Origin of the sequence: Geodermatophilus sp. TF02-6, from assembly GCF_003319115.1 — a bacterium.
Classification (GTDB): domain Bacteria; phylum Actinomycetota; class Actinomycetes; order Mycobacteriales; family Geodermatophilaceae; genus Geodermatophilus.
In genome coordinates, this window is the sequence record NZ_QOHF01000003.1 from 1 (window position 1) to 227934 (window position 227934).

Here is a 227934-nt window from a genome sequence, read left to right on the forward strand (position 1 = left end):
CGACATCCGCGACTGGGTCAGGGGCTGGAACGCCAACCCCAAGCCGTTCATCTGGACCAAGACCGCCGAACAGATCCTGGAGTCACTCGGACGACTTCTTACACGGATCTCCGGTGCAGGACACTAGGTCAGCGTGGCGGCACACTCGAGCAGGAGTGCGTGCACGAACGCCTGGGGGAGGTTGCCGCGCAGCTGGCGCTGGCGGACGTCGAACTCCTCGGCGAGCAGGCCCGGCGTGCCGCAGGCCGCCCGGGTCCGCTCGAACGCGCGGGCGGCGGCGACCTCGTCGCCCGCGGCGTGCTCGGCGAGGGCCAGGACGAAGCCGCACAGGAGGAAGGCGCCCTCCAGCTCGCCGAGCGGGGCGGGGCTCGGCCGGAAGCGGTAGACGTACCCGTCCTGGGTCAGCTGGTCGCGGACGGCGGCCAGGGTGGCCTGTGACCGGGGGTCGTCCATCGGCAGGGCACCGCGGACCGGGGACAGCAGCAGCGAGGCGTCCACGCCGGCCACCGACGGGCTGCGCTGCCACCAGCCCTCGGGAGCCAGGCACCGGCGGCCGGTCTCGGCGAGGATGCCGTCGGCCAGGGTGGCGGCCCGCCCGGCGTCCCCGGGGCTCGGGGCCACCTCCGCGATCCGGCGCAGGCCGGCCACGACGGCGAGCCGGGACTGCGTCCACCAGTCGTCCTCGAGTTCCCAGATGCCGGCCTCGGGCGAGTCCCAGCGCTTCTCGACGACGTCGACGGCGACCTGGGCGGCCCGCCAGCCGTCGGCGTCCAGGCAGTCCGTCCGGGCCGCGGCGGCCAGCAGCTGCAGCACCTCGCCGACGGCGTCGAGCTGGAACTGCTGGTTGACCCGGTTGCCGGCCCGCGGCTGGCCGCCGGGGTAGCCGGGCAGGTCGAGGTCGTGCTCGTCGGGGACGGGACCCCCGTCCACGCGGTAGGCCGGCTTGATCCGGTCGCCGTCCTCGAGCAGTCGGGCGGTGGCGAACCGGACGGCGTCGTGCAGCGCGGGCAGCGGCCCGTGCTCGGCCGCGGCGAGCCCGGCGTAGGCCTGGTCGCGGATCCAGACGTAGCGGTAGTCGTAGGAGGTGTCCCGCCGAGCCCGCTCCGGCAGGCCCATGGTGGCAGCGGCGACCATGCCGCCGCTGCTGCTGGTGAGGCCGTGCAGGACGGCGTAGGCATGCCGAGCGTCCCGGCTCGCCGACCCCGCGTCCAGGTCGGGCACCCCCTCCTGCCACGAGGCCGTGGTGGTCGACCACAGCCGGTCGGGGTTGGGCCGGTCCCCCGGCGCGTCCAGCCCCGTCTCCAGCACCAGGTCGACCGCGTCCCCCTCATCGACGAGGAGCTCGGCGCGCAGCACGCCGTCCCGGCCGGGTGCGGCGTCCGACGCTCCCGTCCAGCGCCAGTGCAGCGGCCCCGAGCGCCCGGTCCACCGGTCCTCGTCCCGGTGCGGATGGGACCGCCCGTGAGCGCGCCCTCCGGACCGGAGGTCGAGGGTCACCTCGACCCGTGCGGTGCCGGTGACCGCCCGGACCTGCCGGATCAGGACGGCGTTGCGCGGGTCGGTGGGCCGGGCCAGGGCTTCCCGGCACTCGATCACCGAGCCGTCGTCGACGATCCACCGGCTGCGCCAGATCAGCGAGGCCGGCTCGTAGAAGCCGCCCCAGACGAACCGTCCCGACGGCGTGACCGCGTAGGTCCCGCCGCCGCCGAGCAGGTCGCCGAAGACCGGTTCGTCGTGCCACCGTGGCAGGCACAGCCAGGAGATGCCGCCCCGCGGGCCGACCAGGGCGCCGCGCTCGCCGTCGGCGATCAGTGCGTACTCACGCAGGACGTGCAGGGGCATGCCGGGCGGGGAGGGGTGGGTCCGCTCGGGAGTCATGGCTGGGCCCGTGGTGCGGTGAGCGCGCCGAGCAGGCCCGAGGCCGCCGCGGTCGCTGCGCTGATCGACGCCGGCCGCCGGTAGGCGGGCCAGCACGCGGCCACGAGGGCCATGCTCGCCGCATGGAGGACGTCGACCGCGGCGCCGGCCAGGACTCGGCCGCGCGTCGGGTTCAGCAGTACCCACGCGTTCTGAGCGATCAGCCGGCCCCCGAGGACGCGCACGATCCAGGCGCGCGGCTCCGGTCGGCCGACCCCCAGCAGCCGGGTGGTGCGTCCGGGGAGGACGGCCAGGCAGACGCCCCAGACGGCCCGGGTGGCCGCGAAGGTCCGCGGAAGGGTCCGGCGGCGGGTCCGGGAGTCGGTCACCGCCGGTTCCGCAGCGACGCCAGCCCGACCCCGATCCCCGCGGTCGCGGCGGCGCCCAGGACGGCCACCGCGCCGTGGTGCCGGCTCGCCCAGATCTGCGGGTCCCGGGTCCACGCCTCGTCGCTGAACCGACCCCGCGCACCGAAGTCCCGACCGTCGGGCCCGTCCGCCGGCTCCCACAGGTTGACCGGGTCGGTGGGCCGGGTGTCCCGGTCGGTCTGCTGCCCCTCGACCCCGTTGCGGGCCAGGTACCAGTCCACGAACTGCGGGGAGACCTTCTCGCCCAGGATGGTGTAGACGGTGGAGATCCCCACCTGCCAGGCCCGGCGACGGGGGTGCTCGCTGGCGTGCACCATCGCGCCGGCCATGACCTCGGGCTGGTAGATCGGCGCGACCGGTTGCGGGCGCTTGGGCAGCTTGTTGAGCACCCAGTCGAACTGCGGGGTGTTCACCCCGGGGGCGTTGACCACCGTGACCCGCACGCCGCTGCCCTCGTTCTTCAGCTCGGTGAGCACCGACTCGGTGAAGCCCTTGATGGCGTGCTTGGCCCCGCAGTACACGCTCTGCAGCGGGATGCCCCGGTAGGCCAGCGCCGACCCGGTCTGCACGACCACGCCGCGGTTGCGTGGCTTCATCCGCCGGAGCGCGGCCCGGGTCCCGTTGACGAAGCCGAAGTAGGTGACCGCGGTGGCCCGGGTCCACTCCTCAGGGCTGACGTCCTCGAACCGGGCGAACACGGTGCTGAAGGCGCAGTTGCACCACACGTCGATCGGGCCGAGCTCGCGCTCCACCCGGTCGGCTGCCGCCTCGACCGCCTCGGCGTCGGAGACGTCGACCGGCACGACCAGCGGCGTCCCTCCGGCGGCGCGCACGTCCTCGGCGGCGGCCGCCAGCCCCTTCTCGCCGCGGGCCAGCAGCGCCACCCGGTCGCCGCGCCGGGCGAAGGCGATGGCGGTGGCCCGCCCGATCCCGCCGCTGGCCCCGGTCACGACGACGGTCTGACTCATCCGATGCGCCCCTTCGCGGATTGCCAGCGGGTGAGGACGGCGGCGCCGGAGGCGGCGAGCGCGGCGACCGGCAGCGCAGCCCGCACGGCTCGCCGCCGGAACCCGGCCGGAGGGCGACCGGCGACGGCGCGCTCGGGCCGCCCGTCGGCCAGCGCGCCGCGCCCGTGCTCGCGGGCCAGCTGCATCACCTGGGCGACGTGCAGCGCGCGCCGGCCGGTGCCGGCGTCGGCGATCTGCGTCTTGCAGGAGAACCCGTTGGCGACGACGACCGTGTCCCGGTCGGCGTCGCGCACCGCCGGCAGCAGCGCCTGCTCCCCGCAGGCGAGAGAGATCTCGTACTTGCCCTTCTCGAAGCCCCAGGCGCCGGCCAGCCCGCAGCAGCCGCCCGTCAGCGAGTCCACCGACAGGCCCATCTGCTCGAGCAGCTGCTGCTCCGGCTCGACGCCGCCGGTGGCCCGGTGGTGGCAGTGCCCCCACATCAGGGCCTCGCCGTCCAGTTTCGGCGGCTCGACGTCGAAGGTCGTGAAGAACTCCGCGAAGTGGTGGGCGTTGCGGGCCAGCCGGGACGCGTCGTCGTCGTGCGGCAGCATCTTGACCAGTTCGTCCTTGAAGACCGCGAGGCAGCTGGGCTCCATGCCGACCACGGGCGTGCCGGCGCGGACCTCGTCGCGCAGCACGTCGAGCACCCGGTGCAGGTAGCGCTCGGCCATGTCGAGGAAGCCGTAGTCGTACAGCGGCCGGCCACAGCAGACGTGGCCCTCGGGCACCACGACCTGCCAGCCGGCGGCCTCGAGCGCCTCCACGCAGGCCACCCCGACGTCGGTGTGCAGGTGGTTGTTGAAGGTGTCGGGGAAGAGCACCACCCGCCGTCCGTGCGGGTTCGTCGTGCCGCCCCGCTCGGCGAACCACTGCTGCAGGGTGAGCGGCGCGAACGTCGGCAGCGGCCGGTGCCGGTCGATGCCGGCGACCAGCTTGGGCAGCAGCGACAACCCGGGTGTCTGGGTGACGGCGTTGACCAGTCCGGGCGCGAGAGCCACCAGCCGGGCGGCCTGGTCGATGAACCCGAAGGCGTAGGCGTAGCGGTGCCGCCAGCGCCGCCACGACTTGTAGTGGTGGTGGCGGAACTCCGCCTTGTAGGTCGGCATGTCGACGTCGACCGGGCAGTCGCCGGTGCAGCCCTTGCAGGCCAGGCACAGCTCCAGCGCGTCGGCGACCTCCGCCGACTGCCAGCCGTCGGTGATCACCTCCCCGCGGAGCATCTCGAACAGCAGCCGCGCCCGGCCGCGGGTGGAGTGCTTCTCCTCCCGGGTCACCTGGAAGCTCGGGCACATGGTCTGCACCGGTTCCGGGTCGCGGCACTTGCCCACGCCGACGCAGCGCAGGGTGGCGTGCGCGAAGTCGCCGCCGTCCTCGGCGTAGGCGAACCGCACGTCGGGGCGCCACGGGTTGTAGTCGGTGCCCAGCTTGAGGTTCTCGTCGAAGCGGTAGGGCTCGACGACCTTGCCGGGGTTCATCTTCCAGTGCGGGTCCCAGATGAGCTTGAACTCCCGCATCGCCTGCATCAGCCGCGGGCCGTACATCTTCTCCAGCAGCTCGGCGCGCTGCTGGCCGTCCCCGTGCTCCCCGGACAGCGTGCCGCCGTAGGAGACGACCAGGTCCGAGGCCTCCTCCAGGAAGGCGCGGTAGGTGGCGAGGCCGTCGGCGTGCCGCAGGTCGAAGTCGATCCGGGTGTGGATGCAGCCCTCGCCGAGGTGGCCGTAGATCTGCCCCGGCGTGCCGTACTTCGCGTAGAGGGCCTTGAGGTCGCGGATGTAGTCCCCGGCCTTCTCCGGTGGGACGGCGGAGTCCTCCCAGCCGGGCCAGTGGTCCTGCCCGTCCGGCGGGAACGCGGTGGAACCCAGGCCGGCCTCGCGGATGGCCCAGAGCTGCTCGCTGCCGCCGCCCTCCTCCTTGCTCTTGGCGACGCTGATGCGGTCGGCCTCGTACCCCTTCTCCTCCTGCAGCCAGCGGATGAAGTCCCGGGCGCGCCCCTCTGACTCCTCGGCGGTGTCGGCGCCGAACTGCACCATGAGCCAGGCCCCGCCCTGGCCGTACCTCGGCAGCTCCTGCAGGGCCGCCTCGTTGAGGTGCTTGAGCTGCTGGTCGTGGATCAGCTGGTGGTCGATCCCCTCCAGGCCGATCGGCTTCCACTGCTGGATCTCCACGACGTGGGTGGCCGCCGCGGCGATGTCCGGGTACTGGATGAGCACGGTGGTGCGCTCGAACAGCCCCGGGGTGAGCAGCAGCGTCGCCTGCAGGGCGACCGCGCAGGTGCCCTCGGTGCCGACCAGGGCACGGGCGACGTTGAACCCCCGCTCCGGCAGCAGCTCGTCGAGGTTGTAGCCCGACACGCGCCGGGGCAGCACGTCGACCGACGGGTAGCCGGCCCGGATGTCGTCGGCGTACCGGTCGCGCAGGTCCCGGAGCTCGGCGTAGACCTCGCCCTTGCGCCCGCCGGCGGCGATGATCGCGTCGAGCTGGTCCTCCTCGTCCACGCCCACCCAGAAGCGCTCGCCGTCGTAGGTGACGACCTCCAGGGCGTGCGTGTTGTCCGACGTCCGCGGGCCCGGGCCGTAGTGCCTGGCCTGCACCGAGTGGATGCCGCAGGAGTTGTTGCCGACGTTGCCGCCGATGGTGCAGCGGGAGTGCGAGGAGGGGTCGGGGCCGAAGACCAGGTTCTGCTTGCCGGTCTTCTCGTTGAGCTGCTCGTTGATGACCCCGGGCTCGCAGGTGACCCGGCTGCCGGGGACGTCGACGTCGCCGATGCCGGTGAGGTACTTGGAGACGTCGATGATCACGGCGTTGTTGACCGTCTCGCCGGACAGGCTGGTGCCGCCGCCGCGGGCGGTGACCGGCGCTCGGTAGCGGGAGCAGGCCTTCATCGTCTCGACGACGTCGTCCAGCGTCTTCGGCACCACGACGCCGATCGGGGTCTGGCGGAAGTTCGAGGAGTCGTTGGCGTACACGGCCAGCGAGCCCCGGTCGAAGCGCACCTCACCGCGCACGTGCCGGCGCAGGTGACGCTCCAGCCCCGCGACGTTGATCGTCTCGGTGGCGGCCATCCCGGTGACGAACCGGGTGTCCCCGTGGGCGGGGACGGCGATCTCGGTCCCCAGCGCCATGTCAGTCCTTCTTCCCGGGCAGCACTTCCCTGACCTTCTCGGCGAACTTGTGCAGCTCCTGCTTGGCGCCCTCGACGATGACGCCGGCCTCCTCCGGGTCGCCCTTGAGCATCGCCTTGGCCGACTTCATCCCCAGGTCCTTCTGGATGCGCGGCGGGATCGGCGGGACCTCCTGGTCGGTCTTGAACTCGAGCACGCACGGCCGGTCGGCGGCCAGCGCCTCGTCCCAGGCCGAGCCCACCCGCTTCGGGTCGTCGCAGAAGACGCCCTTGAGCCCCAGGATCTCGGCGAACTGGGAGTAGCGGACGTCGGGGATGTACTGGGTGCCGGGGTACTTGGGGTCGCCGGCCTCGGCGCGCTGCTCCCAGGTGACCTGGTTGAGGTCTTGGTTGTTGAAGACACAGAACACCAGCGTGGGGTTCTGCGCGGTCAGGCGGTCGCGGTAGCGCTTGACGGTGATCAGCTCGGCCATGCCGTTCATCTGGAACGCGCCGTCACCGACGAAGGCGATCACCGGGCGGTCGGGCTGGTCCAGCTTGGCGCTGATCGCGTACGGCGTGGCGGCGCCCATCGTGGCCAGGTTCCCGGACAGCGAGGCCTGCATGCCCGTGCGCAGCTTCAGGTACTGCGCCCACCAGTTGGTGCCCGAACCGGAGTCGGCGGTGAGGATGGCGCGGTCGGGGATCCGCGGCGAGAACTCGTACGCGACCAGCTCCGGGTTGACCGGGTCGGCGCGGTCGTGCGCCCGGTCGTCGAGGATCCGCCACCACTCCTCGACCTGCTTCTCCACCGTCTCCCGCCAGGAGCGGTCCTGCTTGCGCTCGAGCAGCGGGATGAGCGCCTTGAGGGTCTCCTTGGCGTCGCCGACGAGGTTGGCCTCCATCGGGTAGCGGATCCCGATGTAGCGGCCGTCGATGTCGATCTCGACGCCCCGGGCCTGGCCCTCCTTGGGCAGCCACTCGGAGTAGGGGAAGCTCGTGCCGATCATGAAGAGGGTGTCGCAGTCGGTCATCATCTTCTCGCTCGCGGTGGAGCCGAGCAGTCCGATCGGGCCGGTGACGAACGGCAGGTCGTCCGGGAGCGTCTCGCGGCCGAGCAGGGTCTTGGCCACGCCGGCGCCGAGCAGCTCGGCGGCCTGCACCACCTCGTCGGCGGCCTCCACCGCGCCCTGCCCGACGAGCATCGCGACCTTCTGGCCGGAGTTGAGGATCTCGGCGGCCTTGCGCAGCTCGGTCTCCGGCGGGATGATCCGCGGCTTGGTCACTCCGATGCTGGTGTAGACCGCGCCGTGTTCGAACGGCGGCGAGGGTTCGGCATCCTCCATCTGCACGTCGACCGGGATGATGATCGTCGCCACGCCGCGCTGGGAGATCGCGACCTTCAGCGCCCGGTCGATGACCGAGCGCGCCTGCGCCGGGTGCATGACGTATCCGACGTAGTCCGAGACGTCGGTGAACAGCAGCTCCGGCCGGATCTCCTGCTGGAAGGCGGCGCCGACGGAGATCCGCTTCTGCTGCCCGACGATCGCCAGCACCGACTGGTGGTCGAGCTTGGCGTCGTAGAGGCCGTTGAGCAGGTGGATCGCCCCACCCCCGGAGGTGGCGATGCAGCAGCCCACCCCGCCGGTGAACTTGGCGTGCGCGGTCGCCATGAACGCGCCCATCTCCTCGTGCCGGGGCTGGATGATCTCCGGGTCCCCGTTCGCGCGGTCGAAGGCACCGAGGAACCCGTTGATCCCGTCACCCGGGTAGCCGTAGATCCGGTGGATCCCCCACTCGGACAGTCGGCTCAGCACGTAGTCGGCGACCTCTGGCATGGCGTCCCCCTGCGGTCGGAGTCCAGTGTGTGCGCCGCGGTCCTACCCGAGGTTGATCTCTACACACATTTGATTTGTGCCAACACTTGCGCACCATGCAGACATGACCCGATGCAGCGCTCCGGCGGCGGTCGACCGCGTCGACGCCGCCGCGTACACGATCCCGACCGACCGGCCCGAGTCCGACGGCACGCTGGCGTGGGACTCGACGACGCTCGTGCTGGTCTCCGCGCACTCCGGCGGGACCACCGGGATCGGCTGGACCTACGCCGGCCCGTCCGCGGCCTCCGTGGTCACCGGCGAGCTCGCCGACGTCGTCCGGAGCCGGGACGCGACCACGCCGGCGGCCTCCTGGGCGGCGATGCACCACGCCGTCCGCAACCTCGGTCGGCCCGGGCTCGTCGCGGAGGCGATCTCGGCCGTGGACGTCGCCCTCTGGGACCTGCACGCCCGGCTGCTCGACGTGCCGCTGACCGTGGCGATCGGCGCCGTGCACGACGGCACCCCCGTCTACGGCAGCGGCGGGTTCACCTCCTACGACGACCGCACGCTCGCCGACCAGCTGGCCGGCTGGGTCGAGGCCGGGATCCCGCGGGTCAAGATCAAGGTCGGCCGCGACCCCGCCGCGGACACCCACCGGGTGCGCGTGGCGCGCGACGCCATCGGGGACGACGTCGAGCTGTTCGTCGACGCCAACGGGGCCTACACCCGCAAGCAGGCGCTGGAGTGGGCCCACCGCTTCGCCGACCGCGGCGTGCGCTGGCTGGAGGAGCCGGTCAGCTCCGACGACCTGGCCGGGCTGCGGCTGGTGCGCGACCGCGGTCCGGGCGGCCTGGACGTCGCGGCGGGGGAGTACGGCTACGACCTGCCCTACTTCCACCACCTGCTCGACGCGGAGGCGGTCGACTGCCTGCAGGCCGACGTCACCCGCTGCGGCGGCATCAGCGCGTTCGTGCGGGTGGCCGCGCTCTGCGACGCCCGCAGCACGGACCTCTCCCTGCACTGCGCGCCGCAGGTCGCCGCGCACGCCGGCACCGCGGTGTGGCACCTGCGGCACCTGGAGTACTTCCACGACCACGTCCGGATCGAGGGCATGGCCTTCGACGGCGTCCTCCGCCCCGAGCCCGACGGCGTCCTCCGCCCGGACCGCTCCCGGCCGGGCTTGGGGCTGACCGTGCGGACGGCGGACCTGGAGCGCTACCGGGTGGCCTGAGAGCGATCAGGTGAGCCCCGGGCGCAGCCCCCAGCTGGCGCTGGTGGTCTCCCCGGGCTCGAGGGTGCGCAGGCCGTCGCCGGTCCGGAAGGCGTTGGGCGCCGCGGTCATGGGCTCCACGCCCAGGGACCGGCGGCGCCGCTCGGGCTCGGGGAGCGAGTCCCCCGTGAACAGCTCGACGTAGCGGTAGGCGCCGTCCATCCACAGGTCGACCCGGTGCCCACCGGGCGCGCTCACCTGGACCGTCGTCGTCCCGGTGGTGTCCTGGACCAGGTCGGTGAAGGCCGTGTCCAGCTCGGTCGACCCGATCCGGCGGGGGGTGCGCAGGTCCCGGTCGGTGCCGTCCACCGGCCGGCGTCCGGTGGGGATCCCGCGGTCGTCGGTCGGGTACCAGACCCGTGCGGGCAGGTGCACCTCGAGGTCGTCGACCTGCTGCGCGCCGAGCCGGATGTAGGGGTGCGCTCCGGTGGCGTACGGGCACGGGCGAGCTCCGACGTTGGTGGCCCGGGTCTCGACCCGGAGGCCGCCCTCACCGATCCGGTAGGTGATCTCGCAGCGCAGGTCGAAGGGGTAACCCGGCTGCGGCGCCAGGTGGTGGGCGAACCGCAGGCTCAGCGGGCCGCCCCGCACCAGGCGCCAGTCCACCCAGCGCGTCAGCCCGTGGATCGCGTTGCCGACGGCGGGCTCGCTCAGGGGCAGCTGGTGCTCCTCGCCCCCGAACTCGTAGCGGCCGTCGGCGATGCGGTTGGGCCAGGGGATGAAGGTCTGCCCCCGCGCGTCGGTGCACATCTCCGTCGCGGCGTAGCCGTCGAGGACGTCGACGTCCGCGACGGCGTAGCGCCGCAGCGCCGCGCCCACCTCGGTCACGACCGCGTGCTGGTCCCCGAAGCGCAGGGTGAACTGCTTGCCCGACGGTGCGGGGGTGGTGTGCATGTCGGCGCCTGTCTCCTCGGGACCGTGCCGCTCCCCGAACCGTCCGTGAACTGCGGCACGCAAACAATTGCCTGGAGACAACGGTAGAGTGGCTACAAGGCCGCGGCCAACCCGAGCACCACCCGGCGCTCGGGTTGGCCGTCGGGAACCGCATGCCCCACTGACGTGTCGTCCCGATCGGACCGGGTGCCGACGTCCGCCCCGGGCGGCGACCGCAGACAGGAAGGAGTCCCCGTGGAGTGCACACCGGCGGACGAGGTGCTGGTGGCGGCCGTCCGGATGGCCATGGGGATCTCGGCGCAGGCCGCCGATCAGATCGACACCGTGTCCGCCGTGCAGCTGCGGGCCCTGACCGTGCTCCAGGAGAACCCCGCCGTCAACCTCGTGCAGCTGGCCCAGGCGATGGGGACCACCGTCTCCACCGCCAGCCGCCTGGTCGACCGGCTGGTGGCCGCGGGCCTGACCGACCGCCGGCCGTCGCCGCAGACCCGTCGCGAGATCACCCTCTCGCTCACGCCCGCGGGGTCGAGGACCCTCGATCGCTACGACTCCTTGCGGCTGGCCGCCGTCCGGGGCTGCCTGGAGCGGCTGCCGGCGCGCCAGCAGGAGACCGTGGTGGCCGCGCTGGCGGCCCTGGTCGACGCCGGCCGGTCGGCGTCCCCGGACGGCAACGGCTCCCCGGTCCCCGCCTCCCCGGAGGGCGCGCCGCTGCAGAACGGGACCGAGCCGGCGCCCTGACGAGGCCCGCCGCTCGAGGGTCGGCGCCGTGCGGGACGAGGCTGCTGGCACGGACCCGGCCGACCCGGTGCGGGCGGGACTGCGCAGGCTCGTCCGAGCGGGCTGTGCCACAGTGACGGAGAGGTCCGCGGGTCGACGGAGGAGGCGCTGGTGCCCCGATCCTCTCGGCGGACGGCGTCGCCGGAGCAGACCTCGACGGACCCCCACACCCGCGGCCCGTCGGCCGGCCGGTGGTTCCGGGCGGTCGTCGTCGTCGCCGCTGCCGTCTTCGTCATCGGGCTGATGGTCCGGCTGTCGCTGTGGCAGTGGGGGCGTGCCCGGGAGCGGGGTGCGCTGCTCAACTACTCCTACGCCGTCGAGTGGCTGGTCTTCGCCGTCCTCACCACGGTCGGGCTCGTGCACCTGTGGCGCGAGAGCCGACGCGAGCAGACCCGGAAGCCGGCGCCCGAGCACCATCCGGACGGTCCGCTGGTGGGGCCTCCGCTGGCACCGGGGGAGGAGCTCGAGGAGGTGACCTGGGTGCGGCTGCGCCGCAGGATGGGCCTCGGCCGAGGCGGGTCCTGAGGCGGGTCAGCGCCGGTGCCGGCGTCGCCGTGCACCCCGGGCAGCGAGCAGACCGGCGAGGACAGCGGCCGCCGCGGCCCCTCCCCACCGGTGCCGGGCCGCGCTGACCCCGCCGAGGAGGAGGACCAGGAGGGCTGGTCGCAGCCCGCGCGGTCGCGCCTCCGCCGCGGGTCCTCGCTCGTTCGGTGGGGCGTCGACCTGCACCGGCAGGCCTGGGTAGGCCACCCGGGCCGCGGCCACGGCCTCCTCGCACGAGTCCTCGGGATCGTTGCCGGGCAGCTGGACCGGTTTCCCGTCGGTGTCGGTGCCCACGTAGCGCCAGCGCCACGACCCGTCGTCCTCCTGGGAGACGACGACCCGCTCCCGGGGACTCACGGCACCGGGCCGGCGGGTACACGCACCGGCTCGGGCTCCGCCTGCTCGGGTTCCCGCTCCTCGTCCGGCTCCTCCGGGGCCGCCTCCCGAGGCTCCTCGGTCGCCGAGGGGGCCTCGGGCACCGGCTTGCGCCGCCGGAGGGCGCCGCGGACGTCGGCCCAGGTGAGTGCCAGGAAGCCGTCGGCGCCGCTGTCCCGCAGGGCTCGCGCCAGGACGAAGGCGACCAGCCCGGTCACGACCGGCAGGGCCGGCACCGCGACGCGGAAGGTGTAGATGAGGAGGTAGACGGGGATGCCGGTGAACTTGCTGACGACGTCGATGCTGAAGGCGGTCAGCAGCAGCCCGTAGAAGGTGAGCGCCGCGACGCCGAACGCCACCCGCCCGGGGCGCTCCCGTGGTCGCTGGAGCACCTGGTGCGGCGCACGGTCCCCGGTCATCAGCCGCTCCAGCAGCGGGTACAGGTAGAGCCCGAGAAAGGTCAGGCCCGGCAGCACGATCGCCGGTACGAACAGGGCGGGCAGCCGGTGCCCGAAGACGATCGGCTCCCACGCCGGCCACAGCCGCAGCGCGCCGTCGAGCCAGCCGACGTACCAGTCCGGTTGGGACGGGGCGGTCGCCGAGCCCGGCTCGAACGGTCCCCACAGCCAGATCGGGTTGATCTGCACCAGTCCGCCCAGCAGCAGGCACAGGGCGACGACGGCGAAGAGCAGGCCCAGGCTGCGGACCGCGTACCCGGGCCACAGCCGCGAGCCGACGACGTTGGTGTCCGTGCGCCCGGGGCCCGGGAAGTGGCTGTGCTTCTGCCGGACGAGGATGACCATGTGCGCCGTGATCAGCGTCACGATGAGCGCCGGGACGACCAGGATGTGCACGACGTACAGCCGCGGGATCATCGCCTCGGCCGGGAACTCACCGCCGAAGGCCAGGAACTCCGCCCACGCGCCGACCACCGGGATGGACAGCAGGACGGCGTTGGCCACCCGCAACCCGGTCCCGGAGAGCAGGTCGTCGGCCAGCGAGTAACCGGCGAAGCCGTTGGCGATGGCCAGCACCAGCAGCGTGACGCCGACGACCCAGTTGACCCCGCGCGGGCGGCGGAAGGCACCCGTGAAGAAGATCCGGCACAGGTGCACCACGATCGCCCCGGTGAACAGCAGCGCCGCCCAGTGGTGGGACTGGCGCGCGACGAGGCCGAAGCGCACGTCCATCGAGAGCTGCACCGACGAGGCGTAGGCCGCCGAGACCTCCGACCCGGCCAGCGGCGCGTAGCCGCCCTCGTACGTCGTCCTCGTCGTCGAGGCGTCGAAGAAGAGGGTGAGGAACACCCCGGAGAGGACGAGGTAGGTGAACGAGTAGAGCGCGATCTCGCCCATCATGAACGTCCAGTGGTCGGGGAAGACCTTGTTCAGTCCCGACCGCGCCACCGGCGAGAAACCCAAGCGGTCGTCGAGTCGCCGCACCATCCACCGCGTGATCACTCCGGCCTCCAGAAGGTCGGTCCGACCTGTCCGTCGAAGTCGCCGTCCGCGACGAGGTAGCCGTCGCCGTCCACCGCCAGCGGGAGCCGGGGCAGGGCGCGTGCCGCCGGCCCGGCCACCGCCTCGGCGCCGGAGAGGACGTCGAAGACGGACTGGTGGCAGGGGCAGAACAGCTGCCGGGTCGTCTGCTCGTACAGGCCCACCGGGCAGCCGGCGTGGGTGCAGAGCTTGGAGAAGGCGAGGATGCCGGCCACGGTGCCCTCGGCCGGTTGCTGCAGCTCGCGGGGATCCACGCGGACGACGATGGCCGTCGCGTCGTCGGCGCGCGGCATCCCCTCGGGGAAGACGGTGAGGTCGGTCCCCTGCGGGACGTCGTCGGCCCGGACGAGGTCGCCCTCGCGGGTCATGAGCCGCACGCCCCTGCGCCACGGTGTCTGGCGCAGCGCGCGTGCGGGCGGCGCGCTGGTCGGCAGGAGCAGGCTGCGCAGTGGCACGACGACCGCGGCGCCGAGGGCGAGCCCGGCCAGGAGGAGGGTGCGGCGCAGCAGCCGCGGCGTTCCGGAGCTCCCGCGGTGGAGCGTCTCGACGAACGCGGTCTGCGTCGCCTCCGGTGGCTGCATCGGTCTGCGTTCCTCGACGTAGGTGCCGCTGGGCAGCAGCTGGGCGGCCCACAGCACGAGCCCGACCGCCAGCGCGGCACACGCGGTCCCCAGCAGGCCGCCGAGCACCTGCGGTCCGGCATCCACCACGTAGGCGACGACGAAACCGACGGCGGCCGCGGCTGCACCGAGGAAGCAGGCGGAGACCCAGGCCTCCGCCGACCGGCGCTTCACGGCGCCCGCTTCCCGAGCCGGCGGATCACGACCAGGAGCAGCGCGACCCCGGCGAACCCGACGACGGTCTCGGTGACCGGTCCGATCCGGCCGAGGTCGAGGCCGCCCCGGTTCGGCAGCCGCTGCAGCTCCTGGACGTAGGTGACCACCGCGTCGACCTGTCCCTGGTCGAGGACCTCCTCCGGCCACTGCGGCATCTGGCCCGGTCCGATCCTGATCGCCTCGGCGACCTGCACCGGCGTCGCCTCCAGCAGGGACGGGGCCACCTGGCCGCCGACCTGGGTGTAGCCGGAGCCGCCGGCCGAGTGGCAGGCGGCGCAGTTCTGCAGGTAGATCTCCCGGCCGAGGGTCAGGTCCCCCGGGTGCACGGTCGGGATGGCCGGGCCGTCCCCTCCGAAGGAGGTGACGTAGGTGACCAGGGCGTCGATGTCCTGCTCGTCGAACGCCGGGGCCCGGCGCTGGGCGTCCACCCGCTCCTCGGCCAGCGGCATGCGCCCCGTCCCGACCCAGAAGTCGACCGACGCTGCGCCCACCCCGATCAGCGTCGGCCCGCGCTGGCTGCCCTGGCCGGCCTGCCCGTGGCAGCTGGCGCAGCTGCTCTGGTACAGCGACTCCCCGCGCTGGAACTGGGTCTGGCCCGGTCGCGGCGGTGCGGCGGTACCCGTGCCGGGCGCGGGTGACGGCGCTGCGGTCGCCGCCACGCCGGGCAGCGCCGAGGCGAGGACCACGCCGAGCACCAGCACGCCGAGCACCAGGGGGAAGACGCGCGGCACGCGGGCGGGGCGGCCGGTCATCCGAGCGTCAGGAGGTAGGCGGCGATGTCCCGGGCGTCGATCGCGGTGACCCCCAGGTCGGGCATGGCGGTGCCGGGCTCGACGTCCTGCGGGTCGCGGATCCAGCGTTGCAGGTTGTCGGCGTTGTTCTGCAACTCACCGGCGATGTAGCTGCGCCGCCCGAAACTGGTCAGCGGTGGGCCGACCAGGCCGACGGCGTTCTGCACCCCGGGGACCACGTGACAGGAACCGCAGCCGTACTCGGCGATCAGCGTGCGGCCGCGGTCGGGGTCGCCGAGGTCGGACTCCGCGGGAGGGAGTGCCGAACCGGGAGGGGAGCACGCGGTGACGGCGACGACCGTGAACAGTGCGGTGACCCACGGCACCGGCCCCGACCAGGAGCGCCTCACCGTTGCACCTCCTCGCGGGTCGCCACCCGGATCTCGGCCGGTACCCCCGGGGGTGGCAGCGGAACCCCGGCCGGGCTCTCCCGTTCCAGCCGGCGCAGCCAGAGCAGCACCAGGACGGCACACAGGACCAGGGACACCACGCCGGCGGGGACCCACATGAGCAACCCGGCCAGCTGCTGCTCGGTCAGCGCGTCCGGGCCGGTGCCGGTCTGTGCCGGGTAGAGCGGCCGCGGCGCGAAGGTGAGCACCGCGCCGAGCAGGTTCATGGGCAGCCCGCTGGCGACGACGTAGAGCACCGCACGGCCGTCCAGCTGGGCCGTGGGCAGGGTGACCAGGGACCAGAACCACCAGCCGACCGCGAGGAAGGCGGCGTGCTCGGTGACGTGGACCGCGGTCGAGGTCAGCGCGGCGTCGTACAGGACCGGCAGGTGCCATGCGCTGACCACGGCGGCGTGCACCGCCACGACGAGCACCGGCACGGTCGCCAGGGCCCGCCCGCGCCGGACCGGGCCGGCGGCGCGGACGACGGCGACCCGGTGCCGCCAGCGGCGGGGCAGTGCCAGGAGGAACGGCAGGCCGGGCGCCCCCAGCGCGAGCAGGGGCGCGGCGACCAGCAGCAGCACGACGTGCTGGGTCATGTGCGCCGGGAAGCTGTCCTCGACCACCGGCTCCACCGGGGGGAGCAGCACGGCCACGAGGACCGCGACCCCGGCGACGAACGCGTACCGCCGCCAGGACCAGGACGAGCAGGGGGAGGCGTCGCGCAACCGCGCCACCCCGGCGAGGTAGACGGCGACCACGGCAGCAGCCACCCCCACGAGGGCGACCGTCGGGCCCAGCGTGCTCCCGGGCTCCGCGGCGCCGTGGGCGAGGAGCCCACCGTGCACGACCCCGCCGTTCACTCGGCGCACACCGGGATCACGAAGACGGCGACGAGGCTCATCACCAGCATGATCGTGAAGAGGACGTCGGCGACCAGCCCGATGACCGCCATGAACGCCGCGCGCTGCTGGCGGAGGGCCTGCACCTGGCCGTCGGCGGGGGCGCCGTCCAGGGAGCGCCACAGCCGGTGGGCCACGACGGTGGAGGCGACCGACACGACGAGGAACAGCAGCGCGAGCACGGCGAGGACCGGGCGCAGCGGGATGCCGAGGACCTCGTCGTGGCCGGAGCGGCAGACCGTGTCCTCGATCCCCCAGTCGACGATGGTGTGCAGCGACCAGGCGACCCCGCCACCGAGGACGCCGAACCAGAGCAGCCACGGCGCGGCGCGCAACCCGAGGCGCTCCGCGGGCGAGGCGCTACCGGGGGCGCCCGGGCTCTCGTCGGCCGCGCTCCCGACGCCGCCGTGCCCCCGGGAGAGCTCGCTCACAGCTGTGCCGCCAGGTAGAGCGACGCGAAGATGAAGACCCAGACGGCCCCGACGGTGTGCCAGTACAGACCGGCGATGCGCACCACGGCGTGGTGCTTGCGGGTGATCCGGCCGGTGGCTCCCGCCACGAACACGACCAGCATCGTCAGGACCCCGAGGACGACGTGCAGCCCGTGAAACCCGGTGATGACGAAGAACAGCGAGCCGTAGGCGTTGGTCTGCGGGGTGAACTCCGTCGTCAGCTTCTCGGTGTACTCCGAGTACTGCACGTAGAGGAACGCCGCGCCCAGGAGGAGGGTAAGGCCGACGCCGACCAGCAGCCGGCCCCGCCGTCCCTTCTTGATCCCGAGGTCGGCGAAGACCAGCGGTGCACTGCTCGTGACGAGCAGGGCGGTCATGATCCACGCCTTGAGCAGCTTCGGGTCCGCGATGTCGCCCGGTGGCCAGTCGGCCCCCGTCGTCACGAACCGGACGTAGAAGTACGCGGCCAGCAGCGCGGCGAAGGCGGCGACGTCGGTGACGAGCGTCAGCACCATCCCCCACCAGCCGGGGCGGCGTCCGGCCGGGACCTCGCGGGCGACGGCACGGGGCCGGGTCGCCGCGGAGGTCACCGTGGCCGGCGCGCTCACGCCTGCGCCTCCTGGGCCTCCTGCGCCTCCTGGCGGGCCGCCCGCGGCCAGTGCCAGACGACCAGCCCGACCACGGTCAGCAGCCCGCCGGAGGCGGCCACGACCGGGGCGCCGAGCACCAGGGCGAGGGTCGCCACGAACAGGCCGCCGGCGGTGACGAGGGGGACGACCGTCTCCTCGGGCAGCTCCACGACGTGTTCGGGGACCCCGTCGAGGTCGCTGGTGCGCAGCGCCTGCTTGCCGTCGGTCAGCGTGCGCTCCGGGTCGTCCTCGTCCCGGACCATCGTCGCCAGCGTCTTCTCGTCCCACATCGGGTGCAGGCTGTGCACGGTCGGCACGACGGGGAAGTTGTAGTCCTGCGGCGGCGAGGCCGTCGCCCACTCGAGCGTGTCCCCGCCCCAGGGGTTCTCCGGGGCCGCGGGCCCGCTGCGCAGGGCGCGGGCGATGTTGAACAGCGTCAGCGCCAGCCCCACGGTCAACACGTAGGCCCCGATCGTCTCGACGAGGTTCAAGCCGTCCCAGCCCAGCCCCGACTGGTAGGTGTAGTTGCGTCGCGGCATGCCCAGCAGGCCGACGACGTGCATGGGGAAGAAGGTCGCGTTGAACCCGACGAACACCAGCCAGAAGCTCCAGCGGCCCAGCTTCTCGCTGAGCATCCGGCCGGTGAACTTGCCGAACCAGTAGTAGATCCCGGCGACGATCGGGAAGACGGCGCCGCCGAAGAGCACGTAGTGGAAGTGCGCCACGATGAAGTAGGAGTCGGTGGTCTGCTGGTCGAACGGCACGACGGCGAACATCACCCCCGTGACGCCGCCGGCGACGAAGACGACGAGGAACCCGAGGATCCACAGCATCGGGGTCCGGACCACCAGCCGGCCGAGCACGATGGTCATCAGCCAGGAGAAGTACTGGATGCCCGACGGGATGGTCACGATCAGGCTCGCCGCGCTGAAGAAGGACAGCGACAGCTGCGGCAGCCCGGTGGCGAACATGTGGTGCACCCAGACGCCGAAGCTGATGACCCCCGTCCCGATGGTGGCCAGCACGATCAGCGGGTACGCCGCGATCGGGCGGCGGGAGAACGTCGGCACGATCGCGGACACGATGCCCAGCGCCGGCAGCACGATGATGTAGACGTCGGGGTGGCCGAACAGCCAGAACAGGTGCTGCCACAGGATCGGGTCCCCGCCCGCCGACGGGTCGAAGAAGTGGAAGCCGTAGCGGCGGTCGAGGAACAGCATCAGGTTGGCGACGTTGAGCGGCGGCAGCGCGAAGACCACCATGAACGACGTCACCACGAGCGCCCACACGAACACCGGCACGCGGTTGAGCGACATCCCCGGAGCCCGCATGGTGAGCGCGGTGACGATGAAGTTGATCCCCCCCACCGTCGTCGAGATCCCGAGCAGCAGCAGGCCCAGGGAGTAGACGTCCATGCCGGCACCCGGCAGGTACTGCTCCTCGTTGAGGGGCACGTAGGCGAACCACCCGCCGTTGGGTGCGGCGCCGAACAGCAGGCTGCTCGTCATCAGCAGGCCCGCGGAGGCGAACGCCCAGTAGCCGAAGGCGTTGAGCCGTGGGAAGGCCATGTCCCGGGCGCCGAGCATGAGCGGGAACAGGTAGTTCCCGAAGCCGAAGAGCATCGGCGTCGCGAAGAAGAAGATCATCGTGGTGCCGTGCAGGGTGAACAGCTGGTTGTAGAGGTCCGGGCTCACCACGTCCAGCTGCGCGCGGGCCAGCTGCGTCCGCATCACCACGGCCTCGAGTCCGGCGACGGTGAAGAACAGCCCCGCGGTCACCATGTACCGGCGGCCGATCTTCTTGTGGTCGACGGTGGTGAACCACCCGCGGAGCCCGCCGCTCTCCTCCCAGATCGGCTCGAGCTGCTCGCCGACCGCCGCCTCGGCCGCCTTCCGCTCCTCGAGGGTGGTCATCGGCTCACTCCAGCGTCTCGAGGTAGGCGATGAGGGCGGTCAGGTCCTCCGGCGCCAGCGGCTGCGGCGGCATCAGGTTGCCCGGCTTGACCGTCTGCGAGTTCGCGATCCACCCGCCCAGCCAGCCCGGGTCGTTGGGCGCGGCACCGGCGCCGAGGTACTGCCGGCTGCCGAAGTGGGTGAGGTTCGGCCCCACGACCCCGTCGGCGGTGGTGCCGCGGATGGTGTGGCACGAGGCGCAGGAGGCGGACTCGAACACCTGCTGTCCCCGCGCGGCGACCGCGTCCGTCGGCGTCCGGGCCGGCGCGGCCTGGTCGGCCAGCCAGGCGTCGAACTCCGCTGCCGGCTGGGCGACCACCAGGAAGGCCATCCCGGCGTGCTGGGCCCCGCAGAACTCCGCGCACTGGCCGCGGTACTCGCCGGCCTCGTCGGCGAGCAGCCACAGGTCGTTGTCCTGGTTGGGGATCAGGTCCCGCTTGCTGGTCAGCGAGGGGACCCAGAAGCTGTGGACGACGTCGGCGGTGCGCAGCTGGACGTGCACCGCCCGCCCCACCGGGATGTGGATCTCGTTGGCCGTGAGGAAGTCGGGGTAGCGGACCTCCCACCACCAGTCGTGGCCGACGACCTCGACCGTCAGCTCGGCCGGCTGCGGCGGCTCCCGGTTGGCGCCCATCACACCCAGCGTGGCCACGTAGGTGCCGATCAGGATCAGGGTGGGGACGACGGCCCCGGCGATCAGCACGACCCGCTCGCCACCGCGGCGGGGTCTGACGTCGGGGCCACGGCGCAGCACCAGCGCCCACACGACGAGGAAGACGACGACCAGCACGACGGCCGTGGCGACCGCGAACAGCCCCCACCACAGCCCCGCGATGCGACGGGCCGCAGGGCCGCCGGTGTCGAGGGCCGACTGGGAGCCGGAGCAGCTGGTGAGCAGGAGCGCGGCCACCACGACCCCGGCTGACCTGCTCCGCTCCCGCGCGCCGCCCGGAGGGCGTCGGTGCATGTCGGGGACGCTAGCCACGTCCTCGGAGGCGGACAAGTTGACAGCGGACAACACTTGCTCCCGTGAAAGCGAACTGCGCACACCGTCGTCCGGAGGCAGGTGGGACCGCTGACCGACCTGCGGAGGATCCTCGTCCGGATGGCCCGCGGGTGCCCGTCCGGAGCGTCGCGCCGCCCCGCGGGGCGGCGCGGCCGGGTGCTGACCGCGGTCGTGGTGGTGGCCGCGTTGCTGGGCACCGCCGCGTGGCTGGTCGGGCCCGGGAGCTCGTCGGACGGTGCTCCGGCGGTCGGGCCGCAGGTCGGGCGGCCGGCGCCGGCCCTGTCCGGGCCGACGCTGGCCGGGAGCCGGCTCGACCTGGCCGACCTGCGCGGGCGGGTCGTGCTGGTGAACGTGTGGGCGGCCTGGTGCGCACCCTGCCGCGACGAGCTCCCGGTGCTGCTGGCGGCCGAGCGGCGGCTGCGGGACCGCGGCCTGGTGCTCGTCGGGATCGACACCCGGGACGGTCAGCGACAGGCGCGGGAGCTGCTCGCGGAGGTGGGCGGCGACCCCGCGGCGTCGGTCGTGGACCCCGACGGCCGGATCGCCGCGCGGTGGCGGGTCCCGGGGCTGCCCGCCACCTTCGTCGTCGACGGCGGGGGCACGGTGCGCGCCGCACGGCTGGGGGTGCTCACCCCGGACTGGATCGAGGCCGAGGCCGTTCCGCTGCTCGAGGCGCCGGCAGGAGGGTGACCGGCGGTGCGGCCGCGTGCGGGCCGGTCCGACCGGTGCCACCCCGGGCCGGGGGCTCCTACTCTGACGCCATGGTCGGGCAGCCCGCGGTCGGAAGCGGCCCCGCGTCGCCGCCGGCGGTGGACCCGGCAGCCGCGGCACCGGTCCTGACGCTCACCGGGGTCAGCCGGGCCCACGGCGGCCGGCCGGTCTGGGCGCCGGTCGACCTGTCGCTCGCCGCCGGCACGCTGACGCTGGTCACCGGGCCCAACGGGGCCGGCAAGACCACGCTGCTGCGTCTCGCCGCCGGGCTGCTGCGGCCGAGCACCGGGTTCCGCGCGTGCGCCGGGCGGGCCCTGTACGTGCGCGGGGGTGGGGGGCTGCGCACCGCGCAGACCGTCGCGGACGCCGTGTCGGTCACCGCGGCTCTCGCCGGTCGCGGCGCCGCGGTGCTCCCGGCGGTCGACCTGCTGGGCCTGCGCGGGCTGGCCGACCGGCGCGTCGGCACGCTGTCGGCCGGCGAGCGCGTCCGTGCGGCGCTGGCCGCCGCGATCGCCTGCGGGCCGGCCCTGCTCTGCCTCGACGAACCCACGGCGGCGCTCGACCGGCAGGGTCTGCTCGACCTGGCCGTCGTCCTCGGCGTCGTCCGCGGCAGCGGGACGGCGGTCCTGCTGGCCACCCACCAGCCCGACGTCCTGCGTCCGTCGGCCGACGCGCAGCTGGCGGTCGCCGACGGCCGGGTCGCGCTGTCGTGACCGAGCCGGTGCCGGTCGTCGCCCAGGCCGTGGCGGTGCTGCGCCGGGAGGTCGCGGTCGAGCGGGCCGGCCGCGAGGCGCTGGTCACCACCGCCCCCTACGTGGCCGCGTTCGTGGTGCTCGCCGGGCTGGCCTTCGGCCCGTCGCCGCAGCAGCTGGCGCCCGTGGCCGGGGGGACGACGTGGCTGGCGGTCCTGGGCGCCACGGTCCCGCTCGCCCGTGCGGTCGCCGCCGCCGAGGTCGCGGAGGACAGCTGGGACCTGCTGCGCGGGCTGGCCGCGCCGGGAGCCCTGTTCACCGGCAAGCTGCTGGCGGCCTGGGCCGCCCTGGCCCTGACCTGGGCGCTGGCGACCGGGCTGGTCGTGCTGCTGTTCGAGGCGCCGGTCCCGCCCCAGGCTCTCTACGGCGGGGCGCTGGGCACGCTGGCGCTCGCGGCCCTGACCACCGGGTTCGGGGTGCTGGTCGCCGCGGGTACCCGCCGCCGTGGCCTGCTCGCCGCGCTGGTCCTGCCGGCCGGGCTGCCGGCGCTGCTGGCCGGCACGCAACTGGCGACGCCCGGCGTGCCCGTGCTGCCCTGGGCGGTGCTCATGACCCTGTACGCCGCGACCGTGCTCGCCGCTGTCTGGGCGGTGTTCCCCGTCCTGCTGGAGGAGTGAGGCCATGCCTGCTGGGGAAGCCATGCCTGCTTGGGAAGCCAGGCCTGCTGAGGAAGCCAGGCCTGCTGGGGAAGCCAGGCCTGCTGGGGAAGTGGCCACGACCACCACGCGGTCCCGCCGGACCGACCGTCTGCTCGCGGCGGCCACCGTCCTCGCCGCCGGCGCCGCCGCGGTCCTGGCCCTGCTGGTCGCGCCTCCTGACGCCGTGCAGGGGCAGCCGCAGCGGTTGATGTACGTGCACGTCCCGGCGGCGTGGCTGGCCTACCTGTCCTTCGCGGCGGTCCTGGTGGCCAGCGTCGCCCACCTGGTCACCCGCGACCTGCGGTGGGACCGCCGGGCCCGGGCCGCCGCCGAGCTGGGGGTGGGCATGACCGCGCTGGCCATCGCCCTGGGCAGCATCTGGGGCCGGCCGGTCTGGGGGGCGTGGTGGGTCTGGGATCCGCGGCTGGTGACCACCGTCGTGCTGCTGCTGGTCTACCTCGGCCACCTCAGCGTCCGCGGCCTCGGCGACGACCCGGCGACCGGTGCCCGCCGGGCGGCCGCGGTCGGCGTCATCGGGTTCGTCAACGTCCCCGTCGTCCACTTCTCCGTGGTGTGGTGGCGCACGCTGCACCAGCCGGCCTCGGTGCTCTCCCCGGACCCGGCGCCGATGGACCCCCGCATGGCGACGGCCCTGGGGGTCGCCGTCCTCGCCTTCACCCTGGCCGGGGTCCTGGTGGTGCGCCGCCGGCTGAGGGTGCTGGCCGCGGCCGGACCGGCCGAGCCGGCACCGGCGCCCCTGCCCTCGCCGGTGACCGGGCCGCTGGTCGTCACCCCGAGGATCCGTCCGTGAGCGGCTGGGGCTGGGTGCTGGCCGGGTACCTGCTGACCGCGGGCACGTGGGCGGGCTACTGGGCCTGGACCCGGCCGGGCCGGGGGCAGCGGTGACCGCCGCGCCGGCACGCCCGCCGCAGGCCGCACCCCGGCGGCGGGTGCCGCTGCGGCTGCTGCTGGTGGCCGGCGTCGTCCTCCTCACGGTCGGCGTGCTGGCGGTCGCGGGCCTGCAGGGCAGCCTCGTGTACTACCGGACGACCAGCGAGCTGCTCGCCGACCCGGCGCTGCAGGGCGAACGGGTCCGGCTGGGCGGCCTGGTGGTGCGGGGGACGGTCGAGACGACGGCGGACGGGGTGCGCTTCGAGCTCACCGACGGCGTGCAGGACGTGCCGGTGGTCAACACCGGGCAGCCGCGCGGCGTCTTCCAGGAGGGCCAGGGCGCCGTGGTGGAGGGCGTCCTCGGCGCCGACGGCGTGTTCCGGTCCGACGTGCTCCTGGTCAAGCACGACAACGAGTACCGGCCGCCCGAGGACGGGACCGGCCGGCCGGCGGAGGACCGCGGATGAGGTACCTGCTCGGTCCGCTCGGGCTGGCGCTGGCCCTGGGATGCGCCGTCGTCGCGACGGGGGCGTGGGCCCTGACAGCCCGCAGCGGGCCCGGCGGGCGCGCGGCCGGGTGGGCACGCACCGGGACGAAGGGCGCCCTGTTCGGCGCCGCGCTCGCCGTCGCGGTGATGGTCGACGCCCTGGTGCAGCACGACTTCGCCGTCCGGTACGTCGCGGAGAACGGCGGCCGGGCGGTGCCGACCTACTACACCGTCATCAGCCTGTGGGCGGCCCTCGAGGGGTCGCTGCTGCTCTGGCTGCTCGTGCTGACCGGGATCACCGTCCTCGCGATGGTCCGCGTGCACCCGCGGGCGGGGGAGCTGCACCCGTGGGCGATGTCGGTGCTGTCGCTGCTGGGGGCCTTCTTCTCGGGGCTGGCGCTCTTCGCCGGGAACGCCTTCGACCGGGTCAGCCCCGTCCCCGCGGACGGGCCCGGGCCCAACCCGCTGCTGCAGGACCACCCGCTCATGGGTGTGCACCCGCCGCTGCTCTACCTCGGCTACGTCGGGATGGCGGTGCCGTTCGCCTACGCCGTCGCGGCGCTGGTCACCGGGCGCACCGGCCCGGCCTGGGTGGCCGTCGTCCGGAGCTGGACCCTGACCGCCTGGACCTGCCTCACCGCAGGCGTCGTCATGGGCGGCTGGTGGGCCTACGAGGTCCTCGGGTGGGGCGGTTACTGGAGCTGGGACCCGGTCGAGAACGCCTCGGTGCTGCCGTGGTTCACCGCCACCGCCCTGCTGCACTCGGTGATGGTCCAGCGCCGCCGCGCCACCCTGCGGCTGTGGAACCTGACCCTGGCGATCGCGACCTTCGTGCTCGTGCTGTTCGGGACGTTCCTGACCCGCAGCGGCGTCGTCGAGAGCGTGCACGCGTTCACCCGGTCGGCGATCGGGCCGGTGCTGCTCGGCTTCCTGCTCGCCGTCGTCCTCGCGGCCGGGGCGCTGTTCCTCTGGCGCTCGGACCGGCTGGGCGACGACGAGCCGCTCCTGGCCACCGTCTCGCGCGAGACGTCGTTCCTGGCCAACAACCTGCTCCTGGCCGGCCTGGCGTTCACCATCCTGCTCGGCACCACGTTCCCCCTGCTGGTCGAGGCGGTCACCGGCGACCGGCTGAGCGTGGGCGCCCCCTACTTCGACCGGATGACCGTGCCCCTGGCGCTGCTGGTCGTCCTGCTCATGGGGGTCGGCCCGCTGCTGCCGTGGGGGCGGGCGCAGGGACACCGGCTGGGCCGGCGGCTGCTGCCCTCGGCCCTGGCCGGGCTGGGGACCGTCGGCGTGCTCGGCCTGACCGGCCTGCGCGGGATCCCCGCCCTGCTCACCTTCGGCCTGGCGGTGTTCGTCGCCGGCGCCACGCTGACCCGCGGAGTCCTCGACGTCCGGCGGACGCGGACGCTGCTGCCCGGGGACCTCGGGGCCGCGGTCGGCCGGACCCTGGTCGCGCAGCGGCGGGCCTACGGCGGCCTGCTCGTGCACCTGGGGTTCGTGCTGGCCGCGGTGGCCGTGGCCGCGTCGTCGACGTACAGCAGCTCGGCGACCCAGCAGCTGGCGGTGGGGGACACCGTGCGGGTCGGGGACTGGACGGCGACCCTGCAGGAGGTCCACCGCTCGGCCGACGACCGGCGCATGTCGGTCTCCGCCGACCTGCTGCTGCGCGAGGACGGGCAGGACGTCGGGGTCTACGCGCCGCGGCTGTCCATGTACCCGAACGCGACCCAGGCGGTCGGGACGCCGTCGGTGCGGACCACGCCCACCGAGGACGCCTACCTGGTGCTCACCGAGGTCGACCCGGACGCCGGCACGGCCACGATCCGGCTGGTGGTCGACCCGCTGGTGCTCTGGTTGTGGCTCTCCGTCCCGGTCGTGGTCGCCGGCGCGGTGGTGGCCGGCTGGCCCCGCCGCCGGCCGGCCTCGGCCGACCGACCCGTCCCGCGACCCCGGGGAGAGGCGCCCGACACCGTGGAGGTGTCGGCATGACCGCCCGGGCCGACGTGCGGGGGGAGCCCGCCGCCCCGCCCCGGCGACGGCGCCGGTGGGTCGCCGCGCTGGCGCTGGTCGTCCTCGTCGCCCTGGGCGGAGCCGTGCTGGCCGGACGGCTGGGCGGGTCCGAGGCGGCGCCGTCGGCGCTGGTCGGGCAGCCCGCCCCGCCGCTGCAGGGGCAGACCCTCGACGGCGGGACCTTCGACCTGGCCCAGTGGCGGGGGGAGGTCGTCCTGGTCAACGTCTGGGCCTCCTGGTGTGCGCCGTGCCGCCGCGAGCAGCCGCTGCTGACCGAGGCGGCCGCCGCGCTGGGGCCGCGGGGGCTGCGGATCGTCGGCATCGACGTGCGGGACACCCCCGAGGACGCCCGGTCGTTCCTGGCCGAGGCCGGCTCGGCCGGCTGGCCGAGCGTGCGCGACCCGGAGGGCACGCACGCGGTCGAGTGGGGGACCTTCGCCCTCCCCGAGACCTACCTGGTCGACCGGGACGGCACGGTGGTGGCCAAGGCCGTCGGCGAGGTCGACCCGCGCTGGATCACCGACACCGTCGTGCCAGTGCTGGAGGAGGGGGCCCCGTGACGGCGCGCCGGGGAGCCGCCGCCGCCGCCGTCCTCGGGGTGGTGGTCCTGGCGGTCCTGGGGCTGTGGCGGGCCGCCGGCCCGGAGCAGCGCCCGTCCCTGCGCGAGCAGGTCGACGCCGTGGCGGCCACGCTGCGCTGCCCCACGTGTCAGGGGCTGTCGATCGAGGACAGCACGTCGGTCCTGGCGGGGGGCTCCCGGCAGGTCATCGAGGAGCAGCTCCGGGCGGGGCGGACGCCGGACGAGGTCCGCCAGTACTTCGTCGACCGCTACGGCGAGGACGTCCTGCTCAGCCCGGACCCGGACGGCCCGGGGCTGCTGGCCTGGCTGGCGCCCGCACTCGCCGTCGCGGCCGGGGGCGGGGTCGTCTGGCGTTGGCTCCGTCGGTCCCGGCGCGCTCCGGCCGCGGTGCCGGCAGCGGCGACCGACCCCGACGCCGCGGCGGCGCTGGCGGCGCACCGCACCGGGCGGCTGGACCCCGACGGCTCGTCCGCCGGTGAGGCGTTGCGGGAGGCCCTCCTCGTCCGGCTGGCCGCCGAGGAGGACGACCCGGCCGACACCGAGGCCCTGACCCGGGCCGACCGGCGGCTGGCCGCCGCGCACCGCCGGTACGCCGCCCGCAGCACCCCCGCCCGGCCGCGCCCGCCGGGGGGCGCCCTGCCGCGTCGCGCGGTCACGGTCGGCTCCGCGGCCGTCCTCCTCGCGGCCGCGGGGATCGGCGTGGTGCTGACCCTGCAGGACCGCGGCGCGGAGGACCCGGTGACCGGGGAGGCCCCGGGGCAGGGAGCGGCGCAGCCCGCGTCCGGCACCGCGCAGTTGCAGGCCGCAGCGGAGGCCCACCCGCAGGACCCGGCCGCGTGGCTCGCCCTCGGCCGGGCCCACGACCGTGCCGGGGAGTTCGACGACGCGGTGGCGGCCTACGACCGCGCCCTGCAGCTCGCACCGGCAGCGGACGACGTCGTCCTCCTGCGCGCCAACGTGCTGGTCCGCGCCGGACGGTCGGCGGAGGCGCTGCCCTCCCTGCAGGAGCTGGCCGGGCGTCACCCCGACGACCCGGACCTCCTGCTCGTCCTCGGGCTGGCCCAGTACGGGACGGGAGCTGCGGAGGCGACGGCCACCCTGCAGCGGTTCCTGGACCTGGACCCCGGGTCCCCGGCCGCACCCGGGGTCCGGGCCCTCCTGGAGGGCCGGTGATCCGGGCGCTGCTCGCAGTGCTGCTGCTGACCCTGACCGCGTGCGGCAGCGCCGGACCCGCCCCGGTCCCGGCCGGCCCACCGGTCGGCGAGCTGCGCATCGGCATGCAGGAGTACCGGTTCCAGCTGTCGGCCGGGACCCTGCGACCCGGTCCGGTGACCGTGGTCGTCACCAACGCCGGCAGCGCCGCCCACGACGTCGTCCTCGAGCAGGACCACGCGGAGATCGGCAGGAGCCGGGTCCTCGCACCGGGGGGCCGGCAGACCCTCGAGGTGCAGGTGGGCCCGGGCGCCCCGGTGCACCTCACGTGCACGCTGACCGGGCACGCCGAGGCCGGCATGCACACCTCGGTCGACGTCGCGGCGCCCTGACCCCGGCCTCCGCCGCCGGCGAGTGAGCGCGGCGCACGATGGGCACTGGAGCGGCATGGCGGTCGTCAACGTGCTGGTCCAGCGCCGTCCCGAACAGGTCTGGGACGTCCTGGCTGACGGTTCCTCCTATGCCGAGTGGGTGGTCGGCACCCGCGAGATCCGCGCGGTCGACGACGGGTGGCCCGCGCTCGGGACGAGGATCCACTACACCGTCGGCCTCGGCCCGGTGACCCTGAACGGGAGCACCACGGTCCGTCACGTGGAGCCGGGCCGTCAGCTGGGACTGGAGGCCGACGCCCAGCCGATCGGGTCCGCCCGCATCGCGATCGACCTCCTCGACTGGGGCGACGACACGGTGGTGGTCCTCGACGAGCACCCGCTGCGCGGGCCCGGGTACCGACTGCACAACACGCTGTCGGACGCGGTCCTGCTGCTGCGCGGCCGCCCGATGGTGCACAACCTGGCCCGTCTGGTGGAGCGCCGCCATCCCCGGGAGGGCGCCAGCGGAGCAGGCGGTCGCTGACGCCGGACGGACGTGGTCGGACCGGGCCGGCCGGTCCCCCCGGCGGTCGCCGCCGCCGGGGTGTGTCCTGCGGATCACGGCGGGGTCGGCCACCCGGTGAGCGGCCGCGACGCCGTCGTCCCTCAGCCGGTCGGGGACGCCGGAGCCGGCGTCCCCGGATCCCCGGAGGAGAGCACCCGGACGCCCACCACACCGCCGACGGTCCGGGCGAGCGCGGAGACCGCCTGCTCCTCGACCTCGGCGGACGGGTCGGGGACGCCGCGGGTGCGCCGGATCGTGGCCAGACCGTCGCTGACCGAGACCGACCACGAGCCGAGCTCTCCGGTGTAGCCCTCGACCAGGCGCAGCAGGTCGTCCCGGATCTGCTCGTCCGGGCGGACCAGGGTCCGCAGCAGGTCGCGCCGGCTGACGATGCCCACCAGGCGCTCCCCGTCGACCACGGGCACGCTGCGCAGCCGGTCGTCGACGAAGAGCCGGGCGACGTCGGCGAGGTCCGCCGTGGGCTCCACCGTGCGGACGCCCCGCGTCATCACCCCGTGCACCAGCGAGGCCGGCGGCTTGGGCGGCTCGCTGCGCTGCACGTGCAGCCGGGGGTCCTGGGGCAGGCGGTCGCGCAGGACGTCGGCCTCGGCGACGATGCCGACGAGCCGGTCGTCGTCGTCGAGGACCGGCAGGGCCGCGAAGCCGTGCTCGGCCATGACCTCCGCCGCGTACTTGGCGGACGTCTCCGGTCCCACGGTGACGACCTCGCGGGTCATGACGTCTCTGGCCTGCACGGCTCTCCCTCGACGGCGGGTCGGTGCGCAGGACGCTAGGCAGCGCCGCCGGCTGTTCCCAGGGTCGCCGGGCGTGCCCCGGTCGGGACCTCCGCCCCTGCTCCGCCCGCGGGGACCCTCCTCCTCCGCGTGACGAAGGTCCCCGGCCGCGGGGACGTCGGCCTGCGGCTCGCGCCCGGCACGGCGGCGGAGGCTCGACCTGCCCGGGACCGGCCCGGGCGGAGAGCGAGGTGCCCCGGTGACCAGTGGGACCCCGACGGACGAGCGCTCCGGCGGCGCGGACGGCGTCCCCGACGCCCCGGGAGCCGGTCGGGTCGTGGTGGGCGTCGACGGCTCGCCGGGCGCGTTCGCCGCCCTGGTCTGGACCCTGGCCGCGGCCGCCCGGTCCGGGGCGGAGGTCGAGGTGGTCAGCACCTTCCCGGTCGGCGCCTACTGGACCGACCCGTACCGCGCGGACGCCGGCCGCACCGACACCGCCCGGTCGGACACCGAGGCCCGCACCCGGGCGTTCCTCGCCGAGGCGATGGGCGAGCCGACCGTGACCGCCGTGCCGCGCGCCGCGGCGGTCCGCGTGCACGTCACCGTCGGAGCCGGCACCCCGGCCGAGTACCTGGTCCGGCGGGCCGAGGGCGCCCGCCTGCTGGTCGTGGGCAGCCGCGGGCGGGGCGGCGTCCGCAGCACCCTGCTGGGCTCGGTGGCGCTGCACTGCGCGGTGCACGCGCCGTGCCCGGTGATGGTCGTCCGCCCGCAGCCGGCCCGGGCGCCCGCCGCGCCGCGGGCCGCCGCCGCGCCCGCCTCCCCCTGACCGATCGGCTGCGGGTCGGTGCGCGCGTGGGTGGTCGGCGTCCCGGGGCCGGTCGACGCGGGGGCGGTCGACGAGGGGCCGCTGCGGCGGGTCGAGCGCGGCGAGCCGGTGCCCGGGCCGGGCCAGGTGCGGGTCGACGTCACCTGCTGCGGGGTCTGCCGCACCGACCTGCACCTGGCCGAGGGGGACCTGCCGCCGCGCCGCCCCGCGGTGACCCCCGGGCACGAGGTGGTCGGCCGGGTGGCGGCCCTCGGCCCGGGCGCCGGGCGGTTCGCCGTCGGCGACCGGGTCGGCGTGCCCTGGCTGGGCGGCACCGACGGCAGCTGCCGGTTCTGCCGGCGCGGCGAGGAGAACCTGTGCACCTCCCCGGTGTTCACCGGCTGGGACGTCGACGGCGGCTACGCCGACGCCTGCCTGGTCGACGAGCGGTTCGCCTACGCGCTCCCCGACGGGCTGGCCGACGAGCAGGCGGCGCCGCTGCTGTGCGCCGGGATCATCGGCTACCGGGCGCTGCGCGCCGCCGACGTCCCACCCGCCGGCCGGCTCGGCGTCTACGGCTTCGGCGGCAGCGCGCACCTGACCGCCCAGGTCGCCCTCGCCCAGGGCCTGCGGGTGCACGTGCTCACCCGGGGCGAGCACAACCGCCGGCTCGCCGAGCAGCTGGGGGTGGACTCGGTGGGTGCGGCGACCGACGTCCCGCCCGAGCCGCTGGACGGCGCGGTCCTCTTCGCCCCGGCGGGCGAGCTGGTGCCGGTCGCGCTGCGCGCCCTCGACCGCGGCGGCACCCTGGCCGTCGCCGGGATCTGGCTGTCGGCCATCCCGCCGCTGGACTACGCCGCCGAGCTGTTCGAGGAGCGCCGGCTGCGCAGCGTCACGGCCAACACCCGCCGCGACGGGGAGGAGTTCCTCCGGCTCGCCGTCCGGCTCGGCGTCCGGGCCACCACCGTGGCCTATCCGCTGGACGACGCCCCGCGCGCGCTGTCCGACCTGGCCCACGGCCGCTTCGGAGGCGCGGCGGTGCTGCACACCTGAAGGTCGAAGGACCCCGTCCTCCCCACCCTTCGCAAGCTCAGGGCGGGGTCCGGGACGGGGCCGTGCAGGGGGGCCGAGGGGCGTCAGATCCAGGTCGTCCCCCCGCGGCCGTCGGGGACGGGGCGCCGCCCGGACGGGCCCACCGCCGGGCCGACCGGCCAGCCGCTCGCGCCGGACCGGCGCGGCGTCTCCGGCGGGTCCGGCCGGCTGCTGTTCTCGACGACCGCGGAACGCGCCCGCCGCGGCGTGCGCTCCGTGGACGCCGCCCGGCCGATGCGCACGACGAACTGAGGGTGGGCGTGCGGGGCGAGCGCCGAGCGCAGCTGCGCGCGCGTCTGCGGCACCTCGACGATCTGGGTCAGGGGGCTGGCCACCCAGCGGAGCGCGGTGAGGCGCAGCAGCACCCGCTCCAGCGCCTCCCCGGACCGCAGCCAGTCCATCGGCTCGTCCCCCCGGGTGGTCAGGAGCACCAGGGTCTGCTCGGTGCCCGAGTGGGTGTCCGCGGGCAGCGCACCGGAGCCGGCGGTGTCGAAGTCCCGGAGGGGGAGGGCGTCGGACTGGCGACCGTCGACGTGGGGGACGGCGGAGTCGGGGATGCCGTCGCGGTCGGCGGGCCGGCGGTGGGTCCACCGCCGCAGCTCGGCGCGGTAGGCGGCGTCGGCGTTCTGCTCCCGGTCGGCCTGCTGCGTCAGCCGGGCGAGCAGCTCCAGGGAGTCGGCCCGTGCGACCGGGACCAGCCCGGCGCCCTCGGCCGCGGCGTCCCGGGCCAGGGCGGAGAGCACGTCGTCGGGCACGGGGGCGTCGGCGAAGCGGCGCCGGTTGGTCCGCCGCTTGGCAACGGCGGGCCCGAGCTCGGCCAGCGCGGCGTCGGGGTCGCCGTCGACGGGCCGGACGACGGCCAGCAGGTCGGGCTCGTCGGGGGAGGGCAGCCGCTCGACCGCCACGGCCCGGCCGGCCGCGGCGACGGCGACCCGGGCGTTCAACAGCGCCGCGCCGACGCTCTGCACCAGCTCCCGCCCGGCGGGGTCGAGGACGGTCAGCTGGCGGGAGCGGTCCGCCTCCAGGTCCAGGCGGTCCGGGTGCAGCACGATCCGCCACGGCTGGGTGTTGTGCACCGACGGCGCGAGCAGCGCCGCGTCGGCGGCGTCCTCGAGCACCTCGGTCAGCCGCTCGGGCGTCCGGCTGCGGGCCGGGGGCTGCAGGGTGTGCGGACTCGGCATGGGGCCTCCTCGGACGGCGCTGTCGCCCGAGCCTCCGTCCGGCGGCCCGCGGCCCGCCGGGGGCGGCGGTCACGTCCGCCGGGACGAACGTCCCTCCCGTCCCCGCGCCGAGCGACCCGACTCCGCCCCTCGTGCGGGCGCTGGCCGACGAGGGCCGGCGGTGCGCGCCGACGCGGGGCTGGCCGAGGGGCCGTCCACCTGGGACGGTCGGTTCGTGAGCGCACCCGTCGGCGCGGTGCACGCCATCCCCACCGCGCCGCCGGCGACCGCGCCGGCCCGACCCACCACCCGGACCCCGAGGGAGCCCCACCATGACCACCGCGATCGAGCAGCCTCCGGCCGGCGTGCCGGATGCGACGGCGGCGCGCGCCGCGGATCACCTGTGGATGCACTTCGCCCGCCAGGGCCGCCACCCGGAGACGCCGATCCCGGTCATCACCCGCGGGGAGGGCGCCTACCTCTGGGACAACCGGGGCCGCAAGGTCCTCGACGGGCTGTCCGGGCTGTTCGTCGTCCAGGTCGGGCACGGCCGCCGGGAGCTGGCCGAGGTCGCCGCCAAACAGGCCGCCGAGCTGGCCTACTTCCCGGTGTGGGGCTACACCACCCCGGTGCAGGCCGAGCTGGCCGAGCGGCTGGCCGATCTGGCGCCGGGCGAGCTGAACCGGGTGTTCTTCACCACCGGCGGCGGGGAGGCGGTGGAGTCGGCGTGGAAGGCCGCCAAGCAGTACTTCAAGCTCATCGGCAAGCCGGGCAAGACCAAGGTGATCAGCCGGGCGGTGGCCTATCACGGCACGCCGCACGGCGCGCTGGCCATCACCGGGCTGCCGGCGATGAAGAAGGACTTCGAGCCGCTGGCCCCGGGCGGGTTGCGGGTGCCCAACACCAACCTCTACCGCCATCCGGAGTTCGCCGAGGACCCCAAGGCCTTCGGCCGGTGGGCCGCCGACCGGATCGAGGAGGCGATCCTGTTCGAAGGCGCGGACACCGTGGCCGCTGTGTTCCTCGAGCCGGTGCAGAACTCCGGGGGCTGTCTGACCCCGCCGCCGGGCTACTTCGAGCGGGTCCGCGAGATCTGCGATCGGCACGACGTACTGCTGGTGTCTGACGAGGTGATCTGCGCGTTCGGCCGGCACGGCACGACGTTCGCCTGCGCCAAGTTCGGCTACACCCCGGACCTGATCACCTGCGCCAAGGGGATGAGCTCCGGGTACGGCGCGATCGGGGCGATGATCGCCTCGGAGCAGGTGATCGAGCCGTTCCTGCGCCCGGGTGTGGCCTTTGCGCACGGTTACACCTTCGGCGGGCATCCGGTGGCCGCGGCGGTGTCGTTGGCCAACCTCGACCTCATGGAGCGCGAGGGGCTTCACCGGCGGGTGCTGGACCACGAGGCCGCGTTGGGCGCGACCTTGCGTCGGCTGTTGGACCTGCCGATCGTCGGGGATGTGCGCGGGGACGGGTATTTCTGGGCCGTGGAGCTGGTCAAGGACAAGGCCAGCCGGCAGACCTTCGACGCCGCCGAGCGGGAGCGGTTGGTCCGCGGGTTTCTGCCCGGGGCGTTGTTCGAGGCCGGTTTGTACTGCCGGCCCGATGACCGCGGTGACGTGGTGGTGCAGGTGGCGCCGCCGCTGATCTGCGGACAGGCGGAGTTCGACCAGATGGAGCAGATCCTGCGGCACACCCTCACCGAGGCCCAAGGGCTGATCTGACGGCGGAGCGCGACGGCGCGCCCCCGGCACCGTGCGGTCCCGGGCGGCGCGCCGACGCGAGGGGTGCGGCCGGGGTCAGCCGGCGGTGGCGGCCGACGTCCCCAGCCGGTCGGCGTCGGCCCGCGCCCGCCTCGGGAGGACGCGGATGCCCAGCACGGCCAGCAGGCTGAGCAGCGAGAGGACCGCCACGTAGACCGCGATCGGCGTGGAGGACCCGTAGGCGCCGTAGAGGGCGGTGGCCACGATCGGGGTGACCGCGCCGCCGATCATGCCGCCGAGCTGGTAGGCGATCGAGATGCCGCTGTAGCGGGTCCTCACCTCGAAGATCTCGGTGAACAGGCCGCCCTGCGCGCCGGCCATGATGCCCTGCACCATCGCCGCGACGACGAACGCCAGCAGCGCCGCGGCCTCGTTCCCCGTGTTCACCAGCGCGAACAGCGGCAGCGGCCAGACGACCGCGGTCAGCGCGCCGAGCGCGAACACCGGCTTGGACCCGAACCGGTCGGACAGGACCGCGGCCGCCACGATCGTGGCCACCCAGACCAGCGTCGAGGCGAGGATCAGCCACAGCAGCGTCGTCCGGTCGTAGCCGACGACCGTGGTGCCGTAGGTGAGCATGTAGACGATCACCGTGTAGCCCACCGCGGGCGGCGCGATCGAGGCGATGCTGGCCAGGACCAGCGTGCGCGGCTGGCGCCGGAACAGCTCGGCCACCGGGATCCTGCTGACCTCGTCCTCCTCCTTCACCTGCTGGAACTCCGGCGCGTCCTGCAGCCTGCTGCGGACCAGGAAGCCGACGACGACGAGCACGATGCTGATGAGGAAGGGGATCCGCCAGCCCCAGGACAGGAAGTCGTCGTCGGACACGCCGGACACGGCGAGGAAGGCCAGGTTCGAGGTGAGGACGCCGATCGGGACGCCGAACTGGGCGAAGCTGCCGTACACGGCGCGGCGGCGCGGGCCGGCGTGCTCGGTCGCGATGAGCACCGCGCCGCCCCACTCGCCGCCGACGCCGAAGCCCTGGATCAGCCGCAGCGCGACGAGCAGCAGCGGCGCGCCGATCCCGATGGCGGCGTAGGTGGGCAGCACGCCGATGAGGAAGGTCGACCCGCCGGTGAGCAGCAGGGTGAGCACCAGCATGGACTTGCGGCCGATGCGGTCACCGAAGTGGCCGATGACCGCGGCACCCAGGGGGCGGGCGGCGAAACCGACGGCGAAGGTCGCGAACGACGCGATCGTGCCCGCGGTCGGGTCGAACTCCGGGTAGAAGGCGGTACCGAACACCAGGGCGGCGGCGGTGCCGAAGATGTAGTAGTCGTACCACTCGATCGACGTGCCGATGAAGCTGGCCGCGAAGATGCCCTTCTTCGACGGCCCGGCCGTCGCACGGGCGGGGCGGGTGGGTGTGGCCACGGGGATGCGCTCCTCTGGACGCCGCTGTGCAGGGTGCGGGAACCGGTGGGAGCACCGGTTGCACCACTCCTGCCATGGAAACCGGTCCGGTCACGGATGTCGTGGGCGCGGCGACGACTTCGCCGGCGTCACCCCGGCGAGGCCGGCTGCGTCATCCGTCCGCAGCGTCATCCGTCCGCAGTGTCATCCGTCTGCAGCGTCATCCGTCTGCAGCGTCATCCGTCCGCAGCCGGCCGGCTCCGCCCGGGTCAGCCCAGCGTGCGCGTCTCGGCGGTGATCGGCACCTCGATCACCCGCGGACCCTCGGCCTTGCCGATGGCGGCGAACTCCTCGGCCAGCCCGTCGGCGGTCGTCACCGTGCGCCCCGGCACGCCGTAGCCCTGGGCGATTGTCACGGCGTCCAGGCCGGGGAGCTCGAGCCCGGGGATCCCGGACACGCCGAGCTGCCCGACGAACGAGGCGAGCGCCCCGTAGACGCCGTTGCGCAGGACGACGAAGGTCACCGGCAGCTGGTGCCGCACCGCCGTCCACAGGCCCTGGACGCCGTACTGGAAGGCGCCGTCGCCGAGGACGGCGACCACCGGGCGGGTGGGGTCGGCCAGCGCGGCGCCGACCGCCGCGGGCAGGCCGAAGCCCAGGCCGCCGGCGGCCGGGAAGAGCAGCCCGCGCGGAGCGGCGAGGTCCAGGTGCGACCAGAACTGCGCCGTGTTCGCGGTCGACTCGTTGACGAACCGGGTGTGCCCGGGCACCGACCGGGCCAGCAGGCCGAGGACGGAGTCCGCCGTGAACGGCGCCTGGCCCGGCTCGGCCGCGACCGCCCGCTCCGGCGCGCGACGCTGCGGCCGCGGCGCCAGGTCGCCCAGCGCGGTCAGCAGCTGGCCGGCCACGGTGGCGACGTCGGCGACGACCGCGTCCCCGAACGCAGCCCGGGCGGCGCTGCCGGGGTCGCTGCCGACGGCGACCATCTCCGCGCCGGCCGGCAGCCACGGGCCCGGTACGTGGACGTGGTAGCGGAACACCGGGGCGCCGAGCACGAGGACCAGGTCGGCGCCGGCGAGGTGCCGGGCGACGCCGGCGATGCTCGACGGCAGCAGGCCCTGCCACAGCGGGTGGCGGGTGGGGAAGGGGCAGCGCGGCGCCGAGGGAGCGGTCCACACCGGCGCCTGCAGGCGCTCGGCCAACGCCACGACCCGCGGGTAGGCGCGCTCGTCGTCGACCTCGGGCCCGACGACGAGCACCGGGTGGCCGGCGGCGGCCACCCGGCCGGCCAGCTCCGCGAGCAGCTCGTCGTCCACGCCACCCGCCCGGCGCACGCGGCGGCCGGCCAGGTGGGCGACCTCGTCGGGATCGACCGGCTGGGCCCAGTCGTCGAGGGGCAGCGAGACGAACACCGGCCCGGTCGGCGGCAGCGTGGCCAGGTGGAAGGCCTCGGAGAGTGCCCGGGGGACGTCCTGGGCGCGGGCCGGCTCGAACGACCACTTCACCTGCGGCTCGGGGACGCGGGTCATGCCCGGCTCGCCGAGCATCGAGCCCAGGCCGACCATCGGGCGCGCCTGCTGGCCGGCGGTCACCACCAGCGGCGTGCCCTGGGCCTTGGCGTTGGCCAGGTTGCCCATCGCGTTGCCCAGGCCGGCGGCGGAGTGCAGGTTGACCAGGGCCGGGCGGCCGGTGGCCTGGGAGTAGCCGTCGGCCATCGCCAGGACCGCGCCCTCGTGCAGGCCGAGCACGTAACGGAAGTCGGCCGGGAACCCGTCGAGGAAGGGCAGCTCGTTGGAGCCCGGGTTGCCGAAGACGGTTGTCAGTCCCCATGCGCGCAACAGCTCGTAGGTGGTCTCCCGGACGATGGGCACGGTCGCCTCCAGGGGGTCGGGGCTCCTGCTGGCGCAGGCTAGCCCCGGTCCCGGGCCACCGCCCGGCCGCCTCGGGGCACCCCCATCAGGAACCAGCGAGACGCCGGCCGGGGCGCGCAGTCGGCGGGAGGTCACCTCGACGAGCAGCCACGGGTGGCCGCTGCGGCGTCCCGCCGGCCGCCGACGGTCAGGCGGCCGCGCTGCTCAGGGCGCGACGGGTGAGCAGTCGGGCCAGGTGCCGGCGGTACTCCTGGTCGGCGTGCATGTCGGCGACCGGGGAGGTGCCCTCGTCGGCCAGTGCCGCGGCGTCGGCGATCGACGCACCTGCGGCCAGCGCCTCCTCGGTGGCGGTGGCGCGCAGGACGGCGCCCCCCATGTTGGCCAGCGCGACCCGGCCGTCGACCACCGCAGCGGCGACGATGGGCCAGTCGTTCTCCCGGCGGGTGAACTTCTCGTAGCCCCAGCCGGCCCCGGCGGTGCGCGGCACGCGCAGTTCCACGATCATCTCGTCGGGCTCCAGGGCGGTCTCGAAGAAGCCCAGGAAGAACTCGGTCACCGGGACCGCCCGCCGCCCGGACGGGCCCTGGACGACGACGTCGCCGCCGAGGGCGAGCAGTGCGGTCGGCAGGTCCGACGCCGGGTCGCCGTGGGCCACCGTGCCGCCCAGGGTGCCCTTGTGCCGCACCTGCGGGTCGCCCACCCGGGAGGCGGCGTGTGCCAGCAGCGGCACCTCCGCGCGGGCGGTCTCGTTGCGCTCGAGCTCGAAGTGGCGCGTCCCCGCGCCGACGGCCACCTCGTCGCCCTCGACCCGCACGTACGACAGGCCGGGGACGGAGCCGATGTCGACCAGGACGGCCGGTGTCGCCAGCCGCAGCTTGATCAGCGGCAGCAGGGAGTGGCCGCCGGCCAGCAGCTTGGCGTCGTCGCCGTGCTCGGCGAGCGCGGCCAGCGCCTCGTCGACGGAGGTGGCCCGGACGTAGTCGAACGGCGAGGGGATCACGCGCCCTCCTCGCCGGGGCGCGTCGGGCCGGCACCCGGGGGTGCGGTGTCCTCCGACGGCGTCGCCGACCGGGTCATGCGCTCACCTCCTGGGCCTGCGGCACGCTCCCGGCGGCCGGGCCGGCCTGGGCCGCGGCCCGCACGGCGCGGACGATGTTGTGGTAGCCGGTGCAGCGGCAGAGGTTGCCCTCCAGCCCCTCCCGGACCTGCCGGTCGGTGGGATCGGGGTTGTCGGCCAGCAGTCCGACCGCGGCCATCACCATCCCCGGGGTGCAGAAGCCGCACTGCAGCCCGTGCTCCTGGCGGAAGGCGGCCTGCACCGGGTGCAGCTCGCCGTCCGGCCCGGCCAGCCCCTCCAGCGTGGTCACCGACGAGCCGTCGGCCGAGGCCGTGAGCACCGTGCACGACTTCACGGAGAGCCCGTCGACGATGACGGTGCACGCTCCGCACGACGTGGTGTCGCAGCCGATGTTGGTCGCCTTGAGGCCGCACACGTCGCGCAGGTAGTGCGCCAGCAGCAACCGCGGCTCGACGTCGTCGCTGTGTTCCTGCCCGTTGACCGTGAGGGTCACCCGCATCGGCCGCCTCCTCGTCGCCTCGCCCCCACAGTGGCAGGGGCCGGGCCGCTTTGTCGACACGACCCGTCCGTCGACGCCGTCCCGGGTCCCCGGGCGCCACTGTCCGGAGCGCCACTGTTCCGAGCCGCGGCCGATCTGTAGCTTGCGTCCATGACGGAGACCACGGGTCGGGCGGCCACACTCCCCGCGGGCAGCATCCTCGGCACGCGGGTGCTCCGTTCCGAGGACCCGGGCTTCCTCACCCGCGGCGCCGTCTACACCGACGACCTGGTCGACGAACGGCTCGCCGGCGCGGTGCACGCCACGTTCGTGCGCTCGCCGGTGGCGCACGCCCGGATCGTCGCGATCGACACCTCCGAGGCCGCGGCGGCACCGGGTGTCGTCGCCGTGCTCACCGCCGACGACCTCGCGGGCGAGGCGCCGCCGCAGCCGCCGCTCTTGCCCGTGTACCCGGCGGCCATGGCCCAGCCGCTGCTGGCCCACGACGTGGTCCGGTTCGTCGGCGAGCCGGTCGCGGTCGTGCTCACCGAGGAGCGCTACCAGGGCGAGGACGCGGCCGAGCTGGTCAGCGTCGACTACGACCCGCTGCCCGTGCTCGTCGACCCGAAGGAGGCGCAGGCCGACGAGGTGCTGCTCTTCCCGGAGGTCGGGAGCAACACCGCGTTCAGCAGCGCGGCGGCCGCGGCTGCTGCCGCCGCCGGTGGCGGCGACGACCTGACCGGCGGCGACGACCTGGCCGCCGCCGAGGAGGCCACGGACTACGTGCCGGCCGCGGCGAGCGACCCTCTCGACGAGTGCGAGGTCGTGGTCACCCAGGAGGTCGTCAACCAGCGGGTCGCCGTGGCCCCGCTGGAGGTGCGAGCCGCCGCCGCGGCCTGGGAGGGCGGGCGGCTCACCCTGTGGTTCCCCAACCAGGGAGCCCAGGGCAGCAAACGGTCGGTGCAGGACATGCTCGGCCTCGACGACGCGGACGTGCGGCTGATCACCCCCGACGTCGGCGGTGCGTTCGGGGCCAAGTTCGGCGCCGACGTGGAGTACGTCGTGGTCGCGTTGGCCGCCCGGCTGCTGGGCCGGCCCGCGACCTGGGTGGAGACCCGCTCGGAGAACATGGTCGCGATGACCCACGGCCGGGCCCAGGTGCAGACCGTGCGCATCGGCGGCGACCGCGACGGGCGGATCCGCGCCTACCGGCTGGAGGTGCTGCAGGACAGCGGTGCCTACCCGAAGTTCGGCGCGCTCCTGCCGTCGCTGACCGCCCTCATGGCGCCCGGCGTGTACGACATCCCCTCCGTGGAGACCTCCTTCGTCAGCGTGGTCACCAACACCACGCCGGTGGGCGCCTACCGCGGCGCCGGCCGGCCGGAGGCCACCGCGGCGATCGAGCGGGCGGTCGACCTGTTCGCCGCCGAGATCGGCATGGACCCGGCCGAGGTCCGCCGGATCAACCTGGTCCCGCCGTTCACCGAGCCCTGGACCAGCAAGGGCGGCGCCGTCTACGACTCCGGGGACTACCCGGCCGCGCTGGAGGCCGTGCTCGAGGCCGCCGACTACGCCGGGCTGCGGGCCGAGCAGGCCGCCCGTCGCGAGCGTGGCGACGTCCGCCAGCTCGGCCTGGGCCTGTCGACGTACGTCGAGATCACCGGCGCCGGGACCGAGGCCGGTGCGCCGAACGAGAACGCCCGCCTCGAGGTCCACCCGGACGGGTCGGCGACCATCCTCACCGGCACCTCGCCGCACGGGCAGGGGCACTCGACGGTGTGGGCGATGCTGGCCAGCGAGGAGCTGGGCATCCCGGTCGAGCGGATCACCGTGCGGTGGGGCGACACCGACCTGGTGCCCCGGGGCGGCGGCACCGGAGGCTCGCGCAGCCTGCAGCAGGGCGGCACGGCGGTCCGCCAGGCCGCCGGCGAGCTGGTCGAGCTGGCCCGGCAGCGGGCGGCCAGGCAGCTCGAGGTCGACGCCGCCGACCTGGTCGTCGACCTCGACCGCGCCGGGCTGCGGGTGGCCGGTGTCCCCGGAGCCGGGATGTCGTTCGCCGAGCTGGCCGGCGAGGAGCCCTTGTTCGTGCACAGCGTGTTCAGCGCTCCCGGGCCGACCTACCCCTTCGGTGCGCACGTCGCCGTCGTCGAGGTCGACGTCGAGTCGGGCAAGGCCGAGCTGGTCCGCCTCGTCGCCCTCGACGACGCCGGGGTGGTCATCAACCCGCTCATCGCCGAGGGGCAGCGGCACGGAGGGCTGGCCCAGGGGGCCGCGCAGGCCCTCCTCGAGGAGGTCCTCTACGACGCCGACGGCAACCCGCAGACCACCACGCTCGCCGACTACCCGATCGTCTCGGCCACCGAGCTGCCCAGCTTCGAGCTGGTCGCCTCCGAGACGCCGACGAGCTACAACCCGCTCGGGGCCAAGGGCATCGGCGAGGCCGGCACCATCGGCGCGACGCCGGCGGTGCAGAACGCCGTCGTCGACGCGGTCGCCCACCTCGGCGTCCGCCACGTCGACATGCCCACGAGCCCCATGCGGGTCTGGCGCGCCGTGCAGGCCGCCCGCGGCGCCGGCTGACCCGGCGCCCGGGCCCACCCCGCCCGGCGTCAGAGCCCCGGCACCGTCAGGACGCGCACGAGGTCCCCGGGCCGCCGCAGGCGGACGAGGGCGTCCGGGGTCCCCGCCAGCCCGACCCGCTCGCTGACCAGGTGCTGGGCGGGAACCCGGCCGGTGACGACCAGGCTCACCGCCGCCTCGAACTCCGCGTGGTCGAACGCGCAGCTGCCGCCCAGCCGCAACCCCCGGGCGACCAACGCGTCCAGGGGGACCGGCGCCACCTCGTCGGACAGGGCCACCTCCACACAGCTCCCCCCGGGGGCGAGGACCTCGAGCAGCTCGGGGACGGCGCCGGGCGAGGCCGAGCACTCCAGGACGGCGTCGAAGAGCCGGCCGCCGGCCGCGACGTGGTCGCGCACGCTCGTCTCCCGGGTGTCCAGGACGACGTCGGCACCCACCGCGCGGGCGGCCGCCCGCCGTCCGGGGGAGCGGCCGGCGCCCACGACGAGGTCGACGCCGGCGGTCCGCAGCGCCATGACCACGTTGAGCCCGATGGTCCCGACGCCGAAGACGAGGGCGGCGTCGCCCGGACCGACACCGGCCATGCCCACGGCGTGCAGCGCGACGGCCAGCGGTTCGGCGTGCGCGCCCCACTCGAGCGGGACCTCGTCCGGCAGCGGCACCAGCTGCCGCTGGGGGACCGCGGCGAACCGCGCGTAGCCCCCCGGTGCGGTGATGCCGAGGTTGGGCGCTGCCGGGCAGCGGAAGGGCAGGCCCCTGCGGCACTCGGCGCACCCGCCGCAGGAGCCGAGCGGGTCGACCGCGACCGGCTGGCCCACCCGCCAGCCGGTGACCGCGGATCCGGTCTCGACCACCGTGCCGCCGAACTCGTGCCCCAGGATCTGCCCCTCGGTGGTCAGGCCCCGCTCGACCGCGTGCACGTCCGACCCGCACAGCCCGCAGGCGGAGACCTCCACGACGACCTCGTCCGCCCTCGGCGCGGGGTCGGGCACCTCGGCGACCTCCGTGCCGGAGGAGGTGCACACGACCGCCTTCACGAGCTGGCCCCCACCGGGCCGCCGAGGGGCGCGCCCGCGGTCACGGGGCGGACCGTACGGCGCAGACCTGCAGCCGGCCGCCGCCGACCGGTGCGGCCGGCGGTGGGAGTCGCCGCCGTCGTCCGGCCAGCTCGTCCTCCGCGACGCCGAGGTCGATGGTGCCCTCCTCCGTGGGTGCCCTGCCGTTCTGGGTGCCTGCCGTCCGCGGGTGCCGTGCCGTCCGCGTCCGGCCGGAGCCGGGATCGCACGAGCCAACCACGGCCCCCCTGCGTTGACAAGATTGTGGACAAAGGACGCGGAGGCCTGCTGCGGAGGCCTACTCAGGTGCGTGCCGGACACCGCATACTCGCCGTCCAGGCGGTGCGCGGCGCCGCCTGCGGACCCACGGTGCACCCATCGGGAAGGAGGCCGGCGTGCGGACCGAAGCAGCGGTGCTCTGGGACTACGGGCAGGACTGGCGAGTCGAGGAGCTCGAGCTCGACGAGCCGCGGCAGGGAGAGGTCCTGGTCAGGCTGGCGGCCTCGGGTCTGTGCCACTCCGACGAGCACGTGCGGGTCGGGGACCTGCCGATGGAGGCCCTGCCGGTCATCGGCGGGCACGAGGGCGCCGGGGTCGTCGAGCGGGTCGGGCCGGGGGTGACCAAGGTCGGGGAGGGTGACCACGTCGTCCTCAGCTTCATCCCCGCGTGCGGGGACTGCACCTACTGCGCCTCGGGGCACCAGAACCTCTGCGACAAGGGCGCCGGCATCAACGTCGGCCTGCAGGAGGACGGCACGTCCCGCCACTCCGTCCGGGGTCGCGACGCCCGGCTGATGTGCATGCTGGGCACCTTCTCCCCGTACACGGTGGTCAACCAGAACTCGGTGGTCCGCATCGAGGACGACATCCCGCTGGACAAGGCCGCCCTCGTCGGGTGCGGGGTGACCACCGGCTGGGGGACGGCGGTGTACGGGGCCGGCGTCTCGCCCGGTGACACGGTGGTCGTGTTCGGCATCGGTGGGGTCGGCGCCAACGCCCTGCAGGGTGCCCGCATCGCGGGGGCGACGCGGATCGTCGCGGTGGACCCCGCCCCGTACAACCGGGAGAAGGCCAGGGACTACGGCGCGACGCACACCTTCGCCACCGCGGCGGAGGCCGCCTCCGCGGTGGCCGACCTGACCTGGGGGAGGATGGCGCAGTCGGCGGTCATCACCGTGGACGTGGTGACGCCGACCGTGATCGCCGACGGCATGTCGGTCGTCGGCAAGCTCGGGAAGGTCTGCCTCACCTCGCTGGGGTCGGTGTCCGCCCGTCAGGTCGAGCTGCCGACGTTCGAGCTGACCGCGTACCAGAAGCAGGTGGTCGGCTGCCTGTTCGGGAACGCCAACCCGCGGGCCGACATCCCGAAGCTGCTGCACCTGTACCGGCAGGGTGAGCTGCTCCTCGACGAGCTGGTCACCCACACCTACCGGCTCGACCAGGTCAACGAGGGCTACGAGGCGATGCGCTCGCACCGGACCATCCGGGGCATGGTCCTCTTCGCCTGAGGAGCCCTCCCGGCGCCTCCCTCCGCCGTGGGCCCGTTCCTCCGCGAGCCCGTCCGGCGAGAAGCGAGAAGCCCGAGAAGCGAGAGGAAGGAGCCCCCAGCATGCGGACGCGGGCAGCGATCATCCGCCGGGCCGGCGAGCCGTGGGAGGTGACCGAGCTCGAGCTGGACGAGCCGCAGCCCGACGAGGTGCGCATCCGGTTCGCCGCCTCCGGGATGTGCCACTCGGACGAGCACATCCGCACCGGTGACAGCCTCGCCCGCCTGCCCATGGTCGGCGGCCACGAGGGCGCCGGCGTGGTGGAGGCCGTCGGCGCCGCGGTGACCCGGGTGGCCGTCGGCGACCACGTCGTGTGCTCCTTCATCCCGGCCTGCGGCGTCTGCCGGTACTGCTCCACCGGCCACCAGAACCTCTGCGACCGCGGTGCGGAGATGCAGACGGGGATCCTGGGGGACCCGCCCTTCCGCTTCCACGACGATGACGGCGGCGACCTGGGCGGGTTCTGCATGCTCGGCACCTTCGCCGAGCGCGCCGTGGTCAACCAGGCCTCCTGCGTGCGCATCGACACCGACGTCCCGTTCGACGTCGCCGCGCTCGTCGGCTGCGGTGTGCCGACCGGCTGGGGCACCTCGGTCTACGCGGCCAGGGTGGCCCCGGGGGACACGGTGGTCGTCTTCGGGGCCGGCGGGGTGGGCATGAACGCCGTCCAGGGGGCGAGCTACGCCGGGGCGAGGAACCTGGTCGTCGTCGACCCGGTGGCCTTCAAGCGCGAGACGGCGATGGCCTTCGGTGCGACCCACGCCTACGCCTCCGCGGAGGAGGCCCACCGGGCGGTCGTGGAGATGACCCGCGGCCAGCTCGCCGAGCACGCGATCTGCACGGTCGGCGTGCTGACCGCCGAGGTGGTGTCGCAGGCGGCCGCGATCGTCGGCAAGAACGGCCAGGTCACCGTGACCTCCGTGGGTCGCACGGGGGAGAACCAGATCCAGCTGGCCGCCGGTGGCTCGGTGGTCGGCTACCAGCGGCGGGTGCAGGGCCACGTGTTCGGGATGTGCAACCCGCTCCACGACATCCCGCGCCTGCTGGACCTCTACCGGGGCGGTCAGCTGAGGCTCGAGGAGCTGATCACCCGCCGGTACGCCCTCGACGAGATCAACCAGGGCTACCGGGACCTCGACGACGGCAAGCTCATCCGCGGCGTCATCGTCCACGACGGCTGATCCGGCGGCGGGAGGCGGCTTCCCTGCAGAGTCCCGCCGCGAGCCGGAAGACCGATCCGCGGACGAGCGGGCGCGGCTCCCGGCCGGGGCGTGCGCCGGCATCCCGGTCACCGCCTGGCGGAAGAGCCGTGGTGGTGCCGGCCGGCCGGTTCCTAGCGTCTCCCGCGGCGCACCGCCGATCCGGCCGCGCGTCCCGTGCCCGGCAGTCCGGCCGGGGCCGCGAGCCTGGAGGAGGACCCATGAGCGATGCCGTGCGTGCCGCGGTGCAGGTCGGCCCGCGAGCGATCGAGATCCGGGAGTTCCCGCGGCCGCAGGTCGGCACGGACGACGGCCTGCTGCGGGTCGAGGCCAACGGCCTGTGCGGCAGCGACGTGGAGTTCTACAAGGGCCACCTGCGCCGGGACATGCCGGCGTTCGTGCCCGGGCACGAGCCGATGGGCATCGTCGAGGAGGTGGGGGAGAACGCGGCCGAGCGGTGGGGGGTGCAGCCCGGCGACCGGGTCGCCCTCGAGGTGGTCATCCCGTGCCGCAGCTGCTTCGACTGCCTGACCGGCAACTACCAGGCCTGCCGCAACCGGGTCGGCGGCCACGGGGTCACCCCCGTCGAGGTCGCCCCCGCGCTGTGGGGCGGGTTCGCCGAGCGCATGTACCTGGCCCCGGGCGCCGTCGTCCACCGGATCGACAACACCCTGCCGGTCGAGGTCGCGGCGATGTACAACTCGATGGGCGCCGGCGTCCGCTGGGCGCTGCACTACGGGCAGGTCCGGCTCGGCGACACCGTCCTCGTCCTCGGCGCCGGGCAGCGCGGCATCGCCGCGGTCATCGCCTGCAAGGCCGCCGGCGCCGGCACGGTGATCGTCACCGGGCTGCAGGCCGACGCGCACAAGCTGGCCCTGGCCCGCGAGTTCGGCGCCGACCACACCCTCGTCGTCGACGGCGACGCCACCGAGGACGCCGCCGAGGACGCCGTCGAGCGGGTCCGCGAGATCACCGACGGCCGCGGGGCCGACGTCACCCTGGAGCTCACCCCGATGGCCGCCGGCCCGGTCACCGACGCGATGCAGGCCACCAAGCACGGCGGGCGGGTCGTGCTCGCCGGCATCAAGGGCGGCCGGGAGATCCCGGTCAACACCGACCTGATCGTCAACCGGGCGCTCACGGTCCAGGGCGCCTACGGGGTGGACGCCAAGGCGATGGCCGAGGCGATCGCGCTCATCGAGTCCCGCCGCTTCCCGCTGGAGCGGATGCACACCCACACCTTCGGCCTGGACGACACCGCGCACGCCATCGAGGTCCTCGCCGGCGAGGTGCCCGGGGAGCAGGCCGTCCACGTGTCCGTCCACCCCGACCTCTGACGGAGGACCCGCATGCTCGTCGACACCCACGCCCACCTGCTCCCGTACGACTACCCGGCCGACGCGCCGGAGTGCTTCCCCCGCATGGAGCCGGTCGACGGCGACACCGCCCGGGAGCTGGTCTTCGGGGCGATGCGGTTCCGGGCCAAGGACGTCTTCTTCGACGCCGAGCGGCGGCTGGCGGCCCAGGACGCCTCCGGCGTCGACGTCGAGGTGCTCTCGCCCATGCCACCGCTGCTCAGGTACGACCTGCCGGTCGACGACGGGCTGTCCCTGGCCCGGCACGTCAACGAGTTCAGCGCGACCCTGTGCCAGACCGACCCGACCCGGCTGATCGCCCTCGGCATGGTGCCGATGCAGGACCCGGAGGTCGCCACCAAGGAGCTGGCCGCGGTCAAGGAGCAGGGCCTGGCGGGCGTGGAGATCGCCTCCAACGTCCTGGGCTCCTCGATCGGGCACGAGAGGTTCCTGCCGTTCTTCCAGGAGGCCGAGCGGCTGGGGCTGTCGGTCTTCGTGCACGCCATGCCCGGGCCGACCGAGCGGCTGCCGGCATCGGCCATGGGCACCTACGTGGTCGGCGTCGAGGGCGCGTTCGCCGCCGCCTCCATGGTCACCGGCGGCACCGCCGCCGCCTGCCCCGGGCTGCGCATCTCCTTCAGCCACGCGGCCGGCGGCTACCCGCTGATGATCCCGCGCCACCAGTACTTCTGGGGCGGCTCGTGGAACGAGGAGCCGAGGGACCCCGAGCGGGCGGTGATGCCGGACGACGGGCCCTCACCGCTGGAGTACGCGCGGCGGTTCTTCTACGACTCGCTGGTCTTCGACCGCCGGGCGCTGCGCTACCTCATCGACCTGCTCGGCGCCGACCGGCTGCTCGTCGGGTCGGACTTCCCGGCCATGCCCCGCGAGGAACCGGCCGGCCGGACGCTGGCCTCCATGGGGCTGCCCGACGACGTCCTGCGGGCCATCACCTGGGACAACGCCTTCCGCTGGCTGGGCACCGAGCCGCCCCGCTGACCCGGCCGGCGTCCGCGGGGTCCCGCGGCGGGGACCCCGCGGACGCCGCCGAGGCGGTCAGCTCGGTCCGCCGGCGGGGACGCTCGCGGACCTGCGGTGCACCGGCTTCGCCGACGGGGCGCCCAGCGCCCGGGAGATGCCGCGGGCGGTGGTGGTCAGCGCGGGCACCAGCGCCTGCGCCGCCACCGTGCCGCAGCCCACGGTCACCCCGAGCGCGGCCACCACCTCGTCGCCCGGCCCCCGGACCGGCACGGCCACCGCGAGGGCGGGGGCCTCGGCGGTCAGCTGGTTCTCCGCGACGGCCACCCCGGTGCGGCGCACCTCGGCCAGGGTGCGGCGCAGCAGGGCCGGATCGGTGATCGTCTTCTCGGTGAACCGGCGCAGCGGGCTGCCCAGCACCTGCTCCTGCACCTCCGGGTCGGCGAAGGCCAGCAGCACCTGCCCCGTCCCGGTGGCGTGCAACGGCCACCGTCCGCCGATCCGGCTCATCAGCCGCACGGCGCCGCGGGCGCGCAGCGCCTCGACGTAGACGACGTCGACACCGTCCCGGACGCCGAGGACGACGTTGGCCCGCGTGGCCTGGTGCAGGTCGTCGAGGTAGGGCAGGGCCAGCTCGCGCAACCGCAGCCCGTGCGGGGCCAGCGCGCCCAGCTCGAGCAGCCGCAGCCCGATGCCGTAGCGCCCGTCCGGGCTGCGCTCCAGCGCGCCCCACTCCCGCAGCTCGCCGACCAGCCGGTGCGTCGTCGTCAGGGACAGCCCGGAGCGGCGGCTGATCTCGCTGAGGGTGAGGGTGTCGTGCGCCGGCGCGAACGCGGCCAGGACGGCGAGCACCCGGCCGGCCGCCGTGGTCGACCCGCCGCCGTGGCTGGCCACCCGTGACGGTACGTCGTCGGCCCGTCCGCCGCTGGGGCGGAGCTGTCTCGTCGCGGGCAACCGGCGCCTCCAGGGTGTCTGGGAGCGGCTCCCCACGTCGGTGCGGGAAGCGGCGCGGATCACTGTCCGTCCGCCTCGCGGCGCTGTCAATCAGGCACCCCCGCGGTCCCGGGCGGGCCGGCCGGAGGGGCCGGGGTCGGCGGGCGGGTGGGCGTCCGACCTGCGGGGTCCGAAGTTGTCTTCCGCCCCGCGAAAGCGGCGTCCCCGGAGTGCGGACGGCTCATCGACGCTGGTCCGACCACCAGTGATCCCCATCACTGTGCGCAGCGAACCGGACACCACCGCTCGAGCCGGCCTCGGCCGCAGCGCCACCTCCCAACCGTCGTCACCGATGCCCACCCAGCAAGGGGAGCACCCACATGAAGCACAGGACGATGCCGTCCCTCGTCCTCGCCGCGGCGCTGGCGCTGTCAGCCTGCGGTGGGGGCAACTCCGGAGGCTCCGACTCCGGTGCCGCGGCCCCGACGGGTGAACCCCAGCAGGGCGGTGAGCTGACCGTCCTGGAGGACACCGCGTTCACCGGCAGCTGGCCCACCGGCCTCGACCCGGCGACCAACACGACCGGTGGCGCCAACCTGCCGATGATGCAGTCCATCTACGGGGGGCTGTTCCTGCTGCGCTCCGACGACGACGGCAGCAACGGCCGCGTGGAGCCCAACCAGGCCGAGAGCGGCGAGCTGTCCGCGGACGGCCTGACCTTCACCGTCAAGCTGCGCGACGGCATCCAGTTCAGCGACGGCACGCCGCTGAACGCCGACGCGGTCGTCTTCAACTGGCAGCGGGACCTGGACTCGGCGTGCACCTGCAAGCCGACCTGGCCGCTGGCGGCGGAGAACGGCATCACCAAGGTCGACGACCTCACCGTGAAGCTGACCTTCTCCCAGCCCTACGCCGCGGTGCTGGCCTCCTTCCCGACCAGCAACGTCAACTGGATCGCCTCCCCGGCGGCGGTGCAGCAGCAGGGCGAGGACGCCTTCAAGATCAAGCCGGTGGGGGCCGGGCCGTTCACCGTGGTCGACAACCAGCTCAGCTCCAAGCTGACCCTCCAGCGCAACGAGAACTACTTCGAGGAGGGGCAGCCCTACCTGGACCGGCTGACCTTCCAGTCGATCGGCGGTGACCAGCCGGCCTACCAGGCCCTGCAGGCCGGCCAGGCGCAGGCCTACGAGGGGCTGACCACCACCCCGCTGCTCGACCAGGCCCAGAGGAACGACCAGCTGCAGGTGACCGTCCAGGCGGCGACCTCGCCCTACGTGATCCAGCTCAACACCAAGTCGGGGCCGTTCACCGACCCGCGGGCGCGCGAGGCGATCTACCGGGCGACGGACTTCGAGGCCATCAACAAGGGCGTCTTCGGGGGCCGGTACGAGGTCAGCCAGTCCTTCGTCGCACCGGGCGGCAAGTTCTACCCGCTGGAGGTGACCGACTACCCCGAGTACGACCTGGACCGCGCCAAGCAGCTGGTCCAGGAGCTGGGCGGCCTCACCGTCACGCTGGGCACGATCAGCAACTACGTGGCCACCCAGATCAACACCGCCCTGCAGACGCAGTGGCAGGAGGCCGGGATCGACGTGACGATCCAGGACTACCAGCTCTCCAACCTGGTGCAGCAGTTCAACTCCGGGCAGTGGCAGGCGATGCTGCAGACCGCCGGCGCGTGGGACCCGGCCTCCGGCGTGGGCGTGGCCTTCCGGTTCTCCTCCGCGTCGCCGTTCAGCGGGGTCGCCGACCCGCAGCTGGACCAGCTGCTCGCCCAGGCCGCCGGAACGGTCGACGAGGGCCAGCGCAAGCAGCTCTACCAGCAGGCCGCGGACCTGATCGCGGCCGACTTCTACGCGCCGTTCGGCCTGGCCTTCGCCCCGGCCAACCTCGCCGTCCAGGGGGTGCACGGTCCGGGCCTGACCACCGTCATCCCGGCGGCCCTGGTCAACACCCAGGTCATCTGGGACGAGGTCTGGCGGGAGCAGTGACCACGGCCGCCCTCCCGCAGGTCCCGGGCACCCGGGACCCGCGGGTCTCCCGCACCTCCCGGGTGACCCGGTTCGCCGGGTCACCGGTGCTCCGGCTGGTCGTCAAGCGGCTGCTGATGGCCATCCCGATCATGCTCGGGGTCACCGTCCTCACCTTCTGGGTCCTGAGCCTGATCCCGGGCAACGCGGCTCAGCAGCTGCTGGGCCCGGAGGCCACGCCCGAGCAGGTCGCCCAGTTGGAGGAGCAGCTCGGCCTCAACCGGCCGGGGTACGTGCGATACGGGGAGTGGCTGCGGGGCGCCGTCACCGGCGACCTCGGCCGGTCGATCGTCAGCAACCAGCCGGTCAGCGACCTGCTGGGCGAGCGGCTGCCGGTCACCGGTGAGCTGGTCCTCCTGGCGTTCGTCGTCTCCCTGGTGCTGGCCGTCCCGGTCGCGCTGCTCGCCGCCCACCGGCCCGGCGGCGTGTGGGACCGGATCAGCATGGTGGTCAGCACCGCGGGCCTGTCGGTGGCCAACTACGTCCTGGCGCTGATCCTGGTGCTGGTCTTCGCGGTGCAGCTGGGCGTGCTGCCGGCCATCGGGTTCACCCCGCTGTCGGAGGGGCTGTGGCCCAACGTCAGGTCGCTGATCCTGCCGTCGGCGGCGATCGGCCTGCCGCTGTTCTGCTTCTACGCCCGCTTCCTGCGCGGCGACCTGGTCGACCAGATGCAGCAGGAGGAGTACGTCACCACCGCCCGGGCCAAGGGCGTCGGGTCGTGGCAGGTGCTCATCCGGCACGCCTTCCGCAACTCGTCCTTCGGGCTGATCACGGTGGTCGGCCTCAACCTGGGCGCGCTCATCGGCGGAACCGTGATCATCGAGCAGATCTTCGCCCTCCCGGGCATCGGCCAGATGCTGCTGCAGGCCATCAACACCCGCGACTTCATCATGGTGCAGGCCGTCGTCGTGGTCTTCGCCCTCGTCGCTGTGGTGGCCAACCTCGTCGTCGATCTCCTGTACGCCGTCCTGGACCCGAGGATCCGCTATGGCAGTCGCTGAGACGCCCATCTCGGTCACCGACCACCCCGGGGTCGAGCACGAGCACGAGGAGGCGCCGGCCCGCCGGGGCCGGTGGCGCCGGTCGCTGGGGGTCGCCGTCCCCGGCGGCATGGTCGCCCTCATCGTCGCCGCCTGCTTCCTCGGTCCGGTGCTGTTCGACCTGCCCAGCCCGGTGGGCGGCAACATCCTGGAGAGCTACCTGCCCGCGTTCTCGCCCGGCCACCTGCTCGGCACCGACCCCAACGGCAACGACATCCTGTCCCGCCTGCTCTACGGCGGCCGGGCCTCGCTGTTCATCGCCCTGGCGGTCAACGTCCTCGGGCTGGTCGTCGGCGGGACCCTGGGCGCCCTCTCCGGCTACCTCGGCGGCGTCGTCGACACGGTGATCATGCGCGTGCTCGACGTGCTCATCGCCTTCCCGTCGCTGGTCCTGACCCTGGCGGTGGCCCAGGCCCTCGGCCCGAGCATGCGCAACACCATCTTCGCCCTGGCCTTCTTCAGCATCCCGGCGTTCGCCCGGGTCGCCCGGTCGGCGGTCCTGCGGCTGCGCGAGATGCCGTTCATGGCGGCGGCCCAGCTGTGCGGGACGCCGGCCTGGCGGGTGCTGTTCAAGCACCTGGCGCCCAACACCGCCCCGCAGCTGATCACGTTCGGCATGCTCGGCATGGGCATCGTGATCATCATCGAGGGTGCCCTGAGCTTCCTCGGTCTGGGCATCCCCGACCCCGCGCCGAGCTGGGGCAACATGGTGGCCACCGGTCAGCTGAGCCTGTCGGCGACGCCGATGCTCGTGGTGTGGCCCAGCCTCGCGCTGCTGGTCACCGTCCTGTCCTTCAACCTCCTCGGTGAGAACCTGCGCGCGCGCTGGAGCGGTCGATGAGCGGCAAGCAGCGGACGGCGACCTACCCGGTCGGCGACAGCTACGTCTCCGAGGGGGTCATCGCAGCGGCGTCCTCGGGGCCGGCCGCGCCGGGACCGGCCGGGGAGCCGGGGGAGCCGCTGCTGGTGGTCGAGGACCTGCGGGTCCAGTTCACCCGGGGTGGCCGGCGGATCAACGCCGTCAACGGGCTGTCCTACGAGCTGCTCCCCGGGAGCATGATGGCGATCATCGGCGAGTCCGGGTCGGGCAAGAGCGTCAGCTCCCGCGCGCTGATGGGCCTGCTGCCCCCGACGGCGACGATCACCGGGTCGGTGTCCTTCGCGGGGCGCGAGCTGATCGGCATGCCGGAGCGGGAGATGCGCGAGCTGCGCGGCGGCGACATCGCCATGGTCTTCCAGGACCCGGCCCGCTCGCTGAACCCGACGATGAAGATCGGCGCCCAGGTCACCGAGGCGATCCGGCTGCACAGCGACTCAGACCGCAAGGGCGCCCATGCCCGGGCGATCGAGCTGCTGCGCATGGTCCGCCTGCCCGCCCCGGAGCGGCGGTTCCACGAGTACCCGCACCAGCTCTCCGGCGGCATGCGCCAGCGCGTGATGATCGCGATCGCGCTCGCCGGTGAGCCCCGGCTGCTCATCGCGGACGAGGCGACCACGGCCCTCGACGTCACCACCCAGGCGCAGATCATGGAGCTGCTCGTCGAGCTGCAGCAGCGGCTCGGCATGGCGGTGGTCATGATCAGCCACGACCTGGGCCTGGCGGCCAGCTACGCCCAGGACGTCGTCGTGATGTACGCGGGCAGGGCCGTCGAGCACGCGCCGACCGCGACCCTGTTCGGCAACGTCCGGATGCCCTACACCCGGGCCCTGCTGGGGGCGATCCCCGCGCTGGAACGGGAACCGCACTCGCTGTTCGAGGTCACCCCCGGCCAGCCGCCGGACCTGTCCGCCCTGCCGAAGGGCTGCCCCTTCCGGCCGCGGTGCCCCAACGCCCTCGACCGGTGCGTGGAGATGCCGCCCTTCCGCGAGCACGAGCCCGAGCACTGGTGGGCCTGCTGGAACCCCGTCGGGGACGAGACCGGGAACGGAGAGCAGGAGTGACCGCCATCGACGATCGCCGGGGCGACGCCCGGGCGGGGACGAGGACGCCGCTGCTGCGCGCCCGCAACCTGGTGCAGGAGTTCCCGGCGCGGGCCGCCGGGGGCGTCAAGGGCGGCGTGGTGCACGCGGTGTCGAACGTGTCCTTCGACATCTACCCGGGCGAGACCCTGGGCGTGGTGGGCGAGACCGGGTCGGGCAAGTCCACCCTGGCCCGGTCGGTCATCCAGGCGCCCCGGCCCAAGTCGGGGGCGGTGGAGTTCCAGGGCCGGGACCTGATGACGCTGCGCCGCCGGGACCTCAAACAGGCCCGCCGGCAGATGCAGATGGTCTACCAGGACCCGTTCGGCTCGCTCAACCCCCGCTGGCGGGTCACCGAGCTGGTCGAGGAGCCGCTGCGGGGCTACGGCGAGGGCAACGCCGACTCCCGCAGGCGGCGGGTCGCCGAGCTGCTGGACCTGGTCGGGCTCGACCCGTCCCAGTACGGCCGCCGCCGTCCGTTCGAGCTGTCCGGCGGTCAGTGCCAGCGGGTCGCGATCGCCCGGGCGATCGCGCTGGACCCCGCGCTGGTCATCGCCGACGAGGCGGTCTCCTCCCTCGACGTGCTCATCCAGGCGCAGGTGCTCAACCTCTTCGAGAAGCTGCGCCGGGAGCTGGACCTCTCCTACCTGTTCATCGCGCACGACCTGGCGATGGTCAAGCAGGTGAGCGACCGGGTGGCGGTCATGTACCTCGGGCAGCTGGCCGAGATCGGCCCGGCCCAGGACATCTACCGCCGACCCCTGCACCCCTACACCGCGGCGCTGCTGGAGTCGATCCCGCGGGTCGACCCGGTGACCGGCACGGCGCACAAGCCGACCGCGCTGCCGGGTGAGCCGCCCTCGCCGATCGACCCGCCGAGCGGCTGCCGCTTCCGCACCCGCTGCCCGCGGTCCCAGCTGCGCTGCGCCGAGGTGGATCCGGTCCTGGAGGAGCGGCTGCCCGGTCACCAGGTGGCCTGCCACTTCCCGCTGGACCTGCCCGACCCCGCCATGCCGCCCGGGCCGGCCGGCGCCACCCTGGCCCCGGCCCCGGTCCCGGCCTCGGCGACGGACCCGGCGCCCACCGCGCAGACGTCCTGACCGGAGGAGGAGCCGTGTTCGACAGCATCCTCGACCCCACGATCGGTGCCGCCGCCGCCGCCGACCTGGCCGCGGCCGGCATGGCCGGCGGCCCCGGCGGGCCGGCCGAGGGCGAGGAGGCGTTCCCGATGATGCCCCTCGGCCGCGGAGATCCCGGTCCTGGTAACCGGGGCGGCCAACGCCGCGATCTCCATGGTCTTCCGCCCGTTCGGCTGGGCCTCCTGGTCCGGTCGCTCGGTCCCCGTCCGCTGGTCGGCCGCGTCGCGGCCGGCCGCACCCCAGGAGGTGTCCCCGTGACCATCGACCAAGCCCAGCTGGAGCAGCTCAAGCAGACGCTGCAGGCCGACGACTACCGGCTCGACGTCGACGTGCAGGGCGACACCGCCGACGTGGCGATCGTCGCCGGCCCGGACGCCTGCGAGGAGTGCCTCGTGCCCAAGCCGCTCATGCAGTCGATGCTCGCCCCGGTGCTGGGCGTGCAGCCGGAGAGCATCCGGCTGACCTACCCCGCCGACGAGGGCTGAGCCCCGCCGCACCGCGGACGCCACCGCGGGTCCCACCCCCGCGGTGCGCGCGGCTGCCCGCAGCACGACCGACGACCCGCTGCAGCCCTCGCCTGCGGCCCCGACACGACGGAGCACCGCACGTGGAGATCTCCCTGGACGGCAAGGTCGCGCTGGTCACCGGCGTCGGCCCGAACATCGGCAGCGGCATCGCGCTGGCGCTGGCCCGCTACGGGGCCCGGGTGGCCTGCAACGACGTGTCCGGCGACGTCATCGGGGCCGCCATCGCGCGGATCGAGCGCAACGGCGGCGAGGCGATGGCCGCGCCCGGTGACGTCACCGACGAGTCCGCGGTGCAGGGCTACGTCGACGCCGTCCTCGAGCGGTGGGGACGGATCGACATCCTGGTCAACAACGCCGCGATGCTCGGCGGCAAGGGCGTGCTGGACGAGGACGCCGCGACGTTCGAGCGCTCGATCAAGGTGTCGGGGCTCGGCTACTTCCTCAACACCAAGATCGTGGGCCGGGCGATGGCCGAGCGTGGAATCCGCGGCTCGATCGTGTGCATCTCGTCGTCCAACGGGTGGAACGGCTCGGCCGGCGTCATCGCCTACGCGTTCAACAAGGGCGGCGTGAACAACTTCGTCCGGGCCGCGGCGATGGACCTCGCGCCCTACGGGATCCGGGTGAACTCCTACACGCCCACGGCTCCGACCGTCGACAACCCCGAGCTGCTGGCCGAGCTGCGCGCGCAGGGGCGGCCGGCGGACATGCTGGGCGCCGGGCGCAGGGGCGGCGGCCTCGGCGGGGGGACCGGGGACGAGCCGTGGCGCCGGCCGGCGCGGTGGACGGGCGAGCGCCCGCCGCTGGTGCCGATGGGCAGCACCGGGACGCCGACCGACATCGGCCACGCCGTCGCCTGGCTGTGCTCGGACTACGCCCGCCTGATCACCGGCACCGACCTGGTGGTCGACGGCGGCGCGCGGGCGAAGAACTTCGCCTACTTCCCGGCCGACCCCGAAGACCTGGCCGGCCCAGTCCCGCTGATCCCGCTCGACGACACCCCCGCCCCCTGAGCCGCCTTTGCCGGAGGGGCCATCGTGGCCACTTCGGCCCGTCGTGAAGGGGCCTTAGTGGCCGCATCGGCCGCTCACGGGCGCGCATCGAGGGCTTCGAGGACCCGACGGACGACGGCGTCGAGGTCGCGGAGGTCGGCGGCGCTGAGCCGGATCACCCGCCAGCCGGCCGCCTCCAGCCGCCGGATCCGGGCGTCGTCCCGGACGATCTGGGTGTCGGAGAAGTGGTGCGCGCCCTCGTACTCCACCGCGACGCAGGCCTCGGGGAAGGCCAGGTCGACCCGGGCCAGGAACTCGCCGGCCACCCGGACCTCGTACTGGGGGACCGGGGTGAGGCCGGCCAGGGCGAGCGCCACCCGCACCCGCGACTCCGGTGCCGACTCGGCGCGCGGGTCGACCAGCGGGACGGCGGTGCGCACGCGGGCCGCACCCCAGCGACCGCTGCCGGCGGGGGCCAGCCGGTCCAGGGACGGCAGTGTCACGGATCCCGCCCGCGCCATGGCGTCGAGCGCGGCGACTGCGGTGCCGAGGGGCCGCCGATGGCCGTGCCCGGCGGCAGCAGCAGCGCGACGCCCGCGCACCGCAGCCGGTGGTCGAGCTCCAGCGCCGGGTCGGCGTAGACCCCCTGCACCAGGCGCCGGTAGCTGCGCTCGCGGAGCTGTTCGCGGGTGAGGAGCCCCTCGGCGATGGCGTGGCTGCCGACGAAGACACCGGTGAGAGAGGAACGGGACACCGCGGCAGGGTGACCCATCCCGCGCCACCTCGCTCCCGCCGTCCACAGGGCCGAGGCGGGGGAGGGGCCGACGTGGCCACGAAGGCCCCATCGTGAGGGGCCGAAGTGGCCATGATGGCCCCCAGCGGGGCGGGTCAGCGGGGGGTGGAGCGGGGGGAGGGGTTGCGCTTCTCCGGCGCGTAGGCGGTGTGCGAGGTCAGGAACGGGATCGCCGCGGCCCGCACCTCGTCGACCGGCTCGTCGGGGAAGGCGGCCAGCGTCGTCTCGAACCGGTCGCGGACGCCGTCCCGGAACTCGGGGTGGGTGAGGATGAACAGGTCGTTGCGGCGCACCCCGTGCAGCACCCGCTCGCCGGCCTCCGCGTAGCTCATGTACGGCTGCGTCCTCGCCCGCTCCAGGAACGCCGCCGGGGGGAGGGCGTACCCGCTCTCGCCGTAGCGCTCGGGACGGCGGGCCACCGCGCCGGCGATGTTGCTGTGCACCGGCCCGGGGCAGTACGCCGAGACCCCGATGCCGTCGGGCGCGAGCTCGATGGCCAGCGCCTCCGACAGCGCGATCACCGCCGCCTTGGTCATCGAGTACAGCCCGGCGACGATCGGCAGCAGCCCGGCCATCGAGGCGGTGTTCACCACGTGCCCGCCCTCCCCGTGCGCCTGGATGCGCGGGACGAACGCGCAGATGCCGTGGCCGACGCCCTTGACGTTGACGTCGAGCAGCCAGTCCCAGTCGGCGGGGGTGGCCGCCATGATCGGCCCGGTGAGGCCGATGCCGGCGTTGTTCACGAGGACGTCGACCCGGCCGAACCGGCGCTCGGTGTCCTCGGCGGCGCGCTCGACGGCGTCGCGGTCGGTGACGTCGAGCAGCACCGCCTCGACGTCCAGCCCCGCCGCGGCGAACTCGGCCAGCGACTCGTCGACGTGCTCCTGGCGGCGGCCGCTGATCACCACGCGCATGCCGGCGCGGGCGAAGGCCAGGGCGATGCCACGGCCGATCCCGCTCGACCCGCCGGTGACGAAGGCGACCCGGCCCTCGACGTCCTCCACGCCTCAGCGCTCCAGGTGCTCGGTGTACGGAGCGCCGGTGTGCTGGCGGACGACGTCCGGGGTGATGCCGGGGGAGCACTCGACCAGCCGCAGCTGCCCGTCGACGACGTGGAAGACGGCCAGGTCGGTGTACACGCGGGTGACCACGTTGCGGCCGGTCAGCGGCATGGTGCACTCGGGTACGATCTTGGGCCGGCCGGCGCGGTCGACGTGCTCCATCGCGACCCACACCTGCGGGGTGCCGGCGACCAGGTCCATGGCCCCGCCGACGGCCGGGTTCTTCCCCGGCACGTACCAGTTGGCCAGGTCGCCGCCGGCCGACACCTGCAGCGCGCCGAGGATGGTGACGTCGAGGTGGCCGCCGCGGATGATCGCGAACGACATCGCCGAGTCGGTGATCGCCGCGCCGCTGACCAGCGTGATGGGCTGCTTGCCGGCGTCGGTGAGGTCGGCGTCCTCCTCGCCGGGGGCGGCCTCCGGGCCGAGGCCCAGGACGCCGTTCTCCGCGTGCAGGACCACCTCCTTGCCGGGGGGGAGGAACCGCGGCACCAGCAGCGGGATGCCCACGCCCAGGTTGACCACGTAGCCGTCCTGCAGGTCCTGCGCCAGCCGCTCAGCGATGCCCTCGCGGGTGCGCCCGGCGACCGGGGCGGGGGCCGGGATGGTGCCGGTCATCAGGAGGCCCTCCTCGTGGCTGCGGCGCTCGCCGCGGGTGTCGTCGCCGTGGATGACGTCGCCGTGGATGACGTCGCCGTGGATGACGTCGCCGAGCTCGGGGTGCTGGCGGCCTTGCTGGTGGAGCGCACGACGTCCTGCACGAAGACGCCGGGCAGGTGGACGTCGTCGGGGTGCAGCTCGTCGACCTCGACCAGCTGCTCGACCTCGGCGAAGGTGCGTCGCCCCGACATGCCCGCCAGCGGGTTGAAGTTGCGCGCCGAGAGACGGAACCGCAGGTTGCCCTTGCGGTCGCCCCGGTGGGCCTTGACGAACCCGAAGTCGGCGACGATGCCCTCCTCGAGCACGTACTCCCGCCCGTTGATCATCCGGGTCTCCTTGGCCGGCAGGTGCTCGGCGACCCCGCCGTCGGGGGAGTAGCGCAGGGTGAACGAACCGTCGGAGAGCATCGTGCCCGCGCCGGACGGGGTGAAGAAGGCGGGGATCCCGGCACCGCCGGCGCGCAACCGCTCGGCCAGGGTGCCCTGGGGCAGCAGCTCCAGCTCGACCCGGCCGGCGAAGTACTCGTCGTAGAACTCCTGCAGGATCGGGAATGACGCCGTCACCCGGCGCAGCCGACCCTCGTGCAGCAGGCGGCCCACGCCGGTGAAGTCGTGGCCGACGTTGTTGACGTAGACGTGCAGGTCGCGCTTGTCCAGCTCGCACAGCGCGTCGAGCAGGCCGTCGGGCCGACCCGAGCTGCCGAACCCGCCCACGGCGATGCTCGCGCCCGAGGGCACGGCGTCGACGACGGACAGGACGTCCTCGCGGAACTTGTCGATCACGGTGGGTCCTTCTTCTTCTTCATCATCATCATGGGCTCGGGTCCTTCCACCACGGGGACGGGCTGGTCGGGGGACCGCTGCACGGGGCCACGGGAGGCGTCGCGAGGCGCGGACGGGCGCGCGGCACCGGCCTCGCGTGGCACGGGTCTCGCGTGGCACGGGGATCGACGTCGGTCGAGCGGAGTCCAGCAGCCGCACCGCGGCGGCAGAACCACCCCTTCCACGTCCCGGAAGACCGGCGCCCGGTGCGCGCCGCAGGTCGCCGCCCGGGTCGTCTTCCGCGATGGGGAAGACCTGTGGTCCCCGCCACCCGCCGCCGCGCAGGGTGGAGGCGACCGGGGAGCACGCGCTCCGGGACACCCTCGGCACCCCCGCCGAGCCGCCGAGCGCCCGGTGCACCCGACGCCCAGCACTGGAAGGAGCCTGCGATGAGCATGACCACGCGCGCCGCGGTCTGCCGCGAGCCGGGTCGGCCGTGGGAGATCACCGAGCTGGAGCTCGACGAGCCGAAGGCCAACGAGGTCCGGATCACGTTCATGGCCGCCGGGCTGTGCCACTCCGACGACCACATCCAGAAGGGCGACGCGATGATGCGCTTCCCCGTGGTCGGCGGCCACGAGGGCGCCGGCGTCGTCGACGCCGTCGGCGAGGGCGTGACCCGGGTCCAGGTCGGCGACCACGTGGTGTGCTCCTTCATCCCGGCCTGCGGCAAGTGCCGCTACTGCTCCACGGCCCGGCAGAACCTCTGCGACGAGGGCAAGAACGCCGCGACCGGGCAGTTCCCCGACGGCACCTTCCGCTTCCACCAGGACGGCGAGGACTTCGGCGGGCTGTGCGTGCTCGGCACGTTCTCCCAGTACGCGGTGGTCAGCGAGTACTCGGTCATCCGGATCCCCGAGGACATCCCCTGGGAGGTCGCCTGCCTGGTCGGCTGCGGCGTGCCCACCGGCTGGGGCTCGGCGGTGCACGCCGCCGGGGTCCGCGCCGGCGAGACCGTGGTGGTCTACGGGGCCGGCGGGGTCGGCAGCAACGCCGTCCAGGGGGCCGCCCTGGCGGGGGCCGAGCGGGTGGTCGTCGTCGACCCGGTCGAGTACAAGCGCGAGATGGCCACCGTCTTCGGCGCCACGCACACCTTCGCTTCCGCCAAGGAGGCGCACGACTTCGTGGTCGAGGCCACCTGGGGCGAGCTGGCCGACCACGCCATCATCACCGTCGGCGTCCTGCACGACGAGGTCATCGCCGACGCCCTGCAGGTGGTGGGCAAGGCCGGCCAGGTCACCGTGACCGCGGTCGGCAACGGCTGGGTCAACGAGCACCCGGGGGTGTTCATCGGCTACCAGCGCCGCATCCAGGGCGCGATCTTCGGCGCCTGCAACCCGCTGTTCGACGTCCCGCGCCTGCTCGGGCTCTACCGCTCCGGCAAGCTCAAGCTCGACGAGCTGGTCACCCGCACCTACCGGCTGGACGAGGTCAACCAGGGCTACCGGGACATGTTGGACGGCAAGAACATCCGCGGCGTGATCATCCACGAGCACTGAGGACCAACCGACATGACGATCGCCCCCGCCGGTCCGCAGACCGGTTCCGCCCTGATCATCGACGACGCCCAGCTCATCGGCGGGGACTGGGTGCCCGCCGCGGGCGGCCAGACCATCGACGTCGTCAACCCGGCCACCGGCGAGGTGCTCGGCCGGGTGCCGCGCGGCACGGCGGCGGACGTCGACGTCGCCGTGCGCGCCGCCGAGGCAGCCTTCCCGGCCTGGCGGGACACCAACGCCACCGCCCGCGGCGCGCTGCTGTACCGCTGGGCCCAGCTGGTCGACGACAACGTCGCCGAGCTCGACGCGCTGGAGTCCCAGGAGGTCGGCCGCCCGCACTGGGGCCCCCCGCCGATGTCGCGGATCCTCACCTTCGTCGCCGGGCAGGCCGACAAGGTGCAGGGCACCACCCTGCCCACCTACACCCCCGACGCCCTCGGGCTCACCCTGCGCGAGCCCTACGGCGTCGTCGGCGCGATCATCCCGTGGAACGCCCCGGCGCCGATGTTCGTGACCGACGTCGGCCCGGCGATCGCCGCCGGCAACACCATCGTGATCAAGCCGGCCGAGGACGCCCCGCTGACCGCCCTGGCCCTGGCCCGGCTGGCCCTGGAGGCCGGCATCCCGCCGGGCGTGGTCAACGTGGTGACCGGCTACGGGCACGAGGCCGGCGCGGCGGTCGCCGCCCACCCGCGGATCCGGCGGATGAGCTTCACCGGCTCGCCGCAGACCGGGTCGCTGGTCATGGCCGCCTGCGCCGAGAACCTCACCCCGCTGCACCTGGAGCTCGGCGGCAAGTCCCCGCAGGTCATCCTGGCCGACGCCGACCTCGACGCCGCCGTCCCGGCGATCGCCACGGGCATCACCCTCAACACCGGGCAGATCTGCGCGGCCGGCTCCCGGGTGGTCGTCGAGCGGTCGATCCACGCCGAGGTGGTGCAGCGGCTGGCCGAGCGCATGACCCAGGTGACCGTCGGCCCCTGGCACGAGCAGGTCAACATGGGCCCGCTGATCAACGCCAGGCAGCACGAGCGGGTGCTCGAGTACGTGCGGATCGGCCAGGAGGAGGGCGCCGACCTCGTCCTCGGCGGCGGGCGCCCGGCCGGCGACCGGTACGAGCGCGGCTTCTTCGTCGAGCCGACCCTGTTCGACAACGTGGACCCGGCCATGCGGATCCACCGGGAGGAGATCTTCGGCCCGGTCCTCGGGGTCACCCCGGTCGACGACGCGGACGAGGCGCTCGCGGTCGCCAACGGCACCGACTACGGGCTGGTCGCCTCGGTGTGGACCCGCGACGTCGGCAAGGCCGTCCGGTTCTCCCGCGGCCTGCAGGCCGGCCAGGTCGCGGTCAACGCCGCCCTCGGCGCCGGCGTCATCGGCGGCCCGTTCGGCGGCTACAAGCGCAGCGGCTTCGGCCGCACCATGGGCGCCGACGCCGTCCTGGACTACACGCAGGTCAAGACCGTGTCCCTCCGCGGCACCGGGAACTGACAAGGTGTTGAGAAACGGGTCAGGCTGCCTTCGTTCGTTGCCACGGACGGCGGCCGGGAGCGCGAGCGAGGCGACGGGCCATCAACCCGATCATGGCCCACTTGATCATCGCCTCGGCGTGCTCGGGACGGCGCTCGTAGTCCCGGGCCAGCCGGCGGTGACCAGTAATCCAGGCATGGGTGCGCTCGACCACCCAACGGCGCGGCAGCGGCACGAACCCGGTCTGCCCGACCAGCTTGGCCACCACCTGCACGACGATGCGCAGCGCGCGGGCGGCGAACTCCTGCACGCGGCGGCTGTAGGCGGCATCGGCCCAGGTCAGTGCCAGCGAGGGCATGACCGTCTTGGCCCGGTCCAACGCCTGGATGCCGCCGTCGCGGTCTTGCACGCTGGCCGCGGTCACCAGTACCACGATGAGCAGGCCCAGGGTGTCGACCACCAGGTGCCGCTTGCGACCGTTGATCTTCTTGCCGGCGTCGTAGCCCCGGGTGGCCTTGCCCACGGTCGCCGCGCCGGGCACCGACTGGGAGTCGATCGCGCCGGCCGAGGCCATCGGGTCGCGGCCGGCGGCATCCCGGGCCGCATCCCGCAGCGTGTCGTGGATGCGGTCGACGGTGCCATCGGCGGTCCAGGACTGGAAGTAGAAGTACACCGTCGCCCACGGCGGGAAGTCATGCGGCAGCTGCCGCCACGAACAGCTCGTGCGCACCACGTACAAGATTGCCTCGACGATGCGCCGCCGCGGGTACTTGGGCGGGCGCCCGCCGCGGGTACCGCGGCCACGGGTGCTGAGTACTGGCACCAGTGGCTCGATCAGCGCCCACTGAGCATCGGTCAGGTCCGAGGGGTAGGCCGGGGAAGAGCCCATGCCTCAGCCTCGCCGACCCGGCCGCCGGTGTCAGCAGCCTTACTCAACACGTTCTGAGAGGACGTCGCATGAGCATCACCACGCGCGCCGCCATCGCCCGCGGGCCGCACATCGGCTGGGAACTGGTCGACCTGCAGCTCGACGAGCCCGAGGAGCACGAGATCCGGGTCGAGTTCGCCGCCGCCGGGCTGTGCCACTCGGACAACCACATCACCCAGGGCGACGCCCCGGTCCGGTTCCCGATGGTCGGCGGCCACGAGGGCGCCGGCGTCGTGGAGTCGGTCGGCCCGAACGTCACCCGGGTCAAGCCCGGGGACCGGGTGATCTGCTCCTACATCCCGGCCTGCGGAGCCTGCCGGCCCTGCTCCACCGGGCACCAGAACATGTGCGTCAAGGGCCTCAACGCCGGCTCGGGCATGTTCCTCGACGGCACCTTCCGCTTCCACCTCGGCGACGAGGACCTCGGCGGGTTCTGCTCGCTGGGCACCTTCTCCCGGTACGCCGTGGTCTCCGAGTGGGCCGCCATCCCCCTCGCTGACGACATCCCCTGGGAGGTCGCCTGCCTGGTCGGCTGCGGCGTGCCCACCGGCTGGGGCTCGGCCGTGCACGCCGCCGGGGTCCGCGCCGGCGACACGGTGGTCGTCTTCGGAGCCGGGGGCGTGGGCAGCAACGCGGTGCAGGGCGCGCGCTACGCCGGCGCCGAGAACGTCGTCGTGGTCGACCCGGTGGAGTTCAAGCGGGACACGGCCACCTCGGTGTTCGGCGCGACGCACGCCTTTGCCGAGGCCAAGGAGGCACACGACTTCGTCGTCGAGACGACGTGGGGCCAGCTGGCCGACCACGTCATCCTCACCCCGCACGTGGTCACCGAGGAGATGGTGAACGCCGCGGTCCAGATGACCGGCAAGGGCGGCAAGGTCACCATCACCGGCGTCGGCAAGCTGACCGAGAAGGCCGTGCACTTCCACGCCGGCCTGCTCATCTCCTACCAGCGCCAGGTGCGCGGCGCGCTGTTCGGCGACTGCAACCCGCTCTACGACGTCCCCAAGCTGCTCGGCCTCTACCGGGCCGGCCAGCTCAAGCTCGACGAGCTGGTCACCCGCACCTACCGGCTCGAGGAGGTCAACCAGGCCTACACCGACCTCGAGGAGGGCAGGAACATCCGGGGCGTCATCCTCCACGACGGCTGACGACCGGGACGGCGCGAGGCCGCCGACGCCCGCGGGCGCCGGCGGCCTCGCGCCGTCCCGGGGGCGCTCGGCCTGCTCGCCCGGCGCCGGCCTCCCACCCGGGGGTGGCCTCCCACCAGGGGGAGGGCCTTCCGCCCGGGGGAAAAAGCGTCGCCGGCCGGTCCGGCTGCCGACACGATCGACGTGGACGGCGGACCCCGGTGCCCGCGCCCTCGGCGCCCGACCCCTCACCGCCGCCCCCGGATCCCACGACGACCGCGCGGCCGCCCGTCGCGCCGGAGGTGACCGCGCAATGGCGACGCTCGCCGACATCCTCGACCCGACCGGGCAGTCGGTGGCCCGGATCGGCGCCACGGCCCACGCCCCCCGCCGCGCCGGCCTCACCGGCGTGCGGCTGGGCCTGCTGGAGAACACCAAGCACAACGCGGCCCTGCTGCTCGACGAGCTGGCCGCGCTGCTGCAGCACGAGCACGGCGCGTCGAGCACCGTCCTGCGCCGCACCAAGACCGCGTTCGCGCTGCCGCTGCCCGAGGAGCAGCTGGCCGAGCTCGTCCGGGAGTGCGACGTCGTCCTCACCGGCGTCGGGGACTGCGGCTCCTGCAGCGCCTCGGCGGTCGCCGACGGCATCGCCCTCGAGCGGGCCGGCGTGCCCGCCGCGGTCGTCTGCTCCGACGCCTTCACCGCCACGGCCAGCGGGATGGCCGAGGTGCAGGGCGCACCGGACTACCACTACCTGACCACCGCCCACCCGGTGGCCGTCCTCGACCCCGACGCCGTCCGCGAGCGGGCGCGCCAGCTGCTGCCGCAGGTCGTGGCCACCCTCACCGAGGCCGGGCCGGCGCAGCGGGCGGCCTCGTGAGCGTGGACACCGAGGCCCCGGCCGTCGTCCCGGACGCCGACCCCGAGGCCGCCCAGGCGGCGATCGAGCACTGCTACGCCCAGGGCTGGTCCGACGGGCTGCCGCTGGTGCCGGCCACCCGCCCGCTGGTCGACCGCTTCCTGGCCACCGTGGACCGCCGGCCCGACGAGGTCATCGGCGCGCTGGAGCACCTCAACCGGACGGTGACCGTCGAACTGGCCGCCATCAACGCGGCCATGGCCGGCTGCCGGCCCGAGTACTTCCCGGTGGTGCTCGCCGCCTGGGAGGCCGTGCAGCGCGACCGGTCGGCCACGGGCGGCGGCTGGCAGTCCACCAGCGGCCCCTCGCCGCTGCTCGTCGTGAACGGCCCGGTCCGCGCCGAGCTGGGCTTCAACGCCGCCGGCGGCGTCTTCGGCCCCGGGTTCCGGCCCAACACGACCGTCCCGCGCACCATCGGGCTCATCGTCCGCAACGCCCTCGGCGTCGTCCCGCACGGCTTCGAGCAGGCCACCCAGGGCCTGCCCGGCCGCTGGCAGGTCTGCCTCGCCGAGAACGAGGAGGAGAGCCCCTGGGAGCCGCTGTCGGTCGACGGCGGCGTGCCGGCCGGCACCTCGGCGGTCTCCGGGTTCCTCACCCGCACTGTGGAGTACGTCGACAACCGGCACACCGCCGACCCCGAGCAGCTGCTCGCCGACTTCGCCGACACCATCTCCCGCAGCGGCGCGGCGATCTTCCGCCACCACCCGGCCGGGATCGTCTTCTGCCCCGAGCACGCACAGATGCTGGCCGGGGCCGGGATGGGCAAGGCCGACGTCCGGGCCTGGCTGGTCGAGCGCTGCGGCCGCACCAAGGCCGACCTGGCGCGCGTCGGCAAGGACGGCGTCGGCGACAACGGCGTGCGCTTCGCCGACGGCTCCACCGACCCGGACACCTTCGACCGGCTGTTCGCCTCCGATGGGCCCGAGGTGCTGCCGATCGTCGTCGCCGGTGCCCGCAACGCCGGCATCTCGATGGTGGTGCGGGTCTTCGCCGGCTGGTCGGCCAGCTCCGTCCCGGTCGTCGGCCGGACCACCCCACCGCAGGAGGCCGCTCCGTGACCATCCCCCTCGACGACCCGTTCGGCGCCGCCGGCGACGCCTGGATGACCGGCCGCACCGCTCTGGTCACCGGTGGGGGGCAGACCAGCGACGTCCACCCCGGCGTCGGCTACGCCATCAGCCGGGTGCTCGCCGCGCACGGGGCGCAGGTCGCCGTCCTCGACCGGGACGAGGCCGCAGCCCGGAGGACGGTGCAGCGGATCGAGGCCGACGGCGGGACGGCGGTCGTCGTCGTGGCCGACCTGCTCGACGACGACGCCTGCCGGGGGGCGGTCGAGCAGACCGTCGCCGCCCTCGGCGGGCTGGACACCCTGGTCAACAACGTGGCCGTCGGCGACCGCGCGGGCATCTTCGAGGTGAGCCCCGAGCGCTTCTCCCAGCTGATGGACCTCAACCTGACCACCGCCTGGCAGATGACCCGCCACGCGGTCGAGGTGCTCAGGCACGGCGGCGCCATCGTCAACATCAGCTCCGTCGGCGTGCGCGCCCGCGGGCCGGGCATGGTCTACAACCTGGCCAAGGCGGCCCTGGAGAACCTGACCGTCGGGGCGGCCAACACCCTCGGCGACCGCGGCGTCCGGGTCAACTGCGTGCAGGTCGGCGCGATCTGGGGCGCGTTCGCCGCGGCCAACACGTCCGAGCAGATGCGCGCGGTCCGCAAGGGTTGGTCGGCGCTGGGCACCGAGGGCACGCCGTGGGACATCGCCCAGGCGGTGCTGTTCCTCGCCAGCGACCGGGCCCGCTGGATCTCGGGGCAGATCCTGTCGGTGGACGGCGGCCCGAGCACCCCCAAGCCGCCACCGGGGGCGGCCGCCCCGGCCGCGCCCGCCGTCGAGGCCAGCACGCTGGAGATCACCAGCTCCGAGGGCGTTCCGTCGGTGCACCCGTGAACGGGGACCGGGTCGCGCTGGTCACCGGCTGCGGCAAGCCCGACGGGATGGGCCAGGCGATCGCCCGCGCCCTCGCCGGCCGGGGGCTGGCCGTCGTCGTCACCGACGTGGCGCCCACCGGGGTGTCCAACCGGCAGCAGGAGGGCCGCTCCACCGGGTGGGGCGGGCTGGAGGCGTTGGTCGCCGAGATCACCGAGGCCGGCGGGACGGCGAGCGGCGTCCTCGGGGACGTCGCCGTCGAGGCCGACGCCGAGCGCATGGTCGGCGCGGCGGTGGAGCGGCACGGCCGGCTCGACGTGCTGGTCAACAACGCGGCCGCCCCGCAGGGCCCCGACCGCGCCGACGTGGCCGACATCCCGGCCGAGGTCTTCGACCGCGTGCTGGCGGTCAACCTGCGCGGGCCCTGGCTGATGAGCCGGGCCGCGGTCCCGGTCATGCGCGCCCAGCGGTGGGGCCGGATCGTGAACATCTCCTCGATGGCCGGGCTCACCGCCGCGCCGTCCTCCGGCCCGTACTCGGCGTCCAAGGCCGGGGTCATCGGGCTGACGCGGGCACTGGCGATGGACCTCGGGCCCTGGGGGATCACCGTCAACGCGCTGTGCCCAGGCCTGGTCGGCACCAGCCGGGCGTTCCTCACCTCCGGTCCGGACGTCGACGAGGCGGCCGTGCTCCGCCAGCGCGGCCGCGCCATCCCGGTCGGCCGGGTCGGCCTGCCGGAGGACGTCGCGGCCGCCGTCGCCTTCCTGGCCTCACCCGAGGCCGGCTACATCACCGCCCAGGCCATCCCGATCGACGGCGGGGGGATGAGCCCGTTCCCGCTGCGCCACCCCGAGCCGGTGGCCGACGGCGCGCAGCCGCGGTGACCGGGGCGACCCCCTCGCGGTCGACGTCGAGGAACGGGTCGCCGTCGAGGGGCACGAGCCGGTCGCGGTCGGCGCACCGCACCGCCACGGCGGTGAGGTGCGCCCGGGGTGCGCCTCTAGAAGGGCGGCTCCTCGCCGAAGCCGCCGACCGGCGCCGCCCAGGGGTCGGCCGCCCCGCCCCGCCCAGCACCGTCACCGCCACCACCGCCCGCACCGACCTCGCCGCCGGACCCGCCGCGGGGACCACCGTCGGAACGGGCGGCCTTGGCGACCGTCGCCGTCGCGTAGCGCAACGACGGGCCGATCTCGTCGACCTCCATCTCGACGACGGTGCGCTTGTCGCCCTCCTTGGTCTCGAAGGAGCGCTGCTTGAGGCGGCCCTGCGCCATGACCCGCGAGCCGCGGGTGAGCGATCCCGCGACGTGCTCGGCCGTCTGCCGCCAGCAGCTGCAGCGCAGGAAGAGCGCGTCGCCGTCCTTCCACTCCTGGGTCTGGCGGTCCAGGGTGCGCGGGGTGGAGGCGATGGTGAAGTTGGCGACCGCGCCCGAGGGCGTGAAGCGCAGCTCGGGGTCGCTGGTCAGGTTGCCGATGACGGTGATGACAGTCTCGCCGGCCATGATCCGGTCCTCCGTGTTGTCGGTGCGTCGCTCAGGTGAGCGTCCGGAGGCTACGGGGACCGACTGACAGTTCGGTCCGCGTCGAGTTCGGCCCTCGTCGAGGCGCGGTCGCAGGCGCCGCGCCGCTCGTCCCGCCGCTCCGGTCGGGCCCGGGAACGGGCCCCTGCACGCAGACGAGCGCCGAAGTGTCCCCCGGGCGTGTGACCATCGGTGGGACGGCGCGGCGACGAGGGGATGGCGGTGCGAGAGGCGCGGACCGGGGCGGTCCTGGAGGCGACGCTGGAGCGGATCACGTTCGCCAACACCCAGACCGGCTACACCGTGGCCCGGGTGGACACCGGGCGGGGCGGTGACCTGGTCACCGTGGTGGGGTCGCTGCTGGGCGCGCAACCGGGGGAGACGCTGCGGCTGCGGGGCCGGTGGGGAGCGCACCCGCAGTACGGCCGGCAGTTCCAGGTCGAGGACTACACCACCGTGCTGCCGGCCACGGTGCAGGGCATCCGCCGCTACCTGGGCTCGGGCCTGGTCAAGGGGATCGGCCCGCGGCTGGCCGAGCGGATCGTCGACCACTTCGGCACCGACGCGCTGCGGGTCATCGAGGAACAACCCGGACGGCTGGCCGAGGTGCCGAACCTGGGCCCCAAGCGGACGCGGCTGATCACCGCGGCCTGGGAGGAGCAGAAGGCCATCAAGGAGGTGATGGTCTTCCTGCAGGGGGTGGGGGTCTCCACCTCGCTGGCCGTGCGGATCTACAAGCAGTACGGCGACGCCTCGATCGGCGTGGTCCGCAACGAGCCCTACCGGCTGGCCGCCGAGGTGTGGGGCATCGGGTTCCGGACCGCGGACACCATCGCGGCCGCGGTGGGCATCCGGCACGACAGCCCGCAGCGGATCGAGGCGGGGCTGCAGTTCGTGCTGTCCGAGGCGACCGAGCAGGGCCACTGCTTCCTGCCCGAACCGGAGCTGGTGACGCGGGCGGTCGAGATCCTGCAGGTCCCGGCCGGCCTGGTGGTCCCGTGTCTGGCCGTCCTGGTCGCCGAGCAGGGCTTGATCCGCGACGAGCTGCCCGGCCGGGACGCCGGAGCCGGGACGGTGGCGGTCTACCTGGTGCCGTTCCACCGGGCGGAGGTCTCCCTGGCCGCCGGGCTGAAGCGGCTCGCGACCGCCGAGGCCGACCGGATGCCGGCCTTCGCCGCCGCCGCCGGCGTGGACTGGGACGCCGCGCTGACCTGGCTGCACCGGCGCACCGGCGTGGAGCTGGCGGCCGGGCAGCAGGCGGCGGTGCGCCTGGCGCTGACCGAGAAGGTCGCCGTCCTCACCGGGGGCCCCGGCTGCGGCAAGAGCTTCACGGTGCGCTCCATCGTCACCCTGGCCGCGGCCAAGGGCGCGCGGATCGTGCTGGCCGCACCGACCGGTCGAGCGGCCAGACGGCTGACCGAGCTGACCGGGGTCCAGGCGGTAACCGTGCACCGGCTGCTGGAGCTTCGCCCCGGCGGGGACGCCGCCTTCGACCGGGACCGGCCGCTGGAGGCGGACCTGGTCGTGGTCGACGAGTCCTCGATGCTGGACCTGCTGCTGGCCAACAAGCTCGTCAGGGCGATCCCGCCGGGCGCGCACCTGTTGCTGGTCGGCGACGTCGACCAGCTGCCCTCGGTCGGCGCCGGCGAGGTGCTGCGCGACCTGCTCGCCGAGGGCACCCCGCTCCCGCACGTGCGCCTGACCGAGGTCTTCCGGCAGGCCAGCCGCTCCGGGGTGGTGACCAACGCCCACCGGATCAACGCCGGCAGCCACCCCCACGTCCGCGGCCTCGACGACTTCTTCCTCTTCGCCACCGACGACGCCGAGGAGGCCGCCCGGCTCACCGTGGACGTCGTGGTGCGCCGGATCCCGGCCCGCTTCGGCCTGGACCCCCGCCGCGACGTGCAGGTGCTGACCCCGGTGCACCGCGGGCCGGCCGGCGCCGGCGCGCTGAACGCGCTGCTGCAGGACGCGCTCACCCCGGCCGGCCCCGACCGGGCCGAGAAGCGCTTCGGCGGGCGGGTCTTCCGCGTCGGGGACAAGGTCAGCCAGATCCGCAACGACTACGACAAGGGGTCCAACGGGGTGTTCAACGGCACCCAGGGCGTCGTCACCGCCATCGACCCAGTCGAGCAGACCCTCACCGTCCGCACCGACGAGGACGAGCACGTCGACTACGACTTCGGCGAGCTCGACGAGCTGGTGCACGCCTACGCCGTCACCGTCCACCGCTCCCAGGGCAGCGAGTACCCCTGCGTCGTCATCCCGCTGACCACCAGCGCCTGGATGATGCTGCAACGCAACCTGCTCTACACCGCGGTCACCCGCGCCAAGCAGCTGGTCGTCCTGGTCGGCTCGCCCAGAGCCCTCGGCCAGGCCGTGCGCGCCACCGGCTCCGGACGCCGGCACACCGCCCTGGCCCACCGCCTGCGCCGGTCCGCGCGTCCGGGGCCGGCCGACCCGCGACGACCGGCGCACGACCCGGCGGGACCCCCGGAGCCCGATCGCCGGGCCCGGGGCGGCTCCCGACCCGCTCTCCCGCAGGCTGCCCCTGGTCAGCGGTGAGCCGCTGGAGCGGGTCGCGGCGGGATCGGGGGATCGGTCGAGCGGGCCCGGGGAGCCGTCGGCCGCCGGGCCCGGGTCCTGCGGGTCACGGGCTCCTCGTCGCCAGGGTCTCCCGGACGTCGGCACGGTGCGCTGCGGGGGAGACCAGGCGTGCGCTGCGCCAGCCCCGCAGGGAGCTGAGCACCGCGAGCTCCTCGGCGGCGTGCAGGTCGTCGACGTGCAGGACGCGCTCGCGCAGGCGGCCCGAGTCGAGCAGGCGGGCACGCTCGACACCCGGGAGGCAGCCGGACGAGGTGGGCGGGGTCCACCACTGCCCGTCGAGGCGGACGGCGAGGGTGGCGATGGTGGTCTCGGTCAGCTCGCCGCGCTGGTTGACCAAGACCACGTCGTCGGCCTCCGGGTGCCGGAGCGCGCGGGTCAGGTAGACGTCCCGGCGGGTGGTCTTGTGCTGCAGCCAGGGGCTGGAGGCGTCCACGGGTTCGTCGTCCAGCGCGAGCCGGACGGGCTGCGCGCCGACCGGGGGCAGGCGGTCGAGCTCCACCGTGACGCGCCCCTCCCGGGAGAGGAGGACGCGGACCCGTGCCGGCTCGGTGCGCCCGGCGACGGCCCGCCGCAGCGATCCGAGCGCGGCGGCGCGGTCGAACCGGAAGTCGAACCAGTCGGCCGAGTCGGCCATCCGCGCCAGGTGACGGTCGAGGTGGCGCAGGCCCTCGGCCGGGACGTACGCCAGCGTCTCCACCAGCTCGTGCTCGTCGACCTCGTGGGCGAGGACGGCCGCCTTGGCGTGCAGCTCGGCCCGTTCCCGCGCGGGGTCCGAACCCCAGGTGATCCCGCCGCCCGCTCCGTACACGGCCTCGTACCCGGCCTCGTACCCGGCCTCGTACCCGGCCTCGCCCGACGCGCGGTCGAGGACGACGGTCCGGATCGCGACGTTGAACCGGGCCCGGAACGGGGCGGACGGCGGCGCGACGAGCCCGACCGCGCCGCAGTAGACGCCGCGCGGTGTGGGTTCGAGGTCCCGGATCAGCTGCATGGTGCGCTGCTTGGGAGCGCCGGTGACCGAGCCGCACGGGAAGAGGGCGCCGAACAGCTCCAGCAACCCCACGTCGGGGCGGACGCGCCCGCTGACCTGCGAGGTCATCTGCCAGACGGTCGGGTAGCGCTCGAGCGCGAAGAGCTCGTCCACGGTCACGCTGCCGACCTCGGCGACCCGGCCGAGGTCGTTGCGCAGCAGGTCGACGATCATGAGGTTCTCGGCCTGCTCCTTGCTGCTGGAGCGCAGCCGGCGGGCGGCCTGCCGGTCCTCCGCCGTCGTCCGCCCTCGGGGGGCGGTGCCCTTCATCGGGCGCGTGCGCACGACGTCGCCCACCCACTCGAAGAACAGCTCCGGGCTGGCGCTGGCGACGACGTGACGGCCGAGGTCGAGGTAGGCGTTGCAGCTGCCGCGCTGGGCGAGGACCAGGCGGGTGTAGAGGCCTGCGGGATCGCCGGTGACCGAGGAGCGGAGCCGGTCGGTGAGGTTGCACTGATAGGTCTCCCCGGCGGCGATGTGCTCGCGGACGCTCGCCACGGCGTGGGCGTGCTCGGCCGCCGTCCAGTCCGGGCGCCACGGGGACACCCGCACGCCCGGCCCGGCCGGACCCGCCACGGGGTCGACGCGGGCCGGCTCGCGGCACAGCCCGAACCACACCAGCGGCGGCTGCCCCGGGGTCCACTCTCCCGGCAGCCGGGGGTCGAGGCCGCTGGCCGCCTCGTAGGAGACGAACCCGAAGGCCCAGCTGCCCGCCGCCGTGGCGTCGTGCACCTCCTGCAGGACGCCGGCGACCTCCTGCGGCCGCGTCGTCGTGAGGACGCGGTGCGGCGGCGGGCAGAGCAGGGCCTCGCCGCTGCGCAGGTCGTCGAACCGGGCCCACGGCCCGGCCGGGGACGGGTCCATCAGCCGCCGAGACCCTGCTGCACCTCCGCCGCGGTGAGCGTGTTGGCCAGCAGCATCGCGATGGTCATGGGTCCCACACCGCCCGGCACCGGGGTGGTCTTCCCGGCGACCTCGGCGACGGCCGCGGTGTCGACGTCGCCGCGCAGACCGTTCTCGCCCCGGTGGATGCCGACGTCGATGACGGTCGCGCCGGGCTTGACCGCGTCGGCGCCGACCAGGCCGGGGATGCCGGCGGCGACCACCAGCACGTCGGCGCGCCGGCAGACCTCGGCGAGGTCCCGCGTGCGGGAGTGGCAGGTGGTCACGGTGGCGTTGCGCTCGAGGAGCAGCTGGGCCATCGGCTTGCCGACCAGCACGGACCGGCCGACGACGACGGCCTCGGCGCCCTGCAGGGGGACGTCGTACTGGTCGAGCAGCACCATGACGCCCGACGGGGTGCACGGGCGCAGCCCGGGCCGGCCCTGGGCCAGCAGGCCGGCGTTGAGCGTGGTCAGCCCGTCGACGTCCTTCTCGGCCGGGATGCGGGCGAGCAGCGCCTCGGCGTCCAGGTCGGCCGGTGTGGGCAGCTGCAGCAGGATGCCGGAGACGGCCGGGTCGGCGGCGAGCTCGTCGACGAGCGCTGCGGCCTGCGCCTGGTCGACGTCGGCGGGCAGGTGCCGGTGCAGGTCGGTCATGCCCGCGGCGACGCAGGCGCGGCGCTTGTTGCGGACGTAGACCTCCGACGCCGGGTCGTCCCCGATCAGCACCGTGGCCAGCCCGGGAGCCGTCCCGCCGCCGGCGACCAGCTGCTCGACACCCTTCGCCACGTCGGCGCGCACGTGGCGCGCGACCGCCGTGCCGTCGATCACCTGTGCGGTCACCGGATGCTCCTCAGAAGACGATCGTGGTGTTGGCGTGCCGGGCGACGCGGTCCTCGAGGTGCCACTGCACCGGTCGGTCTCCGCTGGGCGAGGCCGAGCGTCAGGCCAGGCCCTGCAGCGTCCGCCTCCGCCAGGCCTCGGTCGGCCCCAGGTCGTTGAAGGTGAACACGTGGAAGCCCTCGATGCCGTTGTCGGGCTTGCCGATGTGCGGGGCCAGGCCCTTGATGATCTTGTCGGGACTGTAGCCGCCGGGCACGAAGAACCGCCAGAACATGCTCTGCTGCTTCTTGAGGAACTTGGCCGACTCGCCGACGCCCAGGCCGCCGGAGACCCGCAGCAGCTTCTGCCGGTGCACCGCCCCGGGCACGCCGACGTGCACCGGCAGGTCGATCCCGTGGCGCTTGAGCTCTCGCGCCCAGGCCAGGATCACCTTCGGGTCGAACACGATCTGGGTGGTGATGTGGGTGGCCAGGGCCGCCTTCTCCCTCAGCGCCTGGAGCAGCACCTCGTCGTCGACGGCCGGGTGGCCCTCGGGGTGGCCCCCGATCCCGATGTCGGTGAAGCCGTGGGGGAGCTCGTGCAGCGCGACCAGCAGGTCGTGCGCGTTCTCGAACTCGGTCGGGGTGTCGCTCGGGTCGCCGCCGACGACGAACACGTCGGTGACGCCGGCCTCGCGGCAGCGGGCCACGATGTCGGCCAGGTGGGCGCGGTCGCGCACCTGCTGGGCCGACAGGTGCGGCGCGACGGTGTAGCCGTGGCCGACCAGCCTGACGGTGAGGTCGACGGTCGCGTCCTGGCCCTTGGCCGGAGAGGCGGTGACGGTCAGCCGCACGTCCTTCGGGACGTGCGCCAGAACGGCCTCCTCGGTCTTCTTGAAGGGGATCACCTCGTAGCCGAGGGTCGCGAAGACCTTCTTCAACGAGGCTCGGGCCGCAGGTTCGCGGACGGTGATGGCGCGGTTCACGCAGGTCGCCTTCTCTCCGTGGGGCAGCTCGACGGCCGTGGTCCGTCCCTCCGGCCGGGGAGCGAGGACCAGGGACGCCGATCGAGGACGGGGCGGCCCTCCGGTGCGTCCGGGCCGCGCGTCGACGTCCCGGGGAGGCCGGGGTCGTGCCAGGTGTACACCGCCCGGGCGACGGACGCCATCGACCACCCCTCGCACGTGCCGCCCGCACCGGCTCACGGCGGACGGGTTGCCATGTCGGCCCCTCCATCGTGACCGGCGCCACGTGGTCGTGGGGACGGCGGTGTGGCGGCACCTGTCCCGCCGGATCGGCCGTCCGCCGTACGTCGATTGACCCGGTGTACGCGACACCCGACGCGCACCACACCGGACGGCGCACCGTCGCCCCGACGACCTCCCCGGCGGCGGCCGGCCGGTCGTACCGGTCCGGCAGGGATGTCAACATCGACGTCAGCGGGATCGACCACAGCGGGTGGGTACCGGAGCAGTCGTCGAGCGCGCCGCCAGGCCGCCCGGAGTGGACAAGGACCGGACGCGTGGACAGGAGGGGTCGGCGTGGACCTCGCAGCACGGACCGCCACCGGGAGGTCTCCGGAGTCGAGCGACTCCTCCGGCGAGGTGGTCGAGCACGCACCGGACGGTCTGGCGGTCATCGACGCCGACGGGCGCTTCCTCGAGGCGAACCCCGCAGCGGTGCTGCTGTGCGGGCTGGTACCCGGCGCCGTGGCGGGCACCCGCTCCCCGTTCCCCCCGCCGGCCGCGGCGACCACCTCGCGGAGGGCCGGGGACCAGACGGTCGAGTGGGCGGCGCCGGGGTCCCGGCGCGAGTTCAGCTACGTGCTCCAGGAGGTCCCCGGGCGGGGCAGGTGGGTGGTGTCCTTCCGGGACGTGACCGTGAGCCGGTTGCAGCAGCGGCGTCTGGCCGCGATCGCCAAGGCCGCGTCGAGCGTGGCCTCGAAGCGGTCCCTCACCGGCACGCTCGAGGCGCTCGCGCAGGAGGTGGCGCGCACCGACTCGCTGGCCGGCGTGCAGATCCTCACGGCCAACTCCGCAGGCGACCGGCTGCACGTGATGGGCGCCGCCGGCTTCGGGCGGGCCGCCGACTTCTTCGAGAAGCTCATGGAGTGCCGCGCCCGGGGCGCCCGGCTGCTGATGCTCGAGGCGCTCGACGAGCGCGAGCCGGTCGTGATGGCCAACCGGTACGCCGCGGTCATGCAGGACCCGGCCTGGGCGCCGTTGCGCGAGCACCTGCGGCACCCGCGGTGGGACTGGTTCGCCAGCGTGCCGCTCCTCGCACGCGGGGAGCGGGTCGGCATCCTCAACGCCTTCTTCGCTCCCGGGCAGACCGTGGGGGAGACCGAGCTGGAGTTCCTGCTCGCCATGGCCGAGCAGGCCGCGATGGCGGTCGACCACGCCTCGCTGCTGGAGCGGGAGCGGGACGTCGCCCGGCGCGAGGAGCGCCAGAAGCTGGCCCGCGACCTGCACGACTCCGTGGTGCAGCAGGTCTTCTCGATGATGATGCAGGCCAAGTCCCTGGGGGTGCTCGTCCGACGCGGTCTGCCGCCGGCGCCGGAGACGGTGGCGCAGGTGGCCGACGACCTCAGCAGCACCGCCGAGGACGTCCTCGCCGACCTGCGGGGCATGGTGGTCGAGCTGCGCCCGGGGACCACCGTGCAGCACGGCCTGGCCGCGGCGCTGCGGTCCCTGCTGGACACCACGGCGGCTCGGACGGGGCTGCAGGTGGAGCTGGACGCCGACGACGCCGGCGGCGAACTGGCCGGCCTCGACGGCGACCTGCTCGAGGACGTCTACCGCATCGTCGCCGAGGCGGTCCACAACAGCGTCAAGCACGCGGCCGCGGGCAGCCTCTCGGTCCGGCTCGCGATGACCGCGCACGGCCGCCGCCGGCGGCTGGTCGCCGAGGTGAGCGACGACGGGCGCGGCCTGCACGGGGACGGCGGGGAGGACCGCGCAGGGACGAGCGCGTCCGGCGGCTTCGGCATGACCGTGATGTGCGAGCGCGCGGCCCGGTGGGGCGGCACCGTGCGGGTGCACGAGGTCCCCACCGGCGGGACGAGGGTGCGCCTCACCCTGCCCGTGCCCTCGGCGGTGCCGACGCCCACCACCCACTGGACGGCCACGACGTGACCGCGCCGAGCCTGATCCGGGTCCTGGTCGTGGACGACCACGCGGTCGTCCGCCGGGGCGTGGTCGCCTACCTCGAGGCCCTCGAGGACGTCGCGGTGGCCGGTGAGGCCGGCAACGGCCGTGAGGCGCTGGACCACCTCGCCCGGGCGGCCGCGCACGGCGAGCTCCCGGACGTCGTCCTGATGGACCTGCAGATGCCGGAGGTGGACGGCGTGACGGCGACCGGTGAGATCGTGCGCCGCTTCCCCGGGGTCAAGGTGGTGATCCTGACCAGCTTCGGGGAGACCGAGCGCGTCCACGCGGCGCTGGAGGGGGGCGCGTCCGGGTACCTGCTCAAGGACGCCGGCCCCGCGGAGGTCGACGCCGCGCTGCGGGCAGCCGTCCAGGACGAGGTCTTCCTGGACGCCGCCGTGACGCGCAGGCTCACCCAGGAGATGCGCGCTCCGCGCACGGGGCTCGGGGTGCTCACCGCCCGGGAGAAGGAGGTGCTCGTCCTGGTCGCGGAGGGCAGGTCCAACAAGGACATCGCCGAGCACCTGGTCATCAGCGAACGCACCGCCCGGACCCACGTCAGCCACCTGCTGAGCAAGATGGGGCTGACCTCCCGGACGCAGGCGGCGCTGCTCGCCGTCAAGGAGGGGCTGGTCCAGCCCCGCTGACCGCAGGCTGCGACACAGGCTGCGACACAGGCTGCGACATCCGTCGCGTCCGCGGCGCGACAGCCACGGCCCCCACGTCGGTCAACCGCGCGATCCGTCTGCCCACCCCGCCTCCTACCGTCACAGGCAGCCGGGATCGGCTCTCCCCGCGCCGCCCGACCGCTCGCCGGAGGGAGGACCGCGTGACCGCCGCCTCCGGGTCAGCCGTGGATCCCGCTCCTCTCCAGGTCGTCTGCGCCGCAGCCGGGATCGACCTGGTCGTCCCGCCGGGCACCTCGATCCTCGACGCCGTGCGCGACGCCGGGCTCCCGGTCACGGCTGCGTGCACCGGAGCCTGTTGCGGCTCCTGCGAGACACGGGTCCTGGAGGGGGAACCGGAGCACCGCGACGCCGTCCTGACCGCCGAGGAGCGGGCCTTCGGGGACACGATGATGATCTGCGTGTCCGGTGCCCGCAGCGGTCGGCTGGTGCTCGACCTGTGACCGGGCGGGTCGTCACCCCGCCCTCGCCTGAGCGGGGCCGGCAGCCACGACGGATGACGTAGGCGGGCCGGGTGGCGGCGGCGGCCCCGGCGGTGACATCGGGCCGATCCGCGACGTCGCCGTCCTGCCTACCGTGGACCGTGGCAGCGGACGTCGGCACGACCGTCGTCGTGCCGGATCCTTCGGAGGAGGCGGCGCCCGTGAGGTCCCCGGTGGCGGAGCGCGTGCCGGCATGAGCACGTTCGTCCTGGTCCACGGGGCCTGGCACGGCGGGTGGTGCTGGGACCGGGTGGCCCCCAGGTTGCGCGAGGCGGGCCACGACGTGCACGCGCCGACGCTGACCGGGTTGTCGGAGCGGGCGCACCTGCTCTCGCCGCTGGTGGGCCTGGAGACCCACGTGGAGGACGTCGTCCGGCTGATCGACGTCCTGGGGCTCACCGACGTCGTCCTGGTGGGGCACAGCTACGCCGGTCAGATCGTGACCGCCGCCGCCGACCGGTGCCCGCAGGCCGTCGCCCGGCGCGTCTACCTCGACGCGTTCGTCGGCACCGACGGGGAGGCCGCGCGCGACCTGCTGCCCGAGACGGTGGAGCACCACTGGGCGCAGTCCGCGGCCGAGCAGGGCTTCGGCTGGCTGGTGCCGGTGCGCAACCTGTCGGTGCTCGGGGTGACCGAGCAGGCCGACGTCGACTGGCTGAGGCCGAGGCTGACCCCGCACCCCTGGAAGACCTACACCGACCCGCTGCGGCTGACCGGTGCGGTCGACGACGTCCCCGCGGTCTTCGTCGAGTGCGTCAGCTGGATGCGGGTCTTCGCCGGCCAGGCCGATCGCGCCCGCGGGCGGGGGTGGCCGGTGCACGAGCTGGAGACCGGCCACGAGGCCATGGTCACCGCGCCGGAGGAGCTGGCCGGCGTGCTGCTCGAGTGCGCCGGGCGGGAGCTGACCCGATCGGGAGAGACGGGAGTCTGACGTGGAGTTCCTCGTCCGGTCCGAGAACCGGCTGCCGCCCGACACGCCGGCCGAGCGGCGCGAGGAGCTGCGGGCCGCCGAGCGTGCCCGGGCGGTGGAGCTGCGGGCCGCCGGCATCCTCAAGCGGCTGTGGCGGGTGCCCGGCCGCAACGCGACCATCGGCCTGTACGAGGCCGCGGACCCGGCGGAGCTGCACGACGCGCTCGTGTCGTTGCCGATGGCCCCGTGGCTGGACGTCCACGTGGAGGCCCTGGCCACCCATCCGCAGGAGCGGACGTGAGGACGTCCGGCGCACCGGTACTCGAGGAGGGAAGGGCCCCATGAGCACGGACGCCACGGCAGGCCGCTTCGACGTGCCCGGGACACCGGTCTTCGACGGGCAGACCAGCCGGCGCGGGCTGCGCATGAACAGGATGTTCATGAGCCTGCGCTCCGCGGAGAACCGGGAGCGGTTCCTCGCCGACGAGGCCGCCTACTGCCGGGACTCCGAGCTGACGCCCGAGCAGCAGCAGGCGGTCCTCGACCGGGACTGGCAGGCGATGATCGACCTGGGCGGCAGCATCTTCTACGTGTACAAGCTGGCCATGATGGACGGCCGGTCGATGCAGTACCTCGGCGGCGTGTTCACCGGCACGACCGAGGAGGAGTTCCAGGCGGCGATGCGAGCGAGAGGACGGCGCGATGGCTGAGGTGATCTGGGGTCTGGCGACCTCGCACGTGCCCTCGATCGGCGCGGCGATGGACCGAGGCAGGACCGAGGACCCGAACTGGAAGGACCTCTTCGACGGCTACGCCCCGGCGCAGGCGTGGCTGGCCGAGCACCGGCCGGACGTCGCCATCGTGGTCTACAACGACCACGCCAACGGCATCGACCTGGACATCGTGCCGACCTTCGGGATCGGCACCGCCGAGCGCTACCGGGTCGCCGACGAGGGTTTCGGTCAGCGCCCGGTGCCGGACGTGGTCGGGGACCCCGACCTGTCGCTGCACCTGCTGGAGAGCCTGGTCGACGAGGGCTTCGACCTCACCGTCTTCCAGGAGCTCGACGTCGACCACGGGCTCACCGTCCCGCTGTCGGTGTGGACGCCGGACCCGGGGGATGCCTGGCCCTGCCCGGTGGTGCCGCTGCTGGTCAACGTCATCCAGTACCCGCAGCCCACGGCCGCGCGGTGCTACGCCCTGGGGCAGGCGCTGGGGAGGGCGATCGCCAGCTACCCCGAGGACGTCACCGTGGGGATCCTGGGCACCGGCGGGATGTCGCACCAGCTGGCCGGCGCCCGCGCGGGCTTCATCAACCCCGAGTTCGACACCATGTGGCTCGACACGATCGGGACCGACCCGGTGCGGCTGGCCGCGCTCAGCCGGGAGGAGCTGATCCGGCAGGCCGGCTCCGAGGGCATCGAGCTGATCATGTGGTTGATCATGCGCGGCGCGATGAACGAGCAGGTGGCCCGGGTCCACTCGCACTACTTCCTGCCGGCGTCCAACACCGCGGCCGGCATCGCCCTGTTCGACAACCGGGTCCCGCAGCCGGCCTGAGGTCGGCGGCCGGCGCGTGCGCCGGTCGCCGACCCGCCTGCGGCCCGATCGCCCGGGCCGCAGGCGGGTCGTCGACGCAGGCGCCGCCGCGTCCGCGGGGGTCAGCGGGACCGGTAGCTCTCGCGGGCGAAGTCGACGAACGGCACGGGGGCGACCGTCGCCCGGATCTGCACCTGCTCGTGCGGCTCGACCTGCGGCTTCGCCGAGTTCGGCTGCTCGCCCCAGAGCACGGTCACCTCGGTGCCCGGCTCGCTGTGCGCCGTGTCGACGGTGGCCAGCGACACCATCGTCCGCTCGTTGGCGAGGTAGCCGCAGTCCAGCGAGATGCCGACCTGCTGGCCGTCGGCGAGCACCACGTCCTCGTGGTGGGTGGCGTAGCGGGCCTTGGGCATGTCGATGTACTTCGCGCCGGGCCCCTCCCGGTACAGCGACCCGATCGCCGCGGTGACGTCGTCGGCGTTCCAGACCAGGGTGACCTTGGTGCGCGGCGGCGCCTGCGCCATCCGCTCGAGGGCCGCCCGGCCGACGAAGTCGTGGTCGAACCTGACGGTCTTGCCGTACCCGATGTCGTAGGGGGTCAGGTAGTAGTCGGTGATGTCCGCCGAGTCCAGGCTCCCCCCGATCGAGCCCACCTTCTCGACCGGGAGCCACTCGCGGTAGGCCCGCACCAGCGGGTCGTCGGAGAAGATCGCGGGCATCGGCGCCGGCACCCACCCCGACTCCAGGTTGGCCGTCGAGTACGCCTTGGCGCCGACCCGCACGAGGCCGTGGTCCTCGCCCGCCTCGAGCAGGGCCGTCAGCACCGCGTCGCCGTCCGCCCAGGGGCCGAACAGCTCGAAGCCGGGCTGACCGGCCATCCCGTGCCGCAGTGCGCGGACCCGGCGACCGGCGATGGTGAACTCGGCCGTGTTGAAGAACCGGACCTCGGGCAGCGGGGCGCCGGTCACCTGCTCGACCAGCGCGGCGGCGGTCGGGCCCTGCAGCTCGTACCGGTACAGCCTGGGCGGACCCGACGTGCGGACGGCCGAGTTGTCGTCGCGCTCGACGGTGGCCTTGTGGTCGCCGCGCTCGAGGTTGAACGTCACCCAGTCGATCACCATGGGGTGCCCGACCAGGTCGAAGAGCTCCTCCTCCAGGTGGAAGAGGATGGCGTCCCCGACGAGGTACCCCTCCGGGCTCACCGCGACGAACTGCTTGGCCTTGCCCACGCCGAAACCGGCGAAGCTGTTGACGGCCAGGTCGCTGAGCAGCCGCAGGGCATCGGGGCCCTCGATGAACAGGTCGGTCATGTGGTGGGACTGGTCGAGCAGCGCGCACGACTCGACCCACGCCCGCTGTTCGGAGCGCCAGTTGGTGAACTCGGGCCGCACCGGGAACGTGCTCGGGGGGAACTGGAGGTTGCGCAGGAGCTCGACGGGGCTCCCGACCCGGGCCAGGGCCGCGGCCAGACTCTCGGAGGACATGACGGGTGGGACCTCTCGTCTCGGGGGAGGAACGCCGGGGGCGGGTGGCGCGGGCCTCCACGCCACCCGGCCCCGTCCGTCGGCTCAGGCGGTCGCCTTGCTCCGCCAGCCCGCGTGGTAGGCGTCGCGAGCCGTCTCGGCGTACGGCGCCGGGCTCACCACGGCCCGCACGGCGAACTGCTCGTGCGGCTCGACGGTGGTCTTGGCGGTTCCGCCGTCCGGCTCGCCCCAGATCACCCGCACCTCGGCGCCGAGCGGCACGTCGGGGTCGACCGTGGCCAGCGACAACCCCTTGCGCTCGTTGGCGCTGTAGCCGGTGAAGACCGAAGCGCCCACCACGGTGCCGTCGGCGTCCACGACCGAGTCGAAGTTCGACGACCCGTAGTTCGCGTTGGGCAGGTCGAAGACCTGGTACCCCGGCGCGGGGGCCACGATCCCGCCCAGCAGCTTCGTCAGGTCCTCGTCGTTCCACGCCAGCGTCACCTTGCGGCGCTGCGTGGCCGGGTCGATGGCCTCCAGCGCGTCCCGGCCGATGAAGTCGTGGTCGAACTTGACGAAGGAGCCGTAACCGAGCTCCCAGGGGTTGAGGTAGTAGTCCTCGATCTCGTCCGAGACGAAGCTGCCGGCCAGCGCGTTGGTCGCCTCGTAGCCGTTGGCCGGCAGCCACTCGCGGTACGGCCGCAGCTCCTCGCTGGTGTAGATCGCCGGCAGCGGCGACGGGATCCAGCCGGACTCGAGCGTGTTGGACGAGTAGGCGCGCGAGCCGCACGGCTCGAGCCCGAACTCCCGGCCCACCTCGAGGATCGTGTCGCGGACCTTCTCGTAGGACTCGTAGGGACCCCAGATCTCCAGGCCCGGGGCGCCGGCCATGCCGTGGCGGAGGGTGCGGACCTGCTCGCCCCCGATGTTCATGGAGTCCATGCGGAAGAACTTCAGCTGCTCGAGGTCGCCGCCGTGCAGCTTCTCGATGATCGGCCAGGCGTTGGGGCCCTGGATCTGGAACCGCCACACGTCCCGCGACACCGCCTTGCCGTACGGTCGCGACGGCGAGCGCGGGTCGTTGCGGACCTCGACGTCGTAGCCCTTGGAACCCTTGAACTCCAGCCAGTTCGCCACCGGTGCCCGGCCGACGAAGACGTACTCCTCCTCGTCGAGGTGGAACAGGATGCCGTCGCCGATCACTCCGCCCTCGGGCGAGACCGGGACGAACTGCTTGGCCATGTTGACCGGGAAGTTGGCCACGCTGTTGATGCCGGTGTCGGAGATCAGCTTCAGCGCGTCCGGGCCGGAGATCCACGTGTTGTACATGTGGTGGGACTGGTCGAAGAGCACCGCGGTCTCCCGCCACGCCTTCTGCTCCCGCCGCCAGTTCGTGAACTCCGAGGGGACGACCGGGTAGATGTAGGTGCCGAGCTGGGAGTTGCGCAGCAGGCCGACGGTGTCACCGGTCTGGTCGAGCAGTTCCTGCAGGTTGTTCGCGGTCATGTGCGTTCCGTTCTCGTGTGGTCTCCACTCAGCACCGCCCCCCGGAGCTCGACCTGGTGGCGTGGCACCCCCGGGGGGACTCCGGTGTCAGGGACGACCGGCCGGTGCTCTCGTGCTCGGACAGGTGGCGTCGGTGGCGGCGACCGGGCCTCGCCTGCCCGGGGACTGCCTCCCAGGAGCCCGCCCGCCGTCACGTCTCTGAGTACCGTAGGACTCCCCTGTGGGCCGGGCCACAGAGAGATGGCGGCATCCGCTACGCCGTTTCGGCAGCCGGTACCGCGTCGCCCGACCCGTCGGGCACGCGTCATCTGACTCGGGCAGGCCGGCGCGCGGCCCGGGGACCAGCGAGCGCAGTGAGGAGGCTGGCGGTGCCCTGGTCGAGCACGTCCGCAGAGGCGGGGCCGGGTGCGGCGCGCCGCAGTCGCCGGCGGTCGCACGGGAGCCCGGGAGGTGCTCAGGCCGCGGCCGGGGAGGCCACCCGCTGTGCCGCCGTCCTGAGCCTGATGGCCGCCGGGGTCGTCGCGGCCGCGCAGATCGGCAAGGGCGCCGCCGCTCTCCCCGTCCTCCAGGTCGAGTTCGGCCTGAGCTCGTCGGCCGCCGCCTGGTACCTCTCCGTGATGAGCGCGCTGGGGGCGATCGCCGGCGCCGTGCTGGGCTGGGCGGGACAGGCGCTGGGCTTCCGCCGCCAGGTGCTCCTGGGGCTGGTCACGATCGCGCTCGCGAACGTCACGGGCGCCGCCGTCCACACCACCGTCGCGTTGCTGGCGACCCGGGTGGGGGAGGGCCTCGGGTTCGTCCTCGTCGTCCTGGCCGCTCCGGGGCTGCTCTCCGAGCTCTCGACACCCGCGCACCGCCGACTGGTCGTCGGCGCGTGGGGCGCCTACATGCCGGTCGGTTCGGGTCTGGCCGCCCTGCTCGTGCCCCCCGCGGTCACGCTGGTGGGCTGGCCGGGTGCCTGGCTCGTCGATGCCCTGCTGGCCGTGGGCGCCTGCGTGGCGGTGGCGCGCTGGGTGCCGAGCGCGTCGGCGCGCGGCCTGCCCGGCGTCGACGGGCTGCTCCGTGCGGTGCGCTCGCCGGGGGTGCTGTGCCTGGCCGCCGTGTTCGCGCTCTACGCCGGGCAGTACCTGGCGGTCCTGGGGCTGTTCCCCGCCGTGCTGGTCGGGGACGGCGCGATCTCGCTGCGGACGGCGGGACTGCTCAGCGGCCTGGCCTTCCTCGCCAACGCCCCGGGCAACCTCGCGGGGGCGTACCTGCAGCACCGGGGGGTCCCCCGGTGGTGGCTGATCGTCCTGGGCAGCCTGTGCATGGCTGCAACCGTGTGGGCCGCCCAGGACGCCGACCTGACGCTGGGCCTGCGGATCGGCGCGGTCGTGGTCTTCTCCTCCACCGCGGGGCTGGTCCCGTCGTCGGCCTTCAGCGGCGTCGCGGCGATGACGACCGGCACCAGCTCCGTCGGCGCATCGGTCGGGCTGCTCATGCAGGGCTCGAGCATCGGTCAGCTGCTCGTGCCGCCGCTAGTCGTGGCGGCCGGCTCCGCCGTCCCGTCGTGGACGACCAGGCCGGCGACGCTCTCCTGTCTGGCCGCGCTCGCCGTCGTCGGCGGCGTCCTCTACCGGGGGTGGGAGACGCCCCTCGGCCCCGTGACCGGCCGGCGCGCAGATGAGCCCTGACCGCCAGGGACGGTCCGGGATGGGTCAATTGTCCCGAATCCCGCCGCTGCCGTGTGCGGGAGTCGATCGTGACGTTGACGTGATCGACCCCACAGCTAGCCTCTCATAGCCTGCTTCGCGGGCAGCTCACGGCGGGCGGGGACGCACCGCTCACCAGTGCCAGGACGCAACAGCTCGGAGCAGAACGCGGCGCCTCGGGCTCCACCCCGCGGCCGGTGTCGGGTACCGGACGGTCGCGGCGGAGCGGAGGCCGCGGCGCGGCCGTGGACAGGAGGTGGCCGACGTGCCAGGTGGTGCCGATGCCGCGGTGCACGCGGGTGGCAGGTCGCCGGCGCCCGACCGCGGACCGGCGGGGCGACGCCGGACGAGGAGCCGGACGAGGAGCCGGACGAGGAGCCGGACGTGACCAGTCGACTGTCGGTCCGCGACCTGTCGCTGCACTTCGGCGGCATCCAGGTGCTCGACTCGGTCGGCCTGGCGGTCGAGCCGGACACCATCGTGGGGCTGGTGGGCCCGAACGGGGCGGGCAAGACCTCGCTGTTCAACTGCATCAGCGGCCACTACCGCCCGACCTCGGGGTCGATCCTGGTCGACGGTGTGCCGACACTGCACCGGCCACCGCACCGGATGGCCGAGCTCGGCCTGTCCCGCACCTTCCAGCACCCGGCGCTCCAGCTGGACGCATCCGTCCTCGACAACGTGCTCATCGGCGCGCACACCCGACTGAGGGGCGGTGCCCTCTCCTGGGCGCTGCGGCTGCCGTTCACGATCTCGGGGGAACGCCGTGCGCGGCAGCGGGCGGGAGAGCTGCTCGACCACCTCGGGCTCGCCGGGGTCGCCGACCGGCCGGCCGGATCGCTCGCCCACGGGCTGCACAAGCGGGTCGAGCTGGCGCGGGCCCTGCTCTCCGAGCCGCGCCTGCTGCTGCTCGACGAGCCGGCCGGCGGCCTGCCGCACGCGGAGGTCGAGCAGCTGATCGAGACCATCCGCGCGATCCGCACCGAGTTCGGCCTCACCATCGTGATCGTCGAGCACCACATGGGACTGATCTCGGCGCTCACCGACCGGGTCGTCGTCCTGGTCCAGGGGCGCAAGCTCCTGGAGGGGACGGCGCTGGAGGCCCAGCGCCACCCCCTGGTCGTCGAGGCCTACCTCGGGAGGACCGCCGCATGAGCGAGCTCGCCGGGCCGGAGCGCAGCAGCCGCACGGGAGCAGCCGACGGGCGGGGGAGCGGCAACATCCTCGAGCTGGAGGACGTCCGGGCCAGCTACGGCCGCGCGGAGGTCCTCCACGGGGTGTCCCTGCAGGTCAGCAACGGCGGCGTGACCGCCGTGCTGGGCGCCAACGGCGCGGGCAAGACGACGACCCTGCGCGCGATCAGCGGCATGGTGACCGCGAAGGGGCGGATCGACCTGGACGGCCAGGACGTCCTGGGCTCCCGGCCGGACCAGGTGGCGCGGATGGGCGTGGCCCACGTCCCGCAGGGCCGCGGGACCCTGGACCAGCTCTCGGTGCGGGAGAACCTCCTCGTGGGGGCCTACCAGCGGCGCGACCGCAAGGCCGTGGAGGCCCAGATCGCCGAGTGCTTCGAGCTGTTCCCCGCGTTGGCCCGGAGGCAGACCTCCACGGCCGGCAACCTGTCCGGCGGCGAGCAGCAGATGCTCGCCGTCTGCCGTGCGCTGATGAGCCGGCCGCGGCTGCTGCTGCTCGACGAGCCGTCACTGGGCCTGGCCCCCCGCACCGCCGAGGAGGTCTTCGAGGCGATCGGGCGTCTGCAGAAGGAGACGGGCCTGTCGATGCTCGTCGTCGAGCAGACCGCCGCGCTCGCGCTCGCGCTCGCCGACACCGCCGTCGTCCTCGAGATCGGCCGCACGGTGCTGACCGGCCCCGCCGAGGAGATGGCCGGGCGGGACGAGGTCCGCCGGGCCTACCTCGGCGACTGATCCGGCACGGACACCGAGACAGGAGGGAGGAGACCCGTGCAGCACGCGATCCAGCAGATCGTGGACGGGTTGGCGGCCGGGTCCATCTACGGGGCCCTGGCCCTCGCGCTGGTGCTGGTGTACCGCGCGACGGGGATGATCAACTTCGCGCAGGGGCTGATGGCCGTGGCCTCGACCTACATCGCCCTCACGCTGTGGCAGGCGGGCTCGCCGATCGGCGCGGCGGTGGCGGTCGCGATCGCGGTGTCCCTGGTCCTCGGGGCGGTGACCGAGCGGCTGGTCATTCGCCGGTTCGAGGGGGCCTCGCCGCACACCGCCGTCGTCGTCACGGTGGCCCTGCTCATCCTCATCAACGGCATCGTCGGCGCCATCTGGGGGTACAACTCCCAGCCGTTCCCGTCGCTGTTCCCGACCGGCACCGTCACGGTGGGCGGAGTGGTCCTCGCGATCCCGTCCCTGGCCACGATCGGCGTCCTCATCGCCGTCGTGGTCCTGCTCCAGCTGCTGTTCCTCAAGACCAAGCTCGGCCTGGCGCTGCGGGCGGTGGCGAACAACCCGGAGTCGAGCGCGCTGTCCGGGCTCAACGTCGGCCGGCTGTTGATGGTCGGCTGGGCGCTGGCCGCCGGGTTGGGGGCCCTGGCGGGGGCGCTGATCGCGCCGAAGGTCTACCTCGACCCGGGGATGATGGACACGATCCTGATCTACGCGCTGGCCGCTGCCGTGCTCGGCGGCCTGGACAGCCCGATGGGCGCGGTCGTCGCGGCCTGGATCATCGGCGTGTCCGAGAACCTCGCCGGCACCTACATCGGCTTCATCGGCAACGACCTCAAGATCGGCGTGCCCCTGGTGGCGATGTTCGTGATCCTGCTGACCCGTCCGCAGGGTCTGTTCGGCCGCAAGGAGGCGGTGCGGGTATGACCACCACGGGAACTCCGTCGCCCGGCGCCACCCGCGTCGGTCCGGCCAGGCGCCCGGCGTCGGCCCCCCTGCGCGTGCTCACGGTGGTGGCCCTGGTCGCGGGGGTGATCGCGATCGCGCTCATCCCCTTGTCGGCCACGCCGTACACCAACTACCAGCTCAGCGTGGTCGCCGCCTTCGCGGTGGCCATCCTGGGGCTGAACATCGTCAGCGGTTACGCCGGCCAGATCTCGCTGGGGCAGAGCGCCTTCATGGGGCTGGGCGCCTACGCCGCGGCCTTCGGGGTGACCCACGGCTGGCCGGTGGTGGCCAGCTTCCTGCTGGCCGCCCTGCTGCCCGCGGTCGTCGGGCTGGTCGTCGCGATCCCGGCGGTCCGGCTGCGCGGCAACGCCCTCGCCACGGTCACGATCATCCTGCCGATCCTCGCCGTGCCGCTGGCCAAGCGGTTCTCCGACATCACCGGCGGCTCCGAAGGGCTCAACGTCGACTGGATGCACGCGCCGGCCGGGGTCGGGCTGGACGACGACCAGTGGCGCTACTACGTCGTCGTGGCCATCGCCGCGGTGCTCTTCCTCCTCGGTCGCAACATCGTCGTCGGCCGGATCGGCCGGGCGTTCGCCGTCGTCCGCACCAACGAGGCGGTCGCCTCGGCGATGGGCATCTCGGCGCACCGCTACAAGGTGCTGGCTTTCACCATCGCCTCCTTCTACGGCGGCGCCGCGGGCTTCCTGTACGTGGCGGTCGTCCAGTTCGCCAGCCCGGATCTGCCGAACTTCCTCGTCGCCATCAACATGCTGGCGGCCCTGGTGATCGGTGGTTTCGCCAGCCTCTGGGGCTCGGTCGTCGCGGGGTTCTTCTACGTCTACGTGCCGGTGTTCGCCGGCGCGGTCGACCCCTCCCGCACCAACATCTTCTACGGTGCCGCGCTGCTCCTGGTGCTCTTCATCGTGCCGGGCGGGGTCTCCGGTGGGGTCAGCCGGTTGGTCCGTCTGCTCGTGGGCCGCCTGTTCGGCCGCCGCCCGCCCGCCCGGGACGACGACGCGCTGACCGACCCGCAACCGATCACCTCGACGCAGCAGGACACAGCCGTGCCTGATGCCAGCCCCGACGGCCTGCGCTCCTCGGTGGGCCCCCGAAAGGAAGTTCCGTGAGACCAATCGCTCGCACCACAGGCTCGGCCTTCGCCGTCCTCGCCGTCACCGCGCTCCTCGTGGCGGGCTGCGGCCGCGACAGCGGCTCGTCGGGGTCCGGGGGCAGCGCCGCGGACCCCGGCATCACCGACACCGAGCTCAACATCGGCCAGAGCGACGCGCTGACCGGCTTCACCGCAGCGTCGGGCAGCTGCAACCTCGCCGGCTGGCAGGCCTACCTCGGCCGGGTCAACGACGGCGGCGGAGTGGAGTTCGGGGACGGGAAGACCCGCACGATCACCCTCAAGGGGTACGACGACGGCTACGACCCCGCCCGGGCCGTCGCCAACTTCCGCCAGATGCAGGCGGAGAACCAGTTCGCCAACGTCGGCTCCCTGGGCACGCCCACGAACCTCGCGGTCATGCCGCAGGCCAACTCGGCGCAGTTCCCGCAGGCGCTGGTCTCCTCGGGCAGCACCGCCTTCAGCGCCGACCAGGACGCGAACCCCTGGACGATCGGCTGGCAGCCCACCTACCTCGACGAGGGCCGCAACTTCGGCACGTTCCTCGCCGACAGCGGCAGGCCCCTGAGGGTCGCCGTCCTCGCCCAGAACGACAAGCTGGGGCAGGACTACACCTCCGGTCTGGAGAGCGCCATCGAGGGCTCCCAGGTCGAGATCGTGGCCCGAGCCACCTACGAGCCGACGGACCCCACCGTCGACAGCCAGGTCGCCAACCTCGCGCAGAGCAACGCCGACATCCTCTTCCAGGCCGTCTCGGTGCAGAAGCTGGCCGCCTCCGCGCTGACGCGGGCGCAGCAGATCGGCTGGAAGCCCATGGTGTTCCTGGCCTCGCTGGTCTCCAACCCCAACGACGTGATCATCCCCGGCGGCGGCGAGGCCTACCCGGCCATCTACAGCACGACCTTCATCAAGAACTTCCGGGACCCGCAGGTCGCGCAGGAGCCGGACGTCGCACAGTTCCTGCAGGACATGCAGGAGTACTCGAGCAACATCGGGCAGGAGAACATCATCAACAACTGCCTGTGGGGCTACGCCAGCGCAGCGACCTTCGTCAAGGCGCTGGAGCAGATGCAGGAGCCGACCCGGCAGGCGCTGATGGACGCCGTCCACCAGGTCAAGGCCGACGACGTCCCGCTGCTGCTGCCCGGCATCACCGTCGACGCCTCGTCGCGGACGAGCGCGCCGATCAGCGTCCTGAAGATCCAGCAGTACGTCGACGGCCGGTACCAGGTCGCCGAGAAGCTGCAGTGACACGGCCGTCCCGCGGTGCGCCCACCGGTGGGCGCACCGCGGGACGTGCGGTCGAGCCGTGGTCACCCCCGTGCGGCGTGGCGGGACGTCGCGCCGCGGCTGCTGCGGATCGTTGACGATCCTGCTGACAGCGCCGTAGCGTCGTCTCTAGCAGGACCGGGGGACCGAGGGGTGGGTCGCGTGGGTGCAGCGGCACGGGAGTCCGCCGAGCACGCGCTGCGCGCGGCGATCTCCCGCGGGGACATGCCCCCGGGCCACCGGCTGGTCGAGGGTGATCTGGCCGAGCTGATCGGCGTCAACCGCAGCAGCGTCCGGCTGGCGATCGACGCGCTGATCGCCGAGGGCCTCGTCGAGCGGATCCCGAACCGGGGCGCGCGGGTCAGGGTCGTGTCCACCGAGGAGGCGGTCGCGATCACCGAGTGCCGGATGCCGCTCGAGGGCCTCCTCGCCCGCAAGGCCGCCGAGCGCATCACCGACGGGGAGGTCGGCCGCCTGCGCGCCCACCTGCACGCCATGGGGGACGCGGTCGACTCCGGGGACCTGCTCAAGTACTCCGAGCTCATCGCGCAGCTGCACGGCATGGTCCGTGACGCCGCGCGCCATCCCGTGGCCGCCGAGCTCGTCGGGCGGCTGCAGGCCCAGCTGGTACGCCACCAGTTCCGGCTCTCGCTGCGGCCCGGGCGCCCCCGGGTGAGCCTGCGCGAGCTGACCGCCCTGGTGGACGCCGTCGCCGCCCGCGACCCCGACCGGGCCGAGGCCGCCGCCGTCGCCCACGTCCGCAGCGTCATCGCCGCGCTGACCGAGCCCGGCCAGGACACCGGAGGTCTCGCATGAGGACCGTCGTCGTCACCGATCCGCCGCGCGCCGACCCCGGCGACGCCGAGGAGCTGGGCGGCTTCGGCGTCGCGACCGTGCACGAGGCGCTGGGCCGGGTGGGCTACCTCGGCCCGCAGTTCCGGCCGGCCTGGCCCGGCGCGCGGATCGGCGGCACCGCGGTCACCGTGCTGTGCTGGCCGGGGGACAACCTGATGATCCACGTCGCGGTCGAGCAGTGCCGGCCCGGCGACGTGCTGGTCGTGGCGACGAACTCGCCGTCGACGGACGGGCTGTTCGGCGAGCTGTTCGCCACCGCCCTGGCGCAGCGCGGGGTGCGGGGCGTGGTCCTGGCCAGCGGCGTGCGCGACGTCGCGGAGCTGCGCGAGATGGGCTTCCCGGCGTGGTCGACCGCGGTCAGCGCGCAGGGGTCGGTGAAGGCCACCGCGGGCGCGGTCAACGTCCCCGTCGTCCTGGGCGGCCAGGTGGTCCACCCCGGTGACGTCGTCGTCGCCGACGACGACGGCGTGATGGTCGTCCCGCGCGCCGACGTCCCCCGCGCGCGCTCCGCGGCGCAGGCCCGGGTCGACAAGGAGGCCGCCAGCCGCGCCGCCTTCGGCCAGGGGGAGCTCGGGCTCGACCGGTACGGCCTGCGCGACAAGCTCCCCGAGTTCGGCATCGAGTACGTCCCCTACGAGAAGTATGCCGAGGGACAGCCGTGAGCTACGACGACACCGGGGTCCGCTGCACCATGCTGCGCGGCGGCACCTCCCGCGGGCTCTTCTTCGAGGGCGAGGACCTCCCGGCCGACCCCGCCGCCCGCGACGACCTGCTGCTGCGGCTGATGGGCACCCCCGACCCGCGCCAGATCGACGGCCTGGGTGGTACCACCTCGCTGAGCAGCAAGGTCGCGATCGTCTCGCCGTCCGACGACCCGGACGTCGATGTCGACTACCTGTTCCTGCAACTGGGGGTGGAGGAGGCGACGGTCAGCGACCGGCAGAACTGCGGCAACATCCTGGCCGGCGTCGGCCCGTTCGCCGTGGAGCGCGGTCTGGTGCCGGCCGGGGCGGACCAGACCAGCGTGCGGATCCGGATGGTGAACTCCGACAGCGTCGCCGTCGCCACGTTCCCCACACCCGGCGGCCGGGTCGAGTACCGGGGTGACGTGGCGATCGCGGGCGTCCCGGGGACGGCCGCGCCGGTGGTCCTCGCCTTCACCGACACGGAGGGCTCGGCGACCGGCGCCCTGCTCCCCACCGGGCAGGTCCGCGACACCGTCGAGGGCATCGAGGTCACCTGCGTCGACAACGGCATGCCCGTCGTCCTGGCGATGGCCGAGTCGTTCGGCCTCACCGGGTACGAGTCCGCCGAGGAGCTCACCGCCGATCCCGCGCTGCTGGAGCGGATCGACGCGTTCCGCCGCAAGGCCGGCCAGCTGATGGGCCTCGGCGACGTCTCCACCGCCTCGGTGCCGAAGACGGTGCTGCTGGCCGCGCCGCGGGACGGCGGCCAGGTGTGCACCCGCTCGTTCATCCCGGTCCAGCCGCACACCGCGATCGGCGTGCTGGGCGCGGTCAGCGTGGTCACCGGGATGCTGCTGCCCGGCGCGGTCGGTCACGAGCTGACCGCCGACTGGCCGGCGGACAGCTCCCGTGTCGACGTCGAGCACCCGACCGGCCACCTGATGGTGGACGTCGTCGTCGACGGCTCGGTCAGCCCGCCGCGCGTCGTCCGCTCGGGCGTGGTCCGCACCGCCCGGAAGCTCTTCGACGGCACCGCCTTCCCGCGGGCCTGAAGAAGGACCCCGTCCTCCCCACCCCTCGCAGGCTCGGGGCGGGACCCGGGACGGGGCCGTGCAGGAGGGCCACCGCCCGACCCGACCCGAAGGGAGTCCCGTGCCGCCGCTGCACGACATCGCGCACCTCGCCCACGTCGAACTGCTCACCGACAAGCCCGAGCAGAGCCTCGACTTCTTCGTCCGCTACCTGGGCATGACCGAGAACGGCTCGGCCGGCGACTCGGTGTTCCTGCGCGCCTGGGACGACTACGAGAACACCACCATCAAGCTCACCGCCGCCGCGCGGCCCGGCGTGGGCCGGACGAACTTCCGGGCGAGCACCCCGGAGGCGCTGCAGCGGCGGGTGGAGGCGATCGAGGCCACCGGGCTGGGGAGGGGCTGGCAGGACGGCGACCCCGGCTACGGCCCGGTCTTCGTCTTCACCGACCCCGACGGCCACGAGATGGGCGTCTACCACGAGACCGAGTGGTACCAGCCGACCGGTGACCTGAAGCCGGCGCTGAAGAACCAGGCGCAGGCCTACCCCGGCCGCGGGGTCAGCGTGCGGCGGATCGACCACATCAACTTCCTCGGCGTCACCCCGGTGGAGAACCGCGACTTCTTCGTGGACACCCTCGGGGCGATGGTCACCGAGCAGATCGTGCTGGACGACGGGACGATCGCCGGCACCTGGACCACCTTCACCAACAAGGGCTACGACGTCGTCTGGACCAAGGACAACACCGGGACGTCGGGCCGGCTGCACCACCTGTCCTTCGCCGTCGACAGCCGGGACGACATCATCCGGGCCGCCGACCTCGCCCTCGAGCACGGCGTGCACATCGAGACCGGGCCGCACAAGCACACGATCCAGCAGAGCTTCTTCCTCTACGTCTGGGAGCCCGCCGGCAACCGGATCGAGCTGGACAACCCCGCCGCCCGGCTGGTCTTCGCACCCGACTGGGCGCCGGTCAACTGGTCCGAGGCCGAACGCGCCAAGGGTCAGGCCTGGGGGCTGAAGACCATCGACACCTTCCACACGCACGGCACGCCCCCGGTGCAGCCCGACGAGCCGATGACCCCGGAGAGCGACCCCGAGGGAAGCGCCTGGTGAGCACCCGGATCGCCGTCCTGGGCCTCGGCGAGGCCGGGTCGGAGATCGCCCGCGACCTGGTCGCCGCCGGCGCCGACGTCCGCGGCTACGACCCGCAGGCCATCACCGTGGACGGCGTGCGCCCGCGGGGGAGCGAGGCGGAGGCGGTCGCCGACGCCGACCTGGTGCTCAGCCTCACCAGCTCGCACGACGCCATGACCGCGCTGGACAACGCGCTGCCGGCGCTGCGCCCCGGCACCCTGTGGGCCGACCTCAACACCGCCAGCCCCGGCCTCAAGGTGGCCCTCGCCGAGAAGGCGGCCGAGCGCGACGTCCCGGTGGTCGACGTCGCGCTGATGTCGCCGGTGCCGGGCAAGGGCCTGCGCACGCCGATGCTGGTCTCCGGGCAGGCGGCCGACCGCTACGTCGAGCTCCTCGCCGGACTGGGCGCCGACGTCGCCGTCCAGCCGGGACCGGTGGGGACGGCGATCTCCCGCAAGCTGCTGCGCAGCGTCTTCTACAAGGGGTTGGCCTCCGCCGTCGTCGAGGCCCTGCGGGGCGCGGAGGCGGCCGGCTGCGCCGACTGGCTGCGCGGCAACATCGCCGCGGAGCTGGCCGGCTTCGACGAGCGGACCGTCGACCGCCTGGTCGACGGCACGCACACGCACGCCCGGCGGCGCGCCGACGAGATGGCGGCCGCGACCGACCAGCTGCAGGAGCTGGGCGTCCCGGCCCGCATCGCCGCGGCCGCCCGCGACCTGCTCGTCGAGCTGTGCGAGAGCACGCCGGCCCGGCTGACCGCCGTCGCCGAGGTCCGCACCGACGCGCCGGCCCGCTACGCCAAGCAGCTGGTCGGCCACCTGGGCCGGCGGCTGACCTGGCAGACCGACGGCGACACCTCCCGGGCCGCGATCGGCGACGGGGTCGGCACGGTCGTCGTCGGCGACGGCGTGCTGACGTTGCGGGCCGCGGCACCGGACGCCGAGACCCTGGCGCGCATCCAGCACGTGCTCGGCAGCCACCTGGAGCGGTTCGGGCAGCGCAACGAGCTCGCGGTCGTCTGGGGAGCGGAGCTGCCGTGATCATCGACTGCCACGGGCACTACACCACCGCCCCGGCCGCGCACACCGCCTGGCGGGAGCGGCAGGTCGCGGCCTGGGAGGCCGGGAACACGCCGCCGCCGTACCCGTCGATCGGCGACGACGAGATCCGCGAGACGATCGAGGGCAGCCAGCTGCGGCTCATGGACGAGCGCGGCATCGACGTCACCCTGTTCTCCCCGCGCGCCTCGGCGATGGCCCACCACGTGGGTGACGCCGCCGTCAGCCTGGAGTGGGCCCGCCGGTGCAACGACCTGGTCCACCGGGTGACCACGCTCCACCCCGACCGGTTCGTCGGGGTCTGCCAGCTGCCCCAGTCCCCCGGAGCGGGCATCGAGGGCTCGATCGCCGAGCTGCGGCGGTGCGTGGAGGAGCTGGGCTTCGTCGGCTGCAACCTCAACCCCGATCCCAGCGGCGGGCACTGGACCTCGCCGCCGCTGACCGACGAGAGCTGGTACCCCTTCTACGAAGCGGTGATCGAGCTCGACGTGCCGGCGATGGTGCACGTCTCCGCCTCGGCCACCCCGGTCTTCCACGCCACCGGGGCGTACTACATCAACGCCGACACCACCGCGTTCATGCAGCTGGTGCAGGGCAACCTGTTCGGCGACCTGCCCGACCTGCGGCTGGTCATCCCGCACGGCGGGGGAGCGGTGCCCTACCACTGGGGCCGGTACCGGGGGCTGGCCGACATGCTCGAGCAGCCGCCGGTCGAGACCAACGTGATGGGCAACGTCTTCTTCGACACCTGCGTCTACCACCAGCCGGGCATCGACCTGCTGCTCGAGGTCATCGACACCCGCAACGTCCTGTTCGGGTCGGAGATGGTCGGCGCGGTGCGCGGGATCGACCCGCGGACCGCCCACCACTACGACGACACCCGCCGCTACGTCGAGGCGTCCTCGCTGGACGACGACGCCCGCGCGGCGGTGTTCGAGCACAACGTGCGGCGCGTGTACCCCCGGCTCGACGCCGTGCTGCAGCAGGCGGGGCGATGAGGGCCGCGACCGTCGTCGTGCCGGTCCACCGCACCTGAGCGCCCGGCCGTCCCGGCCGCCGTCGGCCGGCTGGCCTGCCGCCTGACGGGGCCCGACGGCCCGGACCCCCTCGGCGACCAGGTCGAGCCTCGTGGACACGGCGGGGGCGCACGACGCAGCAGGTCAGGGACGCCCGTCGTCCGGGACGACGTCGAGGACCTCGGCGGTGACGGCCCTCGCCTCCGTGTCGAACTCGGCGTGCAGCACCCGGAACACCTGCTGCGCCCGCTCGGCGGGCCACCCCTCCGGCAGGTGCCGGGCCGGCAGGCGCGGGTCGCGGCGGATCACCCGGCTCCTCTCCGGACGGTGAGCGGCCGGGCTTCGCGGCGTCTTCGACCGCGTCACGTCCTCAGCGGTGGTGATCGCCGCGATGCGCCCTCGCCAGGCGCCTCCCGCGGAGTGACTCCAGGCCAGGCGTCGGCGACCCACAGCGGAGGGTCGCCGGTCGGCCACGCCGACCGTCGTCGAGGAGGCCGCATCCGCCCGCACCGCCGAGCGCGTGGCTCACGTGCAGGCCCACGCTGTGGTACGGGACCTCGACCGGCGTTTCAGCGGAGAGCACCGTCAGCGCAGGACGCGGATGGCGCACCGAGGGCCGGGAGCGGCGGCCAACCGACCGTCCGCCGTGACCAACTCGCGGTTCAACCGCTCGGCCAGTGCCACGTAACAGGCGTCGTGGGCGCTGACGTCGGCGCGCAACTCGAAGGCGCGCCGCACCAGTCGCAGCGTCGGGACACGCTCGAACCGCAGCTGCTGCAGGTGCCCGACGGCAGCCTCGAAGCGCTGGTCGCTCAGCGTGCGACCCAGCCAGCGCTTGCGCAGCACCGACACGGTCTCGACGTCGACCAGATCAGGTGCGGTGACCTGATCGACGGCGCGCAGCTCACCGCGGGCGGCCTCCCCGGCCGCCTGGTCGTCGGCGAGGGCGTTGGCCACGATGGAGGCGTCGACGACGATCACCGCGCTGTCAAGATCGCGTGGCCGTTGCCGTGGCGGGTCCCGCATCGGGACGGACGGCCTGGCGGTCGGCAACGCGGTGTCGGAGGAAGCTTTCGTGGTGGCGCGTGGTGGCCTTGCGCCACCTTCGTGGTGCGCTCGGCGTTCGTCGAGCCGGACAGTGGGCTCACCGCGCCGCGCGCTCGATGGGTCTAGAGCGATGCTGGCGCCCCGACGCGCGGTCAGCAGTCGAACACCGACCAGCAGATGTCGTTTCGCAACCGCTGGTCGTCGAGTACGAGCTCGCGAATCGCCTCAGGGAGCTGGTCACGCTGCCACTGGCACTCGAGTCGCCCTGCGGCCTCGCCCTCGCCTTCCGGCGCGGCAGCACGTGCGGCTCTGATCGCATAGGCGGCCGCACCGAGCTCGTGCGCGGCGACATGGGCGACGGCCCCGGCCTGGCCAGCAGCGTATGCGGCATGCCGTGCTGCCCCACGCAGGTTGCGGGCCGCGCCCATGGCATGGCCGCCCGCTGCGCGAGCCTGGGTCATCTTGACCTCGCCACGTACCCAAGCGCGAGCATGCTCGATCGCCTGACGCGGTCGCGTGTCGTCAGGTTGAGCCGACTCGAAGAGCTCGAGGACGTGCTCCGCGCACGATGCCGCCCAGAGAGCGAGGAGATGGTGGTCCGAACCGGTGAGGGTCCCCCCGCGGCGGATCGTCACCAAACGAGGGTCCCGGACCTTCGGGAGGATCATGGTCGACACTCCTGTCACTTGCACCCCGCCACCCGAGGGCGGCGCACACGCCACCAGGCACGCCCCCGAGTGGAGCCTGCAGACCCAGCGGTCGATCCGTCGACGCGACGTGTTCGCGAGCTTCCGACGCTCGAAGCGTCCGGATCTGCCTGATGGGACGTCCGATCAGTGGTGGTGGCCGTGCCGGCCGAGGGTCTCCACGGGGGTCGCGCCGGGGCGGGTCCACTGCGGCACGGGTCGGCTGGTCGGGCCCCAGGTGGCGACGCCGTCGGCGTCCGAGCGCCAGTACCAGCAGGCCTGGCGGGCGTCGGACGGGTGCCCCTCGCGGACATCGCCGATCACGGGCCAGCCCTCGGGGTTGTCCTCCCATGCCTCGCCGCGGCCGGAGGGCGTCATGTCGAGCAGGCCCAAGGACCCGTTGACCGGCTCGTTGCCACGGCCCGTCGTGGAGTAGGTGAGGAACACGCGGTCGCCGTCACGCAGGAAGCAGGTGATGGAACCCATGCTGCCGCCGACCGGCGCGTCCACGTCGCGCACCGAGTACCAGGGCTGGGTGTAACCCGTGAACTCGACGTAGGAGGCCACCTCGTCCCAACGGCCCGTGGTCAGGACGGCGAACGAGACGCCGCGGGCGTTGAGGTAGACCGCGTCCTTCACGTGCCAGGCCGAGGTGGTGCAGCCCTCGCACTGCCCCTGGTGTGGCGCGCCGTCGTACCACATGTGCTTGTAGACCACGAGCTCGTCGCGGCCCTGGAACAAGTCCAGGAACGGGACCGGGCCGTCGGGTCCGACGACCTCGACCGTCCCGTCGAGCTCCACCATCGGCAGCCGGCGGCGGGTCGCGGCGAGGGCGTCGCCCTCGCGGGTGTGGGCCTTCTCGCGGACCAGGAGCTCGTCACGGGCGGTCTGCCAGGTGGCCAGGTCGACGACGGCCGGGCGGCCGGGCAGCGCGGTGGTCGGGTCGTCCGGCGTGGTCGTCATGGTGTCCTCCGTGGTGTCTCGTGTCGGGCAGCGTCGAACGACGTCCTACGACGGTCACCAGGACAGACTCGCGACCCGGCCGGACCTCATCGCGGCAGGGGGCACCCTCGCCCGAGCCTGCACGGACCACGTCGGGCTGACGAGTTCACGGACGCGTTCCGAGACGCTTCTGGCGCGCTGGACGCGTGAGTGGCGGCTTGGCGCACACACCAGCCCTCTGCAGGTTCATGGCGGTCGGCGATGGTGCGCCCCCGGCCGCAATGCGTGGCCGGGAGGTACAGCGGAACCGCAAGGCCAGCGGTACGGGCTCTTCCCGCCTGATGGCCGGCAGCATCACCGTGGACGTGCTCAGCGACGGCAGCAAGCGCTACCGGTCGCGGTACCGCGATGCCGGGGGCCGACAGCACGAGAAGCGGTTCACGCGCAGGGTCGAGGCCCAGCGCTGGCTCGACGAGCAGACCTCGGCGATCGTCACGCAGACCTGGACGGCGCCGGAGCCGGGCCGGGTGACGGTCGAGGCCTGGACGGCACAGTGGCTGGCCGCGTAGACGCGCCTCAAGCCCAGCACGCTCCCGCTACCGGTCGCTGCTGCGGCCCCAGATCGCGCCGCTGGGGCCAGCACCGCCTGGCCGATGTCACCCACGCAGAGGTCGCCGCCTGGATGGCCCAGCTCGTCGCCGGCGGCCTCGCACCCGCCACGGTGCGCCAAGCGCACCGCGTGCTCGCGCTCATCCTCACCCTCGCCGTCCGCGACGGGCGCATCCCGCACAACCCGGCGACCGGCGTCCCGCTGCCGAGGGCCCGTCGCGCAGAGCCCCGCTTCCTCGCCCGCGAGGAGGTGGAGCGGTTGGCGGACGCAGCGGGGGAGTACGGCGACGTCGTCCGGCTGCTGGCCCACACCGGGCTCCGGTTCGGGGAGATGGCCGCCCTGCGGGTCCGCCGGGTCGACTTCCTGCGCAAGCGGCTCACCGTCGCCGAGAGCGCCACCGAGGTCGGCGGCACCGTCGAGTACGGCGCGCCGAAGACGCACCAGCAGCGCACCGTGCCGATCCCCGGCGTGCTCGTCGAGCCGCTCTCGCGACGCTGCGAGGGCAAGGGCCCGGACGACCTGGTCCTGACCTCGCCGGGTGGTGCGGTGCTGCGCTCGGGCAACTTCCAGCGGCGGTTCTTCGACCCGGCGGCCAAGACGGCCGGGCTGGAGGACCTCAGCCCGCACGACCTCCGGCACACCGCCGCGAGTCTGCTGGTGGCCAGCGGGGCGAACGTCAAGGCGGTCCAGCGGATGCTCGGTCACGCGTCCGCGGCGATGACCCTCGACGTCTACTCCGGGCTCTTCGACGACGACCTCGGCGCGCTCGCCGAACGCATGACCGCCGCCCACGAGGCGTCCGTCACCAGACGTCACGGTGCGTAGTGTGGGCACGGGCCCATCGCCAAGATCGACGATCGAGCTCCGGGTCGCTGACCTGCACGTGTACCGGTGGGGCGGGTGGGGCTCGAACCCACGACCCAGGGATTATGAGGGATCTCAGGGCCCTCCGCTGACCTGCATGATCATCGGTGATTTGCCCTCTGGGCTGCGGTTTCCCCGTTGGCGGTCGATGGCTGGCGACGGCCCGAAACGGTCCTTTTGTGGGCATCGTGTGGGCACGGTGTGGGCACGGTCTATACGCATACAGGGCAGAGGTACGCAGTCCGTGAAGCACGGCGGGAGCTGTCGTGGTCGGTCGTGACCCACGGGAGAGCCCACGTCGGACGTCCCCGAGGACGAAGCCCACGAGGACCCATCGCTCCGTCCGAGCCGTCCTGGGCGGCGAGGAGGCCGCTCCCCGGCCGGCCGAGGGTGCCGGCTGCGCCGGGCCGCCGGAAGGGCGCTGCGCGTCCCTGCGGGATAGGTCTGCGGCCCACCCTTCCCCCGACCCGGCGCAGCCGGAAGAGGCTGGTTGTGGGGAGCGGGCAGAGGTCTGGGAAGACGCCGCGCCGGAACGCCGACAGGGTGGCCACCCGCCCCTGCATCTCCGCCCACGTGGGTCGCCGTTGCGGGTCAGGCGCTACAGGTCGGCGAAGGCGGCGTCGATGAGGCGGACGGGGGGGCGCTGGGCGTCAGGGCGCCGCCCCGACCTGCGGGGCGGTGTTGGGTCCGGCTCACCGGGTGTCGTCGCGAGCGGCTGGTCACCCGCGTCCGGCGGCGAGGCCGGCGTCCAGCTCGGAACGGTCGAAGCCCAAGGCGGTGATCGCCCCGTCGAGGTCGGTGCGGTTCCCGGTGTCGGTGGCTGCCCGGGACAGGATGAGCGCGGTCTCGCGAAGGTCAGACTCCAGGCGGTCGAGAGTCGGTGTAGATCGCAACCCTGTCTCCAGCGTCGTTCACAACGTGACCCTTGGGGACGAGACGGTGGTCAGCCTGCCTGCACGTACGCTCCGATGGCACGGCGGATGGCCTCCGAGACGCTGATGCGTTCCTCGGCAGCGCGCAACAGCAGGGCGCGCTTGAGCTCCGGGTCGAGGCGAACGGACTCGACCGAGGCCGCTGACGAACCGAGCGGCGGGCGTCCGCCGCGACGACGCTGGATCGCCTCGACGTCGTAACCCTGTTCGGCCTCGTCTGCCATCGCCTCGACCGCCTCATCGGTGATGGCACTGCCGTCCCCTCGAGTTCCATGAACCCCCGACATGGTCACCATCCCTTCGGTAGCAGGCTCCGGTACTTCGGTCTCATGCCCATCGCGTGAATGACTGCCGGACCCTGCGGCCGGTCCAGTACAACCAGCTCCAAGAGGTTCCCCGCACGGTCAGGCCCCAGGACCAGATAGCGCAGCGGGTCCTCGCCGACCTCATCGACGGCGAGGGCGCCACGAAGGGCGTGGTGGATGTCCTCGTCGGCGACCCCATGGCGGAACGCCGAGCGGAGGATCTCCACCCACCAAACGTACTACGAAACTGTGCCGGTGGGGGCTCCCCTAACGGTCACGAGATCCTTGGGTGGCCCGAGCCCGCGCCGATCCGAGGTCGGGTATTCACCGCCTGGTCTCGTACCTGGTCAGGAGCACGCCGTCGGGAAACGTCCGGGTCTCCACCAGGTTCAGGTTCACCCAGTTGTCCAGGGCCGTGAAGAACGGCGTGCCGCCGCCCACCAGGACCGGGTGGGTGACGATCGCGTACTCGTCGATCAGCCCGGCCCGCATGGCCGCCGCGGCGAGGGTGGCGCCGCCGACGTCCATGGGACCGCCATCCTCAGTCTTGAGCCGGGTGATCTCGGTGACAGCGTCGCCGGTGACCAGGCGGGTGTTCCAGTCGAGCGCGCTGGTCGTCGAGGAGAACACCACCTTCGGCATGTCCCGCCAGCGGCGGGCGAACTCGATCTGCGCCGGTGTGGCGCCAGGCTGCTGGTCGGCGGTCGGCCAGTGGGAGCTCATCGTCTCCCACAGTTTGCGCCCGTACAGCGCCAGGCCCGTCGCTCCCACCCGGTCGGACCACCACTGGAACAGCTCGTCGCTCGGCACGCTCCAGCCGAGGTCGTCGCCGGGCGCGGCGATGTAGCCGTCCAGGCTCAGGTTCATGCCAAAGGTCAGTTTCCGCATGGCGTAGCCTCCCGTGAGTCGGTATTCGGCGTACAGACCAACACGGCGCGGAAAATTGATCGGTCTGACCACACCGAGGGCCGGTTGACCACCGCGCCAAGCGGATGCTCCGTACGGAAGGGAACGACGACCGGCACAGCGCCCCGTAGGACGACCGGTAAGCGAACCCCAACCGGGAACACCGCAGGACAGAGCGGGTGCCCCTCGCCCGATATCCCGTAAGACCCGCCCGGTGAACCTTCCCGCACCGGGAGGACAACCGGGACACCCTGCCGCCCGGTCGCAGCCTCGTCGTCCGACTGCCGCTCAGCATCCACGCCACCGGGTCGCAGGAGACCGGTGACGCGAGCCGGTACACCGCGGAGCTGATCGTCATCAGCACCTGCAGCCGGGAAGACGGCGACTGCTCTCAGTCGACAGTCGCCGTAAACGACCAACACCATGGCGCCCGCGACGACTTCACGCCCGCCAATCCGGCCTTTCCCGAGCAAGCTCAGGTCTTCACCAAAGAACGGCACGCATGCTACCAATGGAGGTAGACCGGGCCCCGCTTCGCGGGGTGCATCGCCGTTTCTAGGGGTGACCTGTTGGTCATTGTTGGGTGGCATTTAAAATGCGCGGTGGAATGAAGGTGTACGCCGGGGCGCCAGCGGCTGCCCGGGCGTACCTGGGGGCCGACCGCAGCCGGGCCGATGACTACTACCTGGCCGAGGGCACCGGCCTGGCCCGCCGCTTCGTGGCCCGCGACGGGCGGGTGCAGGAGCTCGCGGCGCTCGCGGGGGAGACCTACGAGACGTGGACGGTCGGCCACGATCCGGACACCGGCTCCCCACGAGGGCGGCTGCGCACCGAGGAGCGCGCGGTGGGGTTCGTCGAGGTGGTGGTCAACGGTCCGAAGTCCTGGTCGTTGGCCGCCGCCCTGCACCCGGACATCGCCGTCGCCTACGACGAAGCCCAGGACCGCGCCGCCACCCAGATCATCGGCTGGCTGTCCGGGCACGCCACCACCCGGGTCGGTCCGCGCGGCGGGCAGGTGCAGGTGCCGCTCGAGGGGCTGGAGGCGGTGACGGTGCGGCACTACACCTCCCGCGCCGGAGATCCGCACCGGCACCTGCACCTGCACCTGCAGATCAACGCGAGGGTGTTCGCCGCCGGGCGGTGGCGGGGGCTGCACACCGTCGGCATGCGGGACTTCCTGGCCGCGATCAACGGGATCGGGCATGCCGCGGTCGCCTGCGACCCGCACTTCCGAGCCGCACTCGCCGGCCACGGCTACACGCTCCATGCGACTGGAGAGATGCGGGAGCTTGCCGCCTACGTTGGTCCGTTCAACGCCCGCGCGGCGCAGATCGGCCGGAATCTGGACCGCTACGAACGCGACTGGATCGCCGCGCACCCCGGCGAGCAGCCCGGCCCGGCACTGCGGCGGCCCTGGGACGCCCGCGCGTGGGCCGAGGCCCGCCCCGACAAGGTCATCCCCCGCCCCAGGGCCGCCTTGACCGCGCGGTGGCGGGCCGAGCTGACGGCGCTGGGCTACCGCGACTCGGCACGCCCGGTGGCGCTGGCGCCCACCCCGGTCGGCGCGCTCGACCGCGATGACGTAGTGGAGCGGATGCTGACCCGGCTGGCCGCCGGCCGGTCGGCGTGGAACGCCGCCGACGTCCGCGGTGAGGCGGAACGGTTCATCGCCACCGAAGGCGTCGTCGCAGATCCCGCGGTGCGCATCGAGCTGGCCGAGGACCTCACCACCCGCGCGATGGCCCGCTGCGTCCCACTGCTGGAACGCCATGGGGCGTCCGAGCACGTCCGGGCCTGGACCTCGCCGGCGGTACTGGAGGTCGAGGCCGACCTGACAGCGCGGCTGGCCGCGCGCGGCGCCCACCATGGGCGCGACACCGACTTGCGCCCTGACCCGAGTGCCGAACGGGGTCAGCTGGATGCCGGGCAGGCCGCCGCCGCGGCCGCGCTCGCCGGAAGCCGGCCGCTGGTCGTGGTGGAGGGCGCGGCTGGCGTCGGCAAGACCACCACCCTGGCCGCCACCCGACAGTTGCTCGAGAGGGACGGGCGCCGGCTGGTGGTCGTCACCCCGACGCTGAAGGGGGCCAAGGTCACCGCGGTCGAGGTCGGCGCCGCCGCCGGGTCGGCGGCCTGGCTGGCCCACCAGTACGGCTGGCGGTGGAGCGATGAGGGCGCCTGGACTCGGCTGGCCGCCAGCCGGGCCGACCCGGTCACCGGCACCACCTACGCCGGTCCCGACGAACGCGCGTGTCTGCGGGCGGGCGACCTGCTCGTGGTCGACGAGGCCGGGATGCTCGACCAGGACACCGCCCGCGCGCTGCTGACCGTCGCCGACGAGTGCGCGGTGCGGGTGGCGCTGCTCGGGGACCGGCACCAGCTGTCCGCGGTCGGCCGCGGCGGCGTGCTGGACCTCGCCGTGCGCCACGTCGACCCGACCGCGCACCTGACGCTGCAGGCTGTCCATCGCTTCACCAGCACGGACGGCGCGGGCCTCACCGTCCCCGATGGCGAGTACGCCGACCTCACCCTGGCCATGCGCACCGGTGAGGACCCGGGCGCGGTGTTCGACGCACTGGCCGCCCGCGGCCGGATCCGCCTGCACGCCGACCCGCGGAGCTGCAGGCGGCACTGGCCGCGATCACCGCCGGGCACCACCGCAAGGGCGAACGCGTGGCCGTGGTGGTCGACACCCGCGAGCAGGCCGCCGAGCTGAGCACCGCGATCCGGCAGCGGCTGGTCGCCGACGGCCGCGTCGACGACCTCCGGGCCGCGGTCACCGGGTCAGGGCAGCGGATCGGCGCCGAGAACCGGATCGTCACCCGCCGCAACGACCGCGCCTTCGGGGTGGCTAACCGCGACACCTGGACCGTCGTCGCCGTCGGCCCCCACGGGGAGCTGACCGTCGTCCCGGGCGATGTCACCCCGGACGACGCCGTTCCTCCGGGTGCCGCCTCGTCGAGGGCGGGGGAGCGGGTGCTGCTCGCCGGCTACGTCACCTGCCATGTCGAGCTGGCCTACGCCAGCACCGCGCACGGGGCGCAGGGTGACACCGTCACCACCGCGCACGTGGTGATCGGCGAGCACACCGGCGCGGCGTCGGCCTACGTCGGGATGACCCGCGGGCGCACCGCCAACACCGCCAACACCGCCCACCTGGTCGCCACCGACCCAGCCGCCGCACGCGAGCAGTGGATCGCCGGCGTCCGTCACCAGACGTCACGGTGCGTAGTGTGGGCACCGTGTGGGCGCGGGCCCATCGCCAAGATCGACGATCGAGTTCCGGGCCGCTGACCTGCACGTGTACCGGTGGGGCGGGTGGGGCTCGAACCCACGACCCAGGGATTATGAGTCCCGTGCTCTGACCGGCTGAGCTACCGCCCCGGTGGCCCCAGCCTGCCAGACCGCCGTCCGGTGCGGCGGCCTGCGTCCGGGGAGGCCGTGGTCGCGTCGACCGCCGTCCGCGCCTGCCCGCGGAGCGCATCGGAGCCGGCCCTCCCCGCCGCCGCCATCCGGGCCGACCCGCGCGCCAGGGCGTCCGGGCTCGACCCGGATGGGCCGGCAGCGCGCCGACCGGGCGGTGCCGGACAGGGGCGCAGCAGCACCCGAACGGGTGATCGGCCGCCCACTGTGTGCGATGTCACTCGGGACGCCGGTCACGCCGGTCCGATCCGCGCGGTGAGCGCGGGACGGACGGGGCAGATGAGGCAGGCGCGGGCGTCCTCGCAGGTCGGCCGCCAGGTCTCCTGACCCGCGCCGCCAGCGGGCCGCGGTCCTCCGGTCACCGGGTGTCGCGAGATCGGCAAGGAGGCGCACGCGGTGCGTTACTCGATCGTGACCGACGGGGTTACGCCGTAGTAGCTTTCCCGACGGCCTCGCCGGGCTACTGCTCCTCGACACCCGAGGGCCCCGGCCGGGCCCCGCCGAACCGCCGACGTCCGGAGCCGGACCGAGGCGGACCGGGGACCCACCGATCCACTGGGGTGAGTCCCGCCTGCGCTCCGGGCGCAGGCGGGTAGGGCGCCGTCCGGCCCGAACCCGTCAGCTAACTCGGTAGGCGGTCGCGAGGATGGGAGAACCGTCGCCTTGGCGACCCTGCACCACCTGACCACCCTGCGCGGCCCCCGCCGGGCCGCCGTCGTCAGCGCTGTGGTCGCCGGTCTGCTGGCCGGCGTGCCCGCCGCCTCCGCCGCTCCCACCAGCGCCGCCTCGGAGCAGGCGCAGCTCGCCGAGCAGGTGGCCCGCATCGAGGACCAGGTCGCGGCCGCCGAGGAGCAGCTCCAGCGGATGACCGTGGAGGCCGAGGCCGCCGCCGACGCCGCCCTGGTCGCCCGCGCCCAGCTGGCCGCCGGTCAGGCCGAAGCCGCCCGGACCGCCGCGGAGCTGGCCGACGCCCGGGCCGACGTCGCCGGCGCCGAGGAGGACATCGTCGACCTGAGCCGCGAGGCCTTCATGGGCGCCGACGACCGCTACGGCGACATCGAACTGATCCTGGACGCGCACAGCCCCACCGAGCTGCTGCAGCAGGCCGCCACCATGGAGGTCATCGGCGACCACCGCGCCGAGCGGCTGCAGGAGTTCCTCGCCGTCGAGCAGCGGGTCGACGAGGCCGACCGCGCCGCCCGGGCCGCCGTCGTCCACCTCGACGAGCTGGCCCGCGCGGCCGACGAGGCCGAGGCCGCCGCCGACGCCCACCTGGCGCAGGCACGCGCAGAGCACGACGCCCGCGCCGCGGAGAAGGCCGCCCTCGACGCGCAGCTGCGCTCGGCCGGTGAGCGCCTGCTCGCCGCCCAGGGCGCTGCGGACCCGGGCGCCGCCTGGACCGAGCGTCAGGTCCAGCAGCAGGCGCTGGCCGGCGCGCAGAGCACCTCCGGCATGCCCGCCGCCGGGCGGGTGACCTCCTGCTACGGCCCGCGCTGGGGGACCGTGCACCAGGGCGTCGACATCGCCGCGCCCATCGGCACCCCGATCTTCGTGCCCGCCGACGGCGTCGTCCTGCAGGCCGGCCCGGCCAACGGCTTCGGCCAGGCGGTGTACGTGCAGCACGGCGACGGCCGGATCACCCTCTACGGCCACGTCAGCCGGTACTTCGTCGGCGCCGGCCAGGTGGTGACCGCCGGCCAGCAGATCGCCGAGGTCGGCAACGAGGGCCAGTCGACCGGGCCGCACCTGCACTTCGAGGTGCACCAGGGCGGGCTGTACGCCGACCGGGTCGACCCGATGCCGTGGCTGCGTGCCCACGGCATCGACCTGGGCGGCGCCTGCTGAGGCAAGTCGTGAGGCACGAGCGGAGGCCTCGAGCGTCCCCGTCCCGGGTCCCGCCGCGAGCTCGCGAGCGGCGGGGGGCAGGGAGGTCCGCTGTCAGCGGCGGCCGCGCAGCCGGCCGAGCAGCCCCCCGGCGCTGCCGAGGGTGCGGGCGGCGAGCTGCAGGATCGGCCCGCCCGGGATGCCCGGTGCGGTCTGCACGATCGGCGCCAGCGCCATCAGCCCACCCAGCTCGTGCACCCGCAGCCGCCGCCGGGTCAGCGCGACGACGGGGTTGACCCGCCCGGACGCCGCCTCGAGCAGCAGGTCGGCCGGCGCCTCCACCGCCGTCCCGCCCGGGTACCCGCCGGCCACCCGGTGGACGGTCCAGCCGCGGTCGTCGGCGGCGGCGAAGGCCCACCCGCCGTCCGGGGTGGCGAGGGTGGCGCCCCCGGTGATGTGCTCGCGGGCCGCCAGCGCCCCGGTCACGTCGGCCAGCGCGGCCAGCCCGGCCTGCAGCACGGACGCCGGGGCCGGCGGCGCGCCGCACGGCACCATGTCCAGCCCGTGCACCGCGAGCTCGTACGCCTGGCCCAGGACGACGCTGAGCAGCGGCAGCCGCCCGACCACGGCCACCGCCGGCGCGGTGTCGAGCTCCCGCGGCTCGTCGGCGAGGTAGTGGGCGGTGGCGTCCCGGTTGCGCCGCAGCGCGGCCAGCACCTCCCCCCGGGAGGCGTCCCGGTGCGCGGCGGTGACCCGCGCGTTGGTGGCGTCGACGTCGGGCGGCGTGCCCGTGCCCCCGGCGCGGGCGGAGGCGATCAGGTCGGCCAGCGCGGTGTGGTCGTCCCAGCAGCCCAGGTGCACGCAGACCTCGTGCGCCCGCCAGCCGGGCAGCCGGGTCGGCCGGTCGAGATCGACCGCCGCGGCTTGCTCGAGGAAGGCGTCCCACGCGCCGAGCACCATCCCGCCGACCTCGTCGCGTTCCGCATCGGCCATCCCGTGGTGGCGGGCCGTGCCGTCGGATCGTGCCGTGCCGTCGGATCGGGTCATGCCCGGCCCCTACCCGACGCCGCCGGGTGCCAGGCGCGGCTCGGGTCCGCCGACCCCTTGCCCGGTGCCGGCGCCACGCGCAGCCTGGTCGCATGACGCGCAGCGGGACGACGCGGGGGACGGTGGTGCGCTGGGACGACGCCCGGCGGGCCGCGATCGTGGAGGCGCCGGAGCTGCCCGGCGGGTGCTGGGTCCCGGCGTCCGTCGTCGAGAGCCCCCGGGGCGACACCCTGCGGGCCGGGCAGGTGGTCGACGTCGACTGGACCGAGCCGGGAGAGGAGGGGCTGCCCTTCCGGGCCACGCGGGTGGTGCCCCGCGAGGACCTGCAGGCCACCTTCGGCGCCTGAGGCCCCTCTCGCGGGGGAGGGCCGGCATCAAGGTCGAGCCGCTCCGCGCCGATGGGCACCGTCGTGGACGGACGAGCGGGCCGGCGGCGTCGCCGCGCAGGGGACACCCCCGCGCGTGGCGCGCGCCGGGTCGGGGTCGCCCTGCGCGCCGGCCTCTACCGGCAGCTGGCCGAGGACGCCGACCGCGCCGCCTACTGGGTCCACCACGTCCGCCTGGGCATCGGGCTCTCCGAGGTCGCCGCCCTGGCCGTCGGCGGCTACGCGGTGCTCACGCCCGGCACGCCCGCGCGGAGCGTGACCCTGCTGGTGCTGGCGTCGGTCGTGGTCGTCGGGACGCCGCTGCTGGCCCTGCTGCCGCTGGCCGACATGGTGCGCGGACCCCGCGGCAGCCTGCTGTTCTACGGCTGGAGCGTCGGGGTCACCGTGCTCGTCGCCATCGGCTCCCGGGTGGACGGCGGCGCGACCAGCCCGCTGTTCGTGCTGCTGTTCCTGGTGCTGGGCTTCATGGCGGTCGCCTACCCGCCGTGGGGCGTGGTGGTCATCGGTGCGCTGATGACGGGCAGCTACCTCGTCTGCGTGTCGCGGCCCGGCTGGACCTCCTCGGGTGCGGACTCCTCGGCGGCCTTCACCGCCGTGGTCATGGCCACCTACACCGTGCTGTGCGCCATGGCCTCGGCCAACCACTGGGACGCCCACGACCGGCAGGCACTGCTGCTGCGCACCTCCGAGGTGCTGGCCGCCACGGACCCGCTCACCGGTGCCCTCAACCGCAGGGCCTTCCTCGACCGCCTCGACGCGGCAGTTGCGGCCGCGGGAACCGGTCGCGCGGCGGTGGTCTGCCTCGTCGACCTCGACGGGTTCAAGGGCGTCAACGACCGCGACGGCCACGCCGCCGGCGACGCCGTCCTGCGCGCGGTCACCGCGGCCCTCACCGGCGTCGTCCGCGCGAGCGACGCCGTGGCCCGACTGGGTGGCGACGAGTTCGCCGTCCTCGCCGAGGGCGACGGAGCGGGGGACGGCGAGGACGACGGCGAGGACGACGGCGAGGACGACGGCGAGGACCTGGCCACCCGGCTGCGCGACGCCGTGGCGGGGATCGGCGCCGGGTGCGGCGTCACGGCCAGCGTGGGCACCACGCCGGTCCGACCCGGTGACGACCAGCACGAGGTCCTCGGCCGTGCCGACCGGGCCATGTACCGGGCCAAGGCCGCCGGCGGCAACCGGACGACCGCCCTCGGCGGGTGACCACACCGGGGTGTCGCCGCTGCGGAGGTCGGACCGTGCCCACTACGGTCCGTGAACGGCAGCCGGGCGGTGCCGGGGCGCCGGGGGACCGGCTGTGGGCGGCCGGGGGAGATCCTGTGGACGTCCTGTGGGGTGCGGCGGGCGCGCTGGACGGCGCACCGGACGACGTGGTGTCCGCGCTGACCAGCGATGAATGGTCCGGTCCGTGACCATCCGTCACATGTGACCCATCTGCACCGACTCCACTGGCGCGATGGGGGGATCTTCGTGCAAACTGTCCCCAGGACCCCGGGTCCGAGATCGTCGAACACAGCCTGTCACCGAATCGATCGTCCGTTGGGGAAGACGAGACCGATCGAGTCGATGGAGGTGCCCCGTGCAGCGACGGTCTACCCAGGGTGTCGTCTTCGTGCACGCGTGCCCGAAGGCGCTCTGCCAGCACGTCGAGTGGGCGCTCGAACGCGTCGTCGGCGCGCCGGTCTCCCTGTCGTGGGCCGATCAGCCCGCGGCCCACGGTTCCTACCGTGCCGAGGTCGCCTGGACCGGCGCCCCCGGTACGGGCGCCAAGCTCGTCACCGCGCTGCGCGCGTGGCCGATGCTGCGCTTCGAGGTGACCGAGGAGGCCAGCCACGGCAACGACGGCGAGCGCATGTCGTACGTGCCCGGCCACGGCGTCTACCGCGCACCCACCAGCGCCAACGGCGACCTGGTCGTCAGCGAGCAGCAGCTGCGCCACCTCGCCGCCACCGCGACCTCCATCGAGGCGTTCCGGCACGGCGTCGACCAGCTGCTCGGCGCCGCCTGGGACGCCGACCTCGAGGTCTACCGGCACGCCGGTGACGGCAGCCCGGTGACCTGGCTGCACCAGGTCGTCTAGGTCCCGGTGCAGGAGCCCGGCACGAGCTCGGGAGCGGGGGCAGGGGGTCCTTCGACTTCATCACGATCCGACTACGACCGAGCGGTGCCCCCCGCGCTCCCGTCGTAGGCTGAGGCCGGTCGTCCGGACGTCGGCGGGGAAGCGGCGTCCGGACGACCACAGGCTCCCCGCCCGGGCCCGGTACCTCGACCGAGGTACCGGGCCCGGGCGCGTCAGAGCCAGGTGGTGCCGTGCTCGCCGCCGCCGGTGCCAGACGCCGCTCCCCGGGTCGGAGGCGGGCGTGCCCGGTCCGCCCGGGCAGGGCCCTGCCCGGGCGGGACTGTGCGGGAGCGGCTCAGGCCGAGGTGAACACCAGCGCGATGTTGTGGCCGCCGAAGCCGAAGGAGTCGTTGACCGCGGCGGAGAACCGGGCCTGCCGGGGCTCGTGGCGCACGATGTCGAGGGCCTGCACGGCCGGGTCGTCGTCGGGGTCGTCGAGGTTGGCCGTCGCCGGCACCACCTGCTCGCGCAGAGCGAGGACGGTGAACACCGACTCCAGCGCGCCGGCGGCACCGAGCAGGTGCCCGGTCTGGCTCTTGGTGGCCGTCACCAGCACGTGCTCGCCGAGCGCGCCGCGGATCGCGGCGGCCTCGGCGGTGTCGCCGACCGGGGTCGAGGTGGCGTGCGCGTTGACGTGGCCGATGTCGGCAGGGGTCAGACCGGCGTCGCGGACGGCCGCGGCGATCGCCCGGCCGGCGCCCTCGCCCTCCGGGTGCGGGGCGACGAGGTCGTAGCCGTCGGCGGTGGCGCCCGCGCCGGCCAGCCGGGCGTGCACCCGGGCGCCGCGGGCCGCAGCGGCGTCGGCCCGCTCGAGCACCATGGCGGCCGCGCCCTCGCCCAGCACGAAGCCGTCGCGCCCCTTGTCGAAGGGCCGGGAGGCGCGCTCGGGTTCGTCGTTGCGGGTGCTCATCGCCCGCATGGCGGAGAACCCGGCCATGGGCAGCGGGTGCACGCACGCCTCGGCGCCGCCCACCAGCACGACGTCCGCCCGGTCGAAGCGCAGCAGGTCCAGGCCCCAGCGGATCGCCTCGGCCCCGGACGCGCAGGCGCTGACCGGCGCGTGCGCACCGCCCCGGGCGCCGATCGCCAGGCCGACGGCGGCGGCCGGGCCGTTGGGCATGAGCATCGGGATGGTGTGCGGGGAGACCCGCCGGGGGCCCTTCTCCTCCAGGACGTCGTCCTGGCCGAGCAGGGTCAGCGCCCCGCCGATGCCGGTGCCGAAGACGACGGCCACCCGCTCGGGGGCGACGCCGGCGTCGGCCGCCCCGGAGTCGCGCCAGGCCTCCTCGGCGGCGATGAGGGCCACCTGCTGGCTGCGGTCGAGCCGGCGGACGCGGACGCGGTCGAGCCGCTCGGTCGGCTCGGCGGCCAGCCGGGCGACCAGCTGGGCCGGGAAGTCCTGCACCCAGGCGTCGGTGATCCGGCTGACCCCCGACCGCCCGGCCAGCAGTGCGTCCCACGTGCTGGCCACGTCCCCACCGAGGGGGCTGGTGGCACCGAGGCCGGTGACGACGACGTCGCCGACGGACGTGCTCATGACGGGTTCCTCCTGGAACGTGCGGCCGGGGCCGGCGGTCGGCCACCCTTCAGGGGCCCACGCCGAGCCTGCGAGGCGTGAGGGGAAGGGTGGTCCTCTTACTGGTTCTTCTGGATGTAGCTGAGGGCGTCGCCGACGGTCTTGATGTTGCCCAGCTCGTCGTCGGGGATGGCGACGCCGAACTTGTCCTCGACCGCGGTGGCGATCTCGACCATCGACAGCGAGTCGACGTCGAGGTCCTCCGTGAACGACTTCTCCGGGGTGGCGTCGGCGGGAGCCACGCCCGCGACCTCCTCCAGGATCTCGGCCAGACCGGTCTGGATGTCCTCGCTCACGCGCAGGTCCTCTCTCTCGGGTGGGGCGGGGGTCCCCGCCGTCGGGCCGTTCGTGGCCCGGGGTCTGTGCAGTGCCCGTCAGGGCAGGCGGAACACCTGGCCGGCGAAGGTGAGCCCGGCGCCGTAGCCGAGCACCAGCGCGAGGTCGCCGCTCCTGGCCTCGCCGGACTCCAGCAGCGCGGTCAACGCCAGCGGGATCGACGCGGCCGAGGTGTTGCCCGACTGGACGATGTCGCGGGCGACCACCGTCCGCTCGCTCAGGCCCAGGCGCCGGGTCATCGACTCGACGATGCGCAGGTTGGCCTGGTGCGGGGCGAACACGTCGATGTCCTTGGGCCCGACGCCGGCGCTCTCCATCGCCTCGACGAGAGCCTCGGTGAGCTTGGTGGTGGCCCAGCGGTAGACGGCCTGGCCGGCCATCGTCATCGTCGAGCGGCCCGCGGCGATCTCGATCGCGTTGTACTGGTCGCCGTCGCTGCCCCAGGCCACTGGCCCGATGCACGGCTCGTCGGCCGCGCCGACGACCGCGGCGCCGGCGCCGTCGGCGAAGATCACCGCGGTCGAGCGGTCGGTCTGGTCGAGGACGTCGGTCAGCCGCTCGACGCCGATGACCAGCGCGTTGCGGGCCGACCCGCTGCGGATGGCGTCGGAGGCCACCGCCAGGGCGTAGCAGAAGCCGGCGCATCCGGCGTTGAGGTCGAAGGCCCCGGGCCGGGGGATGCCGAGCCGGTGGGCGACCTGCGGACCGATGCCGGGGATGGGCGCCCGCAGGCTCGCGCTGGCCAGGATCACCAGGTCGACCTGGTCGGGGTCCAGCCCGCTGGCGGCCAGGGCCTTGCCGCCGGCCGCGACGGCCATCTCGACCAGCGTCTCGTCCTCCGACGCCCAGCGCCGCTCGGCGATGCCGACCCGGGTCTGGATCCACTCGTCGCTGGTGTCCATCACCTGTGCCAGCTCGTGGTTGCTGACCCGCCGGCGCGGCCGGTAGGCGCCGAACCCGAGGATGCGCGCGCCGGGTGCGCCCGCCTTCAGCTGGATGGTCGTCACTCTGCACCCTCCGGGTAGAGACGGGCGATCGGGTCCCCGGCGTCGATCAGCTCGCGGGCGCGGTCGAGGTCGGCCGGCCCGGCGATCGCCAGGACCTCGACGGGTGCGTCCTTGCCCCCCCACTCGCGCTTGGCCAGCCCGGCCAGCGCACCGGCGGGCGGCAGCTCGATGGCGGCGGTGACGCCCAGCTCGCGCATCGTGGCCAGGCAGGCGTCGAAACGCACCGGGCTGGTGACCTGGCTGACCAGCCGGGACAGGGCCTCGGCCCCGGAGGTCACCGCGGCGCCGTCGGCGTTGGAGAGCAGCAGCCGGCTGGGGTCGGCCGGGCGCAGCCCGCCGACGAGGCCCTCGAGCTCGGCACGGGCCGGGGCCATGTACTCGGTGTGGAAGGCGCCGGCCACCGACAGCGGCAGCACCCGCGCCTTGGCGGGGGGAGCGGCCTTCAGCTCGGCGAGCCCCTCCAGCGGACCGGCGACGACGAGCTGCCCGCCGCCGTTCACGTTGGCCGGGACCAGGCCGTGCTTCTCGAGCGTGGCGGCGACCTCGTCGGGGTCGCCGCCCATGACGGCGGCCATCCCGGTCGGGGTCCGCGCGCAGGCGGCGGCCATCGCCCGGCCGCGGACGGCGGTCAGCGCGATCGCCGCCTCGACGGAGAGCACCCCCGCGAGGGCGGCCGCGGTCAGCTCGCCGACGCTGTGCCCGGCGACGACGACGTCGCGGCCGGCCTGCGGCGGGTGTGCGACCGGGCCGGGCAGCCCGCCGAGCTCGCGGGCGACGAACAGGCTCATCGCGACCACCAGCGGCTGGGTGACCGCGGTGTCCCTGATGGCCTCGGCGTCGCCGGTGGTGCCCAGCGCGAGCAGGTCGGCGTCGGCGATCGCGCCGGCCCAGCGGAAGAAGGGCTCGGCTCCCGGGAGCTCGAGCCAGTCGGTCAGCATCCCGGGCTTCTGCGCACCCTGTCCGGGGGCGAGGACGGCCAGCACCTCTCCACCGTGCCAGGGTGGGAGCCCCCGTGTGGTGGCGGGCGGCACGAAAGCAGGCGGCCGCCTCTTGGAGGGTTCCTACAACGGATCCGGGTTGGCCGGGCTGTCCTGCGAGTGGCCGTGGTGGGAACCACACTGTCCACGGAGGTCCTCAGTGCCAGAGCGAGCGCTCCGGGTCGAGGGCGGTGAGGGCCAGGGCGACCTGCAGCGTCCAGCTCCCGCGCGGGTCGGTCGCCGACATCCCGGTGAGCTCGGCGGCCCGCTTGAGCCGGTAGCGCACGGTGTTGGGGTGGACGAACAGCGCCCGCGCGCTGGCCTCCAGGTTGCCCCCGCCGGCGAGCACCGCGCGCACCGTCTCCAGCACCTCGCCGCCGGCCGTCTGCAGGGGCAGGGCGACCCGCTCGTGCAGCGTCGCCCGGGCGATCGGGTCGCCGTCGAGGGCGCGCTCGGCCAGCAGCGCGTCGGCCGCCACCGGCCGGGGGGCGCCCGGCCAGGCCCGGGCGGCGCGCAGGCCGGCGAGGGCGGCCGCCGCGGAGTCCCCGGCCCGGCCGAGTGAGTCGACCACCGGCCCCACCACCACCGGCCCGGGGGCGAACTCGTCGCTGAGCCGCTCGGCGACCGAGGCGAGGTCGTCCGCGCCGCCGAGGACGACGACCAGCTGGTCGGCGTGCACGCCGACGAGGACCTCGCTGCGCACCTGCCGGGCGGCCCGCCGGGTCGCGCCGTGCACGTCGCCGTCCCGCGGGGCCGCGCCGACGAGCACGGTGACCGGGCTCATCGCCGCCCAACCCAGCGCCGAGGCGCGGCCGGACAGCTCCTCGGAGCGCTCGCCGCGGACCAGGGCGTCGACGACGAGAGCCTCCAGCCGCGCGTCCCAGGCGCCGCGGCTCTCGGCGAAGCTGGCGTAGACGTGCGCGGTGGCGAAGGCGACCTCGCGGCTGAACTGCAGCACGGCCAGCCGCAGCGCGTCGGCGTCCCCGGGCTCGGCGACGGTGTCGACGAAGTCGTCCATGACCTCCACGGTGACCTTGACCAGGTCGACGGTGTGCTTGAGCGGCACCACGCGGGCCAGCTCGCGAGGGGCGGCGCCGAAGACCTCCCCGGTCAGCCGCGGCGGCCGGGACGGGTTGCGGCACCACTCCACGAGCGAGGCGATACCGGCCTGCGCGACGAGCACGACCCAGGAGCGCTGGTCGGCGGGCATGGTGCGGAACCAGGACAGCTCGTCGTCCATCCGGGCCACGGCGCGGGTGGCCAGGGACCCGGAGGCGCGTTCGAGCCGCCGGAGGGTCGCGGCGGACGGCGGGCGGGAGCTCACCCGGTCGGACACGCTGCCAGCGTGTCACGGGACGCCGTGTCGTGGGATCCGATGTCGGGGACAGTGGGCCCGTGGACGTACTGCGATGGGACCGGGCTCGGACGGCGCGCCGGCGAGCGCTGGCCGCGGTCGGCGCCGGCGTGGCGGTGCTCGCCGTCCTGGGCGCCGGGGTGCTGGTCGGCTTCGGCCCGCAGGTCCGCCTGGACGACGCGGTCAGCCGCGTGCTCTACGCCGGCGACGACCGCTCCGCCCTGCGCGGGGCGGTGCTGGAGGTGCTCACCACACCGGGGGTCGCCTGGTTCCGGGTGCTGGTCTCCCTGCCGGTGCTGTTCTGGCTGGGCACGCGCCGGGCGTGGTGGACGGCGGGCTGGGTGGTGACCGCGAACGTGACCGTCGGCCCGCTGACCGAGCTGCTCAAGCAGGTCGTCGGCCGGGCCCGCCCGGCGTTCGAGAACGGCGGGGCCACCTACGCCGACCTGAGCTTCCCCAGCGGGCACTCCTCGGGCATCGCCACGCTGGTCACCGTGGCCCTGGTACTGGCCTGGCCGCGGCTGTCCGCCCGGCAGCGCTGGCCCGCGGCCGCGCTCGGGGTGGGCCTGGTCGTCCTCGTGGGGCTGACCCGGATGTGGCTGGGCGTGCACTACCTCTCCGACGTCGTCGGCGGCTGGTCCCTGGGCGTGGCCTGGACGCTGGCGCTCGCGCTGGCCTTCGGCGCGCTGCCCGGCGGCCGCGCCGCCCTGCCGACCCGGGAGGCTCCGTGACCGGGCTGGTGTCGAGCGTGCTGCTGGACCCGGACGACGGCTCGCTCGGGCCGCTGCTGCGGCTGGCCGACGACCGGCTGCCGCCGGGCGCCGGCTACGGCCGGCACCGGCACCGCGCGGTCGACGTCGTCGCCGTGGTGCTCGCCGGGTCGCTGCGGCACGACGGCGGCCCGACGGCGGTCGTGCGGGCGGGGGACGTCGCCGTCCTGCGGGCCGGCACCGGCCTGGAGCACGACGAGGTCGCCGGGGACGACGGCGTCCGCGTGCTGCAGACCTACCTGCGCAGCGCCCGGCCGGAGGTCGCCCCCGCCCACGACGTGCACCCGGCACCGCGCGGCTGGGTCGACCTCGACCGGCCCGACGCCCGGCTGTGGACGGCGCCGGTGGCCGCCGGGCGGCAGGTGACCGTGCCACCGGGGCTGCTCCTGCGCGCCGGCCCCGACGGGACCAGCGTCGAGCAGCAGGACGGCGGCTGCGTCCCCGGCCCGGCGACCGCGCTGGTGTGGCAGCTCGACACGGCCCGGCCGGCCTGGGCGTCGGCGTGAAGGACCCCGTCCTCCCCACCCTTCGCAAGCTCAGGATGGGACCCGAGACGGGGCCGACGTACAGGAGAGTGGGGGCATGCCGACTCCCCCCGCCGACTTGCTCGAAGCCGCACGCGCCGACGCCGACCGGACCGTCGACCTGCGCCGGCGGCTGCACCGGCACCCGGAGATCGGGCTGCACCTGCCCCGCACCCAGGCCGCCGTGCTCGACGAGCTCGCGGCGCTGCCGGTCGAGGTGACGGTCGGGCGGAGCACCACCTCGGCCGTCGGCGTGCTGCGCGGCGCCCGTCCCGGCCCCACCTACCTGCTGCGCGCCGACATGGACGCGCTGCCGGTGCAGGAGGACACCGGCCTGCCGTTCGCCTCCGAGGTGCCCGGCGCGATGCACGCCTGCGGCCACGACCTGCACGTGGCGATGCTGCTGGGCGCCGCCCGGCTGCTGGCCGAGCGCCGCGACGAGCTGGCCGGGCAGGTCGTGCTCATGCTGCAGCCGGGCGAGGAGGGCTTCCACGGCGCACGGGCCATGCTCGAGGAGGGGCTGCTCGACGTCGTCCCCGGCGCGCCGGTGTCCGGGGCGTTCGCGCTGCACGTGTTCGCCGACCAGCCCGGCGGCGTGGTGAGCGTGCGGCCGGGGCCGATGATGGCCGCCGCCGACCATTGGCTGGTCACCGTCCGCGGCCGCGGCGGGCACGCCTCGATGCCGCACGCCGCGGCCGACCCGGTGCCGGTGGCCGCGGAGATCGTGCTGGCGCTGCAGTCCGCGGTGACCCGCCGGGTGCCGGTGTTCGACCCGGCGGTGGTGACCGTGGCGCACCTCGCGGCCGGGTCCACGAACAACGTCATCCCCGACACGGCGTTCCTCGAGGGCACGATCCGCACCCTCTCGGCGTCCCGGCGGGTCGACGTCGTCGCGGCGGTGCGCCGGGTGGCCACCCACGTCGCCGCGGCGCACGACCTGGCGGTGGACTTCGAGCACCGGGAGGGCTACCCGGTGACGGTCAACGACGCCGCCGCGGCCGAGCGGGTGCGAGCGGTGGCCGGGGCGCTGCTCGGCGCCGAGCGCAGCGTGGCCGCCGGCGAGCCGCTCATGGGCGCCGAGGACTTCGCCTACGTGCTGGCCCGGGTGCCCGGCGCGATCGCCTTCCTCGGCGCCTGCCCGCCGGGGCAGGACCCGCAGGCCGCGGCGGCGAACCACTCCAACCGGGTCGTCTTCGACGAGGCGGTGCTCCCGACCGGCGCCGCGCTGCACGCCGCGATGGCGCTGGCGGCGCTGGCCACCTGACCTGCTGCACCACCTACTGCACCAGGTAGCGCTGCATCATGTCGTGGTCCTCGTGCTCGAGGATGTGGCAGTGCCAGACGTACTCCCCGCGGTACGTGCTGCCCATGGCCAGCGGGGCGCCGCCGGCGGCGCCGGCCCCGAAGGGCACCAGGATGCGGGTCACCTCACCGGGCAGCGCCACCACGGTGTCCTTCCAGCCCCGCTCGTTCGCCGCCGGCTGCCGGGGCTGGCCCTGCAGGTACGGCGTGACCGGGGGCGGCGGGTAGGGGCCGGTGCCGGCCACCAGCCTCCCCTGGCCGTAGGTCGCCGTCCCGTAGCCGCGCACGTCGACCGCCTGCCGGTCGAGCACCTGGAACTGGACGTAGTGCAGGTGGATGGGGTGGGCGTCCCCGGTCGCGTTGACCAGCTCCCACTGCTCGAGGCTGTCGGCGGCCACCGGCGTCGTCGTGTAGTCGTCCGACGCGAAGTACCGGTTGTTCAGCAGCGGCATCGACCTGCCCTGCGCGTCCGGCGCCTCCACCAGGGTCATCGTCCGCGTGGCCGCCACCGGCCGCCCGGCGAGCCGGGTGACCGGGGTCGCGCGCAGGCTCGCGGGCAGGGGCGGCGCCGAGCCGGTGGCCGTGCCGACGGTGAACTGCATGATCTCGGGCAGCGCCGGCCCGTCCCCGCCGAACGGGTAGGGGGCCGGGGCGTCGTTGCCCAGGACGACGGTGGTGCCGGGGGCCAGCTCGGTGAAGTCCACGACCAGGTCGGCGCGCTCGCCGGGGGCGATCAGGACGACGTCGGTCTGCACCGGGGCGTCGAGCAGGCCGCCGTCGCTGCCGATCTGCCAGAACGGGAGTGCGCTGCCGGCCCGCAGGAAGCGCAGCCGGTAGAAGCGGCTGTTGGAGGCGTTGACGACGCGGAAGCGGTACCGGCTCCGGTCGACGGTCGTCGTGGGCCACGCCTTGCCGTTGACCGTCGCCACGTCGCCGAAGGACATCGGCACCCAGCCGGTCGGGTAGACGAGGGTGCCGTCCGCCGCGAAGGACCGGTCCTGGATCAGCAGGGGCACCTCGTACGGCCCGCCGGGCAGCCGGGAGCCGTCGCCCGGGTCGTCGTCGTCCCGGAGCAGGTAGACCCCGGCGAGGCCGGCGTAGAGGTTGAGCCGGTTGGTCTGCATCGTGTGGTCGTGGTACCAGAGCCCGGCCGAGGCCTGTGCGTTGTCGTAGTGGTAGAGGGTCGAACCCCCGGGGCGGATGAAGTCCATCGGGCCGCCGTCGTACTGCGGCGCGGTGGTGCCGCCGTGCCGGTGCAGGACCGAGCGCGGAGCGGTCCGGTCCTGGGTGGCCGTGCCGTCGAGCATCCCGTCGTCGATGGCCTCCTGGACCAGCGTCGGGTCGACGGCGGCGGCCAGCGGGTGCGCCCCGAGCGCGTTGACCAGGGTGAGGTCGAAGGGGACGCCCCGCCGCGCCACGACGACCGGGCCGAGGTAGGTCTGGCCTCCCTGGGCGCCCTGGTAGGCGAAGGTCGGCGTGGCCGGCAGGTCGGCGGAGAAGCTGTGTCGGGCGTTGACCATGCGCAGCGTCCCGGACCCGCCGCCGGTCGCGTCGAGGACGCCGAGGTCGGCCGTCGTCGGCAGCAGCTCGGTGAACTTGCCCGGCACGGCCGCGGACACCGGGCGGAGCGGCGCGGTGGCCACCGGGAGGGCGAGCGCGGCGGCCGACGCCGCGCCGACCTGGAACAGCTGTCTGCGGGTCAGGTGCACAGGTGTGATCCCCCGTCTCTCAGCGTGCTGGGCCCCGGGGAGCCTCTGGACGCAAGGGGGGGTGTCCGACGGGGTCGGACGTGATGGCGTCCGGTGCCTTCGGGCTCTTGCCGGCCGCGCCGTCGTGTGCTGCGCCGTTCGCCCTCGGGCCCGGGACGGCCGTGGGGGCCGGGTCGGGTGACCCGGCCCCCACGGCCGTCGTGCCCGTTCCCGCCTGCCGGCCGGCCCCGCTCCGAGCCTGCGAGGGGAAGGGGGGCCTTCACGCCTCGGGCTGCTGCTCCGGGGTGGTGGTGGTGTCCTCCGGCGCGGCCTGCACGTCGCGCACGCGGTACTTCTCCACCGCCTGGCGGACGACGTCGGTGTCGACCTCGCCGCGCTTGGCCAGCTCGCCCAGCGCGCGGACGACGATCGACTCGGCGTCGACGTGGAAGTACCGCCGCAGCGCCGGGCGGGTGTCGGACAGGCCGAACCCGTCGGTGCCCAGCGTCGCCATGCCGCCGGGGACGTAGGGCGCGATGAGGTCGGGGACCGCCCGCACCCAGTCCGACACCGCGACCACCGGGCCGGCCGCGTCCTGCAGCTGCTGCGTGACGTAGGGGACGCGCACCTCCTCACCCGGGTGCAGCATGTTCCACTCGTCGGCCGCCTCGGCCTGCCGGCGCAGCTCGGTCCACGACGTCACCGACCACACGTCGGCCGACACGCCCCAGTCCTGCGCGAGCAGCTCCTGCGCCCGCAGCGCCCACGGCACCGCGACCCCGGAGGCGAGCAGCTGCGCCCTGGGGCCCTCGAGCTGCGGGCCCTCGGCGTAGCGGTACATGCCCGCGAGCAGACCCTGGACGTCGACCCCCTCCGGCTCGGCCGGCTGGTGGTAGGGCTCGTTGAAGACCGTCAGGTAGTACATGACGTCGGCGCTGCGGGAGCCACCCAGCGGGGCGCCGGGGTCGTCGCCGTACATGCGGCGCAGGGCGTCCTTGGTGATGTGGCCGACCTCGAAGGAGAACGCCGGGTCGTAGCTGACGACGGCGGGGTTGGTGTAGGCCAGCAGCAGCGAGTGCCCGTCCTCGTGCTGCAGCCCCTCGCCGTTGAGCGTCGTCCGCCCGGCCGTGGCGCCCAGCAGGAAGCCGCGGGTCATCTGGTCGGCGGCGGCCCAGAAGGCGTCGCCGGTCCGCTGGAACCCGAACATCGAGTAGAAGATGTAGATGGGGATCATCGGCTCGCCGTGCGTGGCGTACGAGGTGCCGACGGCGGTGAACGACGCCGCGGAGCCGGCCTCGCTGATCCCCTCGTGCAGGATCACCCCCTGCTCGGACTCCTTGTAGGCGAGCATCAGCTCGCGGTCGACCGACGTGTACCGCTGCCCGTGCGGGGAGTAGATCTTCTGCGTCGGGAACAGCGAGTCCATGCCGAAGGTGCGGGCCTCGTCGGGAATGACCGGCACGAAGCGCGGGCCGAGCTCCTTGTCCTTGATCAGCTCCTTGAGCAGGCGGACGAACGCCATCGTCGTGGCTACCTCCTGCTTGCCCGAGCCGCGGCGCAGGACGTCGAACGCCTTGTCCTCCGGGGCCTTGAGCGCCTTGAACTCCGCCCGCCGGCGCGGCACCGACCCGCCCAGGGTCCGGCGCCGCTCGAGCATGTACTGCATCTCGTCGGAGTCCGGGTCCGGCTTGTAGTAGGGCGGCAGCGTCTTGTCCAGCCCCTCGTCGGGGATCGGCAGGTAGAGCCGGTCGCGGAAGCCGGCGAGGTCCTCGGCGGTCAGCTTCTTCATCTGGTGGGTCGAGTTGCGGCCCTCGAAGTGGCTGCCCAGCGTCCAGCCCTTGATGGTCTTGGCGAGGATGACCGTCGGCTGGCCCCGGTGCTCCACCGCCGCCTTGTAGGCCGCGTAGAGCTTGCGGTAGTCGTGCCCGCCGCGGGAGAGCGCCCAGATCTCCTCGTCGGACATGTTCTCGACCATCCTGCGGGTGCGCGGGTCGCGCCCGAAGAAGTGCTCGCGGACGAAGGCGCCGTCCTCGGCCTTGTAGGTCTGGTAGTCGCCGTCCGGGGTCTGGTTCATCAGGTTGACCAGCGCGCCGTCGCGGTCGGCCGCCAGCAGCGGGTCCCACTCCCGGCCCCAGATCACCTTGATCACGTTCCAGCCGGCGCCGCGGAAGATGGACTCCAGCTCCTGGATGATCTTGCCGTTGCCGCGGACCGGCCCGTCGAGGCGCTGCAGGTTGCAGTTGACGACGAAGGTGAGGTTGTCCAGCTCCTCGCGGGCGGCCAGGTTGATCAGGCCGAGCGACTCCGGCTCGTCCATCTCGCCGTCGCCCAGGAACGCCCACACGTGCTGGTCGGAGGTGTCCTTGATGCCCCGGTGGTGCAGGTAGCGGTTGAACCGCGCCTGGTAGATGGCGTTGATGGGCCCGAGACCCATGGAGACGCTGGGGAACTCCCAGAAGTCCGGCATGAGCCGCGGGTGCGGGTAGGACGGCAGCCCGCCCCCGGGGTGGCTGACCTCCTGGCGGAAGCCGTCCATCTGCTGCTCGGACAGCCGGCCCTCGAGGAAGGCGCGGGCGTAGATGCCGGGGGAGGCGTGGCCCTGGAACCAGATCTGGTCGCCGCCGCCGGGGTGGTCCTTGCCGCGGAAGAAGTGGTTGAAGCCGACCTCGTAGAGGGACGCCGAGGAGGCGTAGGAGGAGATGTGGCCGCCGACGGCGATCCCGGGCCGCTGGGCGCGGTGCACCATGATCGCCGCGTTCCACCGGATGTAGGCCCGGATGCGCCGCTCGACGTGCTCGTCGCCGGGGAACCACGGCTCCCGCTCCGGCGGGATGGTGTTGATGTAGTCGGTGCTGCGCAGGGAGGGGACGCCCACCTGCTGCTCACGGCTGCGTTCGAGCATCCTGAGCATCAGGTACCGCGCCCGGCCCCGGCCGGCGTGCTCGACGACGGCATCGAGGGACTCGACCCACTCGGAGGTCTCGTCGGGATCGGTGTCCACCAGTTGGCTGGGCAGGCCGTCGGTGATGACCGCCCGGGCCGTGGTCGTGTCGCGGGCGGGGTCGCCGTCCGGCTGCTGCGGTGCGCTCATGGGCACATCGTCCCCCGCAGGTCGGGCCCGAGTCACGCGTCGGTCTCCGGGAGGGGACGAAGGTCCGTGCGCAGGGCGTCCTGCGACCGGTTGCGCACGATCGGGCATGGCCTACGCTTCCCGCCAACGCCGACCGGGGACGCCGGTCGGAGGCCGGTGCTCGAGATCCTGGGAGCACCCGGGGCGGGACGACGGTGTGGACGGAAGGGGTGACATGACCGGGCTGCGGGGGGAGGCTCCCGCTGGTCGTGTCCGGTTCGGTCGCCGTCCGCTGCCCTCCGGTCACGGATCGCACGCGCCCGCCCGTCCGAGCCCTTCCACCCACCGCGCAACGGGCACGATCGTGCCGACCGGTCAGCATCGCCAACGCATGGAGGAACAGCAGGGATGAGCGTCGACTCGGGCAGCGCCAGCCTGGCGGCCCGGTTGGGCATCAAGCCGGGCATGGTCGTGCAGGAGCTCGGCTGGGACGAGGACGTCGACGAGGACCTGCGGGACTCCATCGTCGAGGTCTCCGGCGGGGAGATGGTGGACGAGGACACCGACGAGGTGGCCGACGTCGTCCTCCTGTGGTGGCGGGAGGACGACGGTGACCTCTTCGACGCCCTGACCGACGCGATCACCTCCCTCGCCGAGGACGGCGTCGTGTGGCTGCTGGTGCCCAAGTCCGGCCGGCCCGGCCACGTCGAACCCGGCGACGTCACCGAGGTGGCCCCCACCGCGGGGTTGGCGCAGACCAGCAGCATCTCCGCGGCCAAGGACTGGTCGGGGATCCGCCTGGTCACCCCGAAGACGGCGCGCAGCCGCCGGTGAGGACCCCGTCCTCCTCGTCCCTCGCAAGCTCGGCAGAAGGACCACCTCCTCCCCACCACTCGCGAGCTCGCGGCGGGACCCGGGAGGTGGCCGGGACGGGGCTGGAGGGTCACCCTGACCCGAGCCTCGACCGGGCATGCGGCAGCATGGGGCCATGACGCTCTCCGCCGGCGACGCCGCGCCCGACTTCAGCCTCCCCGACTCCGACCGGCAGGTCGTGAGCCTGTCCGGCCTGCGGGGCGCCCCGGTCCTGCTGGTCTTCTACCCGTTCGCGTTCTCCGGGATCTGCACCGGCGAGCTGTGCCAGCTGCGCGACGAGCTGGGCACCTACACCGACGCCGGGGTCCGGGTGCTCGCGGTCAGCACCGACCCGGCGTTCGCGCTCAAGGCCTGGCGGGCGCAGCAGGGCTTCGACTTCCCGCTGCTGTCGGACTTCTGGCCGCACGGCGCCGTCGCGCAGGCCTACGGGGTGTTCAACGAGAAGGCGGGGATGGCCAACCGCGGGACCTTCCTCGTCGACGCCGAGGGCCGGATCGCCTTCGCCGAGGTCAACGCCCCCGGTGACGCCCGGCAGCAGTCCGGCTGGAAGGACGCGGTGGCGAAGCTCGCCGCCTGAACCCCCGAACGGGCACGGCCCCTGCAGGTGGAGGAAGGGCCAGGCCCCTCGCAGGGTCCCGCCGCGAGCTCTTGTGGCCCCGACCCGGAGGCTCGCCCCGAGCCTGCGAGGGGTGAGGAGGGACGGGGTCCTTCTCGGGGGCGAGGGGGTCCTTCCTCGAGTGGCGGGGGGTAGGAGGTCCTTGCCCTACCCTGGGCGCGCGGGGCGCGTAGCTCAGCGGGAGAGCTCTCGCCTTACAAGCGAGCGGTCGCCGGTTCGATCCCGGCCGCGCCCACCGTCCCCACGTCGACGCCGGTTCCTCCCGGAGGCTCCTCGCGACGGCGGGATCCGGGTCGAGCGCGACGGGCGCCCACCGACGGGCCCGCAGGCCTGGACGCGCCGGTGCGCGTCCGGCCAGACTCCGGGGGGTCGATCGTCCTGCCGTCGGCCCAGCGCCTGCCCTCCGCGTCGCCAGGACCCTGATCCAGCAGTGGCCCAGCTCCTGGGGAGGTCGCCGTGGCCCACGCGGTCCTGACTCTGCCGACCTGGCTCATCGGCGTCCTGCTGGTGCTGGTCTTCCCGGCACTCGTGCTGCTGTGCCAGTGGGGGATCCGGCGCCGCTGGCCGGCCATGGCCCGGGGTGAGCACAACGACGTGGTCGGGTTCATCATCGCGGTCGTCGGGGTCATCTACGCCGTGCTGCTGGCCTTCGTGGTGATCGTCGCGTGGGAGAACTTCGACGAGGCCGAGGGGATCGTCGGCCAGGAGGCCAGCGCGTTGCGCAGCATCTACCGCGAGAGCGCGGCCTTCCCCCCGGAGACCCGGGACCGTCTGCACGACCTGGTGGTGGAGTACTCGGAGACGGTGATCGACGACGAGTGGCCGGCGATGGCGCGGGAGGAACCGGGCGACCCCGGGGTGGGTGAGGTCCTCGACCGGATGGCCGAGACGATCGCCACCGTCCCGGCCACGACCCCCGCTGAGGCGGAGTTCGTGGGCGCCGAGGCCGAGCGGCTCAGCCAGCTGGTGAGCTTCCGCAGCCAGCGGATCGACTACGCCGACCGGGGGATCCCCGGCGTCCTGTGGATCGCGCTCATCGTCGGGGGGATCGTGACCATCGGGTTCGCCCTGCTCTTCGGCCTCCAGCGGGCCGTGCTGCACTCGTTGATGGTCGGCAGCCTGGCCGCTCTGGTCGGTGTGCTCCTCTTCGTGGCCGTGGTCATCAACTACCCGTTCGCCGGCGACGTCGCCGTCCAGCCCGAGCCCCTGGACCGGGTGCTGTCGGACTTCCGCGGGTGAGCCGGCCGCTCACCGCCCGGACCGTCGGCCGTTCCCCGACCGCAGGACCCTGCTCCACGCCGCCGTCCCCAGGACGTCGGTGAGCGCCGCCCGGGTGCCGATCCCGAGCTTGGTGTAGGCGTGCGCGAGGTGGGTCTCGACGGTGCGGACCGACAGCTGCAGCTTCTGGGCGATGCCCAGGTTGGACAGCCCCTCGGCGGCGAGGGCGGCCACCTCGCGCTCCCGGGAGGTGAGCGGGCGGGCGCCCACCCGCGCCAGGGCGGCGGTGTGGACCCCCCCGGCGGAGCGGGCGAGGGCGCCCGCCCGCGCGGCCGACGCCGCCGCCCGCCGCCGGTGACCGGCGTGGGTGTGCGCCTCGGCCGCCTGGGCGGCGGCGTCGGCGGCGAGCACCCCGGCGCCCATCGACTCGAACTGGGTGGCCACGTCGTCGAGCAGCTCGCCGAGCCCGGCGGCCACCGCGGCGGCGTGTGCCGCACAGGCGCGGACCAGCGGACTGCCCAGCCGGGCCGCCAGCTCCTGCAGCCGTCCCTCCACCTGCGGCGCCGCACCCAGGCGGGCGGCCGCGTGCAGGGCGCGGGCCTCGACCGCCGGCTGGTCGGTCCCCGCGGCGGACGAGGCCGCCTCCAGCGCGGCCGCGACCGCCGCCTCCGGTCGGCCGAGGGCCTCCGTCCAGGCGTGCGCGAGGAGGGTCTCGGGGGCGAAGACGCGGACCGGGGACGGCCCGGGCGTCGCCAGGGTCCGCCGCGCGCGCTCCTCGTCGCCCACGAGGGCGCAGGCCTGGGCCAGCTTCGCCCGGCAGAGCGGGCCGAAGCCGAGCGGGTCGTCGTCGGCCAGCCGGGCGGCCGCCTCGGCCAGCCACCGGACGGCCTCGGCCGGACGGCCCGCCGCCAGCACCGCCGAGCCGACGCCGAGCGCGGACACCGCGTCGCTCGCCGATCCGGCCCGCGCCAGCGTGGCCCGGTGCAGCTCCCGCGCGCGCGTCTCGGCCTGCCGGAACCGCCCGGCCAGCTCGAGGGCCAGCACCTCGCCGTGGGCGAGGAGGGTGCGGGCGGACGAGGACTCGGCCGACTCGGCGCACCCGTCGAGCGCCGCCCACCCGCGCTCGGCGCTGCCCAGCGCCTCGTCGGCGCGCCCGAGCACGGCCAGGGCGCTGGTCCGCGCGGCGGCGGCCCACAGCCGGGTCCGCGGGTCGGGAGGGGTGCCGCCGCTTGCGTCCAGCGCCTGCCGCGGTCGGCCGGCGGAGAACCGCAGCACGCCGTGGACGCCGGCGAGCAGGTCCGGCTCCCCGCCGGTCGGGACGGCGGACGCCGGCTCCACCACGCCCAGACCGTAGAAGCGGTTGAGCGCCCGGGTGACGGCCAGCTGCTCCTCCTCGGCCGCCGTCCGCGCGACCGCCTCCGCCGCGACCCGCTCGGCCTCCGCGGGCCGTCCCCGCCAGCGCAGCGCCTCGGCCAAGGCGGCGGAGGCCGCCGCGCCCGCGCCGTCCGCCACGGCGGCGCGGGCCAGCCGCTCGGCCGTGACGTGCTCGGCCGCCGCGTTGGCCTGCCGCGCAGCCCGGACGAGGACGTCGGGCCCGACCGCCGCGCCGTCGGGCTGCAGGAGCAGGTCGGCGATCCGCAGGGGGTCCTCGTGCGCCCACCGCTGCACCGAGGACGTCGTCGCCAGCCGGTGCTGCACGGCGCGGGCCGTCGCCTGCGGCAGCAGGGCCCGCAGGCCGATCGCGTGCAGGGGTTCGGTCAACCGTGCGGTCGGACGCCGGCAGGCGGACTCCACGGTCACCGTGCCGCGCCGTTCGAGCGAGGCGACTACCTCCGACGAGGTCAGGTCGACCAGGTCGGCCAGCTCGAGCGAGCCGGCGACGGCCAGCAGCTCGGCCGCCGTCCGCTCCGCGGGGTCGAGCTCGCCGGTCTCGGTCTGCAGCAGGTCGAGCAGCCGCTGGGTCGGCTCGACCCCGCCGTCCCAGCGCCAGACAGACCCCACCTCGTGCAGGCGGGCGGTCTCGCGCCCGGCCTCCACCAGCTCGTGCAGGAAGGCCACGCTGCCGGAGCTGCTCTGCCAGAGGAACTCGCAGGTGCGGCTGTCCACCGCCCCCCCGAGCACAGCGGTGAGCACCCGGTCGACCTGACCGCGGGTCCAGGGGAGGAGGTCGACGCGGGCGGCCAGCCGGTCCTTCCACAGCGCGGCCACCACGTCGGGAGGCTGCGCGCCGCCGCGCACGGTGAGGACCACGGCGGCCTTGCGGGTGAGCACCAGCTTGTGCACCAGCGTGGCCGACAGGTCGTCGAGCAGGTGGGCGTCGTCGATGCCCACGACGGCGGCCCCGTGCGCCTCCCTGCGCGCGTCGAAGGCGGCGGCCATGGCCTGCCACGCCGCCGTCGAGTCGAACGAGGCGCCTCCGAGGGGGACGAGGTGGACCAGTGCGCCGAGTGGGATCGCCGCGGTGCCCCGGGTGCAGGTGACCCACTCGGTGCGTCGCCGTCGGCCGCGCAGGACCGTGATCGCCTCCTGCGCCAGCCGCGTCCGGCCGACCCCGTGCCCACCGAAGACCACCACGGCGCCGGGCTCCGCTCCGTCCACGCCGTCGAGGACCCGCTGCAGGCCGGCGCCGCGGTCGACGAACGGCCAGTCCAGCTCGGCGGTCCCGACCGACGACGCCACCGGCCCGGATGCGGTACCGGGGAGGACGTCGTCCCCCGAGGGCGGTCCCGTGCCGGATGTCGTCCGGGAGTCGGGACGATCGACCACAGGATCTGCAGGAGCGCTCACCCCGGGGATTCGCGTCCTCTCTCCCACGGAGTCGTACTCTATGGCCCGGCTGTGGCCTGCGGCACGGCACGGACGGGCGTTTCTCGTAGCGGGGCCAGAAGTGCACCACATTTCCTCCGGGTGACCACTCCGGAGCAATACCGGTTGACGCGGGAGTTCGGTGGGGCGCTCCGCAGCACCGCCGCGCGGGATCGTCCAGGTCGTCGCCCGGATCCACGCCGGGCCGCCGCGCGCTGCCTCCCACCGGCCGTGCGTGGCGGCGCGGACCGGCTCCGCGACGGTCTGCGGAGCCGGTCCGCGGGAGGGGAGGGGTGGCCCCGGGGAGACGGCGGTGCGGCGGGCGGCCCCGGCGTCCGTCGGGACGTGCCAGGTCGGGGACGAGTCGGCCGCGCCGGCCTGCGTAGCTCGTCGGCGTGTCCTACGTGGTGATCGGCGCGCTGTTCAGCAGTGACGGGGTCGGGAGTGCGGGGCGGTTCGATCGATCTCGGTATTACAGATCTGACTATCTGTCATTTCCGTGTTGCGCCGCGCAGGGGTCGGATGGAATGGTCGGGCCGCCGACACCGGGATGGTGATCGGTGACCGGTCGGGGCTGGGGGAACGCCTGGTGCGCCATTTCGCATGCCGTTCTCCCGGAGTTCTCCGGCTGTTGTCGGACCACCGTCGGAACTGACGACCAGGAGGACCAGTGTTCGAGGACCTGCACGTCGACCTGCTGCCCGCACGCACCACCATGCAGACCTTCACGGTCACGGGTACGGGCGGCAACGGCGGCAACGGGGGCGCCGGCGGCTTCGCTGCCGCGGTCTCGGCCGCGCTCGGCTTCGCGGAGATCAACCAGACCTCGACCGCCGCTTCGGTGGCGGGCGGCGACGCCACCGCGACGAACACCGCCACCACCGGCGCGGTCACCGCCGGTGACGCCACCGCCTTCGGTGGCGATGGCGGCGATGGCGGTGCCGGCGGCGCCGGCATCGACGGCGCCTGACCTGAGGCGGCCGGCCGGGGGGACGCCGGGCACGTGCACGGCGTCCCCCCGGGCCCTGCCGGCTGACCGAGCACGACTGTCGGCATCAACCACACGACACAGCCAGGAGGACCAGTGTTCGAGGACCAGTACGTCGACCTGCTGCCCGCCCGCACCACCATGCAGAACCTCGCGGTCGGGGGTGTCGGCGGCGCGGGCGGCGCGGGCGGCGCCGGCGGCCCCGCCGTGGCGGTGTCGCTCGCGGCCAACATCTCGGTGATCACCCAGACCGCGACCGCCGTCTCGCTGTTCGGCGGCGACGCCCTCGCGACCAACGACGCCGCCACGGGCGACGTCACCGCGGGTGCCGCCAACGCCGCCGGCGGCGCCGGTGGAGCGGGCGGCGCCGGCGGTGCCGGCATCACCGGCTGACCCGCACCGCTGCACGGCGGTCCCGGCTCCGGCCTGACCGGACCGCGCTGACGAGGAGGGGGGCGACCGGTCACCGGTCGCCCCCCTCTCTTCCTGGTGTCGCCGTCGCCCACGCAGCGACGGTGGGGTCGATGGGAACACGAGTTCGACGGAGACGCGCGCAGTGCGACAGAGCACCCTGGTGGACGCCGCGGCGACCTCGCCCGCGGCGGAGGTCGACCATGCCGCTCGCGAGCAGGCCGATCACGAGCACGCCGTCCGCCGGCTGGCCGAGGGCACCGAGCTGCTCGGGGAGTACGTCGACTCCGGGTACCAGGAGCCGAAGTACCTCGTCTGCCGCGCCGACGGCCAGGTCATGCAGTTGCCGGAGCTGCTGTACCGGATAGCGGAATCCCTGGACGGTCGTGACGCCGGGGAGATCGCCGCCGACGTGAACGCACGGCTGGGGCAGGACCTCACCGCCGAGCAGGTGCGCTACCTCGTCGACGAGCGGCTCCGCCCGGTCGGGATCATCGCCCGGGACGCCGTCGACGCGGGCGGTGCCGGAGACGACGGCACGGCCGCCCCGCCGGTCCGGTCCGACCCGCTGCTGGGGTTGCGCTACCGGGTGGACCTCGTCCCCGGCCGGGTCTCCCAGCGCATCGCCGCCCTGTTGCGCCCCCTGTTCCTGCGTCCGGTGTGGATCGCGGCGATGGCCGCGTTCGTGGCCGTCGACGTCGCGATCCTCGCCCGGGGCGACCTCGTCGGCCGGCTCACGGCGGGCGTCACCCAGCTGATCCACCGCCCCGGCCTCACCCTGCTGCTGCTCGTGCTCGTCCTCCTCTCCGGGGCGTTCCACGAGTGCGGCCACGTCACCGCCTGCCGGTTCGGCGGCGCGCGGCCGGGCGCCATGGGGGTCGGTGTCTACCTGGTCTGGCCGGCCTTCTACAGCACGGTCACCGACTCCTACCGCCTCGGCCGGGTCGGGCGGCTGCGCACCGACCTGGGCGGGGTCTACTTCAACGCCCTCTTCATGACCGTGGCCGGCGCGGCCTACCTCGGCACGGGGCAGGCCTGGTTGCTGCTGACGGTCTTCACGATGCACCTGGAGACCACCCGCCAGTTCCTCCCGCTGCTGCGGTTCGACGGCTACTACATGCTCGCCGACCTGGTGGGAGTGCCGGACCTCTTCGGCTACGTGGGCCCGGTTCTCAAGAACCTGGTGCCCGGCCGCAGAGGGGACCCGCGGCTGCGGGCGCTGCGGCCGCGGGCGCGCCGGCTGATCGCCCTCTGGGTGGCGATCGCCGTCCCGCTGATCTCCTACTACCTGATCGTGCTGCTGCTGGTGCTGCCCAGGGTGGTGCCGGTGGCGTGGCAGGTCGCGCTCCGCTACGGCGGCGAGATGCAGACCGCCCTCGGGCAGGGAGACCTCACCAGGGTCGTCCTGGGCGTGCTCCAGCTGGTCTTGCTCATCGTGCCCTGGGTGGGCACGGCCCTCATCCTCGGCATGTTCTGGCGGCTGCTGCGCCGGGTCCTGGTGTCCTGGGGCTGGACCTGGGCGGCCCCGGGCCGGTGGGCGGCGGCCCGCCGCTGCGCGGTGCCCGTCGGGCTGGGGCTGCTCGGCGCCGCGCTGGTGCTGCGCGTGGCGCTGGTCGCCCTGTCCGCGCCGCTGTCGTCGGCCGAGGCCCGCATCAGCGCCAGCGCCGCCGGCGTGCTGCACCTGGGCCGCGCGGGCGCACCGGCGGTGGCCCCGGGCGAAGTGCTCGTGCGCGACCAGCTGGTCGCCTACGGGTGGCTGACCGGCGCCTTCGACCGGCACGCCGACGTCCTCACCGGCGGCCGCGAGCTCGCCGTCCTCGCCGTCTTCGTCCTGGTCCTGTGCCTGCTCACCGTCTCGGCGGTCCGCCGCTGGCGGCCGCTCGCGGTCGCCGTCCCCCTCGTCGCGGTGGCCGTGATGGGCCCGGCGGTGTCGGCGCTGGGCACCCTCGGGCCGGGTGTGGTGGGCGCCGCCTGGGCGGCGGCGGGCGCCACCAGCCTGGTCCTGGCCGCGCGGGCCCGCGGCGGGCGGTTCGGGCAGCGGCTGCTGACCGCAGGCGGGGCCGCGGCCGTGGCCGTCGGGATCGCGACGGCGCCGCTGCTGGGGGTGCCGCTGTCGGTCGCGGCCGTCCTGGTCGTGGTGCGCCGGGGAACGCGGCCGGGCCCGGTGCCGGCGTGGACGCCGCTGGCCCTCGCGGCCTTCGCCGTCGCGGTCCTGACCGCGCTCGTCGCCCCGCCGCTGCTGTCCGCGTCCTCGGGCGGCGTGCTCTCCGGCCCGCAGCGGCAGGTGCTGGTGCTGGCCGCGCTGGTGGTCGCCGCCGCCGCGGCGACCCTGCGGGAGCTGCGGTGGACGTCGCTGGTGCTGGGGTCCCTGGGGCTGGTGGCGCTCGTGCCCGCGCCGGGGGCTGCGGCCGTCCTCCCGCTGGCGGTCTGCGCGGCGGCCGTGCTCGGCGCCCTGGCCGTCGACGCGCTCCTGCGCCGGCCCCCGGAGCGCCGGCCGCACCCGCTGGTGCGGGTCGGCCTGGTCACGCCGGTGCTGCTGCTCGTCGTCGTCGGCGCACTCTTCGTCCCGGCCTCGGCGCCCCGGCTCCCGGACGCGCAGGCGGCGGCCGGGTCGACCGGTGCGGCGGTACCGGTGCTGCGACCGCAGGTCCTGGCCGAGGTGCCGCACGACCCGTCGGCCTTCACCCAGGGCCTGCAGCAGGACGGCGGTGTGCTCTACGAGGGCACCGGGCTGGCCGGCCGGTCCCAGCTGCGCGAGCTGGACCCGGCCACCGGCGCCGTCCGGCGCGCCGTGGCGCTGCCCGGCCAGCTGTTCGGCGAGGGCATCGCGGTGGCCGGGGACTCCGTCTGGCAGCTGACCTGGCGCGACGGCGTGGTGCTCGAGTGGGACCGCGCCACCCTGACGCTGCGGCGGCAGCTGCCGCTGACCGGCGAGGGCTGGGGGCTGTGCTCCGACGGGACGCGGTTGGTGCGCAGCGACGGCACCGACCGGCTGCACTTCCACGACCCGGTCACCTTCGCCGAGACCGGCAGCGTCGCGGTCACGCTGCGGGGGACGCCGGTGACCCGGCTCAACGAGCTCGAGTGCGTCGACGGACAGGTGTGGGCCAACGTGTGGCAGACCGACGAGCTGGTGCGCATCGACCCGGCCAGCGGCGCGGTGACCGTGGTGGTCAACGCCGCGGGCCTGCTCGACCCGGCGCAGCGACCCGACCCGGACGCCGTGCTCAACGGGATCGCGGCGCTGGGCGACGACGAGTTCCTGCTCACCGGCAAGCTGTGGCCGGTCGCCTTCCGGGTGCGGTTCACCCCGGTGTAGCCGCCGGCCAGCGGTCCGACGAGATGGAGGTGGAGCCGGTGATCGCGCGCTCGGGGCCCCCGCCCGTTCGCCGTCGCCCCGGAGGGCCTCGTCCCGGGCGGTACGCCGGCCTCGTCGCCGGGGCCCTCCTGTGCGTGCTCCCGAGCGCGTGCTCGAGCGCCTCCGACCCCGCCGGCGCGGGCGCGTCCTCCGGCGCGGCCGGCACTGCCGGTTCGCCTGGGGCGCTGGGCTCTCCCGGGGCGCCGGGTTCTCCCGGAGCGGCGGCCGTGGCGGCCGCGGCCGGGTCCTCCTCCGTGAGCCTGGTGTCCTGTACCGAGACCTCGTGCTCCCTGACCCTGGCGGGCACCGGCTCGCAGGCGGAGGTCTTCGGCACGGCGATCGCCCTCCGCGGCGTCCAGGACGGCCGGGCGACCCTCCGGGTGGGGGAGCAGGACGTCTCCTGTGCGCCCGGGCAGAGCACCCCGGCCGGCCGGCTGCACCTCACCTGCACGGCCGTCGCCGACGACCGGGTCGAGCTCACCGCCTCCCCGGCGTGAGCCGGCGGGGCGGGTCAGCCGGCGAGGTCGAGCACGGTCAGCGTGCCGTCGTCCAGGTCGCTGACGTACCCGCGGCTGCCGTCGGGCAGCACAGTGACGGAGGTCGGCGAGCCGCCGGTGGGGACGGTCGCGGTCACCCGGAAGTCGTCGGCGCTGATCACCGAGAGCGTGCTGTCCCCGACGTTGGTGACGTAGGCGAAGCGACCGTCCGCGGACCAGGTGACGTCCTGCGGCTCCTCGCCGACCGCGACGGTGGCGACGACCTCGTCGGTGTCCGTGTCGATCACCGTCACGGAGTCCGCGTCGTAGTTGACGTTGGCCACCAGCGGCCGGGTCCGGTGCACCGCCACGCTGTGCGGGCTGGTCCCCACCGGGATCTCACCGACGACGGTGGCGGTGGCGGTGTCGATGACCGAGACGACGTCCGACTCGTGGTCGGCGACGTAGGCCCGGCTGCCGTCGGGGGTCAGCTCGACCCAGTGCGGGTTGGGCGGCACGGAGACGTCGGCCACCAGCGTGTCGGTCGCGGTGTCGATGACCGAGACGGTGCCCGAGTCGTGGTTGGGGACGTAGAGCCGCGAGCCGTCCGGGGTGACGGCGGACACGTACGGGCGGCTGCGCACCGGGACGGTGGCCACGATGGCGTCGGTCCCCGTGTCGAGGACGCAGACCGCCGCGACGGTGCGCGCGTCGTCCCAGACGCTGACGTAGGCCCTGGTCCCGTCCGGGGAGAAGGTCAGGTACTGCGGAGGGCCGGCCTCGACCGGGATGGCCGCGGTCACCTGGTCGGTCGCGGTGTCGACCACGGTGATCACCCCGGCGCCGCGGTTGGTGACGTAGAGCCGGCGGCCGTCGGGCGAGGCGGCGACGTACCCCGGCGTCGGGCCCACCGGGATGGTCGGACCGGCGGAGGGGACCGGCGCGCTGGTCGCCACCTGCGGGGCCGGGATCGCGCCGCCGGGGGACGCGGCCGCCGACGTCGCCGTCCCGGCCCCGGCGTCCTGGCCGCCGGGCGCGTCCTGACCGGTGCCGGACAGGACGAGCACCCGGAGCAGCGCCACGACGGCGAGGACCACGACGGCGAGCAGGGCCGGGGTGGTCGCCGGCGCACCGTCCGCCGGCGCACCGCCCGCCGAGCCGGGATCCGCACCGGGCGGGGGCAGCGGCCCGGCCGGGGAGGGCGCGGCGGCCGGCGGGGAGGGTGCGGCGGACCGGGCCGGTGCCGCCGGTGCGACGGCGGCGACCGCCGGCCGGCGGGGCGCCGGGAGCCGGGCGGCACCGCCCGTCCCGGCTCGGGACCGGGCCCCGAGCGCGGCACCGAGGGCCACCGCGTGCTTCGGGTGGGCGTCGACCACCGCGGGGCAGCCGAACTGCTCGGACACCATCTCGGCGATCAGCGGGATCTGCGAGGAGCCGCCGACCAGGACCACCGCGGAGAGCTCACCCGGCGCGACCCCCGCCGTCCGCACCGTCCGGCTCAGCGCGCCGAGGGTCGACTCGACCGGCAGCCGGATCAGGTCCTCGAGCTGCGCGCGGGTGAGCCGGACCTCCAGGTGCCGGCCGGGGAGGAACACCGGGATGGTCGTCTCCGTGTCGAAGGAGAGGGCCTCCTTGGCGGCGGTGCAGTCCTGGCGCAGCCGGGCCAGCGCCACGACGGTCCGGGCGTCGCCCAGGTCGAGCCGGCGCAGCGCCCCACCGGTCGCGGAGTCGACGTGGGCGAGGACGGCGTCGTCGAAGTCGGTGCCGCCGAGGTGCTCGATGCCCTCCGGGGTCCCCAGGACCTCGATCCCCTCGGTCGTGCGGCGCAGGACGGTCGCGTCGAACGTGCCGCCACCGAGGTCGTAGACCGCGAAGACCTCGTCGTCGCCGAGCCGGTGCGTGGCCGCGTGGTGGGCCGCGGCGGCCTCGGGCTCGGTGACCGTCGCGTACCGGGCCAGGCCCGCGGACGCGGCGACGTCGGCGAAGGCCCGGCACCGCAGTGGTCCCCAGTTGGCCGGGTGGGTGAGCACGACGGTGTCGGGCTCCCCACCCGACGCCTCGACGGCCCGGACGAACACGTCCCCCAGCAGGGTGCCGAGCAGCTCGGTCACGGAGTGGGACGTGCCGCCGAGCACGACCGGCGTCGGGTCGCCGAGGCGGCGCTTGAGGTCCGTGGCCACCCGGTCCGGATCGCTGACGGCCCGCCGGGCGGCGGCGTCGCCGCTGACGAGCACGCCGTCGTCCCGGACGGCGACCGCGGCGTGCACCACCGTCGCGGCGTCACCGAGGCGCAGCGTCTCGGCACGGCCGTCCCGCTCCACCGCCGCGGCGACGAACGTCGTGCCGAGGTCGATCCCCAGGCCGTACCGCACCGGACTCCCTCCCCAGGAGGCTGCTCGCTGCCCACCGGGTACCGGCGGGCAGCGGCGCCTCCCGGGCCGGGATAGCGGTGCCCGTCACGGAGGCGGCGCAGGCTGGCCGTCGGGACGGCGTGTTCCATACCGGAGGAGGACGTCTCCTCCGACCCTGGTAGCGGTCGACGGTCGACCGGCCGGATCGTTCCCGAAGCGTGACTTGCCGCCCGGCCGGCCGGCTGGGAGCGTCGCTTCCCGACGCCCACCCGGAGAGGGCGGGAGACCGATCCCGCCCGTCGCCGCCTGTCTCACCACTCGTCCGTGGCGTCGTCCGCACACCTGGGCACCGTGGAGACCGACCACCCGGAGGGGCCGTGTTCGAGGACCAGTACGTCGAGCTGTTGCCTGCGCGGACCACCATGCAGTCCCTCGGCGACGTCATCGGCAGCGGGGGAGGGGGCGGAGCGGGCGGAGCCGGTGGGGACGCGATCGCCCTCGCCAACTCGGGCACCGTGCTCGTCCTGCAGAACTCCACCGTGGAGAACCTGACCGTCATCACGACCGGTACCGGCGCCGCCACGACCGACGCGTCCGGTGGCGACGGTGGGGCCGGCGGCGCCGGTGGGGACGTCGCCTCCGTCGCGCCCGTGGTGGGGGACGTGAGCCTCCTGGCAGGCGGCTCGGACGGCGGGCACGAGCCCGGCGGGTGGCCCGGTCCGTGGGACCTGGGTGGGGACCGGCACTGGGGCCCGGCGAGCTGGGAGCAGTGCCGGTGGTGACGCCCGGGACGTGACCCGCGTCGGCCCGCGGCACGGCAGCTCGGTGCGCAGCGTTCTCCGGGCGGGCGGCGCCGGGCGCCGCCCGCCCGGAGAGCTCAGGCGGCCGCCGCCGGGTGTGCCGGGTGGGGGACGTCGGGCCGCGGGAAGGCCGGGCGGAGGAACACCGGCGGCTTGAACGGCCGCCACGCGCCCTCGGGTTGGGCGAGCCGGTCGGCGATCGCCCAGATCGCCGCGGGGTGGTGCCCCAGCCCCAGGTGGCTGGCCATGACCGCGATGTTCTCGCACCGCTCGCCGGGGGTGTCCAGGCAGGTCTGCCAGTGCACGATGCCGTCGAGGTGCGAGTAGATCGACGTCGAGGGCACCGGCAGCGGGACGCCGTCGGGCTCCAGCGGCAGGGCCCGGTGCTCGACGTGCAGGTGCGTGTAGCGGTCGAAGACCCGCGACGCGCGGCTCTGGCTGTGCCGGGCGAGCCGGAAGGGGCTGCCCAGGGTGATCACCTCGCGTACCGAGTCGGGGGTGCGGCGGGCGAGGTCGCGGGCGAAGATGCCCCCGAGGCTCCAGCCGACCAGGGACACCGTGCGGCCGTAGCGGTCGCTGAGGTCGTCGATCCGGTCCCGCATCCCCTGCACGCAGGCGGCCGTGGGGCCGATGTTGCGGCCCAGCTGCCAGCCGTGCACGCGGTAGTCGAGGCGGCGCAGGACCGCGCGCAGCACCCGGGTCGAGGTGTCGTCGGCCAGCAACCCGGGCAACACGAGCACCGGGTGCCCGTCACCGTGCGGGAGCCGCGGCATCAGGGGACGCGCGGCCAGGTAGAGCCCGAAGTCGGCCATCGCCCGACCCGGTTCGCTGAGGTAGAGCGGGAGCGCTGGTCCATCGCCCTGCTGTCGTGACACGTCGTCCTCCTCGCCGCCGACCGCCGGTGGTCGGCCCGTTGCCGGTACCCACCCGGGAAGTCCCGCCACACCCGGGCACCCCCGGTGGACACATCGGCAGTGTGCTCGTGATGTGTGACACACCGGGCGCCGCCGTGCGCGGGGCCTGACGGGTCCAGGCCGAGGAGGCGTGCGACCGTACGGGCATGGACGACGCGACCGGCCCCGGGATCAGCGCGACCGTGGACCTCGACGGTCCGGTGCACCACGTCGACTTCGGCGGGCGACCCGACGGCCCCACCGTCGTCCTGGTGCACGGCCTGGGCGGCTCGCACCTGAACTGGGACCTCTTCGCCCCGCTGCTGACCCCGCACGCGCGGGTGCACGCCCTCGACCTGCCCGGCTTCGGCCTCTCCGAGCCCGGTCACCGGCTGGCCACCGTCCGCAACAACGTGGTGGTGCTCGACCGGTTCGTGCGGGAGGTGGCCGGCGCCCCGGTCGTGTTGGTCGGCAACTCGATGGGCGGGATGATCTCGATCCTCGAGGCGGCGCGCGCACCGGCCCGGGTGAGCGGGCTGGTGCTGGTCGACCCCGCCCTGCCGGGTCCGCGGGGGCGCCCCGACGGCCGGGTCGCCGCGGGCTTCGCGCTCTACGCCCTGCCCGGGGTGGCGGAGCGGTACATGGCCGCCCGACGCCGCCGGCGCGGCGCGCGGGCCAGCGTGCTGGAGGTGCTGCGGCTGTGCGGCGTCGACCCGGCGGCGGTGCCGCCGCACCTGATCGACCGCTCCGTCGCGCTCGTCGACCAGCGGCAGGACGTCGCCGGGATGGACCGCGCGTTCCTCACCGCGGCCCGCTCGCTGCTCCTGCTGTTGGCCGACCCGCGGCTGCTGCGGCGGGCGATGGCCAGCATCTCCGTGCCGGTCCTGCTGGTCCACGGCGACCAGGACCGCCTGGTGCCGGTGTCCGTCGCCCGGGACGTCGCCCACCGGCACCCGGACTGGCAGTACGTCGAGCTGGCCGGCGTCGGGCACGTGCCCCAGCTGCAGTCCCCGGAGCTGCTGGCGGAGCACGTGCTCGACTGGCTCCCGGCGACGACGCGGCGCGGACGCTCGCGGACCCCGTCGTCCTGACCGGTCGGTGGGCACTGCCGGTGCCCACCGACCGGCGAGGTCGTCAGCGGGCGCGCAGCTCGGTCGTGAGCACCTCGCCGCTGGCCCCTCCGGCAGGTCGTCGAGGAGGACGACCTCGCGCGGGTGGACGTTGGACCCGCCGCGGATCACGCGGCTGCTCCTCCGCTGCGACCCGTACGACACGGTGGGGTGGGCAGTACCGCGGTGCGGCGTTGCCACACCTGAGCGCTCAGGAGGCGAACGTGGCCCGCAGCGCCTCCAGCCCGCTGTAGCGCGGCCGCCAGCCGAGCAGCTCCTTCGCCCGCGAGGTGTCCATGATCGCCGGCCGGCTGACCGCCTCCACCCACTCGGCGACCGGGGGCAGGAACGGCAGCCGGGCCACGGCCCGGGCGGCCAGCTGCGTCGGCGCCGCGGGCACCGCGACGGGGATCCCGCCGAACTCCCGGACGACGTCGGCGACGGTCAGCACGCCGTCCCCGGCGATGTTGTAGGGCCCGGGCGGGCCGGCGGCCACCACGCAGCGCTGCAGCGCCGTGCCGACGTCGTCCTCGTGGATGAACTGCACCGGCAGCTCGGGGGCCAGCAGCGGCACGGGCACCGGCAGCCGCCGCGGCCGGGAGAACAGCGCCCGACCCAGCGGGGCGAGCGGCCCGGGCAACACGTCCTTGGCGCCGACGGCGTGCGGGCCGAGCACCACCGGCGGGCGCAGCAGGTACAGCGCCAGGTCGGGGGCGGCGGCCGACTCGGCGTCCAGCAGCTGCTCGAGCTCGGCCTTCTCCTGCGCGTAGAACAGCCGGGCGGCCGGGCGGGTGGGCCAGTCCTCGGAGATGCGCTCGGGGTTGTCCGGGTGGAAGCCGTAGGCGGCCACCGACGAGGCGTAGACGAAGCGGCGGGCACCGACGGCCGCGGCGGCGCGGAAGACGTTGAGCGTGCCGTCGACGTTGATCGCGCGGGTGGTCTCCCGCGACGCGTTGCCGGTGATCATGAACGCCAGGTGGACGACGACGTCCGCGCCCGCGAAGACCTGGCGCAGGGCCTCCGGGTCGCGGACGTCGCCGCGGCGGTACTCCATCTTCGTCCAGCCCCGCTCGGCCGGGTCGAACGGGCGCCGGGCGATGCCGACGACCCGCTTGACCCGGTCGTCGGCCTGCATCAGGGGCACCAGGCCGGCGCCGAAGGTGCCGGTGGGGCCGGTGACGGCGACGGTCAGGTCGGTCTCGGGAGCGGTCACGCCGACCGGCTACCCGGGGAGCCGGCCGGCCAACCGGCTCACCGGACGGCCGCGGCCGGCTGCCGGCGGCCGGCCTCCACCAGCTCGTTGACCCCGCGGCAGATGCCCTCGGCGAGCACGTCGACGTCGGGGAAGGCGTCGAAGTCGGCGTTGATCCCGAAGGTCATGGTGCCCTGGTAGGAGAAGATCCCGATCGAGACGCGGGTCCCGCCGGCGATGGGCACGTAGGGGTGGGCCGAGCACATCCGCCGGCCCAGGACGTAGAGCGGCACCCGCGGCCCGGGCACGTTCGTGGTCACCGCCTGCGACCACACCTGCCCGGTGGCCATCGCGGCGCGCACCCCGAGAGCGAGCAGGGTGGGTGCCACGAAGTCGCCCATCGCGATGATCGAGCGGGCGTCGACCGCCTGCATCACCGCCTTGTACTCGTCCATCTGCCGGCGCACCGCCGCCAGCCGCTCCACCGGGTCGGGCTCGGCGACCGGCAGGTCGACGAAGACGGCCGAGACGCGGTTGTCCAGCGTGTTGCGCTCGGTCTCCTGCCGCACGGAGACCGGGACCATCGTGCGGACCACCAGCCCCTCGCGCAGCGACCCGCGCCGCTCCAGCAGGTCGCGGAAGCCGCGGGTGATCGCGGCGAGGACGACGTCGTTGACCGTGCCGCCCAGGGCGGCCCGCGCCTCCTTGAGCGCGGCGAGCTCGGCGTCGGTCCAGGCCCAGCGGCGGTGCGGGCCGATCGGGCCGGACAGCGTCCGAGCGGTCGGGGTGGTGACCTGCCGGGCGAACGAGGGCAGCCCCGACACCAGCGAGCGGCTGGCCTTCACGGCGCCCTCCGCCGCCTGGACCGCACCCCGCACGCCGCGCAGCTGGATCAGCTGGCGCAGCGGGTGGGCGACCGTGTCCTGGACGGCGTCGGCCACCAGCTCGATGCCCGACGGGTTGCGCTGCGGCGTCCAGTCCCGCGGCTCGCTCTGGGGAGCGTCCGGCGTCAGGTCGAAGATCATCTGCATGAGGTCGGTGCCGGCGATGCCGTCGACCATGCAGTGGTGCACCTTGGAGATGATCGCCCAGCGGTCGTTCTCCAGGCCCTCGACCAGCCACACCTCCCACAGCGGCTTGGCCAGGTCCAGCCGCTGGCCGAGCACCCGGCCGGCCAGGTTGCGCAGCTGTTCGGGGCCGCCCGGGCTCGGGACGGCGGTGTGCCGCACGTGGTAGAGGATCTGGAAGTGCGGGTCGTCGACCCACACCGGCCGGCCCAGGTTCAGCGGCACGGGGCGCACCTGCTGCCGGTAGCGGGGCACCCGCGGCAGCTTGCTGAGGATCAGCCGGACGAGGTCGCCGTAGGACGGGGCGGGTCCCTCGAACACCGCCACCGACCCCACGTGCAGCGGGGTGTTCTCACTCTCCCCGTAGTAGAAACCGGCGTCGGTCGGGCTCAAGCGGTCCACGGTCAGCTCCTCGTGCCGGCCCGCCTGGTGGCGACGGGCTCCTGCTCAGGGTGTCTCGGGGTATCGGAACGCGTCCGCCCCCTGAGGTCCTCACTACCTGACCACGTGGCGGGGGCCACGTCCACCGGTCGGGTCAGCCGGCCCGCCGCTCCTGCCGCGCGAAGGCCTCGGCCCGGTCGAGCAGCCGCAGGAAGGCCGCGTCGACCACGGCCGTGCGCGTGAGGTTGACGCTGTGCCCGGCGCCCTCGACCACGACCAGCTCGGCGGCGTCGCCGATCTCCGCGGCCAGCCGCCGGCCGTGCGCCACCGGGGTGAGCCGGTCGTGCGTGGCGGCGACGACGGTGACCGGCACCCGCCCGAGCACCGGCAGGGCCGCGTCCTCGTCGTGCTCGAGGAAGGTCGCGTAGAAGGCCATCGTGACCGGCAGCGGCGTCTCCTCGAGCAGGTCCTGCACCACCTGGACGTCGGCCGGGTCGGCGTCGTCCCGGCCGAAGAGGTAGCGCCGGGTGAACCTGCGCCCGGCGGCCGTGCCGCGGCGGCGGAAGCGCTCCAGCAGCGGAGCGAACGTCTGCAGCAGCCACAGGTACAGCGGCAGCAGCCCGAGCGCGCGCAGCACCCGGATCCAGAACCCCACCAGCCCGGTGCGCGCCAGCCCGCCGGCGGAGGTGGCCAGCAGGAAGACGCCGACGACCCGGCTGCCGAACAGCTCCGGACGCTGGCGGGCCAGCGCCATGACGCTCATGCCGCCCATCGAGTGGCCGGCCAGGACGACCGGCTCGTGGGGGACGACCGCGTCGAGCACCTCGCCGAGGTCGCGGCCGGTGCGGTCGATGGTGGCCCGGGTCAGCGGCGTCCAGCCCGACCGGCCGTGGCCGCGCTGGTCCCACAGCACCAGGCGGGCGCGGGAGCGCAGCGCCGCCCGCTGCAGGTCCCACTCCCGCAGCCGGGCGGTGAACCCGTGGCTGAGGACGACGGTGACCGGGGAGCGCGGGTCGCCGTCCTCCTCCACGTGCAGGTCCACGCCGTCGTCGGTGCGGACGGTGCGCGAGCCCGGTGGTGGGGGGCCCTGCGGCGCGGGTCTCATCCCGCCATCTCAGGTCGGCGGTCGGGCTCCCGCAACCTCAGTGCCCGGCGACCGCGGTGGCGGACCGGCGTCCGGGGGCGGCGTCGCGGACCAGCCGGCGGGCGGCGTCCACCTCGCGGGCCACGGGGGCCAGGACGCCGTCGGCGTGGATCTCGGCGTCGTCCGGGAGTCGGTGCGCCCGGATGTCGGCCTCCAGCTCGCGGACGGCGCGGCGCAGGACGGCGACCTGCGCGGGGTCCGGCGCGGGCTGCCCGTGGCGGACGGCGATGACGGCCTCGGTGACCGCGTCCGACGTCCGCTCCAGCTGCACGATCACCGGCCAGAACGCGGCCGCGCGGGTGCTGACCGGCGGCGGCTCGGCCAGCAGGCGCTGCAGCTGGGTCTGCAGCTCGGTGAGCGCGCGGTAGCTGCGGCGCCGGGCCCGCCGCCGCTCGGAGGGACTGCCGGTGAACGCCGCCTCGACGAAGGCGTCGAGGGCCAGGGTGGCGTCGCGCAGCGCCTCGTCGAGCGGCGCCCGCCACGTCTGCGGCCACAGCAGGTAGCCGAAGACGAGCACGATCGCGCAGCCGATGAGGGTGTCGAGCAGGCGGGCGCCGACCAGCCCCGAGCCGCCCGGGACGGCGAGGTCGAGCAGCAGGATGATCACCGGCGTCAGGAAGACCGACAACAGGCCGAAGTTGGCGCCGCGCGCCCAGGGCAGCAGCCCCGCCGCGGCGGCCATCGCGACCAGCACCCACGGGCTGCGCGGCAGCACCGACAGCAGCAGCGAGCCGAGCAGGACGCCGAGGACCGTGCCGACGCCGCGCTGCACCGCCCGGGTGAACACCGAGCCGAAGTCGGGCTTGAGCACGATCGCGACGGTGAGCAGCACCCAGTACGGGCGCTCGATCGGCAGGTTCTGGCGGGCGATCTCGGCGATGGTCATGCACAGCGCCAGGCGGACGGCGAAGGCCCGGCTGTCGGGGCTGGCGACGGTGCGGTCGGCCAGCTCCCGCAGTCGCAGCCGCCAGTCCGGGCGCGGCAGGGGGACCGCCGCGCCGGCGCGCTCCTGGGGGTCGCCGACGACGTTCCACGCCAGCCGCACCCCGTGGCGCACCGCGCGCCGGGTGGGCTCGCCGTCCTCCAGGGGCGGAGGGCGCTCGTCGGGCAGCTGCCGGGCGCCGGTGACCGCGTCGGCGAGGGCGTGGACGGCGGTGGTGTCCTGCGGGTCGGCGAGCACCCCGGCGCGCGCGGTGGCGACGGCCCCCTCGACCAGCGGAGCGGCCGCGTTGAGGATGCCGGCCAGCTCGGAGAGCTCCCGGCTGCGCCCGGCGATGCGGCTGCGGGAGCGGATCACCCGGTCGTAGGCGTCGTTGAGGGCGGTGGTCAGCCTGCGGCGCGCCTCCTCGGCCTCCGGCGTCCCCACCGCGGCGAGCAGCTCGCCGATGCGCGTGAAGACGGCGGCGACCGCCGTCCGGTCGGGGTCGCCCTGTTCGGTCGCGAACTGGACGAGCGTGGTGAGGGTCGCCCAGGCCGCCCCGGCGACGAAGCACGCCACCTCGACCGCCTCGGGCAGGGGGGTGACCAGCCCGGAGGCCAGGGCGGTGTAGACCAGCAGCTGCAGGGCGCCGAGGGACAGCGCCGCGTTGACCGCGCTGACCAGCGCCGCCAGCGCGGCCACGACCGCGACGACGACGACCGGCAGCCACCCCTCGCCGGAGGCGAACTGGCCGATGACCAGGCCGATGCCGCCGAAGACGGTGGTCGCGGCGGTGCGCCGCAGCCGGTCGCGCAACGGACCGCCCTGCGGGGCGAGGCTGCCGGCGAGGGCGCCGGTGGTGGCGAACACGCCGGCGCCCAGCGCCGCGCCCTGGGAGATGCCGCCCGCGACCGCGACCGCCACCGCCAGCGGAGCGGGGACGGTCACGGCGAAGCGGACGACGTCGCGCCACGGCACCGGGGGAGGGGTGGTGCGGACCAGCTCCTCGAGCCACGCCGGCGCGTGCACCCCCCTGTCGGCCACGGCTCCCGAGCTTCTCACCCCGCGTCCCGGCCCATCCCGCGGACTCCTGCGCGGCGATCGGGGCGTGTCCGACGTCGTCGTCACCCGTTCCGCCCCGCCCGCTGGACCGGTCCGGTGCTCCGCCTCGCACGGGGTCTCGCCCCTCCTGCCGAGGCCCCCTGCTGAGTGGATCATGGGGTTGTTGCCGGCCGGCGCGGCGAGTTCGCGCGTGTCTGCCGCAACAACCCCGTGATCGACTCAGGCGCGGGTCTCTGGGCGCGCCCCAGCGAGGGCCTGGACCCGGGGCAGGACTGGGCGTTCAGCGAGCGGGACCGGTGGGGGCTGCTCAACCGCTGGGCCGGCCGGCTGTGCGCCGGCGAGGGTGCGGGCCCGCCCGGGCGGCCTGGACAGGTGGACACTGGCCTGGCTCGCCGAGGCCGAGTTCGACGCCGACGCCGTCGGAGCGGTTCTGGTCGCCGCCATCCTCGCCGGTGCCGACGCCCCGCCGTGGGACCAGCTGCTCGCCGGCACCCCGACGGCTGCCGCGGCCCGGGCGCTGGGTCCGCAGTGGGCGCGCAGCATCCGGCGCACCCTGACCGACCTCGCCCGCGCCGTCGCCTACCCGCACGCGCCCGGAGCCGACCGGCTGCTCGACCTGCTGCCACCGGCGTGACGAGCGGCTGACCTACAGTCCGGCGGGTGATCGTGACCCTCAGGGACGTCGTCGCCGCCCTCGACGCGCGCTACGACCCGGCGCTCGCCGAGGACTGGGACGCCGTCGGCCTGGTCTGCGGCGACCCCGACGAGCCGGTGGGCCGCGTCCTGTTCGCCGTCGACCCGGTGAGCGCCGTCGTCGACGAGGTGGTCCAGACCGGCGCCCAGCTGCTCGTCACCCACCACCCTCTGTTCCTCACCGCCGTTCACGGCGTGCCCGCCGACGACCCCAAGGGGCGGCTGGTGCACCAGCTGGTCCGGGCCGGCGCCGGCCTGTTCGTCGCCCACACCAACGCCGACCGGGCACCCGAGCACGGCGTCAACGACGCCCTCGCCGCAGCCCTCGGCCTGATCGGGACGACGCCGCTGCAGCCGGCCGCGACCGACCCCCGCGCGGGGCTCGGCCGCGTCGGCCGGCTGCCGCGGCCGGTGACGCTCGAGCGGTTCGCCGAGCTCGTCGCCGCCGCGCTCCCGGCGACCGTCGGCGGGGTCCGCGCCGCCGGCGACCCCGGCCGCCGCATCGAGACCGTCGCGGTCTGCGGCGGCAGCGGCGGCTCCCTCCTGCCGGCCGCGGCCGCTGCCGGCGCCGACGTCCTGCTCACCAGCGACCTGCGCCACCACCCGGTGTCCGAGGCGCTCGAGAGCAGCGGTCCGGCGCTGTGCGACGTGGCACACTTCGCCTCCGAGTGGCCCTGGCTGCCGGTCGCCGCGGACGCACTGCACCGCGACCTGTCCGGCCGGGTCGAGGTGGCCGTCTCCCGGCGGCGCACCGACCCGTGGACCCGGCACGCCGGGGCCGACGGGGACCCGGCCGACGCGGCCGGCTGACGCCCGGGGCGCGCTCCGGGGGAGACGAGGGGGTCGGCGATGTCCACGGCAGCTCCGGAATCCGAGGACGGCGTCCCGACGCGCAGCGACCGCAGCCCGTGGAACTGGCTGCTGCTCGTCCCGATCGTGGTGGCGCTGCTCGCGCCCCTCTACAACGGGGTCGAGCCCATGCTCTTCGGCTGGCCACGCTTCTACTGGCTGCAGCTGGCCTTCATCGCGCTCGGCGTCGTGACCACCGCACTGGTCTACCGGATGACCCGGCGCCGCCCCCAGCAGCGGGGGACGGCGGTCCGGGGCCGGGAGGACTGAGTCGTGGACGGGATCAACGTCGTCGAACTGGTCATCGTCGTCGCGCTCTTCCTGCTCGTGACCATCATGGGCTTCGCCGCAGCCCGCTGGCGGCGGGCGCAGAGCCTCCTGCACCTCGACGAGTGGGGGCTGGGCGGCCGCAGCTTCGGCTCCTGGATCACCTGGTTCCTCCTCGGCGGTGACCTCTACACCGCCTACACGTTCGTGGCCGTGCCGGCGTTGATGTTCGGCGCCGGGGCGGCAGGCTTCTTCGCCATCCCCTACAGCGTGGTCACCTACCCGCTGGTGTTCCTGGTGGTGATCCGGCTGTGGTCGGTCAGCCACGTGCGCGGCTTCGTGACGCCGGCGGACTTCGTGCGGTCCCGGTTCGACTCGCCGACGATGGCCCTGCTGGTGGCCATCACCGGGATCGTCGCGACGATGCCCTACATCGCCCTGCAGCTCGTGGGCATCTCCACGGTGCTCAAGTCGATGGGCTTCAGCGGCACCGGCCTGGTCGGCGAGCTGCCGCTGCTCCTCGCCTTCCTGGTGCTCGCCCTCTACACCTACAACTCCGGGCTGCGGGCGCCGGCGCTGATCGCGTTCGTCAAGGACGTCCTCATCTACCTGACGATCATCGTCGCGGCCATCGTGATCCCGGCCAAGCTCGGCGGGTGGGACGCGATCTTCGGTGCGGCCGAGCAGAAGTTCTCCGCGAACGGCGGCCCGGGCGTGCTGCTGCCCGCCACCGGGCAGCTGGGCTACGCCACCCTCGCCCTCGGCTCGGCGCTGGCGCTGTTCCTCTACCCGCACTCGATCACCGGCGTGCTGGCGGCCAGCAACCGCGACGTGCTCAAGCGGAACATGAGTGCGCTGCCGCTCTACAGCCTGGCGCTCGGCTTCATCGCCTTGCTCGGGTTCATGGCCATCGCCGCCGGCACCACGCCGGTGGGCACCGACGGCAACACGATCGTGCCGGAGCTGTTCCAGCAGGTGTTCCCCAGCTGGTTCACCGGGATCGCCTTCGCCGCCATCGCCATCGGCGCGCTGGTGCCCGCGGCGATCATGTCGATCGCCGCGGCCAACCTGTTCACCCGCAACGTCTACAAGGAGTACCTGAGGAAGGACGCCACCCCGCAGCAGGAGACGCGGGTCGCCAAGATCACCTCGCTGGTGGTCAAGCTCGGCGCGGTGGCGGCGATCCTCTTCCTCGACCCGCAGTTCTCCATCGACCTGCAGCTGATCGGCGGCGTGATCATCCTGCAGACGCTGCCGGCGGTGGCGCTGGGCCTCTACACCCGCTGGCTGCACCGCGGCGCGCTCGTCGCCGGCTGGGTCGCCGGCATGGTGGCCGGGCTGTGGGCGGTCTACGAGATCCCCAAGCTCAACCCGGACGGCACCGTCGCGCGGGCGCACTTCGGCGGCTCGTCGTTCGCCCTGTCGAAGCTGGGCCTCGACACGAAGGCGACCGTCTACGCCGGCCTGCTCGCGCTGCTGCTCAACCTGGTGGTCACGGTCGTGCTCACCGCGGTGCTGCGGGCCGCGCGGGTCGACGGCGGCGTCGACGGGACGGCGGAGAGCGACTACACCGCCGAGCGGGGCGACCCCAGCGTCCGCGACCTGCCCGACCCGCTGGAGTCCGCACCCCCGGGAGCGCCGGAGCAGCGGTCGGCGCGCAGGTAGGTTGGGCCGGTGAAGGCCGACCACGCGGACCAGCAGGAACTGCTGGTCCTCGCCGCCGAGGACGTCGCGCTGGCGCAGCTGGCGCACCGGCGGCGCACGCTGCCGCAGAACGCCGCCGTCGAGGCCGCGGCCGAGGCGGAGCGGGAGCTGTCCGCCGCGGTGGTGCGCACCGAGACCGACGTGCGCGACCTCCAGCGCGAGGTCAAGCGGCTCGAGGGCGACGTCGACACCGTGCGGCAGCGGGCGGCCCGCGACCAGCGGCTGCTGGACTCCGGCAGCGTCTCGGCCAAGCAGATGACCGACCTGCAGCACGAGCTGCAGTCGCTGGCGCGGCGGCAGTCGGACCTCGAGGACTCCGAGCTCGAGCTCATGGAGCAGCTCGAGACGGCGGAGGCCGCGCTGCGCGAGGCCCAGCAGGGTCAGGCCGCGACGCAGGCCGAGCTGGCGCGCGCCGAGCAGCTGCGCGACGCCGCCCTGGCCGACATCGCCGACGGGACGGCGCGGCACGAGGCCGCCCGCGCCGAGGCCGCCGCCACCCTCCCGGCCGACCTGCTGGCGCTCTACGAGCGGATCCGCACCCAGACCGGCAGCACCGGCGCGGCGGCGCTCAAGGCCCGCCAGTGCCAGGGCTGCCGCATCGAGCTGTTCGGCCGGGAGCTGGCCGCCGTGCGCAGCGCCGACCCCCACGAGGTCGTGCGCTGCGACAACTGCGGGCGGATCCTCGTGCGCACCGCCGAGTCGGGCCTGTGACGCGTCGGCTCGTCGTCGAGGCCGACGGCGGCTCGCGGGGCAACCCGGGCCCGGCCGGCTACGGCGCCCTCGTGCGCGACGCCGCGACCGGCCGGGTGCTCGCCGAGCGGGCGGCGTCGGTCGGGCGGGCCACCAACAACGTCGCCGAGTACGGCGGCCTGATCGCCGGCTTGCAGGCCGCGCTCGATCTCGACCCGACCGCCGAGGTCGAGGTGCGGATGGACTCCAAGCTCGTCGTCGAGCAGATGTCGGGCCGCTGGAAGGTCAAGCACCCCGACATGCAGGAGCTCGCGCTGCGGGCCCAGCGGATCGCCCGCCAGCTCGGCGGGGTCCGCTACACCTGGGTGCCGCGGGCGCAGAACAGCGCCGCCGACGCGCTGGCCAACAGCGCCATGGACGGCCGCCCGGTGCACCGCGACGCCGCCGCCGAGCCCGCGACCACCGAGGACGACGTCCAGCCGGCCGCCGAGTCTCTGTCGTCCCCACCCACCAGTCCCCACAAGCCCGTCTCCACCACCGTCACGCACCTGCTGCGGCACGGGCGCACCGAGCACACCCCCGAGCGCCGGTACAGCGGCCGCAACGACCTGGCGCTGTCGGCCACCGGCCGGGCGGAGGCCGCGGCGGCGGCCAAGCGGGCCGAGGAGCTGGGCATCGAGGTGGTCCTCGCCTCGCCGCTGCGCCGCGCCCGGGAGACCGCCGAGGTGGTCGCCGCCGTGCTCGGCCTGCCGGTGCAGGTCGACGACGACCTGGTCGAGCTGGACTTCGGCGAGCTCGAGGGGCTGACCGCCGAGGAGGCGCGGCAGCGCCACCCGCTGGCCACCCGCCGGTTCGCCGCCGGCGTCACCGTGGCCGCGCCCGGCGGCGAGTCGATCGCCGACGTCAGCCGGCGCGTGGCCCGCGCCCGGGAACGCATCCTGCGCGAGCACGCCGGTCGCACGGTGCTCGTCGTCAGCCACGTCACGCCGATCAAGCTGCTGCTCGCCGCGGGCCTCGCCGTCCCCGACGACGTCGTCCACCGGGTGTTCCTCGAGGCCGCGTCCTTCTGCACGGTGGCCTGGTCGTCCGACGGGCGCTCCGCCGTCCGGCTGGTCAACGACACCGCCCACCTGCGCTAGTTCTCAACCGATGAGTTGAGGACGGCGCTCCGGTCGTACTGGTGGCGCCCGCACCGGGGCGCCCCGACGGCAGGAGGCGACGATGAGCAGAGCAGTGATCTTCGCGGCGGTGTCGATGGACGGCTGTGTCGGCCGGGAGGACGACATGCCCGGTCCGCTGTTCGACTGGTACGGCAACGGCGACGTCGAGGTGACGTTCAGCGACGAGGCCCGGGTCTTCCGCGTGACGCAGGCGACCGCGGACTTCCTGCGCGCAGAGGCGCCCGGCATGGCGGCGATGGTCTGCGGCCGCCGGTTGTTCGACCTCACCAACGGCTGGGAGGGCGTGCCGCCCAACGGCGAGCACGTCTTCGTCGTCACGCACCGTCCCGCGGACGACTGGCCGTACGCGGGCACCGCGCCGTTCACGTTCATGCCCGACGTGCGGAGCGCGATCGAGCAGGCAAAGGCGTTCGCCGGCGACCGGGACGTCTCGGTGGCGCCGGGGGATGTCGCCGGCCAGGCGCTGCAGGCCGGGCTCATCGACCGGGTCGTGCTCAACCTGGTGCCGGTCGTCCTCGGCTCGGGCCGGCCGTTCTTCGGCGCGGGTGGCACCGTCGAGCTGGCGTTCGAGGACCCGCAGGTCGTCGAGGGGAAGCGGGTCACCCACCTGGTGTACGACCTGCGCCGCTGAGGACGGGAAGGGGGAGCGGCGGGGCGGCGTTGCACGGGGTGCCCCACGCCGCACCGTCGGCACCGAGGGGGACCATGGGGCGCCGCCCGAGCCCGAGGAGGACCCCGTGACCGCCACCATCGCGCCCGCGACGCCCGCCGTCGTCGGCGACGAGCGCACCCTCTCACCCGCCGAGTACCAGAGCTGGGCCGCCGAGGTGCGCCGGCTGGCCGAGGAACGCGGGGCGGTGGTCCTGGCGCACAACTACCAGGTGCCCGAGATCCAGGACGTCGCCGACTTCACCGGCGACTCGCTGTACCTCTCGCGGGTGGCGGCGCAGACCGACGCCCGCGAGATCGTCTTCTGCGGCGTGCACTTCATGGCCGAGACGGCGAAGATCCTCTCGCCGGACAAGACCGTGCTGCTGCCCGACCACGCCGCCGGCTGCTCGCTGGCCGACTCGATCACCGCCGAGCAGCTGCGCGAGTGGAAGGCCCAGCACCCCGGCGCCGTCGTCGTCAGCTACGTCAACACCACCGCCGCGGTCAAGGCCGAGACCGACGTCTGCTGCACGTCGTCCAACGCCGCCGACGTGGTCCGGTCCATCCCGGCCGACCGGGAGATCCTGTTCTGCCCCGACCAGTTCCTCGGCGCGCACGTCAAGCGGGTCACGGGTAGGGAGAACATCTCCATCTGGGCGGGGGAGTGCCACGTGCACGCCGGGATCAGCCCGGCCGACGTCCGCGCGCAGGTCGCCGCGCACCCGGACGCCGAGATCCTGGTGCACCCCGAGTGCGGCTGCACCACGTCGGTGCTCGACCTGGTCAGCCACGGTGACCTGCCGGCCGACCGCACCCGGGTGCTGTCCACCGGCGGCATGGTCGAGGAGGCGGCGCGCACCCGGTCCAGTCAGGTGCTGGTCGCCACCGAGGTCGGCATCCTGCACCAGCTGCGCGCTCTCAACGCCGGGACGCAGTTCATCCCGATGAACGCCCGCGCCGCCTGCCGCTACATGAAGATGATCACCCCGGCCAAGCTGTTGCACACGCTGCGCACCGGCGAGGGCGCCGTCGACGTCGACCCGGAGACCGCCGCCCGGGCCCGCCGGGCCGTCGAGGCGATGATCGCCATCGGCGAGCCCGGCCGCGGCGGGGAATGACGCCGGGCGGCTCCGTCCCGGGCCCGGCCCCCTGCCGGGTCCCACCGCGAGGGGTGGGGGACGGCGTCCTCCTTCAGCGCAGGACGTCGTCGGCGATGTCGGCGACGATCGCCTTGAAGGTCGTCGTGTCCACCTCGTCGTCGACCGTGACCCGGACGATGTCGGACACCTGCTGCTCCGTGGTCGCCGGGACGGCCGCGGCGCGCGCGGCGGCGATCAGGTGCAACTGCTGCACCCGGGCGGTGTCGCTGGCGGCTCGGACCGGGGGGAGTCGGTTCTCGCGCATGGGCCGACGGTAGGCAGACGGCGGAGGTCCCGTCGGAGGCGCGGAGGCGTGTTCGTGGTAGGTGGACCCCTCCGTCACACCCGACCCAGGACGTGACAGGGGTCGGCTCAGACCTGCAGGGCCGCCCACAGCGCGGTCGTCGCCGCCACCAGGGTGACCGGCACGGTCGTGGCGCCCACGGCGCTGAACCCCAGTGCTCCCGGTGCGCGGACGCCGATCACCCGCCGCCACAGCAGGTTGGCCAGCGACCCCACGTAGGTCAGGTTCGGGCCGATGTTGACCCCGACCAGCACGGCCAGCACCGGCCCGGATCCGCCCGCGGCGGCGACGGGCAGCAGCGCGAGCGTGGCCGGCAGGTTGTTGAGCAGGTTGGCGACGACGGCCGCGACGGCGGCCGCCCCGAGCAGCGCCGGCAACCCGGAACCGTCGGGCAGCACCCCGTGCAGCCACCGCTGCAGCCCGCCGCGCAGCACCGCTTCCACGACGACGGCCAACCCGAGGACGAACAGGGCGAACGGCAGGTCGGCCGCGCGCACCAGCCGGCCGACCCCCGTGCGGCGGCCGATCACCTGGTGGACCGCCAGCACCAGCACCCCGCCGACCGCCGGCCACACCGGGGACACGTCGAGGAGGGAGGTCACCGCGAAGCCGGCCACCGTGGCTCCCACGACGGCCAGGGCGAGCAGCGGGACGGGCGGCGTGCTGGTCACCGGCTCGCCGACCGGTGTCGCCAGGTCGCGCCGGAAGAGCGTGCGCAGCACGAGGTACTCGACGGCCACCGCGGCCACCTGGGGGCCGAGCATCAACCCGGTGAAGTGCAGGAACGACAGGCCGGTGGCGCCGAAGGCGAGCAGGTTGGTCAGGTTGGACACCGGCAGCAGCAGCGAGGCCGAGTTGGCCAGGTGTCCGGCCGCGTAGGCGTGCGGCCGGGCCGGGACGCGCATCCGCGCGGCGGTGGCGAGGACGACCGGGGTGAGCAGCACGACGGTCGCGTCGAGGCTCAGCACCGCCGTCACCAGGGCGGACAGGACGACGACCCAGGCGAGCAGGGCGTGCGCGGAGCGGCCCGACAGCCGGGCGGTCACCGCGGCGGCCCAGCCGAACAGCCCCTCGGCGTCGGCGAGGTGGGCCAGCAGCAGGATGACGACGAGGAAGGCCACCGTCGGCGCGATCCGGCGCACCGCGGCCTCGGCGTCCGGCAGCCCGATGGCGCCTCCCAGCGTCAGCAGGACCGCGCCCGGCACCGCGACCGCCGCGGCCGGCACCCGCTCGGAGTGCACGGCGGCGGCCACCAGGGTGGCGACCAGGACGACTCCTGCGGCTCCCAGCGCGAGGGGGTGCACCTCAGGCGGCCCGCAGGAACAGGTAGAGCGACACCGCCACCCCGAAGACCACGATGAGCACCCGCAGCGGGGTCGCCGGGATGCGGGTGGCGACACGGGCGCCGAGGAACCCGCCGAGCAGGCTGGCCGGCGCCGCGACCGCGACCACCAGCCAGTCGACCGGGCCGAACAGGCCGAAGACGACGACGGTGACGGTGGCGGTCACCGCGGACAGCGCCGACTTCAGCGCGTTGGCCAGCTTGAGCCGGTGCAGCCCGACCCCCAGCACGCCGACCAGGATCACGCCCAGCGCGCCGCCGAAGTAGCCGCCGTAGACGGTGGCGAGGAACAGCGCCACGTACAGCCAGGGCGGGTCGCGCCGCGGGCCGCCGTCCTCGGCCTGCCGCAACCGCCGGGTGAGCAGCGGCTGCACCGCCAGCAGCAGGCTGGCCAGCAGCACCAGCACCGGGACGACGACGTCGAACGCCTCGCTCGGCGTGGTCAGCAGCAGGACGCTACCGGCGGTACCGCCGAACAGCGCGACGACGGCGAAGCGCAGCAGCCGGGCCCGCTGCCCGACGTACTCGCTGCGGAAGCCGAGCACGCCGCCGAGGTAGCCCGGCCACTGGGCGACCGAGTTGGTGACGTTGGCGGCCACGGTGCCCAGACCGAGCCCGACCAGGGTGGGGAAGAGGATCAGCGACCCGCCGCCGGCGATCGAGTTGACGGCGCCGGCCACGAGGGCGACACCGGCCGCGACGACCAGGTCGAGGGCGGACACGAGCGGCCAGCCTACGGCGGGCGCCCCGGTGCGCCGGCGCCGCTCAGCCGAGGGAGGCGGAGAAGGTGACCGAGTCGGCGGTGACGGTCGTGCACTCCAGGGTGAGCGGACCGGCCGAGACGCTCTCCCCCTGGCTGCAGGAGATCTCCTGGTCGCCCACCCGGAACGTCGCCCGGCCGTTCTCCGAGCTCTGCAACCCGACGGTGGTGCCGAGGACCTCGACCGTGCTGTCCTGGCCGGTGAGGGTCACCGAGCAGCGCGTGCCCGAGCAGTCCACGCCGCTATCGGTCGGGGCGCTGCTCTGCGGGGTGGTGGCGGTCGTCGTGCCGGCCGCCGTCGTGGTCTCGGTGCCGCTCGAGCCGGTGTCGCCGGAGCCGGTGCACCCGGTCAGCGGGAACACCAGCAGACCGCCGGCGAGCAGGGCGGGGGCGAGGCGGGCACGCGTCGTCGTCCGTGGCATCTGCCCAAGCCTAGAGCGGCTCCGGCTCAGCGGCTCGCCGGTCGGTCGACGGACGGCCGCCCGCGGCCGGCGAGCGCGTCCTCGACCGCGGCGGTCAGCGCGCGCACGTCCTCGGTGGAGCGGCCGGTGGGCGGCTCGGCCAGGGTCTGCTCGGTCAGCAGCCGGCACTGGTGGCGGACGGCGTCGCGCTGCACCGGACTGCGGGTCCGCCAGCCCACCTCGGCCAGCAGCGTGTACAGCCGGGTGACAACCGCGGCGTCGCCGCGGCCGTACCCGCGGACCTGGGTGACGCCGAGGTCGAGCAGCTCGGGGAACGCCCACGAACGCACGGTCACCCGCTCCCGGCCGACCTCGTCGTCCAGCCGCCGGTGCCACGTGTCGCGTTCGGTGAGGCTGCCCAGCAGGGCCGAGACGTGGGAGAGCGCGTGCACCGCGGTCGTCGGGTCGTTGATGCCGGGGGAGAGGGCCCGGGCGGCGATGTCGACCAGCTTGCGCAGCCCGTAGCCGGGGTCGGCGACGTCGGCCCGCTCGTGGCCGACGAGGACGGCGTCGGCGAGGGCGTGCTCGAGCCCGCCGCCGGGGGAGCTGCTGCCGGCGTCGTCGGGCCAGACCCAGGCCAGCGGGGTGCCTTCGACGACCGCGTCGCCGGGCCGCCGGTCGACGCGCAGCGCGACGCCGGCGTCGGCGGCCGCCCGCAGCAGGTCCCCCTCCTGCACCCGGACGAGGAAGCCGCTGTGGCGGGCACACAGCGGGCGTGCCCGGTCGGGCAGCAGCGGCAGCGGGCCGTCGGGTTGGTCGTCGTCCTCCTGCCAGCGCCGCAGGCGGGCGAGGGTGGTGGTGGCCTCGGCGTGGACGTCGCGCATCATCGTCTCCACCCGCAGCTGCCGCGTCTGGTGGGACAGGAAGGCCAGCAGCGCGGCCACGGAGCCCAGGGTGAACAGGAAGGCCACGGTCACCGACAGCCGGGGCACGAAGGCGCCGGCGCCGGACTCGTCGGCCGACCGGACGCCACGCAGCACCATGAGCGCGAACACGAACGTGCCCAGCAGCACCCCCAGGCAGACCTGCACGACCCGGTCGCGGACGAAGGTCTGCAGCAGCCGCGGCGAGTACTGGCTGCTGGCCAGCTGCAGGGTCACGATGGTCAGGGAGAACAGCAGCGTGGTGACCGAGATCAGCGAGCCGGCGATGGTCTCGAGGATGCTGCGCGCCGCCGAGGGGCCGCCGCCGAAGACGTAGGCCAACGGCTCCTCCCCGCTGCCCTGCAGCGCCTCGTCGACGGCCGGCAGGCCGATGCCCAGGCCGATGGCGAGCAGGATCGCCGCGGCCGGCAGCGGCCACAGCGCACCGGTGACGGCCTGCCGCGCCCGGGCCCAGGCCACGTCGTGCGGTCCGCGTCGCCGGCCCATGGTCGCCTCCCCGCTGCGCCGCCGTCCGGGTGACGGTCGTGCGGCCAGTCTGCCCAGGGTGGCGCCGGGCCGCGGCCGGGCGGGTCCGGCCGGTGGGGTGCCCGCTGTCGGTGGCGGCCGGCCTACGGTGGACCGGTGGAGCTCCCGGTCCGGGCGAGGGCGTTGGCGGCGGCGCTGGGCGGGTCGGGGGTGCTGCACCTGGTGCGGCCGCGGACGTTCGAGTGGCTGGTGCCACCCGAGCTCGGCGACGCGCGCGCCTGGGTGGTGGGCACCGGGGTCGCCGAGATCGCGGCGGCCGGGTTGATGGTCGTACCGGCGACCCGCCGCGCCGGGGGACGGCTCGCGACGGCGCTGCTGGTCGGCTTCGTCCCGGCGCACCTGCACACGTTCCGGGTGGTGCCGCGGCGGCCGGTGCCGGTCGCGCTGGCCGCCGTCCGGCTGCCGCTGCAGGCGCCGCTGATCGCCACCGCGCTGCGGGTGGCCCGCGGCCGGTGACCCCGGTGCCCGAGCGCCTGGCACCGGAACCGGAGGAGCACACTGCCGCCATGCCCCCGGCTCCCATGCCCGACGACTGGCAGCGCGCGCTGGTCGTGGCCGCGCACCCCGACGACATCGAGTACGGCGCGGCCGCCGCCGTCGCTGTCTGGACCGCGGCCGGCAAGGAGGTCCACTACCTGCTGGCCACCCGCGGGGAGGCCGGGATCGCCGGGCTCTCGCCGGAGGAGGCCGGGCCGCTGCGCGAGGAGGAGGAGCGCCGCTCGGCCGCCGTCGTCGGGGTCGAGGAGGTGGAGTTCCTCGGCCACCGGGACGGCGTCCTGGAGGCCGGGCTGCCGCTGCGCCGCGACCTGGCCGCGGCGATCCGCCGGCACCGGCCGGAGCTGGTGCTCACCATGTGGGGCGGTGACACCTGGACCGCGCCGGGGGTCACGCCCGGGTACCTCAACTCCGCCGACCACCGGGCGCTGACCCGCAGCGTGCTCGACGCGGTGGCCGACGCCGGCAACGAGTGGATCTTCCCGGACCTCCCCGAGCCGCGGTGGTCGGGCGTGCAGTACGTCGCGGTGCACTCGGTCGACCCCGAGCCGCCGCACGTGCTGGACGTGAGCGCCGCGGTGGAGAAGGCCGTCGCCTCGCTGATCGAGCACCGCCGGTACCTCGAGGCCCTGTCCGACGAGCCGGTCGAGGAGCAGGCACGTCGACAGATCGACATGGCGACCCTGACCGAGGACGGCGGGCGGCGGGTCGGCTTTCGCCTCTACTGGGGCTGACCGCGCTCGACGGGTCGGAGGAGGAGTGCGTCTCCTAGACTGGGCGCACGACGGACGAGTCGGCCGGGCGGTCGCGTCGGCGGGGGAGACCCCGCCGCCGAGGAACGTCCGGGCTCCACAGGGCAGGGTGGTCGCTAACGGCGACCCGGGGTGACCCGCGGGACAGTGCCACAGAGAACAGACCGCCAGCGCTCGCGCTGGCAAGGGTGAAACGGCGGTGTAAGAGACCACCGCACACCGGGTGACCGGTGTGGCTCGGTAAACCCCACCCGGAGCAAGGTCGAGAGGGACGGCGGGTCGCACCGCCGTCCTGCGCAGGCGTTCGAGGGCTGCCCGCCCGAGCCTGCGGGTGGACCGCTCGAGCCTGCCGGCAACGGCAGGCCCAGATGGATGACCGCCCATCGGGACGCCGCGAGGCGCCCGTGGACAGAACCCGGCGTACAGGCCGACTCGTCCGTCGCCCGCCGTCCACTCCCTCTACGCGGCTCCGATCGCTGCCGCGACCGTGTTGCCCCGGACCCGGAGGGCGAGCAACCTGTGCCGAGCAGCGATGCCGTAGGGGCCCCGTCGACCCCGAGAGCCCGGAAGAGGAGTGGCTGGCATGCACGCCCGCTCGACCACGATCCACGGCGACCCGCAGTCGGTCGACGAGGCGATCGCCTACGTCCGTGACGAGGCCATGCCGGTGCTCCGGCAGATGGACGGCTGTGCCGGCCTGTCGATGCTCGCCAACCGCGACTCCGGCCACTGCATCGTCACGACCTCCTGGCGCGACGAGGAGGCCATGCACGCGAGCCAGCAGGGTGTCCGCTCCTCCCAGGACCGGACGGTCGAGGTCCTCGGCGGCCAGCCGGAGGTCGACGAGTGGGAGATCGCGGCGATGCACCGGGTGCACGAGACCCACCACGGGGCCTGCTCCCGCGTCACCTGGCTGCGCACCGACCCGGACGGGGTGAACCGCGCCGTGGACGCCGTCCGCCTGTCCCTGATGCCCAAGCTCGACGACCTGCCCGGGTTCTGCAGCGTCAGCGTGATGGTGCGCCGCCGCGACGGGATGACCGTGTCGGCCGTCTCCTACGACAGCTGGGCGGACCTGGAGCAGGCGAGCGGAGGAGCGCGGGAGTTCCGGGGCGAGTTCGCCCCGGCCATGGGCATCGAGGTCCTCGACACGGCCGAGTTCGACCTCGTCCTCGCCCACCTGGGCGTTCCCGAGACGATCTGACCGCACCGGCCGGACGACGCGGCTCGGTCCGCGCCGTCCGGGTCACCGGTGCCGCCGCTCGGAGCCGCAGGAGGCTCTCCGCAGGTCAGGGTGTGGCAGCCAGGGCCGCGGTGACCACCACTGCGGTGTAGTGCATCGGGAAGCTGCCGCCCATCGCGTCCACGGCGGCTCCCATGCCGGCCAGCACCGCCTCCTGCACGGCCGGCGGGAGCTGGTTGTGCCCGCCCTGCGTGGGCACCAGGTCCAGCCACTCGTCCCGGGTGTAGGACCTCTCCCAGTCGAACCGCCACCGCTCTGGCTCGCCGAACGCGCCGGCTCGTCGCATCCCGTCGGCCGCCGTGTCGACCATCACCGAGTACACCTCCAGGGCGGGCAGCCCCGGGCGGTAGACCCGCGCGGCCGGCGCGTCGGGCGCCACCCGCTCGTAGACGGCGGCGAAGGCCTGCGTCGTCTCGCGCGGCGGCTCGCCGACGTTCCAGAACACCGCCAGCCGACCGCCCGGCCGCAGCACCTGCGCCGCCTTCGCCCCGCCCACGGCCGCGTCCACCCAGTGCCAGGTCTGCCCGGCGACGACCGCGTCGAACGTCCGGCCCGCGGGGTCCCAGGCCTCGAGGGTCGCCACCTCCACCTCGACCCCGCCGCGTCGCGCGACGTCGGCCATGCGCGGATCGGGGTCGATCCCGAGCACCCGGCAGCCGGCTGCCCGGAACTGCCGGGCCGCCGTACCGGTGCCGATGCCGACGTCGAGGACGTCGGGCCCGGGGCTGGCGGCGACGATCCGGTCCACCAGGGCATCGGGGTAGGAGGGTCGGGTCCGGTCGTAGCGCTCGGCGTCCGACCCGAACGACTCCGCCACCTGTCGGTGTCGATGGGGCTCGCCCTCGGGGGTGGCGGGCATGCGCCCATCCGTAGTGGCCGCGCGCGCCCTCCGTCAACCGGCCCGGTCCGGCGGGCGGAGGGGTGTGCACGGTGCCGACAGCGGTCGCCGTCCGCACCTCGGCCGGGGGCGGACCGGTCAGCGCCCCGGCCCGCCCTGCCCGCCCATGAGCCGCCGGGCCGCCATGGCGGCGATGCCGGCGAGGGCGGCCTTCACCACGGGGTTGCTACCCGCGCCACCCGCGCCGCTCCCGCCGCCTCCGCCGAGCAGGTCACCGAGGCCGCCCCCTCCGCCGCCCCCGCCCAGCAGGCCGCCGAGGGCACCGCCTCCGCCGGCCCCGCCGAGGAGGCCGCCCAGGCCGCCCGCTCCGCCGCCCCCACCGAGCAGCGCGCCGAGCAGGCCGGGGTTCTGCTGGTGGATGCTGGAGGTCATCCCCGCCAGCGCGTCCGGGTCGGTGGACCGGCCGTCCCACCCGGTGTCGACGCCCTGGGCCTGCGCGTACTCCTGCAGCTGGCCGGCGAACTGGTCGCGCTCCTCGGGCGCCATGTTGCCGAACGCGTCGCGTGCCGAGTCCTGGTAGGTCTGCGGGTCGACCTCCCCGGCGACCTCGGAGTAGCGCTGCCCGGCCTCCTCGTCGGAGATGCCGTCGTAGGGCGCTCCCTGCCGGTACCGGTCGATGAAGTCGCCGTACTCCTGCTGGCGGCCACCGCCGCCGATGAGCTCGTCGAGCAATCCCATGACAGCCTCCCGGCCGGATCTCCACGCAGCGGCGCCGGTGCAGGTGGCGCCGCCATCGGTCGGGTCCCCGCTACCCGGTCGGTCGCCCGCGGACTCCTCCGGATCGGCACAGGCTCTCCGCCCGTGCGCCGCGGCCACCACACCGCGGCACCTGCCCCGCACGAGCGGTGGCCCGGGCCTCGGATCCTGGGGACTCCGTGGCTGCGGCGACGAGACGGGGCAGGTCGAGGCGGGCGCCACCACGCCGGTCCGGACGAGGCGGTCGGGCAGCCGTGCGATCGACTGCCCGACCTGGGCCGGTCTGCGTGAGCTCCCGCAGAGGGCCGTGCGCTGCGGGTGCCCGGGCCAGGACAGCGGTGAACATGGGGGCGCGGACCGCGGGTACCGGCCGACCGTCAGTCGACCACCTCGCGCCGGGAGAGGCGGACCTCCTCGATGTCGAGCCGGGTCTGCACCTGGCGCAGCACGGTGTCGTCGATGCGCCGCTCGTCGCGCAGCCGCAGCACGGTGGCCCGTTTGGTGGCGAGCACGGCAAGGCGCAGCGCGGTGTAGTCCTGCTCGTGGCGCAGCACCGGCTCGTCGTCCGCGCCGCCACCGTCGGCGCGCAGGACCTGCAGGTGCTCCTCGTACTCGGCGCGCAACCGGTCGACGACCTCCCGGTCGGTGCCGAGGTCGGCGGCGAGCCGCGGGAGCGCGGCGAGCGCCTCCTCGGTGGCGAGCGTCTGGGCGAGGTGGCGCTCCTCCTCCACCGAGGTGTCGCGGGGCAGCCGGGCCCAGCGCACGACGCCCGGGAGGAGCAGGGCCTGGGCCAAGGTGACCACGATGACCCCGGCGGTCACGAAGACGATCAGGTCGCGGTCGGGGAACGGGGCGCCCGACGCGACCGTCTCCGGGACGGCGAGGGCCGCGGCGAGCGAGACCGCGCCGCGGAAGCCGGTCGTCGCGCTGACCACCCGGGCCCGGGCGCCGACGCGGCGCAGGCGCTGCTGCGGACGGCGGTCCAGCAGCCGGATCAGGTAGGGAGTGGTGAACAGCCAGGCGAAGCGGGCTCCGGTGACCACCGCGGAGACGACGGCGACCGCGACCAGCCCGCGGGCGAGGTCGACGCTGGTCAGGCCGCGGACGGCCGCCTGCACCTCCAGGCCCACGAGGACGAAGAGCCCGCCGTTGAGCAGGAAGGTGGACAGCGACCAGAACGCCGTCGTCACCTGACGCGTGTCGGCCCGCGCCACACGGGGGCCGGTCTGGCTCATGATCAGCCCGCACACCACGACGGCGAGCACCCCGGAGGCGGAGATCGCCTCGGCCAGCAGGTAGGCGGTGAACGGGATCAGGACGATGGCCACGCTCTCCAGCAGCGGGTCGTCCAGGCGGCGGCGGACCTGCACCGCGAGCCACGCCGTGACCGTCCCGGTCAGTGCCCCGCCCCCGTAGGAGAGCAGGAACAACCAGGAGACGTGCGGCACGCCGAGGTGCTCGGAGCCCACCGTGACGCCGACGGCCAGTCCGTAGACGACCAGGGCGGTGCCGTCGTTGACCAGGCTCTCCGCGCGCAGCATGGTGACGGTGCGGCGCGGCAGCGCCCGGGCGAGCACCCCGACCGCCGTGGCGTCGGTCGGCGCCAGGGCGGCGCCGAGCACCCACGCCGGACCCCACGGCAGCCCGAGGGCGTGCGCCGCCGCCGCCACGGCCGCGGCCGTCGCGACCACCAGTACGGTGCTCAGCAGGACGATCGCCCGCAGGTTGCTGCGGATCTCCCGCAGCGACGTGGTCAGGCTCTCCCAGAACAGCAGCGCCGGCAGGAAGATCAGCAGCACCGCCTCGGATGGCAGGTGCACCTCGCGCAGCGCGGGCACGAACCCGAGCAGCACGCCGCAGGCGAGCAGCAGCACGGGCGGGGCGACCCGGAGGCGGCGGGCGAGCACGCTGCAGGCCAGCACCGCAGCACTCAGGACGACGATCAGTTCGAGACCGAGCACGGTGGACCTCCCAGGCGTCCGACGCCTCCCATCGTGCGCGCCCGGCCGGGCGGCGGGTGGACGGTCCGCGAGCGGGCGGACATGCTCGCCTGACGGCCGCAGTGCGCTCGTCGACGGCGGCCGGACGCGCCCGCACAGGGGGAGGCACCGGATGCAGCACCTCGGGGACGTCCGGGTGGACCCCGGCCGGGCGCGGGTGTACGAGCACGGCTGGCAGTCGTGGAGCCCGGCGCTGGCCTACCGCGTCGGGGAGACGCCCCTGCGGCCGGGCACGGAGGCGGCGCGGGTGATGAACTGGCGCCCGGACACCCGCCCGCCCGCCGACGCGTTCTGGGGCGAGGGGCTGCTCGCGGTCGACCCCGGCGACGGCAGCGGCATCCACGTCCTCGCCGCCCCGCCCGGGGCCGACCCGGTCCCGAGCATCCGGGCCGACGTCCGCGGGGACCGCGTCGTCCTCGCCGCCGACGGCGCCGTGGAGCACGCCGTCGACCCCGGCCCCGACGGGCTGCACGGCGCGCTGGGCCGCTGGGGGCAGACCCACGCCGCCCGCTGCGGCCTCGGGCCGCTGCGCCCCGCGCCCACCCTGTGGTGCTCCTGGTACCACTACTCCACCGACGTGACCGAGGCCGACGTCGAGGAGAACCTCGACGCGCTGGGCGAGCTCGACCTCGCCGTCGACGTGGTCCAGCTCGACGACGGGTACCAGGCCGAGATCGGCGACTGGCTGGTCGACTCCGGGCGGTTCGGCTCGCTGCGGGAGACGATCGGCCGGATCGTCGACCGCGGGTTACGCGCCGGCCTGTGGATCGCCCCGTTCCTCGTCTCCCCGCGCTCGGCCCTGGCGCGGGAGCACCCGCAGTGGCTGGTGCCGGAGGCGACCGCGGGGGTCAACTGGGGGCAGGAGCTGCGCGTCCTCGACGTCACCCACCCGGGCGCCGAGGCCCACCTGCGGACGGTCTTCACGACCCTGCGCGGCATGGGCGTCGACTTCGTCAAGGCCGACTTCGTCTACGCCGGGGCCGTCCCGGGCCGGCGTGCCGACCGGACCGCCTCGGGGCAGGAGGCCTACCGGCGGGGGATGGCCGTCGTCCGCGAGTCGATCGGTGACGCCTACCTGCTCGGCTGCGGGGCCCCGATCCTGCCCAGCGTCGGGCTGGTCGACGCGATGCGGATCAGCCCGGACGTCGCCGTCCACTACTCCCCGACGCACGGCGGGGCGTTCGGCCCCTCCCAGTGGGCGGCGACCGCCAACGGCCGCGGGCGCGCCTGGCAGCACGGCCGGCTCTGGGTCAACGACTCCGACTGCCTGGTCGTCCGCCCGGCGGTGGAGCGGCGGGCGGAGTGGGCCGCCCACGTCGAGCGCTACGGCGGGCTGCGGGCCAGCAGCGACCGGCTGCGCAACCTGGACGAGTGGGGCCTGGTGACCACCCGCCGCCTGGTCCGGCCGGTGCCGGCCGAACCGTTCGTCCTCGACGAAGCGGCGCTCGGCTGACCCGGGGCGGGTCAGCCGAGCGCCGCTTCGTCGGCCCCGTCCCGGGCCCCGGCCGCGAGCCTGCGAAGGGTGGGGAGGACGGGGACGCTCCTCAGTGGGCGCCGGCGGGCATCGCCATGACGCTGTCCACGTCCCGCACGATGGGCGGCTCCTTGATCCACGTCATCGCCAGGGCGGCGATGGCGAGCAGGATCCCGGCGAACGTGATCGCGTTGTTCGGGTTGCCGCCCAGGAGGTTGTCGAAGATCGCCCCGAAGGTCAGCGTCTGGATGAGCATCGGGACGACGATCATCATGTTGATGATCCCCATGTACACCCCGTAGCGGGTCGACGGGATCAGCCGCACCGCCAGGATGTAGGGCACCCCCATGATCGAGGCCCAGGCGATGCCGAGGCCGATGATCGGGATGAACAGCAGGTACCTGTTGGTCAGGTGCGGGAACACCAGCAACCCGGCCGCGGCGAGCAGCAGACAGGTCGAGTGCACCCACTTGGCGCCGCGTTGCCGGGCGAAGGCGACCAGCGGGAACGCGACCAGGAAGGTCACGATGTTGTACCAGCCGTTGACCAGTCCGGTCCACGAGACGGCCTCGGCGTAGGCGGGGCTCTGCGTGTCCGTCGTCCCGAACACCGACTGGGAGATCGACAGCGACACGAACTGCCAGTAGCAGACCATCGCGTACCACTGGAACAGGTACACCAGGGCCAGCTTGCGCAGCTGCGGAGGCATCTCGACGATGGCCTCCCAGATCTCGCGCACCGCGGTGCCGAAGCCGCCCTTCTTCTCCCGTATCGCCGCCAGCTCCTCGGGGGACGGCGGCAGCTCGGGCGTGCTCAGCACCGAGACGAGCACCGTGCCGATGGAGCACACCGAGCCGAGGATGAACGAGGCGACGACCCAGTACGGGATGCCCGCGCTCGTCGCCCCAGTGATCAGGCTCTGGAAGACGAACAGCGAGATGTTGGCCAGGGTGATGCCGAATCCGGTGAAGAAGGACTGCGCGAGGAAGCCCTTGGCCAGCTGCTGCGGCGGCAGCCGGTCGGCGATGAACGCCCGGTACGGCTCCATCGCGGTGTTGTTGCTGGCGTCGAGCAGCCACAGCAGCAGGGCGGCCATCCACACCGCGGCCACGAACGGGAACAGGAACAGGCAGATGCTGCAGCCGATCGCACCGATGAGGAAGAACGGCTTGCGCCGGCCCCACCGCGGGCTCCAGGTCTTGTCCGACAGCGCGCCGATCAGGGGCTGGATGAACAACCCGGTGATCGGTCCGGCCAGGTTGAGCAGCGGCAGCTCGTCCGGGGAGGCCCCGAGGAAGTTGTAGATCGGGTTCACCGCGGTCTGCTGCATCCCGAAGCTGTACTGGATGCCGAAGAAGCCGAGGTTCATCAGCAGGATCTGCCGCATGTTCATCAGCGGCTTCTCCCGCACGATGGTGGCGTGCGTGGTGCGGCTCTGCGTCAGCGAGGTGCTCACCGCGACACCTCCGGTGCCCGCTGCTCGTGCTCGGTGAGGTAGGTCTGCAGGCGGTCGAGCTCCTGCTCCCAGCCCCGGCTGTGCTGGCCGGCGACGTCGGGCTCGAAGGGGCCCTGGATGATGCGCAGCAGGGTGCCGTCGCGCCCGGTCTTGCTGAACTCGACGCGCAGCTCCAGCGGGACGTCCGGGTCGATGCCCGGGTCGCCGGTGATCCGCTGGCGGGCGACGAACACGTCGGGGTCGAAGAACTCGGTGAAGACCGCGTCGGTGGTCACCCGGGCCGTCGGGTCGTTGTCGCGGACCTTGACGTGGTGGTGACGCCCGCCCAGGCGCAGGTCGGAGGTGACGGTGTCCGGTTCCACGTGCCAGCCCAGACTGCCCCGCCAGCGGGCCATCTCCGCGGGCTGGGTCCACGCCTGGAACACGTCGGGACGCGGGTAGTCGAACTGCCGTTCGACCACGACCATGACGTTAGCGGTCACTGGATCCCCTTCCAGCGGTGGTGTGGACGATGAGGACGTCGCAGGGCGACTTCTGGGACACGGTGGCGGGCACCGAGCCCAGCAGCCGGCCGGACAGCGTGTTGATCCCGCGGTTGCCGACGACGAGCAGGTCGGCGCCGTGCTCCTCCGCCACGGACAGCAGGGCCTGCCCCGGGTCGCCCTCGACGAGCTGCCCGGTGACGCCGGACGCCCCGCCGGACTCGGCGCGCTGCACCGCCGCGGCGAGGGCCTCCTTCGCCGCGTCGGTGCCCAGGACCTGGGTGGAGGTGGGGTCGCTGAGCTGGCGGGTCACGCTGGCCTGCGCGCGGGGGCTCACCGCGCTGTAGGCGCAGACCACGAGCAGCAGCGCGCCCTCCGACGAGGCGACCTGGGCCGCGCGGTCGACCGCCCGGAACGAGGAGTGGGAGCCGTCGGTGCCGACGACGACGGTGGTGTAGCTCATGACCGGTCCCGTCCTCCTCTGCCGGCGTGCGTGGACTCGGGGGCGCCGCGGGCGGCGCCGGGAAGCGGATCTCGGGCACGGGAGGCGGTGCCGACCCCCGCGGTGTGCGTCGTCATCGCGCTCACCTCGTCATCGCGCTCACCTCGTCGTCCGTGGCCACCGAGGCGGCCCAACCTGTGAGGAAGATCACCAGCTGGACGGATTCAGCGGACAGTGAAGAGCCACCGCCGGGTGCTGTCAACCCGGAGCAGCGGCGGCGGGAGAGGCAACCTGGGGTGGCGTGCGTGCCAGACTCCGCACGTGGGCCAGCGGGTGACCCTCCAGCACGTCGCGGATCGGGCGGGGACCTCACGGACGACGGCGCACTACGTCCTGACCGGCCAGGAGCGCGAGATGCGCATCGCCGAGGACACCCGGCGGCGCGTGCTGCGCGCGGCCCACGAGCTGCGCTACCGGCCCGACCTCATGGCCCGCGGACTGCGCACCCGCGTCACCCGGACCCTCGCCCTGGTCACCGACTCCGTGGCCAGCGAGGCCTACGCCGGGGAGCTCGTCTACGGCTCCCTCCTCGCCGCGGCCGCGCGCGGCTACCTGCTCTTCGTCTGCGAGACCGGGGAGGACGTCGAACTCGAGGGGCAGCTGGTCGAGGAGCTCCTCGACCGGCACGTCGACGCCTACCTCTACGCGAGCTACTTCACCCGCGAGGTCGAGGTCCCCGACGCACTCCGGTCGCAGCGCCTGGTGCTGCTCAACTGCCGGGCGCCCGGGAGCGGTCTGCCCTCCGTCGTCCCCGACGAGGTGGCCGCGGGCCGGTCGGCCGCGGCCGCCCTGCTGGACGCCGGCCACCGGGACGGCATCTGGCTGGTCGGCGAGACCGAGCCGCAGGTCATCGCCGCCGCCGAGCGGGTGCGCGGCATGGAGGAGGTCCTGGGCGCCGCCGGAGCGCGGCTCGCCGGCACCGTGCCCTCGGCCTGGTGGCCCGAGTCGGCCTTCGAGCAGTTCGGGGCCTTCCTCGACGAGCGCCGTCACCCGCGAGCGGTCATCTGCTTCAACGACCGCGTGGCCATGGGGGTCTACCAGGCCCTCGCCGTCCGCGGGCTGCGCGTCCCGGGGGACGTCTCCGTGGTCGCCTTCGACGACTCCGACCTCGCCGTGTGGCTGCGGCCGGCGCTGTCCAGCGTCGCCCTGCCGCACCGGGAGCTGGCCACCACCGCGGTGGAGCTGCTGCTCGGCGAGGGGGACCCGGGCACGGAGCACCGGGTGCCCATGCCGCTGCGCCTGCGCGAGTCGATCGGCCCGCCGCGGGCATCCTGGCGCTCGTGGTGATCCCGCGTCACCCGATCGGGTTCCGACCCCGGTCACGCGGAGCGACGCCTCGGGCGGGTTGAGCACGAACGACGAGCTGGCCGCCGCGCTGCTGCCCGCGGAGGCCTTCGGCCCGGCCGCCGACGCCGTGTCCGTCGACGTCCGGCAGGTGACCACCGGTGCGGGCGGCGACCTGCCGCAGGGTGCCTCGGTCACCCCCCAGTGCGGCGAGGGCGTCGGCGGCACCGCGGTCAGCCCGGAGGACTTCGGGGTCGTGGTGGCCCAGGCGGCGACCACCGACGCCGACGTCACCGTCGAGCTCCTGGCCGAGAGCGAGCAGGCCGACGCGGCCGGCCCGCGGTTCGCCGACCTGGTGGAGCAGTGCCGGCAGGTGACGATCACCGCCCCCGACGGCAGCTCCGCCACCGTCGACCTCGCCGCCCTGGCCGTCCCGGACCTGGGCGACGCGAGCGACGGCGTCCGGTTCACCACCGCCGTCCGGGCGCCGGACGGCACGAACCTGACCGTGCCCAGCCTGCTCGCCGTGGCCACCGACGGGCAGCGGCTGCTGTACCTGCAGCGGACCGGTACCGGCTCCGCGCCGCTGGACGAGGGCGCCTTCACCGACCTCTTCGCGCTGGCCTTCGAGACCCAGCAGACCCCCTGAGCGCACCGGGCACCCGAGCTCCCCGGGCACCCGAGCTCCCCGGGCACCCGAGCTCACAGCGAGAGGAGGCTCCCCAGCGCGCCGGCGACGACGCCGACCAGCAGCAGGACGGCGGCGGTCGCCCGGTCGAACCGGTTGCCGAGCAGGTGGTCCACCAGGCCGTCCAGCTCCTCGGCCCGCACGGGGGCCCCGGCAGGGGTGTCGCGCCCACCCACACCCGACCGGGCGTCGCGCCAGCGACGCAGGGCGTCGCCGGTCCGGCGTCCCTCGCCGACCAGGAGCGCGATGCCGGTCAGCTGAGCGAGCAGCGCCACGGAGAAGCAGACGACGGCCAGGGCGACCCGCGCGGTCTCGCTCATGGCGCCGAGCGTGCCCGGTGCGCGGCGGCACCGGCGACCCCGCCCGCCCCGAGGGCCGGGAGCGGCGAGAGCGGCGGGATCGCCGCGACGGTCAGCCGGTCAGCGCGGCTGGGCCGGGTTGGTCGGGTCGCCGTGCGACGGCGGGTTGACCGGCGGGCCGGACGTCGCCTCGGAGACCTTCGAGCCGGCCGCGGTGGGCACGGGGTCGTCGGCGGCCGGGGCGGCGGGGTCGCCACCGGAGGGCCGGGCGCCCTCGCGCAGCGCGGCGAGCCGGTTCTCCATGATCGTCACCACCCGCAACCGGTCGGCGTGCGCGCGCTCGTACTCCAGCAGCGTCTCGACGCCGGTGGCGTCCAGCATGCGGATCCGCGACGCGAGCCCCTCGACCGGGATGTGGTCGTAGTCGGGCAGCGGCAGCTGGTCGTGCTCGGTCATGGCCGAGGCACCTACCCCCGCGCTCCCGGTCCGACACCGGGTGTGAGGGGGCGGCCGGTGGGTAGGCGGCGGAGGCGGGAGCGCCCGGTCGCGGGTCCCGCCCACCGACGCCCACCGCGATCGAGGGAGTGGTCCCCACCCCATGGACGTGTCCTTCCTGGAGCCGGTCCTGCACGCCTCCGGGCCCTACGCCACCGTGTGCGCCGACGTCACGCACGTCAGCGCGACCGCCGACACCGAAGTGGAGCTGCGGGTCCGCGCCATCGCCGAACAGCTCACCGAGCAGGGCGCGCCGGAGGCGGTCGTCGAGGCCGTCCGCAGCCGGCTGCTGGAGGCGAACGAAGGTGGGGAGATCGCCACGCTGCGCGGCCGGGCCCTCGTCGTCGCGGCTGACGGGTCCGTGGTCCTCGACCAGGCGCTGATCGACGCACCGCTGCGGGTGGTGGCCGCGTGGGCCCCGACACCGGACCTGCTGCCGATCCTGCGCCAGCTGCCCGGGCGGGTGCCGCACATCGTCGCCCTCGTCGACCGGACGGGTGCGGACATCACCTACGTGGGCATGCCCGGGCAGGAGGATGAGGAAGAGACGGTGAAGGGCGACACCTTCCACATGCGCAAGGTGAAGGTCGGTGACTGGTCGCACAGCCAGTACCAGAACAGCGCCGAGAACACGTGGATCGACAACGCCGACCGGGTCGCCGAGCGGATCGCCTCGTACGCCCGTCGGTACGGGCCGAGGTTCGTGCTCGTCGCCGGCGACGTCCGGGCCCGCGCCATCCTCACCGACCGGGCGAGCGACCTGTGGAAGGACCTCGTCGTGACGATGGACGAGGGCGGCCGCGCCGCCGGGGCCGACCGGGAGCCGGTCGAGCGGCGGGCCGCCGAGCTGGTCGCCGAGCACGAGGCCCACGAGGAGGCCCGCGCGGTCGAGCAGATCGAGGCGGCCGCCGCGCACGGGCTGGCGGTCACCGGGACGGCGTACGTCGTCGAGGCGCTGCGCAAGGGCCAGGTCGAGACCCTCGTGCTCGCCGACGAGCCCGACGACGAGAAGCTGCTGGTCGGCGCCTCCCCGCTGGAGCTCGGCCTCGACCAGGGCGACATGGACGCCCTCGGGGTCCAGGAGGTGCACTCGGTGCCGGCCGACCGGGCGCTGCTGGCCGCGGCGGTGGCCGGCAGCGCCGACGTCGTCGTCGTCCCCCGGGCGGCCCTGCCCGGCGACATCCCGGTCGCCGCCGTCCTCCGCTACACCGACGACTCCACCCCCGGGCCGCAGCGCACCGAGGAGCCGACCCCGTGAGCAACCCGCACCAGCCCGCGACCGCGCCCGGCACCTCGCCGGGCGGCGTGGAGCGCCGGGCGGCGCTCGCCGAGGCGCTCGGCGAGGAGGTGTGGCCCGCCGACCTGGCCCGCCTGCAGGGACCCGCCGCGAGCGTGCGAGGGGCGGGGGGCAGGGGGGTCCTTCCGCTGCGCCGGTTGCCGGCCGGGCAGCAGTTCGCCAACGTGCAGGACGTCGCCCGAGCACTGGGCACCGGTACCGAGCAGGAGCGTTTCTGAGATGACCACGCAGAAGAAACCCAGCCCCGAGGCGCTGGCCAACGTGACCGAGGACAACGTCCGCAGCCGCGCCCAGCTGCTGCCCGAGGAGGAGCAGGTCGCCGGCAGCGGGATGGAGGAGGTGGCGGCCGAGGTGATCCTCGCCGAGTCCGAGGAGCGAACGGTCCACCCCGACCCCGACGACGCGCAGGGTGGCCACCGGCGCTCCGAGGACACCGCGGACCTGCCCTGAGCGCAGCCCATGAGCACTGGGTCCAGCTGCGCTGGTCGGATCCGGACTCGTTCGGCCACGTCAACCACGCTCGGGCGCTGAGCCTGCTGGAGGACGCCCGGCTGGCGATGGCCGGCCCCGGGGACCGCGACCTCATCCTCGCGCGACTGGAGGTCGACTATCTCCGCCAGCTCTACTACCGGGTCGGCGAGCGGCTGTGCGTGCGCAGCTGGATCACCCGGCTCGGTACGAAGTCGCTCACGATGCGCCAGGAACTCACCCAGGACGACCGGGTCGCCATCCGTGCCGACTCGGTCGTGGTGCTCTTCGACTTCACCACCGACGCCAGCCGCGCGATGACCGAGGCCGAGCGCGCCCACTGGTCGCGGTTCGCCGGGTCCTGAGGTGGCGTTCTCCGCTGGGCTGCCGACGTGCGCGGCGGCCGCGTCGACAGCGGCCACCACGTGGCCGAGGGAGCGCCGGGGGAGCTGGCCGCGGCTGGTCCCGTTCCTGCGTGGGTGATCCCGGGTACCGGTCCGGCATGCCGAAGACGACGAAGAGCGGCGACGCGAAACAGGACGAGATCCCCAGCACCCTGCAGCGTTCGGACGACAAGGCGCAGCGCACCTTCGCCAAGGCGCACGACTCGGCGCTGGAGTCCTACGACGACGAGCAGCGCGCCAACCAGGTCGCCTGGGCCGCGGTGAAGCACACGCACGAGAAGGTCGGTGACCACTGGGAGCCCAAGCCCGGTGGCCGCAAGGGGCCCTCCGATGCCCAGGCCGAGGGCGGGCGCGACACGAACCGGGAGACGAAGGGCGGCGTGGACGCCAACGCCACCAAAGCGCACCTGATGGACGTCGCCAAGCGCCTGGGCGTCTCCGGCCGGTCGAGGATGAGCAAGGACGAACTGGTCGACGCCATCCAGAAGGCCAACGACCGGGAGACCCGCAGGGCACGGGAGGAGTGAGCGCCCCGGGACGCCTCCTTCAGGCGCCGGGGATGAGCAGCAGCTCGGTCTGCCGGTCGCCCAGGTAGCGCACGCCGTCCCCGGTGAGCGCGATGCCCTCCTCCAGCGCCATGCGCACCGGCTGGCCGCCCCACTCGGGCACCGGCACCCGCACGCACAGCTCCAGCGCGTAGACGGTGTCGGGGTGCAGCACCCGGTCGCCGACACCGGGGACGCCGCCCTGGTCGTCCCACCGCCCGATCGCCGGCCCCGCCCCGTGGCCGTGGAAGCCGACCGGGTGCGAGTAGATGACCCCGTCGATTCCCACGGCCGCGGCGGCGGCCCGGGCCGCGGCGAGCACCTCGTTGCCGGTGCGGCCGGCGACCAGCTCCGCCGTCGTGAGGTCCTGCATCCGGTTGGCCACGGCCAGCGCGTGCCGCAGCCCCGCCGGGGCGTCGGTCTCGCCGCGGCGCAGCACGTAGCCGGTGCGCTGGCTGTCGGTCTTCAGTCCCAGGCTGGACAGGCCGACGTCGCAGTGCACCAGGTCGCCGGGCTCGACCGGGGCGTCGTAGGGGACGGCGGGCAGCAGCGCGCCGCGCCCGCGCACCGGCGTCGCCCCCGCCCGCTGCAGGTCGACCACCGGGTGGAACCACGGCTCCGCGCCGAGGTCGGCCAACCGCTGGCGCAGCTCCCAGGCCAGATCGGTGGCGGTGGTGGCGCCCACGGCGAGGGCGGCGGGGGAGGAGAAGGCCTCACCCACCACCTCGCCGGCCAGCCGGTTCATCGCGTCCAGCGCGACGATCTCCTCGGGCAGTCGCGCCTCCAGCCAGCCGACCGCGAGGTCCTCAGCCGACACCAGCCGGTCAGCCCACGGCCCGAGCGCCTCGGCGAGCAGCCGGTGCTCGGTGTACGACAGCCCGTCGGCGAGGGCGAAGTCGGCCGACACGTCGACGCCGATCCGCCGCGGCCCGGCCTGCTCCACGATCCGCCGGACCTCGGCCCACTGCGACTCCTCGGCCGGCAGCGCCGCGCCGTCCTCCGGGGACCAGGCCGGCAGGAACTGCCCAACGGGGTAGCGGGAGACCGCGGCGGCGGTCACGCCGTCGTCGCTGCGGTGCAGCACGAGGATGGTGCGGCGCCGGGCCGACAGCCACGTGGCCGGCAGCAGCGTGGCCAGCACCGGGTCCTCGTTGTACTCGCGGCCGAGGACCAGCCACAGGTCGATGCCGGCGCGGTCCATGAGCCCGGGCAGCAGGTCGAGCAGCCGCTGGGTCAGCCACCGGTCGCGGACGTCGGCCTGCTCGCGCAGCGGCAGGGGCACCGTGCGGGTCGGGTCCGGCGCGACGAGCGTCATGGGGACAGGGAAGCAGACAACCGTCGTCCCCACCGGTCGAGCGCTCAGGCCGACCCGCCGGCCGGGGTGGCCTCCTCCCACTCGGGGGCGGTGCGCGGCCGGGGCAGGGCGGCAGCCACCCGGTCCCGCCCGGCCTGCTTGGCCTCGTACATGGCGCCGTCGGCCCGGTCGATCAGCCGCCACACCGCGTCCGCGGCGTCCTCGCCGTCGACGGGGGACACCAGCGCGATGCCGATCGACGCGGTGACCGAGTGGCCGTCGTCGGTCCGGCCGGCCGCGACCGCCGACCGCAGCCGCTCGGCCAGCCGCTGCGCCTCGGCCGGGTCGCTGACCAGGCCGAGCACGACCAGCTCCTCGCCGCCGACGCGCGCCAGCACGTCGCTGGGGCGAACGGTCGCCGACAGCGACGCGGCCACGGCCCGGAGCACCGCGTCGCCGACGGCGTGCCCGTGGGCGTCGTTGAGCTGCTTGAAGTGGTCCAGGTCGAGGACCATCGCCGCCACCCGGGAGCCCTCGCGGCGGGCCTGCCGCCACACCCGCGGAGCCTGCTCGACCAGGAGGCGCCGGTTGGCCAGCCCGGTGAGCGGGTCCTGGTGCGACAGCGCCTGCGTGGCCCGCAGCAGCCGCTGCACCCGGCGCCGCAGGACGTGCACACCGGCGGACGCCGCGTTGAGCACCGTGGCGTCGACCCCCACCTGCACACCCAGCTCCAGCGCGCTGTCGTAGCTCGGTTCCAGCGCGGCCAGGCAGGCTCCGACGGTGGCGACCATGTGGACGGCGAGCATCCACGACTCGCAGAACCAGGCCGCCACGAACGCCGGGAACAGCAGCATCAGCGGGCTCGCGTGGCGGACCGGGTCCTCGAGGCACCGCGTGACGACCACGTAGCCCAGGTCGCCGAGCAGCACCAGCCCGAACGTCTCCCAGCGGCCGACCCGCCGGCCGAGCCCCAGCCACCCGGCGAGGGCCAGGCACAGCAGCATGCTGCCGCCGTACACCCAGCGGGCGGTGCCCCCGCGGACCACGCCGTCCACGAGGAGGTCCACCGCTCCCATCAGCCCGCCGAGGAGCAGCAGGGAGGCCAGCGTCAGCGCGGCGACGTGGCGCTCCGGGCCGGTGCCGGGGGGAACGGCCGGGGCCGGGGTGTCGGTGTCTCCGCGTCGCCGGCCGCTCACGGGACGGCAGCATGCCGCACGGACCGGGCCGGTAGGGCAACTCGGCGCGCCGTCGTCCGCTCCACCCGGGTCCGCGGTCGCCGTCCGACCGGCTCCCCGGACCGGTGGCAGGGTGGAGGCGCACACCCCGACGACGAGGAGGCCGCACATGGCGCAGGGTCCGTGGTTCTACTGCCTCAAGCACCACACCGTCGAGGACCGGGACGGCTGTGCCGAGCGGCACCGGCTGGGCCCTTACGCCACCCGCGAGGAGGCCGAGCACGCGCTGCAGACGGTGGCCGAGCGCGAGAAGCGGCTCAACGCCGAGGACCGTGCGTGGGAGGAGGGCGACTGACCGGGTCGGCGGTGTCCCCGGCATGATCGGTGCCGGGGCGCCGGGGGGTCCGGCGGCGGAGGAGGACGTGTGAGCGAGGGACGTGCGGTGGAGGACCTGGTCGTCGGCGTGCTCGGCGGCACCGGTCCGCAGGGGCGGGGTCTCGCCGTCCGGCTGGCCGCGGCCGGGCAGCAGGTCCTCCTCGGCTCGCGGGACGCCGAGCGCTGCGCGGACGTCGCCGAGCAGGTCGCCGAGCGGGCGACCGCCGCGGCGGCGGGGAGCGAGGTGTCGGTCCGGGGCGGGTCGAACGCCGACGTCGCCGGCGCGGCCGACCTGGTCGTCGTCGCCGTGCCGTTCGCCGGGCACGCCGCCACGCTGGCCGAGCTGACCACCCCGCTGGCCGGGAAGATCGTCGTCGACTGCGTCGTCCCCATGGCGTTCGACGAGCTCGGCGCGTACGTGCTCGACGTCCCCGAGGGGTCGGTCGCCCAGCAGGCGGCCGCGCTGCTGCCCGACTCGCAGGTCGTCGGCGCCTTCCACCACGTGTCCGCAGCCCTGCTCGAGGACGTCTCCCAGCCCACCCTCGACTGCGACGTCATGGTGGTCGGCGACGTGCGCGAGGCCACCGACACCGTGCAGGCGCTGGCCGGCCGGCTGCCCGGCATGCGCGGCATCTACGCCGGCCGGCTGCGCAACGCCCGCCAGGTCGAGGCGCTCACGGTCAACCTGGTGTCGTGCAACCGCCGGTACAAGGCGCACGCCGGCATCCGCATCACCGACGTCTGAGCGCCGCTGACACCGTTGCCGGGTGGTCTCGTGCACTGCGGGTCCGGTCGGACCGGCAATGCGCGAGACGACCCGGCACTGCGGGCCCGGCCCGCGGTGTCCACAGCCCGGACGGCCGTGCACCGATCCCCGGCCGGCCTCCATCCGGCCGCGTCGGCCGGGCAGGGTCGCAGGCATGGATCCCCACGACCCGTCCGACCTGCTCCTCCGCCGCGCGGCGGAGGAGCAGGGGTGGAGCGACGACGAGCTAGCCCGGCACACCCGGAGCGGCCACCTGGCACGGCTGCGCCCGGGTGCCTACCTGCTCGGTGGACCTCCCACGGCGGAGGAGACCCGTCACCGCCTGCTCGTCCACGCCACCCTGGCCGGGCTGCGCCGGCCGGCGGCGGTGAGCCACCAGTCAGCGGCGGTGCTCCTCGGCCTGCCGGTGTGGGGCGCGGGGCTGGGGCGGGTGCACGTGACCCGTCGTCCGCCGGCCTCCAGCGAGGTCGGCAGGTACCTGCGCTGCCACGTCGCCCGGCTCGGGGACGACGAGGTCGTCGAGGTCGACGGTCTGCCGGTCACCGCGCCGACCCGCACCCTCCTGGACCTGGGCCGGTCACTGCCTCTCGGGGCGGCGGTCGTCTCGTTGGACGCGGCCCTCTTCCAACGGCTGGTACACCCAGCCGAGCTGGCGGCGGGGCTCGCCGCGATCACCGGCACGCGGGGCAGCCGGGCCGCGGCCCGCGCCGTCCGCTTCGCCGACGGGCGCAGCGAGAGCGTGGGGGAGAGCCGCAGCCGCGTGCTGCTGCACCGGCTGGGCCTGGGGCCGTCGACCCTGCAGCTGCCGATCAGCACGTCGTCCGGTGTGTTCCTCGGTCGGGCCGACTTCGCGTGGGAGCAGGCGCGGGTGGTGGGTGAGTTCGACGGACGGATCGAGTACGGCCGCCTGCTGCGCCCGGGGCAGGAGCCCGGGGACGCGGTGTTCGAGGAGAAGCGCCGGGAGGACGCCGTCCGCGCGGAGGACTGGGGCGTCGTCCGGTGGACCTGGGCCGACCTGACGCCGGCCGTCCTGGGCCCCCGGGTGCGCCGGGCCCTCGCCTGGGCCGGCCGCCGCGCCGGATGACGACACGTTGCCGGTTGCCCTCGTGGATCGCTGGCGCGGTCGGACCGGCACCGCACGAGCGCGACCGGCAACGCGGCACCGTGGCTAGCCGGGGCCGCCGGGCGGGCTACTCGAAGGAGTGCTCCGGGCCGGGGAAGGCGCCGGTGCGGACCTCCTCGGCGTACTCGCGGGCCGCGCGCAGCAGCTCGGCGCGCAGGTCGGCGTACTTCTTGACGAACCGCGGCACCCGGCCAGCGGTGAACCCGGCCATGTCCGGCCAGACCAGCACCTGCGCGTCGCAGTCCGCGCCCGCGCCGATGCCGATGGTGGGGATGGCCAGCTCCTTGGTCACCTGGGCGGCCAGCTCGGCCGGCACCATCTCCAGGACGACGGCGAACGCGCCGGCGTCGGCGACGGCGTGCGCGTCGGCCAGCAGCCGTTCCGCACCCGCGGAGCCGCGGCCCTGCACCCGGAAGCCGCCGAGCGCGTGCTCGCTCTGCGGGGTGAACCCGATGTGCGCCATCACCGGGACGCCGTTCTCGGCGAGCGCCCGCACCTGCGGGGCCACCCGCGCCCCGCCCTCGAGCTTGACCGCCTGCGCGCCGCCCTCCTTCATCATCCGCACGGCGGTGGCCAGCGCCTGCTGCGGCCCGGCCTCGTAGCTGCCGAACGGCAGGTCGGCGACGACCAGCACCCGCGTGGTGGAGCGGGTCACCGCCTTGGTCATCAGCAGGATGTCCTCCACGGTCACCGGGACGGTCGAGGGGTGCCCGAGGACGACGTTGCCGGCGGAGTCCCCGACCAGGAGCACCGGGATGCCGGCCTCCTCGAACACCGCCGCGCTCGTGGTGTCGTAGGCGGTGAGCATCGCCCACTTCTCGCCGCGCTCCTTGGCCTGCTGCAGGTGGTGCACGCGGACGCGGGCGGTCGACTTGCCGCCGTAGAGGACTGGTTCGCTCATGCCGTGTCCCCTGCTGGACTCGCGAGCTCGTTCACGCTCGGCCTCCTGCTGCCGTCGCAAGCTCCGTCACGGTGCCGCTCCTTCGCGGACGCTGGGCAGGCTCTCCCGCCAGCGGTTGGTGATCGGCAGACGCCGATCCCGGCCGAACGCCTTCAGGCTGATCTTCGTTCCCGGCGCCGACTGCCGGCGCTTGAACTCGGCGGTGTCGACCAGCCGCAGCACCCGGGCCACCACCTCGGGGTCGTGGCCGCGCTCGAGCAGCTCGGCCATGCCCAGGTCGCGGTCGACGTAGTCGGCGACCACCGCGTCGAGCTCCTCGTAGGAGGGCAGCGAGTCGCTGTCCTGCTGCCCCGGGGCGAGCTCGGCCGACGGCGGCTTGTCGATCGAGTTCTGCGGGATCGGCTCGACCTCGCCGCGCCCGCGGGCCCAGGCGTTGCGCCAGCGGGCCAGCTCCCACACCAGCGTCTTGGGGACGTCCTTGATCGGGGCGAACCCGCCGGCCGCGTCGCCGTAGAGGGTCGAGTAGCCGACGGCCACCTCGCTCTTGTTGCTGGTGGCCAGCAGCAGGTGGCCGTGCTGGTTGGACAGCCCCATGAGCAGGGTGCCGCGCACCCGCGCCTGCAGGTTCTCCGCCGCGACCCCGGAGAGGTCGACGACCGAGGAGTAGGCGTCGACCATCGGCGCGATCGGGACCACCGAGAAGTGCAGCCCCAGCCGCTTCGCGCTGTCCTCGGCGTCGGTGAGGGAGTGCTCGCTGGAGTACCTCGACGGCAGCGCCACCCCGTACACCCGGTCGGGGCCGAGCGCGTCCACCGCCAGCGCGGCCACCAGCGCGGAGTCGATGCCGCCGGAGAGGCCGAGGACGACCGAGGGCAGGCCGTTCTTGTCGATGAAGTCGCGCAGGCCCAGCACCAGGGCGCGCCAGACCTCCTCGCAGTCCGACAGCGGCTCGGCCACGGCGCCCGGCCGCGGCCCGAACGCCGGCACCGCCTGCTCGGAGAGCACGTGCCGGGTCACCGTCATCGGCCCGATCCGGCCCTCTCGCCGCTCGGGCACGGACGCCGGGTCGAGCGCCAGGTCGACGGTGAGCAGGTGCTCGACGAACCGGGGGGCGCGGGCCAGCAGCTCGCCGTCCGGCGCCACCGCCATCGAGCCGCCGTCGAAGACCAGCTCGTCCTGCCCGCCCACCTGGTTGCAGTAGACGACCGTCGCCCGCGCCTCGGCCGCGCGGCGGCGGACCAGCGGCAGCCGGGCGTCGTCCTTGGCCCGCTCGTAGGGCGAGGCGTTGGGGGAGACGACGAGGTCCACCCCGGCCTGGCCGGCGACCCCGCACGGGCCGCCCTCGACCCAGAGGTCCTCGCAGATGGTCAGGGCGACGTCGACGCCGTGCAGCCGCACGACCGGCAGCTCGGTGCCGGGCACGAAGTAGCGCGCCTCGTCGAAGACGCCGTAGTTGGGCAGGTGCCGCTTGTGGTAGCGGACGACGACCTCGCCGCCGTACAGCAGGGCGGCGGCGTTGCGCGGCGCGCCGCGGCGCGGGTTGGCGTCACCGGGCCGGTCGTCGTCGGTCGGCGGGGTGTCCACCGGCGCCGGGCCGACGCCCTCGGTGTGCGCCAGGTACCCGACGACGACGGCGAGAGCGCCCAGCCCCTGGCGGTCGAGCTCGGCGGCGAGGTCGACCACCGCCTGCTCGCTGGCGCGGGCGAAGGACTCCCGCAGCACGAGGTCCTCGGGCGGGTAGCCGGTGAGGGTCATCTCGGGGAACACCACGAGGGAGGCGCCGGCGTCGGCGGCCCGCGCCGTCCACCGGGTCACCAGCTCGGCGTTGCCGGGCAGGTTCCCGACCGTCGTGTCGACCTGGGCCAGGGCCACCCGCAGCTGCACCCGCGCGTCAGTCACCGGCTCAGTCTCGTCGCCGTCCCCGCCGTCCGGCCAGGCGGGGAGCGCCGTGCTCAGGCCGGGGCGGTCGGGCGGGGGACAGGGACGCCGTCCACCGCCGGCGCCGGGCGCTCCTCGGCGCCCGGTGGCGTGGACCGCTCGAGGAAGCGCAGCAGCTCGACCGGGAACGGCAGGACGACCGTGGAGTTCTTCTCCGCAGCGACCTCCACCATGGTCTGCAGCAGGCGCAGCTGCAGCGCGGCCGGCTGGGTGGTCATCACCTCGGCGGCCTGCGCCAGCTTCTGCGAGGCCTGCAGCTCGCCTTCCGCGGTGATCACCCGCGACCGGCGCTCCCGCTCGGCCTCGGCCTGGCGCGACATCGACCGCTTCATCGACTCGGGCAGCGCGACGTCCTTGATGTCCACCCGGTCGATGTGCACGCCCCAGTCGACGGCCGGACTGTCCATCATCAGCTCCAGGCCCTGGTTGAGCCGCTCCCGGTTGGACAGCAGGTCGTCGAGGTCGCTCTTGCCGATGATCGAGCGCAGCGACGCCTGGGCGACCTGGCCGATGGCGGCCTGGTAGTTCTGCACGTCGACCACCACGCGGACCGGGTCGAAGACCCGCCAGTAGACGACGGCGTCGACCTTGACGGTCACGTTGTCCCGGGTGATGCCCTCCTGGGCCGGCACCGGCATGGTGACGATCTGCGTGTTCACCTTGCGCATCCGGTCGATCCCCGGCGTGATGACGGTGGGCCCCGGGCCCCGCGGCTCGCCGAGCACCCGGCCCAGGCGGAGCACGACCCCCCGCTCGTACTGGGCCACGACCCGCACGCTCGCGCCCAGCAGCACCAGCACGCCCGCGAGCACCAGGACGACCACTGCGAGAACGACGTCCATCACGTCCCCCGCCGCCGGTGCCCGGCCGGACGCGCAGGTCGCGCCCGTGGCCGGGACGCCCTCAGAACGGCGCTCCCATGCTAACGCCGAGGTCGTCGCGCAGGGGCCGGTCGCGGCGCGCCGATCAGCGGGCCGACCAGCCGCCGTCGGAGGCGATGACCTGCCCGGTGACCCAGGCCGCCTCGTCGCTTCCCAGCCAGGCCACCAGGCGGGCGGTGTCCTGCGGGGTGCTCCAGCGGCCGCCGGGGTTGGCGGCGGCGACGGCCGCGTGCAGCTGCGCGTCGGCGTAGCCGGTGTCGTTGGGCCCCGGGTCGACGCAGTTGACCGTGATCCCGCGAGGCATGAGGTGGACGGCGAGGCTGCGGGTCAGCTGGTGGAGGGCGGCCTTCGAAGCGGTGTAGGGCAGCTCGGCGGGCATGGCGGCGGAGTACTGGCCCGAGGTGAAGGTGAGCAGCCGTCCACCCGGCCGGCCGTCGTGCTGCGCCGCGAACGCCTGGACCAGCAGCAGCGTGGCCCGGGTGTTCACCGCGTAGGTGAGGTCGAGCTCGGCGGCGGTCAGCTGCTCGAGGGACTGGGCACCGCTGCGCGCGTGGTTGGCGACGAGGACGTCGAGGTGGCCGAAGGCCCGGCGGGCCGTCTCGACCAGCCGGGCCGGTGCCTGCGGGTCGGCCAGGTCGGCGGGCACGTGCGCCACCCGCCCGCCGGCCGCGCGCAGCTCGTCGACCAGGGCGTCGGCCCCACCCGGATCCGCGCCCCAGGGCTGCTCGGCGTCGTACGGCGCCCACGAGTGCAGCACGACGGCGGCCCCGTCGGCGACCAGCCGCCGCGCGATCGCGGCGCCGATGGCGATCCGGCGGCTGGCGCCGGTGACGAGGGCCACCCGGCCGGCCAGCGGGCCGGGTCCCGGGCCGGGAGCGGAGGTCACGTCACGGCAGCATGGCGCGACCTCCCCGCGCTGGCGACCAGCGGGATCACGACACGGGCAGACCGAGGGCCCGACCTCGTGTGCCGGCCGGCGGGACGGGGCAGGGTTGGGGGCGGCGACACACCCCGGACACGACTGGACTCAGATCATGGCGAGCATGGACCGACAGCAGGAGTTCGTCCTGCGCACCCTCGAGGAACGCGACATCCGCTTCGTGCGGCTGTGGTTCACCGACGTCTCCGGCTACCTCAAGGCCGTGGCCGTGGCGCCCGCCGAGATCGAGGCCGCCTTCGCCGAGGGCATCGGCTTCGACGGCTCGGCGATCGAGGGCTTCGCCCGCGTCTACGAGTCCGACATGCTCGCCAAGCCCGACCCGGCGACGTTCCAGGTGATGCCGGCGGCCAAGGGGCAGCCCAGCGACACCGCGCGGATGTTCTGCGACCTCACGCTGCCCGACGGGACGCCGTCCTGGGCCGACCCGCGGCACGTGCTGCGCCGGGCGCTGTCGAAGGCCGCGGAGATGGGCTTCACCTTCTACACCCACCCCGAGGTCGAGTTCTTCCTCGTCAAGGACCTCCCGACCGACGGCAGCGCCCCCGAGCCGGCCGACACCGGCGGCTACTTCGACCTGTCCACGCACAACGTCGCCCACGACTTCCGCCGGGAGGCGGTCTTCGCGCTGGAGGCGATGGGGATCTCGGTGGAGTTCAGCCACCACGAGGTGTCGCCGGGCCAGCAGGAGATCGACCTGCGCTACGCCGACGCGCTGTCGATGGCCGACAACATCATGACCCTGCGGCACGTCGTCCGTGAGGTCGCGCTGACCCAGGGCGTGCACGCCACCTTCATGCCCAAGCCGTTCACCGACCTGGCCGGCTCGGCGCTGCACACCCACCTGTCGCTGTTCGAGGGCGACAGCAACGCCTTCCACGACCCGTCGGACCCGATGAAGCTGTCGGTCACCGGCAAGCAGTTCATCGCCGGCCTGCTCACCCACGCCCGCGAGTTCACCGCCGTCACCAACCAGACGGTCAACTCCTACCGCCGGCTGCTGGCCGGCACCGAGGCGCCGACCGCGGTGACCTGGGGGCGGGCCAACCGCTCGGCGCTGGTGCGGGTGCCCTCCTACAAGCCGAGCAAGGCGCAGTCGGCGCGGGTGGAGGTCCGCTCGCCGGACTCCGCGTGCAACCCCTACCTCACCTTCGCGGTGCTGCTGGCCGCCGGCCTGCGCGGCGTCGAGAAGGGCTACGAGCTGCCCCCCGAGGCCGAGGACGACGTCTGGTCGCTCACCGACACCGAGCGGCGCGCCGCCGGGTACGACGACCTGCCGGTGTCCCTCGGCGAGGCGCTGACCGCGATGCAGGGCAGCGAGCTGGTCGCCGAGACCCTGGGCGAGCACGTCTTCGAGTTCTTCCTGCGCAACAAGTGGGCGGAGTTCCACGCCTACCGGCGGAACGTGACCCCCTGGGAGCTCATGCGCTACCTGCCGGGCCTGTAGGAGGAGGAGAAGGACCACCCTTCCCCCACGCCTCGTGAGAGGACCTCCCTGCCCCCCTCGCAAGCTCGCGGCGGGGCCCGGCAGGGAGGCCAGCGGGACCGGCGAAGGGTGGCCGTTCCAGCGGGTCGCGGCAACTACGCTCGATGCGTGGCCCGCCTGCTCGTCGTCGTCCCCAGCGAGACCGATCCGCCCGCCCGGCTGGGGCAGTGGTTGCGCGCGGCCGGGCTGGAGCTCGACGAGCGGCACCTGGCCGCCGGGGACCCGCTGCCCGACGACCTCTCCGGGCACGACGGGCTGCTGGTGCTCGGCGGCCCCCAGTCGTCGCTGGACCCCGAGGACGTCGCCCCCGAGCTGACCGGCGTCCGCGACCTGCTGGGCCGGGCTCTCGGCGACGACCTGCCCACCCTGGCCGTCTGCCTGGGCGCGCAGCTGATGGCGCAGGTCGGCGGCGGGCGGGTGCGCGTCGGCGTCGACGGGCCCGAGGTCGGCGCCCTGCTGGTGGCCAAGCGGGACGCCGCCGACACCGACCCGCTGTTCGCCCCCCTCCCGCTGTCGCCGGACGTCGTCCAGTGGCACCACGACGAGATCGCCGAGCTGCCCCCCGGAGCCACCCTGCTGGCCAGCAGCCCGCGCTACCCGCACCAGGCCTTCCGGCTCGGCCGGCACGGCTACGCGCTGCAGTTCCACATCGAGACCGACCCCGACGTGGTCCGCCGCTGGGCGCAGCACGACCCGGTGGGGGTCGCGGCCACCCCGTTCGACGCCGCCACCGTCGCCGAGCGCGCCGCCGGCGTCCACCCCGACCTGGAGGAGGTGTGGGCGCCGTTCGCCGGTCGCTTCGCCGACCTGGTGCGCGCCCGAGCCCGAGCCGGGACCGCCGCCCGGTGACCGCCAGCGACGCGCCGGGGATCCCGCGTCAGGCGGTGGTCCGGCTGGTGCGCTTCGGCTTCCTCGACGGCGAGCGGGCCGCCCGGCTGCTGTCGGAGCCGGCCATGGGGCTGTGGGACCTCGAGCGCAACGAGCCGGCCGACCCCGAGGCCGGCCCGGTGGTGTCCGCGCTGGCCCGCACCGGCGACCCCGACCTCGCCGTCCGGTCGCTGCGCCGGCTGGTCGAGTCCCTCGACCGCGCCGACCCGGCCGGCGGGTCGGCCGCCGCGCTGCTGGCCCGGCTGCGCGGCTCGGCGGTGCTGCGGGCCCGGCTGCTCGGGGTGCTCGGCGCCAGCGCCGGCCTGGCCGACCACCTCGCCGCCCACCCCGGCGACTGGACCGTCCTCGACCCCGACGGCGACGGCGCCGACCGGGGCCCGACCCGGCCCACCCCGCAGGCGCTGCAGCGGCAGATGCTCGTCGCCGTCGGCGCCGACCCCGACGACCCGCCGTGGGGCGTGCGGCTGGGTAAGGCCGCGCCGGACGCCGGCCTCCCGCGGGTGGCGGCGCTGCGGCTGGCCCACCGGCGGGCGGTCCTCTCCCTCGCCGGCCGCGACCTCGGTGAGGGCCTGGCCGCCGAGGACGTCGCCGCCGAGCTCGCCGACGTCGCCGGCGCGGTCGTCACCGCCGCGCTGGCGGTCGCGGTCGCCGAGCAGCCGGCCGACGCCGCGGCCTGCCGACTGGCGGTCATCGGCCTGGGCAAGTGCGGCGGCCGGGAGCTCAACTACGTCAGCGACGTCGACGTGGTGTTCGTGGCCGAGCCGGTCGACCCCCAGGAGCCGGAGGCGCCCGCGCTCCGCAGCGCCACCCGGGTCGCCGCCGCGCTCATGCGCGTCTGCCGCGAGGCCGCCTGGGAGCTCGACGCCGCGCTGCGGCCCGAGGGCAAGGCCGGCGCACTGGTGCGCACCCTCGCCGGGCACACCGCCTACTACCGGCAGTGGGCCAGCACCTGGGAGTTCCAGGCGCTGCTGAAGATGCGCCCGGTGGCCGGCGATCCCGACCTCGGCCGGGAGTACGTCGAGGCGCTGTGGCCGCTGGTTTGGCAGGCCGGCGACCGGCCCGGGTTCGTCGCCGAGGTGCAGGCCATGCGCCGGCGGGTGCTCGACACCATCCCCCCGGCGCAGGCCGAGCGGGAGCTCAAGCTCGGCCGCGGCGGGCTGCGCGACGTCGAGTTCGCCGTCCAGCTGCTGCAGCTGGTGCACGGCCGGGTCGACCCGACGCTGCGCGTCGGCGGCACCCTGCCGGCGCTGGCCGCGCTGCGCGCCGGCGGCTACGTCGGCCGGGACGACGCCGACACCCTCATCGCCTCCTACCGCTTCCTGCGCACCGTCGAGCACCGGCTGCAGCTGCTGCGGCTGCGCCGCACCCACCTGCTGCCCGCCGACGAGCAGCAGCTGCGCTGGCTGGCCCGCTCGCTCGGCTACAAGCCCGACTCCCGCGGCAGCGCCGTCGACGTCCTGGCCGCCGAGCTGTCGTTGCACACCCGCGAGGTGCGCCGGCTGCACGAGAAGCTGTTCTACCGGCCGCTGCTGTCGGCGGTGGCCCGCGTGCCGGCCGACGCCGCGCACCTGGGCTCCACGGCCGCCCGCGACTGGCTGCGCGCCCTCGGCTTCGCCGACCCCGACGGCGCCCTGCGGCACATGGCCGCGCTCACCGGCGGGGTGTCCCGGTCGGCGTCGATGCAGCGCTACCTGCTGCCGGTCGTGCTGCAGACCCTCGCCGACTCCGCCGACCCCGACGCGGGCCTGCTGGCCTACCGCAGGGTCAGCGAGGCCCTCGGCGGCAACCAGTGGTACCTGCGGCTGCTGCGCGACGAGGGGCAGGTGGCCGAGCGGCTGGCGCGCCTGCTGGGCGCCAGCCAGTACGTCGCCTCGCTGCTCACCCGCACCCCCGAGGCGCTGCGCGTGCTCGCCGACGACGCCGAGCTCGAGCCCCGCACCGCCGAGGCGCTGGCCGGGGCGTGGCGGCAGGCGGCCGCGCGGGCGGCCGACCCGGCCGACGGCATCCGGGTGCTGCGCGGGCTGCGTCGCCACGAGCTGCTGCGGGTCGCGGCCGCCGACCTGCTCGGCCTGCTCGACGTCGAGCGGGTCGGCCGGGCGCTCACCGACGTCGCCGTCGCCACCCTGCAGGTCGGCCTGGACGTCGCCGTCCGCGCGCACGCCGCCGACGCCGGCATCGACCCGGCCGACCTGCCGACCGACGTCGCGGTGATCGGCATGGGCCGTCTCGGCGGCGGCGAGATGGGCTACGGCTCCGACGCCGACGTGCTCTTCGTGCACCGGCCGCGTGGGGGTGCGGAGGAGGCGAAGGCCACCGCCGCGGCCAACGCGGTCGCGCACACCCTGCGCCGGCTGCTGGGCGAACCGGCGCCGGACCCGGCCTTCGAGGTCGACGCCGACCTGCGGCCGGAGGGCCGGCAGGGCGCCCTGGTGCGCAGCCTGGACTCCTACCGCGAGTACTACGAGCGCTGGATGTCGGTCTGGGAGGAACAGGCGCTGCTGCGCGCCGTCCCGGTCGCCGGCGACGAGGAGCTGGGGACGGCGTTCACCGAGCTGGTCGACCCGATCCGCTACCCGGCCGGCGGGCTGTCGGCCGAGCAGGTCGCCGAGATCCGCCGCATCAAGGCGCGGGTGGAGCGCGAGCGCCTGCCCCGCGGCGCCGACCCCACGACGCACGCCAAGCTGGGCCGCGGCGGGCTGGCCGACGTCGAGTGGACCGTCCAGCTGCTGCAGCTGCAGCACGCCGCCCGCGTCCCCGCGCTGCGGATCCCCTCCACGGTGGGCGCCCTGGCCGCGCTGCGCGACGCCGGCCTGCTCGACGCCGAGCAGGCCGGCGCCCTGCAACGGGCCTGGGAGCTGGCCAGCCGGGCGCGCAACGCGGTCTTCCTCGTCCGCGGCCGGCCCAGCGACCAGCTGCCCCGGCCGGGCGTGGAGCTCGCCGGCGTGGCCCGGGCCAGCGGCTGCGGCCCGGACGTCGAACCCGGGCAGTTCCTCGACGACTACCGGCGGGCCACCCGGCACGCGCGCAGCGTCGTGGAGCAGGTCTTCTACGGCCGGCCCCCCGGCTGACCGGGGCCGCGCGGTTGCCGGGCGGCCCGGCGGGGCAGGCTGGGTGCGTGTCGCCACACCCCGACCTGCCCGAGGACGACCAGCCGACCCCCGTCCGCGACCGGACGGCCACCATCACCCCCTACCGGGACGGGCCGCTCATCGTCCGCGGCGACTTCCGCCTGGTCGACCAGGACGGCGAGGAGATCGACCCCGGCCGCGAGACGGTGGCGCTGTGCCGGTGCGGGAAGTCCGGCATCAAGCCCTTCTGCGACGGCTCGCACAAGCGCGCCGGGTTCTCCGCCCCGAGCGCGCCGAGCCGTCCCCGGCCGGCTGCCCGCATCCGGCGCGAGGACCGGCGCGAGGACCGGCGCGAGGACCGGCGGGAAGACCCCTCCTGAGGCCTCAGCGCAGCTCGAAGGCCTTGGCCATCCGCTCCTGCTCCTCCAGCGCCGCGCCGATCCGGGCCTGGACGGCGTCGAGCTCGCCGATCACCTCGCCGGTGGCGAGGATGCCGGCCGACACCGCCTCGGCGCTGGTCTGGATGCCGGTGACCTGCGTCGACACGCGCTGGGTCGCCGCGGCGGTCTCCCGGGCGAGGTCCTTGACCTCCCCGGCGACGACGGCGAAGCCGCGGCCGAGCTCTCCGGCGCGGGCGGCCTCGATGGTGGCGTTGAGCGCCAGCAGGTTGGTCTGGTCGGCGATCGAGGAGATGATCCGGATGACGTCGCTGACCGCCGCCGACGCCCGGCCCAGCGCCTCCACCTCGGCGGTCATCGACGAGGCCCGCGCGACGGCGCTCTCGGCCACCCGGCCGGCGTCGGCCGCGGCGTCCCGCAGCAGGGCGACGGTCTCCAGCAGCGCCCGGGAGTTGGCGGCGTCGGCCTCGGCGCGGCGCAGGATGTCCAGCCGCTGGGAGACCAGCTGCTGCACGTTGCGCAGCGCGGAGGCCCGGGACTCGGACAGGTCGATCGTCTCGGTGACGAAGAAGTCCATCGTCCCGACGACGCGCCCATCGGCCAAGATCGGGAAGCAGACGCCCGAGCGGACCCCGGCGCGCTGGGCGGCCGGCGCACGCACGCAGTCGGTGACCTCGGCCAGGTCGCGCACGAACACCAGGTCCCGCGCCCGCCAGGCCCGGCCGGACAGGCCAACGCCCTCGGCGAAGCTGGCGGCGAGGGTGACCTTGCGGAACTCCTCACCGGCCGAGCCGGACTCGACGGAGAAGCGCAGGACGTTCTCGGTCTCGTCCAGGGCCCAGAACGAGCCGTAGGCCCAGCCGAAGGCGGTGCGCACGGTGTCCAGCGCGGTCCGCAGGGCGCTCCGCTCGTCCCGGGCCCGGCCGACCTCGGTGACGACCTCGGTGACGGCGGCCCGGTCGTCGAGGGTCTCCTGCAGCTGGATGGTGGCCAGCGCGCTGCGCCGGGCGTGCGTGAGCAGCCGGCCGATCGCCTGCCACTTCTCCGCCCGGCCGCCGAAGAAGGGCAGGTCGCTGCGGCTGTAGTACTCGAGGACGGCGGTGACCCGACCGTCCTCGACCACCGGCATGAAGCAGCCCTGGCGGGCGCCGTGGGCCCGGGCCGTGGCCCAGCGCGGGCAGGTGGCGGTCGCGGTGGCCTCGTCCATCAGGACGGTGCTGCGCTGGCGCAGGGCCTGCCCGCCGTAGCCGGCGCCGGCCGACATCGTCGTGCCCTGCCGCCACGCCGCGGCCATCGCGGGAGCCAGCTCGCCCTCGGTCACGCGCAGCTCGAAGTGCCCCTCGGCGCCGGGCAGCCAGGCCGCGCCGTAGGCCATCCCCAGGAAGTCCACGAGCGCCCGCACGCTGCGCTCGTAGGTCTCGACCTCGCTGCTGACGCCGCCGTCGAGCGACTGGACGACCCGTTCCAGGGCCTCGACGTCCCGTGGCTGCGCGGTCGGCTCCGCAGGCCGCTGGCTGTCCCGCTTGCGCATGCGATCCTCCATCCCCCCGACGGTCGGCGCACGGACGTGCCCGACCGGGTCGCAGCACAGGTTTCGGCAGCCGATCCCCGATGTGCAGCCGGGACGCCGATGCTGATCAGGCGGCCAGCGGCCGCTGCCCGCGCAGGCCCGAGCGGCCGGCCTCCCAGGCGCCGAGCAAGTGCGTGGCGGCCAGCCCGTCGACGGCGAGCGCGCACGCGGCACCGAAGAGGACGTCGCCGGCGAGGTCGGGCTCCTCGGCCACCAGCGAGCCGCACACGTCCACCGCGGCGATCTGCTCGTGGACGGCGTCGGCCTCCACGTGCTCGTCGTAGAAGACGGTGGTCGACTCGTCGAAGCCCAGCCGGCGCAGCCCGGCCGAGTACCGGCGGGACGGCTCCGAGGAGGTCATCTCGACCGCGGCGAGGTGCCCGAGCGCGGCGCCCCGCCAGCGGCGGTGCAGGCCGAACAGCGACATGGTGTTCACCGAGGCGAACGCCGCCGCGGGGGCGGCGTCCCACAGCGCGCCGTAGGCGGCGTCGAGGCCGAGGTCGCGCATCAGCCCGGCGAACAGCTCGCTGTGCATGCGCCCCGGAGCGCCGCCGCCGTACTCGTCGGCCTGGATCTCGACCATGGCCGCCTTGGCCCGCCCCGACAGCCGCGGGACGGCGAAGGTGTGCGGGTCGGCCTCCTTGAGGTGGTAGACCGAGCGCAGGGTCAGGTACTCGCGCCACTGCTCGAGGTCGCCGCGGCGGGCCATGAACGACGACAGCGAGGGCCCGTCGTCGGCGGCGACGAGCGCGCTCAGCTGCCGGTCGACCGGTTCGTCGGTTCCCTCGAGGTCGCCGACCAGGGCGCGCAGCGCCTCGGTGTGCCGCCGCTCCAGGTGTGCACGCAGCCCGATCAGCTCCGGGTCCCACTCCCACGCGTCGTCGACCTCGGCGAAGCCGCGGTAGTGCAGCTCGTAGCAGACGGCCAGGGCCAGCTGCAGGTCCTCGTCGCCGAGCGGGTCGGTGCAGGTGGCCGCCGTCCGCCGGGCGAGGTCGACGGTGGCGGGGGACAGCGCGCCGGCGGTCAGGTCGGCGCGGAGGGCGCGGGTGAACGGGCCCCGGGGTTCGGGCAGGTGCATGCCGGGCCCATGCCCACCGCCCGTCGGTTCGATGCGCGGGCACGGGACCTCGCCCGCGGTAGCGGGCACGGGACCTCGCCCGTGGGTAGGGAAGCGGCATGAGTCCGAGCAGCGCGACCCGGGTCGTCCTGGTGACCGGCGGCAGCGCCGGCATCGGCCGCAGCACCGTCGAACGCCTGGCCCGGGACGGCGCCCGGGTGGTCACCTGCGCCCGGGGCGGCGACCGGCTGGCCGCGGCCGTCGGCGGGTTGCCCGGCGTCATCCCGGTGGTGGCCGACGTCGCCGACGCCGCCGACCGGGCCCGGCTGGTCGACCGCGTCCTCGACGAGCACGGCCGGCTCGACGCCGTCGTCCTCAACGCCGGGCTGGGCTGGGCCGGCCTGGTGGAGGACATGCCCGGCGACGTCGTCGAGCGCCTGGTCGCGGTCAACCTGACCGGCGTGGTCGACCTCGCCCGCATCGCGCTGCCCTCCCTGCTGGCGGCCGCGGCGCGGGAGGGCCGGGCCGACGTGGTCACCGTCGCCTCCGCCGCCGCCTGGTCGCAGGTGCCGCCGCTGACGGTGTACTCGGCCACCAAGGCCGGCGTGCAGGGCTTCGTCAAGGGCCTGCGGCGGGAGGTGACCGCCCGGGGCGTGCGGGTGCACACCGTCAACCCCGGCCCGGTGGCGACCGAGTGGCTGGCCCGCGGGCACGGTTCCCCGCCGGCGTCGGACGCCGACGCCCGCGGCCGGCTGTCCCCGGGCGTGCGCACCGAGCGGGTGGCCGACCAGGTCGCCGGCTGCCTGGGCGCCCGCTGGTCGCGCACCGTCGCCGTCCCGCGGTGGATGGGGCTGGCCCGGCTCGGGGAGGTGCCGCCGGTCGACCGGGTGCTGGACCTGGTGCTCTCCCGGCAGGCCGGTCGGATCCGCCGCGTCGCCGCCCGGATGGTCGAGGAGCGCACCGGCTGACCGGGTCCCCGGCTTGACGGGCCGGTTCGGCCCCACCACGGTGGGTCCACGGTTCGGGACCACCACCGCCGGGAGAGCTGATGCAGACGACCGTCCTCCGCCGCCTGAGCGTCGCGGCCGCCGCGTCGACCACGCTGGCCGCCCTGGGCGTGGCCGCCGCGGCGCCCGCGACCGCGCAGTCCTCCGGTCCCGAGCCGGTCGAGGTGCAGCTGCTGGCGCTCAACGACTTCCACGGCGCGCTGGAGCCGCCCACCGGCTCGGGCGGGCGCATCCAGACCGGCGTGAACCCGGACGGCACGCCGGTGACCGTGGACGCCGGCGGGGTCGAGTACCTCGCGACCCAGCTGGCCGCGCTCACCCAGGCGCAGCGGGAGGGCAACACGGTCACCGTCGCCGCCGGCGACCTGATCGGGGCCTCGCCGCTGCTCTCGGCGGCCTTCCACGACGAGCCGACCATCGAGGCGCTCGGCCTGGCCGGCCTCGACTACGCCAGCGTCGGCAACCACGAGTTCGACGAGGGCGCCGCGGAGCTGCTGCGCATCCAGAACGGTGGCTGCCACCCGGTGGACGGCTGCGCCGACGGCACGCCCTACGACGGCGCGGACTTCCAGTACCTGTCGGCCAACGCCTTCGTCACCGACACCGGCCAGCCGCTGCTGCCGCCGTACGCGGTCAGGCGGGTGCAGGGCGTGGAGATCGGCTTCATCGGGATGACCCTCGAGGGCACCGGGTCGATCGTCAGCCAGCAGGGCGTGGCCGGGCTCACCTTCGCCGACGAGGTGGAAACCGCCAACCGCTACGCCGCCGAGCTGAAGGAGCAGGGCGTCGAGGCGATCGTCGTCCTGCTGCACCAGGGCGGGCAGCAGACCGGCCCGGACGCCTGGGACGTCGACGGCTGCAACGGGCTCACCGGGCCGATCGTCGACATCGCCCACGGCATGTCCGACGCGATCGACGTCGTCCTCAGCGGGCACACCCACCAGGCGTACGACTGCGAGATCGACGGCAAGCGGGTCACCAGCGCCGCCTCCAACGGCCGGCTGGTCACCGACGTCGACCTGTCGGTGGACCGGATCACCGGCGACGTGGTCGACGCCGTCGCCGACAACCGGATCGTCACCCGCGACGTCGCAGCCGACCCCGCCCAGACCGCGCTGATCGCCCACTACCGCGAGGTCCTCGGCCCCATCGCCGCCGAGGTGGTCGGCTCGGCCGCGGTCGACCTCACCCGGGTGCAGGAGGACCCGCTGGACGGCGCCGAGTCGCCGCTCGGCAACGTCATCGCCGACGCCCAGCTCGCCGCCACCGACGACGAGGCGGGCGCGGTCGCGGCGTTCATGAACCCCGGCGGCGTGCGCGCCGACCTGGCCGCCGGTGACGTCACCTACGAGGAGGCGTTCACCGTCCAGCCGTTCGCCAACAACCTGGTCACGCTGGACCTGACCGGCGCCCAGCTGAACTGCCTGCTCGAGCAGCAGTACCAGGTGGGTCGGGTGCTCTACGCCTCGGCGGGCGTCACCTACTCGGTCGACCCCGCGGGCACGCCCGCGGCGGCGGGGGCGGACCCGTGCACCGGCACCCGGGTCGTCGACTCCTCGCTGCGGATCGGAGGCACCCCGGTTCCGCCGGAGGGCGTGTACCGGGTCACGGTGAACAACTTCCTCGCCGGCGGCGGGGACGGCTTCTCCGTGCTCACCGGCGGGACGAACGCGGTCACCGGGCCGATCGACCTCGACGCGTTCACCGCCTACCTCGGCGCGAACTCCCCGGTGCCGGCCCCGGCGCTCGACCGCATCACCCGGGCCGGCTGAGGCCGCCGCCCCGGATCGCGTCGGGGCGCGCCGACCGGGTAGGACAGGGAGCGGGACGCCCACCCGCTCTCCGACGACGCGAGGACCACCCGTGACCGCTCCGACTCTCGACACCGCCCCGTGGCTGGTTCGCGAGCCGCACGTGGATCCCGAGACGCTCGCGGTCGCCGAGTCCGTCTTCAGCCTCTCGAACGGCTACGTCGGGATCCGGGGGACGCTCGACGAGGTCGAGCCCTGTGCCGTGCGTGGCACCTACCTGTCCGGGGTCTACGAGACGCATCCGCTGTCCTATCCCGAGAGCGGTTACGGGCACCCCGAGGAGGGGCAGGCGATGATCCCCGTCGCCGACGGCACGCCGCTGCGCCTCCTCGTCGACGGCGTCCCGCTCGACGTGCGCCAGGTCGAGCCGCAGGTCCACGAACGCACGCTGGACCTGCGCGCCGGCACGCTCGACCGCCGCGTGCGCTGGACCGCGCTGTCGGGCACGTCGCTGGAGGTGTCCTCGCGGCGGATCGTCTCCTTCGCGGAGCGGTCGGTCTGCGCCGTGCGGTACGAGGTCCGCGCCCTGGACGGGCCCGCGCACGTCGTCGTGCGGTCCGAGCTGGTCGCCGAGGAGGTCATGCCCACGGGCGTGGACAACGACGACCCGCGGGTCGCAGAGGCCCTGGACGACGCCTTCGAGCCGCTCGTCCACGTCCGCGCGGCGACCGGTGGCGCCCTCGCGTCACGGACGCGCCGGTCGGGCATCACGGCCGCCGCCGCGGTCGGCCATGACATCGACGGCGGGGACATCGACGGCGGGGAGATCAACGGCGGGGAGAGTGACGGCGGGCGGGTGAGCACACACGTCGACCAGGACCACGTCGTCACCACGGTCGCCGCCGACCTGCTCCCCGGGGAGAGCCTCACGATCGTCAAGGCCGTCGGGTACAGCTGGTCGCACGACGCCGGACCCGACTCTCTCGTCGGGGAGGCATCGGCCGCCGTGAGTTCCGCACTCGACCTCGGGTGGGAGGGTCTGCTCGCCGGTCAGCGGGCCGTGCTCGACGAGCTGTGGGCGGCGGCGGACGTCGAGGTCGACGGCGACCCCGAGCTGCAGCAGGCGCTGCGCTACGCCGTCTTCCAGCTGTTCTCCTCCGCCGCCTGCATCTCCGGTGCCCCGGTCGGCGCCAAGGGACTGACCGGCACGGGCTACAGCGGCCACACCTTCTGGGACGTCGAGGGGTTCGTCCTGCCCGCCCTGACGCTGCTGCACCCGGACGCGGCGGCACGCCTGCTGCGGTGGCGCTACACCACGCTCGACCTCGCTCGCGAGCGTGCCGAGACGCTGGGGCTGCAGGGCGCGTCCTTCGCGTGGCGCACCATCAGCGGGCGTGAGGTCTCCGCGTACTGGCCTGCCAGCACGGCGGCGATGCACGTCAACGCCGACATCTCCCGCGCCTTCTGGCTCCACCGCAACGTCACGGGCGAGGATCTCGACTCCGTCGGGGGCCTGGAGGTGCTCGTCGAGACGGCGCGGCTGTGGATGTCCATGGGCCACGAGGACGCGGCCGGCGGGTGGCACCTGTTCGGCATGACCGGGCCGGACGAGTACACCGGGGTCGTCGACGACAACGTCTTCACCAACCTCATGGCCCGGCGCAACCTCCTGCGCGCCGCCGACGCGTGCCGGAGGCTGCCGGCGCGCGCGTCGGAGCTGGGCGTGGACTCCGCCGAGACCTCCGCCTGGCGGTCCGCGGCCGACGCCGTCCACGTCCCGTGGGACGAGGGCCTGCGCGTGCACCCGATGAACGAGAACTTCACGACCTACCGGGAGTGGCGGTTCGAGGACAAACGCGACTCCTACCCGGTCCAGGAGCACCAGCACTACGCCAAGTTCTACCGGCGGCAGGTGCTCAAGCAGGCCGATCTCGTCCAGGCGCTGTGGTGGTGCCGCGACGACTTCACGGCCGAGGAGGTGGCGCGCGACCTGGACTACTACGAGGCGCGCACCGTCCGGGACTCCTCGCTCTCGGCCGCCGTCCAGGCGGTCGTGTGCGCCCAGGCGCAGCACCCCGACCTCGCCCTGCGCTACCTGCGGGAGTCCGCCCTCGTGGACCTGCGCGACGTCCAGGGCGACACCGCCAAGGGGCTGCACCTGGCCTCGCTCGGAGGGACGTGGCTGGCGTTCGCCGCCGGCCTCGGCGGGCTGCGGGAGGACCACGAGGACCTCGAGATCGCGCCCCTGCTGCCGTCCTCGCTCTCGCGCACCGCCTACTCCGTCACCTGGCGCGGCAGGCTGCTCCGCGTCGAGACGACGCGGGAGGGCACCACGGTCACGCTGACGCGCGGCGAGGGGCCGGTGACCGTCGTCGTGGACGGCGCACCCCTGTCGGTTCCGGCCGCCGCACCCGTCTCCGTGCCGCTCCGTGCCCCGACTCCGTTGCTCGACGAGCCGAGGCAGCCGGTCGGATGCGAACCGCGCACGTGAGGGCGTGCTCCGACCGCCGGTGCCGGCTCCGACGTCGCTCAGGGCGCGAGGTGTCGGGGTGGGCGGGGAACGTCGCGATCCGGCATCGATCGCGTCCGGCGTGTTCGGCACGGGTGCCCGCCGGGCAGGGGAGTGGGGTCTGCCGACCCTTCTCTGGAGGACGTCCCGACCGTGCGCCGCCTCCTCCGCGCCACCGCTGCCGCCGCTCCGCTCCTGGGGCTGGCCGCCTGCGGGTCCCCGGCCGCCGAGCCGGCGCCGCGGGCGGTCGCCGCCGCGGAGCCGGCCGCGGTCGTGGAGCCGGCCGCGGTCGTCGCCCAGGGGACGGCGGACACCGCGTCCTGCACCGGCGCCACCGGCTATCCGGTCGCCTACCCCGCCGACTGGACGACCAACGAGGACGGCGTGCTGCCCGCCTGCAGCTGGTTCGGGCCGGAGGAGTTCGTCGTCCCCGAGGCCTCCGACGTCCGGACCGCGCCGGTCACCCTCGACGTGGCGGACCGCACCTTCGCCGAGGCGACCGCGCCGAACCCCGACGAGGTGGTCCGGACGGCGCTGGAGGTGGCCGGCCGGCCGGCGCTGCGGGCCGAGCTGGTCACCGGCCCCGGCCTGTACCCGGAGGGCACCCGCATCACGACCTACGCGGTCGACCTGGGCGGCCGGACCCTGCTGGCCGACGCCGTCGAGCTGCCCGGCGGCGACCACGAGCGCGCCGTCGTCGTCCTCGACGACATGATGGCGAGCCTGCACCTCTCCGGCGTCGCGCCGGGCTGACGGAGGACCCCGTCCTCCCCATGAAGGACCCCCTTGCCCCCCACCACTCGCAGGCTCGTGGCGGGACCCTGCAAGGGGGCCGTCAGGGCTCAGGCCGGGACCCGGGACGGGGCCTGCGGCGGGACCCTGCAGGAGGGCCAGCCGCCGGTCGCTCACGCGGGTGCTTGTCACCACGCGCCACGGGCTGTTTCCTGCTCGTCACGTCCTTGGTGCACGGTCCCCGTGCACACCGGGCGCGATGGGCGAGGAGGGGCGATGGACTTCCTGCAGCCGTCGTCGTGGGACGACGCGCTGGCGGCGCGGGCCGAGCGGCCCGACGCGCTGCCGATCGCCGGCGGCACCGACGTGATGGTCGAGCTGAACTTCGACCGCCGCCGCCCGGGTGCGCTGCTGGACCTGACCCGCGTCCCCGAGCTGCGCGAGTGGACGCTCGCGGACGGGGTGGTCCGCCTCGGCGCCGGCGTCCCCTACGCCCGGGTGATCGGCGAGCTGGGCGACCGGCTCCCCGGCCTGGCGATGGCCGCGCGCACCGTCGGCTCGCCGCAGATCCGGGCGCGCGGCACGGTCGGCGGCAACCTCGGCTCGGCGTCCCCGGCCGGCGACGCGCACCCGCCGCTGCTGGCCGCCGGCGCGCAGGTCGAGCTGGTCTCCGCGGCCCGGGGCGCCCGCCGGGTCCCGGTCGCCGACTTCTTCGCCGGCGTCAAGCGCAGCGTCCTCGAACCCGACGAGCTGATCGCCGCCGTCCTCGTGCCGGAGGCCGCCGGGCCGCAGCAGTACTGCAAGGTCGGCACCCGCAACGCCATGGTGATCGCGGTGTCGGCCTTCGCCCTCGCCCTGCACCCCGACCGGCAGGAGGTGGGCACCGGCATCGGGTCGGCGGCGCCGACGCCGCGGCGGGCGCCCGAGGCCGGGCAGTTCCTCGCCGGCGAGCTGAACTGGGCCGCGCGGACCCCGCTGCCCGAGACCCTCGCCGCCGAGTTCGGACGGCGGGTGGCCGACGCCGCCTCGCCCATCGACGACGTCCGCGGGAGTGCGGCCTACCGCCGGCACTCGCTGGCGGTGATGGCCCGCCGCGCCGCGACCTGGGCCTGGGACGACCTGAGGAGGGCGGCCTGATGCGGGTCACCACCACCGTGAACGGCACCGAGCGCACCGCCGACGACGTCTGGCCGGGGGAGAGCCTGCTCTTCCTGCTGCGCGAGCGGCTGGGCCTGCCCGGCGCGAAGAACGCCTGCGAGCAGGGCGAGTGCGGCTCGTGCACCGTCTACCTCGACGGGGAGCCGGTGTGCGCCTGCCTGGTCGCCGCCGGGCAGGCGACCGGCCGGGAGGTCACCACCGTCGAGGGGCTGGCCGAGGGGGGCCGGCTGCACCCGGTGCAGGAGGCCTTCGTCGAGGCCGGCGCCGTCCAGTGCGGCTTCTGCACGCCCGGGCTGGTCGTCATGGCCTCCGACCTGCTCGAGCGGGTCCCGGAGCCCTCCGACCCGGAGATCCGCGAGGCGCTGGCCGGCAACCTGTGCCGCTGCACCGGCTACGAGAAGATCCTCGACGCCGTGCGGCTGGCCGCGGCGAGGCAGGCCGCCCGATGACCACCACCGAGGCCACGGCCCGGCAGACCGGCCGGATCGGCGAGAGCGCGCAGCGTCCCGACGGCACGCTCAAGGTCACCGGCGAGTACGCCTACGCCAGCGACCTGTGGCACGACGACATGGTCTGGGGCGTCACGCTGCGCAGCCCGCACCCGTCGGCCCGCATCCGCCGGATCGACGTCGCCGAGGCGCTCACCGTGCCCGGGGTGACCGCCGTCCTCACCGCCGACGACGTCCCCGGCGAGAACGCCTACGGCCTCGAGCACGCCGACTCACCGGTGCTGGCCGCCGACGTCGTCCGCTACGTGGGGGAGCCGGTGGCGCTGGTCGCCGCCGACCACCCGGAGACCGCCCGCCGCGCGGCGGCGCGGATCCGGGTCGACTACGAGGTGCTGCCGGCCCTCACCGACCCCCGCCGCGCCCTGGACGACGACGCCCCGCGGGTGCACCCCGGCGGCAACCTGGTCCGCCACCAGCGCCTGCGCCGCGGCGACCCCGACCCCACCGCGCCGGTCGTGGTCAGCCTGGACTTCTGCGTCGGCATGCAGGACCAGGCCTTCCTCGGCCCGGAGTCCGGGCTCGCCGTCCCGGCCGAGGACGGCGGCGTCGACCTCTACGTCGCCACCCAGTGGCTGCACATCGACCAGCGGCAGGTGTGCCTGGCCCTGGGCATGCCGCCCGAGAAGGTGCGGCTGACCCTCGCCGGCGTCGGCGGGGCGTTCGGCGGCCGCGAGGACCTCTCGGTGCACGTGCACGCCTGCCTGCTGGCGCTGCGCACCGGCCGGCCGGTGAAGATGAGCTACGGCCGCGAGGAGTCCTTCTACGGCCACGTGCACCGCCACCCGGCGACGATGACCTACGAGTTCGGCGCCGAGCGCGACGGCACGCTGGTCTACGCCAGGGCGCACGTGCTGCTCGACGGCGGCGCCTACGCCTCGTCGACGGCGGCGGTGGTGGGCAACGCCGGGTTGCTCGGCCTGGGGCCGTACCGCATCCCGTCGGTGGCGGTCGACGCCTACGGGGTGTTCACCAACAACCCGCCGTGCGGGGCGATGCGCGGCTTCGGCTGCGTGCAGGCCGCCTTCGCCCACGAGGCGCTCATGGACGAGCTGGCCGACGCCGTCGGCGTCGACCCGGTGGAGATCCGCCGGCGCAACGGCCTGCGCGAGGGCGAGCGCACCATCACCGGCCAGGCCGTCGACTCGCCCGCCCCGGTCGCCGAGCTGCTGCAGCGGGTGGCCGACCTGCCGCTGCCCCCACCCGCGGACACCGCCGACATCCGGTCCCTGCCGGGCGCGGTCGGCAACACCACCCACGGCGAGGGCGTGCGCCGCGGCGTCGGCTACGCCGTGACGATGAAGAACGTCGGCTTCTCCGAGGGCTTCGACGACTACTCCACCGCCCGCGTGCGGCTGCAGGTGACCGGCGGCGAGGCGGTCGCGTCGGTGCACACCGCGGCCGCCGAGGTCGGCCAGGGGCTGGTCACCGTCCAGCAGCAGATCGCCCGCACCGAGCTCGGGGTGGAGCGGGTCGTCGTCGTCCCGGCCGACACCACCGTCGGCTCGGCCGGTTCGACGTCGGCGTCCCGGCAGACCTACGTGACCGGCGGGGCGGTCCAGGCGGCCTGCGGGGCGGTGCGGACGGCGGTGCTGCAGCGGGCCGCGGTCGCGCTCGGGCTCTCCCCGGCCGCTCTCCGGTTGGACGGGGACAAGGTCGTCGGCTCCTCCGGCGAGGTGCTCGCCGACCTGGCCGAGGTGCTCGGCGGCGACGCGGTCGAGGAGACCGTCGAGTGGCGGCACCGGCCCACCCACGCCGTCGACCCGGAGACCGGCCAGGGCGACGCGCACGTGCAGTTCGCCTTCTCCGCGCACCGGGCGGTCGTCGACGTCGACGTCGAGCTCGGCCTGGTCAAGGTGGTCGCCCTCGACACCGCCCAGGACGTCGGGAAGGCGATCAACCCCGATGCCGTCGTCGGCCAGATCCACGGCGGGTCGGCCCAGGGCATGGGGCTGGCGCTGATGGAGGAGGTCGTGGTCACCGACGGGCACGTGCGCAACCCGTCGTTCACCGACTACCTGCTGCCGACCGTCCTCGACGTGCCGCCGATGCGGGTGGAGGTGCTCGAGTACGCCGACCCGCACGCGCCCTACGGCGTCCGCGGGGTGGGGGAGCCGCCGACGATCTCCTCCGGCCCGGCGGTGGCCGCCGCCGTCCGCGCCGCGACCGGCCGGCCGCTGCGCCGGGTGCCCATCCGCCCCGAGCACATCACCGGCACATGAGCGGCCGCACCCCGCCGTGGTCATCGTCGAGTGGCTAGCGTCTGCGGCGTGTCGGCGAGCCACTCGACGATGATCACGGCGGACGTCACCGTCCCGACGCTCGTCGGGCAGAGCGTGGTGGTCGAGCCGGACGCCGTGCGGATCCTCGACCGCCGCGTGTTCCCCTTCGAGCGCGCCTGGGTGACCTGCCGCTCGTACGAGGACGTGGCCGAGGCGATCGAGGACATGGTCACCCAGAGCCTCGGCCCGCTGTTCGCCGCGGCCGGCGGGATGACGCTGGCCGCTCGCGAGGCCGACCGGCTGCCCACCGCACGGGCGCGGCGGGAGCTCGTGACCGCCGCCGGCCGCCGGCTGGTCGCCACCCGGCCGACGAACAACGGCATCCGGGACGTCGTCGCGGAGCTGCTCGCCGTCGCCGCGGCCACCGTGGACGCCGGCGAGCCGCTGGGCCCCGCGGTCGAGCGGGCCGCCCGTGACCTCGAGGACCGCTGCCGGGCCGGCTACCGGCGCCTCGGCGAGCACGCCGCCGCGCTGGTCCCGGACGGCGCCACGGTGCTGACCCACTGCTGGGCCGACGCCTACCTGACCGAGACGGTGGCGGCGGTGCTGCGCTCGGGCAAACGGATCGACGCGGTGTGCACCGAGACCCGGCCCTACCTGCAGGGCGCCCGGCTGACCGCGGAGAGCCTGGCCGAGATGGGCGTGGCCACCCGGCTGATCACCGACGGCGCGGCCGCGCACCTGATGAGCCGGGGCGAGGTGAGCGTCCTCGTCACCGGCGCCGACCGGGTGACGATGGACGGCGCGGTGGTCAACAAGATCGGCACGCTGCAGATCGCCGTCGCGGCGCACGCCTTCGGCGTGCCGTTCGTGGCGCTGGTGCAGGCGCCCGACCGCCAGGCGCCCACGGCCGCCGCCGTCGAGCTGGAGGACCGTGACGGCCGGGAAGTGCTGCACTGCCTGGGCCGGCGCACCGCCTCGGAGCGGGCGACGGGGGTCTACCCGGCCTTCGACGTCACGCCCCCGCGCTTCGTCAGCGTCGTGGTCACCGACCGCGGCCGGTTCGCGCCGGGCGACATGGCCTCCTACTTCGCCGGATGAGGGCGCCCAGGACCCGGGGCGAGGCCGTCGACCAGCTGGTCGAGGTGGGCCGCCTGGCGGTCGAGCGCGGCCTGGTGCTGGCCAGCGGCGGCAACCTGTCCGCCCGGCTGCCCGGCGCGGCCGAGTTCGTGGTGACCGCGGCCGGCACCTGGCTCGACCGGCTCACGCCCGCGGACCTCAGCGTGGTGACCCTGGACGGCGAGGTCGTCGGGGGAGCGGCGCGGCCGTCGAGCGAGTGGAAGCTGCACCAGCGCACCTACCTCGTGCGACCGGACGTGGGCGCCGTCGTCCACCTGCACCCGCAGCACGCCGTCCTGGTCGACGCCCTCGGCCACCGCATCCGGCTGCTCACCCTCGACCACGCGGTCTACGTGCGCTCCGTGGGGACGGTCCAGTTCCTCCCGAACGGCTCCGACGAGCTCGCCGACGCCGCCGCCGAGCAGACCCGGGAGCACGACTGCGTCGTGCTCTCGCACCACGGCTGCTCCACCGTCGGCCCCGACGTCGGGACGGCCTTCCGGCGGGCGCTGAACCTGGAGGAGGCGGCGACCGCGACCTACCGCGCCCTGCTGCTCGGGGACATGACCACCGACTTCCCCGCCGACTTCACCGCCGACGCCGACCTCCGCCACGGGCCGCCGTGACGTCGTCCCCCGGTCAGCGGGGCAAGTCGTCGAGGTAGTCCGGATAGCTGGCGATGACGTCCTCGAGATCGACGATGCGGGGGAAGTCCGGCACGTCCTGGTGGCGCAGCAGAAAGCGGACGGTGTGCCGGACGACCGCCTCCTCGTCGTCCTCGGCGACGCCGATGCGGTCGAGGAGGTCCGGGGACAGCTCGACCCAGGACTCCACCTCCTCGACCTCGCCCCGCAGGCGGACGACGTACTGGTGGTCGCCCTGCGCCTCGATCCCGAAAGGCTCGCTCATGCCCTCCGGGCTACCCGGTGTCCGGGCGCGGACACCGGCGTCGCGGGCTCCGCCCGGGCTCGCCGCGGCGCGGCCGCGTGTCGGGCCTGACAGCATCCGGGTGTGCCCTTCGAGTCCGCCGCGCTGCTCGTCCGGCAGGTCGACGCGTCGACGTGGGCGGTCGTCGACCCGCTGGTCTACCGGGGCGACCGCGACCGGTTCTTCGTCCCGGCCGGTTTCCGCACCGACTTGGCCACGGTGCCCCGGCTGGTCGCCTGGCTGGTCCCGCGGTTCGGTGCCTACACGCGGGCCGCGATCCTGCACGACTGGCTGTGCACCGAGGGCATCCGGTCGGGGGTGGTCACCTCGCGGGAGGCCGACGGGCTGTTCCGGCGGGTCATGCGCGAGGCCGGCGTCCCGGTGCTGCGCCGGTGGCTGATGTGGACCGGCGTCCGGTGGGGGGCGCTGGCCAGCCCGCTGCGGCGGCCGGGCTGGGCGCACAGCGCTCCCGGCGTCCTCGCCATCTCGGTGCTGGCCGCGCCGCTGGTCGTCCCGCCGGCGCTGGTGATCGCGCCGGGGCTGGTGGTGTACATGCTGGCCGAGTGGGTCGTCGGCCGGTTCGCCCCGACCTCCGGGGAGCGGCTGGTCGTCCCGACGGAGGATCTGGTCGTCCCGACGGAGGGGGCAGCGCGCCGGGTCGTGCGCCGACCGGACGGCTGAGAGTCCGCGGCCTCACCCGGGCGGCGGCTCGGCGGTGGCCGGCAGCAGCAGGGTGAACAGCGGGGGCCGGGCCCGGGTCAGACCCAGCCGGCCGCCCTCGGCCTCGGCCAGGCTGCGGGCGAGGGCCAGGCCGATGCCGTGGCCGGTGGCGCTCTCGGCCCGCCGCCGGAACAGCGCCTCGACGTCGGCCGGCCCGGCCCCCTCGTCCCCGACGTCGACGGCCAGTGCCGCGCCCGCGTCGCGGACGGCGAGCGAGACGGTGCCGGCGCCGTGCGTGGCGGCGTTGTCCAGGAGCACGGCGACCACCTGGCGGACCGCGGCCGCCGACGCCCGGCTCTCGGGCAGTTGGTCCTCCACGTGCACCTGCAGGGCCCGTCCCTGCGCGGCCAGCACCGGAGCCCACACGGCGGTCCACTCGGCGAGCAGGTCCGCCGTCGGCAGCAGCGCCCCCTGGGGCCGGGTGTCGCGGGCCAGCTCGAGCAGGTCCTCGATGGTGCGCTGCAGCCGGTCGGCCGACCCGATCGCCGCCGCCAGCGCGGCGCGCTGCCGGTCGGGAGGCAGCTCCAGGGCCGTCTCCAGCTCCAGCCGCAGCCCGGTGAGCGGGGTGCGCAGCTGGTGGGAGGCGTCGGCGGAGAAGGCGCGCTCGCGCCGGACCAGCTCGCCGATCCGGCGTGCGGTCGTGGTGAGCGCGTCCCCGGCGGCGTCGATCTCCGGGATGTCGCTGGGGGTGGTGCGCACGCTGAAGTCGCCGTTGCCCAGCCGCTGGGCACTCGCCGCCAGCGCCTCCAGCGGGCCGGCCAGCCGGCGCGCCTGCCGCCGGGCGAGCAGCCAGGTCACCAGGACCGCGCCCAGGCCGAGGGCGAGCATCGACCCCCAGGCGGAGACGATCCGCAGCCGCACCGCGGAGTAGTCGCTGGCGGCGCGGACGACGCCGAGGACTCCGGCGCCGTCGGTCACGGGCACGGCCACGACCAGCTGGCCGTCGACGTCGTCCGCGCTGGCCACCTCGCCGCCGGCCGCCCGCCGCACCACGCCGTCCTGCCGCGGCGGGCCGGAGCCCGACCGCAGCGCGCCGTCGACGTAGAGGGCGACGGTGATGTCGTCCCGCAGCGCGTGCAGGTGGGTGGGGGTGCGGCCGCGGACGAGGTCGACGGCGGCGGCGATCGCGCCGACGTCGGCCGACTGCTCGACCTCGGTGCGCTCGTCGCCGAGGAGGTACTGGGAGGCGCCGTAGGCCAGCGGGACGCCGAACAGGGTGATCGCCAACACCGCCGCGAGCAGGCTGAGCCCGACGATGCGTCTGCGCACGGTGCGCAGTGTGCCCAGGGTCCCTGGGAGGTCAGCCGGACGACGGCTCGAGCCGGTAGCCGTGCCCCCGCAGGGTGGTGATCCGCGGCGCCCCCGAGCCGCCCGCCGCGGCGAGCTTGCGCCGCACCGCGGCCACGTGGACGTCGAGGGTCTTGGTGGAGCCGAACCAGTGCGCGTCCCACACGTCGGCCATGAGGGTCTCGCGGCTGAGCGCGGTGCCGGCGTCGGCGACCAGCCGGGCCAGCAGGTCGAACTCCTTGGTGCGCAGCGCCACCTCGGCGCCGCTGACGGTGACCCGCCGGGCGGCGACGTCGACGACCAGCGCGTCGACAGTGAGCACGGTGTGCGCCGGGGGCAGCGCCGCGCTGCGCCGCAGGTGGGCGCGTACGCGGGCGAGCAGCTCGGCGAACCGGAACGGCTTGGTCAGGTAGTCGTCGGCCCCGGCCTCGAGGCCGACCACGACGTCCATCTCCTCGGTGCGGGCGGTGAGCACCACGATCACCGCGGTCGGCTGTGCCGCCCGGACCCGGCGGCACACCTCCACCCCGTCGAGGTCGGGCAGGCCCAGGTCGAGCAGCACCAGGTCGAACCGGCGGCCGGCGACCGCCTCCAGCGCGCCGCGGGCGGTGCGCTGCCAGGAGACGGAGTGGCCGTGGCTGCGCAGACCGGAGGTGAGCGCGGCGCCGATCGTCTCGTCGTCCTCGACCACGAGCAGGTCAGCCACGGCCCCAACGTAGCCGCCGGCCGGCGGTGTTCACCCGCCGCTAACCCGCGGCTGGCCGGTCGGTGGGGTCGCGCTGCCCAGCATGGGGGGCCGGACCCAGGAGGTGGTCGTCCATGGTCGCACCGGTGGTGGAGGCGCCCCGGTCGCCCGCGGCTGCGGGAGCGCGGGTGCTCGTCGTCAGCGGCAGCGTCGGCGCCGGGCACGACGGTGCCGCGCGGGAGCTCGCCGACCGCCTGGGCCGTGCCGGAGCCGTCGCCTGCGTGCGCGACCTGCTCGACGCGCTGCCGCGGCCGGTCGCCCGCCTGCTGCGCGACGGCTACGCCGGGACCGTCGGGTACGCCCCGGCGGCCTTCGAGTTCCTCTTCCGGCGCCTGGAGCAGCACGGCCTGCTGTGGCGGGCCGAGCAGCGGCTGTGCGCCATGGCCGAGGACACGGTGGCCGGCTGGGTCGGCGACGTGGATCCGGACGTGGTGGTGTCCACCTACCCCCTCGCCGGCCAGGTCCTCGGGGCGCTGCGGGCCGCAGGGCGGCTGGCCGCGCCGGTGGTCACCTACGTCACCGACCCCGCGGTGCACACCAGCTGGCTGCACCCGGCGGTCGACGTCCACGCGGCCGTCACCGCGGCCACCGCCGGCCAGGGCGCCGCCCACTACGGAGCACACCTCGACGTCGCCGGGCCGCTGGTCCCCGCCCGCTTCGCGCAGGTGCCCGGCCCGGCGGAGCTGGCCGACCTGCGCGGCGACCTCGGCCTGCCGCCGGGCCGGCCGGTGGCCCTGCTGGTCGCCGGGTCGCTGGGCCTGGGCGACCTGCTGCCCTCGGTGCGGGACGTGGCGGCGGCCGGGTTCACGCCGCTGGTGCTCTGCGGTCGCAACGCGGCGCTGCGGCGGCGGGTCGGCGGCGCGCCGGGGGTGGTGGCCCTGGGCTGGCGGACCGACGTGCACCGGCTGGTGCACGTCGCGGACGTCCTGGTCCACAACGCCGGGGGCCTGTCCTTCACCGAGGCGTACGTGGCCGGTCTGCCCGCGGTGACCTACCGGCCGATCCCCGGGCACGGCCGGGCCAACGCCCGGGTGCTGGACGCCGCCGGCCTGGCGCCCTGGGCCCGGACGCCGGCCGAGCTGGGCGAGCTGCTGTGGGCCCGCGCAGCCGGCGAGCGCACGCTCCCGGCCGTCGCGGACCCCACGGACCTGGTCCTGGCCGTGCTCCCGGCCGCCCGGCGTCCGGGACGGGCGGCGTGAGGGCGCGGTCGCTCGGCGTCGTCGCACCGCTGCTCGCCGGCGGCGCGCTGCACGCGCTGCCCGCGCTCGCGGCGCGCGGACCCCTGCGGTCGCTGCGGCCGTCGCTGGCCGGCCGGGGACGGCCCGGCGGGGTGGCGCTCACCTTCGACGACGGCCCGGACGCCGCCGGGACCCCGGCGGTGCTCGCCGCGCTCGACGCGCTGGGCTGGCAGGCCACCTTCTTCCTGCTCGGCCGCCAGGTGCGCCGGCACCCGGACGTGGCCCGGGCGGTCGTGGCGGCCGGCCACGAGGTCGGCCTGCACGGCGACGTGCACGCCAACCACCTGGTCCGGTCACCGCGGTGGGTGCGACGCGACCTGGCGGCCGGGTGCGCCGCGGTCACCGCCGTCACGGAGGTCCGGCCGCGGTGGTTCCGGCCGCCCTACGGCGTGCTGTCCGCCGGCTCCCTGCACGCGGCGGCGGCGCTCGGGCTGACCCCGGTGCTGTGGACGGCGTGGGGGCGCGACTGGGAGGCCGGCCCGCCCGCCGCGGTGCTGGCCACCGTGTGCCGGTCCCTGGACGACGGCGGGACGGTGCTGCTGCACGACTCCGACTGCACGAGCCGGGCGGGGTCGTGGCGGTCGACCGTCGCCGCGCTGCCGCTGCTCGCCGGCGAGCTGGACCGGCGCGGGCTGGCGGTGCGCCGCCTCGGCGACCACCTGGGCGCCGGCTGATGGCCGCCGCCGTCCTGCTGGCGCTGGCCTCGGCGGCGACGTACGCCGTCTCGACGGTGCTCCAGCACTCCGTCGCGGCCGCGCCCGCCCTGCGCGGCCGCGGGGCGCTGTCGTTCGCCGCCGGCCTGCTGCGGCACCCGGCCTGGCTCCTCGGGCAGGCGGCCGCCGCCCTGGGCCTGGTGCTGCACGCGCTGGCCCTGCGGTTCGGGCCCGTGGTCATCGTCGCGCCCCTGCTGTCCACCGGGCTGGTCTTCGGGCTGGTGCTCGGCGCCCTCGTCGACCGCCGCCACCCCGACCGCCGGCTCCCCGACCGCGGGCAGTGGGTGGCCGCCGGGGTCGTGGTCGTGGGGCTGGCCCTGTTCACCGCGTCCGCCGATCCCCGGGGGGGCCGAGCCACCGCGCCCCCGGCCGGGCTGGCCGTGTGCGTGCTGGCCGCCCTGCTGGTCGCGGGAGCCGCTATGCTGTGGGCGCGCCGTCCGACCGCGCCCTCCCGGGCCACGGTGCTCGGGGTCGCCGCCGGCACGGGGTTCGGGATCACCGGGCTGCTGCTCAAGGAGTTCGTCGGCCTCCGGCCGGCCGCCTGGCCGACGAGCTGGACGACGCCGGCGCTGGTCGTGGTCGGTGGCATCGCCGTCTACGAGTCGCAACGGGCCTTCCAGGCCGGCCCGCTCATCGCGTCGCTGCCGGTGATGACCGTGCTCGAACCGCTCGTGTCGACGGTCCTGGCCGGCCCTCTGTACTCCGAGCGGCTCGCGCCGGGGCCGCTGGCCTCCACCGCCCAGCTGGTCGGTGCGCCGACGCTGGCGGTCGGCCTGTTCGTCCTCGCCCGCTGCACGGCCAGGGCGTCGCCGGCCGTGCGCGGGACGGCGTCGGACCGCAACCGGGCGCCCGCGTGAGCGCGCTCGTCGTCGCCGCCGCCCGGTACCTGCTCTACGGGCTGGTCCTGGTCGCGGCGCTGGTGTGGGTGACCCGCGACCGGGCGGGCCGGCTCGCGATGCTCGGGCAGGCCGCGCTCGGCCTGGCTCTGGTGGGGGCCGGGATCGTCGTCGCCGGCGCCCTGCACGTCGACCCCAGGCCGTTCGTGACCGATCCGGCGTCGACACCGCTGTTCCCGCACCCGGCGGACAACGGCTTCCCCTCCGACCACGCCGCCGCGGCCGGCCTGCTGACCGCGCTGGTCGGCGCCCGCCGGCGGGCCCTGGGGCTGACGGTCGGGGTCGGGGCGGTCCTGATCGCGGTGGCCCGGGTCGCGGCCCACGTCCACCACGCCCAGGACGTCGTCGCCGGGCTGGCCATCGGCCTGCTCGCGGGCGCCTGCGCCGTCGGGGTCGTCGACCGGGTCGCCCGCCGCCGCACCACCGGCAGGTGAGCCACCGCCCCGGTGGTCGTCCCTCCCGATCAGCCGCCCCTGCCGATCAGCCGCGCCTCCCGATCAGCTGCGCAGTGCCGGGAACTGGTCGTCGCGCCACTCGCCCGGCCGTGGCCGGGCGCCGGCCTGCTCCTCCTCGCGGCCGCGCAGCTCGACCCGGCGGATCTTCCCGGAGATCGTCTTGGGCAGCTCGGCGAACTCGATGCGGCGCACCCGCTGGAACGGTGCCAGGTGCTCGCGGGCGTAGCGCAGGATGTCCTGCGCGGTCTCCTCGGTCGGCTCGAACCCGGGCGCCAGGGCGACGTAGGCCTTCGGCACGGCCAGGCGCACCGGGTCGGGCGCCGGGACGACGGCGGCCTCGGCCACCGCCGGGTGCTCGATGAGCACCGACTCCAGCTCGAACGGGCTGATCTTGTAGTCCGACGCCTTGAAGACGTCGTCGGTGCGTCCCACGTAGGTGATGTACCCGTCGGTGTCCCGCCCGGCGATGTCGCCGGTGTGGTAGTAGCCGCCGGCCATCGCCTCGGCGGTGCGCTCCGGGTCGTCCTGGTAGCCGGTCATCAGCGGCAACGGCCTCCCCGACCCACCCGACGCCGAGAGGTCCAGGCAGATCTCGCCCTCGCCGGGTCCGTCGACCCGCTCCCCGGTCAGCGGGTCGACGAGCACCACGGGGACGCCGGGCAGCGGCCGCCCCATCGAGCCGGGCCGGACCTCGCAGTCGGGCGGGTTGCCGATCTGCGCGGTGGTCTCGGTCTGGCCGTAGCCGTCCCGGACGGTCAGCCCCCACGCCCGCCGGACCTGCTCGACCACCTCGGGGTTGAGCGGCTCACCGGCGCCGACCACCTCGCGCAGCGCGCCGGGGCCGCCGGAGAGGTCGCTGGTGAGGAGCATGCGCCACACCGTCGGCGGAGCGCAGAACGAGGTCACCCCGTGCTCGCGGATGCGCTGCAGCAGGACGCCCGGGTCCAGCCGGGTGTAGGCGTGCAGGAAGACGGTCGCCTCGGCGATCCACGGCGCGAAGAAGCAGGACCAGGCGTGCTTGGCCCAACCGGGCGAGGAGACGTTGAGGTGCACGTCGCCCGGGCGCAGGCCCAGCCAGTACATCGTCGACAGGTGCCCGACCGGGTAGGAGACCTGGGTGTGCTCGACCAGCTTGGGCCGCGAGGTCGTGCCCGAGGTGAAGTAGAGCAGCAGCGGGTCGCCCGGCGCGGTGCCCGGGTGCGCGGCCGGCCCGGCGTCGAGCGTGTCGGCGTCGTGCAGGTCGGCCCACCCGTCGGCCGGGCCGACGCTGATCCGGGTGTAGTCGCCGGGGACGTCGGTGAACTTGCCGGTGTCGGCGGGCGCGCAGACCACGTGCCGGCCCCGGCCCCGGGCCACCCGGTCGGCGAGGTCGGCCGGGCCGAGGGCGGTGGTCGTCGGCATGATCACCGCGCCCAGCTTCGTGATCGCCAGCATCGACTCCCACAGCTCGACCTGGTTGCCGAGCATGAGCAGCACCCGGTCACCCCGGCGCACGCCCTGCCCGGCGAGCCAGGCCGCGACCCGGTCGGAGCGGCGGGCCATCTCGTCGAAGGTCCGCGTGGTGACCGCGCCGTCCTCGTCGGCGAGCACCAGCGCCGGCCGGTCGTTGCCCCGGGCCACGGCGTCGAACCAGTCGACCGCCCAGTTGAAGCTCCTCCCCAGGTCGGGCCAGCCGAACTCGGCCACCGCGCGGTCGGGCTGCCCGCGCAGGGCGAGCAGCTGGTCACGGGCGGCCCGGAAGGCGTCGGTCGCGCTCATGGCCCGGCAGTCTGCTCCGCCTCGGCGCCGCACGGGCGGCCGGCCGCCGTCCGGACGGCGCCGGTGAGCACGACCAGCCCGAGCAGCAGGGACGCCGTGACCAGGACCAGCCCCGGCCACGGCACCGTCCCGTGCCCGGCAGAGCTCGTCGTCGGCGCGTGGACGGCCAGCATGCCCAGGTCGAGCAGCACGGTGGTGGCCCACACCGACCGGGACGGCGCGCGCCACAGGTGCCAGGCGCAGGGCAGGCAGGCCAGCGCCATGCCGGCCGCGGCCAGGGACCCGAGCGAGGCGGCGTGCAGCGACGCCACGTGCACCGCCGCCGACCCGAGCGCGAGCGCCGCCGCGACCCGACCGGCCGCTCCCTCCCAGGTGATCATGGGGTTGGTGCACGGGACACGGGGCGACACGCCGCGGCGGCCGGCCACAACCCCATGATCACGGCCGGAGGAGCGGCCGGAGGTCGTCGTCACGCCTCGTGCGAGGCGCAGTGCGCCGAGGCCGACCGGGGCACCCCCAGCGCCGGGTTGCGGTCGAAGAAGCCGACCGGCTTGAGGGTGAAGCCGGCGTAGTCGGTCGGCATGACCGGCCAGTCCTCCGGGCGCGGGAAGTGGGTGAGCCCGAAGGTGTGCCAGAGCACGACGTCGGCGTCCTCCAGCGGCGCGTCGTCGGCGACGAACGACGGCAGGCCGCCGGAGCCCGGGTGCTGGTTGACGAAGTCGCCGGCCGGATACCGCTCGGCCGGGTCGTACTCGCTGACCCACAGGCTCTTGGTGGCGAAGGTCGCCCGCTGGTGGATCGAGGACTCCTCGTCGGCCAGCATCAGCGGCAGGTTCTCCGGGTGCAGCGCGTAGCCGACCGGCTGGCCCAACCGGTTGGTCCGCGACGGGTTGACCACGTGCCAGGTCCGCCCGACCGTGCCGTCGGTGACCCGCTGGGCCTCGGACTCGCGGGTCAGCGGGGTCAGCCGGCGGCGGAAGGAGTTTCCGTAGGGATTGGTGTCGCTGACCGGCTCCCGGACGGCGTCCACCTCGTAGACGGTGTTGCGCTGCCCGTCCACGGCCATGTCCAGCCGCGCCGAGAACAGGTGCTGGTGGAACGGCGCCCCCAGCCCGGGGGCGACCTCCGTGGCGTAGGGGTGCTCGTCGCCGCGGTAGGAGGAGGTGAACACGATCCCGGTGGCCTTGGACTCCAGCTGGATGGTGCCGTCGGTGTAGAGGTACCAGTAGAAGCCGTAGTCGTAGTTGCCGATCGTGGTGAAGAAGCTGATCACCAGCCGGCGCGAGCGGCGGGTCTCGGCCATCCCGTTGAACAGGTCGGTGTGCTTCCAGCCGACGCCGTAGTCCTCCTCGTGCAGGCAGATGGCGTTGCGGATCACCTTCGGCGCGCCCTCCTCGTCGGCGATGGTGGCGTCGAAGTAGTGGATCTCGCCGAGGCAGTCGCAGCCGAGCTCGAGGGAGTTGCTGTAGCGGGCGAACAGGTACTCGCCGGTGTCGAAGTAGTTCTGCCAGAAGCGCACCGGTGAGGGGTCGGCGTAGGGCACGACCATCTCGGCGATCGACGCCCGGTAGACCACCGACCGGCCGTCGATGGACAGCTGGTGCAGGGTCAGCCCCTCGCGGACGTCGAACCCGACCCGGAACTCCCACCCGGCCCAGCGGACGACGTCGTCCTCCACGGTGAAGCTCGGCCCCTCGGGCTGGGTGATCTCGATCGGCTTGAGGTCGCGGGTCGGCGCCGGGTGGGCGTCGGAGTCCCACTCGCCGCGCTCGGCGGGCACCGGCAGGTCGAAGTGGTCGTGCACCGCGGTGGTCACCCCGCGGGTGATGTCGACGTAGGCGACCACGCCGTCCACCGGGTGGGCCCACGGCAGGTCGGCCGGGTCGGACTGGGCGAAGCCGAGCACCCGCACGACGCGGTGGCCGTACTCGTCGGGGAAGTAGGAGCCGGCCGAGAGGGGGACGGCGCGCACGTCGGCGACGTCCAGGCCGCGCTTGGCCATGGCGGCGACCCAGCGCTCGTCCTGCGCCAGGATCGGCTCGATCGCCTCGAACTCGGCGTCCAGGATCGGCACCTGCCCGTCGGCGGCGGCGTCGAGGGCGACGTCGCGGACGACGGACCGCTGGGTCACCGACACGGTGAGGTCGCGGCCGTCGCCGGTGGCCCGGTCCAGCAGCAGCACCCGCAGCCGGCGCTCGATCGGCTGCTCGGGTGTCCAGTCGAGGACGTCGCGCTTGTGCGGCTCGTCGAGGCCGACGTAGACGAACTTGGTGTTCTCGCCGAGGAGCCCGGCGGCCTCGACCACCTCGCGGGCGGCGGTGATCTCCTCAGGCGTCAGCCGGGACAGCGGGTGGGTGGCGGTGGACTGGGCAGCGGTGAGGGTCATGTCGATCTCTCCTCAGATCAGCGGTGCGTTGTCGGCCGGGGAGGCCGTGGTGAGGTCGCGGGCGGCGTTCGGGCGTGCCGCGGCGACGAGCCAGCCGGCGGCCAGCGCGACGGCGAGCAGCACGCCGGCGCCGACGCCGAGCGGTGTGGAGCCGCCCATCAGCAGCGGCAGGTTGTCGACGAGCAGGAGGAGGATCGCGGCCAGCCCGAGCAGGCCCAGGGCGGGCGCGATCAACGAGTGCCAGGGCCGCCGGTCGAGCCCGGTGCGGCGGAAGAAGACGATCACCGCGAGGCAGGCCAGCAGCATGAGGACGACGATGCCGACGCTGGCGATGCCGGCCAGCCAGGTGAAGACCTCCAGCACCGGGTCCAGCCCGGCGAGGGCGCAGACGGCCATCAGCGCCACGCCGATCGCCGTCGTCACCAGGGAGGCGACGTGCGGCGAGGCGTGCCGGGCGTGGCTGTGGCCGCAGGCGACCGGCAGCACGCCGGTGTTGCCCAGGGAGAACACGTAGCGGGCCAGCACGTTGTGGAAGGCCAGGATCGCGGCGAACAGGCTGGTCACGAAGAGCACCTGCATGACGTCGGCGGCGACCGCCCCGACGTACCGGTGGGCGGTCGTGATCACGATCCCGCCGGGGTCGGCGGCGGCCTCCTCGACGATGCGGCTGTCGCCCCATGCACTCACGATGGCCCATGCCGACACCGTGTAGAAGACCCCGATGATGACCAGCGCGGCGTAGGTCGCCCGCGGGATGGTGCGTTCGGGGTCGCGGGCCTCGTCGCGGAAGATGGCGGTCGCCTCGAAGCCGATGAACCCGGCGATGGCGAACATCAGCCCGATGCCGGGGGCGCCGGAGAGCACGTCGCCCGGGGTGACCAGCGCCGAGGACAGCCCCTCCTGGCCACCGCCCCGGCCGATCACCGCGGTGTCCATCACCAGCACGATGCCGACCTCGGCGACCAGCAGGACGGCGAGCACCCGGCTGGACAGCTCGATGTGCCGGTAGCCGAGCACTCCGGTGACGGCCAGCACCAGCGCGGTCCACAGCCACCAGGGCAGGGCCGGCCCGCCGTGGCCGGCCACCAGGTCGCCGATCAGGTAGCCGATGTAGCCGTAGACGGCGCCCTGCACGGCGATGTAGCTGATCAGCGCCACGAGGGCGCTGCCCAGGCCGGCGCCGCGGCCCAGCCCGGTGCCGATGTAGGAGTAGAAGGCCCCGGCGTTGGGGACGTGGCGGGTCATCGCGGTGAACCCGACGGCGAAGAACAGCAGCACGACGGCGGCGGCGACGTACATGGCCGGGTAGCCCGCGCCGTTGCCCGCGGCGATGCCGATGGGCACCGAGCCGGCGATGACCGTCAGCGGCGCCGCGGCGGCGACCACCATGAAGACGATGCCGGCGGGGCCGAGGGTGCCGTGCAGACGGCGCTCGGGTGCGGCCGGGCCGCCGGGGTCCCGGGCGGCCGGGCCGCCGGAGGTGGGTGGCGGGTCGGAGACGGTGGCCATGCGCACCTCCGGAGGTCGGCAGCCCGGTGCTGCCGGGGCGAGGACGACGCAATACACCTTGGTCTCCGGAGCGGCGGATGCGGTCACACCGTCGTAACACCGTCGAAACATCTGCGTAACCCCGAATGGGAGGCCGGTTCCACTTTTCTCATTCGGGAGGTGCCTCGCCGACGCCGGGGCTGGTTACGCTCCCCGACCAGCGAGGCCGAGGAAGGGCTGGTGGGCGATGGGGCGGGGATCCCGGGCCGCCTCCCGGCCGACCCCGGCCGGCCCGCTGCCCGTCTCTTCGCCGGTGACCGGGCTGCGGCCCCGACGGCTGAGCTTCCCCGAGGTCCTGGCCCAGTCGGTCTCCGCGCTCGCACCCTCGGCGGCGATGGTGACCGTGCCCTCCATCGTGCTGGTCACCTCCGGCGCGGCGACCCTGCCGGCGCTCGCCGCGGCGACGGCACTCGTCCTGCTCGTCGGCTGGTGCCTGACCCAGTTCGGCCGGCGGATGGCCGCCGTCGGCGGCACCTACAGCTACACCGCCAAGGGCCTGGGGCCCGTGGGCGCGCTCGTCGGCGGCTGGGGCCTGCTCGTGGGCTACGCCGCGGTGGCCACGGCCGCGCTGGTCGGGGCGGCGGTCTACCTGTCCGGGGTGCTCGGGCTGCGGCCCTCCCCGCTGGTCGTCGCCGGGCTGGGCGCGCTGCTGGGAGCGGCGGCCGCGTTCTGCACCGTCCGCGGCATCCAGCTGTCGGCACGGGTCGCGCTGGCCCTCGAGGTCGTCTCCATCGGCGTGGTGCTGGCCGTGCTCGGCGTGCTCCTGCTGGTCCCCCGCGGCGGGCCGGGCGGCGCGGGGGCCGTGGTGGACGGCGGGGCTGCGTGGGGCGCGGTCGCCGTGGGGGTCGTGCTCGGCGTGACCGCGTTCATGGGCTTCGAGAGCGCGGCGACCCTCGGCGTCGAGGCCCGCCGGCCGCTGGTCGCCGTCCCCCGGGCGGTGCTGTGGACGCCGGCGGTGGCCGGGGTGCTGCTCGTCGCGGCCGCCGCGGCGCAGGTGGTGCTCCTGCGGGCCGCGCCGCTGGACGTGCTCACCAGTCCCGTGCCGGTGGCCGAGCTGGCCGACCGGCAGGGCCTGGGCCTGCTGCGCCGGGTGCTGGACGTCGGCATCGCGGCGTCCTTCCTCGCCTGCGTCACCGGCTCGGCCAACGCGCTGGGGAGGGTGCTGTTCTGCATGGGTCGGGAGGGGGTGCTCCCGTCCGCGCTGGGGCGCACCCATCCCCGCTTCCAGACCCCGCACGTGGCGCTGGCCGTCGTCCTGCCGGCGGTGGTCGGCGTGCCGGTGGTCGCGCTGGCCGCCGGCGGTGCGCCGCGGACGGTGCTGACCGCCGCGCTCACCGTCTCGGCGCTCGGCTACGTCGTCGCCTACGTGCTGGCCTGTCTGGCGATGCCGGTCCTCCTCCACCGGATCGGTGAGCTGACCGCGCTCCCGGCGGTCGGCGGCCTGGTCGCCGGGGTCGGCGGGCTGCTGGTGCTGCTCGGCGCGCTGGCCGGTGCCGCCTGGTCGGGACGGGGCGTCGTCGTGGCGGTCTTCCTCGCCGCGATGGCGCCGGGGCTGGCGTGGGCGGCCTGGCTGCGGCGGCGGGCACCCGACCGGCTGGCCGCGGTCGGGGTCTACGACCAGGCCACGGCCAGCAGCGTGCTCCCCGGCAGCCTGCCGACCCGGCCGCGCCGATGAGCCCGGTGGTCGACCGCGGACTCACCGGCCGCCAGCCCAAGGCGGTGCAGAGCGCGCTGGCCATCCTGGAGGCGGTGGCCCGCGCCGGCGCCGGGGTCACCGCCAAGGAGGTCGCCGAGGACGTCGGCCTGCCGCCGGCGACGGCCTACCGGCTGCTCAACCTGCTGGTGGGCGAGGAGTACCTCGTCCGGCTGCCCGACCTGCACGGGTTCGCCCTGGGCCGGAAGGTCGCCGGACTGTCCCGGGGCACCGGCCCGCCCCCGGTCTGCACGGCGGCGCGCGAGGTGCTCGCCGACTTGCGCCGGCGGGTGCGCTTCGGGGTGCACCTGGTGCTGTACTCCGGGCCGGTGCTGCGCTGCGCGGACGTCGACCCCGACCACCCGCTGCGCTCCCCGGAGGCGGTGGAGCGACACCTGCACGCCACCGCGGTGGGCAAGCTGCTGCTGGCCGAGCAACCGGACTGGCGGGAGGTCGTCCACCCCCACCGGCTGCACGCGCTCACCGCGCGCACCGTGACCCGCCCGGCCGAGCTGGACGCCGAGCTGCGCCGGGTCGCCGAGCGCGACGTGGCCCTGCAGGCCGGGCAGCTGCACGAGGGCGTCTCCTGCGCCGCGGTGCCGGTGCGCGCGCCCTCCGGCGTCCTCGTCGCGGCGATCGCGGTCACCGCACCGGGGGAGGACGAGTCCGTGGTCGGCGCCCGCACCGCGGATGCCGTGGACTCCGCGCGGCGCCTGGGCCCGTTGCTGGGCTGACGGTGCCGCCGTGCCGGGCGCGCCGACGTCTGCGCCCCGCCGCTCCACGCGCCTGCCGTACCGAGCCTCTCCCACGCGGAACCGGATACGGCGCCTCCTCGGCCACTGCGCTCCGCTTCCGGACGCCGACCGTGCGTGAGCGGCATCACGGCGACAATGCACATGACGTCTCGTAGCGTTTTGGCTGCGCTCAGCAAAGGAGAGCGCGGCGCCGGTCCGCCAAACCCTGCCCACCGGCTGCCATCCAGAGACCTCAGGGCAGGGGTGGGGGACCCACGACCACGGCGTGCCACGGCCTGAGTGCCGGGCGCGCCTCGGGGTGAAGCCGCGTTGCGCGGCCGGGCACCGATCGTCCGAACCCGACAGCTCACCTCGCCGGCGGTGATCGGAGATCAACCATGGCCAAGCACCGCGCACCCCGCTACGTCCGCGCCAAGAAGGCGCTCGCCCGGGTCCCCGTCGCGACCGGCGCCACCGTCGTCGGCCTCGGCGTCCTGAGCTCGACGGCGCAAGCCGCCACCACCACCCACGACTGGACCGGCGTGGCCCAGTGCGAGTCCGGCGGGGACTGGGACATCAACACCGGCAACGGCTACTACGGCGGCCTGCAGTTCAGCCAGGCCACCTGGGCCGCTTACGGGGGCACCGCCCTCGCACCCCGCGCCGACCTGGCGACCCCCGGCGAGCAGATCGAGATCGCCGAGAAGGTGCTCGCCGGCCAGGGCATCGGCGCGTGGCCGACCTGCGGCAAGTACCTGACGGGCGGCACCACCGCGGCCTCGGCCGAGACGCCCGCACCGGCACCTGCCGCCGCGCAGCCGAGCGCCGCCCCGGCGACGACCCGGGACGGCGATCCCGCCACCCACGATGCCGCCACCTACGGCCGCCACGGCGCCTCATGGGGCGAGTACACGGTCGAGCGCGGCGACACGCTGCGGAAGATCGCCGCCGCCCACGGCCAGTCGTGGCACGAGCTGTACCAGCGCAACGCGGCCGTCATCGGGAGCAACCCCGACCGGCTCACCCCGGGTGAGGTGCTGGCGACCAGCGGGTCGGCGCAGGCCGCTCCTGCCGCTGCGGCTGTCCCGGCCGCCGCTGCGTCCCAGGCCGTGGCGACGACGACCGTCACCGCGACCACCGCGGTCGCGAAGATCTCCAACAGCGCCGGGGGCGTGCAGCCGCAGGCCCAGGCCGCCGCCAACGCGGTCGTCGCCGGCGTGCCCGGCGCCGCCGGGATCACCATCGGCGGCACCCGCGCCAGCGCGGTCGACCCGAACGGCCACCCGTCCGGGCGGGCGCTGGACTACATGGTCGGCTCCAACGCCGGCCTCGGCGACGCGATCGTCCAGTACCACGTCGCGCACTGGGACGAGCTCGGCGTGGAGTACGTCATCTGGCAGCAGAAGATCCTCACCTCGCCGACCGGTTCGTGGAAGCCGATGGCCGACCGCGGCAGCGCGACGGCCAACCACATGGACCACGTCCACGTGAACTACCGCGCGGCGTGAGCCACCCGGGACACGACCGCCGACTCCGCGGCACACCGGGAGTCCTGACGGCCTGGTCCCGGCTCGTCACACGTGCGAGCGACCCCCTGCCCGCGGACGGGCAGGGGGTCGCTCGCGTACCGACGGTGCACCCGGCCCCACCCCAGGGCGTCTGCAAAGTCATGAGTGGCGGGGCTGAGCTGCACCGATCGCGGAGATGATCATGCTGCGGCGAGGGCGGGGCCGATGAGGTGGGGTTGGTCGGCGTAGTGCCGGTGGGCCGCGGCGATGTTGTCGTGTCCGTCGAGCCGGAACATGTTGATCACCAGGCAGCGGAGGGCGGCGAGGTTGTGGGGGCGTGGCCGGTCCGCACCTGGCAGGCGTCCTCACTCAGGGTCACGTCGCGCACCCAGTGCAGCCCGTTCTCGATCGTCCATTGCCCGCGGACCCAGCCGGCCAACTGTCCGGCGCTGTCCTGCCGGTGGGTCAGCGAGGTGACGATGTACACGGTCTCCTGCGACCGCTTCCCGTCCCCGCGGGTGCGCACGCGGACGATCTTGGCGATCTGGGCGGCGTGCGGGAACAGCGCCTGCAGGGCCGGTTGCCCGTCGGTGGCGAGGACCTTGATCGAGCGGGACTCCCGGCGGCCGTGTCCGACCTCGACCGTCTTGACGCCGGGCACCGATCCCCAGGGCTGGGCGGCCAGCGCGGCATGCAGCTTGGGCCTGGTTCGCTTCATCACGGTGAATACGTAGTGCGCGCCGCGGGCGGCCAGCCAGTGCGCGTGGGAGTCCTGACAATGCAGAGCATCCGCGGTCACTACCAGGCCGTGCAGCTCACCCACGGTGTCCAGGACCGCGGGCAGGGCGGCGATCTCGTCGCCTGCCTGCACGGCCATCTGGCCGCGGACCAGCCCGGCCTGCTGGTCGTAGGCGGCGACCAGCTTCACCTGGCCGTCGGCGGTGCGGGCGCCGCGCAGCACCTTCCCGTCCACAGCCATCACCTCGGCCCCCGCCGGCGAGGGTGAGGAGCCGGCGTCGGCCAGACGGGCCGCGGTCCACCGGTCGATGGCCCGCTGCACGGCGATCGGATCGACCGCGGCCAGCACCCGGCCGAACGTCGACGTCGACGGTCGCCGGCCGATCGGCACGAGTTGGTGATCGGCGCGGGCGGCCCAGCCGGCGATCGCCACCAGCGAGGTCTTCCCGGCCATAACCGCCCCGATCGCCAGCAGCAACACCGATTGCACGGAGTAACGAACACCTCGACGCTCCCGTGGGTCCGGCACCCCCGCCAGAGCGGTCAGCAGCTGCACCGACTCGCGCAGCGAGAGCCCATCGGGCGGCACCTCGCCGTCGGAGACGGCGACGGCGAGCGCGGTCAGGGAAGATGGCAGAGCGGGCACGGGGACTCTCCGGCGATCGGGCGACTTCAGACATCACCAGATCATCACGGGCTCCGTGCCCGCGCCCATATCAGCAGCTCAAAGCCCTACACCACGACTTTGACGCTGCCCTGCGGTGGAGCCGGTGTGGTCGCACCTGAAGCGGTCGCTGACCAATCTGACCAAGCACACCATCGCCGAGCTGACCGTGCTGGTGAAGACCCGACTCAAACGGATGCAGTACCGCTCCGGGCTGCTGGTTGGCTTCCTCACCAGCACCAAACTCGACTACCGACCGTACCTGTAACTCCCTCCGTTAACGATCTTTAGAGCAGACCGACGACCACTTTGACCGCGACGGTCACGGGCAATCGACTGGCTGAGCACCGTGCGGCCCTGTCGACGTGCGGAGTAATTTGTCATTACGTGGCGGCAAACGAGGTCAGGTGAGAAAAGCCGGCTGCAAGTGCGTTGCGCATGGGAGCCGCGTCCCGCTTGGTCGCGGACAGAAGATAACCGCCTTGCACGATGGCGATAGTGGCCTGCGCGAGAACCGCAGGGTCGGCGTCCTGACGCAGCAAGCCCCCAGCCTGTATCACGCTCAGCCATTGCGTCATCGAGGATTCCCAGCGGGTGAAGGCTTCGGCGGCAAGGAGGCGCAACGGGTCGCTCTGACCGAGCACCTGACTCGCGATCGAGCCGAGCGGGCATCCGTGGAATCCTCGCTCGGCCTCGTGCCTGCTCACCAGCGCATCGAACCAGGACCGAATACCCGCCCAGCTGTCCGACGGAAAGGAGTTCTGCTCCTCGAGAATCTGGTTCAGCTGATAATCCAGGATCTCGGCAACGAGATCTTCTTTGCTGGAGAAGTAGTGATAGAATTGGCCTTTCCCCGTTTCCGAGGCGTCGAGGACGTCCTCGACACTGGTGGCACTGACGCCGCGCTGGTACATCAGCTCGGCGGCCGCCGCGATGATCCGTCGCTTGGTGTCCCTGCCGCGCTGTGTGGTTGGTTCGGACATCCACCGCAGCCTTGATCATGCCTGGCGACGTACCGCCAGGACGGAACCGCCGGGCCCCCCGCGGCGCTCAAGCGTATCTGCCGCCACCCGCCTACGGATCGGTGCCCGCGAGAGCCCGCCGACAGCGGCGCCGATAGCGGTGACGACGGTTCACGCCTGCTGGTGAGCCAACACAGACTCTGTACCGATGGGTACAACGGGTCGAGCGTGGGCATGAAGTCCTGTGTGCACCAGCAGCCGTGCGCGCTTCTCGAGCCTTGAGGCCGGTCCACGACCACGTTCCATCCAGGGCTTCGGTTCCCGCGTAGCGCCCTTGCCTCCAGAGAAGAGATCCCATGCAGCCGACCAACACGATCAGCGTGACGGCAAACATCGGCCGCGGTGTTCTGGCCGGTCTCGTGGGCACGGTGGTGATGACTGCCTTCCAGAAGCTCGTCGAGATGCCGCTCACCGGGCGCGAGAACAGCTACGCCCCGGCCGACTTCGCCGAACGGGTCCTGCCTGTGCACCCGACCACCGCTGAAGGCCGCGAGCGGCTGAACAACGCCACGCACTTCGCTCTCGGCGGCATGTGGGGCACTGCCTACGGCATCGCCGCCTCGAGGGGGCTGCGCGGGCAGAAGGCGGTCAACACGGTATTCGCCGTCGTCTACACCGGGGACGTGCTGCTCAACACCGCTCTCGGTCTCTACGAGCCCAGGAAGTGGTCGATGCAGGACTGGGTCGTCGACGTCGTCGACAAGTACGTGCAGGCCCAGGCCACCGGCCTGTTCTTCGACCGTCTTCTCGACCCCGCCCGACGGTCGTGACCGGTCCACCATCCGCGCCGTACCGACGAGCGGTGAACGCGCGTGCGGTGACGGAGGACGCGGCGCACGTGGCCGGGTCGGGCCCGCGCGCGCACGTAGCCAGACTCCACGCAGGTCTGGCGAGTACCAGTGACGACGGTGATTCCCCGGGGTACCACGACGGCGGCCCGCACCGCGGCCCTCAGGTCCGGCGAGAGGATCCAGCCCCGGCTGCTGCGCGCTTCCGCGACTCCCCGCCGGGACGCCGGCCGCCCGCCATCGGCGATTACGGATTCCTCTCCGACTGCACGTCGGCGGCGCTGGTCGACCGCTCCGGCTCGGTCGACTGGTGGTGCGTCCCGCGGTTCGACTCGCCGTCGGTGTTCGGCCGGCTGCTCGATGCGGAGGCCGGGCACTGGACGCTGGCGCCGGTCGACCCCTTCGAGTCCTCGCGGGAGTACGTCGAGGACTCCCTGGTCCTGCGGACGGTCTTCCGGACAGCGAGCGGGGTGGTGGAGGTCAGTGACGCCCTGGCGTTCGAGCCCGGGGCCAGGGGCCACGACATCGGTCTGCGCAGTCCGCACGTTCTGCTGCGCCGGGTGACGGGGCTCGTCGGCGCAGTGCGGATGGGCAGCGAGCTGGCGCCGCGGATGGAGTACGGGCGTACCGAACCGCACTTCCGGCCCGCCGGTCACGAGGTCGAGGCCCGCGGCGGTCCAGTGCGGCTAGTGTGCACCGGCCCGGTCGACTGGTCCTGCGGGGGCGGCGCCGCACGCGTCTCCTTCCGCGTCTCGGCCGGCGAGACCGTCAACCTCCGCCTCCGCTACGCCCCGGCCTTCGCTCCCCCGGACGCGTCTGACTCGGGTGGCGAGCGTCCGAGCGTGCAGGACACTGTGGAGGGCTGGCGGTCCTGGGCCCGCGGTCACACCGGCTACGACGGCGCCTTCCCCGCCGAGGTGCGCCGGAGTTCGATCATGCTGCAGGGCTTGACCTACCGGCCGTCCGGGGCGGTGGTCGCCGCGGCGACGACCTCGTTGCCGGAGTGGCCGGGGGGCGACCTGAACTTCGACTACCGATTCGCGTGGCTGCGCGATCTGAGCCTGACCGTCCGCTCGCTGTGGATCGCCGCCTGCCCCGACGAGCCGCACCGGCTCTTCGACTGGTTCGCCACCGCCGCCGGCCACAACGGTGGCGAGCTCGTGCAGATCATGTACGGCGTCGAGGGCGAGCGAGACCTGACCGAGCGCGAGCTGCCGCATCTGGCCGGCTACCGCGACAGCCGGCCGGTACGCGTGGGCAACGAGGCGTGGCGGCAGAAGCAGCTCGACGTCCTCGGAGAGGTGGTCGACGCCGCCCACGTCCTGCGTGACCACCTCGGCGACCTCGACGAACCGGTCCGCCAGATGCTCGTCACGCTCGCCGATCGGGCCGCCGACGACTGGACTGCGCCGGACGCCGGCATGTGGGAGGCCCGGGACGCCGAGCGGCACTACACCTCCTCGAAGGTGATGTGCTGGGTGGCCCTCGACCGCGCCTGCGACCTGGCGCCACGGCTGGGCGACGGGGCGGACGTGGCCCGCTGGACGGCGGCCGGCCACGCCATCCGCGCGGCGGTCCTGAGCCAGGCCTGGAGCGAGCGGACCGGCGCCTACACGGGTGCCTTCGGCTCCGACGAGCTCGACGCATCGGTGCTGCTGCTGCCCCTGGTCGGCTTCCTCCCGGCGACCGACGAACGGATGACAGCGACCATCGACGCCGTCGAGCGGGAGTTGGGCGCCGACGGCCTGGTCCGGCGGTGGTCGGCCGACCGCAGCGGATTCTTCATCTGCACCTATTGGCTCACCGAGTGCCTTGCCCTCGCCGGACAGGCCGAGCGCGCCGGGGAGTGGTTCCGGCGCGCCACCTCCTACGCCAACGACCTGGGGCTGCTGGCCGAGGAGGCGGATCCCGCCACCGGGCAACTGCTCGGCAACATGCCACAGGCCTTCTCCCACATCGGGCTGATCAATGCCGCGTGGCGGCTGGCGCACCCCTCGCCCGCCCCGGCCCCGAACTCCCCCGTCCCCGGCACCGCCGCCAGCACGGGCGCGGATCCGGAACACGGAGGAGCCACCGACTGACTACTTGCAGGACTGGCATGAGCGGCGGACGGCTGACCGGCAAGGTCGCATTCAGCACCGGGTCGGACTCCGGGATCGGACAGGCGACGGCGAGGGAGTTCGCGGGGGAGGGAGCCGACGTCGTCGTCCAACTACCTCGACGACGCCGACGGAGCCGAGCGGACCAGGGCCGACGTCGAGGCATGCGGACGGCGGAGCCTGGTCACCCAGGCCGAAGTCCAGGACGAGGAGGCGGTGGGCGCGATGTTCGAGGCGGCCCTGGCCGAGTTCGGCACCCTCGACGTCCTGATGAACAACGCCGGCGTCGATGCGTCCGGAACTCCGGTCGCCGAGCTGTCCACCGAGGTGTGGGACCGGGCGATCCGCACCAACGTCTACGGCTACTCCTTCTGCTGCCGCCGGTTCGCCAGGAGCGGCTGGCGCGAGGTGGCGGCAGGCAAGATCATCAACCTGTCCTCGGTGTACGCCGACAATCCCCACCCCGCCGGCTCGGACTACGACTGCTCGAAGGGCGCCATCCGGTGCTGACCCGGACCTTGGCGCTGGAGCTCGCTCCCCACAAGATCAACGTCAACAGCCTCGCGCCGGGCATGGTGCTGACCCCGGTCAACCAGCCGGCGATCGGCGACCCGGCCGTGCTGGAGGAGCAGGTGTAGAGCATCCCCTGGAAGCGGGCGGCCCAGCCGGAGGAGATGGCGCGGCTCGCGGTGTTCCTCGCCTCGGCAGACGCCGACTACGTCACCGGCGCCTCGTACGTGATGGACGGCGGGCTCATGATCAACCTTGGCCAGGGAGCGTGACCAGGTGTGGCGCCGGCGTACTCCGCCACTGCGCTCGGTAGATGGCGCCGGCGCGGTGAGGGCTGCAACCATGACCCTCAATCAGCATGTGGGAGTGTCGCTGTCGGAACGAGTGCCCAGCACGGTCCCGAGCAGGACGGCGCCCATCTGCACCTCGGTGCCGACCCGGCTCGCCGGCGAGGTGCCCGCCTGGACGGCCCGGTCCCCTTGGGGCACGGGTTGCCAGGGCGCCCGGGGCAACGTCTGCGACGTCGCGCGCCTGCACGGGCACGGTCCGCGGCTAACGCGGCTAACGCGGCGCACTTCACTCTCCGGGAAGGCGGAGACGCCCTGCACCACTCTCCGGGAAGGCGGAGACGCCCTGCACCGGGCGCTGGGATCGCCGAGGCGCCCTGGCGCGGGAGCGCCCACGTACTCGGGCCTGATCTGATGCCTCACAGCCGGAGGGCGTCGTGGACCTCCAGGTCGACGCGGTCATCGACGAAGGACATCAATCCTCTCACCGCTTCCGCGTCGTGGAACGGCTCGGGGTAGGTCCAGACGATGTCCTTCTCCAGCCGGCCGTCGAGCCGCAGCGACCAGTAGTGTGCGACGCCCTTGTAGGGGCAGCGCGTCGTGGAGTAGCTCGGCTCGAGCAGGTCGGTCCGGACGTCCTCGCGCGGGAGGTACCAGCGGACTGGCAGACCGCTTTCGAGGAGCATGCGCGGCCGGGTGGAGTCGGCGACGAGCGTGCCGTGCAGCCGGACTCGCACCCGGCGGGAGCTACGCAGCACGTCGACCCGGGTGTACGGGTCGCGCGGATGGACGAACACCTCCTCGTCCTCCTCGAACACCCCGTCCATCGAGTCCCAGTCGAAGGCGATGAGCCCGGCGATCGCCGAGGCGTTCTCTGACGGCTGGTGCCACGAGTAGGCGGCGTCGGGCGCGCTGCGGTCGCCTACCCGCACGTTCCAGTACGTCGCCGGGCCGATGCCCGGGTCCGTCCGCCGCCGTTCACCGGGCTCGAACAGGTCCATCCGGACGTCCTGCGGTGGGAACAGGTACGTGGGCGTGCGCCCTGGCGGATGCAGCAATTGCACGCCGGTGCTGTCCGCGATCGTCTCGCCGGCCAGGACGACGCGGACCCGCCGTGGGCAGCTCTCGACGTATAGAACGTGCTCCGGCCTCCCGGGATCGAAGTTGAACGTCCCCGCGGGGCGCTCGCCGAACGGCCCCGTGCCCTTGGTGAGGCTCATGTTTTGGAGCTACCCAGCGGCCTCGAAGAACATCCGAGGCCCGCCGCTCCCCCGAAGGGGAAGGGCTGCGACCATGGTCTCGCCGCCCAGGCGGACCGGCCGCGGCGCAGGCTGACGCACTGACCCTGGGCGACGCCTGTGCTGACGGCACCTTCCGAGGACGCGGACGCCAGCTCGAGCGTCCCTGTCAAGGGCTACCAGGGAGATTGCTTGGAGGTTGACTTCAAGCCATGGCAGTGATGTAGGCCGGCTCCCGGTCGGCGAAGAAGCCGCGGACGATGTGCGGCAGGCGTCGCAGCCGGCGCAGCCGGGCGGTGACGACCGCCTTCATCTGCTTGGGTCCTTTCGGAGCCGCAGGAGCCACGCCGTCGGCCTTGACGTTGTTCCACACCCATTCGTCGGGGTGGAGCTGCCGGGAGTAGGCCGGTAGCCGGTGCAGCCGCAGCGCCCCGTCCGTTGACCGCACGAAGTCGTCGACGGCCGTGGCGCGGTGCACCGGGTGGCCATCGACGATGACGAACACCGGCCCGCTCCGGTGCTGCCCAGCGTCGTGCCGCAGCCGGGTGAGGAAGGCGATGAACCCGGCGGCGGTCAACGTGCCGGCGAACAGCGAGAACCGCAGCGCGCCCTGCGCGCTGATCGCGGAGATCATGTGCAGGGCGAACTGGGCTGCTCATCGGCAGCGGCCTCGACGTCAAGGCCGTCCACCACGGGCTCCGGCTCGGCGGCGCCAAGACGACGCTGGACACGTGCGGACGCCTGTGGCGCGACAGCTACGAATCCGCGCGGCCGGCGTCGGTGCTGAGCTGGCCGCTCGTGGGGATCGGTTGGGGACCAAGCGGGCTGACCTGCGGTCAAACCGCAGGTCAGCCCGCCAGCGCAGATCAGATGTCGTAGTACATCGCGAACTCGTGCGGGTGCGGGCGGAGGCGGATCGGGTCGATCTCGTTCTCCCGCTTGTACTCGATCCACGTCTCGATCAGGTCGGGGGTGAACACCCCACCGTCGATCAAGTACTCGTTGTCGGTCTCGAGGGTGTCGAGGACGGCGTCGAGCGAGGCCGGCACCTTCTCGATGCCGAGAGCCTCCTCGGGCGGCAGCTCGTAGAGGTCCTTGTCGACCGGCGCCGGCGGCTCGATCTTGTTCTTGATGCCGTCGAGGCCGGCCATCATCATCGCCGAGAAGGCGAGGTAGGGGTTGGCCGACGGGTCGGGCACCCGGAACTCGATGCGCTTGGCCTTGGGGCTGTCGCCGGAGATCGGGATGCGGCAGCAGGCCGAGCGGTTGCGGGCCGAGTACACGAGGTTGATCGGGGCCTCGTAGCCGGGCACCAGGCGGTGGTAGCTGTTCACCGTCGGGTTGGTGAAGGCCAGCAGCGACGGCGCGTGGGCGAGCAGGCCACCGATGTAGTGGCGGGCGGTGTCGGACAGGCCCGCGTAGCCGGTTTCGGCGTGGAAGAGCGGCTCGCCGTCCTTCCACAGCGACTGGTGGGTGTGCATGCCCGAGCCGTTGTCACCGAAGAGCGGCTTCGGCATGAAGGTCACGGTCCTGCCGGCCTGCCAGGCCGTGTTCTTGATGACGTACTTGAACAGCATCAGGCTGTCGGCCGCCCGCAGCAGCGTGTCGAACTTGTAGTTGATCTCGGCCTGGCCCCCGGTGCCCACCTCGTGGTGCCCGCGCTCGAGCTCGAGCCCGGCGTTGGTCAGGTTGACCATCATCTCCGCGCGCAGGTCGCTGAAGTGGTCGAACGGCTCGACCGGGAAGTAGCCGCCCTTGGCGCGGGTCTTGTAGCCGAGGTTCGGCCCGCCGTTCGCGCCGGTCAGGGCCCCGCTGTTCCACGACCCCTCGACCGAGTCGATGTGGTAGTAGCCCTCGTTGATGCCGGTGCTGTGCCGGATCGAGTCGAAGATGTAGAACTCCGCCTCGGGGCCGAAGTACGCGGTGTCGGCGATGCCGCT

At 74.6% G+C, this 227934-nt stretch carries 213 protein-coding genes, 2 tRNA genes, 1 other RNA gene, 2 pseudogenes and 2 riboswitches (1 of these 220 only partly in view); of the genes and pseudogenes, 126 read left to right on the top strand and 92 right to left on the bottom strand.

Annotated elements, in window-relative coordinates; genetic code table 11:
• Window positions 1-123: 123 nt before the first annotated feature.
• From DQ238_RS03425 to DQ238_RS03445, 5 genes are read right to left on the bottom strand one after another with little or no spacing between them, the layout of a single operon-like run.
• Window positions 124-1878: a glycoside hydrolase family 15 protein gene (locus DQ238_RS03425; RefSeq protein WP_199506112.1), complete on the bottom strand. Its 1755-nt coding sequence runs from the start codon at window positions 1876-1878 to the stop codon at window positions 124-126.
• Entirely contained in the window at window positions 1875-2246 is a 372-nt protein-coding gene (locus tag DQ238_RS03430; RefSeq protein WP_113779922.1) for a hypothetical protein, read from the bottom strand. The genes DQ238_RS03425 and DQ238_RS03430 overlap by 4 nt, the downstream gene beginning before the upstream one ends.
• Window positions 2243-3253, bottom strand: a complete 1011-nt coding sequence (locus tag DQ238_RS03435; protein WP_113779923.1) for an SDR family oxidoreductase — start codon at window positions 3251-3253, stop codon at window positions 2243-2245. Before DQ238_RS03435 ends, DQ238_RS03430 begins: the two co-directional genes overlap by 4 nt.
• Window positions 3250-6414, bottom strand: coding sequence for an FAD-binding and (Fe-S)-binding domain-containing protein (locus DQ238_RS03440; protein ID WP_113779924.1), 3165 nt, complete (start codon window positions 6412-6414; stop codon window positions 3250-3252). The genes DQ238_RS03435 and DQ238_RS03440 overlap by 4 nt, the downstream gene beginning before the upstream one ends.
• A 1-nt stretch (window position 6415) precedes the next feature.
• Window positions 6416-8230, bottom strand: coding sequence for a thiamine pyrophosphate-requiring protein (locus DQ238_RS03445; protein ID WP_113779925.1), 1815 nt, complete (start codon window positions 8228-8230; stop codon window positions 6416-6418).
• A gap of 103 nt (window positions 8231-8333) precedes the next feature.
• Here DQ238_RS03445 and DQ238_RS03450 point away from each other — a divergent pair, with 103 nt between their 5' ends.
• Window positions 8334-9443, top strand: a complete 1110-nt coding sequence (locus tag DQ238_RS03450) for an enolase C-terminal domain-like protein (RefSeq protein ID WP_113779926.1) — start codon at window positions 8334-8336, stop codon at window positions 9441-9443.
• Window positions 9444-9449: 6 nt separating this feature from the next.
• Here the strand turns inward: DQ238_RS03450 and DQ238_RS03455 are convergent, their stop codons facing one another.
• The gene (locus tag DQ238_RS03455) at window positions 9450-10376 is read right to left on the bottom strand and encodes an aldose 1-epimerase family protein (RefSeq protein WP_113779927.1); all 927 of its coding nucleotides are present in this window, start codon (window positions 10374-10376) and stop codon (window positions 9450-9452) included.
• A gap of 234 nt (window positions 10377-10610) precedes the next feature.
• Between DQ238_RS03455 and DQ238_RS03460 the strand changes: the two genes are divergently transcribed.
• Window positions 10611-11114 (top strand): MarR family winged helix-turn-helix transcriptional regulator, encoded by a 504-nt coding sequence (locus DQ238_RS03460; protein WP_113779928.1) that lies wholly within the window; start codon window positions 10611-10613, stop codon window positions 11112-11114.
• A gap of 150 nt (window positions 11115-11264) precedes the next feature.
• Window positions 11265-11678, top strand: a complete 414-nt coding sequence (locus DQ238_RS03465; protein ID WP_113779929.1) for a hypothetical protein — start codon at window positions 11265-11267, stop codon at window positions 11676-11678.
• Window positions 11679-11684: 6 nt separating this feature from the next.
• Here DQ238_RS03465 and DQ238_RS03470 read toward each other — a convergent pair whose 3' ends face one another.
• The 10 genes from DQ238_RS03470 to coxB form a co-directional block, all read right to left on the bottom strand.
• Window positions 11685-12053 carry a hypothetical protein gene (locus tag DQ238_RS03470; RefSeq protein ID WP_113779930.1) on the bottom strand — a complete coding sequence of 123 codons (369 nt, stop codon included), beginning with the start codon at window positions 12051-12053 and terminating at the stop codon, window positions 11685-11687.
• Window positions 12050-13531: a ubiquinol-cytochrome c reductase cytochrome b subunit gene (locus tag DQ238_RS03475; protein ID WP_199506113.1), complete on the bottom strand. Its 1482-nt coding sequence runs from the start codon at window positions 13529-13531 to the stop codon at window positions 12050-12052. The genes DQ238_RS03470 and DQ238_RS03475 overlap by 4 nt, the downstream gene beginning before the upstream one ends.
• Complete coding sequence (locus tag DQ238_RS03480) at window positions 13528-14364, bottom strand: ubiquinol-cytochrome c reductase iron-sulfur subunit (RefSeq protein WP_113779931.1); 837 nt, start codon at window positions 14362-14364, stop codon at window positions 13528-13530. The genes DQ238_RS03475 and DQ238_RS03480 overlap by 4 nt, the downstream gene beginning before the upstream one ends.
• On the bottom strand, window positions 14361-15158 hold the full coding sequence (locus DQ238_RS03485; RefSeq protein ID WP_113779932.1) for a c-type cytochrome: 798 nt from the start codon (window positions 15156-15158) through the stop codon (window positions 14361-14363). The genes DQ238_RS03480 and DQ238_RS03485 overlap by 4 nt, the downstream gene beginning before the upstream one ends.
• Window positions 15155-15547 (bottom strand): cytochrome c family protein, encoded by a 393-nt coding sequence (locus tag DQ238_RS03490; protein WP_199506114.1) that lies wholly within the window; start codon window positions 15545-15547, stop codon window positions 15155-15157. The genes DQ238_RS03485 and DQ238_RS03490 overlap by 4 nt, the downstream gene beginning before the upstream one ends.
• Window positions 15544-16365: a cytochrome c oxidase assembly protein gene (locus tag DQ238_RS22670; protein ID WP_158550703.1), complete on the bottom strand. Its 822-nt coding sequence runs from the start codon at window positions 16363-16365 to the stop codon at window positions 15544-15546. The genes DQ238_RS03490 and DQ238_RS22670 overlap by 4 nt, the downstream gene beginning before the upstream one ends.
• Window positions 16366-16445: 80 nt before the next feature.
• On the bottom strand, window positions 16446-16919 hold the full coding sequence (locus DQ238_RS22675) for a hypothetical protein (RefSeq protein WP_158550704.1): 474 nt from the start codon (window positions 16917-16919) through the stop codon (window positions 16446-16448).
• Complete coding sequence (locus DQ238_RS03500; protein WP_113779934.1) at window positions 16916-17548, bottom strand: cytochrome c oxidase subunit 3; 633 nt, start codon at window positions 17546-17548, stop codon at window positions 16916-16918. Before DQ238_RS03500 ends, DQ238_RS22675 begins: the two co-directional genes overlap by 4 nt.
• On the bottom strand, window positions 17545-19482 hold the full coding sequence (ctaD, locus tag DQ238_RS03505) for a cytochrome c oxidase subunit I (protein WP_113779935.1): 1938 nt from the start codon (window positions 19480-19482) through the stop codon (window positions 17545-17547). The genes DQ238_RS03500 and ctaD overlap by 4 nt, the downstream gene beginning before the upstream one ends.
• 4 nt (window positions 19483-19486) lie before the next feature.
• Window positions 19487-20488, bottom strand: a complete 1002-nt coding sequence (coxB, locus tag DQ238_RS03510; protein ID WP_113779936.1) for a cytochrome c oxidase subunit II — start codon at window positions 20486-20488, stop codon at window positions 19487-19489.
• Window positions 20489-20587: 99 nt separating this feature from the next.
• Here coxB and DQ238_RS03515 point away from each other — a divergent pair, with 99 nt between their 5' ends.
• From DQ238_RS03515 to DQ238_RS24190, 10 genes are all read left to right on the top strand, one after another.
• Window positions 20588-21217 (top strand): redoxin domain-containing protein, encoded by a 630-nt coding sequence (locus DQ238_RS03515; RefSeq protein WP_113779937.1) that lies wholly within the window; start codon window positions 20588-20590, stop codon window positions 21215-21217.
• Window positions 21218-21288: 71 nt separating this feature from the next.
• Complete coding sequence (locus DQ238_RS03520) at window positions 21289-21951, top strand: ATP-binding cassette domain-containing protein (RefSeq protein WP_147263002.1); 663 nt, start codon at window positions 21289-21291, stop codon at window positions 21949-21951.
• Complete coding sequence (locus tag DQ238_RS22680; RefSeq protein ID WP_158550705.1) at window positions 21948-22607, top strand: heme exporter protein CcmB; 660 nt, start codon at window positions 21948-21950, stop codon at window positions 22605-22607. Before DQ238_RS03520 ends, DQ238_RS22680 begins: the two co-directional genes overlap by 4 nt.
• Before the next feature lie 91 nt (window positions 22608-22698).
• A complete protein-coding gene (ccsA, locus tag DQ238_RS03530) occupies window positions 22699-23439 on the top strand; it encodes a cytochrome c biogenesis protein CcsA (protein ID WP_233495679.1) in 741 nt (246 codons plus the stop codon).
• Between the two features lie 91 nt (window positions 23440-23530).
• Complete coding sequence (locus DQ238_RS03535) at window positions 23531-23986, top strand: cytochrome c maturation protein CcmE (RefSeq protein ID WP_199506115.1); 456 nt, start codon at window positions 23531-23533, stop codon at window positions 23984-23986.
• Window positions 23983-25998 (top strand): heme lyase CcmF/NrfE family subunit, encoded by a 2016-nt coding sequence (locus tag DQ238_RS03540; protein WP_113779940.1) that lies wholly within the window; start codon window positions 23983-23985, stop codon window positions 25996-25998. Before DQ238_RS03535 ends, DQ238_RS03540 begins: the two co-directional genes overlap by 4 nt.
• Window positions 25995-26579 carry a redoxin domain-containing protein gene (locus tag DQ238_RS03545; protein WP_113779941.1) on the top strand — a complete coding sequence of 195 codons (585 nt, stop codon included), beginning with the start codon at window positions 25995-25997 and terminating at the stop codon, window positions 26577-26579. The genes DQ238_RS03540 and DQ238_RS03545 overlap by 4 nt, the downstream gene beginning before the upstream one ends.
• Window positions 26576-27772 (top strand): cytochrome c-type biogenesis protein CcmH, encoded by a 1197-nt coding sequence (locus DQ238_RS03550; RefSeq protein WP_158550706.1) that lies wholly within the window; start codon window positions 26576-26578, stop codon window positions 27770-27772. Before DQ238_RS03545 ends, DQ238_RS03550 begins: the two co-directional genes overlap by 4 nt.
• Window positions 27769-28143, top strand: coding sequence for a hypothetical protein (locus DQ238_RS03555; protein ID WP_113779943.1), 375 nt, complete (start codon window positions 27769-27771; stop codon window positions 28141-28143). The genes DQ238_RS03550 and DQ238_RS03555 overlap by 4 nt, the downstream gene beginning before the upstream one ends.
• 55 nt (window positions 28144-28198) lie before the next feature.
• Window positions 28199-28666: an SRPBCC family protein gene (locus tag DQ238_RS24190; RefSeq protein ID WP_113779944.1), complete on the top strand. Its 468-nt coding sequence runs from the start codon at window positions 28199-28201 to the stop codon at window positions 28664-28666.
• A gap of 122 nt (window positions 28667-28788) precedes the next feature.
• Here DQ238_RS24190 and DQ238_RS03565 read toward each other — a convergent pair whose 3' ends face one another.
• Window positions 28789-29442 (bottom strand): HPP family protein, encoded by a 654-nt coding sequence (locus DQ238_RS03565; protein WP_147263004.1) that lies wholly within the window; start codon window positions 29440-29442, stop codon window positions 28789-28791.
• Window positions 29443-29680: 238 nt separating this feature from the next.
• Between DQ238_RS03565 and DQ238_RS03570 the strand changes: the two genes are divergently transcribed.
• Together DQ238_RS03570 and DQ238_RS03575 are read left to right on the top strand one after the other, a co-directional pair.
• Window positions 29681-30247: a universal stress protein gene (locus DQ238_RS03570; RefSeq protein ID WP_158550707.1), complete on the top strand. Its 567-nt coding sequence runs from the start codon at window positions 29681-29683 to the stop codon at window positions 30245-30247.
• Window positions 30248-30265: 18 nt separating this feature from the next.
• The gene (locus DQ238_RS03575) at window positions 30266-31279 is read left to right on the top strand and encodes a zinc-dependent alcohol dehydrogenase family protein (RefSeq protein WP_113779947.1); all 1014 of its coding nucleotides are present in this window, start codon (window positions 30266-30268) and stop codon (window positions 31277-31279) included.
• An 83-nt stretch (window positions 31280-31362) separates the two neighbouring features.
• On the opposite strand, the gene DQ238_RS03580 is transcribed toward DQ238_RS03575, so the two are convergent.
• Window positions 31363-32499: a nitroreductase gene (locus DQ238_RS03580; protein ID WP_113779948.1), complete on the bottom strand. Its 1137-nt coding sequence runs from the start codon at window positions 32497-32499 to the stop codon at window positions 31363-31365.
• 311 nt (window positions 32500-32810) lie between these two features.
• Between DQ238_RS03580 and DQ238_RS03585 the strand changes: the two genes are divergently transcribed.
• Window positions 32811-34205, top strand: a complete 1395-nt coding sequence (locus DQ238_RS03585) for an aspartate aminotransferase family protein (protein WP_113779949.1) — start codon at window positions 32811-32813, stop codon at window positions 34203-34205.
• Window positions 34206-34280: 75 nt separating this feature from the next.
• Here the strand turns inward: DQ238_RS03585 and DQ238_RS03590 are convergent, their stop codons facing one another.
• From DQ238_RS03590 to DQ238_RS03605, 4 genes are all read right to left on the bottom strand, one after another.
• Window positions 34281-35618, bottom strand: a complete 1338-nt coding sequence (locus tag DQ238_RS03590; RefSeq protein ID WP_199506116.1) for an MFS transporter — start codon at window positions 35616-35618, stop codon at window positions 34281-34283.
• 248 nt (window positions 35619-35866) lie between these two features.
• Complete coding sequence (mdlC, locus tag DQ238_RS03595; protein ID WP_113779951.1) at window positions 35867-37468, bottom strand: benzoylformate decarboxylase; 1602 nt, start codon at window positions 37466-37468, stop codon at window positions 35867-35869.
• Window positions 37469-37655: 187 nt separating this feature from the next.
• The gene (locus DQ238_RS03600) at window positions 37656-38468 is read right to left on the bottom strand and encodes a xanthine dehydrogenase family protein subunit M (protein ID WP_113779952.1); all 813 of its coding nucleotides are present in this window, start codon (window positions 38466-38468) and stop codon (window positions 37656-37658) included.
• Between the two features lie 73 nt (window positions 38469-38541).
• Window positions 38542-39045: a (2Fe-2S)-binding protein gene (locus DQ238_RS03605; RefSeq protein ID WP_113779953.1), complete on the bottom strand. Its 504-nt coding sequence runs from the start codon at window positions 39043-39045 to the stop codon at window positions 38542-38544.
• A gap of 150 nt (window positions 39046-39195) precedes the next feature.
• On the opposite strand from DQ238_RS03605, the gene DQ238_RS03610 reads away from it, so the two are divergent.
• Window positions 39196-41604 (top strand): xanthine dehydrogenase family protein molybdopterin-binding subunit, encoded by a 2409-nt coding sequence (locus DQ238_RS03610; RefSeq protein WP_113779954.1) that lies wholly within the window; start codon window positions 39196-39198, stop codon window positions 41602-41604.
• A 29-nt stretch (window positions 41605-41633) separates the two neighbouring features.
• On the opposite strand, the gene DQ238_RS03615 is transcribed toward DQ238_RS03610, so the two are convergent.
• Window positions 41634-42629: a zinc-binding dehydrogenase gene (locus DQ238_RS03615; RefSeq protein WP_147263005.1), complete on the bottom strand. Its 996-nt coding sequence runs from the start codon at window positions 42627-42629 to the stop codon at window positions 41634-41636.
• Between the two features lie 425 nt (window positions 42630-43054).
• Between DQ238_RS03615 and DQ238_RS03620 the strand changes: the two genes are divergently transcribed.
• From DQ238_RS03620 to DQ238_RS03635, 4 genes are all read left to right on the top strand, one after another.
• Window positions 43055-44167, top strand: coding sequence for an NDMA-dependent alcohol dehydrogenase (locus DQ238_RS03620; protein WP_113779956.1), 1113 nt, complete (start codon window positions 43055-43057; stop codon window positions 44165-44167).
• A 101-nt stretch (window positions 44168-44268) separates the two neighbouring features.
• Window positions 44269-45387, top strand: a complete 1119-nt coding sequence (locus DQ238_RS03625; RefSeq protein ID WP_113779957.1) for an NDMA-dependent alcohol dehydrogenase — start codon at window positions 44269-44271, stop codon at window positions 45385-45387.
• Between the two features lie 239 nt (window positions 45388-45626).
• Window positions 45627-46742, top strand: coding sequence for a zinc-binding dehydrogenase (locus tag DQ238_RS03630; protein WP_113779958.1), 1116 nt, complete (start codon window positions 45627-45629; stop codon window positions 46740-46742).
• A gap of 12 nt (window positions 46743-46754) precedes the next feature.
• On the top strand, window positions 46755-47759 hold the full coding sequence (locus DQ238_RS03635; protein ID WP_113779959.1) for an amidohydrolase family protein: 1005 nt from the start codon (window positions 46755-46757) through the stop codon (window positions 47757-47759).
• A 57-nt stretch (window positions 47760-47816) separates the two neighbouring features.
• Here DQ238_RS03635 and DQ238_RS03640 read toward each other — a convergent pair whose 3' ends face one another.
• Window positions 47817-48632, bottom strand: coding sequence for an IclR family transcriptional regulator (locus DQ238_RS03640; RefSeq protein ID WP_113779960.1), 816 nt, complete (start codon window positions 48630-48632; stop codon window positions 47817-47819).
• Between the two features lie 419 nt (window positions 48633-49051).
• Here DQ238_RS03640 and DQ238_RS03645 point away from each other — a divergent pair, with 419 nt between their 5' ends.
• The 7 genes from DQ238_RS03645 (at window position 49052) to DQ238_RS03675 (ending at window position 56379) form a co-directional block, all read left to right on the top strand.
• Window positions 49052-50662, top strand: coding sequence for an ABC transporter substrate-binding protein (locus DQ238_RS03645; protein ID WP_113779961.1), 1611 nt, complete (start codon window positions 49052-49054; stop codon window positions 50660-50662).
• Window positions 50659-51702, top strand: a complete 1044-nt coding sequence (locus DQ238_RS03650; RefSeq protein WP_113779962.1) for an ABC transporter permease — start codon at window positions 50659-50661, stop codon at window positions 51700-51702. Before DQ238_RS03645 ends, DQ238_RS03650 begins: the two co-directional genes overlap by 4 nt.
• A complete protein-coding gene (locus DQ238_RS03655) occupies window positions 51689-52582 on the top strand; it encodes an ABC transporter permease (RefSeq protein WP_113779963.1) in 894 nt (297 codons plus the stop codon). Before DQ238_RS03650 ends, DQ238_RS03655 begins: the two co-directional genes overlap by 14 nt.
• The gene (locus tag DQ238_RS03660; RefSeq protein WP_113779964.1) at window positions 52579-53682 is read left to right on the top strand and encodes an ABC transporter ATP-binding protein; all 1104 of its coding nucleotides are present in this window, start codon (window positions 52579-52581) and stop codon (window positions 53680-53682) included. The genes DQ238_RS03655 and DQ238_RS03660 overlap by 4 nt, the downstream gene beginning before the upstream one ends.
• Window positions 53679-54800 (top strand): ABC transporter ATP-binding protein, encoded by a 1122-nt coding sequence (locus DQ238_RS03665; RefSeq protein WP_233495680.1) that lies wholly within the window; start codon window positions 53679-53681, stop codon window positions 54798-54800. The genes DQ238_RS03660 and DQ238_RS03665 overlap by 4 nt, the downstream gene beginning before the upstream one ends.
• 14 nt (window positions 54801-54814) lie before the next feature.
• Window positions 54815-55324 (top strand): hypothetical protein, encoded by a 510-nt coding sequence (locus tag DQ238_RS03670; protein WP_113779965.1) that lies wholly within the window; start codon window positions 54815-54817, stop codon window positions 55322-55324.
• A gap of 122 nt (window positions 55325-55446) precedes the next feature.
• Window positions 55447-56379: an SDR family NAD(P)-dependent oxidoreductase gene (locus tag DQ238_RS03675; protein WP_113779966.1), complete on the top strand. Its 933-nt coding sequence runs from the start codon at window positions 55447-55449 to the stop codon at window positions 56377-56379.
• Window positions 56380-56453: 74 nt separating this feature from the next.
• On the opposite strand, the gene DQ238_RS22685 is transcribed toward DQ238_RS03675, so the two are convergent.
• The 5 genes from DQ238_RS22685 to DQ238_RS03695 all read right to left on the bottom strand — a co-directional run bounded on the left by DQ238_RS22685 (window position 56454) and on the right by DQ238_RS03695 (window position 59654).
• On the bottom strand, window positions 56454-56861 hold the full coding sequence (locus tag DQ238_RS22685; RefSeq protein ID WP_158550708.1) for an endonuclease domain-containing protein: 408 nt from the start codon (window positions 56859-56861) through the stop codon (window positions 56454-56456).
• Window positions 56858-57112: a hypothetical protein gene (locus DQ238_RS22690; RefSeq protein WP_158550709.1), complete on the bottom strand. Its 255-nt coding sequence runs from the start codon at window positions 57110-57112 to the stop codon at window positions 56858-56860. The genes DQ238_RS22685 and DQ238_RS22690 overlap by 4 nt, the downstream gene beginning before the upstream one ends.
• A 134-nt stretch (window positions 57113-57246) precedes the next feature.
• Complete coding sequence (locus DQ238_RS03685; protein WP_113779968.1) at window positions 57247-58155, bottom strand: SDR family NAD(P)-dependent oxidoreductase; 909 nt, start codon at window positions 58153-58155, stop codon at window positions 57247-57249.
• Window positions 58156-58158: 3 nt separating this feature from the next.
• Window positions 58159-58830 (bottom strand): 3-oxoacid CoA-transferase subunit B, encoded by a 672-nt coding sequence (locus tag DQ238_RS03690; RefSeq protein ID WP_113779969.1) that lies wholly within the window; start codon window positions 58828-58830, stop codon window positions 58159-58161.
• On the bottom strand, window positions 58830-59654 hold the full coding sequence (locus DQ238_RS03695) for a CoA transferase subunit A (RefSeq protein ID WP_113779970.1): 825 nt from the start codon (window positions 59652-59654) through the stop codon (window positions 58830-58832). The genes DQ238_RS03690 and DQ238_RS03695 overlap by 1 nt, the downstream gene beginning before the upstream one ends.
• A gap of 428 nt (window positions 59655-60082) precedes the next feature.
• Here DQ238_RS03695 and DQ238_RS03700 point away from each other — a divergent pair, with 428 nt between their 5' ends.
• Window positions 60083-61192: an NDMA-dependent alcohol dehydrogenase gene (locus DQ238_RS03700; RefSeq protein ID WP_113779971.1), complete on the top strand. Its 1110-nt coding sequence runs from the start codon at window positions 60083-60085 to the stop codon at window positions 61190-61192.
• A 12-nt stretch (window positions 61193-61204) separates the two neighbouring features.
• The gene (locus DQ238_RS03705) at window positions 61205-62683 is read left to right on the top strand and encodes an aldehyde dehydrogenase (RefSeq protein WP_113779972.1); all 1479 of its coding nucleotides are present in this window, start codon (window positions 61205-61207) and stop codon (window positions 62681-62683) included.
• Window positions 62684-62702: 19 nt separating this feature from the next.
• On the opposite strand, the gene DQ238_RS03710 is transcribed toward DQ238_RS03705, so the two are convergent.
• Window positions 62703-63551, bottom strand: a complete 849-nt coding sequence (locus tag DQ238_RS03710) for an IS5 family transposase (protein WP_113779973.1) — start codon at window positions 63549-63551, stop codon at window positions 62703-62705.
• A gap of 68 nt (window positions 63552-63619) precedes the next feature.
• Between DQ238_RS03710 and DQ238_RS03715 the strand changes: the two genes are divergently transcribed.
• From DQ238_RS03715 to DQ238_RS03735, 5 genes are all read left to right on the top strand, one after another.
• Window positions 63620-64741 carry an NDMA-dependent alcohol dehydrogenase gene (locus DQ238_RS03715; RefSeq protein WP_113779974.1) on the top strand — a complete coding sequence of 374 codons (1122 nt, stop codon included), beginning with the start codon at window positions 63620-63622 and terminating at the stop codon, window positions 64739-64741.
• Window positions 64742-65033: 292 nt separating this feature from the next.
• Window positions 65034-65600 (top strand): UGSC family (seleno)protein, encoded by a 567-nt coding sequence (locus tag DQ238_RS03720; RefSeq protein WP_113779975.1) that lies wholly within the window; start codon window positions 65034-65036, stop codon window positions 65598-65600.
• A 2-nt stretch (window positions 65601-65602) separates the two neighbouring features.
• Window positions 65603-66697: a hypothetical protein gene (locus tag DQ238_RS03725; protein ID WP_113779976.1), complete on the top strand. Its 1095-nt coding sequence runs from the start codon at window positions 65603-65605 to the stop codon at window positions 66695-66697.
• A complete protein-coding gene (locus DQ238_RS03730) occupies window positions 66694-67587 on the top strand; it encodes an SDR family NAD(P)-dependent oxidoreductase (protein ID WP_113779977.1) in 894 nt (297 codons plus the stop codon). The genes DQ238_RS03725 and DQ238_RS03730 overlap by 4 nt, the downstream gene beginning before the upstream one ends.
• Complete coding sequence (locus DQ238_RS03735) at window positions 67584-68450, top strand: SDR family NAD(P)-dependent oxidoreductase (RefSeq protein ID WP_113779978.1); 867 nt, start codon at window positions 67584-67586, stop codon at window positions 68448-68450. Before DQ238_RS03730 ends, DQ238_RS03735 begins: the two co-directional genes overlap by 4 nt.
• Before the next feature lie 116 nt (window positions 68451-68566).
• Here DQ238_RS03735 and DQ238_RS03740 read toward each other — a convergent pair whose 3' ends face one another.
• Window positions 68567-69067 (bottom strand): single-stranded DNA-binding protein, encoded by a 501-nt coding sequence (locus DQ238_RS03740; protein WP_113779979.1) that lies wholly within the window; start codon window positions 69065-69067, stop codon window positions 68567-68569.
• 234 nt (window positions 69068-69301) lie between these two features.
• On the opposite strand from DQ238_RS03740, the gene DQ238_RS03745 reads away from it, so the two are divergent.
• Window positions 69302-71650: an ATP-dependent RecD-like DNA helicase gene (locus DQ238_RS03745; RefSeq protein WP_233495681.1), complete on the top strand. Its 2349-nt coding sequence runs from the start codon at window positions 69302-69304 to the stop codon at window positions 71648-71650.
• Between the two features lie 85 nt (window positions 71651-71735).
• Here DQ238_RS03745 and pabB read toward each other — a convergent pair whose 3' ends face one another.
• The 3 genes from pabB to DQ238_RS03760 all read right to left on the bottom strand — a co-directional run bounded on the left by pabB (window position 71736) and on the right by DQ238_RS03760 (window position 75410).
• On the bottom strand, window positions 71736-73586 hold the full coding sequence (gene pabB / locus DQ238_RS03750; RefSeq protein ID WP_113779980.1) for an aminodeoxychorismate synthase component I: 1851 nt from the start codon (window positions 73584-73586) through the stop codon (window positions 71736-71738).
• The gene (folD, locus tag DQ238_RS03755) at window positions 73586-74446 is read right to left on the bottom strand and encodes a bifunctional methylenetetrahydrofolate dehydrogenase/methenyltetrahydrofolate cyclohydrolase FolD (RefSeq protein ID WP_113779981.1); all 861 of its coding nucleotides are present in this window, start codon (window positions 74444-74446) and stop codon (window positions 73586-73588) included. The genes pabB and folD overlap by 1 nt, the downstream gene beginning before the upstream one ends.
• Window positions 74447-74546: 100 nt before the next feature.
• Complete coding sequence (locus DQ238_RS03760; protein ID WP_113779982.1) at window positions 74547-75410, bottom strand: methylenetetrahydrofolate reductase; 864 nt, start codon at window positions 75408-75410, stop codon at window positions 74547-74549.
• A 555-nt stretch (window positions 75411-75965) separates the two neighbouring features.
• On the opposite strand from DQ238_RS03760, the gene DQ238_RS03765 reads away from it, so the two are divergent.
• The 7 genes from DQ238_RS03765 to DQ238_RS03795 all read left to right on the top strand — a co-directional run bounded on the left by DQ238_RS03765 (window position 75966) and on the right by DQ238_RS03795 (window position 81208).
• On the top strand, window positions 75966-77558 hold the full coding sequence (locus DQ238_RS03765; protein WP_233495682.1) for a GAF domain-containing sensor histidine kinase: 1593 nt from the start codon (window positions 75966-75968) through the stop codon (window positions 77556-77558).
• On the top strand, window positions 77555-78217 hold the full coding sequence (locus tag DQ238_RS03770; RefSeq protein WP_113779984.1) for a response regulator transcription factor: 663 nt from the start codon (window positions 77555-77557) through the stop codon (window positions 78215-78217). Before DQ238_RS03765 ends, DQ238_RS03770 begins: the two co-directional genes overlap by 4 nt.
• A 182-nt stretch (window positions 78218-78399) precedes the next feature.
• Window positions 78400-78699 carry a 2Fe-2S iron-sulfur cluster binding domain-containing protein gene (locus DQ238_RS23490; RefSeq protein ID WP_233495683.1) on the top strand — a complete coding sequence of 100 codons (300 nt, stop codon included), beginning with the start codon at window positions 78400-78402 and terminating at the stop codon, window positions 78697-78699.
• Between the two features lie 232 nt (window positions 78700-78931).
• Window positions 78932-79669, top strand: coding sequence for an alpha/beta hydrolase (locus DQ238_RS03780; RefSeq protein ID WP_113779986.1), 738 nt, complete (start codon window positions 78932-78934; stop codon window positions 79667-79669).
• A gap of 1 nt (window position 79670) precedes the next feature.
• Window positions 79671-79949, top strand: a complete 279-nt coding sequence (locus DQ238_RS03785) for a muconolactone Delta-isomerase family protein (RefSeq protein ID WP_113779987.1) — start codon at window positions 79671-79673, stop codon at window positions 79947-79949.
• 40 nt (window positions 79950-79989) lie between these two features.
• A complete protein-coding gene (gene ligA / locus DQ238_RS03790; protein ID WP_113779988.1) occupies window positions 79990-80358 on the top strand; it encodes a protocatechuate 4,5-dioxygenase subunit alpha in 369 nt (122 codons plus the stop codon).
• Entirely contained in the window at window positions 80351-81208 is an 858-nt protein-coding gene (locus tag DQ238_RS03795; RefSeq protein ID WP_113779989.1) for a class III extradiol dioxygenase subunit beta, read from the top strand. The genes ligA and DQ238_RS03795 overlap by 8 nt, the downstream gene beginning before the upstream one ends.
• 101 nt (window positions 81209-81309) lie before the next feature.
• Here the strand turns inward: DQ238_RS03795 and DQ238_RS03800 are convergent, their stop codons facing one another.
• Together DQ238_RS03800 and DQ238_RS03805 are read right to left on the bottom strand one after the other, a co-directional pair.
• Window positions 81310-82671 carry an aminomethyltransferase family protein gene (locus DQ238_RS03800; protein ID WP_113779990.1) on the bottom strand — a complete coding sequence of 454 codons (1362 nt, stop codon included), beginning with the start codon at window positions 82669-82671 and terminating at the stop codon, window positions 81310-81312.
• 84 nt (window positions 82672-82755) lie between these two features.
• The gene (locus DQ238_RS03805) at window positions 82756-84156 is read right to left on the bottom strand and encodes an aminomethyltransferase family protein (RefSeq protein ID WP_113779991.1); all 1401 of its coding nucleotides are present in this window, start codon (window positions 84154-84156) and stop codon (window positions 82756-82758) included.
• A 503-nt stretch (window positions 84157-84659) separates the two neighbouring features.
• On the opposite strand from DQ238_RS03805, the gene DQ238_RS03810 reads away from it, so the two are divergent.
• The 12 genes from DQ238_RS03810 to DQ238_RS03865 all read left to right on the top strand — a co-directional run bounded on the left by DQ238_RS03810 (window position 84660) and on the right by DQ238_RS03865 (window position 96875).
• Window positions 84660-85826 carry a CynX/NimT family MFS transporter gene (locus tag DQ238_RS03810; RefSeq protein ID WP_113779992.1) on the top strand — a complete coding sequence of 389 codons (1167 nt, stop codon included), beginning with the start codon at window positions 84660-84662 and terminating at the stop codon, window positions 85824-85826.
• Between the two features lie 402 nt (window positions 85827-86228).
• Entirely contained in the window at window positions 86229-86999 is a 771-nt protein-coding gene (locus DQ238_RS03815; protein ID WP_233495684.1) for an ABC transporter ATP-binding protein, read from the top strand.
• Window positions 86996-87769 carry an ABC transporter ATP-binding protein gene (locus DQ238_RS03820; protein WP_113779993.1) on the top strand — a complete coding sequence of 258 codons (774 nt, stop codon included), beginning with the start codon at window positions 86996-86998 and terminating at the stop codon, window positions 87767-87769. The genes DQ238_RS03815 and DQ238_RS03820 overlap by 4 nt, the downstream gene beginning before the upstream one ends.
• 36 nt (window positions 87770-87805) lie before the next feature.
• On the top strand, window positions 87806-88687 hold the full coding sequence (locus DQ238_RS03825; protein ID WP_113779994.1) for a branched-chain amino acid ABC transporter permease: 882 nt from the start codon (window positions 87806-87808) through the stop codon (window positions 88685-88687).
• Entirely contained in the window at window positions 88684-89838 is a 1155-nt protein-coding gene (locus DQ238_RS03830; protein WP_113779995.1) for a branched-chain amino acid ABC transporter permease, read from the top strand. Before DQ238_RS03825 ends, DQ238_RS03830 begins: the two co-directional genes overlap by 4 nt.
• On the top strand, window positions 89835-91091 hold the full coding sequence (locus DQ238_RS03835; RefSeq protein ID WP_113779996.1) for an ABC transporter substrate-binding protein: 1257 nt from the start codon (window positions 89835-89837) through the stop codon (window positions 91089-91091). Before DQ238_RS03830 ends, DQ238_RS03835 begins: the two co-directional genes overlap by 4 nt.
• 180 nt (window positions 91092-91271) lie before the next feature.
• Window positions 91272-91925: a GntR family transcriptional regulator gene (locus DQ238_RS03840; RefSeq protein ID WP_113779997.1), complete on the top strand. Its 654-nt coding sequence runs from the start codon at window positions 91272-91274 to the stop codon at window positions 91923-91925.
• Window positions 91922-92626, top strand: coding sequence for a 4-carboxy-4-hydroxy-2-oxoadipate aldolase/oxaloacetate decarboxylase (locus tag DQ238_RS03845; protein ID WP_113779998.1), 705 nt, complete (start codon window positions 91922-91924; stop codon window positions 92624-92626). Before DQ238_RS03840 ends, DQ238_RS03845 begins: the two co-directional genes overlap by 4 nt.
• Window positions 92623-93702 (top strand): 4-oxalomesaconate tautomerase, encoded by a 1080-nt coding sequence (locus DQ238_RS03850; protein WP_113779999.1) that lies wholly within the window; start codon window positions 92623-92625, stop codon window positions 93700-93702. Before DQ238_RS03845 ends, DQ238_RS03850 begins: the two co-directional genes overlap by 4 nt.
• Window positions 93703-93802: 100 nt before the next feature.
• Window positions 93803-94798 carry a VOC family protein gene (locus tag DQ238_RS03855; RefSeq protein WP_113780000.1) on the top strand — a complete coding sequence of 332 codons (996 nt, stop codon included), beginning with the start codon at window positions 93803-93805 and terminating at the stop codon, window positions 94796-94798.
• Entirely contained in the window at window positions 94795-95859 is a 1065-nt protein-coding gene (locus DQ238_RS03860) for a DUF2218 domain-containing protein (protein WP_158550710.1), read from the top strand. The genes DQ238_RS03855 and DQ238_RS03860 overlap by 4 nt, the downstream gene beginning before the upstream one ends.
• Window positions 95856-96875, top strand: coding sequence for an amidohydrolase family protein (locus DQ238_RS03865; RefSeq protein ID WP_113780001.1), 1020 nt, complete (start codon window positions 95856-95858; stop codon window positions 96873-96875). The genes DQ238_RS03860 and DQ238_RS03865 overlap by 4 nt, the downstream gene beginning before the upstream one ends.
• A 162-nt stretch (window positions 96876-97037) precedes the next feature.
• Here the strand turns inward: DQ238_RS03865 and DQ238_RS23005 are convergent, their stop codons facing one another.
• The 4 genes from DQ238_RS23005 to DQ238_RS03885 form a co-directional block, all read right to left on the bottom strand.
• The gene (locus DQ238_RS23005; protein ID WP_199506118.1) at window positions 97038-97202 is read right to left on the bottom strand and encodes a PaaX family transcriptional regulator C-terminal domain-containing protein; all 165 of its coding nucleotides are present in this window, start codon (window positions 97200-97202) and stop codon (window positions 97038-97040) included.
• Between the two features lie 276 nt (window positions 97203-97478).
• Window positions 97479-97874 carry a type II toxin-antitoxin system VapC family toxin gene (locus DQ238_RS03875; RefSeq protein ID WP_158550711.1) on the bottom strand — a complete coding sequence of 132 codons (396 nt, stop codon included), beginning with the start codon at window positions 97872-97874 and terminating at the stop codon, window positions 97479-97481.
• Between the two features lie 218 nt (window positions 97875-98092).
• On the bottom strand, window positions 98093-98608 hold the full coding sequence (locus tag DQ238_RS03880; RefSeq protein ID WP_113780004.1) for a putative immunity protein: 516 nt from the start codon (window positions 98606-98608) through the stop codon (window positions 98093-98095).
• Window positions 98609-98773: 165 nt separating this feature from the next.
• Complete coding sequence (locus DQ238_RS03885) at window positions 98774-99589, bottom strand: DUF899 family protein (RefSeq protein WP_113780005.1); 816 nt, start codon at window positions 99587-99589, stop codon at window positions 98774-98776.
• 320 nt (window positions 99590-99909) lie between these two features.
• On the opposite strand from DQ238_RS03885, the gene DQ238_RS23495 reads away from it, so the two are divergent.
• Both DQ238_RS23495 and DQ238_RS03890 read left to right on the top strand, forming a co-directional pair.
• A complete protein-coding gene (locus DQ238_RS23495; RefSeq protein ID WP_233495685.1) occupies window positions 99910-100137 on the top strand; it encodes a hypothetical protein in 228 nt (75 codons plus the stop codon).
• Window positions 100138-100250: 113 nt separating this feature from the next.
• Window positions 100251-101003: a site-specific integrase gene (locus DQ238_RS03890; protein WP_233495686.1), complete on the top strand. Its 753-nt coding sequence runs from the start codon at window positions 100251-100253 to the stop codon at window positions 101001-101003.
• A gap of 982 nt (window positions 101004-101985) precedes the next feature.
• Here the strand turns inward: DQ238_RS03890 and DQ238_RS03895 are convergent.
• The 3 genes from DQ238_RS03895 to DQ238_RS03905 form a co-directional block, all read right to left on the bottom strand.
• Window positions 101986-102261 (bottom strand): ribbon-helix-helix domain-containing protein, encoded by a 276-nt coding sequence (locus DQ238_RS03895; protein WP_113780152.1) that lies wholly within the window; start codon window positions 102259-102261, stop codon window positions 101986-101988.
• A gap of 2 nt (window positions 102262-102263) precedes the next feature.
• Entirely contained in the window at window positions 102264-102506 is a 243-nt protein-coding gene (locus tag DQ238_RS03900) for a hypothetical protein (RefSeq protein ID WP_113780006.1), read from the bottom strand.
• A gap of 97 nt (window positions 102507-102603) precedes the next feature.
• Entirely contained in the window at window positions 102604-103167 is a 564-nt protein-coding gene (locus DQ238_RS03905) for a dihydrofolate reductase family protein (RefSeq protein ID WP_113780007.1), read from the bottom strand.
• A gap of 625 nt (window positions 103168-103792) precedes the next feature.
• Here DQ238_RS03905 and mobF point away from each other — a divergent pair.
• Window positions 103793-106383: pseudogene (mobF, locus tag DQ238_RS03910) on the top strand (MobF family relaxase); the annotation flags it as partial.
• A gap of 109 nt (window positions 106384-106492) precedes the next feature.
• Here the strand turns inward: mobF and DQ238_RS03915 are convergent.
• Window positions 106493-106566: transfer RNA gene (locus DQ238_RS03915), tRNA-Ile, on the bottom strand.
• 548 nt (window positions 106567-107114) lie between these two features.
• Window positions 107115-107257: riboswitch (cyclic di-AMP (ydaO/yuaA leader) on the top strand.
• Window positions 107258-107268: 11 nt separating this feature from the next.
• Between DQ238_RS03915 and DQ238_RS03920 the strand changes: the two genes are divergently transcribed.
• Entirely contained in the window at window positions 107269-108450 is a 1182-nt protein-coding gene (locus DQ238_RS03920) for a peptidoglycan DD-metalloendopeptidase family protein (RefSeq protein ID WP_113780008.1), read from the top strand.
• A gap of 93 nt (window positions 108451-108543) precedes the next feature.
• Here DQ238_RS03920 and DQ238_RS03925 read toward each other — a convergent pair whose 3' ends face one another.
• Entirely contained in the window at window positions 108544-109476 is a 933-nt protein-coding gene (locus tag DQ238_RS03925) for a maleylpyruvate isomerase N-terminal domain-containing protein (RefSeq protein WP_113780009.1), read from the bottom strand.
• Between the two features lie 92 nt (window positions 109477-109568).
• On the opposite strand from DQ238_RS03925, the gene DQ238_RS03930 reads away from it, so the two are divergent.
• The 4 genes from DQ238_RS03930 to DQ238_RS03940 all read left to right on the top strand — a co-directional run bounded on the left by DQ238_RS03930 (window position 109569) and on the right by DQ238_RS03940 (window position 111945).
• Window positions 109569-109823, top strand: a complete 255-nt coding sequence (locus DQ238_RS03930) for a hypothetical protein (protein WP_113780010.1) — start codon at window positions 109569-109571, stop codon at window positions 109821-109823.
• Window positions 109824-109874: 51 nt separating this feature from the next.
• Complete coding sequence (locus DQ238_RS24195) at window positions 109875-111068, top strand: diguanylate cyclase (RefSeq protein WP_113780011.1); 1194 nt, start codon at window positions 109875-109877, stop codon at window positions 111066-111068.
• A gap of 35 nt (window positions 111069-111103) precedes the next feature.
• A complete protein-coding gene (locus DQ238_RS22695; protein WP_158550712.1) occupies window positions 111104-111277 on the top strand; it encodes a hypothetical protein in 174 nt (57 codons plus the stop codon).
• Between the two features lie 167 nt (window positions 111278-111444).
• The gene (locus tag DQ238_RS03940) at window positions 111445-111945 is read left to right on the top strand and encodes a DUF3145 domain-containing protein (RefSeq protein ID WP_113780012.1); all 501 of its coding nucleotides are present in this window, start codon (window positions 111445-111447) and stop codon (window positions 111943-111945) included.
• A gap of 334 nt (window positions 111946-112279) precedes the next feature.
• Here the strand turns inward: DQ238_RS03940 and DQ238_RS03945 are convergent, their stop codons facing one another.
• The 5 genes from DQ238_RS03945 to DQ238_RS03965 form a co-directional block, all read right to left on the bottom strand.
• Window positions 112280-113521 carry a beta-ketoacyl synthase gene (locus tag DQ238_RS03945; protein WP_113780013.1) on the bottom strand — a complete coding sequence of 414 codons (1242 nt, stop codon included), beginning with the start codon at window positions 113519-113521 and terminating at the stop codon, window positions 112280-112282.
• A 98-nt stretch (window positions 113522-113619) separates the two neighbouring features.
• Window positions 113620-113862 carry an acyl carrier protein gene (locus DQ238_RS03950; RefSeq protein ID WP_199506134.1) on the bottom strand — a complete coding sequence of 81 codons (243 nt, stop codon included), beginning with the start codon at window positions 113860-113862 and terminating at the stop codon, window positions 113620-113622.
• 72 nt (window positions 113863-113934) lie between these two features.
• Complete coding sequence (locus DQ238_RS03955) at window positions 113935-114903, bottom strand: beta-ketoacyl-ACP synthase III (protein ID WP_113780015.1); 969 nt, start codon at window positions 114901-114903, stop codon at window positions 113935-113937.
• Window positions 114900-115886 carry an ACP S-malonyltransferase gene (locus tag DQ238_RS03960; protein WP_113780016.1) on the bottom strand — a complete coding sequence of 329 codons (987 nt, stop codon included), beginning with the start codon at window positions 115884-115886 and terminating at the stop codon, window positions 114900-114902. The genes DQ238_RS03955 and DQ238_RS03960 overlap by 4 nt, the downstream gene beginning before the upstream one ends.
• Before the next feature lie 151 nt (window positions 115887-116037).
• Window positions 116038-117216: a CdaR family transcriptional regulator gene (locus DQ238_RS03965; protein WP_113780017.1), complete on the bottom strand. Its 1179-nt coding sequence runs from the start codon at window positions 117214-117216 to the stop codon at window positions 116038-116040.
• 59 nt (window positions 117217-117275) lie between these two features.
• Between DQ238_RS03965 and DQ238_RS23505 the strand changes: the two genes are divergently transcribed.
• The 3 genes from DQ238_RS23505 to DQ238_RS03980 all read left to right on the top strand — a co-directional run bounded on the left by DQ238_RS23505 (window position 117276) and on the right by DQ238_RS03980 (window position 119792).
• A complete protein-coding gene (locus tag DQ238_RS23505; RefSeq protein ID WP_113780018.1) occupies window positions 117276-117965 on the top strand; it encodes a phosphatase PAP2 family protein in 690 nt (229 codons plus the stop codon).
• The gene (locus DQ238_RS23510) at window positions 117962-118510 is read left to right on the top strand and encodes a pirin family protein (protein ID WP_113780019.1); all 549 of its coding nucleotides are present in this window, start codon (window positions 117962-117964) and stop codon (window positions 118508-118510) included. Before DQ238_RS23505 ends, DQ238_RS23510 begins: the two co-directional genes overlap by 4 nt.
• A 76-nt stretch (window positions 118511-118586) precedes the next feature.
• On the top strand, window positions 118587-119792 hold the full coding sequence (locus tag DQ238_RS03980; RefSeq protein ID WP_113780020.1) for a M20 family metallopeptidase: 1206 nt from the start codon (window positions 118587-118589) through the stop codon (window positions 119790-119792).
• 13 nt (window positions 119793-119805) lie between these two features.
• Here DQ238_RS03980 and DQ238_RS03985 read toward each other — a convergent pair whose 3' ends face one another.
• Window positions 119806-121539 carry a multicopper oxidase family protein gene (locus tag DQ238_RS03985; RefSeq protein WP_113780021.1) on the bottom strand — a complete coding sequence of 578 codons (1734 nt, stop codon included), beginning with the start codon at window positions 121537-121539 and terminating at the stop codon, window positions 119806-119808.
• Window positions 121540-121798: 259 nt separating this feature from the next.
• Window positions 121799-124609: a pyruvate dehydrogenase (acetyl-transferring), homodimeric type gene (aceE, locus tag DQ238_RS03990; protein ID WP_113780022.1), complete on the bottom strand. Its 2811-nt coding sequence runs from the start codon at window positions 124607-124609 to the stop codon at window positions 121799-121801.
• Window positions 124610-124996: 387 nt separating this feature from the next.
• Between aceE and DQ238_RS03995 the strand changes: the two genes are divergently transcribed.
• The 4 genes from DQ238_RS03995 to DQ238_RS04010 all read left to right on the top strand — a co-directional run bounded on the left by DQ238_RS03995 (window position 124997) and on the right by DQ238_RS04010 (window position 127316).
• Complete coding sequence (locus tag DQ238_RS03995) at window positions 124997-125422, top strand: DUF3052 domain-containing protein (protein WP_113780023.1); 426 nt, start codon at window positions 124997-124999, stop codon at window positions 125420-125422.
• Between the two features lie 154 nt (window positions 125423-125576).
• Complete coding sequence (locus DQ238_RS04000; protein WP_113780024.1) at window positions 125577-126038, top strand: peroxiredoxin; 462 nt, start codon at window positions 125577-125579, stop codon at window positions 126036-126038.
• A 202-nt stretch (window positions 126039-126240) separates the two neighbouring features.
• Window positions 126241-126312, top strand: a tRNA-Val gene (locus DQ238_RS04005).
• A 221-nt stretch (window positions 126313-126533) separates the two neighbouring features.
• Window positions 126534-127316: a DUF4239 domain-containing protein gene (locus DQ238_RS04010; protein ID WP_113780025.1), complete on the top strand. Its 783-nt coding sequence runs from the start codon at window positions 126534-126536 to the stop codon at window positions 127314-127316.
• A gap of 9 nt (window positions 127317-127325) precedes the next feature.
• Here DQ238_RS04010 and DQ238_RS23515 read toward each other — a convergent pair whose 3' ends face one another.
• Window positions 127326-129974: a helix-turn-helix transcriptional regulator gene (locus tag DQ238_RS23515; protein WP_113780026.1), complete on the bottom strand. Its 2649-nt coding sequence runs from the start codon at window positions 129972-129974 to the stop codon at window positions 127326-127328.
• A gap of 796 nt (window positions 129975-130770) precedes the next feature.
• On the opposite strand from DQ238_RS23515, the gene DQ238_RS04020 reads away from it, so the two are divergent.
• The 4 genes from DQ238_RS04020 (at window position 130771) to DQ238_RS04040 (ending at window position 135354) form a co-directional block, all read left to right on the top strand.
• Window positions 130771-131070: a hypothetical protein gene (locus tag DQ238_RS04020; protein WP_113780027.1), complete on the top strand. Its 300-nt coding sequence runs from the start codon at window positions 130771-130773 to the stop codon at window positions 131068-131070.
• A gap of 114 nt (window positions 131071-131184) precedes the next feature.
• Window positions 131185-131481, top strand: a complete 297-nt coding sequence (locus DQ238_RS04025) for a hypothetical protein (RefSeq protein ID WP_113780028.1) — start codon at window positions 131185-131187, stop codon at window positions 131479-131481.
• Between the two features lie 163 nt (window positions 131482-131644).
• Window positions 131645-134818: a glutaminyl-peptide cyclotransferase gene (locus DQ238_RS23520; RefSeq protein WP_233495688.1), complete on the top strand. Its 3174-nt coding sequence runs from the start codon at window positions 131645-131647 to the stop codon at window positions 134816-134818.
• Between the two features lie 293 nt (window positions 134819-135111).
• Window positions 135112-135354 (top strand): hypothetical protein, encoded by a 243-nt coding sequence (locus tag DQ238_RS04040; RefSeq protein WP_147263006.1) that lies wholly within the window; start codon window positions 135112-135114, stop codon window positions 135352-135354.
• 14 nt (window positions 135355-135368) lie between these two features.
• On the opposite strand, the gene DQ238_RS04045 is transcribed toward DQ238_RS04040, so the two are convergent.
• A complete protein-coding gene (locus tag DQ238_RS04045) occupies window positions 135369-137705 on the bottom strand; it encodes an Hsp70 family protein (protein WP_113780030.1) in 2337 nt (778 codons plus the stop codon).
• A gap of 356 nt (window positions 137706-138061) precedes the next feature.
• On the opposite strand from DQ238_RS04045, the gene DQ238_RS04050 reads away from it, so the two are divergent.
• Window positions 138062-138466, top strand: coding sequence for a hypothetical protein (locus DQ238_RS04050; RefSeq protein ID WP_113780031.1), 405 nt, complete (start codon window positions 138062-138064; stop codon window positions 138464-138466).
• 95 nt (window positions 138467-138561) lie between these two features.
• Here DQ238_RS04050 and DQ238_RS04055 read toward each other — a convergent pair whose 3' ends face one another.
• Entirely contained in the window at window positions 138562-139359 is a 798-nt protein-coding gene (locus tag DQ238_RS04055; RefSeq protein WP_199506120.1) for a triacylglycerol lipase, read from the bottom strand.
• Window positions 139360-139544: 185 nt separating this feature from the next.
• On the opposite strand from DQ238_RS04055, the gene DQ238_RS04060 reads away from it, so the two are divergent.
• Window positions 139545-140468 (top strand): alpha/beta fold hydrolase, encoded by a 924-nt coding sequence (locus DQ238_RS04060; RefSeq protein WP_113780033.1) that lies wholly within the window; start codon window positions 139545-139547, stop codon window positions 140466-140468.
• Between the two features lie 229 nt (window positions 140469-140697).
• Here the strand turns inward: DQ238_RS04060 and DQ238_RS04065 are convergent, their stop codons facing one another.
• From DQ238_RS04065 to DQ238_RS04080, 4 genes are all read right to left on the bottom strand, one after another.
• The gene (locus DQ238_RS04065) at window positions 140698-141699 is read right to left on the bottom strand and encodes an NAD-dependent epimerase/dehydratase family protein (protein WP_113780034.1); all 1002 of its coding nucleotides are present in this window, start codon (window positions 141697-141699) and stop codon (window positions 140698-140700) included.
• 38 nt (window positions 141700-141737) lie between these two features.
• Entirely contained in the window at window positions 141738-143147 is a 1410-nt protein-coding gene (locus DQ238_RS04070) for a wax ester/triacylglycerol synthase family O-acyltransferase (RefSeq protein ID WP_113780035.1), read from the bottom strand.
• A 133-nt stretch (window positions 143148-143280) separates the two neighbouring features.
• Complete coding sequence (locus tag DQ238_RS04075) at window positions 143281-144231, bottom strand: alpha/beta fold hydrolase (RefSeq protein WP_113780036.1); 951 nt, start codon at window positions 144229-144231, stop codon at window positions 143281-143283.
• 37 nt (window positions 144232-144268) lie between these two features.
• Complete coding sequence (locus DQ238_RS04080; RefSeq protein WP_233495689.1) at window positions 144269-146233, bottom strand: FUSC family protein; 1965 nt, start codon at window positions 146231-146233, stop codon at window positions 144269-144271.
• Window positions 146234-146594: 361 nt separating this feature from the next.
• Here DQ238_RS04080 and DQ238_RS04085 point away from each other — a divergent pair, with 361 nt between their 5' ends.
• The 8 genes from DQ238_RS04085 to nadA all read left to right on the top strand — a co-directional run bounded on the left by DQ238_RS04085 (window position 146595) and on the right by nadA (window position 153404).
• A complete protein-coding gene (locus DQ238_RS04085) occupies window positions 146595-146885 on the top strand; it encodes a hypothetical protein (protein ID WP_113780038.1) in 291 nt (96 codons plus the stop codon).
• Between the two features lie 26 nt (window positions 146886-146911).
• Window positions 146912-147754, top strand: a complete 843-nt coding sequence (locus DQ238_RS04090; protein ID WP_233495690.1) for a Nif3-like dinuclear metal center hexameric protein — start codon at window positions 146912-146914, stop codon at window positions 147752-147754.
• Window positions 147755-147793: 39 nt separating this feature from the next.
• Window positions 147794-148063 carry a DUF3311 domain-containing protein gene (locus DQ238_RS04095; RefSeq protein ID WP_113780039.1) on the top strand — a complete coding sequence of 90 codons (270 nt, stop codon included), beginning with the start codon at window positions 147794-147796 and terminating at the stop codon, window positions 148061-148063.
• A 3-nt stretch (window positions 148064-148066) separates the two neighbouring features.
• Window positions 148067-149725 (top strand): monocarboxylate uptake permease MctP, encoded by a 1659-nt coding sequence (gene mctP, locus DQ238_RS04100; RefSeq protein ID WP_113780040.1) that lies wholly within the window; start codon window positions 148067-148069, stop codon window positions 149723-149725.
• Between the two features lie 9 nt (window positions 149726-149734).
• Complete coding sequence (locus DQ238_RS04105; RefSeq protein WP_113780041.1) at window positions 149735-150475, top strand: zinc ribbon domain-containing protein; 741 nt, start codon at window positions 149735-149737, stop codon at window positions 150473-150475.
• Entirely contained in the window at window positions 150472-151593 is a 1122-nt protein-coding gene (locus tag DQ238_RS04110; protein WP_113780042.1) for a bifunctional RNase H/acid phosphatase, read from the top strand. The genes DQ238_RS04105 and DQ238_RS04110 overlap by 4 nt, the downstream gene beginning before the upstream one ends.
• Before the next feature lie 82 nt (window positions 151594-151675).
• Window positions 151676-152266: a dihydrofolate reductase family protein gene (locus DQ238_RS04115; protein WP_113780043.1), complete on the top strand. Its 591-nt coding sequence runs from the start codon at window positions 151676-151678 to the stop codon at window positions 152264-152266.
• Between the two features lie 106 nt (window positions 152267-152372).
• Window positions 152373-153404 (top strand): quinolinate synthase NadA, encoded by a 1032-nt coding sequence (gene nadA, locus DQ238_RS04120; RefSeq protein WP_233495691.1) that lies wholly within the window; start codon window positions 152373-152375, stop codon window positions 153402-153404.
• 73 nt (window positions 153405-153477) lie between these two features.
• Here the strand turns inward: nadA and DQ238_RS04125 are convergent, their stop codons facing one another.
• The 5 genes from DQ238_RS04125 to DQ238_RS04145 all read right to left on the bottom strand — a co-directional run bounded on the left by DQ238_RS04125 (window position 153478) and on the right by DQ238_RS04145 (window position 157662).
• A complete protein-coding gene (locus DQ238_RS04125) occupies window positions 153478-153690 on the bottom strand; it encodes a hypothetical protein (protein ID WP_113780044.1) in 213 nt (70 codons plus the stop codon).
• 107 nt (window positions 153691-153797) lie between these two features.
• Window positions 153798-155033: an SLC13 family permease gene (locus tag DQ238_RS04130; RefSeq protein ID WP_113780045.1), complete on the bottom strand. Its 1236-nt coding sequence runs from the start codon at window positions 155031-155033 to the stop codon at window positions 153798-153800.
• A 1-nt stretch (window position 155034) separates the two neighbouring features.
• Window positions 155035-155793, bottom strand: a complete 759-nt coding sequence (locus tag DQ238_RS04135) for a sulfite exporter TauE/SafE family protein (RefSeq protein ID WP_113780046.1) — start codon at window positions 155791-155793, stop codon at window positions 155035-155037.
• Between the two features lie 43 nt (window positions 155794-155836).
• The gene (locus DQ238_RS04140; protein WP_113780047.1) at window positions 155837-156253 is read right to left on the bottom strand and encodes a hypothetical protein; all 417 of its coding nucleotides are present in this window, start codon (window positions 156251-156253) and stop codon (window positions 155837-155839) included.
• 26 nt (window positions 156254-156279) lie between these two features.
• A complete protein-coding gene (locus tag DQ238_RS04145) occupies window positions 156280-157662 on the bottom strand; it encodes a DUF2254 domain-containing protein (RefSeq protein WP_113780048.1) in 1383 nt (460 codons plus the stop codon).
• 135 nt (window positions 157663-157797) lie between these two features.
• Between DQ238_RS04145 and DQ238_RS04150 the strand changes: the two genes are divergently transcribed.
• The 4 genes from DQ238_RS04150 to DQ238_RS04165 all read left to right on the top strand — a co-directional run bounded on the left by DQ238_RS04150 (window position 157798) and on the right by DQ238_RS04165 (window position 160152).
• Entirely contained in the window at window positions 157798-158157 is a 360-nt protein-coding gene (locus DQ238_RS04150; RefSeq protein WP_305037555.1) for a hypothetical protein, read from the top strand.
• A gap of 50 nt (window positions 158158-158207) precedes the next feature.
• A complete protein-coding gene (locus DQ238_RS04155; RefSeq protein WP_113780049.1) occupies window positions 158208-158930 on the top strand; it encodes a PIG-L deacetylase family protein in 723 nt (240 codons plus the stop codon).
• A gap of 55 nt (window positions 158931-158985) precedes the next feature.
• An RNA gene (gene rnpB / locus DQ238_RS04160) (RNase P RNA component class A) lies at window positions 158986-159387 on the top strand.
• Window positions 159388-159531: 144 nt separating this feature from the next.
• The gene (locus DQ238_RS04165) at window positions 159532-160152 is read left to right on the top strand and encodes an antibiotic biosynthesis monooxygenase (protein ID WP_113780050.1); all 621 of its coding nucleotides are present in this window, start codon (window positions 159532-159534) and stop codon (window positions 160150-160152) included.
• An 85-nt stretch (window positions 160153-160237) separates the two neighbouring features.
• Here the strand turns inward: DQ238_RS04165 and DQ238_RS04170 are convergent, their stop codons facing one another.
• The 3 genes from DQ238_RS04170 to DQ238_RS04180 all read right to left on the bottom strand — a co-directional run bounded on the left by DQ238_RS04170 (window position 160238) and on the right by DQ238_RS04180 (window position 163746).
• Window positions 160238-161050: a class I SAM-dependent methyltransferase gene (locus DQ238_RS04170; RefSeq protein ID WP_113780051.1), complete on the bottom strand. Its 813-nt coding sequence runs from the start codon at window positions 161048-161050 to the stop codon at window positions 160238-160240.
• 117 nt (window positions 161051-161167) lie between these two features.
• Entirely contained in the window at window positions 161168-161767 is a 600-nt protein-coding gene (locus DQ238_RS23020; protein ID WP_199506122.1) for a hypothetical protein, read from the bottom strand.
• A gap of 395 nt (window positions 161768-162162) precedes the next feature.
• Window positions 162163-163746, bottom strand: coding sequence for a Na+/H+ antiporter (locus DQ238_RS04180; RefSeq protein WP_113780053.1), 1584 nt, complete (start codon window positions 163744-163746; stop codon window positions 162163-162165).
• A gap of 151 nt (window positions 163747-163897) precedes the next feature.
• On the opposite strand from DQ238_RS04180, the gene DQ238_RS04185 reads away from it, so the two are divergent.
• On the top strand, window positions 163898-165238 hold the full coding sequence (locus tag DQ238_RS04185; protein ID WP_113780054.1) for a glycoside hydrolase family 36 protein: 1341 nt from the start codon (window positions 163898-163900) through the stop codon (window positions 165236-165238).
• Between the two features lie 91 nt (window positions 165239-165329).
• Here the strand turns inward: DQ238_RS04185 and DQ238_RS04190 are convergent, their stop codons facing one another.
• Genes DQ238_RS04190 through DQ238_RS04200 form a run of 3 tightly spaced genes read right to left on the bottom strand, consistent with a single transcriptional unit; the run spans window position 165330 to window position 167660 of the window.
• Window positions 165330-166715, bottom strand: coding sequence for an MFS transporter (locus DQ238_RS04190; protein WP_199506123.1), 1386 nt, complete (start codon window positions 166713-166715; stop codon window positions 165330-165332).
• Window positions 166712-167197: an SRPBCC domain-containing protein gene (locus DQ238_RS04195; RefSeq protein WP_113780055.1), complete on the bottom strand. Its 486-nt coding sequence runs from the start codon at window positions 167195-167197 to the stop codon at window positions 166712-166714. The genes DQ238_RS04190 and DQ238_RS04195 overlap by 4 nt, the downstream gene beginning before the upstream one ends.
• Complete coding sequence (locus DQ238_RS04200; RefSeq protein ID WP_113780056.1) at window positions 167187-167660, bottom strand: universal stress protein; 474 nt, start codon at window positions 167658-167660, stop codon at window positions 167187-167189. Before DQ238_RS04200 ends, DQ238_RS04195 begins: the two co-directional genes overlap by 11 nt.
• 300 nt (window positions 167661-167960) lie before the next feature.
• Between DQ238_RS04200 and DQ238_RS04205 the strand changes: the two genes are divergently transcribed.
• Window positions 167961-168986, top strand: a complete 1026-nt coding sequence (locus DQ238_RS04205; RefSeq protein ID WP_199506124.1) for a LacI family DNA-binding transcriptional regulator — start codon at window positions 167961-167963, stop codon at window positions 168984-168986.
• Window positions 168987-169044: 58 nt separating this feature from the next.
• A complete protein-coding gene (locus DQ238_RS04210) occupies window positions 169045-169632 on the top strand; it encodes a hypothetical protein (RefSeq protein WP_113780058.1) in 588 nt (195 codons plus the stop codon).
• A 53-nt stretch (window positions 169633-169685) separates the two neighbouring features.
• Here the strand turns inward: DQ238_RS04210 and DQ238_RS04215 are convergent, their stop codons facing one another.
• Window positions 169686-169991 (bottom strand): hypothetical protein, encoded by a 306-nt coding sequence (locus DQ238_RS04215; protein ID WP_113780059.1) that lies wholly within the window; start codon window positions 169989-169991, stop codon window positions 169686-169688.
• Between the two features lie 99 nt (window positions 169992-170090).
• On the bottom strand, window positions 170091-170426 hold the full coding sequence (locus DQ238_RS04220) for a hypothetical protein (protein WP_113780060.1): 336 nt from the start codon (window positions 170424-170426) through the stop codon (window positions 170091-170093).
• Between the two features lie 142 nt (window positions 170427-170568).
• Between DQ238_RS04220 and DQ238_RS04225 the strand changes: the two genes are divergently transcribed.
• The 5 genes from DQ238_RS04225 to DQ238_RS04245 all read left to right on the top strand — a co-directional run bounded on the left by DQ238_RS04225 (window position 170569) and on the right by DQ238_RS04245 (window position 173161).
• Window positions 170569-171723 (top strand): Vms1/Ankzf1 family peptidyl-tRNA hydrolase, encoded by a 1155-nt coding sequence (locus DQ238_RS04225; protein ID WP_113780061.1) that lies wholly within the window; start codon window positions 170569-170571, stop codon window positions 171721-171723.
• Window positions 171720-171980: a DUF2795 domain-containing protein gene (locus tag DQ238_RS04230; RefSeq protein ID WP_113780062.1), complete on the top strand. Its 261-nt coding sequence runs from the start codon at window positions 171720-171722 to the stop codon at window positions 171978-171980. The genes DQ238_RS04225 and DQ238_RS04230 overlap by 4 nt, the downstream gene beginning before the upstream one ends.
• Window position 171981: 1 nt before the next feature.
• Window positions 171982-172212 (top strand): hypothetical protein, encoded by a 231-nt coding sequence (locus DQ238_RS04235; protein WP_113780063.1) that lies wholly within the window; start codon window positions 171982-171984, stop codon window positions 172210-172212.
• Between the two features lie 26 nt (window positions 172213-172238).
• Window positions 172239-172595: a thioesterase family protein gene (locus DQ238_RS04240; RefSeq protein WP_255418013.1), complete on the top strand. Its 357-nt coding sequence runs from the start codon at window positions 172239-172241 to the stop codon at window positions 172593-172595.
• A 137-nt stretch (window positions 172596-172732) separates the two neighbouring features.
• Window positions 172733-173161, top strand: a complete 429-nt coding sequence (locus tag DQ238_RS04245) for a ChaB family protein (RefSeq protein WP_113780158.1) — start codon at window positions 172733-172735, stop codon at window positions 173159-173161.
• A 19-nt stretch (window positions 173162-173180) separates the two neighbouring features.
• On the opposite strand, the gene DQ238_RS04250 is transcribed toward DQ238_RS04245, so the two are convergent.
• Entirely contained in the window at window positions 173181-174494 is a 1314-nt protein-coding gene (locus tag DQ238_RS04250; protein WP_113780065.1) for a M24 family metallopeptidase, read from the bottom strand.
• A 44-nt stretch (window positions 174495-174538) separates the two neighbouring features.
• Window positions 174539-175669 (bottom strand): GGDEF domain-containing protein, encoded by a 1131-nt coding sequence (locus DQ238_RS04255; RefSeq protein ID WP_233495692.1) that lies wholly within the window; start codon window positions 175667-175669, stop codon window positions 174539-174541.
• A 148-nt stretch (window positions 175670-175817) separates the two neighbouring features.
• Here DQ238_RS04255 and DQ238_RS04260 point away from each other — a divergent pair, with 148 nt between their 5' ends.
• The 3 genes from DQ238_RS04260 (at window position 175818) to DQ238_RS04270 (ending at window position 177873) form a co-directional block, all read left to right on the top strand.
• Complete coding sequence (locus DQ238_RS04260) at window positions 175818-176003, top strand: hypothetical protein (RefSeq protein ID WP_113780066.1); 186 nt, start codon at window positions 175818-175820, stop codon at window positions 176001-176003.
• Between the two features lie 69 nt (window positions 176004-176072).
• Window positions 176073-176768 carry an NADPH-dependent F420 reductase gene (gene npdG, locus DQ238_RS04265; protein ID WP_113780067.1) on the top strand — a complete coding sequence of 232 codons (696 nt, stop codon included), beginning with the start codon at window positions 176073-176075 and terminating at the stop codon, window positions 176766-176768.
• 175 nt (window positions 176769-176943) lie between these two features.
• Window positions 176944-177873, top strand: coding sequence for a hypothetical protein (locus DQ238_RS04270; protein WP_113780068.1), 930 nt, complete (start codon window positions 176944-176946; stop codon window positions 177871-177873).
• A 106-nt stretch (window positions 177874-177979) separates the two neighbouring features.
• On the opposite strand, the gene panB is transcribed toward DQ238_RS04270, so the two are convergent.
• The 4 genes from panB to DQ238_RS04290 form a co-directional block, all read right to left on the bottom strand.
• Window positions 177980-178813, bottom strand: a complete 834-nt coding sequence (gene panB / locus DQ238_RS04275; protein WP_113780069.1) for a 3-methyl-2-oxobutanoate hydroxymethyltransferase — start codon at window positions 178811-178813, stop codon at window positions 177980-177982.
• A gap of 66 nt (window positions 178814-178879) precedes the next feature.
• Window positions 178880-180712: an NAD+ synthase gene (locus DQ238_RS04280; RefSeq protein WP_113780070.1), complete on the bottom strand. Its 1833-nt coding sequence runs from the start codon at window positions 180710-180712 to the stop codon at window positions 178880-178882.
• Between the two features lie 53 nt (window positions 180713-180765).
• Window positions 180766-181593, bottom strand: coding sequence for a slipin family protein (locus DQ238_RS04285; protein ID WP_113780071.1), 828 nt, complete (start codon window positions 181591-181593; stop codon window positions 180766-180768).
• A 124-nt stretch (window positions 181594-181717) separates the two neighbouring features.
• Complete coding sequence (locus tag DQ238_RS04290) at window positions 181718-182518, bottom strand: SDR family oxidoreductase (RefSeq protein ID WP_113780072.1); 801 nt, start codon at window positions 182516-182518, stop codon at window positions 181718-181720.
• A gap of 157 nt (window positions 182519-182675) precedes the next feature.
• Here DQ238_RS04290 and DQ238_RS04295 point away from each other — a divergent pair, with 157 nt between their 5' ends.
• From DQ238_RS04295 to DQ238_RS04310, 4 genes are all read left to right on the top strand, one after another.
• Window positions 182676-184016: a glutamine synthetase family protein gene (locus DQ238_RS04295; RefSeq protein ID WP_113780160.1), complete on the top strand. Its 1341-nt coding sequence runs from the start codon at window positions 182676-182678 to the stop codon at window positions 184014-184016.
• Window positions 184017-184163: 147 nt separating this feature from the next.
• Complete coding sequence (locus tag DQ238_RS04300) at window positions 184164-184904, top strand: type 1 glutamine amidotransferase (protein WP_113780073.1); 741 nt, start codon at window positions 184164-184166, stop codon at window positions 184902-184904.
• The gene (locus tag DQ238_RS04305; protein ID WP_113780074.1) at window positions 184901-188011 is read left to right on the top strand and encodes a bifunctional [glutamine synthetase] adenylyltransferase/[glutamine synthetase]-adenylyl-L-tyrosine phosphorylase; all 3111 of its coding nucleotides are present in this window, start codon (window positions 184901-184903) and stop codon (window positions 188009-188011) included. The genes DQ238_RS04300 and DQ238_RS04305 overlap by 4 nt, the downstream gene beginning before the upstream one ends.
• Window positions 188012-188058: 47 nt before the next feature.
• Window positions 188059-188391 (top strand): CDGSH iron-sulfur domain-containing protein, encoded by a 333-nt coding sequence (locus DQ238_RS04310; RefSeq protein ID WP_233495693.1) that lies wholly within the window; start codon window positions 188059-188061, stop codon window positions 188389-188391.
• Window positions 188392-188395: 4 nt separating this feature from the next.
• Here the strand turns inward: DQ238_RS04310 and DQ238_RS23530 are convergent, their stop codons facing one another.
• Window positions 188396-189940 (bottom strand): methyl-accepting chemotaxis protein, encoded by a 1545-nt coding sequence (locus tag DQ238_RS23530; RefSeq protein ID WP_113780075.1) that lies wholly within the window; start codon window positions 189938-189940, stop codon window positions 188396-188398.
• Between the two features lie 106 nt (window positions 189941-190046).
• Entirely contained in the window at window positions 190047-191057 is a 1011-nt protein-coding gene (locus DQ238_RS04320) for an iron-containing redox enzyme family protein (protein ID WP_113780076.1), read from the bottom strand.
• A 98-nt stretch (window positions 191058-191155) separates the two neighbouring features.
• Here DQ238_RS04320 and DQ238_RS04325 point away from each other — a divergent pair, with 98 nt between their 5' ends.
• The 9 genes from DQ238_RS04325 to DQ238_RS04365 all read left to right on the top strand — a co-directional run bounded on the left by DQ238_RS04325 (window position 191156) and on the right by DQ238_RS04365 (window position 202666).
• On the top strand, window positions 191156-192004 hold the full coding sequence (locus tag DQ238_RS04325; protein WP_113780077.1) for an SDR family oxidoreductase: 849 nt from the start codon (window positions 191156-191158) through the stop codon (window positions 192002-192004).
• Window positions 192005-192084: 80 nt separating this feature from the next.
• The gene (locus DQ238_RS04330) at window positions 192085-193815 is read left to right on the top strand and encodes a bifunctional UDP-sugar hydrolase/5'-nucleotidase (RefSeq protein ID WP_113780078.1); all 1731 of its coding nucleotides are present in this window, start codon (window positions 192085-192087) and stop codon (window positions 193813-193815) included.
• A 91-nt stretch (window positions 193816-193906) separates the two neighbouring features.
• The gene (locus tag DQ238_RS04335) at window positions 193907-196285 is read left to right on the top strand and encodes a glycoside hydrolase family 65 protein (RefSeq protein ID WP_113780079.1); all 2379 of its coding nucleotides are present in this window, start codon (window positions 193907-193909) and stop codon (window positions 196283-196285) included.
• Window positions 196286-196456: 171 nt separating this feature from the next.
• On the top strand, window positions 196457-197056 hold the full coding sequence (locus DQ238_RS04340; protein ID WP_113780080.1) for a hypothetical protein: 600 nt from the start codon (window positions 196457-196459) through the stop codon (window positions 197054-197056).
• A 255-nt stretch (window positions 197057-197311) separates the two neighbouring features.
• A complete protein-coding gene (locus DQ238_RS04345; protein ID WP_113780081.1) occupies window positions 197312-198172 on the top strand; it encodes a xanthine dehydrogenase family protein subunit M in 861 nt (286 codons plus the stop codon).
• Window positions 198172-198642, top strand: a complete 471-nt coding sequence (locus DQ238_RS04350; protein WP_113780082.1) for a (2Fe-2S)-binding protein — start codon at window positions 198172-198174, stop codon at window positions 198640-198642. Before DQ238_RS04345 ends, DQ238_RS04350 begins: the two co-directional genes overlap by 1 nt.
• Window positions 198639-200921: a xanthine dehydrogenase subunit D gene (pucD, locus tag DQ238_RS04355; protein ID WP_113780083.1), complete on the top strand. Its 2283-nt coding sequence runs from the start codon at window positions 198639-198641 to the stop codon at window positions 200919-200921. The genes DQ238_RS04350 and pucD overlap by 4 nt, the downstream gene beginning before the upstream one ends.
• Window positions 200922-200969: 48 nt before the next feature.
• Complete coding sequence (locus DQ238_RS04360) at window positions 200970-202022, top strand: s-methyl-5-thioribose-1-phosphate isomerase (protein WP_233495694.1); 1053 nt, start codon at window positions 200970-200972, stop codon at window positions 202020-202022.
• On the top strand, window positions 202019-202666 hold the full coding sequence (locus DQ238_RS04365; RefSeq protein WP_113780084.1) for a class II aldolase/adducin family protein: 648 nt from the start codon (window positions 202019-202021) through the stop codon (window positions 202664-202666). Before DQ238_RS04360 ends, DQ238_RS04365 begins: the two co-directional genes overlap by 4 nt.
• Before the next feature lie 13 nt (window positions 202667-202679).
• On the opposite strand, the gene DQ238_RS04370 is transcribed toward DQ238_RS04365, so the two are convergent.
• The gene (locus DQ238_RS04370) at window positions 202680-202949 is read right to left on the bottom strand and encodes a hypothetical protein (RefSeq protein ID WP_113780085.1); all 270 of its coding nucleotides are present in this window, start codon (window positions 202947-202949) and stop codon (window positions 202680-202682) included.
• A gap of 102 nt (window positions 202950-203051) precedes the next feature.
• Between DQ238_RS04370 and DQ238_RS04375 the strand changes: the two genes are divergently transcribed.
• On the top strand, window positions 203052-203648 hold the full coding sequence (locus DQ238_RS04375) for a DUF1353 domain-containing protein (RefSeq protein WP_113780086.1): 597 nt from the start codon (window positions 203052-203054) through the stop codon (window positions 203646-203648).
• A gap of 12 nt (window positions 203649-203660) precedes the next feature.
• Here the strand turns inward: DQ238_RS04375 and DQ238_RS04380 are convergent, their stop codons facing one another.
• Window positions 203661-204956 carry a HAMP domain-containing sensor histidine kinase gene (locus DQ238_RS04380; protein WP_113780087.1) on the bottom strand — a complete coding sequence of 432 codons (1296 nt, stop codon included), beginning with the start codon at window positions 204954-204956 and terminating at the stop codon, window positions 203661-203663.
• A 31-nt stretch (window positions 204957-204987) separates the two neighbouring features.
• Complete coding sequence (locus tag DQ238_RS04385; RefSeq protein WP_113780088.1) at window positions 204988-205680, bottom strand: response regulator transcription factor; 693 nt, start codon at window positions 205678-205680, stop codon at window positions 204988-204990.
• Window positions 205681-205793: 113 nt separating this feature from the next.
• On the opposite strand from DQ238_RS04385, the gene DQ238_RS04390 reads away from it, so the two are divergent.
• The 4 genes from DQ238_RS04390 to DQ238_RS04405 are packed head-to-tail and all read left to right on the top strand — an operon-like array spanning window position 205794 to window position 209000.
• Window positions 205794-206918, top strand: coding sequence for a hypothetical protein (locus tag DQ238_RS04390; protein ID WP_113780089.1), 1125 nt, complete (start codon window positions 205794-205796; stop codon window positions 206916-206918).
• Window positions 206915-207631, top strand: coding sequence for a polysaccharide deacetylase family protein (locus DQ238_RS04395; protein WP_199506125.1), 717 nt, complete (start codon window positions 206915-206917; stop codon window positions 207629-207631). The genes DQ238_RS04390 and DQ238_RS04395 overlap by 4 nt, the downstream gene beginning before the upstream one ends.
• Window positions 207631-208527: a DMT family transporter gene (locus DQ238_RS04400; RefSeq protein ID WP_113780091.1), complete on the top strand. Its 897-nt coding sequence runs from the start codon at window positions 207631-207633 to the stop codon at window positions 208525-208527. Before DQ238_RS04395 ends, DQ238_RS04400 begins: the two co-directional genes overlap by 1 nt.
• Window positions 208524-209000 (top strand): phosphatase PAP2 family protein, encoded by a 477-nt coding sequence (locus DQ238_RS04405; RefSeq protein ID WP_113780092.1) that lies wholly within the window; start codon window positions 208524-208526, stop codon window positions 208998-209000. Before DQ238_RS04400 ends, DQ238_RS04405 begins: the two co-directional genes overlap by 4 nt.
• Before the next feature lie 63 nt (window positions 209001-209063).
• Here the strand turns inward: DQ238_RS04405 and DQ238_RS04410 are convergent, their stop codons facing one another.
• The 4 genes from DQ238_RS04410 to DQ238_RS04425 form a co-directional block, all read right to left on the bottom strand.
• A complete protein-coding gene (locus DQ238_RS04410) occupies window positions 209064-210779 on the bottom strand; it encodes an AMP-binding protein (RefSeq protein ID WP_113780093.1) in 1716 nt (571 codons plus the stop codon).
• Window positions 210776-211159, bottom strand: coding sequence for a hypothetical protein (locus DQ238_RS04415; RefSeq protein ID WP_147263007.1), 384 nt, complete (start codon window positions 211157-211159; stop codon window positions 210776-210778). The genes DQ238_RS04410 and DQ238_RS04415 overlap by 4 nt, the downstream gene beginning before the upstream one ends.
• Window positions 211160-211248: 89 nt before the next feature.
• Complete coding sequence (locus DQ238_RS04420) at window positions 211249-213165, bottom strand: primary-amine oxidase (RefSeq protein ID WP_113780095.1); 1917 nt, start codon at window positions 213163-213165, stop codon at window positions 211249-211251.
• A gap of 12 nt (window positions 213166-213177) precedes the next feature.
• Entirely contained in the window at window positions 213178-214674 is a 1497-nt protein-coding gene (locus DQ238_RS04425) for an APC family permease (protein ID WP_113780096.1), read from the bottom strand.
• Between the two features lie 292 nt (window positions 214675-214966).
• Between DQ238_RS04425 and DQ238_RS04430 the strand changes: the two genes are divergently transcribed.
• From DQ238_RS04430 to DQ238_RS23540, 3 genes are all read left to right on the top strand, one after another.
• Window positions 214967-216388, top strand: coding sequence for an APC family permease (locus DQ238_RS04430; protein ID WP_158550713.1), 1422 nt, complete (start codon window positions 214967-214969; stop codon window positions 216386-216388).
• Window positions 216389-216393: 5 nt separating this feature from the next.
• On the top strand, window positions 216394-217140 hold the full coding sequence (locus tag DQ238_RS04435) for an IclR family transcriptional regulator (protein ID WP_199506126.1): 747 nt from the start codon (window positions 216394-216396) through the stop codon (window positions 217138-217140).
• A 238-nt stretch (window positions 217141-217378) separates the two neighbouring features.
• A riboswitch (cyclic di-AMP (ydaO/yuaA leader) is annotated at window positions 217379-217536 on the top strand.
• A 2-nt stretch (window positions 217537-217538) separates the two neighbouring features.
• Window positions 217539-218648 carry a transglycosylase family protein gene (locus DQ238_RS23540; RefSeq protein WP_199506127.1) on the top strand — a complete coding sequence of 370 codons (1110 nt, stop codon included), beginning with the start codon at window positions 217539-217541 and terminating at the stop codon, window positions 218646-218648.
• Between the two features lie 301 nt (window positions 218649-218949).
• On the opposite strand, the gene DQ238_RS04450 is transcribed toward DQ238_RS23540, so the two are convergent.
• A complete protein-coding gene (locus DQ238_RS04450) occupies window positions 218950-220032 on the bottom strand; it encodes an ISAs1 family transposase (protein ID WP_158550714.1) in 1083 nt (360 codons plus the stop codon).
• A 115-nt stretch (window positions 220033-220147) separates the two neighbouring features.
• Here DQ238_RS04450 and DQ238_RS22700 point away from each other — a divergent pair, with 115 nt between their 5' ends.
• The gene (locus DQ238_RS22700) at window positions 220148-220318 is read left to right on the top strand and encodes a hypothetical protein (protein WP_158550715.1); all 171 of its coding nucleotides are present in this window, start codon (window positions 220148-220150) and stop codon (window positions 220316-220318) included.
• A gap of 115 nt (window positions 220319-220433) precedes the next feature.
• Here DQ238_RS22700 and DQ238_RS04455 read toward each other — a convergent pair whose 3' ends face one another.
• Window positions 220434-221033, bottom strand: coding sequence for a TetR/AcrR family transcriptional regulator (locus tag DQ238_RS04455; RefSeq protein WP_113780100.1), 600 nt, complete (start codon window positions 221031-221033; stop codon window positions 220434-220436).
• A gap of 335 nt (window positions 221034-221368) precedes the next feature.
• Here DQ238_RS04455 and DQ238_RS04460 point away from each other — a divergent pair, with 335 nt between their 5' ends.
• From DQ238_RS04460 to DQ238_RS24040, 5 genes and pseudogenes are all read left to right on the top strand, one after another.
• Window positions 221369-221842 (top strand): hypothetical protein, encoded by a 474-nt coding sequence (locus DQ238_RS04460; protein ID WP_113780101.1) that lies wholly within the window; start codon window positions 221369-221371, stop codon window positions 221840-221842.
• Window positions 221843-221910: 68 nt separating this feature from the next.
• Window positions 221911-223941: a glycoside hydrolase family 15 protein gene (locus DQ238_RS04465; protein WP_233495705.1), complete on the top strand. Its 2031-nt coding sequence runs from the start codon at window positions 221911-221913 to the stop codon at window positions 223939-223941.
• A gap of 144 nt (window positions 223942-224085) precedes the next feature.
• Window positions 224086-224469: pseudogene (locus tag DQ238_RS24030) on the top strand (SDR family NAD(P)-dependent oxidoreductase); the annotation flags it as partial.
• Window positions 224463-224597, top strand: a complete 135-nt coding sequence (locus DQ238_RS24035; RefSeq protein WP_199506129.1) for an SDR family NAD(P)-dependent oxidoreductase — start codon at window positions 224463-224465, stop codon at window positions 224595-224597. The pseudogene DQ238_RS24030 and the gene DQ238_RS24035, both read left to right, overlap by 7 nt.
• 3 nt (window positions 224598-224600) lie before the next feature.
• Window positions 224601-224741 (top strand): SDR family oxidoreductase, encoded by a 141-nt coding sequence (locus DQ238_RS24040; protein WP_255418016.1) that lies wholly within the window; start codon window positions 224601-224603, stop codon window positions 224739-224741.
• 434 nt (window positions 224742-225175) lie between these two features.
• Here the strand turns inward: DQ238_RS24040 and DQ238_RS04475 are convergent, their stop codons facing one another.
• From DQ238_RS04475 to glnA, 3 genes are all read right to left on the bottom strand, one after another.
• Window positions 225176-225976 (bottom strand): DUF427 domain-containing protein, encoded by an 801-nt coding sequence (locus DQ238_RS04475; protein ID WP_113780102.1) that lies wholly within the window; start codon window positions 225974-225976, stop codon window positions 225176-225178.
• A 223-nt stretch (window positions 225977-226199) separates the two neighbouring features.
• Window positions 226200-226628 carry a transposase gene (locus DQ238_RS04480; protein ID WP_233495695.1) on the bottom strand — a complete coding sequence of 143 codons (429 nt, stop codon included), beginning with the start codon at window positions 226626-226628 and terminating at the stop codon, window positions 226200-226202.
• 232 nt (window positions 226629-226860) lie between these two features.
• Window positions 226861-227934: the 3' portion of a type I glutamate--ammonia ligase gene (glnA, locus tag DQ238_RS04485; protein ID WP_113780103.1), read on the bottom strand. The gene runs 360 nt beyond the window's last position; the window shows 1074 of its 1434 coding nt (coding positions 361-1434); the start codon falls outside the window, past its right edge; its stop codon occupies window positions 226861-226863.

Coding starts and splice junctions, on each gene's coding strand:
- DQ238_RS03540 (WP_113779940.1), top strand. CDS start 23,983: ATGAGGTACCTGCTCGGTCCGCTCGGGCTGGCGCTGGCCCTGGGATGC.
- DQ238_RS03705 (WP_113779972.1), top strand. CDS start 61,205: ATGACGATCGCCCCCGCCGGTCCGCAGACCGGTTCCGCCCTGATCATC.
- DQ238_RS04140 (WP_113780047.1), bottom strand. CDS start 156,253: ATGCCACGGACGACGACGCGTGCCCGCCTCGCCCCCGCCCTGCTCGCC.
- coxB (WP_113779936.1), bottom strand. CDS start 20,488: ATGCACCGACGCCCTCCGGGCGGCGCGCGGGAGCGGAGCAGGTCAGCC.
- DQ238_RS04250 (WP_113780065.1), bottom strand. CDS start 174,494: ATGACGCTCGTCGCGCCGGACCCGACCCGCACGGTGCCCCTGCCGCTG.
- DQ238_RS03440 (WP_113779924.1), bottom strand. CDS start 6,414: ATGGCGCTGGGGACCGAGATCGCCGTCCCCGCCCACGGGGACACCCGG.
- DQ238_RS03710 (WP_113779973.1), bottom strand. CDS start 63,551: ATGGGCTCTTCCCCGGCCTACCCCTCGGACCTGACCGATGCTCAGTGG.
- DQ238_RS04000 (WP_113780024.1), top strand. CDS start 125,577: ATGACGCTCTCCGCCGGCGACGCCGCGCCCGACTTCAGCCTCCCCGAC.
- DQ238_RS03715 (WP_113779974.1), top strand. CDS start 63,620: ATGAGCATCACCACGCGCGCCGCCATCGCCCGCGGGCCGCACATCGGC.
- DQ238_RS03740 (WP_113779979.1), bottom strand. CDS start 69,067: ATGGCCGGCGAGACTGTCATCACCGTCATCGGCAACCTGACCAGCGAC.
- DQ238_RS04215 (WP_113780059.1), bottom strand. CDS start 169,991: ATGAGCGAGACCGCGCGGGTCGCCCTGGCCGTCGTCTGCTTCTCCGTG.
- DQ238_RS04455 (WP_113780100.1), bottom strand. CDS start 221,033: ATGTCCGAACCAACCACACAGCGCGGCAGGGACACCAAGCGACGGATC.
- DQ238_RS03780 (WP_113779986.1), top strand. CDS start 78,932: ATGAGCACGTTCGTCCTGGTCCACGGGGCCTGGCACGGCGGGTGGTGC.
- DQ238_RS04345 (WP_113780081.1), top strand. CDS start 197,312: ATGGACTTCCTGCAGCCGTCGTCGTGGGACGACGCGCTGGCGGCGCGG.
- DQ238_RS03425 (WP_199506112.1), bottom strand. CDS start 1,878: ATGACTCCCGAGCGGACCCACCCCTCCCCGCCCGGCATGCCCCTGCAC.
- DQ238_RS04415 (WP_147263007.1), bottom strand. CDS start 211,159: ATGATCACCTGGGAGGGAGCGGCCGGTCGGGTCGCGGCGGCGCTCGCG.
- DQ238_RS03605 (WP_113779953.1), bottom strand. CDS start 39,045: ATGCGGGTGACCCTCACGGTCAACGGGCAGGAACACAGCGACGACGTC.
- DQ238_RS04325 (WP_113780077.1), top strand. CDS start 191,156: ATGAGTCCGAGCAGCGCGACCCGGGTCGTCCTGGTGACCGGCGGCAGC.
- DQ238_RS04410 (WP_113780093.1), bottom strand. CDS start 210,779: ATGAGCGCGACCGACGCCTTCCGGGCCGCCCGTGACCAGCTGCTCGCC.
- DQ238_RS03700 (WP_113779971.1), top strand. CDS start 60,083: ATGAGCATGACCACGCGCGCCGCGGTCTGCCGCGAGCCGGGTCGGCCG.
- DQ238_RS03610 (WP_113779954.1), top strand. CDS start 39,196: ATGACGGAGACCACGGGTCGGGCGGCCACACTCCCCGCGGGCAGCATC.
- pucD (WP_113780083.1), top strand. CDS start 198,639: ATGACCACCACCGAGGCCACGGCCCGGCAGACCGGCCGGATCGGCGAG.
- DQ238_RS04225 (WP_113780061.1), top strand. CDS start 170,569: ATGGACGTGTCCTTCCTGGAGCCGGTCCTGCACGCCTCCGGGCCCTAC.
- DQ238_RS03690 (WP_113779969.1), bottom strand. CDS start 58,830: ATGACCGGCACCATCCCGGCCCCCGCCCCGGTCGCCGGGCGCACCCGC.
- DQ238_RS04480 (WP_233495695.1), bottom strand. CDS start 226,628: ATGATCTCCGCGATCAGCGCGCAGGGCGCGCTGCGGTTCTCGCTGTTC.
- DQ238_RS03720 (WP_113779975.1), top strand. CDS start 65,034: ATGGCGACGCTCGCCGACATCCTCGACCCGACCGGGCAGTCGGTGGCC.
- DQ238_RS04270 (WP_113780068.1), top strand. CDS start 176,944: ATGGATCCCCACGACCCGTCCGACCTGCTCCTCCGCCGCGCGGCGGAG.
- DQ238_RS04260 (WP_113780066.1), top strand. CDS start 175,818: ATGGCGCAGGGTCCGTGGTTCTACTGCCTCAAGCACCACACCGTCGAG.
- DQ238_RS03455 (WP_113779927.1), bottom strand. CDS start 10,376: ATGCACACCACCCCCGCACCGTCGGGCAAGCAGTTCACCCTGCGCTTC.
- DQ238_RS03585 (WP_113779949.1), top strand. CDS start 32,811: ATGACCACCGCGATCGAGCAGCCTCCGGCCGGCGTGCCGGATGCGACG.
- DQ238_RS04075 (WP_113780036.1), bottom strand. CDS start 144,231: ATGAGACCCGCGCCGCAGGGCCCCCCACCACCGGGCTCGCGCACCGTC.
- DQ238_RS03450 (WP_113779926.1), top strand. CDS start 8,334: ATGACCCGATGCAGCGCTCCGGCGGCGGTCGACCGCGTCGACGCCGCC.
- DQ238_RS03805 (WP_113779991.1), bottom strand. CDS start 84,156: ATGACCGCGAACAACCTGCAGGAACTGCTCGACCAGACCGGTGACACC.
- DQ238_RS03830 (WP_113779995.1), top strand. CDS start 88,684: ATGACCACCACGGGAACTCCGTCGCCCGGCGCCACCCGCGTCGGTCCG.
- DQ238_RS04060 (WP_113780033.1), top strand. CDS start 139,545: ATGGACGACGCGACCGGCCCCGGGATCAGCGCGACCGTGGACCTCGAC.
- panB (WP_113780069.1), bottom strand. CDS start 178,813: ATGAGCGAACCAGTCCTCTACGGCGGCAAGTCGACCGCCCGCGTCCGC.
- DQ238_RS04390 (WP_113780089.1), top strand. CDS start 205,794: ATGGTCGCACCGGTGGTGGAGGCGCCCCGGTCGCCCGCGGCTGCGGGA.
- DQ238_RS23540 (WP_199506127.1), top strand. CDS start 217,539: ATGGCCAAGCACCGCGCACCCCGCTACGTCCGCGCCAAGAAGGCGCTC.
- DQ238_RS03880 (WP_113780004.1), bottom strand. CDS start 98,608: ATGATCCTCCCGAAGGTCCGGGACCCTCGTTTGGTGACGATCCGCCGC.
- DQ238_RS03995 (WP_113780023.1), top strand. CDS start 124,997: ATGAGCGTCGACTCGGGCAGCGCCAGCCTGGCGGCCCGGTTGGGCATC.
- DQ238_RS04295 (WP_113780160.1), top strand. CDS start 182,676: ATGGACCGACAGCAGGAGTTCGTCCTGCGCACCCTCGAGGAACGCGAC.
- DQ238_RS04095 (WP_113780039.1), top strand. CDS start 147,794: ATGTCCACGGCAGCTCCGGAATCCGAGGACGGCGTCCCGACGCGCAGC.
- DQ238_RS04155 (WP_113780049.1), top strand. CDS start 158,208: ATGCCCCCGGCTCCCATGCCCGACGACTGGCAGCGCGCGCTGGTCGTG.
- DQ238_RS03980 (WP_113780020.1), top strand. CDS start 118,587: ATGCCGACTCCCCCCGCCGACTTGCTCGAAGCCGCACGCGCCGACGCC.
- ctaD (WP_113779935.1), bottom strand. CDS start 19,482: ATGACCACCCTCGAGGAGCGGAAGGCGGCCGAGGCGGCGGTCGGCGAG.
- pabB (WP_113779980.1), bottom strand. CDS start 73,586: ATGGACCCGTCCCCGGCCGGGCCGTGGGCCCGGTTCGACGACCTGCGC.
- DQ238_RS04145 (WP_113780048.1), bottom strand. CDS start 157,662: ATGGGCCGGCGACGCGGACCGCACGACGTGGCCTGGGCCCGGGCGCGG.
- DQ238_RS03895 (WP_113780152.1), bottom strand. CDS start 102,261: ATGTCGGGGGTTCATGGAACTCGAGGGGACGGCAGTGCCATCACCGAT.
- DQ238_RS04115 (WP_113780043.1), top strand. CDS start 151,676: ATGAGCAGAGCAGTGATCTTCGCGGCGGTGTCGATGGACGGCTGTGTC.
- DQ238_RS03625 (WP_113779957.1), top strand. CDS start 44,269: ATGCGGACGCGGGCAGCGATCATCCGCCGGGCCGGCGAGCCGTGGGAG.
- DQ238_RS03660 (WP_113779964.1), top strand. CDS start 52,579: ATGAGCGGCAAGCAGCGGACGGCGACCTACCCGGTCGGCGACAGCTAC.
- DQ238_RS04425 (WP_113780096.1), bottom strand. CDS start 214,674: ATGGCCACCGTCTCCGACCCGCCACCCACCTCCGGCGGCCCGGCCGCC.
- DQ238_RS04365 (WP_113780084.1), top strand. CDS start 202,019: ATGAGGGCGCCCAGGACCCGGGGCGAGGCCGTCGACCAGCTGGTCGAG.
- DQ238_RS03445 (WP_113779925.1), bottom strand. CDS start 8,230: ATGCCAGAGGTCGCCGACTACGTGCTGAGCCGACTGTCCGAGTGGGGG.
- DQ238_RS03485 (WP_113779932.1), bottom strand. CDS start 15,158: ATGACCGGCCGCCCCGCCCGCGTGCCGCGCGTCTTCCCCCTGGTGCTC.
- DQ238_RS04330 (WP_113780078.1), top strand. CDS start 192,085: ATGCAGACGACCGTCCTCCGCCGCCTGAGCGTCGCGGCCGCCGCGTCG.
- DQ238_RS24190 (WP_113779944.1), top strand. CDS start 28,199: ATGGCGGTCGTCAACGTGCTGGTCCAGCGCCGTCCCGAACAGGTCTGG.
- DQ238_RS03930 (WP_113780010.1), top strand. CDS start 109,569: ATGACGCGCAGCGGGACGACGCGGGGGACGGTGGTGCGCTGGGACGAC.
- DQ238_RS03745 (WP_233495681.1), top strand. CDS start 69,302: ATGGCGGTGCGAGAGGCGCGGACCGGGGCGGTCCTGGAGGCGACGCTG.
- DQ238_RS03885 (WP_113780005.1), bottom strand. CDS start 99,589: ATGACGACCACGCCGGACGACCCGACCACCGCGCTGCCCGGCCGCCCG.
- DQ238_RS04125 (WP_113780044.1), bottom strand. CDS start 153,690: ATGCGCGAGAACCGACTCCCCCCGGTCCGAGCCGCCAGCGACACCGCC.
- DQ238_RS03810 (WP_113779992.1), top strand. CDS start 84,660: ATGGCCGCCGGGGTCGTCGCGGCCGCGCAGATCGGCAAGGGCGCCGCC.
- DQ238_RS03945 (WP_113780013.1), bottom strand. CDS start 113,521: ATGAGCACGTCCGTCGGCGACGTCGTCGTCACCGGCCTCGGTGCCACC.
- DQ238_RS23020 (WP_199506122.1), bottom strand. CDS start 161,767: ATGGGATTGCTCGACGAGCTCATCGGCGGCGGTGGCCGCCAGCAGGAG.
- DQ238_RS03905 (WP_113780007.1), bottom strand. CDS start 103,167: ATGCGGAAACTGACCTTTGGCATGAACCTGAGCCTGGACGGCTACATC.
- DQ238_RS03435 (WP_113779923.1), bottom strand. CDS start 3,253: ATGAGTCAGACCGTCGTCGTGACCGGGGCCAGCGGCGGGATCGGGCGG.
- DQ238_RS04185 (WP_113780054.1), top strand. CDS start 163,898: ATGCAGCACCTCGGGGACGTCCGGGTGGACCCCGGCCGGGCGCGGGTG.
- DQ238_RS03655 (WP_113779963.1), top strand. CDS start 51,689: ATGGCAGTCGCTGAGACGCCCATCTCGGTCACCGACCACCCCGGGGTC.
- DQ238_RS04200 (WP_113780056.1), bottom strand. CDS start 167,660: ATGAGCTACACCACCGTCGTCGTCGGCACCGACGGCTCCCACTCCTCG.
- DQ238_RS04220 (WP_113780060.1), bottom strand. CDS start 170,426: ATGACCGAGCACGACCAGCTGCCGCTGCCCGACTACGACCACATCCCG.
- DQ238_RS04285 (WP_113780071.1), bottom strand. CDS start 181,593: ATGGACGTCGTTCTCGCAGTGGTCGTCCTGGTGCTCGCGGGCGTGCTG.
- DQ238_RS03800 (WP_113779990.1), bottom strand. CDS start 82,671: ATGTCCTCCGAGAGTCTGGCCGCGGCCCTGGCCCGGGTCGGGAGCCCC.
- DQ238_RS04475 (WP_113780102.1), bottom strand. CDS start 225,976: ATGAGCCTCACCAAGGGCACGGGGCCGTTCGGCGAGCGCCCCGCGGGG.
- DQ238_RS04350 (WP_113780082.1), top strand. CDS start 198,172: ATGCGGGTCACCACCACCGTGAACGGCACCGAGCGCACCGCCGACGAC.
- DQ238_RS03545 (WP_113779941.1), top strand. CDS start 25,995: ATGACCGCCCGGGCCGACGTGCGGGGGGAGCCCGCCGCCCCGCCCCGG.
- DQ238_RS04370 (WP_113780085.1), bottom strand. CDS start 202,949: ATGAGCGAGCCTTTCGGGATCGAGGCGCAGGGCGACCACCAGTACGTC.
- DQ238_RS03520 (WP_147263002.1), top strand. CDS start 21,289: ATGGTCGGGCAGCCCGCGGTCGGAAGCGGCCCCGCGTCGCCGCCGGCG.
- DQ238_RS04460 (WP_113780101.1), top strand. CDS start 221,369: ATGCAGCCGACCAACACGATCAGCGTGACGGCAAACATCGGCCGCGGT.
- DQ238_RS04320 (WP_113780076.1), bottom strand. CDS start 191,057: ATGCACCTGCCCGAACCCCGGGGCCCGTTCACCCGCGCCCTCCGCGCC.
- DQ238_RS04235 (WP_113780063.1), top strand. CDS start 171,982: ATGACCACGCAGAAGAAACCCAGCCCCGAGGCGCTGGCCAACGTGACC.
- DQ238_RS24195 (WP_113780011.1), top strand. CDS start 109,875: ATGGGCACCGTCGTGGACGGACGAGCGGGCCGGCGGCGTCGCCGCGCA.
- DQ238_RS23495 (WP_233495685.1), top strand. CDS start 99,910: ATGGCCGGCAGCATCACCGTGGACGTGCTCAGCGACGGCAGCAAGCGC.
- DQ238_RS03645 (WP_113779961.1), top strand. CDS start 49,052: ATGAAGCACAGGACGATGCCGTCCCTCGTCCTCGCCGCGGCGCTGGCG.
- DQ238_RS04245 (WP_113780158.1), top strand. CDS start 172,733: ATGCCGAAGACGACGAAGAGCGGCGACGCGAAACAGGACGAGATCCCC.
- DQ238_RS03845 (WP_113779998.1), top strand. CDS start 91,922: ATGAGGACCGTCGTCGTCACCGATCCGCCGCGCGCCGACCCCGGCGAC.
- DQ238_RS03580 (WP_113779948.1), bottom strand. CDS start 32,499: ATGCCGAGTCCGCACACCCTGCAGCCCCCGGCCCGCAGCCGGACGCCC.
- DQ238_RS03635 (WP_113779959.1), top strand. CDS start 46,755: ATGCTCGTCGACACCCACGCCCACCTGCTCCCGTACGACTACCCGGCC.
- DQ238_RS03795 (WP_113779989.1), top strand. CDS start 80,351: ATGGCTGAGGTGATCTGGGGTCTGGCGACCTCGCACGTGCCCTCGATC.
- DQ238_RS23530 (WP_113780075.1), bottom strand. CDS start 189,940: ATGCGCAAGCGGGACAGCCAGCGGCCTGCGGAGCCGACCGCGCAGCCA.
- DQ238_RS04400 (WP_113780091.1), top strand. CDS start 207,631: ATGGCCGCCGCCGTCCTGCTGGCGCTGGCCTCGGCGGCGACGTACGCC.
- DQ238_RS04165 (WP_113780050.1), top strand. CDS start 159,532: ATGCACGCCCGCTCGACCACGATCCACGGCGACCCGCAGTCGGTCGAC.
- ligA (WP_113779988.1), top strand. CDS start 79,990: ATGAGCACGGACGCCACGGCAGGCCGCTTCGACGTGCCCGGGACACCG.
- DQ238_RS04170 (WP_113780051.1), bottom strand. CDS start 161,050: ATGCCCGCCACCCCCGAGGGCGAGCCCCATCGACACCGACAGGTGGCG.
- DQ238_RS03925 (WP_113780009.1), bottom strand. CDS start 109,476: ATGACCCGATCCGACGGCACGGCACGATCCGACGGCACGGCCCGCCAC.
- DQ238_RS03820 (WP_113779993.1), top strand. CDS start 86,996: ATGAGCGAGCTCGCCGGGCCGGAGCGCAGCAGCCGCACGGGAGCAGCC.
- DQ238_RS04420 (WP_113780095.1), bottom strand. CDS start 213,165: ATGACCCTCACCGCTGCCCAGTCCACCGCCACCCACCCGCTGTCCCGG.
- DQ238_RS03890 (WP_233495686.1), top strand. CDS start 100,251: ATGGCCCAGCTCGTCGCCGGCGGCCTCGCACCCGCCACGGTGCGCCAA.
- aceE (WP_113780022.1), bottom strand. CDS start 124,609: ATGAGCGCACCGCAGCAGCCGGACGGCGACCCCGCCCGCGACACGACC.
- DQ238_RS03630 (WP_113779958.1), top strand. CDS start 45,627: ATGAGCGATGCCGTGCGTGCCGCGGTGCAGGTCGGCCCGCGAGCGATC.